At 68.3% G+C, this 223,902-nt stretch carries 237 protein-coding genes, 6 tRNA genes, 1 other RNA gene and 1 pseudogene; 64 read left to right on the forward strand and 181 right to left on the reverse strand.

Annotation, left to right across the window (positions count from 1 at the left end; genetic code table 11):
• The 4 genes from GZ64_RS0114325 to sigK all read right to left on the reverse strand — a co-directional run.
• A partial coding sequence (locus GZ64_RS0114325; protein ID WP_029267242.1) for an aminodeoxychorismate lyase occupies positions 1–882 on the reverse strand: 882 nt, incomplete at its 3' end.
• 197 nt (positions 883–1,079) lie between these two features.
• Positions 1,080–1,709 (reverse strand): hypothetical protein, encoded by a 630-nt coding sequence (locus GZ64_RS0114330; protein WP_029267244.1) that lies wholly within the window; start codon positions 1,707–1,709, stop codon positions 1,080–1,082.
• A 29-nt stretch (positions 1,710–1,738) separates the two neighbouring features.
• The gene (locus tag GZ64_RS0114335) at positions 1,739–2,530 is read right to left on the reverse strand and encodes an anti-sigma factor (protein WP_029267246.1); all 792 of its coding nucleotides are present in this window, start codon (positions 2,528–2,530) and stop codon (positions 1,739–1,741) included.
• Entirely contained in the window at positions 2,527–3,126 is a 600-nt protein-coding gene (gene sigK / locus GZ64_RS0114340) for an ECF RNA polymerase sigma factor SigK (protein ID WP_029258697.1), read from the reverse strand. The genes GZ64_RS0114335 and sigK overlap by 4 nt, the downstream gene beginning before the upstream one ends.
• A gap of 196 nt (positions 3,127–3,322) precedes the next feature.
• Here sigK and GZ64_RS0114345 point away from each other — a divergent pair, with 196 nt between their 5' ends.
• Entirely contained in the window at positions 3,323–3,982 is a 660-nt protein-coding gene (locus tag GZ64_RS0114345) for a fasciclin domain-containing protein (RefSeq protein ID WP_021199109.1), read from the forward strand.
• A 136-nt stretch (positions 3,983–4,118) separates the two neighbouring features.
• Positions 4,119–4,191, forward strand: a tRNA-Lys gene (locus GZ64_RS0114350).
• A 25-nt stretch (positions 4,192–4,216) separates the two neighbouring features.
• Here GZ64_RS0114350 and GZ64_RS0114355 read toward each other — a convergent pair.
• Positions 4,217–4,672, reverse strand: a complete 456-nt coding sequence (locus GZ64_RS0114355; protein WP_029267248.1) for a hypothetical protein — start codon at positions 4,670–4,672, stop codon at positions 4,217–4,219.
• A 170-nt stretch (positions 4,673–4,842) separates the two neighbouring features.
• Between GZ64_RS0114355 and GZ64_RS0114360 the strand changes: the two genes are divergently transcribed.
• Positions 4,843–5,388, forward strand: coding sequence for a type 1 glutamine amidotransferase domain-containing protein (locus GZ64_RS0114360; RefSeq protein ID WP_029267250.1), 546 nt, complete (start codon positions 4,843–4,845; stop codon positions 5,386–5,388).
• Positions 5,389–5,419: 31 nt separating this feature from the next.
• Here the strand turns inward: GZ64_RS0114360 and GZ64_RS0114365 are convergent, their stop codons facing one another.
• The gene (locus GZ64_RS0114365) at positions 5,420–5,935 is read right to left on the reverse strand and encodes a CGNR zinc finger domain-containing protein (protein WP_029267252.1); all 516 of its coding nucleotides are present in this window, start codon (positions 5,933–5,935) and stop codon (positions 5,420–5,422) included.
• 25 nt (positions 5,936–5,960) lie between these two features.
• Between GZ64_RS0114365 and GZ64_RS0114370 the strand changes: the two genes are divergently transcribed.
• The gene (locus GZ64_RS0114370) at positions 5,961–6,185 is read left to right on the forward strand and encodes a hypothetical protein (protein WP_029267255.1); all 225 of its coding nucleotides are present in this window, start codon (positions 5,961–5,963) and stop codon (positions 6,183–6,185) included.
• Here the strand turns inward: GZ64_RS0114370 and GZ64_RS0114375 are convergent.
• The 12 genes from GZ64_RS0114375 to GZ64_RS0114430 all read right to left on the reverse strand — a co-directional run bounded on the left by GZ64_RS0114375 (position 6,166) and on the right by GZ64_RS0114430 (position 16,725).
• The gene (locus tag GZ64_RS0114375; RefSeq protein WP_029258701.1) at positions 6,166–6,699 is read right to left on the reverse strand and encodes a DUF1697 domain-containing protein; all 534 of its coding nucleotides are present in this window, start codon (positions 6,697–6,699) and stop codon (positions 6,166–6,168) included. The genes GZ64_RS0114370 and GZ64_RS0114375 overlap by 20 nt on opposite strands.
• On the reverse strand, positions 6,696–7,277 hold the full coding sequence (locus GZ64_RS0114380) for an isochorismatase family protein (RefSeq protein WP_029267257.1): 582 nt from the start codon (positions 7,275–7,277) through the stop codon (positions 6,696–6,698). Before GZ64_RS0114380 ends, GZ64_RS0114375 begins: the two co-directional genes overlap by 4 nt.
• Positions 7,278–7,344: 67 nt before the next feature.
• A tRNA-Thr gene (locus GZ64_RS0114385) sits at positions 7,345–7,417 on the reverse strand.
• A 70-nt stretch (positions 7,418–7,487) separates the two neighbouring features.
• Positions 7,488–9,041 carry an alpha/beta hydrolase gene (locus GZ64_RS0114390; RefSeq protein ID WP_029258703.1) on the reverse strand — a complete coding sequence of 518 codons (1,554 nt, stop codon included), beginning with the start codon at positions 9,039–9,041 and terminating at the stop codon, positions 7,488–7,490.
• Positions 9,038–10,195, reverse strand: coding sequence for a DNA polymerase III subunit delta' (locus GZ64_RS0114395; protein ID WP_029267259.1), 1,158 nt, complete (start codon positions 10,193–10,195; stop codon positions 9,038–9,040). The genes GZ64_RS0114390 and GZ64_RS0114395 overlap by 4 nt, the downstream gene beginning before the upstream one ends.
• A 71-nt stretch (positions 10,196–10,266) precedes the next feature.
• Positions 10,267–10,896: a dTMP kinase gene (tmk, locus tag GZ64_RS0114400; protein ID WP_029267261.1), complete on the reverse strand. Its 630-nt coding sequence runs from the start codon at positions 10,894–10,896 to the stop codon at positions 10,267–10,269.
• The gene (gene topA, locus GZ64_RS0114405; protein WP_029267263.1) at positions 10,893–13,766 is read right to left on the reverse strand and encodes a type I DNA topoisomerase; all 2,874 of its coding nucleotides are present in this window, start codon (positions 13,764–13,766) and stop codon (positions 10,893–10,895) included. Before topA ends, tmk begins: the two co-directional genes overlap by 4 nt.
• Before the next feature lie 80 nt (positions 13,767–13,846).
• Positions 13,847–14,173, reverse strand: a complete 327-nt coding sequence (locus GZ64_RS0114410) for a hypothetical protein (RefSeq protein ID WP_021199120.1) — start codon at positions 14,171–14,173, stop codon at positions 13,847–13,849.
• Positions 14,173–14,568 (reverse strand): TadE family type IV pilus minor pilin, encoded by a 396-nt coding sequence (locus GZ64_RS0114415; protein ID WP_029258707.1) that lies wholly within the window; start codon positions 14,566–14,568, stop codon positions 14,173–14,175. The genes GZ64_RS0114410 and GZ64_RS0114415 overlap by 1 nt, the downstream gene beginning before the upstream one ends.
• Positions 14,568–14,765, reverse strand: a complete 198-nt coding sequence (locus GZ64_RS0114420) for a DUF4244 domain-containing protein (protein ID WP_021199122.1) — start codon at positions 14,763–14,765, stop codon at positions 14,568–14,570. Before GZ64_RS0114420 ends, GZ64_RS0114415 begins: the two co-directional genes overlap by 1 nt.
• A gap of 56 nt (positions 14,766–14,821) precedes the next feature.
• Positions 14,822–15,718: a type II secretion system F family protein gene (locus GZ64_RS0114425; RefSeq protein WP_029267265.1), complete on the reverse strand. Its 897-nt coding sequence runs from the start codon at positions 15,716–15,718 to the stop codon at positions 14,822–14,824.
• Positions 15,718–16,725 (reverse strand): TadA family conjugal transfer-associated ATPase, encoded by a 1,008-nt coding sequence (locus GZ64_RS0114430; protein WP_029267267.1) that lies wholly within the window; start codon positions 16,723–16,725, stop codon positions 15,718–15,720. The genes GZ64_RS0114425 and GZ64_RS0114430 overlap by 1 nt, the downstream gene beginning before the upstream one ends.
• 401 nt (positions 16,726–17,126) lie before the next feature.
• Here GZ64_RS0114430 and acs point away from each other — a divergent pair, with 401 nt between their 5' ends.
• Positions 17,127–19,094 (forward strand): acetate--CoA ligase, encoded by a 1,968-nt coding sequence (acs, locus tag GZ64_RS0114435; protein ID WP_029267269.1) that lies wholly within the window; start codon positions 17,127–17,129, stop codon positions 19,092–19,094.
• An 85-nt stretch (positions 19,095–19,179) separates the two neighbouring features.
• On the opposite strand, the gene GZ64_RS0114440 is transcribed toward acs, so the two are convergent.
• Positions 19,180–19,638, reverse strand: coding sequence for a RidA family protein (locus GZ64_RS0114440; RefSeq protein ID WP_021199126.1), 459 nt, complete (start codon positions 19,636–19,638; stop codon positions 19,180–19,182).
• Complete coding sequence (locus GZ64_RS0114445; protein WP_021199127.1) at positions 19,635–19,859, reverse strand: hypothetical protein; 225 nt, start codon at positions 19,857–19,859, stop codon at positions 19,635–19,637. Before GZ64_RS0114445 ends, GZ64_RS0114440 begins: the two co-directional genes overlap by 4 nt.
• Positions 19,860–19,948: 89 nt before the next feature.
• Between GZ64_RS0114445 and GZ64_RS0114450 the strand changes: the two genes are divergently transcribed.
• From GZ64_RS0114450 to GZ64_RS0114475, 6 genes are all read left to right on the forward strand, one after another.
• Entirely contained in the window at positions 19,949–22,513 is a 2,565-nt protein-coding gene (locus tag GZ64_RS0114450; RefSeq protein ID WP_029258710.1) for a transglycosylase domain-containing protein, read from the forward strand.
• Entirely contained in the window at positions 22,504–23,445 is a 942-nt protein-coding gene (locus GZ64_RS0114455; RefSeq protein WP_029267271.1) for a metallophosphoesterase, read from the forward strand. The genes GZ64_RS0114450 and GZ64_RS0114455 overlap by 10 nt, the downstream gene beginning before the upstream one ends.
• 55 nt (positions 23,446–23,500) lie before the next feature.
• A tRNA-Pro gene (locus tag GZ64_RS0114460) sits at positions 23,501–23,577 on the forward strand.
• A gap of 67 nt (positions 23,578–23,644) precedes the next feature.
• Complete coding sequence (locus tag GZ64_RS0114465) at positions 23,645–24,121, forward strand: VanZ family protein (protein ID WP_021199130.1); 477 nt, start codon at positions 23,645–23,647, stop codon at positions 24,119–24,121.
• Positions 24,118–24,873 (forward strand): HAD-IIB family hydrolase, encoded by a 756-nt coding sequence (locus GZ64_RS0114470; RefSeq protein WP_029258713.1) that lies wholly within the window; start codon positions 24,118–24,120, stop codon positions 24,871–24,873. Before GZ64_RS0114465 ends, GZ64_RS0114470 begins: the two co-directional genes overlap by 4 nt.
• Before the next feature lie 52 nt (positions 24,874–24,925).
• Positions 24,926–25,768: a DUF1295 domain-containing protein gene (locus tag GZ64_RS0114475; RefSeq protein ID WP_029267272.1), complete on the forward strand. Its 843-nt coding sequence runs from the start codon at positions 24,926–24,928 to the stop codon at positions 25,766–25,768.
• Between the two features lie 42 nt (positions 25,769–25,810).
• Here the strand turns inward: GZ64_RS0114475 and GZ64_RS0114480 are convergent, their stop codons facing one another.
• From GZ64_RS0114480 to ffs, 16 genes are all read right to left on the reverse strand, one after another.
• Positions 25,811–27,070, reverse strand: coding sequence for an alpha-hydroxy acid oxidase (locus tag GZ64_RS0114480; protein ID WP_029258715.1), 1,260 nt, complete (start codon positions 27,068–27,070; stop codon positions 25,811–25,813).
• A 10-nt stretch (positions 27,071–27,080) separates the two neighbouring features.
• A complete protein-coding gene (locus GZ64_RS0114485) occupies positions 27,081–27,803 on the reverse strand; it encodes a FadR/GntR family transcriptional regulator (RefSeq protein ID WP_029267273.1) in 723 nt (240 codons plus the stop codon).
• A gap of 213 nt (positions 27,804–28,016) precedes the next feature.
• The gene (locus GZ64_RS0114490; protein ID WP_021199135.1) at positions 28,017–28,670 is read right to left on the reverse strand and encodes a thymidine kinase; all 654 of its coding nucleotides are present in this window, start codon (positions 28,668–28,670) and stop codon (positions 28,017–28,019) included.
• 9 nt (positions 28,671–28,679) lie between these two features.
• Complete coding sequence (locus tag GZ64_RS0114495) at positions 28,680–30,152, reverse strand: malate:quinone oxidoreductase (RefSeq protein WP_021199136.1); 1,473 nt, start codon at positions 30,150–30,152, stop codon at positions 28,680–28,682.
• A gap of 83 nt (positions 30,153–30,235) precedes the next feature.
• Positions 30,236–31,306, reverse strand: a complete 1,071-nt coding sequence (locus tag GZ64_RS0114500) for an aspartate-semialdehyde dehydrogenase (RefSeq protein WP_029267275.1) — start codon at positions 31,304–31,306, stop codon at positions 30,236–30,238.
• Between the two features lie 180 nt (positions 31,307–31,486).
• Positions 31,487–32,767 (reverse strand): aspartate kinase, encoded by a 1,281-nt coding sequence (locus tag GZ64_RS0114505; RefSeq protein ID WP_029258718.1) that lies wholly within the window; start codon positions 32,765–32,767, stop codon positions 31,487–31,489.
• A 215-nt stretch (positions 32,768–32,982) separates the two neighbouring features.
• The gene (locus GZ64_RS0114510) at positions 32,983–33,900 is read right to left on the reverse strand and encodes a DMT family transporter (RefSeq protein ID WP_029267277.1); all 918 of its coding nucleotides are present in this window, start codon (positions 33,898–33,900) and stop codon (positions 32,983–32,985) included.
• The gene (gene recR / locus GZ64_RS0114515; RefSeq protein WP_029267279.1) at positions 33,897–34,490 is read right to left on the reverse strand and encodes a recombination mediator RecR; all 594 of its coding nucleotides are present in this window, start codon (positions 34,488–34,490) and stop codon (positions 33,897–33,899) included. Before recR ends, GZ64_RS0114510 begins: the two co-directional genes overlap by 4 nt.
• On the reverse strand, positions 34,490–36,766 hold the full coding sequence (locus tag GZ64_RS0114520) for a DNA polymerase III subunit gamma and tau (RefSeq protein WP_029267281.1): 2,277 nt from the start codon (positions 36,764–36,766) through the stop codon (positions 34,490–34,492). Before GZ64_RS0114520 ends, recR begins: the two co-directional genes overlap by 1 nt.
• A gap of 45 nt (positions 36,767–36,811) precedes the next feature.
• Positions 36,812–39,316, reverse strand: coding sequence for a glycoside hydrolase family 65 protein (locus GZ64_RS0114525; protein ID WP_029267282.1), 2,505 nt, complete (start codon positions 39,314–39,316; stop codon positions 36,812–36,814).
• Positions 39,313–40,071, reverse strand: coding sequence for an HAD family hydrolase (locus tag GZ64_RS0114530; RefSeq protein ID WP_021199143.1), 759 nt, complete (start codon positions 40,069–40,071; stop codon positions 39,313–39,315). The genes GZ64_RS0114525 and GZ64_RS0114530 overlap by 4 nt, the downstream gene beginning before the upstream one ends.
• A 112-nt stretch (positions 40,072–40,183) precedes the next feature.
• A complete protein-coding gene (locus GZ64_RS0114535) occupies positions 40,184–41,404 on the reverse strand; it encodes an acetate/propionate family kinase (protein WP_029267284.1) in 1,221 nt (406 codons plus the stop codon).
• Positions 41,401–43,533 (reverse strand): phosphate acetyltransferase, encoded by a 2,133-nt coding sequence (gene pta / locus GZ64_RS0114540; RefSeq protein WP_029258723.1) that lies wholly within the window; start codon positions 43,531–43,533, stop codon positions 41,401–41,403. Before pta ends, GZ64_RS0114535 begins: the two co-directional genes overlap by 4 nt.
• A 65-nt stretch (positions 43,534–43,598) precedes the next feature.
• On the reverse strand, positions 43,599–44,321 hold the full coding sequence (locus tag GZ64_RS0114545; RefSeq protein WP_021199146.1) for a hypothetical protein: 723 nt from the start codon (positions 44,319–44,321) through the stop codon (positions 43,599–43,601).
• Positions 44,318–44,926: a rhomboid family intramembrane serine protease gene (locus tag GZ64_RS0114550; RefSeq protein ID WP_029267286.1), complete on the reverse strand. Its 609-nt coding sequence runs from the start codon at positions 44,924–44,926 to the stop codon at positions 44,318–44,320. The genes GZ64_RS0114545 and GZ64_RS0114550 overlap by 4 nt, the downstream gene beginning before the upstream one ends.
• 83 nt (positions 44,927–45,009) lie before the next feature.
• Positions 45,010–45,106, reverse strand: an RNA gene (ffs, locus tag GZ64_RS19745) — signal recognition particle sRNA small type.
• Between the two features lie 143 nt (positions 45,107–45,249).
• Between ffs and GZ64_RS0114555 the strand changes: the two genes are divergently transcribed.
• From GZ64_RS0114555 to GZ64_RS0114565, 3 genes are read left to right on the forward strand one after another with little or no spacing between them, the layout of a single operon-like run.
• Entirely contained in the window at positions 45,250–46,239 is a 990-nt protein-coding gene (locus tag GZ64_RS0114555) for an AAA family ATPase (RefSeq protein WP_021199148.1), read from the forward strand.
• An 11-nt stretch (positions 46,240–46,250) separates the two neighbouring features.
• On the forward strand, positions 46,251–47,441 hold the full coding sequence (locus GZ64_RS0114560) for a DUF58 domain-containing protein (protein WP_021199149.1): 1,191 nt from the start codon (positions 46,251–46,253) through the stop codon (positions 47,439–47,441).
• Entirely contained in the window at positions 47,428–49,695 is a 2,268-nt protein-coding gene (locus GZ64_RS0114565) for a DUF3488 and transglutaminase-like domain-containing protein (RefSeq protein WP_029267288.1), read from the forward strand. The genes GZ64_RS0114560 and GZ64_RS0114565 overlap by 14 nt, the downstream gene beginning before the upstream one ends.
• Positions 49,696–49,699: 4 nt before the next feature.
• Here GZ64_RS0114565 and trhO read toward each other — a convergent pair whose 3' ends face one another.
• The 13 genes from trhO to mpaB (GZ64_RS0114630) form a co-directional block, all read right to left on the reverse strand.
• Complete coding sequence (gene trhO, locus GZ64_RS0114570) at positions 49,700–50,590, reverse strand: oxygen-dependent tRNA uridine(34) hydroxylase TrhO (RefSeq protein ID WP_029267290.1); 891 nt, start codon at positions 50,588–50,590, stop codon at positions 49,700–49,702.
• A gap of 9 nt (positions 50,591–50,599) precedes the next feature.
• Complete coding sequence (locus tag GZ64_RS0114575; protein ID WP_029267292.1) at positions 50,600–51,346, reverse strand: hypothetical protein; 747 nt, start codon at positions 51,344–51,346, stop codon at positions 50,600–50,602.
• A complete protein-coding gene (locus GZ64_RS0114580; protein WP_029267293.1) occupies positions 51,343–52,071 on the reverse strand; it encodes a hypothetical protein in 729 nt (242 codons plus the stop codon). Before GZ64_RS0114580 ends, GZ64_RS0114575 begins: the two co-directional genes overlap by 4 nt.
• A complete protein-coding gene (locus GZ64_RS0114585) occupies positions 52,068–52,784 on the reverse strand; it encodes an ATP-binding cassette domain-containing protein (protein WP_029267295.1) in 717 nt (238 codons plus the stop codon). Before GZ64_RS0114585 ends, GZ64_RS0114580 begins: the two co-directional genes overlap by 4 nt.
• Positions 52,765–54,507, reverse strand: coding sequence for a daptide biosynthesis intramembrane metalloprotease (gene mpaP, locus GZ64_RS0114590; protein WP_168441084.1), 1,743 nt, complete (start codon positions 54,505–54,507; stop codon positions 52,765–52,767). The genes GZ64_RS0114585 and mpaP overlap by 20 nt, the downstream gene beginning before the upstream one ends.
• Positions 54,494–55,321 (reverse strand): daptide-type RiPP biosynthesis methyltransferase, encoded by an 828-nt coding sequence (mpaM, locus tag GZ64_RS0114595; protein WP_029267300.1) that lies wholly within the window; start codon positions 55,319–55,321, stop codon positions 54,494–54,496. Before mpaM ends, mpaP begins: the two co-directional genes overlap by 14 nt.
• 66 nt (positions 55,322–55,387) lie before the next feature.
• Entirely contained in the window at positions 55,388–55,501 is a 114-nt protein-coding gene (gene mpaA3 / locus GZ64_RS20305; protein ID WP_021199157.1) for an MpaA3 family daptide-type RiPP, read from the reverse strand.
• 40 nt (positions 55,502–55,541) lie between these two features.
• Positions 55,542–55,667 (reverse strand): MpaA2 family daptide-type RiPP, encoded by a 126-nt coding sequence (gene mpaA2, locus GZ64_RS20275; protein WP_269320225.1) that lies wholly within the window; start codon positions 55,665–55,667, stop codon positions 55,542–55,544.
• Between the two features lie 37 nt (positions 55,668–55,704).
• Positions 55,705–55,839, reverse strand: a complete 135-nt coding sequence (gene mpaA1 / locus GZ64_RS20280) for an MpaA1 family daptide-type RiPP (protein WP_021199159.1) — start codon at positions 55,837–55,839, stop codon at positions 55,705–55,707.
• On the reverse strand, positions 55,840–57,027 hold the full coding sequence (gene mpaC, locus GZ64_RS0114615; RefSeq protein ID WP_029267302.1) for a daptide-type RiPP biosynthesis dehydogenase: 1,188 nt from the start codon (positions 57,025–57,027) through the stop codon (positions 55,840–55,842).
• Positions 57,024–58,277 carry a daptide-type RiPP biosynthesis aminotransferase gene (mpaD, locus tag GZ64_RS0114620; RefSeq protein WP_029267304.1) on the reverse strand — a complete coding sequence of 418 codons (1,254 nt, stop codon included), beginning with the start codon at positions 58,275–58,277 and terminating at the stop codon, positions 57,024–57,026. The genes mpaC and mpaD overlap by 4 nt, the downstream gene beginning before the upstream one ends.
• Complete coding sequence (gene mpaB / locus GZ64_RS0114625; RefSeq protein ID WP_029258734.1) at positions 58,274–59,323, reverse strand: daptide biosynthesis RiPP recognition protein; 1,050 nt, start codon at positions 59,321–59,323, stop codon at positions 58,274–58,276. The genes mpaD and mpaB (GZ64_RS0114625) overlap by 4 nt, the downstream gene beginning before the upstream one ends.
• Entirely contained in the window at positions 59,323–60,399 is a 1,077-nt protein-coding gene (mpaB, locus tag GZ64_RS0114630; protein ID WP_029267306.1) for a daptide biosynthesis RiPP recognition protein, read from the reverse strand. The genes mpaB (GZ64_RS0114625) and mpaB (GZ64_RS0114630) overlap by 1 nt, the downstream gene beginning before the upstream one ends.
• Before the next feature lie 171 nt (positions 60,400–60,570).
• On the opposite strand from mpaB (GZ64_RS0114630), the gene GZ64_RS0114635 reads away from it, so the two are divergent.
• Positions 60,571–60,658 (forward strand) — tRNA-Ser (locus GZ64_RS0114635).
• Positions 60,659–60,830: 172 nt separating this feature from the next.
• Here GZ64_RS0114635 and GZ64_RS0114640 read toward each other — a convergent pair.
• From GZ64_RS0114640 to GZ64_RS0114675, 8 genes are all read right to left on the reverse strand, one after another.
• Positions 60,831–61,433, reverse strand: coding sequence for a GNAT family N-acetyltransferase (locus GZ64_RS0114640; protein ID WP_029258736.1), 603 nt, complete (start codon positions 61,431–61,433; stop codon positions 60,831–60,833).
• 26 nt (positions 61,434–61,459) lie between these two features.
• On the reverse strand, positions 61,460–62,089 hold the full coding sequence (locus GZ64_RS0114645; protein WP_029258737.1) for a phosphatase PAP2 family protein: 630 nt from the start codon (positions 62,087–62,089) through the stop codon (positions 61,460–61,462).
• A gap of 31 nt (positions 62,090–62,120) precedes the next feature.
• Positions 62,121–63,521: a multidrug effflux MFS transporter gene (locus GZ64_RS0114650; RefSeq protein ID WP_029258738.1), complete on the reverse strand. Its 1,401-nt coding sequence runs from the start codon at positions 63,519–63,521 to the stop codon at positions 62,121–62,123.
• A gap of 158 nt (positions 63,522–63,679) precedes the next feature.
• The gene (locus tag GZ64_RS0114655) at positions 63,680–64,834 is read right to left on the reverse strand and encodes a cystathionine gamma-synthase (protein ID WP_029267308.1); all 1,155 of its coding nucleotides are present in this window, start codon (positions 64,832–64,834) and stop codon (positions 63,680–63,682) included.
• Positions 64,835–64,910: 76 nt separating this feature from the next.
• Entirely contained in the window at positions 64,911–66,287 is a 1,377-nt protein-coding gene (locus tag GZ64_RS0114660) for a cystathionine beta-synthase (protein WP_029267310.1), read from the reverse strand.
• A gap of 97 nt (positions 66,288–66,384) precedes the next feature.
• Complete coding sequence (locus GZ64_RS0114665) at positions 66,385–67,347, reverse strand: carbohydrate ABC transporter permease (RefSeq protein ID WP_021199170.1); 963 nt, start codon at positions 67,345–67,347, stop codon at positions 66,385–66,387.
• Entirely contained in the window at positions 67,344–68,483 is a 1,140-nt protein-coding gene (locus GZ64_RS0114670) for a carbohydrate ABC transporter permease (protein WP_029267312.1), read from the reverse strand. The genes GZ64_RS0114665 and GZ64_RS0114670 overlap by 4 nt, the downstream gene beginning before the upstream one ends.
• A gap of 103 nt (positions 68,484–68,586) precedes the next feature.
• A complete protein-coding gene (locus GZ64_RS0114675) occupies positions 68,587–69,903 on the reverse strand; it encodes an ABC transporter substrate-binding protein (RefSeq protein WP_021199172.1) in 1,317 nt (438 codons plus the stop codon).
• 287 nt (positions 69,904–70,190) lie between these two features.
• Here GZ64_RS0114675 and GZ64_RS0114680 point away from each other — a divergent pair, with 287 nt between their 5' ends.
• On the forward strand, positions 70,191–71,195 hold the full coding sequence (locus GZ64_RS0114680; protein ID WP_029258743.1) for a LacI family DNA-binding transcriptional regulator: 1,005 nt from the start codon (positions 70,191–70,193) through the stop codon (positions 71,193–71,195).
• A gap of 162 nt (positions 71,196–71,357) precedes the next feature.
• Here the strand turns inward: GZ64_RS0114680 and rplL are convergent, their stop codons facing one another.
• The 3 genes from rplL to GZ64_RS19510 form a co-directional block, all read right to left on the reverse strand.
• Positions 71,358–71,741, reverse strand: a complete 384-nt coding sequence (gene rplL, locus GZ64_RS0114685; RefSeq protein WP_017829128.1) for a 50S ribosomal protein L7/L12 — start codon at positions 71,739–71,741, stop codon at positions 71,358–71,360.
• 48 nt (positions 71,742–71,789) lie between these two features.
• A complete protein-coding gene (rplJ, locus tag GZ64_RS0114690; RefSeq protein ID WP_017829129.1) occupies positions 71,790–72,278 on the reverse strand; it encodes a 50S ribosomal protein L10 in 489 nt (162 codons plus the stop codon).
• A gap of 389 nt (positions 72,279–72,667) precedes the next feature.
• Positions 72,668–73,507 (reverse strand): hypothetical protein, encoded by an 840-nt coding sequence (locus GZ64_RS19510; RefSeq protein WP_051668084.1) that lies wholly within the window; start codon positions 73,505–73,507, stop codon positions 72,668–72,670.
• Between the two features lie 445 nt (positions 73,508–73,952).
• Between GZ64_RS19510 and GZ64_RS0114700 the strand changes: the two genes are divergently transcribed.
• Entirely contained in the window at positions 73,953–74,633 is a 681-nt protein-coding gene (locus tag GZ64_RS0114700) for a YqaJ viral recombinase family protein (RefSeq protein ID WP_029267314.1), read from the forward strand.
• 28 nt (positions 74,634–74,661) lie between these two features.
• Here GZ64_RS0114700 and GZ64_RS0114705 read toward each other — a convergent pair whose 3' ends face one another.
• Genes GZ64_RS0114705 through GZ64_RS0114725 form a run of 5 tightly spaced genes read right to left on the reverse strand, consistent with a single transcriptional unit; the run spans position 74,662 to position 77,692 of the window.
• A complete protein-coding gene (locus GZ64_RS0114705) occupies positions 74,662–75,159 on the reverse strand; it encodes a hypothetical protein (RefSeq protein ID WP_029267316.1) in 498 nt (165 codons plus the stop codon).
• Complete coding sequence (locus tag GZ64_RS0114710; protein WP_029267318.1) at positions 75,156–75,806, reverse strand: LPXTG cell wall anchor domain-containing protein; 651 nt, start codon at positions 75,804–75,806, stop codon at positions 75,156–75,158. The genes GZ64_RS0114705 and GZ64_RS0114710 overlap by 4 nt, the downstream gene beginning before the upstream one ends.
• The gene (locus GZ64_RS0114715; RefSeq protein WP_029267320.1) at positions 75,803–76,420 is read right to left on the reverse strand and encodes a signal peptidase I; all 618 of its coding nucleotides are present in this window, start codon (positions 76,418–76,420) and stop codon (positions 75,803–75,805) included. The genes GZ64_RS0114710 and GZ64_RS0114715 overlap by 4 nt, the downstream gene beginning before the upstream one ends.
• 26 nt (positions 76,421–76,446) lie before the next feature.
• A complete protein-coding gene (locus GZ64_RS0114720) occupies positions 76,447–77,064 on the reverse strand; it encodes a SipW-dependent-type signal peptide-containing protein (RefSeq protein WP_029267322.1) in 618 nt (205 codons plus the stop codon).
• Between the two features lie 7 nt (positions 77,065–77,071).
• The gene (locus GZ64_RS0114725; protein WP_029258901.1) at positions 77,072–77,692 is read right to left on the reverse strand and encodes a SipW-dependent-type signal peptide-containing protein; all 621 of its coding nucleotides are present in this window, start codon (positions 77,690–77,692) and stop codon (positions 77,072–77,074) included.
• A 279-nt stretch (positions 77,693–77,971) separates the two neighbouring features.
• Between GZ64_RS0114725 and GZ64_RS0114730 the strand changes: the two genes are divergently transcribed.
• Positions 77,972–79,693 (forward strand): MDR family MFS transporter, encoded by a 1,722-nt coding sequence (locus tag GZ64_RS0114730; RefSeq protein WP_029267324.1) that lies wholly within the window; start codon positions 77,972–77,974, stop codon positions 79,691–79,693.
• Positions 79,680–80,168, forward strand: a complete 489-nt coding sequence (locus GZ64_RS0114735) for a MarR family winged helix-turn-helix transcriptional regulator (RefSeq protein ID WP_029258903.1) — start codon at positions 79,680–79,682, stop codon at positions 80,166–80,168. Before GZ64_RS0114730 ends, GZ64_RS0114735 begins: the two co-directional genes overlap by 14 nt.
• Here GZ64_RS0114735 and GZ64_RS0114740 read toward each other — a convergent pair.
• Positions 80,107–81,051 (reverse strand): LysR family transcriptional regulator ArgP, encoded by a 945-nt coding sequence (locus tag GZ64_RS0114740; RefSeq protein WP_029267326.1) that lies wholly within the window; start codon positions 81,049–81,051, stop codon positions 80,107–80,109. The genes GZ64_RS0114735 and GZ64_RS0114740 overlap by 62 nt on opposite strands.
• 70 nt (positions 81,052–81,121) lie before the next feature.
• On the opposite strand from GZ64_RS0114740, the gene GZ64_RS0114745 reads away from it, so the two are divergent.
• Positions 81,122–81,784, forward strand: coding sequence for a LysE/ArgO family amino acid transporter (locus GZ64_RS0114745; RefSeq protein ID WP_029267329.1), 663 nt, complete (start codon positions 81,122–81,124; stop codon positions 81,782–81,784).
• A 6-nt stretch (positions 81,785–81,790) separates the two neighbouring features.
• Here GZ64_RS0114745 and GZ64_RS0114750 read toward each other — a convergent pair whose 3' ends face one another.
• The 9 genes from GZ64_RS0114750 to GZ64_RS0114790 form a co-directional block, all read right to left on the reverse strand.
• Positions 81,791–82,147 (reverse strand): iron chaperone, encoded by a 357-nt coding sequence (locus GZ64_RS0114750; protein WP_029267331.1) that lies wholly within the window; start codon positions 82,145–82,147, stop codon positions 81,791–81,793.
• Positions 82,148–82,195: 48 nt separating this feature from the next.
• Positions 82,196–82,999 carry an amino acid ABC transporter ATP-binding protein gene (locus GZ64_RS0114755; RefSeq protein ID WP_029258907.1) on the reverse strand — a complete coding sequence of 268 codons (804 nt, stop codon included), beginning with the start codon at positions 82,997–82,999 and terminating at the stop codon, positions 82,196–82,198.
• Entirely contained in the window at positions 82,986–83,651 is a 666-nt protein-coding gene (locus GZ64_RS0114760) for an amino acid ABC transporter permease (protein WP_029258908.1), read from the reverse strand. Before GZ64_RS0114760 ends, GZ64_RS0114755 begins: the two co-directional genes overlap by 14 nt.
• Positions 83,652–83,654: 3 nt before the next feature.
• On the reverse strand, positions 83,655–84,476 hold the full coding sequence (locus tag GZ64_RS0114765) for an amino acid ABC transporter substrate-binding protein (protein ID WP_029258909.1): 822 nt from the start codon (positions 84,474–84,476) through the stop codon (positions 83,655–83,657).
• A 208-nt stretch (positions 84,477–84,684) separates the two neighbouring features.
• Entirely contained in the window at positions 84,685–85,374 is a 690-nt protein-coding gene (gene rplA, locus GZ64_RS0114770; RefSeq protein ID WP_021201063.1) for a 50S ribosomal protein L1, read from the reverse strand.
• A gap of 11 nt (positions 85,375–85,385) precedes the next feature.
• Entirely contained in the window at positions 85,386–85,817 is a 432-nt protein-coding gene (gene rplK / locus GZ64_RS0114775; protein ID WP_017829145.1) for a 50S ribosomal protein L11, read from the reverse strand.
• 248 nt (positions 85,818–86,065) lie between these two features.
• Positions 86,066–87,109, reverse strand: coding sequence for a transcription termination/antitermination protein NusG (gene nusG / locus GZ64_RS0114780; protein WP_029267332.1), 1,044 nt, complete (start codon positions 87,107–87,109; stop codon positions 86,066–86,068).
• A gap of 40 nt (positions 87,110–87,149) precedes the next feature.
• On the reverse strand, positions 87,150–87,422 hold the full coding sequence (gene secE, locus GZ64_RS0114785) for a preprotein translocase subunit SecE (protein WP_021201065.1): 273 nt from the start codon (positions 87,420–87,422) through the stop codon (positions 87,150–87,152).
• Between the two features lie 40 nt (positions 87,423–87,462).
• Positions 87,463–87,535, reverse strand: a tRNA-Trp gene (locus GZ64_RS0114790).
• A 195-nt stretch (positions 87,536–87,730) separates the two neighbouring features.
• Between GZ64_RS0114790 and GZ64_RS0114795 the strand changes: the two genes are divergently transcribed.
• Entirely contained in the window at positions 87,731–89,554 is a 1,824-nt protein-coding gene (locus GZ64_RS0114795) for an HSP90 family protein (protein WP_036331683.1), read from the forward strand.
• Positions 89,555–89,577: 23 nt separating this feature from the next.
• Complete coding sequence (locus tag GZ64_RS0114800) at positions 89,578–92,376, forward strand: hypothetical protein (protein WP_029267336.1); 2,799 nt, start codon at positions 89,578–89,580, stop codon at positions 92,374–92,376.
• A gap of 42 nt (positions 92,377–92,418) precedes the next feature.
• Here the strand turns inward: GZ64_RS0114800 and poxB are convergent, their stop codons facing one another.
• Positions 92,419–94,143, reverse strand: coding sequence for a ubiquinone-dependent pyruvate dehydrogenase (gene poxB, locus GZ64_RS0114805; RefSeq protein ID WP_021201068.1), 1,725 nt, complete (start codon positions 94,141–94,143; stop codon positions 92,419–92,421).
• 182 nt (positions 94,144–94,325) lie between these two features.
• On the opposite strand from poxB, the gene GZ64_RS20065 reads away from it, so the two are divergent.
• Complete coding sequence (locus GZ64_RS20065) at positions 94,326–94,496, forward strand: hypothetical protein (protein WP_021201069.1); 171 nt, start codon at positions 94,326–94,328, stop codon at positions 94,494–94,496.
• Positions 94,497–94,512: 16 nt separating this feature from the next.
• Here the strand turns inward: GZ64_RS20065 and GZ64_RS0114815 are convergent, their stop codons facing one another.
• The 7 genes from GZ64_RS0114815 to gabT all read right to left on the reverse strand — a co-directional run bounded on the left by GZ64_RS0114815 (position 94,513) and on the right by gabT (position 103,257).
• Positions 94,513–94,950, reverse strand: a complete 438-nt coding sequence (locus GZ64_RS0114815; protein ID WP_029258912.1) for a pyridoxamine 5'-phosphate oxidase family protein — start codon at positions 94,948–94,950, stop codon at positions 94,513–94,515.
• A gap of 111 nt (positions 94,951–95,061) precedes the next feature.
• Positions 95,062–96,426 carry an NAD-dependent succinate-semialdehyde dehydrogenase gene (locus GZ64_RS0114820; RefSeq protein ID WP_029267339.1) on the reverse strand — a complete coding sequence of 455 codons (1,365 nt, stop codon included), beginning with the start codon at positions 96,424–96,426 and terminating at the stop codon, positions 95,062–95,064.
• 56 nt (positions 96,427–96,482) lie between these two features.
• The gene (locus GZ64_RS0114825; RefSeq protein WP_029258914.1) at positions 96,483–97,949 is read right to left on the reverse strand and encodes an NAD-dependent succinate-semialdehyde dehydrogenase; all 1,467 of its coding nucleotides are present in this window, start codon (positions 97,947–97,949) and stop codon (positions 96,483–96,485) included.
• Between the two features lie 22 nt (positions 97,950–97,971).
• Positions 97,972–99,519, reverse strand: a complete 1,548-nt coding sequence (locus GZ64_RS0114830; RefSeq protein ID WP_029258915.1) for an APC family permease — start codon at positions 99,517–99,519, stop codon at positions 97,972–97,974.
• Entirely contained in the window at positions 99,519–100,403 is an 885-nt protein-coding gene (locus GZ64_RS0114835) for a universal stress protein (RefSeq protein ID WP_021201074.1), read from the reverse strand. Before GZ64_RS0114835 ends, GZ64_RS0114830 begins: the two co-directional genes overlap by 1 nt.
• Complete coding sequence (locus GZ64_RS0114840) at positions 100,403–101,785, reverse strand: flavin monoamine oxidase family protein (protein ID WP_021201075.1); 1,383 nt, start codon at positions 101,783–101,785, stop codon at positions 100,403–100,405. The genes GZ64_RS0114835 and GZ64_RS0114840 overlap by 1 nt, the downstream gene beginning before the upstream one ends.
• A gap of 107 nt (positions 101,786–101,892) precedes the next feature.
• The gene (gene gabT, locus GZ64_RS0114845; RefSeq protein ID WP_029267341.1) at positions 101,893–103,257 is read right to left on the reverse strand and encodes a 4-aminobutyrate--2-oxoglutarate transaminase; all 1,365 of its coding nucleotides are present in this window, start codon (positions 103,255–103,257) and stop codon (positions 101,893–101,895) included.
• 99 nt (positions 103,258–103,356) lie between these two features.
• Between gabT and GZ64_RS0114850 the strand changes: the two genes are divergently transcribed.
• Complete coding sequence (locus tag GZ64_RS0114850; RefSeq protein ID WP_029258917.1) at positions 103,357–104,865, forward strand: PucR family transcriptional regulator; 1,509 nt, start codon at positions 103,357–103,359, stop codon at positions 104,863–104,865.
• Between the two features lie 154 nt (positions 104,866–105,019).
• Here the strand turns inward: GZ64_RS0114850 and GZ64_RS0114855 are convergent, their stop codons facing one another.
• Positions 105,020–105,427 carry a riboflavin kinase gene (locus tag GZ64_RS0114855; protein WP_021201078.1) on the reverse strand — a complete coding sequence of 136 codons (408 nt, stop codon included), beginning with the start codon at positions 105,425–105,427 and terminating at the stop codon, positions 105,020–105,022.
• Complete coding sequence (locus GZ64_RS0114860) at positions 105,424–105,948, reverse strand: flavin reductase family protein (RefSeq protein WP_021201079.1); 525 nt, start codon at positions 105,946–105,948, stop codon at positions 105,424–105,426. Before GZ64_RS0114860 ends, GZ64_RS0114855 begins: the two co-directional genes overlap by 4 nt.
• 103 nt (positions 105,949–106,051) lie before the next feature.
• On the opposite strand from GZ64_RS0114860, the gene GZ64_RS0114865 reads away from it, so the two are divergent.
• The gene (locus GZ64_RS0114865) at positions 106,052–106,657 is read left to right on the forward strand and encodes a PadR family transcriptional regulator (RefSeq protein ID WP_029267343.1); all 606 of its coding nucleotides are present in this window, start codon (positions 106,052–106,054) and stop codon (positions 106,655–106,657) included.
• 2 nt (positions 106,658–106,659) lie between these two features.
• Here the strand turns inward: GZ64_RS0114865 and GZ64_RS0114870 are convergent, their stop codons facing one another.
• From GZ64_RS0114870 to GZ64_RS0114905, 8 genes are all read right to left on the reverse strand, one after another.
• On the reverse strand, positions 106,660–107,544 hold the full coding sequence (locus GZ64_RS0114870; RefSeq protein ID WP_029267344.1) for a ribokinase: 885 nt from the start codon (positions 107,542–107,544) through the stop codon (positions 106,660–106,662).
• Positions 107,537–108,916, reverse strand: a complete 1,380-nt coding sequence (locus GZ64_RS0114875) for an NtaA/DmoA family FMN-dependent monooxygenase (RefSeq protein WP_021201082.1) — start codon at positions 108,914–108,916, stop codon at positions 107,537–107,539. Before GZ64_RS0114875 ends, GZ64_RS0114870 begins: the two co-directional genes overlap by 8 nt.
• Before the next feature lie 168 nt (positions 108,917–109,084).
• Positions 109,085–109,933, reverse strand: coding sequence for an ABC transporter permease (locus GZ64_RS0114880; protein ID WP_029267346.1), 849 nt, complete (start codon positions 109,931–109,933; stop codon positions 109,085–109,087).
• On the reverse strand, positions 109,926–110,723 hold the full coding sequence (locus GZ64_RS0114885) for an ABC transporter ATP-binding protein (protein WP_029267347.1): 798 nt from the start codon (positions 110,721–110,723) through the stop codon (positions 109,926–109,928). Before GZ64_RS0114885 ends, GZ64_RS0114880 begins: the two co-directional genes overlap by 8 nt.
• Entirely contained in the window at positions 110,723–111,826 is a 1,104-nt protein-coding gene (locus tag GZ64_RS0114890) for an ABC transporter substrate-binding protein (RefSeq protein ID WP_029258922.1), read from the reverse strand. Before GZ64_RS0114890 ends, GZ64_RS0114885 begins: the two co-directional genes overlap by 1 nt.
• A gap of 239 nt (positions 111,827–112,065) precedes the next feature.
• Entirely contained in the window at positions 112,066–112,692 is a 627-nt protein-coding gene (locus GZ64_RS0114895) for a TetR/AcrR family transcriptional regulator (RefSeq protein ID WP_021201086.1), read from the reverse strand.
• A gap of 36 nt (positions 112,693–112,728) precedes the next feature.
• Positions 112,729–114,273, reverse strand: coding sequence for a glucoamylase family protein (locus GZ64_RS0114900; protein ID WP_231479907.1), 1,545 nt, complete (start codon positions 114,271–114,273; stop codon positions 112,729–112,731).
• 268 nt (positions 114,274–114,541) lie between these two features.
• Positions 114,542–115,993 carry a helix-turn-helix domain-containing protein gene (locus tag GZ64_RS0114905; protein ID WP_021201088.1) on the reverse strand — a complete coding sequence of 484 codons (1,452 nt, stop codon included), beginning with the start codon at positions 115,991–115,993 and terminating at the stop codon, positions 114,542–114,544.
• Positions 115,994–116,126: 133 nt separating this feature from the next.
• Between GZ64_RS0114905 and aceA the strand changes: the two genes are divergently transcribed.
• The 3 genes from aceA to GZ64_RS0114920 all read left to right on the forward strand — a co-directional run bounded on the left by aceA (position 116,127) and on the right by GZ64_RS0114920 (position 119,777).
• Complete coding sequence (gene aceA / locus GZ64_RS0114910; protein ID WP_029258926.1) at positions 116,127–117,452, forward strand: isocitrate lyase; 1,326 nt, start codon at positions 116,127–116,129, stop codon at positions 117,450–117,452.
• A 124-nt stretch (positions 117,453–117,576) separates the two neighbouring features.
• Positions 117,577–119,247, forward strand: coding sequence for a malate synthase A (gene aceB, locus GZ64_RS0114915; protein ID WP_029267353.1), 1,671 nt, complete (start codon positions 117,577–117,579; stop codon positions 119,245–119,247).
• A gap of 98 nt (positions 119,248–119,345) precedes the next feature.
• Positions 119,346–119,777, forward strand: a complete 432-nt coding sequence (locus GZ64_RS0114920; protein ID WP_029258928.1) for a hypothetical protein — start codon at positions 119,346–119,348, stop codon at positions 119,775–119,777.
• Positions 119,778–119,790: 13 nt separating this feature from the next.
• Here the strand turns inward: GZ64_RS0114920 and GZ64_RS0114925 are convergent, their stop codons facing one another.
• Positions 119,791–120,309 (reverse strand): Lrp/AsnC family transcriptional regulator, encoded by a 519-nt coding sequence (locus GZ64_RS0114925; protein ID WP_029258929.1) that lies wholly within the window; start codon positions 120,307–120,309, stop codon positions 119,791–119,793.
• Between the two features lie 103 nt (positions 120,310–120,412).
• Here GZ64_RS0114925 and ald point away from each other — a divergent pair, with 103 nt between their 5' ends.
• From ald to GZ64_RS0114940, 3 genes are all read left to right on the forward strand, one after another.
• A complete protein-coding gene (gene ald, locus GZ64_RS0114930) occupies positions 120,413–121,507 on the forward strand; it encodes an alanine dehydrogenase (protein WP_029267355.1) in 1,095 nt (364 codons plus the stop codon).
• A gap of 81 nt (positions 121,508–121,588) precedes the next feature.
• A complete protein-coding gene (locus tag GZ64_RS0114935) occupies positions 121,589–122,788 on the forward strand; it encodes a pyridoxal phosphate-dependent aminotransferase (protein WP_029267357.1) in 1,200 nt (399 codons plus the stop codon).
• A gap of 98 nt (positions 122,789–122,886) precedes the next feature.
• The gene (locus tag GZ64_RS0114940) at positions 122,887–123,324 is read left to right on the forward strand and encodes a hypothetical protein (RefSeq protein WP_029267359.1); all 438 of its coding nucleotides are present in this window, start codon (positions 122,887–122,889) and stop codon (positions 123,322–123,324) included.
• Here GZ64_RS0114940 and GZ64_RS0114945 read toward each other — a convergent pair.
• From GZ64_RS0114945 to GZ64_RS0115005, 13 genes are all read right to left on the reverse strand, one after another.
• The gene (locus GZ64_RS0114945; protein WP_029267361.1) at positions 123,282–123,683 is read right to left on the reverse strand and encodes a VOC family protein; all 402 of its coding nucleotides are present in this window, start codon (positions 123,681–123,683) and stop codon (positions 123,282–123,284) included. The two genes, GZ64_RS0114940 and GZ64_RS0114945, sit on opposite strands and share 43 nt — an antisense overlap.
• A gap of 77 nt (positions 123,684–123,760) precedes the next feature.
• Positions 123,761–124,894 (reverse strand): UDP-N-acetylmuramate dehydrogenase, encoded by a 1,134-nt coding sequence (locus GZ64_RS0114950; protein ID WP_029267363.1) that lies wholly within the window; start codon positions 124,892–124,894, stop codon positions 123,761–123,763.
• A 13-nt stretch (positions 124,895–124,907) separates the two neighbouring features.
• Positions 124,908–125,306: a MaoC/PaaZ C-terminal domain-containing protein gene (locus GZ64_RS0114955; RefSeq protein WP_029267365.1), complete on the reverse strand. Its 399-nt coding sequence runs from the start codon at positions 125,304–125,306 to the stop codon at positions 124,908–124,910.
• Positions 125,306–125,776, reverse strand: coding sequence for an FAS1-like dehydratase domain-containing protein (locus GZ64_RS0114960; RefSeq protein ID WP_017829180.1), 471 nt, complete (start codon positions 125,774–125,776; stop codon positions 125,306–125,308). Before GZ64_RS0114960 ends, GZ64_RS0114955 begins: the two co-directional genes overlap by 1 nt.
• A 57-nt stretch (positions 125,777–125,833) precedes the next feature.
• Positions 125,834–127,036 (reverse strand): glycerate kinase family protein, encoded by a 1,203-nt coding sequence (locus tag GZ64_RS0114965; protein ID WP_029267367.1) that lies wholly within the window; start codon positions 127,034–127,036, stop codon positions 125,834–125,836.
• A 119-nt stretch (positions 127,037–127,155) separates the two neighbouring features.
• The gene (locus GZ64_RS0114970; protein ID WP_197020534.1) at positions 127,156–128,763 is read right to left on the reverse strand and encodes an SLC13 family permease; all 1,608 of its coding nucleotides are present in this window, start codon (positions 128,761–128,763) and stop codon (positions 127,156–127,158) included.
• Positions 128,760–129,419, reverse strand: coding sequence for a response regulator transcription factor (locus tag GZ64_RS0114975; protein WP_029258937.1), 660 nt, complete (start codon positions 129,417–129,419; stop codon positions 128,760–128,762). Before GZ64_RS0114975 ends, GZ64_RS0114970 begins: the two co-directional genes overlap by 4 nt.
• Position 129,420: 1 nt before the next feature.
• Entirely contained in the window at positions 129,421–130,983 is a 1,563-nt protein-coding gene (locus GZ64_RS0114980) for a sensor histidine kinase (protein ID WP_197020535.1), read from the reverse strand.
• Positions 130,973–131,269, reverse strand: coding sequence for a hypothetical protein (locus GZ64_RS19190; RefSeq protein WP_136025474.1), 297 nt, complete (start codon positions 131,267–131,269; stop codon positions 130,973–130,975). The genes GZ64_RS0114980 and GZ64_RS19190 overlap by 11 nt, the downstream gene beginning before the upstream one ends.
• Before the next feature lie 70 nt (positions 131,270–131,339).
• Positions 131,340–132,137 carry a sulfite exporter TauE/SafE family protein gene (locus tag GZ64_RS0114990; RefSeq protein ID WP_017829181.1) on the reverse strand — a complete coding sequence of 266 codons (798 nt, stop codon included), beginning with the start codon at positions 132,135–132,137 and terminating at the stop codon, positions 131,340–131,342.
• 49 nt (positions 132,138–132,186) lie between these two features.
• Entirely contained in the window at positions 132,187–133,734 is a 1,548-nt protein-coding gene (locus GZ64_RS0114995) for a tripartite tricarboxylate transporter permease (protein WP_029267372.1), read from the reverse strand.
• The gene (locus tag GZ64_RS0115000) at positions 133,734–134,303 is read right to left on the reverse strand and encodes a tripartite tricarboxylate transporter TctB family protein (protein WP_231479908.1); all 570 of its coding nucleotides are present in this window, start codon (positions 134,301–134,303) and stop codon (positions 133,734–133,736) included. Before GZ64_RS0115000 ends, GZ64_RS0114995 begins: the two co-directional genes overlap by 1 nt.
• A 1-nt stretch (position 134,304) precedes the next feature.
• On the reverse strand, positions 134,305–135,324 hold the full coding sequence (locus GZ64_RS0115005) for a Bug family tripartite tricarboxylate transporter substrate binding protein (protein ID WP_029267375.1): 1,020 nt from the start codon (positions 135,322–135,324) through the stop codon (positions 134,305–134,307).
• A gap of 163 nt (positions 135,325–135,487) precedes the next feature.
• Here GZ64_RS0115005 and GZ64_RS19195 point away from each other — a divergent pair, with 163 nt between their 5' ends.
• Positions 135,488–136,708 carry a PAS domain-containing protein gene (locus GZ64_RS19195; RefSeq protein ID WP_036271429.1) on the forward strand — a complete coding sequence of 407 codons (1,221 nt, stop codon included), beginning with the start codon at positions 135,488–135,490 and terminating at the stop codon, positions 136,706–136,708.
• Positions 136,709–136,799: 91 nt separating this feature from the next.
• Entirely contained in the window at positions 136,800–138,374 is a 1,575-nt protein-coding gene (locus GZ64_RS0115015; protein WP_029267376.1) for an AMP-binding protein, read from the forward strand.
• A gap of 71 nt (positions 138,375–138,445) precedes the next feature.
• Here GZ64_RS0115015 and rplQ read toward each other — a convergent pair whose 3' ends face one another.
• From rplQ to GZ64_RS0115235, 44 genes are all read right to left on the reverse strand, one after another.
• The gene (gene rplQ / locus GZ64_RS0115020) at positions 138,446–139,003 is read right to left on the reverse strand and encodes a 50S ribosomal protein L17 (RefSeq protein ID WP_029267377.1); all 558 of its coding nucleotides are present in this window, start codon (positions 139,001–139,003) and stop codon (positions 138,446–138,448) included.
• A gap of 33 nt (positions 139,004–139,036) precedes the next feature.
• Positions 139,037–140,026 carry a DNA-directed RNA polymerase subunit alpha gene (locus GZ64_RS0115025; RefSeq protein WP_021201111.1) on the reverse strand — a complete coding sequence of 330 codons (990 nt, stop codon included), beginning with the start codon at positions 140,024–140,026 and terminating at the stop codon, positions 139,037–139,039.
• A gap of 134 nt (positions 140,027–140,160) precedes the next feature.
• Positions 140,161–140,559, reverse strand: coding sequence for a 30S ribosomal protein S11 (gene rpsK, locus GZ64_RS0115030; protein WP_017829189.1), 399 nt, complete (start codon positions 140,557–140,559; stop codon positions 140,161–140,163).
• Between the two features lie 31 nt (positions 140,560–140,590).
• A complete protein-coding gene (gene rpsM / locus GZ64_RS0115035; protein ID WP_017201568.1) occupies positions 140,591–140,965 on the reverse strand; it encodes a 30S ribosomal protein S13 in 375 nt (124 codons plus the stop codon).
• Between the two features lie 178 nt (positions 140,966–141,143).
• Positions 141,144–141,260, reverse strand: a complete 117-nt coding sequence (gene rpmJ, locus GZ64_RS0115040) for a 50S ribosomal protein L36 (protein WP_005050492.1) — start codon at positions 141,258–141,260, stop codon at positions 141,144–141,146.
• 64 nt (positions 141,261–141,324) lie between these two features.
• Positions 141,325–141,546 carry a translation initiation factor IF-1 gene (infA, locus tag GZ64_RS0115045; RefSeq protein ID WP_017201569.1) on the reverse strand — a complete coding sequence of 74 codons (222 nt, stop codon included), beginning with the start codon at positions 141,544–141,546 and terminating at the stop codon, positions 141,325–141,327.
• Positions 141,547–141,710: 164 nt separating this feature from the next.
• On the reverse strand, positions 141,711–142,379 hold the full coding sequence (locus tag GZ64_RS0115050) for a DsbA family protein (protein WP_021201112.1): 669 nt from the start codon (positions 142,377–142,379) through the stop codon (positions 141,711–141,713).
• Positions 142,379–143,230: a type I methionyl aminopeptidase gene (gene map / locus GZ64_RS0115055; protein ID WP_029258207.1), complete on the reverse strand. Its 852-nt coding sequence runs from the start codon at positions 143,228–143,230 to the stop codon at positions 142,379–142,381. Before map ends, GZ64_RS0115050 begins: the two co-directional genes overlap by 1 nt.
• 1 nt (position 143,231) lies before the next feature.
• Entirely contained in the window at positions 143,232–143,837 is a 606-nt protein-coding gene (locus GZ64_RS0115060; protein WP_029267378.1) for an adenylate kinase, read from the reverse strand.
• Positions 143,834–145,156, reverse strand: a complete 1,323-nt coding sequence (gene secY, locus GZ64_RS0115065; protein WP_021201115.1) for a preprotein translocase subunit SecY — start codon at positions 145,154–145,156, stop codon at positions 143,834–143,836. The genes GZ64_RS0115060 and secY overlap by 4 nt, the downstream gene beginning before the upstream one ends.
• A 183-nt stretch (positions 145,157–145,339) precedes the next feature.
• Positions 145,340–145,975: a 50S ribosomal protein L15 gene (gene rplO, locus GZ64_RS19200; protein ID WP_036331632.1), complete on the reverse strand. Its 636-nt coding sequence runs from the start codon at positions 145,973–145,975 to the stop codon at positions 145,340–145,342.
• Complete coding sequence (rpmD, locus tag GZ64_RS0115075) at positions 145,975–146,160, reverse strand: 50S ribosomal protein L30 (protein ID WP_017201575.1); 186 nt, start codon at positions 146,158–146,160, stop codon at positions 145,975–145,977. The genes rplO and rpmD overlap by 1 nt, the downstream gene beginning before the upstream one ends.
• Entirely contained in the window at positions 146,160–146,837 is a 678-nt protein-coding gene (gene rpsE / locus GZ64_RS0115080; RefSeq protein ID WP_017829196.1) for a 30S ribosomal protein S5, read from the reverse strand. Before rpsE ends, rpmD begins: the two co-directional genes overlap by 1 nt.
• A 20-nt stretch (positions 146,838–146,857) precedes the next feature.
• Positions 146,858–147,217 carry a 50S ribosomal protein L18 gene (gene rplR, locus GZ64_RS0115085; RefSeq protein ID WP_017201578.1) on the reverse strand — a complete coding sequence of 120 codons (360 nt, stop codon included), beginning with the start codon at positions 147,215–147,217 and terminating at the stop codon, positions 146,858–146,860.
• Between the two features lie 2 nt (positions 147,218–147,219).
• Entirely contained in the window at positions 147,220–147,756 is a 537-nt protein-coding gene (rplF, locus tag GZ64_RS0115090; RefSeq protein ID WP_017829197.1) for a 50S ribosomal protein L6, read from the reverse strand.
• Positions 147,757–147,762: 6 nt separating this feature from the next.
• Complete coding sequence (gene rpsH / locus GZ64_RS0115095) at positions 147,763–148,161, reverse strand: 30S ribosomal protein S8 (RefSeq protein WP_021201117.1); 399 nt, start codon at positions 148,159–148,161, stop codon at positions 147,763–147,765.
• Between the two features lie 132 nt (positions 148,162–148,293).
• Positions 148,294–148,884 (reverse strand): 50S ribosomal protein L5, encoded by a 591-nt coding sequence (gene rplE / locus GZ64_RS0115100; protein ID WP_021201118.1) that lies wholly within the window; start codon positions 148,882–148,884, stop codon positions 148,294–148,296.
• On the reverse strand, positions 148,884–149,243 hold the full coding sequence (rplX, locus tag GZ64_RS0115105; protein ID WP_021201119.1) for a 50S ribosomal protein L24: 360 nt from the start codon (positions 149,241–149,243) through the stop codon (positions 148,884–148,886). The genes rplE and rplX overlap by 1 nt, the downstream gene beginning before the upstream one ends.
• A gap of 2 nt (positions 149,244–149,245) precedes the next feature.
• Positions 149,246–149,614: a 50S ribosomal protein L14 gene (gene rplN, locus GZ64_RS0115110; protein WP_017201583.1), complete on the reverse strand. Its 369-nt coding sequence runs from the start codon at positions 149,612–149,614 to the stop codon at positions 149,246–149,248.
• The gene (rpsQ, locus tag GZ64_RS20285) at positions 149,611–149,943 is read right to left on the reverse strand and encodes a 30S ribosomal protein S17 (protein ID WP_021201120.1); all 333 of its coding nucleotides are present in this window, start codon (positions 149,941–149,943) and stop codon (positions 149,611–149,613) included. Before rpsQ ends, rplN begins: the two co-directional genes overlap by 4 nt.
• Positions 149,943–150,260 (reverse strand): 50S ribosomal protein L29, encoded by a 318-nt coding sequence (gene rpmC / locus GZ64_RS20290; protein ID WP_017829202.1) that lies wholly within the window; start codon positions 150,258–150,260, stop codon positions 149,943–149,945. The genes rpsQ and rpmC overlap by 1 nt, the downstream gene beginning before the upstream one ends.
• The gene (gene rplP / locus GZ64_RS0115125) at positions 150,260–150,679 is read right to left on the reverse strand and encodes a 50S ribosomal protein L16 (RefSeq protein WP_017829203.1); all 420 of its coding nucleotides are present in this window, start codon (positions 150,677–150,679) and stop codon (positions 150,260–150,262) included. The genes rpmC and rplP overlap by 1 nt, the downstream gene beginning before the upstream one ends.
• Positions 150,679–151,434 carry a 30S ribosomal protein S3 gene (gene rpsC / locus GZ64_RS0115130; RefSeq protein ID WP_017201587.1) on the reverse strand — a complete coding sequence of 252 codons (756 nt, stop codon included), beginning with the start codon at positions 151,432–151,434 and terminating at the stop codon, positions 150,679–150,681. Before rpsC ends, rplP begins: the two co-directional genes overlap by 1 nt.
• Positions 151,434–151,832, reverse strand: coding sequence for a 50S ribosomal protein L22 (gene rplV, locus GZ64_RS0115135; RefSeq protein WP_021201121.1), 399 nt, complete (start codon positions 151,830–151,832; stop codon positions 151,434–151,436). The genes rpsC and rplV overlap by 1 nt, the downstream gene beginning before the upstream one ends.
• Positions 151,832–152,113 (reverse strand): 30S ribosomal protein S19, encoded by a 282-nt coding sequence (gene rpsS / locus GZ64_RS0115140; protein WP_017829205.1) that lies wholly within the window; start codon positions 152,111–152,113, stop codon positions 151,832–151,834. Before rpsS ends, rplV begins: the two co-directional genes overlap by 1 nt.
• Before the next feature lie 12 nt (positions 152,114–152,125).
• A complete protein-coding gene (gene rplB, locus GZ64_RS0115145) occupies positions 152,126–152,965 on the reverse strand; it encodes a 50S ribosomal protein L2 (RefSeq protein ID WP_029267379.1) in 840 nt (279 codons plus the stop codon).
• Between the two features lie 20 nt (positions 152,966–152,985).
• Positions 152,986–153,309 (reverse strand): 50S ribosomal protein L23, encoded by a 324-nt coding sequence (gene rplW, locus GZ64_RS0115150; RefSeq protein ID WP_017829206.1) that lies wholly within the window; start codon positions 153,307–153,309, stop codon positions 152,986–152,988.
• Positions 153,306–153,968 (reverse strand): 50S ribosomal protein L4, encoded by a 663-nt coding sequence (gene rplD, locus GZ64_RS0115155; RefSeq protein ID WP_021201122.1) that lies wholly within the window; start codon positions 153,966–153,968, stop codon positions 153,306–153,308. Before rplD ends, rplW begins: the two co-directional genes overlap by 4 nt.
• A 2-nt stretch (positions 153,969–153,970) precedes the next feature.
• Complete coding sequence (gene rplC / locus GZ64_RS0115160) at positions 153,971–154,630, reverse strand: 50S ribosomal protein L3 (protein WP_021201123.1); 660 nt, start codon at positions 154,628–154,630, stop codon at positions 153,971–153,973.
• 8 nt (positions 154,631–154,638) lie between these two features.
• Positions 154,639–154,947 (reverse strand): 30S ribosomal protein S10, encoded by a 309-nt coding sequence (gene rpsJ / locus GZ64_RS0115165; RefSeq protein ID WP_017201594.1) that lies wholly within the window; start codon positions 154,945–154,947, stop codon positions 154,639–154,641.
• A gap of 845 nt (positions 154,948–155,792) precedes the next feature.
• On the reverse strand, positions 155,793–156,005 hold the full coding sequence (locus tag GZ64_RS0115170) for a hypothetical protein (RefSeq protein WP_021201124.1): 213 nt from the start codon (positions 156,003–156,005) through the stop codon (positions 155,793–155,795).
• Positions 156,006–156,188: 183 nt separating this feature from the next.
• Complete coding sequence (tuf, locus tag GZ64_RS0115175; protein ID WP_017829210.1) at positions 156,189–157,379, reverse strand: elongation factor Tu; 1,191 nt, start codon at positions 157,377–157,379, stop codon at positions 156,189–156,191.
• Between the two features lie 150 nt (positions 157,380–157,529).
• Positions 157,530–159,644 carry an elongation factor G gene (gene fusA, locus GZ64_RS0115180; protein WP_021201125.1) on the reverse strand — a complete coding sequence of 705 codons (2,115 nt, stop codon included), beginning with the start codon at positions 159,642–159,644 and terminating at the stop codon, positions 157,530–157,532.
• A gap of 87 nt (positions 159,645–159,731) precedes the next feature.
• A complete protein-coding gene (rpsG, locus tag GZ64_RS0115185; RefSeq protein ID WP_017201608.1) occupies positions 159,732–160,202 on the reverse strand; it encodes a 30S ribosomal protein S7 in 471 nt (156 codons plus the stop codon).
• A gap of 5 nt (positions 160,203–160,207) precedes the next feature.
• Positions 160,208–160,576, reverse strand: coding sequence for a 30S ribosomal protein S12 (gene rpsL, locus GZ64_RS0115190; protein ID WP_017201609.1), 369 nt, complete (start codon positions 160,574–160,576; stop codon positions 160,208–160,210).
• Positions 160,577–160,808: 232 nt separating this feature from the next.
• Positions 160,809–161,456, reverse strand: coding sequence for a hypothetical protein (locus tag GZ64_RS0115195; RefSeq protein ID WP_029258210.1), 648 nt, complete (start codon positions 161,454–161,456; stop codon positions 160,809–160,811).
• 81 nt (positions 161,457–161,537) lie between these two features.
• Entirely contained in the window at positions 161,538–161,969 is a 432-nt protein-coding gene (locus GZ64_RS0115200; RefSeq protein ID WP_029267381.1) for a hypothetical protein, read from the reverse strand.
• Between the two features lie 68 nt (positions 161,970–162,037).
• Complete coding sequence (locus GZ64_RS0115205) at positions 162,038–163,069, reverse strand: hypothetical protein (RefSeq protein WP_029267383.1); 1,032 nt, start codon at positions 163,067–163,069, stop codon at positions 162,038–162,040.
• Between the two features lie 115 nt (positions 163,070–163,184).
• Positions 163,185–163,337: a hypothetical protein gene (locus tag GZ64_RS20070; RefSeq protein WP_168441077.1), complete on the reverse strand. Its 153-nt coding sequence runs from the start codon at positions 163,335–163,337 to the stop codon at positions 163,185–163,187.
• A gap of 70 nt (positions 163,338–163,407) precedes the next feature.
• Entirely contained in the window at positions 163,408–164,070 is a 663-nt protein-coding gene (locus GZ64_RS0115215) for an HAAS signaling domain-containing protein (protein WP_029267384.1), read from the reverse strand.
• Complete coding sequence (locus tag GZ64_RS0115220) at positions 164,067–164,393, reverse strand: PadR family transcriptional regulator (RefSeq protein WP_029267385.1); 327 nt, start codon at positions 164,391–164,393, stop codon at positions 164,067–164,069. Before GZ64_RS0115220 ends, GZ64_RS0115215 begins: the two co-directional genes overlap by 4 nt.
• A gap of 82 nt (positions 164,394–164,475) precedes the next feature.
• On the reverse strand, positions 164,476–165,414 hold the full coding sequence (locus GZ64_RS0115225; protein WP_029267386.1) for a sugar ABC transporter permease: 939 nt from the start codon (positions 165,412–165,414) through the stop codon (positions 164,476–164,478).
• Between the two features lies 1 nt (position 165,415).
• Entirely contained in the window at positions 165,416–167,020 is a 1,605-nt protein-coding gene (locus tag GZ64_RS0115230) for an ABC transporter permease subunit (RefSeq protein WP_029267387.1), read from the reverse strand.
• Between the two features lie 69 nt (positions 167,021–167,089).
• Positions 167,090–168,298: a sugar ABC transporter substrate-binding protein gene (locus tag GZ64_RS0115235; RefSeq protein WP_029267389.1), complete on the reverse strand. Its 1,209-nt coding sequence runs from the start codon at positions 168,296–168,298 to the stop codon at positions 167,090–167,092.
• Positions 168,299–168,483: 185 nt separating this feature from the next.
• On the opposite strand from GZ64_RS0115235, the gene GZ64_RS0115240 reads away from it, so the two are divergent.
• Together GZ64_RS0115240 and GZ64_RS0115245 are read left to right on the forward strand one after the other, a co-directional pair.
• The gene (locus GZ64_RS0115240; protein WP_029267391.1) at positions 168,484–168,915 is read left to right on the forward strand and encodes a hypothetical protein; all 432 of its coding nucleotides are present in this window, start codon (positions 168,484–168,486) and stop codon (positions 168,913–168,915) included.
• Between the two features lie 13 nt (positions 168,916–168,928).
• On the forward strand, positions 168,929–169,417 hold the full coding sequence (locus tag GZ64_RS0115245; RefSeq protein ID WP_017829222.1) for a YajQ family cyclic di-GMP-binding protein: 489 nt from the start codon (positions 168,929–168,931) through the stop codon (positions 169,415–169,417).
• A 402-nt stretch (positions 169,418–169,819) separates the two neighbouring features.
• On the opposite strand, the gene GZ64_RS19205 is transcribed toward GZ64_RS0115245, so the two are convergent.
• Entirely contained in the window at positions 169,820–170,182 is a 363-nt protein-coding gene (locus tag GZ64_RS19205; protein WP_231479909.1) for a tyrosine-type recombinase/integrase, read from the reverse strand.
• Between GZ64_RS19205 and GZ64_RS0115255 the strand changes: the two genes are divergently transcribed.
• Positions 170,169–170,702 (forward strand): hypothetical protein, encoded by a 534-nt coding sequence (locus GZ64_RS0115255; protein ID WP_029267396.1) that lies wholly within the window; start codon positions 170,169–170,171, stop codon positions 170,700–170,702. The two genes, GZ64_RS19205 and GZ64_RS0115255, sit on opposite strands and share 14 nt — an antisense overlap.
• A 111-nt stretch (positions 170,703–170,813) precedes the next feature.
• Here the strand turns inward: GZ64_RS0115255 and GZ64_RS0115260 are convergent, their stop codons facing one another.
• Positions 170,814–171,701: a hypothetical protein gene (locus tag GZ64_RS0115260; protein WP_029267398.1), complete on the reverse strand. Its 888-nt coding sequence runs from the start codon at positions 171,699–171,701 to the stop codon at positions 170,814–170,816.
• 501 nt (positions 171,702–172,202) lie between these two features.
• Here GZ64_RS0115260 and GZ64_RS0115270 point away from each other — a divergent pair.
• The gene (locus GZ64_RS0115270) at positions 172,203–172,694 is read left to right on the forward strand and encodes a hypothetical protein (RefSeq protein ID WP_029267401.1); all 492 of its coding nucleotides are present in this window, start codon (positions 172,203–172,205) and stop codon (positions 172,692–172,694) included.
• 39 nt (positions 172,695–172,733) lie between these two features.
• On the opposite strand, the gene GZ64_RS0115275 is transcribed toward GZ64_RS0115270, so the two are convergent.
• From GZ64_RS0115275 to GZ64_RS19210, 3 genes are all read right to left on the reverse strand, one after another.
• Positions 172,734–172,976, reverse strand: a complete 243-nt coding sequence (locus GZ64_RS0115275; RefSeq protein WP_029267403.1) for a hypothetical protein — start codon at positions 172,974–172,976, stop codon at positions 172,734–172,736.
• A gap of 80 nt (positions 172,977–173,056) precedes the next feature.
• Positions 173,057–173,203 (reverse strand): hypothetical protein, encoded by a 147-nt coding sequence (locus GZ64_RS19890; protein WP_156040321.1) that lies wholly within the window; start codon positions 173,201–173,203, stop codon positions 173,057–173,059.
• A gap of 39 nt (positions 173,204–173,242) precedes the next feature.
• On the reverse strand, positions 173,243–173,734 hold the full coding sequence (locus GZ64_RS19210; protein WP_051668086.1) for a hypothetical protein: 492 nt from the start codon (positions 173,732–173,734) through the stop codon (positions 173,243–173,245).
• A gap of 55 nt (positions 173,735–173,789) precedes the next feature.
• On the opposite strand from GZ64_RS19210, the pseudogene GZ64_RS20325 reads away from it, so the two are divergent.
• Together GZ64_RS20325 and GZ64_RS20230 are read left to right on the forward strand one after the other, a co-directional pair.
• Positions 173,790–174,170: pseudogene (locus GZ64_RS20325) on the forward strand (hypothetical protein); the annotation flags it as partial.
• 51 nt (positions 174,171–174,221) lie between these two features.
• Positions 174,222–174,962: a tyrosine-type recombinase/integrase gene (locus GZ64_RS20230; protein ID WP_231479910.1), complete on the forward strand. Its 741-nt coding sequence runs from the start codon at positions 174,222–174,224 to the stop codon at positions 174,960–174,962.
• A 13-nt stretch (positions 174,963–174,975) separates the two neighbouring features.
• On the opposite strand, the gene GZ64_RS0115295 is transcribed toward GZ64_RS20230, so the two are convergent.
• Positions 174,976–175,470 (reverse strand): hypothetical protein, encoded by a 495-nt coding sequence (locus GZ64_RS0115295; RefSeq protein WP_136025441.1) that lies wholly within the window; start codon positions 175,468–175,470, stop codon positions 174,976–174,978.
• A 650-nt stretch (positions 175,471–176,120) separates the two neighbouring features.
• On the opposite strand from GZ64_RS0115295, the gene GZ64_RS0115300 reads away from it, so the two are divergent.
• Positions 176,121–176,753 carry a GntR family transcriptional regulator gene (locus GZ64_RS0115300; RefSeq protein ID WP_021201136.1) on the forward strand — a complete coding sequence of 211 codons (633 nt, stop codon included), beginning with the start codon at positions 176,121–176,123 and terminating at the stop codon, positions 176,751–176,753.
• Positions 176,754–176,759: 6 nt separating this feature from the next.
• On the opposite strand, the gene GZ64_RS0115305 is transcribed toward GZ64_RS0115300, so the two are convergent.
• From GZ64_RS0115305 to GZ64_RS0115325, 5 genes are all read right to left on the reverse strand, one after another.
• Positions 176,760–177,767, reverse strand: coding sequence for an alpha/beta hydrolase (locus GZ64_RS0115305; RefSeq protein ID WP_029258218.1), 1,008 nt, complete (start codon positions 177,765–177,767; stop codon positions 176,760–176,762).
• A gap of 71 nt (positions 177,768–177,838) precedes the next feature.
• Entirely contained in the window at positions 177,839–179,212 is a 1,374-nt protein-coding gene (locus GZ64_RS0115310) for an FAD-dependent oxidoreductase (protein ID WP_029258219.1), read from the reverse strand.
• Between the two features lie 62 nt (positions 179,213–179,274).
• Positions 179,275–180,336, reverse strand: a complete 1,062-nt coding sequence (locus tag GZ64_RS0115315) for a polyprenyl synthetase family protein (RefSeq protein ID WP_021201139.1) — start codon at positions 180,334–180,336, stop codon at positions 179,275–179,277.
• A gap of 46 nt (positions 180,337–180,382) precedes the next feature.
• On the reverse strand, positions 180,383–181,102 hold the full coding sequence (locus GZ64_RS0115320; protein WP_029258220.1) for a class I SAM-dependent methyltransferase: 720 nt from the start codon (positions 181,100–181,102) through the stop codon (positions 180,383–180,385).
• Positions 181,099–181,662, reverse strand: coding sequence for a hypothetical protein (locus tag GZ64_RS0115325; protein ID WP_021201141.1), 564 nt, complete (start codon positions 181,660–181,662; stop codon positions 181,099–181,101). Before GZ64_RS0115325 ends, GZ64_RS0115320 begins: the two co-directional genes overlap by 4 nt.
• A gap of 56 nt (positions 181,663–181,718) precedes the next feature.
• Here GZ64_RS0115325 and GZ64_RS0115330 point away from each other — a divergent pair, with 56 nt between their 5' ends.
• Entirely contained in the window at positions 181,719–182,972 is a 1,254-nt protein-coding gene (locus GZ64_RS0115330; protein WP_029267411.1) for an isochorismate synthase, read from the forward strand.
• 15 nt (positions 182,973–182,987) lie between these two features.
• On the opposite strand, the gene GZ64_RS0115335 is transcribed toward GZ64_RS0115330, so the two are convergent.
• The 3 genes from GZ64_RS0115335 to GZ64_RS0115345 are packed head-to-tail and all read right to left on the reverse strand — an operon-like array spanning position 182,988 to position 185,861.
• Positions 182,988–183,830, reverse strand: a complete 843-nt coding sequence (locus GZ64_RS0115335) for a polyphosphate kinase 2 family protein (RefSeq protein WP_029267413.1) — start codon at positions 183,828–183,830, stop codon at positions 182,988–182,990.
• Between the two features lie 16 nt (positions 183,831–183,846).
• Positions 183,847–185,496, reverse strand: coding sequence for a 2-succinyl-5-enolpyruvyl-6-hydroxy-3-cyclohexene-1-carboxylic-acid synthase (gene menD, locus GZ64_RS0115340; RefSeq protein WP_051668168.1), 1,650 nt, complete (start codon positions 185,494–185,496; stop codon positions 183,847–183,849).
• A 14-nt stretch (positions 185,497–185,510) separates the two neighbouring features.
• On the reverse strand, positions 185,511–185,861 hold the full coding sequence (locus GZ64_RS0115345) for a PLD nuclease N-terminal domain-containing protein (protein WP_021201145.1): 351 nt from the start codon (positions 185,859–185,861) through the stop codon (positions 185,511–185,513).
• A 75-nt stretch (positions 185,862–185,936) separates the two neighbouring features.
• On the opposite strand from GZ64_RS0115345, the gene GZ64_RS0115350 reads away from it, so the two are divergent.
• The 5 genes from GZ64_RS0115350 to GZ64_RS0115370 all read left to right on the forward strand — a co-directional run bounded on the left by GZ64_RS0115350 (position 185,937) and on the right by GZ64_RS0115370 (position 191,025).
• Positions 185,937–186,362, forward strand: coding sequence for a hypothetical protein (locus GZ64_RS0115350; RefSeq protein WP_021201146.1), 426 nt, complete (start codon positions 185,937–185,939; stop codon positions 186,360–186,362).
• Positions 186,363–186,435: 73 nt separating this feature from the next.
• Positions 186,436–187,089, forward strand: a complete 654-nt coding sequence (locus GZ64_RS0115355) for a DsbA family protein (RefSeq protein ID WP_029260036.1) — start codon at positions 186,436–186,438, stop codon at positions 187,087–187,089.
• Positions 187,090–187,179: 90 nt separating this feature from the next.
• The gene (locus GZ64_RS0115360; RefSeq protein WP_029260035.1) at positions 187,180–187,992 is read left to right on the forward strand and encodes a tyrosine-protein phosphatase; all 813 of its coding nucleotides are present in this window, start codon (positions 187,180–187,182) and stop codon (positions 187,990–187,992) included.
• 45 nt (positions 187,993–188,037) lie between these two features.
• Positions 188,038–190,113: a bifunctional lysylphosphatidylglycerol flippase/synthetase MprF gene (locus GZ64_RS0115365; protein ID WP_029260034.1), complete on the forward strand. Its 2,076-nt coding sequence runs from the start codon at positions 188,038–188,040 to the stop codon at positions 190,111–190,113.
• A gap of 96 nt (positions 190,114–190,209) precedes the next feature.
• On the forward strand, positions 190,210–191,025 hold the full coding sequence (locus tag GZ64_RS0115370; RefSeq protein ID WP_029267421.1) for a nucleotidyltransferase domain-containing protein: 816 nt from the start codon (positions 190,210–190,212) through the stop codon (positions 191,023–191,025).
• A 3-nt stretch (positions 191,026–191,028) separates the two neighbouring features.
• On the opposite strand, the gene tet(42) is transcribed toward GZ64_RS0115370, so the two are convergent.
• Positions 191,029–192,315 carry a tetracycline efflux MFS transporter Tet(42) gene (tet(42), locus tag GZ64_RS0115375; RefSeq protein WP_231479911.1) on the reverse strand — a complete coding sequence of 429 codons (1,287 nt, stop codon included), beginning with the start codon at positions 192,313–192,315 and terminating at the stop codon, positions 191,029–191,031.
• 70 nt (positions 192,316–192,385) lie between these two features.
• Between tet(42) and GZ64_RS0115380 the strand changes: the two genes are divergently transcribed.
• Positions 192,386–192,991 carry a TetR/AcrR family transcriptional regulator gene (locus GZ64_RS0115380; RefSeq protein WP_029267425.1) on the forward strand — a complete coding sequence of 202 codons (606 nt, stop codon included), beginning with the start codon at positions 192,386–192,388 and terminating at the stop codon, positions 192,989–192,991.
• 15 nt (positions 192,992–193,006) lie between these two features.
• Here GZ64_RS0115380 and arfB read toward each other — a convergent pair whose 3' ends face one another.
• A complete protein-coding gene (arfB, locus tag GZ64_RS0115385) occupies positions 193,007–193,447 on the reverse strand; it encodes an alternative ribosome rescue aminoacyl-tRNA hydrolase ArfB (protein WP_029267427.1) in 441 nt (146 codons plus the stop codon).
• Between the two features lie 109 nt (positions 193,448–193,556).
• Between arfB and GZ64_RS0115390 the strand changes: the two genes are divergently transcribed.
• The 8 genes from GZ64_RS0115390 (at position 193,557) to GZ64_RS0115425 (ending at position 202,975) form a co-directional block, all read left to right on the forward strand.
• Positions 193,557–194,399, forward strand: coding sequence for a helix-turn-helix transcriptional regulator (locus GZ64_RS0115390; protein WP_029267430.1), 843 nt, complete (start codon positions 193,557–193,559; stop codon positions 194,397–194,399).
• Positions 194,400–194,585: 186 nt separating this feature from the next.
• Entirely contained in the window at positions 194,586–195,647 is a 1,062-nt protein-coding gene (locus GZ64_RS0115395; RefSeq protein ID WP_029260029.1) for an iron-siderophore ABC transporter substrate-binding protein, read from the forward strand.
• A gap of 8 nt (positions 195,648–195,655) precedes the next feature.
• Positions 195,656–196,729 (forward strand): FecCD family ABC transporter permease, encoded by a 1,074-nt coding sequence (locus GZ64_RS0115400; protein ID WP_029260028.1) that lies wholly within the window; start codon positions 195,656–195,658, stop codon positions 196,727–196,729.
• Positions 196,726–197,829: a FecCD family ABC transporter permease gene (locus tag GZ64_RS0115405; RefSeq protein WP_029260027.1), complete on the forward strand. Its 1,104-nt coding sequence runs from the start codon at positions 196,726–196,728 to the stop codon at positions 197,827–197,829. Before GZ64_RS0115400 ends, GZ64_RS0115405 begins: the two co-directional genes overlap by 4 nt.
• An 11-nt stretch (positions 197,830–197,840) precedes the next feature.
• Entirely contained in the window at positions 197,841–198,629 is a 789-nt protein-coding gene (locus GZ64_RS0115410; RefSeq protein WP_029260026.1) for an ABC transporter ATP-binding protein, read from the forward strand.
• Positions 198,626–200,263, forward strand: coding sequence for an ABC transporter transmembrane domain-containing protein (locus GZ64_RS0115415; RefSeq protein WP_036271721.1), 1,638 nt, complete (start codon positions 198,626–198,628; stop codon positions 200,261–200,263). Before GZ64_RS0115410 ends, GZ64_RS0115415 begins: the two co-directional genes overlap by 4 nt.
• Positions 200,256–202,088: an ABC transporter ATP-binding protein gene (locus tag GZ64_RS0115420; protein WP_051668088.1), complete on the forward strand. Its 1,833-nt coding sequence runs from the start codon at positions 200,256–200,258 to the stop codon at positions 202,086–202,088. The genes GZ64_RS0115415 and GZ64_RS0115420 overlap by 8 nt, the downstream gene beginning before the upstream one ends.
• A complete protein-coding gene (locus GZ64_RS0115425; RefSeq protein ID WP_029267434.1) occupies positions 202,085–202,975 on the forward strand; it encodes a siderophore-interacting protein in 891 nt (296 codons plus the stop codon). Before GZ64_RS0115420 ends, GZ64_RS0115425 begins: the two co-directional genes overlap by 4 nt.
• Positions 202,976–203,082: 107 nt before the next feature.
• On the opposite strand, the gene GZ64_RS19895 is transcribed toward GZ64_RS0115425, so the two are convergent.
• Both GZ64_RS19895 and GZ64_RS0115430 read right to left on the reverse strand, forming a co-directional pair.
• A tRNA-Met gene (locus tag GZ64_RS19895) sits at positions 203,083–203,158 on the reverse strand.
• 87 nt (positions 203,159–203,245) lie between these two features.
• Positions 203,246–204,232, reverse strand: a complete 987-nt coding sequence (locus GZ64_RS0115430; protein WP_029267435.1) for a helix-turn-helix transcriptional regulator — start codon at positions 204,230–204,232, stop codon at positions 203,246–203,248.
• Between the two features lie 63 nt (positions 204,233–204,295).
• Between GZ64_RS0115430 and GZ64_RS0115435 the strand changes: the two genes are divergently transcribed.
• Positions 204,296–205,348, forward strand: a complete 1,053-nt coding sequence (locus tag GZ64_RS0115435) for an ABC transporter ATP-binding protein (protein WP_036331642.1) — start codon at positions 204,296–204,298, stop codon at positions 205,346–205,348.
• Positions 205,345–206,124, forward strand: a complete 780-nt coding sequence (locus tag GZ64_RS0115440; RefSeq protein ID WP_029267438.1) for an ABC transporter permease — start codon at positions 205,345–205,347, stop codon at positions 206,122–206,124. The genes GZ64_RS0115435 and GZ64_RS0115440 overlap by 4 nt, the downstream gene beginning before the upstream one ends.
• A gap of 130 nt (positions 206,125–206,254) precedes the next feature.
• On the opposite strand, the gene GZ64_RS0115445 is transcribed toward GZ64_RS0115440, so the two are convergent.
• From GZ64_RS0115445 to GZ64_RS0115465, 5 genes are all read right to left on the reverse strand, one after another.
• Positions 206,255–207,664 carry a DUF6716 putative glycosyltransferase gene (locus GZ64_RS0115445; protein WP_051668090.1) on the reverse strand — a complete coding sequence of 470 codons (1,410 nt, stop codon included), beginning with the start codon at positions 207,662–207,664 and terminating at the stop codon, positions 206,255–206,257.
• Entirely contained in the window at positions 207,661–208,533 is an 873-nt protein-coding gene (locus GZ64_RS20075; RefSeq protein WP_021201165.1) for an N-acetylneuraminate synthase family protein, read from the reverse strand. The genes GZ64_RS0115445 and GZ64_RS20075 overlap by 4 nt, the downstream gene beginning before the upstream one ends.
• Positions 208,534–208,626: 93 nt before the next feature.
• Positions 208,627–209,787 carry a cytidylyltransferase domain-containing protein gene (locus GZ64_RS20080; RefSeq protein WP_029267443.1) on the reverse strand — a complete coding sequence of 387 codons (1,161 nt, stop codon included), beginning with the start codon at positions 209,785–209,787 and terminating at the stop codon, positions 208,627–208,629.
• Between the two features lie 26 nt (positions 209,788–209,813).
• A complete protein-coding gene (locus tag GZ64_RS0115460) occupies positions 209,814–211,160 on the reverse strand; it encodes a polysialyltransferase family glycosyltransferase (protein ID WP_029267445.1) in 1,347 nt (448 codons plus the stop codon).
• Complete coding sequence (locus GZ64_RS0115465; protein WP_029267447.1) at positions 211,157–212,137, reverse strand: glycosyltransferase family 2 protein; 981 nt, start codon at positions 212,135–212,137, stop codon at positions 211,157–211,159. The genes GZ64_RS0115460 and GZ64_RS0115465 overlap by 4 nt, the downstream gene beginning before the upstream one ends.
• A 305-nt stretch (positions 212,138–212,442) precedes the next feature.
• Here GZ64_RS0115465 and GZ64_RS0115470 point away from each other — a divergent pair, with 305 nt between their 5' ends.
• A complete protein-coding gene (locus tag GZ64_RS0115470) occupies positions 212,443–213,477 on the forward strand; it encodes a hypothetical protein (protein ID WP_036331644.1) in 1,035 nt (344 codons plus the stop codon).
• A gap of 9 nt (positions 213,478–213,486) precedes the next feature.
• Positions 213,487–213,792: a DUF4229 domain-containing protein gene (locus tag GZ64_RS0115475; protein WP_021201170.1), complete on the forward strand. Its 306-nt coding sequence runs from the start codon at positions 213,487–213,489 to the stop codon at positions 213,790–213,792.
• Between the two features lie 15 nt (positions 213,793–213,807).
• On the opposite strand, the gene GZ64_RS0115480 is transcribed toward GZ64_RS0115475, so the two are convergent.
• Genes GZ64_RS0115480 through GZ64_RS0115490 form a run of 3 tightly spaced genes read right to left on the reverse strand, consistent with a single transcriptional unit; the run spans position 213,808 to position 215,501 of the window.
• Positions 213,808–214,782 carry a 1,4-dihydroxy-2-naphthoate polyprenyltransferase gene (locus tag GZ64_RS0115480; protein WP_029260012.1) on the reverse strand — a complete coding sequence of 325 codons (975 nt, stop codon included), beginning with the start codon at positions 214,780–214,782 and terminating at the stop codon, positions 213,808–213,810.
• Positions 214,783–214,833: 51 nt separating this feature from the next.
• The gene (locus tag GZ64_RS0115485; protein WP_021201172.1) at positions 214,834–215,124 is read right to left on the reverse strand and encodes a DUF4287 domain-containing protein; all 291 of its coding nucleotides are present in this window, start codon (positions 215,122–215,124) and stop codon (positions 214,834–214,836) included.
• A gap of 14 nt (positions 215,125–215,138) precedes the next feature.
• Complete coding sequence (locus GZ64_RS0115490) at positions 215,139–215,501, reverse strand: cupin domain-containing protein (protein WP_029267450.1); 363 nt, start codon at positions 215,499–215,501, stop codon at positions 215,139–215,141.
• A gap of 45 nt (positions 215,502–215,546) precedes the next feature.
• Here GZ64_RS0115490 and GZ64_RS0115495 point away from each other — a divergent pair, with 45 nt between their 5' ends.
• Positions 215,547–216,572 carry an ArsR/SmtB family transcription factor gene (locus tag GZ64_RS0115495; RefSeq protein WP_081859773.1) on the forward strand — a complete coding sequence of 342 codons (1,026 nt, stop codon included), beginning with the start codon at positions 215,547–215,549 and terminating at the stop codon, positions 216,570–216,572.
• A gap of 15 nt (positions 216,573–216,587) precedes the next feature.
• Here GZ64_RS0115495 and GZ64_RS0115500 read toward each other — a convergent pair whose 3' ends face one another.
• Positions 216,588–217,046 carry an Lrp/AsnC family transcriptional regulator gene (locus tag GZ64_RS0115500; RefSeq protein WP_017829260.1) on the reverse strand — a complete coding sequence of 153 codons (459 nt, stop codon included), beginning with the start codon at positions 217,044–217,046 and terminating at the stop codon, positions 216,588–216,590.
• A gap of 72 nt (positions 217,047–217,118) precedes the next feature.
• On the opposite strand from GZ64_RS0115500, the gene GZ64_RS0115505 reads away from it, so the two are divergent.
• Positions 217,119–218,558: a DUF6421 family protein gene (locus tag GZ64_RS0115505; protein ID WP_029267454.1), complete on the forward strand. Its 1,440-nt coding sequence runs from the start codon at positions 217,119–217,121 to the stop codon at positions 218,556–218,558.
• 136 nt (positions 218,559–218,694) lie between these two features.
• Positions 218,695–219,354, forward strand: coding sequence for an SDR family NAD(P)-dependent oxidoreductase (locus GZ64_RS0115510; protein ID WP_029267456.1), 660 nt, complete (start codon positions 218,695–218,697; stop codon positions 219,352–219,354).
• 12 nt (positions 219,355–219,366) lie between these two features.
• Here the strand turns inward: GZ64_RS0115510 and GZ64_RS0115515 are convergent, their stop codons facing one another.
• Positions 219,367–220,821, reverse strand: coding sequence for an MFS transporter (locus GZ64_RS0115515; RefSeq protein WP_029267458.1), 1,455 nt, complete (start codon positions 220,819–220,821; stop codon positions 219,367–219,369).
• Positions 220,822–220,922: 101 nt separating this feature from the next.
• Between GZ64_RS0115515 and GZ64_RS0115520 the strand changes: the two genes are divergently transcribed.
• Positions 220,923–221,990: a threonine aldolase family protein gene (locus tag GZ64_RS0115520; RefSeq protein ID WP_029267459.1), complete on the forward strand. Its 1,068-nt coding sequence runs from the start codon at positions 220,923–220,925 to the stop codon at positions 221,988–221,990.
• 28 nt (positions 221,991–222,018) lie between these two features.
• Here the strand turns inward: GZ64_RS0115520 and GZ64_RS0115525 are convergent, their stop codons facing one another.
• Positions 222,019–222,624: an NUDIX hydrolase family protein gene (locus GZ64_RS0115525; RefSeq protein WP_021201180.1), complete on the reverse strand. Its 606-nt coding sequence runs from the start codon at positions 222,622–222,624 to the stop codon at positions 222,019–222,021.
• A gap of 72 nt (positions 222,625–222,696) precedes the next feature.
• Between GZ64_RS0115525 and GZ64_RS0115530 the strand changes: the two genes are divergently transcribed.
• On the forward strand, positions 222,697–223,353 hold the full coding sequence (locus GZ64_RS0115530; protein ID WP_029267461.1) for an alpha/beta hydrolase: 657 nt from the start codon (positions 222,697–222,699) through the stop codon (positions 223,351–223,353).
• On the opposite strand, the gene GZ64_RS19215 is transcribed toward GZ64_RS0115530, so the two are convergent.
• The gene (locus GZ64_RS19215; RefSeq protein ID WP_136025440.1) at positions 223,354–223,674 is read right to left on the reverse strand and encodes a hypothetical protein; all 321 of its coding nucleotides are present in this window, start codon (positions 223,672–223,674) and stop codon (positions 223,354–223,356) included.
• Between the last annotated feature and the right edge of the window lie 228 nt (positions 223,675–223,902).

The raw sequence follows: 223,902 nt of genomic DNA on the forward strand, positions 1-223,902 counted from the left end.
GTCGCGCGGCGAGAGCAGGTAGCGGTTCAGCGCGGCCGTGAGCGTGCGGTCGACCGGAAGGGAGACGCCATCGACGGCGGTGATCGCCGCGGCGAGGCGCACGCTCGACACGAGCCACGCGGCGTCCGCTTGCGGAAGGTCGGTTGCCGGGATGCGGTCGTACCCGACGTCGAAACCCTGGGCGGCGAGGTGCTCGTACACACTGAGCTGCGTCGTACCGTGCAGGATGCCACCCGTCGGAGCCGGCGTCACGAAACGGTCGCCGAAGCGGAGAATCAGGGAAGCCGTCGGAGCCTCCAGCACGAAGCCGTCGCTCGAGAGGAAGATCGCATCGTCCGCACCACGCCGGTGCGCCTCGCGCAGGGCCGCCATGTTCACGGCGTACGACAGCGTCTTCGCTCCCAGCAGCAGCCACGGAGCCCGCTCCGCTGCACCCAGGTCGTACCCGCGGTCGAGCGTCACGACGCGCACACCATGCTCTCGCACGGCGGAGAAATCGGAGGCCGGAGCCGCGGTCACCCATGCCGTCGGAGTGGGCCCGTGCTCGACTCCGCGGCTGAGGATGAGCTTGATGACGGACTCGCCCGCTCCGAGCTGTGCAGCCGCCTGATCGACCGCCTGCCGCCATTGCATGAGATTCGGGACCGGAAGGTCGCACAGCAGTGCCGAGTGGGCGAGGCGTTCCAGGTGCGGGACGACCTCCTGCGCGTGCCCGTCGATCACGCCGATCGACTCGAACACCCCGTCACCGCGCTGTGTGCTCAGCTCCCCCACACTGAGCGCGGGGGCGGCGGCGTCCACCTGCGTGAAGGTCTCGGAGAAGTCGCTGCGCTGTTCGTCGGCGGCGACGGGATCGATCATGAGTGCGAAGCGCCCGGTCATGATCCGAGCCTAGAGGGCGGGAATACCGTCCGCCGCATCGCGTTACAATGGAGTGGCCGGGCCGCATAACCCCGGGCTCCAATTTTTGCCGCTGCGAGCGGCCTTCCGCCGAGAGGCGTTCTTGCGGCCCGGTCTTTTCTTGCCCGGAGCGGTTTCGCGCATCCGGATCGCCTTCCCGTCGGGCCACCCGATGCTCGTCAGGCGAGCGCATCCATCCGCCACAGCACGGCGGCTGCGGCCAGATCCTCTCCGTAACTGCTCAGTCGCAGCGCTCGCGTGGTCAGTTCGCTAGATCGTGCGGGCTCGGTCGGTTCGTAGTCGTCAGCCGTGTGCGTCGCCCCGGAGGCCTGCACTCGACAGAAGGCCGCGGCGCGGTCGAGCGCCACGGCGAAGTCACCACGGAATGCCCCCCGCAGGATCGTGTCGATCAGAGCGACCAGCTCGTCCGGACTCGCCGGCACCGGCGCACCGGCGATCGCCGCATCCGCCGACGGCAATTCGACGCGCCCGCGGTCGTAGAGGAGGGCCGCGGTCTGCGGGTCGCCGTGGATCGCGAGCTGCAGCACGTAGAGGCGCCACAGGGCGCCGGGGAGAGTCCGTGAGGGTGCTTTCGACCACAGCTCCGCGATCTCGTCGATTCCGTGTTCGGCGGTGAAGGCGACGAGTCTTTCGGCGCTCGCTCCGCTCTCGTCGGCGCGGACGCGGGTCAGCAGAGCGGATGCCGTGGCATGCGCGATACGCGTCTCCTCGGCGGGGTCGTGTGCGCCGACGATGTTGTCGAAGGCGCTCGTCGGGCGGCGCACGGGGCGATGATACTGCTCGGGCATCCCTCCAGGGTACGCGCGATCAGTGCGGCTCACGCCGTGGGGATGACGATCACCGGATCGGTCGTCGGCTGGCCCGACGGAGATCCGCCGGCCTGCTCCACGGTCACCGCGATCGCGTCACCCGCCTGCATATCACCGGCGAGGAGGGCGGTGGCGTCACCACCGTCCACATCGAACACTCCGGCGGAGACGGGAGCGTCACCGCGCACGAACCACAGCTCATACGTCTGGCCTTCACCCGCACTCGGGAGACCGTCGGCCACGAGCACGGCCTTGCCGGTGGAAGCCGACCAGTGCGCTGTCGCGCTTCCTCCGTCGTCGAGCGTCACCGTCGCCTGCTGGGCGTCGTCGGCTGCTTCGATCTCCTGCAGCGCGATGACACTCGCGGGCGGGTTCAGCTGCTGATTGAGGGCGACCGCGCCGATGCCGACGCCCACCAGCACGGCGAGGCACGCCGCCAGGGCGAAGACGGTGCGGGTCCAGCGACGCTGCTTCTTCGGCTCGGGCTGAGGCTCGGTGTGGGACACGGCGACGACTGCGGGACGTTCCTCGTGCGATGACGAGACGTCGGTGTCGGTCCGCGATCCACCGTTCTGGGGCATGTCCGCGATCTGCGCGAGCAGCGCGGATCGGATGTGTGCGGGAGCGGCGACGGGCTCGACACGGTCTGCGAGCGACGCGGCCGTCGCGATATCCGCATCCACCGTGTCCTCCCATTCCGGGTGCTCCGCGAGGGCTGAACGGTATCGACGCTCGTCGTCAGCGGAGAGCGAGTGCAGCGCGGCACCTGCCGCGAGTTCCTCGAAGTCCTTCTCGTTCATGCCGTCACCCCCATCGCCGTACGCAGACGGCTGAGTCCGTCTCGCATCCGTGTCTTGATTGTCCCCAGCGGCGCCCCCACGAGGGCCGCGATCTCGTTCTGACTGTAACCGCCGTAATACGCGAGGACGAGTGCTTCGCGCTGAGCTTCCGGAAGCCCCGAAAGCGCCTCGACGACCTTCCCTCCCTCGATCCCCAATTCGACCTGCTCCGCGACACTGTCGTGCGCGACGCCGATGTCCTTGAATCCTGCTCGTACGTCCCGGTCCGCGCTCGATTGCGATGCCCGCACTCGGTCGACGGCCCGGCGATGAGCGATCGTCATGACCCACGCTCGTCCCTGACCTCTGTTCGGAGCGAAGCGGGAAGCGGATTGCCAGATCTCGAGAAAAACCTCCTGGAGCACCTCTTCGCTCTGCGCGCGATTGATAAGGACGCGGAGGATGAGGCCGAACACGCGGGAGGACAGCGTGTCATAGAGCGTCGCGAAGGCAGCCTGATCACCGGAGGCGACGCGGACGAGGAGGTCGGCGACAGCATCCTGCGTCGCTCCGTCCTCGGGAACGTCGAACCCATCGATGACCATCCCCATAAGCATGCCGCATCTCCTCCCCGATCACGTGCAGACGTCACCCGAATGTGAAGGAATCGACCTCGCGAATCGTGCGCTCCGGCGCCGTCGTCGGAGCTGTTTCCAAGATTTCTGAGATTCTTCCCATCCGATCCCGAACGGGCTCCGAACAGCACTCGACGCCACGGAGAGGCCGTGGCTCAGTTTTCTGAAGGAGCTCGACATGTTCAGCACCAAGAAGAAGGTCACCGCGGCAATCACCCTCGGCCTGGCGAGCGCGTTCCTGCTCTCCGCCTGTTCCATGGGCAGCGGCAGCACCTCGGACTCGTCTTCCGAGCCGAAGGCACCGGAGACGTCGGAGTCGACGCCGATGGAGATGGACCCGGCAGCCAACCTGGTCGGCCCCGGCTGCGCGGCGTACGCCGACGCTGTGCCGGACGGCGCGGGTTCCGTCGAGGGAATGTCGCAGGACCCGGTCGCGGTCGCGGCCTCGAACAACCCGCTGCTGACCACGCTGGTCTCGGCGGTGAGCGGACAGCTCAACCCCGACGTCGACCTCGTCGACACCCTTAACGGCAGCGAGTTCACGGTCTTCGCACCGGTGGACGACGCGTTCGCGAAGATCGACCCGGCCACCATCGAGGCACTCAAGACCGACAGCGCCACGCTGAGCTCGATCCTGACGTACCACGTGGTTCCCGGCCAGATCGACCCGGCCGACATCGACGGCATGCACAAGACCGTGCAGGGCGCCGAGCTCGAGGTCACGGGCAGCGGTGACGACCTGATGGTCAACGACGCCAAGGTGATCTGCGGTGGAGTCAAGACCGCGAACGCGACCGTGTACCTCATCGACACGGTTCTGATGCCCCCGGCTTCCTGAGCCAGGATCGCCGGGTGGGAGGACACCCGGCACGCGCCCTCTCGGAAGCAGGGGGAGGATCCCGAGAGGGAAAAGGGGCCGTCGGCGGTGCTGTGTCGCCGACGGCCCCTCGTCGTGCGCACTAGACTTTGATGAGGGGCCTCTAGCTCAGTTGGCAGAGCATCGGACTTTTAATCCGCGGGTCGTGGGTTCGAGCCCCACGGGGCCCACCGCAGGTCGCCTCCCGGCGGCCTCTCAGGACTCGCCGCCGGGGGCGCCCGACAACAGCTCCGCTCGGATGTCGGCCACACCGTCCGGCAGCGACTCCCCTTCGAGAGCGAAGACCGGCGCTTCCTGGCTTCCCCCGATGCCGCACACCGCGACGCTGTCCGCACCGTCGAGCGACTTGGGGATGACCACGAACCAGAGCGACGACGACGCGAGCCATTCGGTGGTCGCCATGTCTCCGAAATACGTGGCATCCGGTGCGAGAGCTCGGGTCCTCTCGGTGCAGAGATCGACGAGCGCAGTCGTGGTGAACTCCGTTCCCGTCGCCGGCGGTTCCGTGGTCTCGATCGCCGAGGGGGTCGGGGTGGGCGTGGGTGAAGAGGTCCTCGATGCGGAGGGCGAAGGGCTCGACGCCGGCTCGGGGGCACACCCCGCGAGCAGGATGAGTACCGGGAGGAGGACGAGTGCAGGACGGACGCGCATATCTGGATCGTACTGCCGGGACTCGCGTACCTGTGACGAGCGCTCCGTGGAAGACCGTTCCCCCTTATCACCGGCTCATCACCTCGGCCACCCCCTTCCATCCTCCCCCGATCCGGGAGATCGTCGAGTCGTCCCCGAACGGCGGACGACTCTCCAGGAAAGGACGGACGATGACTCTCAGCGGCAGCCGCGTGGCATTCCTCGCGACAGACGGATTCGAAGACAGTGAGCTCACGAGTCCCTGGGATGCCGTGACGGCAGAAGGCGCGAGCGCGACCTTGATCGCTCCGGACGGCGCTGCCATCACCGGCAAGAACGGCCATGAGCAAGCCGTCGATCTGCGCGCAACCGAGACCAGTGCGGACGATTTCGACGCGCTGGTACTCCCCGGCGGCGTTGTCAACGCCGATCACTTGCGCATGGACAAGGCTTCGATCGACCTGGCACGAGCATTCTTCGAGCAGCACAAGCCGGTAGGCGTGATCTGCCACGGTGCGTGGATCCTGATCGAAGCCGGTGTCGTCGACGGACGCACGCTCACCAGCTATCCGAGCCTGACCACCGATCTGCGCAACGCCGGAGCGACGTGGGTGGATGAGGAGGTGGTGGTCGATGAGGGCCTCGTCTCCAGCCGCACTCCCGATGACCTGCCGGCCTTCAACGCGAAGCTCGTCGAGGAGATCGGCGAAGGGAAGCACGCCGGACAGACCGCCTGACGGTCAGGCTCAGGCTCAGGCACGGTGCCTCTCAGGCTCGCGCACGGTGCCGACGCACGGCCGCACGGTTCGCACAGCGCACGGAGCAGAAGCGCTGACGACCGTTGCGGGTCACGTCCGCGACGACGTTCGTACACGGCATGGCCTGGCATCGGCCGAGCCGGCTCATTCCCCGTGTGACCAGGTGCAGCGACGTGCCGAGGCTGATGATCGCCCGGAGCACGTAGGGCAGGGACGGGACGTCGTCGCGGTAGTGCAGGTGCCACCCCTCGCCGTCGTGGTTCGTCAATCTCGGATAGGCGGCTGCGGCGGCGAGTTGTGCGTTGAGCAGCACCGCCCGCGCGTCGGGGTCGGGTTCATCCACGATCGCCAGCCAGTCGTCGATGACGGCTCTGACCTTCTCGTGGTCGTCGGCGGCGGGCGGGAACGTCTGCGTCATCCCGAGCTCCAGAGTGCGCTCCTCGATCCCTGCGCGGGTCTCCGGCCAGTCGTTGGCCAGCGACGCGGCGAGCAGCACCGCGTACTCGCCGTAAGGGTTGAGATGCATAAGACCATTACATCACGCTGGAAGCATGACCTCACTGAACACGCTTCCGATCCCCCGCGTCCGTCCCGCCGCCGAGGCGCACGAGCATGCCTGGCTCGTGGAGTCCCGGCATCCGACGAGCGAGGGCGTCGTGCTGTACGTGCGGTGCACCGCCTGTGAGACGCACCGGGTCGACGTGCAGGCGCATTCGCAGACGCCTCCGGCAGCGCTGAGCGGCGAACTGGGCGGCGTCACGCCGTCAGTTCGATGAGCGTGCGCGTCGTCCGCAGGTTACGCGCCGTTCCAGCCACTCCGAGCGCGCGATCGAGCACCGTCTTGGTGAGCTTCGTGGAGTGCACGCCGCCCGCACCGTAATCGATCCACAGGTCGTCGCCGATCAGCGCGATCCGCTCGGTGTCGCGGAGACGCTGCTGCAACGCCTCGATCGCGTCGCCCGAGGGCGCACCCTCCAGGAACATCGCGTGCACGGACTTCACGTCGCCTTCGGGAAACGGCTGGGCGGATTCCGAGGAGACCAGCTGCGCATGAGTGCGGTGAATGACCGGAGTGTCGACGCCGAACTCATCGTGGATGGCCATGCGGACGGCCGCACACGTGGCAGCCGGATGCTCCGGTGTTTCGCAGATGATGTTGCCGCTCGCGATGTAGGTGGAGACGTCGTTCAGCTCGGTCTCTGCCGTGAGCAGCTCGCGGAGGCGCGCCATCGGCACCCTGTTGCGGCCGCTGACGTTGACCGCCCGCAGGAGCAGAACGCTGCGGCTCACGCGTCGGCGCTCTCGACCAGCTCCGCCCCCGCGTGGACGAGTTCGGCGAGTGCGGCATCACTGGTCTCCGCGGCGACACCGGCGACGAGGTCGGTGAGGATGCGGACCCGCACGCCGTGCGCGATGGCGTCGAGGGCGCTCGCCCTGACGCAGTGATCTGTCGCGAGGCCCACCACGTCGGCGCTGAGCACACCTGCTGCGGTCAGGATGGCGCCGACCGTCTCCCCGGCCTCTGTCTGCCCCTCGAACATCGAATACGCCGGCCTCCCCTGCCCTTTGAGGACGTGGTGCGTCACGGCATCGGTCGCGAGCAGCGGGTCGTACGCCGCCCCCGTGGTCCCCGCGACGCAATGCACAGGCCAGGAGTCGACGTAGTCGGGGCCGTCGGCGAAATGTCCGCCGTTGTCGCCGTCGGCATCGTGCCAATCCCTCGAGGCGATGATCACCGCGTAGTCGCCCGTGTGGGCGGCGAGGAATGCCGTGACGGCTGCGGCCACCGCATCGCCGCCCGCGACGGCGAGGGCGCCGTCTTCGGTGAAGTCATTCTGCACATCGACGATGAGAAGCGCTCTGCTCATGCTTCGAGGGTACGCGGTGCGGAACGGGAAAGGCCCCGTGATGTTCTTCGCATCACGGGGCCTTCGGAGCCGCTTGTCAGAATCGAACTGACGACCTTTTCATTACGAGTGAAATGCTCTGCCGACTGAGCTAAAGCGGCGTGCGACGCGTGAGCGGCGCGATCACCGATATTACCCTGTCTCGCGCTCACTCGCGAATCGAGGCCGCGATCACTCGCAGCGGAGACCGTCTTCCGGCACGACGTCGTCGAGCAGGAACGCCTCGACCGCATCATCGACGCAGGCGTTGCCCTTGTTGTAGCCGGTGTGGCCCTCGCCGACGCGCGTGATGAGGATGCCTTCTTCGAGCTGCTTCGCGAGCGACTCCGACCACTCGTAGGGGGTGGCCGGGTCGTTCGTGGTGCCGATCACGAGGATGGGACCGGCGCCTTCGGCCTTGATTTCACCCCGTGTGCCCGTGGGCGGGTAGGGCCAGACCGCGCAGGAGTCGGGGCCCGTCCAGTACGGCGCGATCGTCGGGGCGCCCTCGGCGATCTTCGCGTTCGTCGCCGCTTCCGCGGCCGGGTCGTCTTCCACCGGGTAGTCCATGCAGTTGTAAGCGCGGAACGCCTCGGCGGAGTTGTCGGTGTAGGTGCCGTTCTCTCGGCCGTTGTAGAAGTCGGCGAGGAACAGTGCCGAGGTCGGGTCGCCCTGAAGAGCCTCGTCGAGCGCCTGCGTGAGGTAGCCCCAACTGTCCTGCGAGTAGAGCGCGGCGATGATGGCCGTCATCAGCGAGTCGGCACCCAGCATGCGGCCGTCTCCGCTTTTCAGAGGCGTGCTGTCGACGCTCGCCAGTAGTGCGCCCAGATCGGCCATCGCCTCGTCCACGGTGCCGTTGAACGGGCATTCCCCCGAGTCGAGGCAGTCCTGCATGTAGGCGCGCAACGCGGATTCGAATCCGAGCGCCTGGGTCGCCCCGACCTCGAGCCCGGGGACGGCCGGATCGATGGCGCCGTCGAGCACCAGGCGGCCTGCCTTCTCGGGGTACAGCTTCGCGTAGGTCGCACCGAGGAACGTGCCGTACGAGTAGCCGAGGTAGTTCAACTGCTTGTCGCCCAGCACCGCCCGGATCAGATCCATGTCTCGGGCCGCGTTGACGGTCGTGATGTAGGGCAGGATGCCGTTGCTGTTCGCATCACACGCCTCGGCGAAGGCCTTGTGGGAGTCGAGCAGCTCGGCCTCCCACTCGGCCGTCCCACGGGCAGCGGAGGGAATGCCGTAGAGGTAGTCGTCCATCTGCGGGGCGTCGTAGCACTTCACCGCGGTCGAGTCACCGACTCCGCGCGGATCGAAGCCGATCACATCGAAGTTCTCGATGAGGTCGGCTCCGACCGCGAAGTCGAGGCTGTTGAGGATCAGGTCGACGCCGCTGGCCCCGGGGCCGCCCGGATTCGTCAGCAGCGAACCGACAGGAGTGCCCTCGGCACGGTGCCGGACCACCGAGAGGGTGATCTCCCCCTTGCCCGGGTCCTCCCAGTCGAGAGGGGCCGTCACGTCGGTGCAGTCGAAGCCGACGCCGCACTCGGTCCAGGTGAGATCCTGCGAGTAGAAGGGCAGCAGATCCTCCGCGACACCCTCGGTGTCGGGTTCGCTGGACGTCGCCGGCCGCGAGGACTGTTCGGGAATCATCGCGTACAGGCACCCCGAGAGTGCGACGGATGCGGCTGCGAGCCCTGCGATGATCGCGGCGGCTCGACGCCAGCGGGAAGTCGATCGATTGTTCACGGTTTCCTCCCGCTCGTGATCGTCACGAGCAAGCTTTCCAGGGCGAGCAGAGGAGCGACATTGCGCTCCAACGACTGCCGCGTCTCGGCAAGGTGGTCAAGTACGACAAGAGTACGGGTCTCGGACCAGGCGGAAGCGAGGTCGGACAGCTCGGTGCGCAACTCGCTGTTGATGAGGTCGTCGCCCTGTACGAACTGCACCATCACGACATCGCGGAACAGCGACTGCAGATCGGTGAGAACACGGTCGATCCCGTCGCGGAGGCTCCGCGTGGCCCGCTTCTTCTGATCGTCTTCGAGTGCGGAGAGCTGCGTGCGCAGCGCCGGCGGCACCGCCTGCCCCTCGGCGATGCCGATGGTACGCAGCAGCGAAGCGCGCTCCTGAGCGTCGCGTTCGGCCGTGAGCGCCTTCGCATCCTCCGTCGCCGCCTGGATGATGCGCCCGGCGACCTCGACGGCATCGCCGACTCCCCTGACGCCGAGGACGGAGCGGAGGGTCTCGTCTCGCCGACGCCGAGCCGCATCGTCGGTGGCCAGTCGCTGAGCCATGCCGATGTGGCGCTGGGCGTGCCGTGCCGCCTGCTCTGCGACGCCCGCAACGACGCCCGTGCGAAGACCGATGAGCCGGGCGACATCGGCGACATCGGGTTCCCGCAACCGCAACGACCGCACGCGCGATCGGATCGTGGGGAGCAGATCGGCCTCGCTCGGCGCGCACAGGATCCACACCGTCTGTTCCGGCGGCTCTTCGAGCGCTTTCAGGAGCACGTTGGAGGTGCGCTCGACCATGCGGTCGGCGTCCTCGACCACGATGACCCGATAGCGCCCCGCAGAGGGCGCGAAGTACGAGCGTTCGACCAGACCGCGCGCTTCGGCGATCGTGATGATGACCTTGTCGGTACGCAGTGCCGTGACGTCGGGGTGAGTACCGGCGAGCACCTGCCGCATCGCATTCTCGTCGTCAGGTCGGTCGGCGATCAACGCCGCGGCGAACGCGTACGCGAGGGTGGAGCGCCCAGACCCCGGCGGGCCCGTGATCAACCAGGCGTGCGAGAGCGCGGACGGATCGGATGCCGCGGCGCGGAGAGTGTCGACGGCGGCGTCCTGCCCCCACACATCCGCCCAGGGAAAAGGGGCGGGAACGGTCTGGGGCATGCACTCAGCCTAATCGCGACCACCGACGCCCACCGCACGAGATCGTGGTCGAGCCGACCGGCCAGGTCGGCTCAGTCGAGAAGGGCGTCGACTCCCGCACGGATCCGTTCCGCGATGATCTCCGGCGCGGAGGAGGCATCGACGACGAGGAACCGCTCCTCTTCTTCCTCCGCGAGTGTGAGGAAGGCGTCGCGCACGCGTTCGTGGAACTCCGCCTTCTCGGCTTCGAGCCGGTCGAAGGGCTTGTCGGCGGAGTCCAGACGGGTGCGCGCCGCCGCAGGGTCGAGGTCGAGCAGGATCGTGAGGTCCGGAAGCGCGCCTTCCGCCGCCCAGAGCGACAGGTCTCGGATCTCGGCCGCGTCGAGCACGCGGCCGGCACCCTGATACGCCACGGACGAATCGAGGTAGCGGTCCTGCAGCACGATGTCGCCCCGCTCGATCGCCGGTCGCACGACGGTGGCGACATGGTGAGCCCGATCCGCGGCGTACAGCAGTGCCTCCGCTCGGGGCGCGATGTCGCCCCGATGGTGCAGCACGATGTCTCGGATCAGCTGTCCCACCTCGGAACCCCCGGGTTCACGCGTGCGGAGCACCGTGCGTCCGGCGCCTTCGAGCCACTCGGCGAGCAGATTCGACTGCGTGGTCTTCCCCGAGCCGTCGCCGCCCTCGAATGTGATCCACACCCCGTGCCCTGAGGTCACGAGTCCGCCTTCTCCGCCGCCTTCGCTGCCGCATTGGCCGCACGCGTCGCCGCGGCCTTCTTGGCCGCCGCCGAACGAGCGGCGGACGCGGCAGCGGTGGTCTTCTTCGCTGCCGGCTTCTTCGCAGGGGCCTTCTTGGCGGCGGTCGTCGTGGCGGCTGGCTTGGCGGCGGTCTTCTTGGCTGCAGGCTTCTTGGCAGGAGCCTTCTTGGCCGCCCCGCGCTTGGGAGCCGGGCCCTTCGCACGCTTGTCGGCGAGCATCTGGACCGCAACCTCGAAGGTGATGTCGTCGACGGTCTGACCGCGCGGGATCGTCACGTTCGTCTCGCCATCGGTCACATACGCGCCGAAACGGCCGTCGCGGATGCGGATCGGCTTCCCGCTGACAGGGTCGGCCTCGAATTCGGCGAGCGCGCTGGAGGCCCGACGGCCTGCGCCGTACTTCGGCTGCGCGTAGATCTCGAGTGCCTGTTCGAGCGTCACGTCGAAGATCTGCGACTCGGACTCGAGCGAACGCGAGTCGGTGCCCTTCTTCAGGTACGGCCCGAACCTGCCGTTCTGCGCCGTGATCTCGTCGCCGGATTCCGGGTCGACGCCCACGATGCGGGGAAGGCTGAGCAGCTTCAGCGCGGTGTCGAGATCGATCTCGTCGACCGACATCGAGCGGAAGAGCGATGCAGTGCGGGGCTTCGGGGCAGCCTCTTTCTTCGCACCGCGCTTCGGCTTCGGAGCCTCGACGACCTCGCCCGTGGTCTCGTCGACCGCCGCGTCTTCCGACACGGGGTCGTTCTCCTGCACGTACGGCCCGAACCGGCCGTCCTTCACCACGATGATCTTGCCGTTCTCGGGGTTCTCCCCCAGCACGCGGTCGCCGGCGACGGGAGCGTCGATGAGCTCCTGAGCCTTCTCAGCGGTCAGCTCGTCGGGTGCGAGGTCTTCCGGCACGTTGACGATGCGCGGCTTGGCCTCGGGGTTCGCGGGGTCGGCCACCTCGAGATACGGGCCGTACTTGCCGAAGCGAAGCGTGGCCGTGTCGGTGATGCGCGTGGAGTTCAGTGCACGAGCGTCGATCTCTCCGAGGTTGTCGACGACCTGGCGCAGACCCACGTGGTTGTCGGATCCGAAGTAGAAGGACTTGAGCCACTCGACCCGGTTCTGCTCGCCGCGGGCGATCGTGTCGAGGTCGTCTTCGAGCGCAGCCGTGAAGTCGTAGTCGACGAGTTCGGCGAAGTGCTCTTCGAGCAGGCGCACGACACTGAACGCGAGCCAGGTCGGCACGAGGGCCTGCCCACGTTTGACCGCGTACCCACGATCGAGGATCGTCTCGGGGATCGAGGCGAACGTCGAGGGGCGACCGATGCCCTTCTCCTCGAGCACCTTCACGAGCGAAGCCTCGGTGTATCGCGGCTTCGGGGTGGTGCGGTGCCCCTTGGCCTCCGCATCCGACACCGCGAGCTGATCGCCGACCGCGACAGCGGGGAGCGACTGGTTCTCCGCGGCGTCCGCGTCGCCGCGCTTCTCATCGCGACCCTCTTCGTAGGCCTCCAGGAAGCCCTTGAAGGTGTACACGGTCCCGGAGGCCGTGAACTCGGCCTTCTTGCCCGCGGCGTCGACGGCGATCGTGACCGTGGTGGTCTCGTACTTGGCGTCGGCCATCTGGCTGGCGACGGTGCGCTTCCAGATGAGGTCGTAGAGGCGCTGCTCGTCGCGGTCGAGTTCCGACGACAGCGAGGCCGGCGTGCGGAAGTTGTCACCGGACGGACGGATGGCCTCGTGGGCCTCCTGCGCGTTCTTGCTCTTGGACTTGTACACCCGGGGCTTCAGCGGTACCGCGGCGTCGCCGTAGAGGGCCACCGCCTGGCTCCGCGCCGCCTGCACCGCCTGGGTGCTCAGCGACGTGGAGTCGGTACGCATATAAGTGATGTAGCCCTTCTCGTACAGGCGCTGGGCGACACCCATCGCCTGCTTCGCGCCCATCGAGAGCTTGCGCCCGGCTTCCTGCTGCATCGTGGATGTCGTGAAGGGAGCGTAGGGGCTGCGGGTGCCGGGCTTCGCCTCGACCTTGGTGACGGTGCCGGCGCCCACGGCGTCGATGGCCTTCGCCAGGGCAGACGCTGCGGCCTCATCGAGGATGACGACGGCCTTCTTGAGCTTGCCGTCGTCATCGAAGTCGCTACCGCGAGCGAGCTGGCCACCGTCGACGCGCACCAGACGGATCTTGAACGAGGTGCCGGTCGCGGCAGCCGCCGCATCGACGTCCCAGTACTCGGCGGAGGTGAACGCCATGCGCTCGCGCTCCCGGTCGACGATCAGGCGGGTCGCAGCGGACTGCACGCGTCCGGCCGAGATGCCTGTCTTCACCTTGTACCAGAGCACGGGCGAGACGTCCCAGCCGTACAGACGGTCGAGGATGCGTCGGGTCTCCTGTGCATCGACGAGGTCGTGGTCGAGTTCGCGTGTGTTGCCGACTGCGGCCTGGATCGCATCCTTGGTGATCTCGTGGAACACCATCCGCTTCACGGGCACCTTGGGCTTGAGGGTCTCGAGCAGATGCCAGGCGATCGCCTCGCCCTCGCGGTCCTCATCAGTGGCGAGCAGGAGTTCGTCGGCGCTTTTCAGCGCGCGCTTGAGTTCGGCGACCGTCTTGGTCTTCCGATCGGAGACGACGTAGTACGGGTCGAATCCGTTGTCGATGTCGATGGAGTACTTCCCGTAGGCCTGCTTGTCCGCAGCCGGGATGTCCTTCTTGTCAGCGAGGTCGCGGATGTGGCCGACGGAGCTGAGCACCTCGTAGCCGTCGCCGAGGTATCCCTGAATAGACCGCATCTTCGTCGGGGACTCGACGATGACGAGCTTCTTGCCTTCAGCCAAGGGTGCGTCCTTTCTTCGAAGCACACCATACACACCACTGTGCGGGGTCGTTCACAGTGAGCGAGGTCGCGCTGCCGTCGCTATCCCTCGGGTGGCCCGGCACGGGCTCGGGAGACGGCTGCGAGTCCAGCGTACGCCGCCTGCACCTCCACGGTCGCCACGAAGCCCCTGAGGACACAGCCGGTGAGCACGGCATCCGACGCCCGCGCGACCCTCGCTCCGAGTTCACAGGGCTGCTCGTCGGTCGGCACGGCACCGCTCGCGGCGTCCGCGACGGCGAGCGCCGCGGCATCAGCGGCACCCGCCGCCCGCTGTGCTGTCACCGCAGCCCCGCCGACAGCGGCGAGGCCGAGGGACAGCGTCGCCGCGACGGCGAGAACTCCCGCCGCGAGCGCCGAACCTGCCATCAGAGTCCCCCGTCGAGCGCGCAACTCCTGGCACGAAGAGGCAGACGGAGCACCGATCCGACGGAAACGTCGAGCGACGCGCTGACGCAGACGAGGTCGCCCGAGAGCGAGGATGTCATCCTCGCTCCCGGGACTGCGGACTGCACCACTCGTTTCGCGGTGCCCTGTTCTTCGCCGCGTCCGAGCAGGCGCGCCGCGTCGGCAGAGGCATCCTGCAGCGCCACCTGGCGGGATGCCGTGCCGAGAGCTCCCGCGCCGAGCAGGAACACCAGCACCACCGCGGGAAGAGCGAGGGCCAACTCCGCCGAGACGGATCCGCGGTCGCCCGCGTGTCGTGGCGCCGGCGACACCTCGCCGACGCCACGGGCGTTCCGGGATCGTCTCGTGATCTTCATCACGACACCGTCAGCGCCCGTCGCACGAGATCGGTGAGAATGCCACGCACTTCGTCCGATCGCATGATGACGACGAGGAGTCCTGCGAAAGCCACGGCAGCCATCGTCGTGATCGCGTACTCGGCCGTGGCGGCTCCGGTGTCGTCGCCGAACAACGCCTCGGCGCGCCGTCGATCCAGCAGGGGAATGTTCTTCATGTGTTCCTTCTTTCTGTGGGATGCAGGGCATCGGGGTGTACGGGTGTTCGGGAACGTCACAGCGGCATCGGCGCGGATACGAGGACGCTGAGCAGGAGCGGCACCACACCGAGAAGGAGGAAAGCCGGCAGCGTGCAGACCCCGAGCGGGAACAACAGGCGTGTCGAGAGCTTCGCGGCACGGAGCCGCCCCTGCACTCTGGCGGCGTGTCGGTCCTGGGCCGCGGATGCCCTGAGCAGCTCGACTGCCGGCACCCCCGCGGCGCGAGAGAGCTCGAGCACGGAGCGAACGCGTTCATCGCCGGCCTCCGAGGGGGACGCCTGCGAGACCAGCTGATGCGCACGATCGATCGAGGCCCCGCCCGACAGTGCGACCGCGACGAGCTCTGCGTGCATCCCGGGGGTGCCGGGCGCCGGTCGTGCCCGCCGCAGCAGGCGCGTCGTCCACAGATGCGCCGCGGCGACGAGGAGCAGGCCGACGGTGACGCAGGCGGCGCCGAGCACGTTCCCGAAGATCACTCCGATGGTGTCGAACCCGAGTGCGAACCCGAGGAGCACCCCGGCGAACGGCATCCACAGCAGCAGCCGTGCGGTTCCTGCGGGTTCGGCGAGTGCGATGCGCACATCGTCAGCCGCGGCCTCGGAGTCTCGCAGCGTCTCCGCGATCATGCGGAGAACCTCGGCGAGCGGCGCCCCCACCGTCGTCGCGATCTCCCAGGCGGCGGCGAGATCGATCCACGCCCCGCCCTCAGCCTCGATGGCCTCGAGAAGCGGCACGCCACGATCGAGGCGGTCGACGACAGCCCGCGCCTGCGGATCATCGGCCTCGGCCAGGTGGCGCCACGCGATGACCGGCGCAGCCCCCGCCTGCAGCAGCACGGCCAGCGTCTGCACCGAGGTCGCGGCATCCGTGGCGCCGGTCGACCCTCGTCGCCCCACACGGCCCCACCGCATCACCACGGCTGCACTTCCTCGACATCGAGACGATCCCCGACGATCACGAGACGCCCCGCCTGCCGGATGCGACGGGTGCCCCCGGGGGCGCGGTCGAGGTGGAGGACGATCGTGAACGCGCTGACCGCCTGCCGCGCGAGAGCGATCGCGTCCATCCCGGCGAGGGCGCCGAGGGCTTCGAGCCGCGCGGGGACGTCGCGGAGCCCGCTCGCGTGCAGAGTGCCCGCACCCCCGTCGTGACCGGTGTTGAGGGCGGTGAGCAGCTCCCGGACCTCTTCACCGCGGCACTCCCCGACCACCAGCCGATCGGGACGCATCCGCAGCGACTCGCGCACCAGTCGCGCCAGAGAGATGCCGCCCGCGCCCTCGAGGTTCGACTGCCGCGCTTCGAGGGCGACGTGATGCGGGTGACGCGGACGCAGCTCGGCGACGTCTTCGATCGTGACGATGCGCTCCGTCGACGACACCTCCGACAGCAGGGCCGACAGCAGCGTCGTCTTGCCCGTTCCGGTTCCCCCGGTGATGAGGATGTTCGCCCGCTCGGCCACCAGCCCGAGCAGCCAGGCATGCTGGCGCGCATCGAAGGCACCGAGAGCGGCGAGCGCGTCGAGATCCGCGACACGTACGCGGGGAATGCGTATCGAGAGGGCGGTTCCGGTGGTCGACACCGGTGCGAGGACCGCATGAACCCGGACGCCGGAATCGAGACGGACGTCGACGCAGGGCGCCTGGTCGTCGATATGGCGTCCCCCGAGACCGACCAGTGCGACGGCGAGGTCGCGGACCTCCCGCTCCGAAGCCCTCCACCCCGGTGCGGGCTCTGCTCCACTCCCGCGGTCGACGAACAGCCCGCTCGCCCCGTTCACGAACACATCGGTGACGGCATCGTCGAGGTGGGTGAGAAGCGGCCCGAACGCCGGATCCAGGCGACGGGTCTCGGGCGGGGCTTCCCCATCGGGCGCAGCCGAACGAACTCCCCTGGGCTGGATGACGAAGGAATCAGGCATGGACGCGACGCTATGCGCGGCCGTCGTGTGGGAAAGGCGTGAGGCGCGGGTCGGCTCAGCGCCTGTGAATAAGACCACTCATCCGCCCACGGTGCAGGCGACGCCTCCGGCGGAACCCGGCACGGCAGGGAGCGCTCCCAAAGGAATGGGCGGCATCTCACGGGGGGAATGAGATGCCGCCCACGACGAACCACGATTGGGGGAATCGGGCACGCCAAGGCCGGAATGAGAATTCGGCTGTCGTCGAGTGTACGCAAGGCGACCGTCCTGACAAAACCGGCCGCACTACCGACTTTCGGCAGTATGCGACAGGAGGCCGCGGAGATAGATTCGCGGTGACCTGGTCGCCACCCCCACGACCATGCTCGTAAGACCCGTATGCCGCAAAGGAGCGCCTGCCGATGAGCAGCCAGATCGATCATCTTCTCGACGAGACCCGGAAGTTCCCGCCGTCGGAGGACTTCGTCGCCCACACCATCTCCTCGCCCGAGCTGTACGAGCGTGCCGCCGCCGATCGCGAATCCTTCTGGGGTGAGCAGTCCCGAGAGCTGGTGCACTGGCACAAGCCGTTCACCCAGGTGCTCGACTGGAGCAACCCGCCCTTCGCGAAGTGGTTCGAGGACGGCGAGCTGAACGTCGCCTACAACTGCCTCGACCGTCATGTCGAAGCAGGCAACGGCGATCGCGTCGCCCTGCACTGGGAAGGCGAGCCGGGCGACTCCCGCCGCATCACGTACGCCGAGCTCACGGACGAGGTCAAGCGCGTCGCCAACGTGCTCGAAGGTCTCGGCATCGGCCAGGGCGACCGCGTCGCGATCTACCTGCCGATGATCCCCGAAGCGATCGCCTCGATGCTCGCGGTCGCTCGCCTGGGAGCGATCCACTCCGTCGTGTTCGGCGGCTTCAGCGCCGACAGCCTGCGTTCGCGCATCGACGACGCCGGCGCCAAGCTCGTCATCACCGCCGACGGCGGCTACCGCAAGGGCCGCGTCTCGGCGCTGAAGCCGGCCGTCGACCAGGCCCTCGCCGACCGCGGCGACGGTGAGCAGCAGACCGTCGAGCACGTCCTCGTCGTCCGCCGTGGCGAGAACGAGGTCGACTGGATCGACGGCCGCGACATCTGGTGGCACGACGCCGTCCCTGCCGCCTCCGCGGAGCACACGGCACAGGCGTTCCCCGCCGAGAATCCGCTCTTCATCCTCTATACCTCGGGCACGACGGGCAAGCCCAAGGGCATCCTGCACACCTCAGGCGGGTACCTGACCCAGGCGGCGTACTCGCACAAGTACGTCTTCGACCTGCACCCGGAGACCGATGTGTTCTGGTGCACGGCCGACATCGGCTGGATCACCGGACACAGCTACGTCACGTACGGCCCCCTCGCCAACGGCGCGACCCAGGTGCTCTACGAAGGCACACCGGATGCCCCGCACCCCGGCCGCTGGTGGGAGATCATCGAGAAGTACAAGGTGTCGATCTTCTACACCGCGCCGACCGCGATCCGCTCGTTCATGAAGATCGGCCGCAGCGTCCCCGCGAAGTTCGATCTGTCGTCGCTGCGACTGCTCGGCTCGGTGGGAGAGCCCATCAACCCCGAGGCATGGATGTGGTACCGCGAGGTCATCGGGGCGAACAAGACCCCGATCGTCGACACCTGGTGGCAGACCGAGACCGGCGCGATCATGGTGTCCGCTCTTCCGGGAGTCACCGAGACCAAGCCCGGTTCCGCGCAGGTGCCTCTGCCCGGGATCTCTATCGACGTCGTCGACGAGAGCGGCGTCGAGGTCGGCAACGGCAGCGGCGGCCTCCTCGTGATCACCGAACCCTGGCCCAGCATGCTGCGCGGCATCTGGGGCGACCCCGAGCGCTACCGGGAGACCTATTGGGAGAAGTTCGAAGACCAGGGCTACTACTTCGCCGGGGATGGCGCGCGCCTCGACGACGACGGCGACCTGTGGCTGCTGGGTCGCGTCGACGACGTCATGAACGTCTCCGGACATCGCCTGTCGACCGCGGAGATCGAATCGTCGTTGGTCGCGCACGAAGCGACGGCCGAGGCCGCCGTGGTCGGTGCCTCGGACGAGACGACCGGTCAGGCAGTGGTGGCCTTCGTCATCATCAAGGAGAGCTATCTCGCCGCGCACGAGCCTGCCGGCCTCGCCCAGCAGCTGCGCCTCTGGGTGGGAGAGCAGATCGGCGCGATCGCCCGCCCGCGCGATGTCTACATCGTGGGTGAGCTGCCGAAGACCCGCTCCGGGAAGATCATGCGGCGCCTGCTCCGCGACGTCGCCGAGGGCCGCGAGGTGGGTGACACGACGACCCTCGCCGACACCGCGGTGATGAGCATCATCTCGGCGCAGGTCAAGTAGAGCCACCCGGACGAGACAGAAAACGCGCCTCCCCCGACGGGGAGGCGCGTTTCTGGTTCACCGGCGGCTGGATGCCGCGCCGGTGTCAGGCCAGCAGGAAGGCGACCTCGACCTCGACCGGGCTGCCGAGCGGAAGCTCGGCGACGCCGACGGCCGCGCGGGCGTGACGCCCGGCATCGCCGAAGATCTCACCGAGTACCTCGCTTGAGCCGTTGATGACGCCGGGCTGACCGGTGAAGCCCTCCGCCGAGGCGACGAAGCCGCCGACGCGGAGCACACCGACGATGCGATCGATCCCGCCGGCCGCATCCGCTGCCGCGGCGAGGGCGTTGAGCGCGCAGGTGCGGGCGTAGGACTTGGCGTCCTCGGCGGAGACCTCGCCGCCGACCTTGCCGACGGCCGGAAGCGCACCGTCGACGAACGGAAGCTGCCCGGAGGTGTAGACGAGACCGCCGTGCACGACCGCCGGGACGTAGGCGGCGACCGGGGCAGCGACGGCCGGGAGCTCGATGCCGAGTTCGGCAAGACGGGCGGAGACGCTCATGCCTGGCCTCCCTCGAACTGACGGGCGGCCTGTTCTGCGGCTGCGAGACCGGCGTTCGTCGACGCGTCCGACGTCACGGGGCGCTTCAAGTAGGCGACGAGCCCGCCCTCGGGGCCCTGCACGACCTGGACGAGCTCCCAGCCCTGCTTGCCCCAGTTGTTGAGGATGGCTGCGGTGTTGTGGATCAGCAGCGGCGTGGTGAGGTACTCCCACGTGGTCATGGCACTCCTGTCGATCGGGGCACGACACCCGAAATCCGGGGCGGGCTCGTCAAAGGCGGTATTCAGGGAACTCCCCTACGATCAAGCGTATGCCCCAAAAGAATCGCACGGTGAGAGGCGTGCTCGGCGGTCTCGTCGGGCTCGTCGGCCTGAGCGCCGTCGCCGGTCTCCTCGTCACGGCCAGCGTCACTCCGGTCCTCGCGATGACCGGTCTCGCAGGCACCCAGGCCCTCACGCTCTTCGATCAGCTCCCCGAGAGCCTCGACCCGAGCACGCCGATGGAGCAGTCGACCATCTACGCGACCGCCCCCGACGGATCCCAGGTCGAACTCGCGTCGTTCTACGAGCAGAACCGCGTCCCTGTGACCTACGAACAGGTCTCCCCGAACCTGTACGACGCGATCCTCTCGAGTGAGGACAAGAACTTCTACAGCCACGGCGGCGTCAACATCGGCGCCACGGTGAAGGCTCTGGTGGACAACGTGCGCGGCACGTCCAGCCGTGGTGCGTCGACCATCAGCCAGCAGTACGTGAAGAACGTCCTCATCCAGAAGTGCGAGCAGGAGGTCGACACCACGTCCGACACCTACTCTGAGGACCTCCAGCAGTGCTGGAAGGATGCGACCAACGCGACCGGGGCCAAGGGCATCGAGCGCAAGCTGCAGGAGATGCGCTACGCGATCCAGATCGAGAAGGACTTCTCGAAGAACGACATCCTGCTCGGCTACCTGAACATCGCCAACTTCGGTGGCACTGTGTACGGCATCGAGGCCGCCGCGAACTACTACTTCTCGACGACCGCGGCGAACCTCACGGTCGCGCAGTCGGCGACTCTCGCGGGCATCGTGCAGAACCCCAACACGTATCGCATCGACAAGGCCGAACAGGGCACGACCACCAACGCCGAGGGCGTCGCCCTGAACACTGCGGCGGACGGATACTCGCTCACGAAGGACCGCCGACACTACGTGCTCGGGCGCATGCTCACGGACGGCAAGATCACGCAGGCGCAGTACGACGAAGCCGATGCCTCGGAGATCGCCCCCGCGCTGAACCCACCGACGCAGGGATGCGCCTCCGCAGGCACGAGCGCCTACTTCTGCCAGTACGTGAAGTCGATCGTGCTGAACGACGAGGCCTTCGGCAAGACCCAGCAGGAGCGGACGGATCTGCTCCGCCGCGGTGGCCTCAAGATCTACACGACGCTGGACTACCGCATCCAGAACCCCGCCGCCGAGAAGATGGCCGAGGTTGTTCCCGCCAACGCCGACAACCAGTACTTCGGGGCGGCCGGCGTCTCGGTCGAGGTCGGCACCGGCCGAATCCTCTCCATGACGCAGAACACGACCTTCACCGAGACTCCCACCGATGATCAGGCCTACTCCTCCCTGGTGTTCGCGGGCGATAAGAACCACGGGAACTCGGGTGGCTTCCAGGTCGGCTCGACCTACAAGCTCTTCACGCTGATCGACTGGCTCGAGAAGGGCCACTCCGTCAACGAGGTTCTCAACGGAAGCGTGCAGACGAACCTGAAGATCCCCGTCTGCGGAGCCAAGCAGAACGCCAACACCAAGGAGATCGGCAACTTCGGTGGCGGTGGCGGTGGAACCGGATCCGTGCTGAGCTTCACGAAGAACTCGCTCAACAGTGGTTACTTCGCGATGGCGTCGAAGCTCGATATCTGCGACATCAACAAGGTCGCCGACCGTATGGGTGTCACGCTGGCGAACGGCGACAAGGTCACCGACGAGAACGTGCCCTTCGACGTGCTCGGCCCGAAGAACATCTCCCCCCTCGCGATGGCGAACGCCTACGCGACCGTCGCGAGCGGTGGGAAGTACTGCACACCGCGCGCGATCGATCGCGTCGTCGGCCCCGACGGTCAGGACCGCGAACTGCCGGCATCGTCGTGCACCGACGGAGTGATCTCTCCCGAGGTCGCCGCGACGGCCGCCTTCGCGTTGCAGAGCGTCATGGGTGGCGGGGGCACCGGTTCCCGGGCGAACCCCAACGACGGCACGCCGCTGATCGGCAAGACCGGAACGCACGACACCTGGTCGACGATGATGATCGAGTCCAGCACCAAGGTCGCCACGGCGGTCTGGGCCGGCCGCTGGCAGGGCCAGGAGAACATCTACCGCAAGAGGGCCAACGGCTGGAACCTCAACGACATGCGTTACCCGGTGGCGCAGGCCGCGCAGGCCGCAGCGAACGCTGCGTACGGTGGAGACGCCTTCCCGAAGCCCGATGGCAAGCTCACCCGACAGCAGCTGACGACGGTTCCGAGTGTCGTGGGCAAGTCCGTCGAGGAAGCGACCGCGATCCTGACGGACGCCGGCTTCCAGGTCTCTGTCGGAGGAGCAGTGGACAGCGACCTCGCCGTCGGCCTGGTCGCCGGCCAGGATCCGACCGGGGAGGCGGCCACTGGCGCGACGGTGACCCTCACGACCAGCAACGGACAGGGCACGACCGTCCCGGCGAATCTCGTCGGGATGTCGAGAGCCCAAGCCTCTGCCGCGCTCGGTGCCGCAGGATTCACGAATATCGAATTCGACAACTCCTGCAATCCACCGACCTCCGTCGTCGGCGGATCCGACCCTGCGCCCGGCACCGCGGCCAGCAAGTCCACCGCCGTGCGTGTGACGTGCCAGTAGCGGCCCGTCGCGGCGCGCACCCGGCCCTCATCGCGCTCGGCGCGGTGGGGGCCGTGGGTGCCGGCGCCGCCATCTGGGGGATCGGGATCGAGCGGTACCTGTTCACCGTGCGCGAGGCCTCAACAGTGGCTCTCCCGCCCGGTGCCGCACCGCTGCGCATCCTGCACATCTCCGATGCGCACATGGCGCCGTGGCAGCATCGCAAGCAGGACTGGCTCGCCTCCCTCGCCGAGCTGAAGCCCGACCTCATCGTGAACACCGGGGACAATCTCGGCCACGAGAACGGACTCGACGGCATCCGGCGCGCTTTCGCTCCGTTCGCCGGCATCCCCGGCGTGTTCGTGCACGGCTCGAACGACGTCGCCGCGCCGTCTCCGCGGAACCCTTTCCGCTACTTCCTCGGACCGTCCAAGAAGCACCACAAGCCGGAGCTTCTCGACACGGACGCGATGGATCGGTACTTCGCGGACGAGCTGGGCTGGACCGAGCTCAACAACTCTGCGGCGCGGCTGAACATCGCGGGCAGCGACGTCGATCTCTTCGGTGTCGACGACGCTCACCGCGATTGGGACCGTCTGGATGAGCTTCCCGATGCCATCGCGGCTCTCGGTGCCCGCGACGCAGCGACGCCCGTCCTCGGCGTCTCGCACGCGCCGTATCAGCGGGTGCTCAACGGCTTCATCGATCTCGGTGCCGATGCGATCCTCGGTGGCCACACGCACGGCGGTCAGGTGTGCATTCCCGGGTACGGGGCTCTCGTGGCGAACTGCGACATCCCGCTCAAGCAGGCCAAGGGGCTCAGCACCTGGTCGCACGGCGGCCGCACTGTGCCGCTCAACGTCAGCGCGGGGTGTGGACACTCCATCTACGCGCCGGTCCGGTTCGCCTGCCGCCCCGAGGCGACGCTGCTCACTCTGACCGCACAGGTGTGATCCGGCCTCGATTCGGCGCAGGGAACATTTCCCTGTAGACTCGGAGGGTTGCAAACGGGGTGTGGCGCAGCTTGGTAGCGCGCTTCGTTCGGGACGAAGAGGTCGCAGGTTCAAATCCTGTCACCCCGACCAGTAACACCGGAAGGCCGCCCTCAGGGGCGGCCTTCTCTGTACCGGGACCGTGCACGAAAGGGAACGCATGAACTCTCTGCTCCCGCCGCCGCGCCGTTTCACCCGGGCCTGGGCGATCGCCCTCGGTGTCCCCTTCCTGATCGGCCTCGCCGCTCTCACCCTCACGCCGTCGAAGGTCGAGGAGTCGATGCCGAATCTGCTCGACCTCGTGCTCGCCACAGCTCACCGTCTCGGCTGGGAGTGGCTCGACTTCACCCGGCTCGAGATCATCGCGAACGTGCTCGTCTTCGTGCCGGTCGGCATCCTCGCCTTCCTACTCCTCCCCCGTCGTATCTGGTTCCTCGCTGTGCTGGTGGGGCCGCTGCTGTCAGCGATGATCGAGATCGCCCAACGTGTGGCTCTCCCCCACCGCGCGGCCACCGTGAACGATGTCGTCGCCAACTCGACGGGCGCCATCATCGGCGTCGCCGTCGCGGTCGCCTTCACCCTGCTGATCGCCCCGAGATCCTCCCAGCGTCCACCTTCTAGGCTGGAGACATCATGACCGCGCCCACACTCGTCGCCTTCGATCTCGATGACACGCTCGCCCCCTCCAAGGGCCTGATCGACCCGCGGATCGCCGCGCTGCTCCGCACTCTGCTGCGCACCGTCGACGTCGCCATCATCTCCGGAGGGAACGAGGCGCAGTTCCGCTCGCAGGTGATCGCACAGCTCGGAGACGCTGACCCCTCCGATCTCGCCCGCCTGCACCTCCTGCCCACCTGCGGCACCCGCTACCTCCGCCACGACGGCACGGACTTCGCCCCGGTCTACGCCCACGATCTCAGCGAGGCCGACAAGCAGGCGGCCCTCACGGCTCTGCGCGAAGAGGCCGAGCGCCTCGGACTGTGGGAGGCCGAGCCGTGGGGCGACATCCTCGAGGACCGCGGATCGCAGATCACCTTCTCGGCGCTCGGTCAGCGTGCGCCGCGCGAGGCGAAGCACGACTGGGACCCGACGGGCGCCAAGCGGGCTGCGCTGCGGGATGCGGTCGCCGCACGCCTTCCCGGTCTCGAGGTGCGCTCGGGCGGTTCGACCTCGATCGACATCACCCAAGCCGGTATCGACAAGGCCTTCGGAATGCGGCAACTCGCCGCGCACACCGGCATCGCCCTCACCGAGATGCTGTTCTACGGCGACCGGCTCGATGAGGGGGGCAACGACTACCCCGTGCTCGCGATCGGTGTTCCCGCCATCGCCGTCGACGGCTGGGAAGACACCGCAGACAAGCTCGACGCGCTTCTGCTGACGCTCTGACCTTCGCGGTGTCGCGCTGCGCGACCCTACGCGAGAGTCCTAGCATGGCGTCATGGATGCCCTGCTGATCGTCATCGTCGTCGCCGCGGCCACCAGCGCCGTCTGCTGGGTGCTCTCCCTGATCACCCGCGACACCTCCTGGGTCGACCGCGCGTGGTCGATCGTGCCGGTGGCCTACGTCTGGATCTTCGTCGCCGGCGCTTTCGTGAACGGTGACGGGTCGGCGCGTGTGGTCGTGATGGGTGTGCTCGCCACCGCGTGGGGCGCACGCCTGACCTTCAACTTCGCCCGCAAGGGTGGCTACACCGGGATGGAGGACTACCGCTGGGCTATCCTGCGTGGGCGGATGCGGCCCTGGCAGTTCCAGATCTTCAACGCGCTGTTCATCATCTGCTATCAGATGGCACTGCTCGTGCTCATCACGCTGCCGACGCTGGTCGCCGCACAGCACCCTTCGGCCCTCACCGGGTGGGACGCGCTGTTCATCGCCGCATTCGTCGCCTTCCTCGTCGGAGAGACGATCGCCGATCAGCAGCAGTGGGTGTTCCATCAGCGGAAGAAGCAGGCGGGTGGCACGCTCGCACCGGGATTCGCCACGACGGGCCTCTTCCGATACAGCCGGCACCCGAACTTCTTCTTCGAGCAGGCGCAGTGGTGGGCCTTCTACGCGATCGGAGCGACGGCTGCGGTCACCGGCGGAGCCGGCGTCATCGGCGGGGTGCTGAATCCGACGATCGTCGGTCCGGCTCTGCTGACCGTGCTCTTCATCGGCTCGACGATCTTCACCGAGTCGATCACCGCGTCGAAGTATCCGGCGTACGCCCAGTACCGCAAGACCACGTCGATGCTGGTGCCGTGGCCCCCACGCACCAGGGCGGTGGCCACGCAGTCCTGAGACGACGTGGCCACCTCCCGGTCAGATCCGGACGAGCAGGGCTCAGTGCACGCGGGCTTCCGCGGCGGCGCGGGCCACGGGAACCAAGCGGGTCAACTGGGTCACGTGCGCGGGCTCGAGCTCGGCGAGCGAGGCGACACCCAGCAGGCGCATCGTGCGTTCGATCTCGCTGCGCAGGATCGCGATCGTGCGGTCGACACCCTGACGTCCGCCCGCCATCAGACCGTAGAGGTACGCCCGTCCGATCAGCGTGAAGTCCGCTCCGAGCGCCACCGCGGCGACGATGTCCGCACCGTTCATGATGCCGGTGTCGATCATCACCGTGAAGTCGTCGCCCACGGCCTTGCGCACCTCGGGAAGCAGGTGGAACGGGATCGGTGCACGGTCGAGCTGGCGGCCACCGTGGTTCGAGAGGACGATCCCGTCGACTCCGGCATCGCGCAGACGCACCGAGTCCTCGACGTTCTGCACGCCCTTGATCACGATCTTGCCTGGCCAGATATCGCGGATGACGGCGAGATCGTCATAGCTGATCGTGGGGTCCATCGCGGCGTCCAGCAGCTCGCCCACGGTCCCCCCGGTGGTGCTGAGCGAGGCGAACTCGAGCTTCGGGGTGGTGAGGAAGTCATACCACCACCATGGGCGCGGGATCGCGTTGATGATCGTGCCGAGGGTCAGCTGCGGCGGGATGCTGAACCCGTTGCGCTTATCGCGCAGACGCGCTCCCGCGACCGGGGTGTCCACCGTGAACTGCAGGGTGTCGAACCCCGAGGCGGCGGCGCGACGGGTGAGCTCGTAGGAGATCTCACGGTCGCGCATGACGTAGAGCTGGAACCAGTTGCGTCCGTGCGGGTTGGCAGCCTTCACGCCCTCGATCGAAGTGGTGCCGAGGGTCGAGAGCGTGAACGGGATCCCGGCGGCGGCCGCGGCGCCCGCGCCCGCCGTCTCCCCCTCGGTCTGCATCAGACGGGTGAACCCGGTCGGGGCGATTCCGAACGGCAGAGCGGACGGACCGCCGAGGATCTCGACGCTGGTGTCGACGGTCGGCGCCGGTCGCAGGATCCCGGGGTGGAACTCCACGTCCTGGAACGCCTGACGTGCGCGCGTGAGCGACAGCTCGCCCTCGGCGGCGCCGTCGGTGTAGTCGAACGCGGCCTTCGGCGTGCGGCGCTTGGCGATCAGGCGAAGATCATCGATCGTGAGAGCACCCTCCAACCGTCGCTTGCGACCGTCGAGTTCGGGCTTCTTGAACTTCATCAGCTCGAGGAGCTCGACGGGGTTGGGGAATTGGCGCTGCACCATGATGTGCCTCTCAGATCTGGGGGTGGATCTCACGGGTCAGGCCCGCGGACGTGTAGTAGCCGGTGATGTGCGTGTGGACCAGGGAACGCGCTGTCTCGACGTCGGCGGCATCGATCGCCGTGACGAGTGCGTGGTGCTCGGCGCGAAGCCGCGTCGCCATCGCCCCCCAATCGGCGATCGCGGAGACGCCCGCCTGCACGTAGGACTCGATCGAGGAACGAAGACCCGCCATCATCGCGGCGATGACCGTGTTTCCGCTGGCCTCGGCGAGCGAGAGGTGCAGCTGCGCGTCGAGGGCGAGGAACTCCGACGGGGCGAGGCCCGGGGCGTCCATCGCGGCGAGCAGTTCATGGGCGCGGTCCGTGTCGCGCTCGGGGGCGCCTGCCATCGCGGCGACGACCGCGTCTTCGAGCACCAGACGCGTGCGCACGACGTCGTCGAGCGGGAAGCCTTGCGCCGCCACCTGGAGCCGCAGCAGCGCTGACATGCCGCCGGTGGGCGTGGCGATGACGATGGCGCCCGATTGCGGGCCCGAGCCGGTCGCCGTGCGGATGAGCCCCATCACTTCGAGCACCCGGAACGCCTCGCGGACGCTCGAGCGTCCGACGCCGAGCTCGGATGCCAGATCACGCTCGGACGGGAGACGATCACCCGGACCGAGACGTCCGTCGAGGAGGTCGCGTTCGATGTGCTCGAGCACGAGTCGCCATGCGCGCGCCGGCTGGTCGGTCATCGAACCTCCTGTGGTCAGACCACAGAGTATCGCGTGTGGTCAGACCACGCAAACAGGCGCGCTCGGTCGCCGCGCTGCGTGCGCAACCCAGGAAGAAGACGACGACGTGCGTCGCAGACGGCTCACCGCGGCACGGGGCCGACTGTCTTCCTGGATTGTGCACGGCTGCGCGACGGCAGCGGCCGACGGGCGCCTCGACGGATCGGGCCGACCTCAGCCCAGGCGACCACCGGACTCTTCGAGGTAACAGGTACCGCAGAGCGACTCATAGGTGGTCAGCTCCGGCGAGGCCGATCCGGTCGCGCCCTCGTCGATAGCGACCTGGTCGCCGTCGAACACGAACCGTCCACCGACGACGCGACCGTTGAACACGGCCTTCCGCCCACAGCGGCAGATCGTCTTGAGTTCCTCCAGCGAGTGCGCGATCGCGAGCAGTCGCGCGGATCCGGGGAAGGCATGAGTGAGGAAGTCGTTGCGGATGCCGTAGGCGATGACCGGGATTCCGTCGACCACCGCGATGCGGAAGAGATCATCGACCTGGGTCGGCGTGAGGAACTGCGCCTCGTCGATCAGCAGGCAGGCGACGTCGCTCGGCCCTTCCGGCAGCAGCTCGTCGTCCGACGCATGCTGCATGCGCCCGCGATGTGCGGCGAAGATCGCACGCGCGTCGTCATCGGGATCGATCAGGAAGTCGACCCGACGGGTGACGCCGAGTCGACTCTCGATCTCGGATGCCCCCTTGGTGTCGATCGCCGGCTTCGCGAGAAGCACGTGCTGCCCGCGCTCCTCGTAGTTGTAGGCGGCCTGCAGCAGGGCGGTCGATTTTCCGGAGTTCATCGCGCCGTAGCGGAAGTAGAGCTTCGCCACGGTGCGACCTCAGACGTTGATGCCGAGTGCGGCTGCGGTCGCTGCGGTCGACTTCTCGGCGAGCTCCGGATTCTCGTTCAGCTTCTCACCGAACGTGGGGATCAGCGCGCGCAGCTCGGGCTCCCAACCCGGGTACTCCGCGGGGAAGCACTTCTTGAGCAGATCGAGCATGATCGGCACGGCGGTCGAGGCGCCCGGAGAAGCTCCGAGCAGGCCCGCGATCGACCCGTCGGCCGCCGCGACGACCTCGGTACCGAACTGCAGGATGCCACCCTTCTTCGGGTCCTTCTTCATGACCTGGGCGCGCTGGCCGGCGTCGATGAGCGTCCAGTCCTCGTCCTTCGCGGTCGGCATGAACGTACGCAGGCTGTCGACCTTCTTGGCGTGGTTCTTCAGCAGCTCGCTGATGAGATACGTGATGAGATCGGGGTTCTTCACCGCCACCTGCAGCATCGGCAGCAGGTTGTGCGCGCGCACCTGCGAGACGATGTCGAGCATCGACCCGTTCTTCAGGAACTTCGGACTGAAGGTCGCGAACGGCCCGAACATGAGCGAGGCCTCGCCGTCGACGACACGCGTGTCGAGGTGCGGGACCGACATGGGCGGTGCACCCACCGACGCCTGCGAGTACACCTTCGCCTTGTGCTGGGCGACGATCGTCGGGTTGGTGGTCTTGAGGAACTGGCCGCCGATCGGGAAGACGCCGTAGCCCTTGATCTCCGGGATGCCGGAATTCTGCAGCAGCTTGAGAGCCCAGCCGCCGGCCCCGACGAACACGAAGCGCGCCTTGACCTCGCTCGGGGTGTGACCGATGCTGTTGCGGTACTTGACCAGCCAGGTACCGTCCTTCTGCTTCTTCAGACTGCGCACCTCGTGGTTGGTGCGCAGCGTGACGCCGGAGTCGGTCAGGTGGTCGAACAGCTGGTGCGTGAGGGCGCCGAAATCGACGTCGGTGCCCGCGGGAACGCGGGTCGCGGCGAACGGCTCGCCCTTCACCCGCTGCTGCATGAGGAGCGGCGCCCACTTGTTGATGACGCGGGAATCCTCGCTGTACTCGATGCCCGCGAACAGCGGTTGCTTCTTGAGTACCTCGTACCGGTTCTTGAGGTACGCGACATCCTTCTCACCGCGCACGAACGTCATGTGAGGCGTCGCGTTGATGAAGGTCGACGGCGCATCGAGCACGCCCTTCTCCACCAGCGACGACCAGAACTGCCGGCTCTGCTGGAACTGCTCGTTGATCGAGACCGCCTTGGCGGGGTCGAGCGGGGCATCACCCTGCTGCGGCATGTAGTTCAGCTCGCACAGTGCGGCGTGCCCCGTGCCGGCGTTGTTCCACGGGTTCGAGCTCTCCTGAGCCACCTCGGAGAGTCGCTCGAAGGCGACGATCTTCCACTCCGGCTGCAGCTCGTGCAGGAGAGTACCCAGGGTGGCGCTCATGATGCCACCGCCGATCAGGACGACATCGACGTTTTCAGTCACCGAACCAGTCTAGTTCGCGGGCACGCCACCGCCGACCATGCGGCACGGCCCGGTCAGACCGCTTCCACATCGCGGGGATACCGTCAGGCTATGACCGCCAGGCGCTCTGCCAGGATCTCGGCGATCTGCACGGCGTTCAGCGCCGCCCCCTTGCGCAGGTTGTCGTTGCTGAGGAACAGCACGAGCCCCTTGCCCTCGGGGGCGGACTGGTCGGCGCGGATGCGACCGACGAAGCTCGGGTCCTTCCCCGCGGCCTGCAACGGGGTGGGAACCTCGTCGAGCACGACACCCGGAGCGACGCTCAGCACCTCGCGCGCACGCTCGGGCGTGATGTCGCCGGCGAACTCGACGTTGATCGACAGCGAGTGCCCGGTGAAGACCGGCACCCGCACGCATGTGCCCGCGACACGGAGGTCCGGGAGTTCGAGGATCTTGCGGCTCTCGTTGCGGAGCTTCTTCTCCTCGTCGGTCTCGTTGTCGCCGTCGTCGACGAGGTTGCCGGCGAACGGGATCACGTCGAACGCGATCGGCGCGATGTACTTCTCGGGCTCGGGGAAGTCGACCGCCGACCCGTCGTGCACGAGGCGGAGGGTGTCGCCCTGTGCGAGCACGCCCTCGACCTGGCCGAGGAGCTCCTGGGCACCGGCGAGGCCGGAGCCGGAGACAGCCTGGTAGGTCGACACGATCAGACGCTCGAGACCGGCCTCGGCGTGCAGGGCCTTCAGCACCGGCATCGCGGCCATCGTGGTGCAGTTCGGGTTCGCGATGATGCCCTTGGGGCGCTCGTCGATCGCGTGCGGGTTGACCTCGCTGACCACGAGCGGGACCTCAGGGTCCATGCGCCAGGCGCTGGAGTTGTCGACGACCACGGCGCCGGCGGCGGCGAAGCGCGGCGCATAAGCGCGGCTCGCGGTGGCTCCGGCCGAGAACAGGGCGATGTCGATGCCCGCGACATCCGCCGTCTCGACGTCTTCGACGATGACCGTCACGCCACCGAACTCGATGGCCGTGCCGGCGGAGCGCGCGGAGGAGAACAGGCGCAGGTCGCGGATCGGGAACGACCGCTCGGCGAGAATCTCGCGCATCACGGTGCCCACCTGGCCGGTGGCGCCGACGATGGCGACGGAGAGTCCTGAATCGGAGATGCGGGTCATGATGTTCCTTGGCGTCGTGCGGTACTGCGTACGAGGCTTCGGGCGCGGCGTCGGGGTGATGAAGCTGCGCCTGGCGCCGGTGTCAGGGTTTCGGCGAGTCTACCGTGGTCTCACGAACTGCCGGCGCTGCGTCCCGATGGGGCACGGAGTCGGCAGGAAAACGGCGATGAACGGCGGAGATCAGCGGCCGGTGCCGGCGTGGACCGTGGCTTCGGCGTCGCCGTCGAGTCCGTAGGCGGTGTGCACGGTGCGCGCGGCCTCGGTGAGGTCGGTGTCGCGCAGCACGACCGAGATGCGGATCTCCGAGGTCGAGATCATCTCGATGTTGATCCCCCCGGCCGACAGCGCCTCGAAGAGGGTCGCGGAGACACCCGAGTGCGTGCGCATGCCCGCGCCGACGACAGACAGCTTGCCGATCTGGTCGTCGTGGATCAGGTTCTGGAACCCGACCTCGGTCTGCTCTCCGGCGAGGGCCTTGAGGGCGGCCGCCGCATCCGCCTTGGGAACGGTGAAGGAGATATCGGTGCGTCCGGTGGCCGAGACGTTCTGCACGATCATGTCGACGTTCGCACCCGACTTCGCGACGATCTTGAAGATCTCGGCGGCCTTGCCCGGCACATCGGGCACGCCCGCGACCGTGATCTTGGCCTGGCTGAAGTCGGTGGCGACGCCGGCGACGATCGGTTCTTCCATGACTGCTCCCTCGGCTTCGCGGGGGTTCTTCATACCCTCGCCCAGAACGTATGTGCCCTCGGCCGACGAGAACGTCGACCGGGCGTGAATCAGGACGCCGTGACGGCGTGCGTACTCGACGGCGCGGATGTACAGCACCTTGGCCCCGTTGGCGGCGAGCTCCAGCATCTCCTCGCTCGAGACGTGGTCGAGCTTCTGTGCCTTCGGGATCACGCGCGGATCGGCGGTGAAGATGCCGTCGACGTCGCTGTAGATCTCGCAGACATCGGCGTCGAGCGCGGCGGCGAGGGCGACGGCGGTCGTATCGGACCCGCCGCGACCGAGCGTGGTGATGTCACGGGTGTCGCGGTTGAAGCCCTGGAACCCGGCGACGATCACGATCGCGCCTTCGTCCAGAGCTTCGCGCAGACGCACGGGCGTGACATCGACGATGCGGGCGGCACCGTGCTGCGAGTCGGTGATCATGCCCGCCTGGCTGCCCGTGAACGACCGCGCCTCGAAGCCCATGGAGTGGATCGCCATGGCCAGCAGCGCCATCGAGATGCGCTCTCCGCTGGAGAGGAGCATGTCGAGTTCACGGGGCGCGGGAATCGGTGCGACCTCGTTGGCGAGATCGAGCAGCTCGTCGGTGGTGTCGCCCATGGCGCTCACGGCGACGACCACGTCGTGCCCGGCACGACGCGTATCGACGATGCGCTTGGCGACGCGCTTGATGCTCTCTGCGTCGGCGACGGACGAGCCGCCGTACTTCTGCACGATGAGGGCCACGATCACTCCCTGGGATGACGGGCGGATCCGCCCACGCTCATTCTACGATCGGCGCGTATGCCCCGTTGCGCATGTGTCGCGTCGCGGTGCATCGAGTGCACGGGATGTCGCCGAGTGCACGGGATGTTCGCGTGAGCAAGCCGTGCACTCGGCGGCAAGCCGTGCACTCGACGACTCGGAGTGGGAGGTGCGCGGCAGGAGGTGCGGGGCGCGGCTCAGAGGGAGGGCGGGAGAGCCTGGGGAGAGACCGGCCGCAGCCGACCACCTGTGGCGGCGAACCAGCACCCGACGATGATCAGCGGGAAGCCCAGCAGCAGGCCGGGGGTCAACGGCTCGGCGAGGACGAGGGCTCCGAGGACGATCGCGACCACCGGATTCACATAGGTGAACAGTGGCGCGCGCACCGGACCGACTTCGCGGATGAGCGCGAAGAAGGCCAGGAAGGCCACCGCCGTGCAGATCACGGCGAGCGCGAGCAGCGCGACGATCGACGGCAGAGTGGGCGCCTCGTGCTGAGTGAGCAGCCCGATCGGGAGGTAGAAGATCCCGATCATGAGAAGAGAGAGGGTGATGGTGCCGAGGGACGGCACATCGTTGAGCTTGCGAGCGACGATGAAGGGCGCGGTCGCATACAGCACCGCGACCAGCAGCACCTCGCCGGCCGCGAGAAGACTGACCTCACCACCGAAGAGCCCGGGACCCGCGACCACCACCGCGACACCGACGAACCCGACGAGCAGACCGATCCCGCGGGCCGGCCGCAGCACGCCACGGTCGCCACCGCCGAGGGCGATGAGAGCGGCGAACAGCGGCACGGTCGCCACCAGCAGGCCCGTCATGCCGGAGGGCAGCGTCATCTCGGCGTGCCCGAGCAACAGGAAGGGGCCCGCCATCTCGACGACGCCGAACGCGAGCACCCACGGCCAGTGCTTCAGAGCGGCACGCAGCGCACCGCTGCGGAGGGCGAACGGCAGCAGCAGCAGAGCCGCGATGAGCGTGCGCCCCGCCACGATCGCCGGTGGCGAGAACGACTCGACCGCGACGCTGATGAACAGATACGGAACTCCCCACAGCAGCGCCATGGCACCGAAGAGGAGCCAGCCACGACGTGAGAAGCCCGTGTGGGGGCTCACAGGATGCGCCGGCCTTCGAAGGCGCGGCCGAGGGTGACCTCGTCGGCGTACTCGAGGTCGCCGCCGACGGGCAGGCCCGAAGCGAGACGGGAGACCGTGATCTGCATCGTCGTCAGCAGGCGACTGAGGTAGCTCCCAGTCGCCTCCCCCTCGAGATTGGGGTTGGTGGCGAGGATGACCTCCTGCACGGTGCCGTCGGCGAGGCGGGTCATGAGCTGGGCGATGCGCAGGTCGTCCGGTCCGATACCGGCGATGGGGCTGATCGCTCCGCCGAGGACGTGGTAGAGGCCCCGGAACTCCCTGGTGCGCTCGATGGCGGCGACGTCTTTGGCGTCTTCGACCACACAGATCAGCGCCTGGCTGCGACGCGGGTCGCGGCAGATGGCGCAACGCTCCTGCTCGGCGACGTTGCCGCAGATCTCGCAGAACCGCACGCGGAGACGGATCTCACTGAGCAGCTCAGCGAGACGAGCGACGTCGAACGTCGGCGTCTGCAGGATATGGAACGCGATCCGCTGCGCGGACTTCGGGCCGATGCCGGGGAGCCGACCGAACTCGTCGATCAACTCCTGAACGATGCCGTCGTACATCAGGAGAACCTCGTCGGGGGCTCGTAGGGCTCTTCGCGCAGGAATGTCGCGCCGAGCACCTGGCGGATCACGGCCTCACCGTAGCGCTGCACTCCTCCGACGGAGGGCGAACGCTCGATGACGACCGGCGGAGTGGCGACGGCCGTGCGCTGCGTCTGCGGCGCCGACCGGTCAGGAGCAGCCCCGCGCGACACGGACGGGTCGGCCGGCGGCTCGTACGAGGGGTCGTACGGAGGCTCATCGTCGTAGGCCGGAGCCTCGTCGTCGCCGGGCAGCGGCGGTTCGTCGCGATCGATGACACCGTCGGACGGGGGAACCGGTGCCGAGGCCGCTGCCTCGACCTCTTCGGGCTCATCGTCGACGGGGAGCGGCGCGGACGGTATCGGAGCGTCGCGCACCGACTCCTCGTTCGCGGTCGGAATCGACGCGACGGCCCACTCCGTCACCGACGATGCGGACGCGCCACGGACCTGCGAACGAGGGGAACGCGCTGACGCAGGCTCCGATGCGGGAGCGGAATCAGTCGGTGCCGAGGATCCGGACGACGCCGGCTGGCGCGGGGCACCCCCGGTCGGCATCGGGGCGGGGAGGTACTTCACGCGGACGCCGAGCTCGTTCTCGATCGCGGAACGCAGGTGGTCGGAAGGCCCTGAGCCCGGGGTCGTGCCCTTGAACTTGGCGACATCGTGCTGGCTGGTGAATCCGAGCGTGAGCACCTCGGTCTCGGTGACGTACGCCAGGGGCTGCACGGCCGTGGCCAGCAGCCAGGACGTGCGGCTGATGCTCTCGAGCCGCGTCAGCACGGCGGGCCACGCGGCGCGGATGCGCTCGAACGTGACCGGTCCCTGCGATGCCGCAGGAGCCGCGGGTTCTGCAGGAGCCGCGGGTTCCGGTGCGGCACCGTCGGATACCGCACCGACGCTCTCGCTCGCCGCCTGCTCGACGACCCGAGTCTGAGCAGCGGAAGCAGGAGCGGATTCGACGACGACCGGCTCCGGCGTGTGCGTGGAGGCGGCCGGGCTGACGGGAGCCGATGAACCTGCCGAAGCCGCGATCGTGGATGACGCGGAAGGCGCCGGCGCTGCCGGGGTCGCGACCTGTCGGGCGGGAGCCGCGGTACGCTCCCCCGCCGGCGCGGGCGCAGCCACGGCGGCATCCGTCGCTCCCGCGAGCACCCGTGCGACCATGAGCTCGAGATGCAGGCGCGGAGATGTGGCTCCCGACATGTCGTCGAGTGCCGCACTCACCACGTCGGCCGTGCGCGAGAGGCGTGCGGAGCCGAATTCTGCGGCCTGGGCGCGCATGCGCTCCAGGTCGTCTTCGGCGATACCGCGCAGGACGGCGGATGCGCCGGCGCCGACCGCCGCGATCACGATGAGATCGCGCAGACGCTCGAGCAGATCGTCGACGAAGCGACGGGGGTCCTGCCCGGTCTGCACGACCCGGTCGATCGCGGGGAACGCGGTCGCCGCGTCGCCCGCGGCGAGCGCGTCGACGATCTCGTCGAGGAGGGCGGCATGCGTGTACCCGAGCAGGGAGACGGCGCGCGCATAGCCGACGGTGACCGTCTCCGAACCTGCGGGGGCGTCGGAGCCGGCGATCAGCTGGTCGAGCAGCGAGAGCGTGTCACGGGGCGAGCCGCCGCCGGCGCGGACCACGAGCGGGAGGACGCCCTGTTCGACGATCACGCCCTCTTCGACGCACAGCTTGGCGACGTACTCGAGCATCGCGGCCGGCGGGACGAGCCGGAACGGGTAGTGGTGGGTGCGCGAGCGGATCGTGCCCAGCACCTTCTCGGGCTCGGTGGTCGCGAAGATGAACTTCACGTGCTCCGGCGGCTCTTCGACGAGCTTGAGCAGCGCGTTGAAGCCCTGGGGCGTCACCATGTGCGCCTCGTCGAGGATGAAGATCTTGTACCGGTCGCGGCTGGGGGCGAATGTCGCCCGCTCGCGCAGGTCGCGCGCGTCGTCGACGCCGTTGTGGCTCGCCGCGTCGATCTCGACGACATCGAGTGATCCGCCGCCGGCCCGCGACAGCTCCACACAGCTCGGGCAGACGCCGCAGGGCACGTCGGTCGGCCCCTCGGCGCAGTTCAGGCACCGCGCCAGGATGCGCGCGGACGTGGTCTTGCCGCACCCGCGGGGGCCGGAGAACAGATAGGCATGGCCGACCCGGTCACCGCGCAACGCCGTCATGAGCGGATCGGTCACCTGGGACTGCCCGATCATCTCGCCGAACGTCTCGGGTCGGTAGCGGCGGTAGAGGGCTGTGGTCACCTCAACAGCCTACGGCGTGCCACCGACCTTCGGCGGGCCCGAGCATCAGTCGATCGTCTCGATCACCGGGATCGTCGTCGTGATCACGGGAACGGATGCCGACATGCGCGTGCCGTCCTCGCGTCGAGCGTCGGCGAACTGTCGGAGCGTCGGACGACCGGGGAGCAGGGGACCCTGATCCGCGAGCGGCACGACGACCTCGTCGTCGACGGTCGCGATGTACGCGGTCTCTCGCACGCTGAAGGGAACGGGGGGTCCGTTCCTCACCTGCACGCGCAGCTCGGCCGCAGTCACCGTCACGTGCAGCGTCGATCCCTGCCACTGCAGCGGGAACGACAGCGACGGCCAGCTCGCCGGAAGCCGCGGGTCGAAGCTCAGTTCGCCGGCATAGTCGCGCATCCCGCCGAAACCGCACACCAGAGCCGTCCACACCCCGCCGGCGGAAGCGACGTGCACGCCGTCCGCCGCGTTGTGGTGCAGGTCGTGCAGGTCGACGAACAGCGACTGCTCGAAGTACTTCTGCGCGAGGTCCTGATACCCCACCTCGGCGGCGAGGATCGACTGCACGACGGCCGAGAGAGTCGAGTCGCCGGTGGTCAGCGGGTCGTAGTAGTCGAAGTCGGCCTTCTTCTCCTCTGGCGTGAAGTGATTGCCCTGCAGGAACAGCGCCAGCACGACGTCGGCCTGCTTGAGCACCTGGAACCGGTAGATCACGAGGGGGTGGAAGTGCAGCAGGAGCGGACGCTGATCGGCGGGCGTATTGGCGAGGTCCCACACCTCGCGCTCGAGGAACAGGGAGTCCTGCGGGTGGATGCCGAGGCCCTCGCTGTAGGGGATGTACATGGCCTCTGCGGCGCGATCCCAGGCTTCGGCCTCGCCGGGGCCGAGGCCGGTGCGGTCGACCAGCTTCACGTAGTCGTCGGGATAGCTCTCCCTGATCTCGCGCACGATCTTGGCCGCGTAGCGGAGGTTGTAGCGCGCCATGACGTTCGTGTAGAGGTTGTCGTTCACGACCGTCGTGTACTCGTCGGGGCCGGTGACGCCGTGGATGTGGAACGTCTCGGTCCCCTCCCCCGGCATGCCTTCGATCAACCGGGAGGCACGCCAGAAGCCGAGGGTCGCCCACAACCGGGCGGTCTCGATCGCGATGTCGGCGCCTTCCCGACGCAGGAACTCCTCGTCCGCCGTCGCACGCACGTACTTGCCCAGGGCGAAGCTGATGTCGGCGTTGATGTGGTACTGCGCCGTGCCGGCCGCGTAGTAGGCCGAGGCCTCCTCGCCGTTGATCGTGCGCCAGGGGAAGAGCGCCCCCGCCTCGTTGAGCTGCGCGGCCCGACGACGTGCGGCCGGGAGCATGCGCACGCGGGCGCGCAGCGCGTTGTATGCCCAGCGTGGCGAGGTGTATGTGAGGAACGGGAGCACGTAGATCTCGGTGTCCCAGAAGTAGTGCCCGCTGTATCCCGAGCCGGAGACGCCCTTGGCGGGGACTCCGGCGCCGTCGGCACGCGCCGAGGCCTGGGCGAGCTGGAACAGGCACCAGCGGGTGGCCTGCTGCAGGTCGTCGCGCCCGCCGATCTGCACGTCGCTGCGCTCCCAGAACGCGTCGAGCCATTCCCGCTGCCGACGGAACACGGTCTCGACGCCCTCGTCCGCCGCCCGGTCGAGCGAGCGACGGCAGCGGTCGACGAGCTCGCGCGGGGGCACGCCTCGCGACGTGTGGTAGCTGACGAGCTTGGTCACGGTGATCGGCACGCCGGCCTTCGCCTGCACACGGAACACGTTCTTGGCGATGTCCGGTTCCACCAGCGTGCGGGCGTTGTACTCGTTCTCGGTCTCGACGACGTGATCGGCGACCACGGCGACGGTCATGCCCGAATCGGCGACACGATAGGAGAGCGCGGATCGCAGCCCGTCCTGCCAGTGCTCGGCCGGCTCCAGCACGCGGTCGGCGATCTTCTCGGCCTTGCGGGGGTCGAACGCCGCGGCCTTCGTGCCGATCGGCGTACCCGCGTAGACGCCCGCACCGTCCTGCCTGTTGAGCAGCTGGCAGCTGATGGTGACGGGCGCGTCGGCGTTCTCGACCACGACCTCGAGGCGCAGCACGGCGAGATGACGCTCCTCGAAGCTGACGATGCGCTCGTCCCGCATGCGCACGCGCTTGCCCGAGGGCGTCTCCCAGACCACGTGGCGCTCCAGCACGCCGGTGCGCAGGTCGAGTGTGCGCCGGTACTCGCGCACATCGGCGTCGTCCAGCGAGACCGGCTCATCGTCGACGTACACGCGCATGACCTTGGCATCCGGCGCGTTGACGATCGTCTGCCCGACCTCTGCGAAGCCGTAGGCCTGCTCGGCGTGACGGATCGGCCAGGTCTCGTGCAGGCCGTTGATGAACGTGCCGTGCTCCTGCGCGCCGCGACCCTCGATGTGGTTGCCGCGCAGGCCGAGATAGCCGTTGCCGACGGAGAACAGCGTCTCTCCGACGCCCTCCTCCGAGTAGTGAGTGTCGATCAGACGCCACGGGTCGACGGGGAAGCGGTCGCGGTCGATCATGCGGTCTCCGGGATGTCGGTGCGGGAAGAGGGAAGGAGGACGGCGAGGTCGTCGACCACGACGGTGGCGCCGGCCGCGCGCAAGGCGTCGGCACCCGTGCCACGGTCGACGCCGACCACGGTTGCGAAGCCGGCCGCGGCAGCGGAGGCGGCGCCGGACGTGGCGTCCTCCACGGCGACCGCACGGGCGGGGTCGATCCCGAGGGCGACGGCACCGGCGGCGAACATGTCGGCGGCGGGTTTGGAGGCGAGTCCGTCGCGTTCGGCCACGACGCCGTCGACGACGATCCGGAAGAAGGAGCGCAGGCCCGCGGCCCCCAGGACCTCTTCGGCGTTCTTGGAGCTCGACACCACGCCGAGCGGGACTCCGGCGGAATGCAGGCTCTCGACGAGTGCGAGCGAGCCGGGATACGGCGCGATCCCCTGGCCGCGCAGCGATGCGGCGAACGCGGCGTTCTTGCGGTTGCCGATACCGCACACGGTCTCGGCCGAGGGGTCGTCGTCGACGTCGCCCCACGGCAGCTCGACGTTGCGACTGTGCATCAGGCTCGCGACGCCGTCGTAGCGCTTCTTGCCGTCGACGTAGTCGTAGTAGTCGGCATCGGTGTACGGCGGAGTGATCCCCCATCGCGCGAACACATCGTCGAACACGGCCTTCCAGGCGCGCATGTGCACCTCGGCCGTCGGGGTGAGCACGCCGTCGAGGTCGAAGAGCACGCCGTCGGCGTGGAACAGGTCGGGCAGTGCTTCAGGCACAGAGCCTCCAGGAGAAGGGCGATCGTCGGGCCGGCACCTCTCCGTGCCACTGTGCAAGCGTAATGCGGTCGCGCGCCGCGGGGTAACCCCTGCGGGAGGATCGGCGCAGCGATCAGAGCAGCTCCGCCGTCTGCCGCGCGATCTGCAGCTCCTCGTCGGTCGGCACGACGAGGACCATCACCGGAGAGGCATCCGTGGAGATCCGGCGGATGCCGCGCTCTCGTGCCGCATTCCTGGCGGGGTCGATCTCCACACCGGCGAAGCCGAGCGTCGCCATCGCACCGGCACGCACCGGCGCGGCGTTCTCGCCCACGCCGGCGGTGAAGGAGATGACGTCCACTCCCCCCAGCTGTGCAATGTAGGCGCCGGCGTAGGCGCGCAGCCGGTGCACGTACACGTCGAACGCGAGCATCGCCGCGCCTTCCCCCGCCTCGACGCCCGCGAGGATGTCGCGCATGTCGCTGCGCCCGGCGAGACCGGCGAGTCCGCTGCGGGTGTTCAACAGAGAATCGAGGTCGTCGATCGACAGCCCGGCACGGCGCGACAGGTGCACGAGCGCGGCCGGATCGATGTCGCCCGAGCGCGTGCCCATGACGAGCCCCTCGAGAGGGGTGAGCCCCATCGATGTCTCCACCGAGCGGCCGCCGTCGATCGCGGTCACCGAGGCCCCGTTGCCGAGGTGGAACACCAGCTGCCGGAGATCCCCGAGGTCACGACCGAGGAACGCGGCGGCGGACTCGCTGACGTACTGGTGACTCGTGCCGTGGAAGCCGTAGCGGCGCACCCGGTGCTCCGCGGCGAGCGCCGCATCGATCGCGTAGGTGTAGGCGGCGGGAGGGAGCGTCTGATGGAAGGCCGTGTCGAACACCGCGACGTGCGGAACGCCGTCGAACACGGCGCGCGCGGCGAGGATGCCGGCGAGGTTCGCGGGGTTGTGCAACGGTGCGAGCACCGCGAGCTCGTCGATCTGCCGCTCCACGTCGGCATCGATCAGCGTGGGGGCGTAGAAGCGGGCGCCGCCGTGAACCACACGGTGCCCGACAGCGACGGGGCGATGCTCGTCGAGAGAGGGGCCGTGCGTAACGAACTGCTCGCGCATCACCTCGAAGGCGGCGGCGTGATCGGCGATCGGCCTCTCACTGCGGTAGGTGGCGTCGAGCATGGTCGGCACGGCGTCGCCGTCGACCGCGGGGCGCACCGTGTGCGCGACCGGGCTGATCTCCTGACCGATGCGCTCGATCAGCCCGCTCGCGAGCAGATTCTCCTGCTCGATGTCGATCAGGCTGTACTTCAACGAGGAGGAGCCGCTGTTGATGACCAGGATGGCGCTCATGCCGCCTCTCCCGCCTGCTCGGCTCCCTGCGCCTGGATCGCCGTGATCGCCACCGTGTTGACGATGTCGTCGACGAGCGCACCGCGGGAGAGGTCGTTGATCGGCTTGTTGAGCCCCTGCAGCACCGGGCCGATCGCGACGGCGCCGGCTGAGCGCTGCACGGCCTTGTAGGTGTTGTTGCCGGTGTTCAGGTCGGGGAAGACGAACACGGTCGCCCGTCCGGCCACAGCGGAGCCGGGGAGCTTGGCCTTGGCCACCGCCGCATCCGCGGCGGCGTCGTACTGGATCGGCCCCTCGACAGGGAGCTCGGGCGCCCGTTCGCGCACGAGGGCGGTGGCGGCGCGCACCTTGTCGACGTCCGCACCGGATCCGGACTCCCCCGTCGAGTACGACAGCATCGCCACGCGCGGATCGATGCCGAACTGCCGGGCGGTCGTCGCGGAGGAGATCGCGATGTCGGCGAGCTGCTCGCTGGTCGGGTCGGGGATCACGGCGCAGTCGCCGTAGACGAGCACGCGGTCGGCGAGCGCCATCAGGAACACGCTGGAGACCACGTTCACTCCCGGCTTGGTCTTGATGATCTCGAACGACGGGCGGATCGTGTGAGCGGTGGTGTGCGCGGCGCCCGACACCATCCCGTCGGCGAGGCCGAGGTGCACCATCATCGTGCCGAAATACGACACGTCGGTCACCGTGTCCGCCGCCTGGGCGAGCGTGATGCCCTTGTGGGCCCGTAGCCGGGCGTACTCCGCGGCGAAACGCTCGACCAGCTCGGGATCGGTCGGGCTGAGCACCTGGGCCGCCGTGATGTCGACGCCGAGTTCGACGGCGCGGGCGCGGATGGTTGCCTCGTCGCCGAGGATCGTCAGGTCGGCGACCTCTCTCGCGAGCAGCGTGGCCGCGGCGCGCAGGATGCGATCGTCGTCCCCCTCCGGCAGCACGATGCGGCGGCGGTCCCCGCGTGCGCGTTCGATGAGTCCGTACTGGAACATCAGCGGAGTCACCACGTGAGCCTCGGCGAGGCCGAGCTGCTCGGTGAGCTCGGCGATGTCGACATGCGCCTGGAAGAGGCCGAGCGCACGGTCATAGCGGCTGCGCGAATCGGCGGAGATGCGTCCGCGGGTGCTCATCACGCGCACCGCCGTGTCATAGGTGCCGAGATCCGTCGTGATGATCGGCACCGACGAGGCAAAGCCGTCGAGCAGTCGCACGATCGGCTCCGGCAGCGGGAACGGCCCGTTCAGGATGATGCCGGCGATGCGGGGGAAGGTGCCGGACGAATCGGCGAGCAGCGCAGCCAGCAGTACCTCGGTGCGGTCGGCGGGGATCACCACGACCGCCTCCTCGGTCAGTCGGGGCAGCACGTTCACCATCGACATGCCCGCGACGACGATCGTCAGCGCCTCCCTCGTGAGACGATCGTCGTCGCCCTTGAGCAGCGTGCCGTCGACGGCCGCGAGGATGCCACGGATCGACGGCGCGACGAGAGCACGGTCCTCGGGGATCGCCCATACCGGCGTGCTCTCCGCGGGGAGCGCGGCATGCACCGCCTCGATGATGGCGTCGAGCGCCTCCGGGTCGGCGCGGTTGACCGCGACGGCGAACAGCTCCGCCCGCTCCTCCGTCAACTCGGACAGGGCGAGCGCCGCGATCTGCGCGATCGCGGCGGCCGACCGCGCCGTGGTGGTCCCCAACTGCTCGGCCTGGCGCTGCTGGTCGCGACCGCTGAGAACGAGGAGCACCGGGGCTCCGAGGTTGGCGGCGATCCTGGCGTTGAAACCGAGCTCCGCAGGGCTGGCCACATCGGTGTAGTCGCTGCCGATGACGACGACGGCATCGCACTGGGCCTCGACCGCCTTGAACCGCGCGACGATGGTCGACAGGGCGCCCTCCGGGTCGGCCCTCACATCGTCGTAGGTGACGCCGATGCAGTCCTCGTAGTCGAGGTTCACCCCGTCGTGCGCGAGCATCAGTTCGAGGATCTCGTCGCGCGCGGTGACCGAGCGGGCGATCGGACGGAACACGCCCACCCGCGGCGAGACGCGCATCAGAGCGTCGAGCGCCCCGAGGGCGATCGTCGACTTTCCGGTATGGCCTTCGGCCGAGGTGATGTAGATGCTCTGCGCCACGACTTCAGCTTAGGCGCGGCATCCATGAACGCACCGAGCGTCTCACCGGGTCAAATGCCGCGACGTCACTCGCACGGTCCGGACATCGCATCGACGACCGCCGTGGCATCCGCCTGGAACCGCGAGTAGTAGTCGCGGTCGGTGTTGATCTGCACCCGGTGGATCGCGTGGGAGGGCTCCATCGTCTGCCAGTCCGGGAGCCGTCCGAGGCGATCGAAGAACAGCGTCGTCGCGGTCGCCGGATCCATCCGCTGCTCCACGCTTCCCCACCACTCCTGCTGCTGGAAGAGTCCGATGCTGGTCGTCCGGGTTCCATCGGGGTTGGTGAATCCGCGCGTCTCCCAGTCGCCGTAGTCGATGTTGCGCAGGCTGCTCTCCCCCATCGCCGTCATCACCCCGAGGATCTGCCCCTCACGCGCGTAGCCGAGAACCGCGGCGGTGCGGATGATGGTGGCCGCGTTCTCGAGCTGCTCACCACTCCATCCCTCGATGCCCTCCGCAGGAAACGTCTGCGGGCGGTCGATGCAGATCGGCGCGGGATCGCGCGCGAGCCCCAGGGGGATGAGCACGAACAGACCGACGGCGACGACGACGGCGCCCCCGGAGATCAGGATGCGCTGCAGGATCTTCCGCCGGCGCAGACGATTCGCCGCCTGCCGTCGCGCGCCGGGACCGCGGCGTTTCCTGGTCTTCTTGGTGTTCGTCGTGCTCTTCGTGCGCGTGCCTCTGGTTGCCGGCTTCTTCGTCGCCGGCCTGCGTCCGGCCCGCGATGCCGGTGCGGCGTTCATGGCGCGAGGGCTCCGCCGGTTCGCGGCCGGCGGCCGGCGAGGGCGGCGATGCCACCTCCGATGGCCCCGAACAGATGCCCCTGCCAGGAGATGCCGTCGGCCACACCGAAGACGCCGGCCAGCATCGAGCCGCCGTACAGCGCGATCACGACGATCGCGATCACGGCGTACAGGATGCGGTGCGCCACACGGCCGGGGGCGAACACCCGCATCACGACGTACCCGAAGTAGCCGAAGACCAGCCCCGACGCCCCGACCGTCAGAGTGCCGGGAGCGTTGAACATCCAGGTGCCGATGCCCCCGACGACGGCGACGATCGCGGTGACGGTCCAGAACCGTCGCGTGCCCTCGACCGCGACGAGACAGCCGAGCACCAGGAACGGGACGGAGTTCGCGATGAGATGCTGCCAGTTCGCGTGCAGGAGCGGCCCGAGCACGATGCCGCCGAGTCCGGAGACGTCCCAGGACCGCAGCCCGAATCCGGTGAACGAGCCGGGGAGGATCGCGTCGGCGAACTGCACGACCCACATCGCGACGAGCAGCAGCACCGGCGAGGCGAATCGGCCGAGCGGATGCTGCGTCTGCGGCGGCGGGGTGACGGTCACCGGACGATTGTCGCAGGTGCACCCACGAGAGGGCTGTGCGCCCGGGGCGAGAAGCCCGCACACGAACGAGACGCCCGCACAAAGAAAATGACTCTCCGCGCACCCAGCAGAGCCCGGTTACCCTTGCTGCGTTTCCGCCCTGGGGGAATTGGCCTGGATGCCGCCACGCGGAGAGCCGTCAACCATCCTAACCCGACCGGCGCGATGGTCCGAACCGCGCACGTCTCCACGTGCATCCTCAGGGGAACCTGCCAGAGCGGCGCACCCCGTGCAGGGTTACGATCGAGTCACGCGCACCGCAGCGCCGACGTGAGAGGGAACGCATGCCAGAGAACGCCCCCCTGACCCCGGTATCGATGGATGCCGAGAGGTTCGCCGCACAGACGTCTGCGATCCTCGGCTCGATCGGCCAGGTCATCGACGGCAAGCCGGACGCGGTGCGCAGCGCTCTCGTATGCCTCCTCGCCGAGGGGCACCTGCTGATCGAAGACGTTCCAGGGGTCGGCAAGACCATGCTCGCCAGGGCCCTCGCCGCGAGCGTGGATGCGACGGTGCGCCGCATCCAGTTCACGCCCGATCTGCTGCCCGGCGACGTCACGGGGGTGTCCGTCTACAACCCCGTGGATCGCGAATTCGAATTCAAGCGCGGCGCGGTGTTCGCGCACATCGTGATCGCCGACGAGATCAACCGCTCCTCCCCCAAGACGCAGTCCGCTCTGCTGGAGGCGATGGAGGAGGGGCAGGTCACCGTCGACGGCTCTACGCACCTGCTGCCCCAGCCGTTCCTGGTCGTCGCGACCCAGAACCCGCTGGAGATGGAGGGGACCTACGCCCTGCCCGAAGCGCAGCGCGATCGGTTCATGATGCGGATCTCGATGGGGTATCCGGATGCCGCCGCCGAGGCTCTCATGCTGCGCCAGCGTGATGTCGTCAGCCCCCTCGCGGCTGTGTCGCCCGTCGCCGACGCGGCGTCCATCGCCCACCTCATCGCCTGGGCGCGCTCGGTGCACGTGGCCCCCGCGCTCGAGGAGTACGCTGTCGCGCTCGCCCAAGCCACCCGCTCCGACCCGAACCTGCATCTCGGTGCGAGCCCTCGGGCCACCCTGCAGCTGGTCAGGGCCGCGAAGGTGTGGGCTGCTCTCGACGGACGCGAGTACGTGATCCCCGACGACATCACCGCGCTGCTCATCCCTGTGCTGGCGCACCGCCTGCTCCCGGCCAGGGGCGCACATCGCGCCGGCGCGCAACCGGTCGAGGCCGCCCTCACCCAGATCGTCGAGCGGGTGCGTGTCCCCGTCGCGACGCGTTCCTGACAGACCTCATCATGCGAAGACGTCGATCCCTCACCGGCCGCGGTGCCGGAGCGCTCGTCGCCGCGCTCGGCTGCATGATCGCCGCGAACCTCCTCGGCACGCGCGTCCTGCTCTACATCGGCGTGCTGCTCGCGGCCGTCACGCTCTTCTCCCTCATCGCGGTGCGATTGCCACGACGATCCGGAACGGTCACCCGCCAGATCTCGACCGATCTGCTGACCGTGTCCGAGACGTCACGAGTGACGGTGCGGTTCTCGCTGCGAGCGATCCGGGTGCCGCGGGGGCTCTGGCACGATGTGCTCCCCGACGCGGTCTCCGGAGACTCCGGCGGTGAATATCCCCCCGAGACCGGCCAGCTGACGTACCTCATCACCGGTGTTCGACGCGGCGTCTGGCCCCTCGGGCCGCTGATGCTGCGCACAGTCGACCCGTTCGGTCTGGCGCAGCGCGAGCAGGCATTCGGCGAGACGAGGAGCGTGACGGTCGTTCCCGAGGTGTTCGCGCTCGCCCCGCTGGCCGTGCGTGTCGGTGCCGCCGGCGGCACCGCGCACACCTCCTCCACCCGGCTCGGGCAGGGAAGCGACAACCTCTCGCCCCGCGGATACATCCCGGGCGACTCGATGCGCCGTATCCACTGGCGGGCGACCGCGCATCGCGGTCAGTTGATGGTGCGTCAGGAAGAGGAGGAGTCCAGCCCCGACGCAGTGGTCGTGCTCGACCGCAGCGGGCGCCGTTGGGACGCACCGGGCACCGACGAGGATCCCGCCTTCGAAGCAGCGGTCTCCCTGTGCGCCTCCGCGGCCGTGCACCTCGCATCGGAGGGGTACAGCGTCGACGTTCTCGACAGCGCAGGAACGCTGCTCGGCGCGCTTCGCGGGCATGAAGACGATCGCGACGGTCTGCTCGCTGCGCTCGCGACGGTCACCCCGCGCGGAGAGAGCCGTGACCTGATGGCGCTCGTCGGCGGCACCCCGCCCGGTCCGCTCGTCTACATCACGGGCCGCCTCGACGAGGAGGATGCGGCCCTGCTGCGTTCAGCAGGTGCCGCTGCACCGATGCTGTTCAGCACAGAGCTGCTCCCCGGCGCCACCGAGGCCTCCGTCCGCCATGGATGGACGGTGGCCCCACTCGGGGACGACATCCCCGCGGCGTGGGAAGACGCCGTCTCTGCCCGGATCGGGGTCGGCGATGTTCCGCGCTGAGCAGGCCCCGCCGGCGCCGACCGTCGCCACGCGCAGGCCGGCCTTCTGGCACCGCGACCACGAGGAGCCGGCCGGCATCGTCGGCCCCGGCGCACTCGCGGCGATGGCGGCGCTCACGGCGATGTGGCCGTTCACCTCGGTGATCGGCCCCGGGGCGTGGTCCTTCACCGTGATCGCCGTGATCGTCGCCGTGGCGGGCACCGGGATGCTGACGCGACACCTGCTGCGGCGACGAGCGGCGTGGGCGCAGGACATCGTCACCTTCGCCGTGCAGATCGTGGTCGCCATCGCCGTCGTGACGCTGCTCGTGGCCGGCGACACCGCCATCTTCGGGATCGTCCCGACATCGGCGACGCTGACGCTGTTCGGCGTGCTCGGGGCCTCCGCCGTCGAGGCCGTGGTGTTCGGATCCGCGCCGTTGGATCCCTCCCCCGGCCTCGCTGCGGTGATGGGCATCGGCTTCGCGGTCGTCGCGATCCTCCTCGACCATCTCGTCGCGCATCGTTCGGCCGTGCTGGCCGTCCTCTTGACCGGCGTCATCGGTGCCGTGCCGATGATCGTCACGCTCGGCGACACGAACGTGGCCTGGTTCCTGCTCTTCGGCGCGGTCGCCCTGCTCCTCCTCCGCTACACCGCACGCCGGCATCCGGAATCCCCGCGCCGCTCGTCGACGTCGTTGGCCGTCGCGCTCGGAGCCGCCGCGCTGGCGACGACAGTGGCCATCGCCCCGATGATGCCCGTCACCGCGAGCCTCGCCGGCAACGGGGTCGGCGTCACGGTCGACGCCTCGCTGCGTCTCGGAGACGACCTGCGCCAGCCCAATCCGGTCGAAGTCCTCACCGTTGCCGCGAAAGGCGACACGGCACCGTACCTGCGTCTGACCACGCTCTCGCGCTTCGACGGCCGCGTCTGGCAGCCGGACGACGGCGACCTGCAGGCGCAGAACGACGGATTCGGTCCCCCGGAATGGGGCGAGGACATCGCGACGGAAGAACAGAACACCTCCATCCGCGTGCTGCGAATGTCGAGTTCCTGGCTCCCGGTGCCCTATCCCGCCACCGCCGTGCAGGGACTCAGCAATGCCTGGAGGATCGCCCCCGAGAATCGCACGCTGTACTCCCGCGGCGCGGACGCCGTCGGGAACGACTACACGGTCACGTCGTCGAGATTGATCCCCACCCTCGAGCAGATCCGCGCGATCGATGCCGCCGCCCCCGTCGTCGATCCCGATGCCGAACCGGTCGAGCTCCCCGGGATCATCGGTGAGCTCGCGGACGACGTGACCGCGGCGGCGAGCACCGACTACGACCGGCTCATCGCGCTGCAGAACTGGTTCCGCTCGCAGTTCGCCTACTCGCTGGAGACCCCGGTGGAGGAAGGCTTCGACGGCACCGGGGCGGAAGCCGTCGCGGAATTCCTCGAGGCGCGGTCGGGATACTGCGTCCATTTCGCGGGGGCGTTCGCGTTGATGGCGGAGAGCCTGGGCATGCAGGTGCGCATCGTCGTCGGATACCTTCCCGGTTCGCTGACCGACGAGAAGCGCGGCAGCGAGTCGGTGTTCTCCGTGACCAGCGACCGGCTGCACTCCTGGCCGGAGGTGCTGTTCCCCGGTATCGGATGGGTTCCGTTCGAGCCCACCGCGTCTCTGGGTGTGCCCACCGCCTTCCGTCCCGGAGCGACGCAGGGTGGAGGTGCCGGAAGCCCGTCCGCCCCGGCCCCGACCACGGCACCGCAGGCCGAGCAGACCTCGGGTCCCGAGATCGACCGCAACGATGCCGGCGGCGACGCGGCCAGCGGCGACGATCTGCGCCGCCTCGACCCGACGCCGGTGGTCTTCACAGCCCTCGGCATCGTCGTGCTGCTCCTGCTTCCCGCACTGATCCGGCTCGTGGAACGCCGAGCGCGGCTGAACAGGGCACGTCGAGGAGATTCCGCTGCGGCATGGGCGGAACTCCGGGACACCCTGATCGACCTGCAGATCCCGGTGTCTGACGCCGACACGCCACGCACGCGCGCGGCAGGACTGGTGCGGCAGAACGGCGTGGGGGCCGAGGCGATACGACACCTCACCGATGCGGTCGAGCGCTCGAACTACGCCCGCCCCGGCGAGGCGACGGACGACCTCGCCGAGCCGTTGGGCGACGTTCTCACGAGCCTGCGGCAGAGCGCCGATCGGGCCACCAGGGTGCGGGCCGTGCTGATCCCGCGTTCCCTGTACGCCCCGAGAGCCGCCGAGCCCGGTGTGACGATCTGACCCGTCAGGCAGCGTGAGAGGTGCAGGGCACAGCGCCGCACTCCTCGCACACCACGAACTGCGATCGGCACGAGAGATCGGGGCAGTTCGCGGTGCGCTTGGTCGCCGCCCCGCATCCTACGCATTCTCCGATGACCGCGGCATGGTCGGAGAAGTCCACGGAGCCCCGGCCGTCGAAGACGTAGAGCGATCCGTCCCACAGGCCGTCGTCGCCGTACTTCTCGCCGTATCGGACGATGCCGCCCTCGAGCTGGTAGACCTCACCGAACCCGCGGGCGGTCATCAGACTCGACAGCACCTCGCAGCGGATGCCGCCGGTGCAGTACGTGACCACGGGCTTGCCCTTGAGGTCGTCGTAGACGCCCGAATCGAGAAGCTCGACGAAATCCCTGGTCGTCTCGGTGTCGGGGACGACCGCGCCACGGAAGCGTCCGATCTGCGCTTCGAGCGCGTTCCGACCGTCGAAGAACACCACATCGTCGCCACGTTCGTCGATCAGACCGTGCAGTTCTTCGGGCGTCAGACGCGTGCCGCCGCCGACGACGCCGTTCTCGTCGACGCGGAGCTCACCGGGCGCACCGAACGACACGATCTCCTCGCGCACCTTGACGCTGAGCTTGGGGAAGTCGAGGCTTCGTCCCTCGGCGTCCACACCGGTCCCCTCGCTCCACTTGATGTCGGCGTCGGCGAACGGACGGTATGAGCGGAACGAGCGCAGCCATTTCTTCAGCGCGCCGATGTCGCCGCCGAGGGTGCCGTTGATGCCGTCCTTCGAGATGAGCAGACGTCCGCGCAGTCCGAGCGCCTCACCGAGGTCTCGCTGCCAGACGCGGATGGCATCGGGATCGGCAAGAGGAGTGAAGGCGTAGAAGAGGACGATCTTGGGTGTTGCCACCTAGGGATCCTACGTCGTCTCCGCGCCGACATCACGCTTCATGAAAGCCGCTCCCCCGGCGAGGAGCGCGGCGAGCACCCAGCCTGCGGTCGCCCAGAGCGCCAGGGAGCTCTCGAGAAGATCGTTCCGCGGGATGCCCATGGCTGACACGTCGAATCCGAGGGCTCGGAGCATCACGAGGGGCGGGAGATAGCCGGCGCCGGAGCTCCAGAACATCGTGAGAAGCAGCGCCCCGCTCATCGACATCGACACCACGAAGAGAGCGACGAGATGAACCTGTACGACGACTCCCAGCCCCATCCCCCAGAGCCCGGCGACCGCCCCGAGGGCGAGAGTCGATGCCACAGTCGCTCCATCGAGGGTCGCACCGCCCCGGGACACGTTCAGCGCGATCTGCCCGACGACGACGACGGTGAGCGCCACGATCGCCCCTCCCAGAGCGGCCGTCGGCATCCTGGCGACGAAGATCGTCCACCGGGGCAGCATCATCAGACGTTGCGCGATGACACCGTCCCGGCGGTCGATCGTGTATCGGAAGGAGCCGTAGACCGCCGCGAGGACCGCTCCGTACGTCGCGAGCACGACGGTGAAAGACTCGGCGAACGCGGATCGGACGCCCGCCGGGGCCTCCGCGAAGTCGGGCGGAATACTCGTCGCCACGGCGAGCGACATCAGCAGCGCCGCTGCCACCATCCCGAGGAGGACCACGTCACCGGCGAAGCTGCGCGCCTGCGCGCGAAGCGCCCGGCCGATCACGCGGCTCCCCGACGTCCCCTGAACCAGGCGATCACGACGAGAGCTGCGGCCCAGACGAGCCCGACACCGAGTGCGGGCGCGAACTCGAGCAGTCGCCCCTGGTAGCCGGGAACACCCAGCGCGGCGAGTGCCAATCCGGGCGAGAACTTCGCCACCTCCGGCGCCGTGCGCACGAGTGCGAGCTCCACGACCATCGGAAAGATGAGGACGATACCTGCCGTCAGGTAGTAGTTGCGGGTGATCCAGCCGACGGACACTCCGATCAGTGCACCGAGGACCGCGCCGGCCAGCGCGCCGGCATACAGCTGCCACGACTCCGGTGTGAGAGCGAGCGCCAGTCCGTTCCGGATCAGGATCACGGAGACGCCCCCTGTCCAGAGGACGAAGATGCACACCGACAGCGCGACGGCGGCCAACACCGCCGCGACGAGCTTTCCCCCGAAGACGCGACGGAAGCCGACCCCGGTGAGCGTTCTGTCCATCGAGCCGTAGTAGTACTCCCGCGTGACGGAGTACGCACCGACGAACGCCGCGGAGACGACCGACCAGGCGAGCGGCTCCAGCAGGCGCGCGGTGGCCGTGCCGGGATCGACACCGGCGAACTCGAAGCGGGAACCGTCGGAGACGAGCACGAATACCGGCATGAGCAGGGCCACGAGATAGACCGGCAGGACGGAGAGTCCGCTCACTGCACGCAGCGCTTCGCTGCGGATCGCGTTCCTCATGCTGCCGCTTCTCCCACGAGATCGAAGTACTTGCTCTCGAGGGAGTCGCCGTCGTCCGTGACGAGGTCGTGCAACCGCCCCGCGAAGAGTGCACGGCGCTTGATCACGACGACCTCGTCCACGAATTGCTCGAGTTCCGCCAGCTGATGGCTGGCGACCAGCACGGTGCCGCCGCGTTCGGCGAAGCTCCGCAGGAACCGGCGAAGCCACCGGATGCCGTCGGGGTCGAGCCCGTTCGCCGGCTCGTCCAGGATGAGCGTCCGGGGTGAACCCACAAGAGCGGTCGCCAACCCGAGCCTCTGTGCCATCCCCGTCGAGAACGTCTTCACGCGACGGTCGGCATCCGCGGCGAGCCCCACCTCCTGGAGCACCTCGTCGACACGGTCCCGGGGTGCGCCGGCCGCGAGGCGGGAGATCTCCAGGTGCCGTCTCGCCGTGATGCCCAGCTCGAAGCCGAACCCGTCCATATGAACGCCCACGTGCGATGCGGGGTTGTCGAGCGCGGAGAACGGCGCACCGTCGATGACGCAGTCGCCACTGGTCGGAGTGATCAACCCCACCAGTGCCCGCAGCGTCGTCGACTTTCCCGCCCCGTTCGGGCCGAGGAGTCCGACGACCGTCCCCCGCGGCACGTCGAACGACAGTTCCTCGACGGCCGTTCGGCGCCCGTACCTCTTCGTGAGTCCTCGGACTTCAATCGCGTGGTCGCTCATTCTCTTCCTCTTCTTCTCTCTCGCCCTGGAGCGCTGTCAGCGGCAGCATCACGCCTCTCGCCCAGAGCGCCTGCCACAGGTCCGTCTCACCGAGCTCGACCCGCGCCTGACCCGTCGGGGGCAGGCCGTCGCTCTTCCCGGCGACGAGCACCTCGGCGACGACCACCGCAGGGATCGCCACCCCATCCGCCGTCACGGGAAACAGCGCGTCGAGTGGCACCGTCGTCGGCGTCGGAGGCAGCGGCCTGGCTGTGCCCTCTCCCACCGGCACGTTCGCGACCATGCCACTGCTCATCAACACGACCGGGGCGCCCGCCGGCACCTCCGCCTCGGTGTCGGCGCCTGCGCCTGCGCCTGCTCCTGCGCCTGCGCCTGCTCCTGCGCGAAGGAGCATCACCCGGCCCCCGTCTACGGAGAAGCCGAGCGTGTCGGTGACGGGTACGCGGATGAGGGCTCCGGCGGTCACGATGCTCGCGACCACCACCGCCCCGACGCACACGAACCGGAGCCGGGAGACACCCGAGCGGAGGACTCGCCGCAGGGCTTTCGCCAGCAGAGCCACACCGACGAGGACGACGACGGCTTCCAACACGACCACCAGCAGGCCGAGGACCGGTCCTCCTCCGGCGAGCGCTTGAGCGGTGCGTGCGACGGCGAACACGACCATCACGACCGGGGCGGCAAGACTGGCGAGGCCGAACGGAACGCTCCACGCGGTGTCCAGGGCTCTGCCGATCCGCCGACCGCCGAACAGGAATCGGGTCAGGAAGTTCGAGGCGTCGCGGATGGCGCGTCCCCGGAGGTTCGGCTCGTCGAGCGCGCTCATGAGTGCGATGTACCCGTCGAACCGCACGAACGGGATCAGGTTGACGATGACGACGGCGATGCAGGAGAGAGCGAGCAGCAGCATCGCCCTGTCGGTCTCCGGCTGCGGAAGCGCGAGAGCGGCGATGAGCGCGACGGCGGCGATGACCGCATGCACTGCGGGGCCGGCCAACGCGATCGCCACGCGTTGCGATCTCTTCGGGAGGCGCCAGCCGTCGGTCACGTCCACGAAGAACGCGGGGGTGAGGTAGAAGAGCATGAAGCCGGCACGACGGGGGCTCCCGCCGAAGCGGGCGAGGGTGAGTCCATGGGCGGCCTCATGGAGCAGCGTCGCGAGCGAGAGCACCGCGATCAGGATCAGCAGGCCGGTCAAGGGCATCGGCGTGGTCAGGACGCTCAGCAGGTCCCGCGCCTGAACGATGGCGGCCACGAGCCCTCCGCCGAGCAGCACCACCACCGATGCCAGGACCACCCGAGCCGGCAGCCGGACGATCACACGATCCGCGCGCCGGAAGAGGGCGGGAGCACGGAGCGTCGCGATCTGCAGGGTGAATGGCGGGCGGTAGGTCAGCCGCCCGGGCGGGAGGATCGCGTCGCCCTTCAGGAGTCCGCTGGCGCGGAAGCGCTCGGCGAGGTCGAGGAAGTCCTCCAGCGATTCGGATGCGGCGAAGCGCAGGTGCAGGTCGCGGAGCGCGGTCTCGCCGTTCATCGCCGAGAGCAGGTCGGCGACCGACCGGGACACCCTCGACGACGGCACTCCGTGGATCGTCGCTATCCATGCCCTGTCGTCGGCCCCTTCCTCGAAAGCGACACCGGAGGCGAGGCTCGGGCATGCATCGGCAGAGAGCCGAACCCTCGCGCGGGAGCCGCGTCGACGCGGGGAGTCAGCCGGTGGCATCGTCGTCCACCGTTCCCGAGGATCCCGCCCACGACGTCGTGAGCAGGAGGATCTCCACCCCGCGGTCGGTGCGGACGGGCGACACGGCAGGTGCCGCGAAGCCCGCGTCGACGAGCTCCCCGGCGAGGACGTCATGGCCGAGCACCTGCAGGCGGCTCGTGAGCACCGTCGCTTCGAGGCCGGCCGCGATGTCGGCGACGCGCACCCAGTTGACCACTCGCGCCGCTCCGCCGTCTTCCATCTGCTGCGCGAAGAGGTAGGTCTCCTCGCCCTGCGGACCGGGGACGCCGATCTCCTGCGTTCTCGACACCGCCAGGCTCTGCGCCGCCGCGCCTCCCGCGACGGTGAAGGCGAACACGCCTCCCGCGGCGAGGTGACGACGCACACTCCCGTACAGGAGCGAGCGCCCCGCACGATCGAGCAAGGTGATGGATGTGGCGCCGATGATCACGAGACCGTATCGCCGCCCCAGGGAGAAGTCGCGCATGTCCGCCACGACGCACTCCACCGTCGATCGCGCAGGAAGCGCTCGACGCAGGTGGGAGAGCATGTCGTCGGAGAGATCGATCGCGGTGACCTCTCTTCCCGTTCTCACCAGCGGAACCGTCAACCTCCCGCCGCCCGCGGCGATGTCGAGGATGGGGTCGTCGGTCTTCCTCGCGAGCGCCAGCACCTCTCGAATCTCTGCACGGTCGGTACCGACCAATCGCTCATAGAAGTCGGTGCCCTCCCCGGAGTACAGATCCAGCTCCCGGGGAACCGCGCCCGCGGTCTCGAGCCGCGCCGATACTGCTTCGGTGATCAAACCGGACATTCACACATCGCCTCTCAACGGGAGCGATGGGGTGCGGGCGGGCATGCTCCACCCGCACCCCGGGGATTAGGTTGCGATCGCTGCCGCGCCGCCGATGATGGCAATGATGTAGCTGGCGTGCTCCCACCATTCCAACGGTGCGTCGATCTGTTCGAGTTCCGTGAACTCCAGAGACGTCATCTGCAATCTGCACCTCCTTCTCGAGCTGTCGGTCGCCGCCCTATGTCAGGGCGAGAATTCCGATGATGACTCCCACGGCGAATCCTCGGATGTAGTCGTCGGTGTCGTTCAGGGCTTCCATGGCCTCGAGTTCCGTGAACTCGAGCGTCGGCGTTGCGGTGTGCATCTTCACCTCCCTTCCGTGTCGCTGCGCGTGCCAGGGATCAGGTCGCCGCGGCTGCGCCGATCCCGATGAGGACCAACGCCCCTATCGCGCCCTGATAGAAGCTCTCCCAACTGGGGGCCTCCATCGTTTCCAGCTCCTGGAACCGGATACTGCTCTCGACTTTCTCGCCCATCTAATTCACCTCCTTCGCAACAGACATCGGAGGTCGGCGATCAGGGCCGACCAGCTCAGAACTCCACCGGGAATCGTGGAGCACGACACGGAAGTCGTCTGCGAGGAGGCCCGGCAGCATCGGGTGGCGTCTTCCCCACGCCCTCTCTGTGGCGACGGAGATGCGGTCGATGTCATCGGGGCTCGGTGTCGGAGCGCGCTCGATTCCCCACCGTTCGATCAGGGCCTCGATGCCCGTCGGCGGGTCCAGCGGCAATGCCATCCCGCCCACGACGTTCACCCAGAAGTCCTGGAGACTCTGCCGGTCTCCCCAGCGCACGTCTCCTGCGCAGATCCGCCGCCAGACCGCGCCGATGACCGCCGCCGTGGCGATGATCTTGCGGACCCCCAGCACGAAGGCGATCTCGTTCGCCGCATACCAGTGGCGCGCGCTGTAGGGGTCCGGCCCCCGCAGCGCCGCGCTGCGCTGGGTCGCCGCGCTGAGTCGAGCGAGACGCATCCTTCCCCCGCGCGAGTCCGGGTCACGGGTGGCGGAATCGAGGACGGCTCTCCCGAGCGCGACGGCGTCTCGGTTCTGCCGCGCGCTCCTCCGCGAGCTCGTCGAGGCGCCCGCTACCCGGAGGAAGGCTTCCAATGCTCCCTCCCGGACGGCGGCGTGCGTCAGCGAAGCCAGATTGCCCGGATCGATGATCGCGTGGCGAGGCCTCAGGGCAAGACCGACGATGAGCCGGTATCCGCTGTCGTTCCTGAGCACTCCGACGCTGTTGGTCTCCGACGAGGTGCCGAGCGTCGTCGGCACGGCGATGATGTCGACGGGTGGCAATGCGTGGGGAAGGAGAGTCAGCGCCGACCTCGACGCATGCCCGATGGCGAAGTCGAACACCCGCCCCCGAGCGAGAGCGAGCGCGGCGATCTTGCTGGCGTCGAGAACGGTTCCGCCGCCGACCGCGACGATGACGCTCGGCGATCGACGCACGATCTGTCGGGCCAGTTCGACGACTGCAGCGACGTCGACCGACGACGCATCGATCTGGATCGTCGTGGTCCGGCGCCCGGACGGGAGGGCAACCGGTACCGCCGAATCCACGATCATGAGGCTCTCTCGGTCGGCCGTGAGGTGCTTCGTCAACCGGCCGGTGGCCCCTTCCCCCTGCCACAGGGTGGGAAGTCGACCGAACTCCGCGGTCATCCCTGCACTCCCCGGGCCAGGCCTGCGCGTACGGCCACGTCCACGGCGAGAAGCTCCTCCGCAGTGAATCCGTAGGCCGGGATCAACTCGATGGAGCTGGGGCCCGGTTGCACCAGGACGCCGTTGTCCGCGATCGCGGAGACGACGCGAAGAATGTCGGGCCCAGAGAGCGGGCTCTCGTCCGCGTGGCGGAGCCCGAGTCCCAGGAAGCACCCGCGTCCGGTGATCTCCGCGACCACACCGTCCGCCTCCCACTCGGCCGCGAGGCGAAGCAGGTCGATGCCCAGTGCCTGAGCGGTCGACTCCACATCGATGCGGCGCAGTTCCTCGATCACGGCGAGGATCGCCGCCGCACAAGCCGGCGTCCCCGCCTGGGTCTCGCCATGCACGAACGTCCACCCGCCCCGCACGAACTCCGAGGCGACCCGTTCCCCCACCAGGAGCGCCGCCGCACCCATCGCCCCGTTGGTCAGCGCCTTCGAGAGGATGAGGATGTCCGGTGCCGCAGCCCACCTGTCGGTGGCGAACATCGTCCCGGTGCGGCCGAAGCCCGTCGCGACCTCATCGGCGACGATCAGGAAGCCGTACTCCTCGCGCAGTGCGAGCAGACGCTGGACGAACGCCTCAGACAGCGCGTAGGCGCCGCTGCCCAGCACGGGTTCGACGACGACCGATGCCACGCGCGCCCCCTCCCGCTGCAGCAGCCGTTCGAGCTCCTCGCCGTCGTCGCTGTGGGATACATGCCGCACCGACCGGCGGTCGACGGCGTAGACGGATTGGAGGAGGTCGTCCCCACTCAGGGCGTGACTGCCGTATGCCGTGCCGTGATAGCTGCCTTTCAGGCCCACGATCAACGAGCGGGACGCGAGCCCCTTCTGCGCCCAGTACTGCCTGCCCAGCTTCATCGCCGCGTCGTTCGCCGCCCCTCCCGAGGTCGAGAAGATGACGCGGCGGTAGCGGACGGGGTCCGCGAGCTCGATCAGCGCTTCGGCCGCGCGCTGCGCGTACTCATGGGGCGCGCGGAACAGCGAGAGATAGGAGGCATCGTGATTCGCCCTGTTGACGGCCTCGACGACCGTCGGGTTGCCGAACCCGAGAGGGACGTTCCAGAGACCGCTCGTCGCGCAGAGACGTGTGGATCCGTCAGCGAACTCGATCAGGTTCCCGGCAGCGCCGACGGCGACGCGCTCCGGTGCGAAGGTCGAGTCCGCGGGGAGCATCGAGGTCCACAGCGCGTGCGGCGATGTCATCCTTCGGCCCCGTTCGTCCCGTCAGCGGATCCGGTACGCCGGCCCGTGTGGACGTTGAGAGCGGTGCGGGCTTGCAGGCACAGGTCACGCGCGTCCGGTGACGATGTGCCCCGCAGCCGGGCCACGCGCTCGGTGGCGATCTCGATCGTGCTCGACGTCTGTATCACCGCGATGACCCGGGCCGTCGATGGCGTGAGCAGCTGGCGGCGCAGGGTCCCGGTGTCTGCGAGCATGAAACCGGCGGCGGTCTCGAGCAGAAACGGATCCGCAGTCAACGGTTCGGCATCCGAGAGGTCGTCGTCGATCGGGAACCAGCCGAATCCCGAGACCCGGGCGGCGCCGTTCTCTGCGCGGAGCATCTTCATGAGGTCCGTCGCCTTGAGGTAGCGTCCGATCCACTCCCGCCTCGCGAGGTCGGCGGCGAACCCATCCCCCGTCGCGACCTCTCCCAGCGCCGCGGCCCGGGGCAGCGGGATGGCGAGAACGGACGGCAGGTCGTCGACGGTGCCGATGGTCCGCCCCTGCACGCCGATGCCGACACTGCCGTCCGCACCCACTCGCAGCGCCTTCGGAGTCTTCATCTCCCTCGGGCAGTCCAGGGCGTCGCGGTCCGCGAGCAGCACCCGTGGGTCGATCAACGCCGAGGGAAAGACCCCGGTTCGGCGAGCGAGCTCCGCATCCTCGAGGAAGGCCTGCCCGCTGGATGCGTCGAAGAAGCGCACCACGGTGGGGCCGACGATCTGGACGAACGCAGCAGCGACATAGTCCTGGAGTTCGACGCCGTGTTCGCCGAGGAACAGCTCGTCACCCGCTTCTCGCAGTGCGCCTCGGTAGCGCACCACGCTGCCGAGACCGTCGTACATCCCACTCTCCACCGGCAGGAGGACCACGTCGTCGCCGCGCGCCACCTTCGCGACATCGGCTGCCGGAGCCCCGCTCTCGAGGAGAAACACTCGCGAGTGCCCCTCCCCCTGCCCGGTGATCCATGCGCGGAGTGCCCGCGCTCCGCTGACTTCCCCTGTTTCCACCCGCTCACCGTCGTGCATCACAGTCCCGCCTGCCCGCCCGCGGCGGGATCGAGGCCGACCACCGCCAATCGGCATCGGACCTCCTGCACCAGGGAGGCGACGCTGCTCGTCCCCCTGCCGAGCTCGGCCGCCAGCAATCCGACCGCCGCGGACTCGTCCGCCGTCGCGATCAGGCATTCCGCCGCGCGTGCGCTGTCGATGCCGAGCCGGATCCCGCGCCGGCTCACGGGATCGATCAGCATCCACTCCTCGCCGTCGCCCGTCAGCAGGTACGGGACGCGTGGTGAGACGACTCCCGGAAGCGCGGCGAGTTCGTCGAGAGCCCGCACGAGGTGTCCGCCGAAGCCGGAGATGGCGGGGCGACTCGGAACTCCCGCCCATCGACGCAGCAGGTCAATCGCGCCGATGTACCGTGCGATCCACGGCCGGTCGTCGAGATCGGCCTCCAGCATCCCGCGGTCGACGACGCGCGCGAACGCCCGCCCTCGGCCGGCGCCTTCTCCTGCGCGGGCCTCGATGTCTGCCCGCCCGTCGCCCACCTCGCCGAGCAGGAGCCCGTCGGGCCCGTCCCTGTACTCGCCTTCCGCGGTGACGTGCACGCGGGGCAGGGCCTCTCCCTCGCGGCCGGAGCCGAGGAATGACGGCAGGGAGTCGAGCAGAACCGTGCTGCTGAGCAGCGGATCGATGAAGATCCCGGAGTCCTTCGCCGTATCGGCATCGCTCAGGAACGCGGCCACGCCCGCGGCGTTGCACTGCCGGAAGAGAGTGGGCCCGACGATCGGAAGGAAGGGAGCCGCCACGTACTCCCGGAGTTCGAACGTCTGCCCGCCGTCGAACATGATCCGATCGCCGGGCTCGCGCAGAGCACCGTCGTAGGGGATCACCCGGGAGTCGCTGCTCATGACGACACTGCCCGCGGGAGCGAACACGATGTCGTCGAGGCGGGTCTGGCTCAGCACCGCACCGACGTGGTCACCCGCCTCGACGAAGAACACGGCGCCCGTGACGAGGTTCCGTCTTCCGCTGACGCACTGTTCGAAGGCCGTCGTGGTGCGGTGGCGGTCTCGCGCCGTCGTGATCGAGCTCGCGTCCATGCTCCCCCTCTGGACACCGCACCCCCAGCGAATGCGATCCGTCCTCACATGAGGCTATACAGGTGACGTGTGACGTGCAATATTTCACATCGGTGGACGTTCAGGTCGCGGACCCCAGAGGCCTGTCACGTCGTCGTCCTCGCATCGGATAGGATGGACAGGTTGTTCCCTGGTGACGTGTCCGAGCGGCCGAAGGAGCACGCTTGGAAAGCGTGTGTTGTGCAAGCAACCGCGGGTTCGAATCCCGCCGTCACCGCCAAAAGTGAAAGAGCCTCCGCGCCAGCGGGGGCTCTTTCACTTTTTATCGAGCACCGGGGATTCGGGGAGGAGCGAGCACAGCGAGCACCGGAGTCCCGCCGTCACCGCCAAAAGTGAAAGAGCCTCCGCGCCAGCGGGGGCTCTTTCGCTTCGCCCACGCGATCGTTCGGCGTTCAGTCGTCGAAGCGCACGCCGTAGATCTGTCCGCCGGGCTCGGCCGGGAGACGCGTCATCCCGAGCCGTTCGTAGAAGGCGGCGGCTCCGGTGTTGTTCGGATCGATGCCCAGGTGCAGCCCGCGCACTCCGCGTCGGGTCAGCTCGGCGAACAGCGTTTCGATGAGCTGGCGACCGAGCCCCTGACCCTGGGTCTCGGGAAGCAGGTCGATGTGCAGATGGGCCGGGTGATCCGCGACGTTCGGCTCGATGCCGGCGGCGCGGCTGTAGCCGTAGTCGATCATCCGATCCTCCCGCGTGACCACCTCCGCCGGCCGGGGGTGGCGACCCTCGAGCGTGGGCCACCACTCCTCGCGGAACCAGGTGTAGAAGGCGTCGGTGTCGTCGGTCGCGACGATGTAGCCGATCGTGCGCTCGTCATCGCTCTCGACCACCCAGGCGAGGTCGGGATGACGCTCGGCATAGGGGACGGCGAAGAGGTCGCCCCACAGCGAGTCGTCGGAGAGGACGCCGGTCGCATCCGCCCCGGCGTCGGCCGTCTTCACGCAGATCTCATACAGTGCGGCACGATCGGTGGGGCGGTACGGACGGATGCGAGACACGACGACTCCTCTGGGGACGGGTCTTCTCAGCCTATCGGCGCCTCGACCGCCGACTTCTTCTGCTGCACCCACGGGAGCAACCAGGCGGCGAGCACCAGCACCACGCCGGCGCCGACCAGGGCGCCGCCGAGGGTGTCGCTGGCCCAGTGCACCGAGAGGAAGGTGCGCGAGAGCGCCATCGCGAGCACCCACGCCGCACCCACGATCGCGACCCAGACGCGCGGGAACAGCACCCAGAGCACGAGGGCGATCGTCGCGGCGTTCGCCGTGTGCCCGGAGGGGAACGAGCCGTAGTCGCTCACCACGAGCATGTCGTCGGGCCGCGCCCGCCCGAAGAGCTGCTTGAGCAGTTGCACGCCGGCGGCACTGGCGGCGAAGCAGAGTGCCGCGAACAGCGCGCCACGCCAGCGCCGTGCGAGCACGAGCGCCAGGATCGCCAGCAGCGGCACCCCGAGGATCGCGACCCAGCCGCCGCCGATCCAGTTCAGAACGAGGGCGAAGTCGACCATCCAGTCCGCGCGAACCCCGGCGATCGTCTCGTTCCACCAGTGGTCGAAGCCCGGAGTCTGCGGGTAGGCGAACACGACCACGGCGCCCAGGACCGTTGCGAGCGCGAGGAGGCCCACTCCCCACCACAGCAGCATGCGCCTGTTCATCGTCCTATTCTGTCGGACGACACCTGAAGACTCAGGGAGCGAGCATCCCGACGGTGCGCGGGCGCACGACGAACCACAGCGACAGGATGCCGATCGCGGCACAGCCGACCATGACGGACGCCATGGTGGTCGCGGTGATCCCGGCGTCGTGCGAGAGCCAGCCGACGACGGGCGAGATGAGCCCGGCGACGCCGAAGTTCGTCGCGCCGATGATGGATGCCGCGGTTCCCGCGGCCTTCCCGTGGCGGTCGAGCGCCAGCACCTGCACGTTCGGGAATGTGAAGCCACAAGCAGTCATGAAGACGAACAGCGGGATCACCGTGCCCCACAGGCCGAGGCCGAGCTGGTCGGTGACGATGATCGCGACGCCGGCGAGCAGCAACACTGCGGTCGAGTAGGCCATGACCCACTGCGGTCCGAAGCGTGCGGCCAAGCGGGAGGCGGTCTGCACGCCGACGACCACGCCGAGCGAGTTCACGGCGAAGAGCAGACCGTACTGCTGTGCATCGAGCCCGTGGGTCACCTGGAACAGGAACGGCGATGCCGACAGGTACGAGAACAGACCGGAGAAGGTCATCCCGCCGATGACGAGCACGCCGAGGAACACCCGGTCCGAAAGCACGGAGCGATATCGCTGCAGCATGGTGGCGCCACCGTGACCCTGGCGCCGGGCGACGGGCAGCGTCTCCGGGATGAACAGGATCGTCGACAGCAGCATGACCACGCCGTAGGCCGCGAGCACGCCGAAGATCCCGCGCCACGGCATGAGCGTGAGCAGCCACGAGCCGATAAGGGGCGCGATGACCGGTGCCACGCCCGAGACCAGAGCGAGGCGGGAGAGCATGACGACCAGTCGACGCCCGCCGAACAGGTCGCGCACGATCGCCATGGCCACCACGCCGCCGGCCGCGGCACCCACTCCCATCAGCACGCGGGCGACGCTGAGCAGCCCGAGGTCCGGTGCGAAGGCCGCCCCGACGCTCGCGAGCACGTGCAGCGCGGTGACGGCGATCAGCGGCACGCGACGACCGACCTTGTCGCTGAGCGGTCCGACCACGAGCTGGCCGAGCGCGAACCCGATCATGGTTCCGGTCAGGGTCAGCTGGATCGCGGCGGCCGTGGTCTGGAAGTCCTGCTCCAGCACCGGGAACGCCGGGAGGTAGAGGTCGATCGTGAAGGGGCCGAGGGCGGTGAGCGCGCCGAGCAGGATGATGTACAGCGTGCGGCGGCCCAGGGAGATGGCATCGCCCGGGTGCAGCATGATCGGCGCGGTGGCGGGGTTCGCGCCGAGGGTGCGAATCGCGCCGGTCGCGGTGGGGATGCGGATGCTCCCCGTCGCGGTGCGCTCGGGCTGCGGGATCCGCGATTCGTCGGCGGCAGAATCCCCCGCCTTCACGACGGGGAGGGAATCAGTGCGGGGAGCGTCGGACACGACGTCCTTCCAGAGTTCAGGGGGTGCAAGGGTCGAATCGATTCGACCGGGGAAGCCCCCATGTTACCGCCGCCACGGCCTCGTCCGCCCGCCCACGCGCAGAGCAGAGATGCACCCCCGCGGATGCGAAGGTGCGTCTCTCACGGCCCGGTGCGACGTCAGCGCGAGATGCGGTCGAGTCCCTGCTCGAGGTCGGCGATCAGGTCGCCCGCGTCTTCGATCCCGACGGAGAGGCGCACGATGTTCTCCGGGACCGCGAGCTCGGTGCCGCGCACGGAGGCGTGCGTCATGTCCGGCGGGTATCCGATGAGCGACTCGACGCCACCGAGCGACTCGGCGAGCTGGAACACCGAGGTGCTCTCGACGAAGGCCCGTGCCGCGTCGGCGCCGGCGGCGAGACCGAGCGACAGCATCCCGCCGAAACCGCTCATCTGCTTCGCGGCGATCTCGTGGCCGGGATGCGAGGCCAGTCCCGGGAAGTAGACCTGCGCGAACTCCGGCCGATCCTGCGCCCACTCGGCGATGGCCTGCGCGTTCTCGGAGTGCTGCCGCATCCGCAGCGCCAGGGTCTTGATGCCGCGGGTCGTCAGCCAGGCGTCCAGCGGGGCGGAGACCGCTCCGACCGCGAACTGCTGGAACTTGACCTGATCGAAGAACCGATCATCGCCGAACACGACCGCGCCGCCGAGCACATCCGAGTGCCCGCCCAGGTACTTGGTCGTGGAGTGCACCACCAGGTCGGCGCCGAGCGCGAGCGGCTGCTGCAGCGCCGGCGAGGCGAAGGTGTTGTCCACGACCACGATCAGGCCGGCCGCGTGCGCGATCTCGGCGATCAGAGCGATGTCGACGATCTTCAGGAGCGGATTGCTGGGCGTCTCCAGCCACACGATCTTCGTCTCGGGACGGATCGCCGCGCGGAGCGCATCCACGTCGGAGAGCTCGACCGTCGTGGTCTCGATCCCCCACGGTGCGAGGACCCGGGTGAGCAGCCGGTAGGTGCCGCCGTACACGTCGTTGCCGAGCAGGATGTGGTCGCCGGGCTTGAGGATGCCACGCAGCAGCGCATCCTCCGCGGCGAGTCCCGACGCGAACGAGAGCGCGCTCGCGCCCCCTTCGAGGGCCGCGAGCTGGGTCTCGAGCGAGGACCGCGTGGGGTTGCCCGCACGGTTGTACTCGTAGCCCGCACGCAGGCCGCCGACGCTGTCCTGCACATGCGTCGAGGACTGGTAGATCGGCGGGATGATCGCTCCCGTGACGGGGTCGGGCGCTTGTCCTGCGTGGATGGCTCGGGTGGCGAAAGCGTGATCGGACATGTGTCTCAGCCTACGTCCGCGCCTGCGGGGAGGGCCTCCTGGTTACGCCCCGGGTCGGCCGAGCTCTCGGTGTCTCTCAGCGCGACAGATACGCCAGCAGGTCCTGACGGGTGAGCACGGTGTGCGGCTTGCCGTCTTCGGTCACCAGCAGCGCGTCGGCATCGGCGAGCGCGGCCTTGGCCTGTGCGACGGAGGTGTGGATGCCGACGAGCGGGAGCCTCTCCCCCACGTGCGCGCCCACGGCATCGGTCGCGTTCGCCTCACCGCGGAACAGCAGGTCGAGCAGCCCCTTCTCGTCGACCGTGCCGACCACCTCGCCCATCATGACCGGCGGCTCGGCGCTGAGCACGACCAGCTGCGAGACGTCGTACTCGGTCATCATGCCGATGGCCTCGAGCACGGTGTCGGTCGGGTGGGCGTGCACCAGGTCGGGGATGCCGGCGCCCTGCCGCGACGGACGAGCCGCGAGCACGTCGGCGACGGTCTCCCCGTCCTCCAGCTCGCTGAACCCGTAGGAGCGCATCCATCCGTCGTTGAAGATCTTGCCCAGGTAGCCGCGTCCGCCGTCGGGCAGCAGCACGACCATCACGGCGTCCGCCGGCAGGTCACGCGCGACGCGCAGCGCACCGACGACGGCCATGCCACTCGATCCCCCGACGAGGATGCCCTCCTCGCGGGCGAGGCGCCGGGTCATCGCGAACGCCTCGGCATCGCCGACAGCGACGATCTCGTGCGGCACCGTGGGATCGTACGCACCGGGCCAGATGTCCTCGCCCACACCCTCAACGAGATACGGACGACCGGTGCCGCCGCTGTACACGCTGCCCTCGGGGTCGACCCCGACGATCCGCACCCGCCCTTCCGAGACCTCGCGCAGATACCGCCCCGTCCCCGTGATCGTTCCGCCCGTGCCCACGCCGGCCACGAAATGCGTGACCTCGCCGTCGGTGTCGCGCCAGATCTCGGGCCCCGTGGTCTCGTAGTGGCTGCGCGGACCGTTCGGGTTCTCGTACTGGTTCGGCTTGAAGGCTCCGGGGATCTCGCGGGTCAACCGGTCGCTCACGCTGTAGTACGACTCCGGGCTGTCGGGGGCGACCGATGTGGGGGTCACCACGACCTCGGCACCGTAGGCCCGCAGCACGTCGATCTTGTCTTCGCCGACCTTGTCCGGCAGCACGAACACGCACTTGTAGCCCCGCTGCTGGGCGACCAGGGCCAGGCCGACTCCGGTGTTGCCGCTGGTGGGTTCGACGATCGTCCCCCCGGGCTTCAGATCGCCGGATGCCTCCGCGGCGTCGATGATCCGCGCGGCGATGCGATCCTTCGAGGAACCGCCGGGGTTCAGGTACTCGAGCTTCACGAGCACCGTGCACGCGACGCCCTCGGTGACGTGCTGCAGCTTCACGAGGGGCGTGTCGCCGACGAGGTCGACGATCGAGTCTGCGTACTTCATGCCTTCAGGGTAGACGCGCGGATGCCGCAGACGGGGATGTGTTTCACCCGACCGCGGCATCCGTTCGTCCGAAATGCCCCCTGTGTCTTCCGAAGCGTCAGCCCTTCGTCGATCCCGCCAGCAGGCCGCGGACGAAGTAGCGCTGCAGTGCGAAGAAGACGATCAGCGGCACGATGATCGACACGAAGGCGCCCGCCGTGAGCAGGTACCAGTCGTTTCCTCTCGTGCCCGTGATCTCGGCCAACAGCTTCGTGATCGGCGCCGCGGCGCCGTCGGCGAACACCAGCGCCACGAGCAGATCGTTCCACACCCACAAGAACTGGAAGATCGCGACAGAAGCGATCGCCGGCATCGTGAGAGGCAGCACCACGCGGAAGAAGATCTGCCCACGGGACGCACCGTCGACGCGCGCGGCCTCGATGATCTCTCCGGGGATCTCCGACATGAAGTTGTGCAGCAGGTAGATCGCCAGGGGGAGAGCGAACATCGAGTGAGCGATCCACACCTGGGCGTAGCCCGAGGAGGCACCGAGCGGGGTCGTGACCTGCAGCCCGAAGAGGTTGATCCCTCGGGAGAACGAGCTCAGCAGTGGCACCAGCGCCATCTGGATCGGCACGATCTGCAGCGCGAACACGAAGATGAACAGCGCGTTGCGCCCCTTGAAGTCGATCCACGCGAACGCATAGGCCGCCATGGACGCGATCATCAGCGGCACGATGGTGGCGGGGATCGTGATCGCGATCGAGTTGACGAACGACTCCAGGATCGTGAGCTGCGTCGTGCCGGACTGGAGCACGTCGACGTAGTTCTCGAGCGTCACCTGCGGGTCGGCGAAGAAGGTCCACCAGCCGGTCGTCTGGATCTGGTCCCTCGGCCGGAACGACGAGATGAACAGCCCGAGCGTCGGAATCGTCCACAAAAACGCGATGACGATGGACGCCACCGACGCCCACGGACGGGACAGGCGCTTGCGGGTGCGACCGGCGGCGCCGTCGAACCCGCCGCCGGTGGTGATCGCGCGCGTGCTGACGGCGGCGTCTGACTTCACGGTGTCGGTCATCGGATCTCCCGCTGCTTCTTGATCTGGCGCGCGTTGTAGATCACGATCGGCAACACCAGGATGAACAGGATGACGGAGAGCGCGGCACTGCGTCCCGCCTCGAACTTCGAGAACTGCGTGTACATCTCGTTCGCGAGGGTCGACGTGCCGTAGTTGCCGGCGGTCATCGTGCGCACGATGTCGAACACCTTCAGCGAGGCGATCGAGATGGTCGTGAGCACCACGATGAGCGCCGGGCGGATCGCAGGGACCGTCACCGAGATGAACCGCTGCCACGCGTTCGCGCCGTCCAGCTCGGCCGCTTCCAGCAGCTCCGCCGGTACGCCCTTGATCGATGCGGACAGCACCACCATCGCGAAACCGGTCTGCACCCAGATCAGCACGACGATCAGGAACAGGTTGTTCCACGGCTCATTGAGCAGCCACTGCTGCGGCGTGCCACCGAACCACACGAGGAGCTGGTTGAGCAGACCGATCTGCTCGTACTGCGGGCCACGGTACTCGTAGATGAATCGCCAGATGATGCTCGCCCCGACGAAGGAGATGGCCATCGGCATGAAGACCAGCACCTTGTAGATCTTCTCGCCCCGGGTGCGATCGATGAACACGGCGTACGCGAGGCCGACGATCGTGGAGACCGTCGGAACCAGGAGCACCCAGATGATCGTGTTGATGACGGCGGTGATGCCGTCGGATTGCGTGAAGATCCAGAGGTAGTTCGACAGGCCGACGAACTCCTTCCCCGAGGAGTTCATGAACGACGAGAACATCGTCTGGATCGACGGCAGGACGAGACCGATGATCAGCAACAGCAGCGCCGGAGCCATGAAGGCCACGAGCTGGATCAGATATCCCGCGCCATCGCGGGAACGGTAGTCGAGCCAGAAGAACAAGGCGCCGACGGCGACGGCGACTCCCATCGCCCAGTAATAGGAGTTGAAGAAGAACATCACCGCGAGCGGGATGAGCAGGCACATCGCCAATCGGACGAACGTGTAGACCTTCCCCCTACGGGGAGCGATGTCCACCAGGAGCAGGATGATCGCCACGACCACCGCGAAGGCGATGACCACGGCGACGGCCTGCAGGACCGGCGGGAGCGAGCCGATCCATTTGAAGAAATTAGTCGCGTTCACGGATTCCCCTTCATCACGCGGACCGGATCATCGACGCACACGTCGGAGTGCGCGCCGTGGGGTCAGAGGGGCCGCCCCGGTGCGGGGCGGCCCCTCTGCTGGATCAGCTGCTCGGCCAGCCGGTCTCGATCTGCGTGAGCACCTCATCGGTCGAGGTGCCGTTGACCCATGCGACCATGCCCTTCCAGAACGTTCCGGCACCGACGGCACCGGGCATCAGGTCGGACGCGTCGAATCGGAAGGTGGTGTCCGGGTCCTGCAGGATCTTGATGGTCTCCTGGAGGATCGGGTCCTTCGCGTTCGCGGGGTCGAGGCCGTTGTTCGCGGAGGTCACGCCGCCGAGGCTGACGCGGCTGTTCGCCCACTCAGGGCTGGACAGGTACGCGAGCACCTTCTGCGTCGCCTCGGAGTCGCTGAACCCGCCGACGATCTCACCGGCACCCGTCACGGCCGTGTCGCCCTCGGTCTCGCCCGGCAGCATGAATGCCCAGACGTCGCCGTCCTCCGCGACCTTCGTGCCGTCGGGGAAGAAGCCCGACAGGAACGAGGCCTGGTGGGTCAGCGCGCACTCGCCGCCGGCGAGCTTCGGAGCGACATCTCCGAACGCGGTGGAGTTGATGGAGCGCACGTCACCGAAGCCGGCGTTGACGTTGGCCGGGTTGAGCAGGATGCCGCCGACCGAGTCGAACGCCTGCTTGATCTGCGGGTCGGTGAACTTGACCTCGTTCGTGACCCACTGGTCGTAGACGTCCGGTCCGGACTGACGCAGCACGTAGTCCTCGATCCAGTCCGTTCCCGGCCAGCCGGTCGCGGTGCCCGATTCGAAGCCGGCGCACCATGCGGGGGTTCCGGTGGTCGCCTGGATCTTCTCGGTGAGGGCGGTCATCTCGTCGAGCGTCTTGGGAACCTCGACGCCCCACTCCTTGAACTTCGCCGGCGAGTACCAGATCCAGCCCTTGACGTTCGCCATCAGCGGGGCGCCGTAGAAGGTGCCGTCGACGGTGCCGTAGTTCACCCAGTCTTCGGTCCAGTACTCGTTGGCGTTCTTCTCGACCTCTTCGGGTGCGGGCTTCAGGTAGTCGCGGTCCGCGAAGTCCTTGAACAGTCCCGGCTGCGGGAAGATCGCGATGTCCGGCGGGTTGCCGCCCTGGGCGCGCGTGCCGAGCTGGGTCTCGAAGTCCTGGCTGCCCTCGTACTTGATCGTGATGCCGTTCTCGTCGGCCCAGTCCTTCCAGGACTCCTGGAGGAGCTTCGCCTCGTCATCGACGATCGTTCCGTAGATGGTGACGGTGGCATCGCCCCCATCGCCGCCGTCGGTGCCCGGTGCCCCTCCGGGAGCCCCGCATCCGGCGAGCGCGATGCCCGCGACCCCCAGCAGGGCGAGCGGCGCGTAACGCCGGGAACGCTGTGACAGAGCCATGTGAATTCTCCTCTTCGAGTACAGGTTCCCGACTGGTGCGACGCCACCCCGGGGCATCGTTAGGGAACCGATTCCAGGCCAACCTACTGGCCATGCGCACCCCCGCACAACACGCTAGGGTCACAAGCTCGCAACCATTCGACGTGCTCGCGCCCCCGACGTGGGAGCGCTCCCTCGCTTCCGCTCTGGAACCGGTTCCTTTTTCGTATGCCGGCGACTACGATTTGACGCGGCGCGCACCCCCGCGTCGGGGCCACGCAGCTGCGTGATCAGGTCGAGGAGGACCGATGAGCACGATCGCGGACGTCGCGTCGCGTGCCGGCGTATCGAAGGCCACCGCCAGTCGCGCCCTGAGCGGCCGCGGGTACGTGTCGGAGACCACCCGGCAGCGCGTCGAGGACGCCGCTCGCGATCTCTCCTATGTCGCCCACTCCTCCGCGACGAGCCTGGCCACCGGGCGCACGCAGACCGTGGGCGTCGTGATGCCGCCCGTGGACCGCTGGTTCTTCGCCGAGCTGCTCGCCGGCGTGCAGGAATCGCTCTTCGCCCTCGACTACGACCTGTCGCTCTACGGCGTGCCGGAAGGGTCGCAGACCAGGGAGCGGCTGTTCGAGAGCGTGCTCCCCGGCCGGCGGTTCGACGGGATCATCGCGGTCGGCATCCAGCCGAGCGCCCGGGAGCTCGAGCGCCTGCAGCAGACCGGGCGGCCGCTCGTGAGCGTCGGACCGTACAGCGAGGGTTCCAGCGCGGTGTCGATCGACGACACGGCCGCCGCGCGCATCGCGACCGAGCACCTCATCGAGCTCGGGCACACCGACATCGCCTTCGTCGGCGGATCGACGGACGCGGCCACGCTGAGCTACGGTGACGCGCAGCGGCTGGAGGGTTATCGCGGCGCATTGCAGGCGGCCGGAATCGCGGCTCATGCGCGCGTCGCCGGCGGGTCTCCGACGATGCCCGGCGGGTACACCGCGGCAGCGGGACTGCTGGGAGACCGACGGCGGAGGCCGACGGCGATCGTGGGAGTGTGCGATGAAGCCGCGATCGGGGCGATCATCGCCGCGCGGCGACTCGGAATCGCCGTGCCGACCGAGCTCAGCGTCGTCGGCATCGATGATCACGAACACGCCGACATGTTCGCGCTGACCACGATCGGACAGTCACCGCGCGACCAGGGACATGAGGCGGTGCGCCTCCTGACGCAGCGGATGGAGCACCCCGACGCACCGCTGGAGCGCATCTACGCGGCGTCGGCCCTCGTCGTGCGCAGCTCGACGGCTCCTCCGCGCTGACTTCGCAGCATGCCGGGATGCAGGCCGGGCCGCGGCCCGGGCTCCTGGGTGCACCGGGAGGACAGCCCCGGGAAGCGTCGGCAACGGCGGAAACCACCCGGAACGCACGAAGGCCCCGGGGCGAACCCGGGGCCTTCGACGAGAAACGCGTGAGCGTCGCGATTACTTGAGGGTAACCGTGGCGCCTGCCTCTTCGAGAGCAGCCTTGGCCTTCTCGGCGGTCTCCTTGTTGGCGCCCTCAAGGACGGCCTTCGGGGCACCGTCGACGACAGCCTTGGCCTCGCCGAGACCCAGCGAGGTGAGCTCGCGGACGGTCTTGATGACCTGGATCTTCTTGTCGCCAGCAGCCTCGAGGATGACGTCGAAGGAGTCCTTCTCTTCCTCAGCCTCAGCAGCGCCTGCGCCACCCGCGGCACCGGCGACGGCGACGGGAGCAGCAGCGGTGACCTCGAACTTCTCCTCGAACGCCTTCACGAACTCGTTGAGCTCGATGAGGGTCAGGCCGGCGAACTGCTCGAGCAGTTCCTCGGTGGAAAGCTTCGCCATGATGTATCTCCTAGATAGATGGGGTTTGTAGACGAGATCGCAGGTCGCTTACGCGGCCTCTGCGGTCTCCAGCTTTTCGCGAAGAGCATCGATGGTGGCGGCAGCCTTGCCCATCGTCGCCTTCATCATGCCCGCAGCCTTCGCCAGCAGAACCTCACGGCTCTCGAGCGCGGCGTACTTGTTGACCTCGTCCGCGGTGAGGGCGTTGCCCTCGAAGATGCCGGACTTGATCACGAGAAGCGGGTTGGCCTTGGCGAAGTCACGCAGAGCCTTGGCGGTGGCGACGAAGTCACCGTGCACGAACGCGACAGCCGACGGACCCTTGAGGTCGTCGTCCAGCGCGGAGATGCCAGCCTTGTTGGCGGCGATCTTGGTCAGCGTGTTCTTCACCACGGCGTACTCAGCGTCCTGACGGATGCTGTTGCGCAGCTCCTTGAGCTGGGCAACCGTCAGACCGCGGTACTCGGTCAGCAGAACGGCAGTCGAGTTCTCGAATGACTTCGTGAGCTCGGCGACCGATGCATCCTTCTGCGCCATGGTCACTCCTTGGTGTGTACGAGGCGCCGCACGGTGGTGAGGCGCCGACCTGGACCACCTGCAAGAGAAAAAGCTCCGGCGCAAGCGCACGGAGCTTTGAAAGTTCGTGGCCTGCGCGGGCCCCTGCTATGCAGAGCTTCGATCGCTGCATGCTTGCGCACACGACGATGACCAGCGGTCTTCGGTTCGAGATAACTGTACCCCACCCGCCCCGCTCCCCCAAATCCCCACCCCTCCGCCACCGTCCGTCCTCCGTCCTCCGTCCTCCGCCTCTCCGCCCTCCGCCGAGCGCACCGGATCTCAACGAGTGCACGGGTTCCCAGCACGAAGTTGCCGTGCGCTCGGCGAGATCCCGTGCACTCGACGCGACAACCTGGCAGCGGGGCGACTCAGGGTGGGGTGATGTGGAAGGAAGAGAGGCGTGTAGCCAAGGCAGCGGGGGTTGCGATGCGCTCAGACCCCCACCGCGCGAAGCCCCAACGGGTTCGACCCCGGATCCAGTCCTCTCGCTGCTTCTCTGCCAACAGCACCTGCTCGAGCGTGCGCTCCGAGCGCAGCGCTTCATCGAGGTATTTGGTCTTTCCATCGAACTCGCCGAAGCTGCGGACATCGGTAAGCCCGAAGTCGACGAAGTACTGCGTGCCGTCCGGTCCGTCGACCGGAACCTGCAGCTCGGGGTCGGCGAAGCCGAGTCTGCGCAGTTGCAGTCGGCTCACGCTCTCGCCGGGAAGCTGCGCCCGCCCATCGGCGAACTCCGCCACCCACCGTGCCTGACGGATCCCCCGGGCACCTCCGGCCTCGCTCAGCCTCTCGCCGAGTCCACGACGCCACGCGACGACAGCATCCAGGTCCCACTCCCATTGCCGCTCGGCAATCTGCCGCTCCGCCGCATCAGCCGCTGCGACGGCCGCGGCCACCGGCAGCGAGCGGATGAGATCGAAGACCGTTCGCGACAACGACGTGCATCGGATCCCGCCGCGCACTGTGACGTCGGCGGCCGGCAGGGGAGCGACATGACGGAACACATCCGGTGCACTCGAGATGCGCCTCGGCGTCGCCGTCGTCATGTGCACGCGGGCGGGCCGCATCGCGTAGAGCGGCAAACCCCAGAGCACGGCGGCGGACGCGTGCGACATCACGGCTGGCCCCCGTGCGTCGCGCGCCACCGCGATGACATGGGCGTGGTGCCTCTGCTCCGGCCACAGATTCTCCCGAGCAGTCGAAGACATGAACCATCCACGGCGGAAGGCGAAAAGCTCTCCTTCCCGCACGGCAGCGGTGATCCTCCGATCCGTCCATCCGTGTTGGAGGAGGTCTGCGCGCGAGCGGACGAGCTGAGTAAGAGCGGGTGATACGTGCGGCATGCCCCATGGTTGCCTCTCGCCACCCCTCACTTTCCCTCTTTCCCCACCCTCCCCCGCCGTCCCTCCGTTTCCTCGTCCGTTCTGCGAATGTGCAGGAGAACTGGCACGCTCGTCGCGTGCACGGGATGTCGCCGAATGGACGGCGTACTCACGTACAGGTCCCGTGCGCTCGACGAGATGCCGTGCACTCGACGGCGAAACGAGGCAGGGAGCGGCAGGGAGCCGCAGGGGCGGGGCGGGGCGAGGGCGGGAGGGCGGGAGGGCGGCGTGTACGGGAGGGAGGGTCGGCGCGCGGGGTTAGGGTCGAAGGGTGACCCCGGAACTCTCTGCACGCATCGTCGCGGACTCCCGCGACCGCGTGGCATGGTTGCGTGCGCGCTCGCGGGGCATCACGGCCACCGACGTGGCAGGTCTCACCTCGGAGAAGTCGATCGCCCGCGCGGCCGACTCCAAGCTCGGCGGCGGACCCCGCTTCGGCGGCAACGCCTACACCGATCATGGTCGACGACGCGAGCCCGAGATCGCGGCATGGGTCGCGGCCACCCATGGCATCCTTCCCTCCTCCGCACTGTTCCGCGCCGAGGTCGAGCACCGGCACCTGGCCACCCCTGACGGCATCGCGGTCGACGCCGACGGACGCGTGAAGCTCGCCGAGATCAAGACCACGAACAAGGCGTTCCGGGGTATCCCGCGCACCTACCTCCGTCAGGTGTGGTGGCAGCAGCACGTGCTCGGTGCCGAGCGGACCCTGTTCGTCTGGGAAGAGCACGTCGACTTCGCCCCGATCCACGATGAGCCGCGCTGCGTGTGGATCGACCGCGATGACCGCGAGATCGCGAAGCTCGTCGGCCTCGCCACGGATCTCATCGATGAGCTCTACCGACGCACCACCGGCCAGCAGGTTCCGAGCCGGGTGATGGATGCCGCCGCGAGCCGGCGCGAACAGCTCCGTGAACGCGACGCGTTCCGCGCGCTGGCCCTCGCCGACTGATCCGACCCCGCCGAGGCCGAGCCCGGCCTCACGTGCAGGTGTTGTTGCCACCGAGACCGAGCAGACCTCCGACCGAGAGCGTGCGTGTCGCGGCCGGTGAGACCCACGACGTTCCCGCGTAGATCGTCTCGACCTTCACCGCGTTGGACGATCCAAGAAGACTCCCCAGCAGCGTGTTCAGCAATCCGGAGCTGATCGTGGACGAGTAGGTGTAGGGGCCGGATCCGCTCTGCGTGACGTTGCTGTTGTCGACGACGACGTTGTTGATCGACAGCCGCTGCTGCACGGTCAGGTAGGGCGATGTCCACGTGATGGTGAAGCCGGTGAACGTGCCGAGGAAGCTCGTCACCGTGCACGAGGTGACCACGGGGGCGGCCAGGGTCGCCGCGGTGAACGTGCGCGTCGCATACTCGCTGTCGGTGAATGCGGCGTCGGTGACCTGCACAGCGGGCGTCGAGGCGACGCCGACGAGCACGACGAGGCCGAGGGCTCCTGCCAGGATGCGTGCGCGCGTCGGCCGCCTCATCGTCGACTCCGCGTCTCTGACGTCGCGCGTCGACGCCGACCCGCGAGTGCGATGCCCGACGCCACCAGCGCCGAGCCGGCCATGACCGCCCACGGCATGCCCTGTGGCAGCCCCGTCGTCGCGAGGCCGCCGTCCGACCCCACGATCACCGTCTCGCCCGCCCCCTGCGCGTGCACGCGCACATCGGTGCTGCCCGCACCCGCACCCCCGGAGGGATCCAGGAAGATCGCGAGGCGAAGATGCGCCGTCTCGGTGTCGGCGACCTGTGCGAGCGGGATCTCGACCCCGTCGCGCGGGATGCTCCACGCCGTACGAAGCGTGGCGGCACCATGGGGACATCCGGCGTCGGTCCATTCCTGCAGGCACAGGGAGACGTCGAGGAGCAGCTGCGCATCACCCGTCGCGCTGACCGCGATCCGCACGACCCCCGGATCCGGGGCATCGGCACTCACCGCGATGTCCCATTCCACCGGCTGTCCCGGCAGCAGACTGCTGGCTGCCGTCCAGTCCGCGACGGAGACGAGGCGCAGGACCGACCCCTGGATGATCTGCGTCGTCGGCGCACCCCATGCGGCCGTCGGCATCGTGACCACCGGCATCGTGACCGCGAGGACGGAGAGCAGGACGACGGCGAGCGCGCGCCTCATGGCCCGTTCCCGTCGGGATCGCGCCCGGACCGGCGCTGCCCGCGCGGCCAGAACGCCCAGACGACCAGCGACGTCGCCGCAACTGTCAGGGCTCCCAGCACGATCGGGTTCCCCATACCCGCGACGACGAGCGCGATACCGGGAACGGAGAACAGCACCTTCCGCACCGATGTCACCGAGTAGGGGAAGGGATCGTCTGCGGCGTTCGCGTCGCCACGCATCGTGATCACCCGTTCATCCGCGCTCGCACCCCGGACGATCGTGGTGACGCGGTGGGTCACCGGCAGCTCCCCTTCGCGGTCGACGGTCACGACGTCGCCGACCTCGATCTCGGTCGCCGGGACGCGCTGCACCACCGCGACGGAGCCCGCGGGGATCGTTGGGGACATCGACCCTGTGCGGAACATGATGAGCGTGATCTGCGCCGTGAAAGCGAGCACGACGAGCAGGATGCAGATCGCCCCGGCGACCGCGGCCATCCAGAGCAGCGCGTCGCCGATCACACGCCCCGGCCGCATGCCGGTATGTACCCTCGCCGCGGTCGCGTGGGGTTCGACCGCGGCGAGGGACGTCTCTTTCTCGCGCAGGCTCCTTCGCGTCATGGGGGTCGTCATCTCGTCCTCCTCCCTGCCATCCGCGCCTACGACGACGTTCCGAGGAACTGCCAGGTCTGCGTCATCGAGAGTCCCTGCGCGGCGTTCGGGGCCGTCGTCGGGAGGGTGACCGCGAAGCAGTAGTTGACCTGAGCCGCACCGTTCGCCGTCACCGCCTGCGTCCCCGACCCCCCGGCGGTGAGCGCCGACCCGTCCGCGACGACGGCCGTCCCCGCCGCGTACGTGGTCGCGTTGCAGGTGGTGCCCGCGATCGTGCGCACACCGTAGGTGAGATACGTCGCGAGCCCCGTGCCGCCGGGTGTTCCCGCGGTCAGCTGGAGGGTTCCCGCCACCGAGGGGTTCGCCGTCTTCACGCTGAACAGCGCATACGTCGCGTTCCCCGGCGCCATCGCGGTGGGTGCGAGCTGGAAGTTCAGGGTCGCCGCCGCGCCCGTGGTGGCGTGACTCGAGAACGTGGAACCGTCGACCGCTCCGACGATGTCGAATCTCCCGGCCGTGAAGCTGGCGGATCCGTACTCGGAGTCATTCCAGGCGGCGAGGGTGGCGGCGACGCCGATGCCGAGCACGAGCCCGCCCGCGAGGACGGCTCTCAGCCGACGGGAGCGCAGCCGCCGCCTCTCCCGCACATCTCTGCGGGTGACCATCACATGCTCAGTTCGTCGACGTGGCCGTGAACTTCCAGGTGGCGTTGGTCACCAGGCTCGGCGTGAGCGACGCATCCGCCGTCACCTTGAAACACAACTGCACCGCCGTGCCGGGCACGGCCGATGTGCCGCCGGCCGTGAGCGGAACCTGCGTCACGCCGGTCTGCACATCGAGCGTCGCTCCGGTCGCGATGGGCGTGCCCGTGGCACTCGCCGCGTTGCACGTGGCGCCCGGCGCGAGCTGGTAGATCGAGTACGACAGATGACCGGTGTTCGAACTCGCGGCGGGGTCGGCCGTCGTGCCGTCGGCGACGAGGTTCGCTCCGCTCGTGGTGCCGGCTGCGAGGCGCACCCAGAATCCGGCGTAGACCGAACTCGTCGGCGACATGTTGCCCACGAGCCCCGCCGGCAGGGTGAAGGCGAGAGTCGCCGCGGTGCCGGCGGAGTTGTGGTCGGCGTACGCGGTGCCGTCGGTGGACCCCTGCAGATTGAATGCGCCCGCGGTGAACGTGCCGTTCGCGAACTCGGAGTCGTTCCAGACCGCGAGCGTCACTGCGGTGCCGATGCCGAGCACGAGTCCACCGGCCAGTACCGCCAGGACCTTGCGCTGGGTTGCCTTGGTTGCCATGTCGCTTCCCCCTCAGGAATTCGTGAACCACGCGAATGCCTGTCGTCCGGTCGCCCCTCAACGACCCCGCATCCGCGCGTTTGCGCCATCCTCTCCCCGCCTCATCCGCAGAACAAGGCGATTTCGCGCACGACATTCGCTCATCCCGCGCAGATCCGAATCCCTCTCGAAGATCGTTGACGTATATCAACGATCGGCGTATAGTTGACGCAGTTCAACCATCTCGTGCGCGCCAGAGCTGTCGCAGCATCTCCACCACCCTTCTGCGAAAGGTCACGCATGACCACGGATTCCCCCGTCAAGATGACGCATCGCCAGGTGCTCGAAGCCCTCACCGGCCTCCTCCTCGGCATGTTCGTCTCGATGATCGCGACCACGGTGGTCTCCACCTCGATGCCGGTCATCGTGCACGACCTCGGCGGCGACCAGGCCGCCTACACCTGGGTCATCACGGCGACGCTCCTCACCACCGCGATCTCGACCCCGATCTGGGGCAAGCTCGCCGACCTGTTCAATCGCAAGCTGTTGATCCAGATCGCGATCATCGTCTTCGTCGGAGCGACCGCTGCGGCCGGATTCGCGCAGGACACCAACACCCTCATCGCCTTCCGCGCCATCCAGGGCATCGGCGGCGGTGGGCTCGCCGCCCTCAGCCAGGTCATCATGGCCGACATCATCAGCCCGCGCGAGCGCGGCCGCTACATGGGTCTGTTCGGTGCCGTGATGGCTGTCGCCACCGTGGGCGGCCCGCTGCTCGGCGGATGGATCACCGACGTCGCCAACTGGCGCTGGAACTTCTTCGTCGCCCTCCCCTTCGCCGTGGCCGCACTGATCATCCTGCAGAAGACTCTGCACATCAGCACCGAGCGCACCCGCAAGGTGTCGATCGACTACGTCGGCATCGTGCTGCTGTCGGCCGCCGTCTCGCTGATCCTCATCTGGATCACCAACGCCGGCTCGACGTTCGACTGGTGGAGCACAGAGACCGTGCTCATGGTCGGCGGCGCCATCGTCTCGGCCATCGCCTTCATCATCGTCGAGCTCAAGGTGCGCGAGCCGCTCATCCCGCTCACGCTGTTCCGCGGCCGCACCTTCACCCTCTCGGTGCTCGCGTCGATCTCGATCGGCGTCGCGATGTTCGGCACCTCGGTGTACCTCGCGCAGTACATGCAGCTCTCCCGCGGTGCGACGCCGACCGAGGCCGGGCTCATGACCCTGCCGATGATGGCCGGCCTCCTGATCTCGTCGATGGTCATCGGCCAGCTCGTCACCCGTTTCGGCAAGTGGAAGGGCTACCTGATCCTCGGGTCCGTGCTGCTGATCGCGGGCTCCGTGATGCTGTCCACGTTGCACTACGACACGAACTTCGTCCTCGTCTCGATCTACATGTTCGTGATGGGCGCGGGCGTCGGCATGACCATGCAGAATCTCGTGCTCATCGTGCAGAACGTCGCGAAGCCCAGCGAGATGGGCGTCGCGAGCTCGGGCGTGACCTTCTTCCGCAGCCTCGGCGGCACGATCGGCGTCTCCGTCATGGGCGCCGTGCTCGCGAACAGCCTCACCGGTCTGTTCAGCGACGGCAAGGAGCGCATCGGGGCAGCGATCGCCCAGCTCGGCGACAAGGGCGCCGAAGTCGCCGCACAGCTCTCCAGCGGAACACTGCCGGAGGTCCGACTCCTCCCGGAACCGGTGCGCTCGATCATCGAGGACTTCTACGCCCAGGCCATCTCGCACGCGTTCCTGATCGGCATCCCGCTCGCGGTGATCAGCCTCATCGCGATCCTGTTCCTGCCGAACCGACCGCTGACGACGATGACCACGACGGAGCGCGCCCAGGCGGACGCCGCGAAGAAGAAGCCCGTCGACGGCAGCGTCGACGGCGCGGTCGACGTGGCGATCGCCGACGCGACTGCGCTCTCCGGTGCCCCGACGACCGGTACCGTGACGGTCGTCGACCGCGCAGGTGACCGTGGGGACGGCGCCTCCGATGCCCGACGCTGAGAAAGACATCGACACCCCGGAGGCGCGGGCCGAAGCGGTCCGCGCCCTCGAGGCGGAGTTCAGTGAGCTGATCACGCACTTCCGCCGCGTCATCACCGAGAACGCCCATCGGGTGAGCCCCGGTCTGCTGCCCGGCGCCTACAAGATCTTCACGACGATCGCCCGATGCGAACGGGTGACCGTGTCGACGCTGTCCGAGCGGATGCTCATGGACAAGGGACAGGTCAGCCGCACGGTGCGCGAGCTGGAGGAACTCGGTCTGATCGAGCGCACCGCCGACCCCGCCGACGGCCGTTCGTCCCTCCTGGAGCTCACGCCCCTCGGCACGGAGCGGTTGTCAGCGGCTCGACTGCCGCAGGAGGGCCTGCTGCTGCGCACGCTCGAGCAGTGGAGCCTCACCGACATCGGCAACCTCACCCGGCTGCTGCACGCCCTCGGTTCGGGCGTGACGCCGGGTTCGTCCGCCGCCGAGTGATCGGGGCGCCGCCGAGCACGCGCCGGGCCTCGGTGGCGACCTCCGCGGCGATCGTGTCGAGCAACTCCGAGCGCAGGTTCCACTGCTGCCAATAGAGCTGCACGCGCAGGGTCGGTCCCCCCAACGGCACGAGCCCAGCCGACTCCTGCAACAACGGCACCATCCCCCAACCGAGCCCCAGGGTGACGGCGAGGGCGTAGTCATGGGATGCCGGGACGTAGTGCCGCGGCACGCCCTCCTGCGCGACCGACATCGCCCTGAGCCATTCGTGCTGCAGCGTATCTCGACGGTCGAAGTCGACGAACGGCGCGGCCGTCAACGCGGTCGATGTCACTCCCTTCGGGAACCATCGGGCGGCGAACCCCGGCTCTGCCATCGCCCGATACTCGAGCACTCCGAGCGGCGACACCGAGCAGCCGGAGACCGGAGTCTCCTCGCTCGTGACGGCCGCCATCACCGTCCCCGATTCCAGCAGACGGGCGGTGAAGTTCTGGTCGTCTCGATGCAGGTCGAAGTCGATGTCGTGCGCGGCGGACAGGCGCGCGAGCGGAGCGAGGAACCACGTCGCCATCGAGTCGGCGTTGACCGCGAGGGGGATGCTGATCCTGCGCGCCCCGCCGGCCTCGTCGATACCCACGCCGGCCAGCGCATCATGCTCCAGCAGAGCGACCTGCCGCGCCAGACGGACGACCGCCTCCCCCGCCTGCGTCAGCCGTGCGGGCTTGGTGCGCACGACCAGGATGCGCCCCAGCTGCTGCTCGAGAGTCTTCAACCGCTGACTCACCGCGGAAGGAGTGATCTGCAGTCGCCTCGAGGCGGCATCCAGTGTCCCTTCGTCGACGATGGCGGCGAGGGTGGCCGCGAGTTCGGGATCGATTCGCACATCAGTGATGCTAATGGTTCGGTAGAAATCTTCGCTTCTCTTGATGTCCTGCCGTTCCTAGGCTGTATCCATGCTCACGGTTCTCGCCGGCCTCGGCCTCGGTCTCTCCCTCATCGTCGCCATCGGCGCGCAGAACGTCTTCGTGCTGCGTCAGGGGATCCGCCGCGAGCACGTCCTCGCCGTTGTGGCCATCTGCGCGCTCTCCGACGCAGCGCTGATCGCGGCGGGCGTCGCCGGGCTCGGCTTCGTGATCTCTGCCGCGCCGTGGCTGGTGGTCGTCGCACGATGGGCGGGGGCGCTGTTCCTGCTGACCTATGGCATCCTGGCCGCACGCCGGGCCTGGCGTGGAGGTGAGGAGCTGGTCGTCGAGACCTCCGACTCCTCGCCCTCCGCATCGCTCGCATCGAGCGGCGTGACGGCGACGCTCACTCGCACGCGGTTGACACCCGTGATCCTGACGACGCTCGCCCTCACGTGGCTCAACCCGCACGTGTACCTCGACACCGTGCTGATGCTCGGATCGATCGCCGCCACCCACGGCGACGAGCGCTGGCTGTTCGCGGGCGGGGCGATCGCCGCCAGCATCCTGTGGTTCACGGTGCTGGGGTTCGGCGCCCGCTATCTGGGGCGCTGGTTGCGCACCCCGCGGTCGTGGCGCATCCTCGACGCCGTGATCGCGGTGGTCATGATCGCGATCGCGATCAGCCTCGTGCTGCCGGTGCTAGGAATCTGAGCGGAGTCAGACGCTGTCGATCTGCGCGAGCCGGGCGCGGACGAGCGTCTCGAGCACCTCGCCCGGGATCGGATGCTCGGGCTGGAACCGGATGGTGCCCTTGTCGACGCTGACTCCCGGATGCCCGTCGAGCATGTCGGCGACGGCGGCGACGGCATCCGGGCTGAACGGGTAGATGCCGATGTGCTTCTTGGCGCGCATCACCGAGAGCAGCGGCTTGCCGCCGTGCACGAGCGCGGGCATGCCGTAGCCCTTGCCCTGCTCGGACTCCGGCGCCTCCTGACGCGCGACCGCGTAGACCCGATCGATCGCCTCACGATCCGCCGTGGTGAGCTCTGCCAGGTAGTCGTCGATGGTTCCCACGAGGGCATCCTGCCACCGATCGACGCGCAGGGCGAGGACCGTGCGCGATCAGACGCCGTCGAGCGGACGCATGATGCGGGTGAGGAAACGCTTCGTGCGCTCGTGCTTCGGCGCGCTGAAGATCTCGGCCGGCGGCCCCTGCTCCACGACGACGCCGCCGTCCATGAACAGCACGTGATCGGCGGCTTCGCGCGCGAAGCTCAGCTCGTGGGTGACGACCGCCATGGTCCAGTTCTCGTCCGCGAGCTCCTTGATCACGAGCAGCACTTCGCCGACGAGCTCCGGATCGAGCGCACTGGTCGGCTCGTCGAACAGCAGCAGGTCGGGCTTGAGCGCGAGCGCGCGCACGATTCCCACGCGCTGCTGCTGCCCTCCGGAGAGTTGGTGCGGGCGGGCATCCGCCTTGTCGGCCAAGCCGACCCGGTCGAGCAGCGCGAGCGCCTCGGCCACCACCTCGGCCTTCGGACGCCCCTGCACCCGCCACGGCCCCTCGATGACGTTCTCGAGAACCGTCAGGTGCGGGAAGAGGTTGTGGTGCTGGAACACCATCGCGGAACGGTCGCGCAGCGCGAGTCGCTTCTGCTTCTGCACGCGGGGCTTCGGCTGCACGGCGGGCGCGAAGTCGATCTCCGGCCCGCCCGCGACCACGATCGTGCCGGCGTCCGGTGTCTCGAGCCCGTTGAGCGCACGGAGCACGGTCGTCTTACCCGAGCCGCTGGGGCCGATGAGCACGACGACCTCGCCACGGTGCAGAGTCAGATCGATGCCGCGGAGCACCTCGTTGTCACCGAAGCTCTTGTGCAGGCCACGGGCGGTGAGCAGAGCCTCTGAAGTGTTGTCAGTGCGCGACACGACTGTCGAGCCTCCTCTCGAGGGCGCTCTGTCCGAATGACAGCACCAGGCAGAACACCCAGTAGACCAGCGCCGCGGCGAGGTAGAGCACCATGAACTCGTAGGTCGTCGACGCGATCTGCTGGGCCACCTTGAACAGCTCGGTCACGAGGATCAGCGACGCGAGCGAGGTGTCCTTCACGAGGGAGATGAACGTGTTCGACAGCGGCGGCACCGACACCCGCGCCGCCTGCGGCAGGATGATGCGCGTGAGCGTGCGCGTGCGGTTCATCCCCACGGTGTACGCGGCCTCCCACTGCCCCTGCGGGACGGAGAGGATGGCCGCACGCACCACCTCGGCGCCGTAGCCGCCGACATTGAGCGACAGCGCGATGATCGCGCTCGGCCATGGATCGATCGTGATCCCGATCGACGGCATGCCGTAGAAGATCACGAACAGCTGCACCAGCAGCGGCGTCCCCCGGATCACCGAGATGTAGAACCGCGCGACGCCAGAGAGGATCGGGTTCACGGAGATCCGCATCAGCGCGATGCCGATGGCGATGACGAGTCCCAGCGTGAACGATGCCAGTGCGAGCGGCACCGTCGCCGTCAGCCCCGCCCAGGCGATCGGCCCGAGCGAGTCGAGGAACAGCTGCCAGGGGTTCTCCATCGATTACTGCGAGACGTCTTCGCCGAAGTACTTCTTGCTGATCTCGGCCAGAGTTCCGTCCGCACGCAGCTCGTCGAGCGCCCCGTCGACCGCCGTGACGAGCGCTTCCTTGTCCTTGGTGAACGCGAAGGCCTGCTCGCCGGCATCTTCGGTCTCGGCGGCGATCTTCAGACCGGTCGGGCTGTTGGTCGTCTCGTAGTCGAGGAACGTCAGCTTGTCGTTGATGGTCGCATCGACGCGGCCCTGACGCAGGAGCTCGACGGCCTGCGCCCAGCCCTCGACGCCCTCGACCTTGGCACCCGATTCGGTGGCGAGGTCGTTCCAGTTGCTCGTGAGCGACTGTGCGGTGGTCTTGCCCTCGAGGTCGGCGAACGACGAGATCGAGTCGTCGTCCTCGTTCACGACGATCACGCCGGGCGAGACCGTGTAGGGCGTGCTGAAGAGGTATTTCGCCTCGCGCTCGTCATTGATCGTGACCTGGTTGGCGATCACGTCGAAGCGTCCGGCGTCGAGGCCCGCGAAGATCGCATCCCACTGGGTCTCTTCGAACTTCACCTCGAGGCCGAGCTTGTCGGCGACGGCTTCGATGATCTCCACGTCGTATCCGGTCAGGTCGCCGGCGCCGTTGTCGCCGTGGAAGCTGAACGGGCGATACGTGCCCTCAGTTCCGACGGTGAGCGTGCCGTCCTTCGCGAGACCGTACTCCGAACTCGCGGAGCTCTCGCCACTGCCCGAGGTGCTCGCGGGCGTGCTCGACCCGCTGCAGGCGGTCAGGGCTGCAGCGGCGACGACGAGTGCGGTGACGGCGATGAGACGACGGGACATGAACCCTCCTGGGGTGTGAAGCGCGGTGCGAGTTTACGCGACCGACGCGGGAACTCCCCTACAGTACGTGGCGCTCGGCGGTTCGCCGCATCCGATGACGTTGCGTTTCGCGGGCTGGCCGGCCCTCTCGGGGCCCTGCCCCGTTCGAGCGCCAGCAGGACGCAGAAACGCCCCCGGGCGAACCCGGGGGCGTTTCAGAGAGTCAGACTCAGATGGAGTTGACGTCCAGCGGGATGCCGGGGCCGAACGTGGTCGACACCGCACCCTTCTGGATGTAACGGCCCTTCGAGCTCGACGGCTTGAGGCGGACGATCTCCTCGAGCGCTGCGCCGATGTTCTCGTTCAGCTGCTCTGCGGTGAAGGATGCCTTGCCGACGACGAAGTGCACGTTGGCGTGCTTGTCGACGCGGAACTCGATCTTTCCGCCCTTGATCTCCTCGACGGCCTTGGCCGGGTTCGGAGTCACGGTGCCGGTCTTCGGGTTCGGCATCAGACCACGCGGTCCGAGCACCTTTCCGAGACGACCGACCTGGCCCATGAGCTCCGGGGTGGAGACAGCGGCGTCGAAGTTGGTCCAGCCATCGGCGACCTTCTGGATGAGCTCGGCGCCGCCGACCTCATCGGCACCTGCGGCGATCGCAGCCTCGGCCGCGGGGCCGGTGGCGAAGACGATGACGCGGGCGGTCTTACCGGTGCCGTGGGGCAGGATGACGGTGCCGCGCACCATCTGGTCCGCCTTGCGGGGGTCGACGGCGAGCTTCAGCGCGACCTCGACGGTCGAGTCGAACTTCGTCGAGCCGGTCTCCTTCGCGAGGGCGACAGCCTCGGTGGGGGTGTAGAAACGGTCTGCCTCGATCTTCTCGGCGGCAGCCTTGTAAGCCTTGGACTTGGTAGCCATGATTATTCTCCTCAGCCCTCGACCGTGATGCCCATGGAACGGGCGGTGCCGGCGATGATCGAGATCGCGGCCTCGATGTCGTTCGCGTTCAGGTCGGCCTGCTTGGTCTCGGCGATCTGACGGACCTGGTCCTTGGTGATCTTCGCGACCTTGACGGTGTGCGGGGTCGCGGAGCCCTTGGGGACGCCGGCGGCCTTCTTGATGAGCTCCGCAGCAGGCGGGGTCTTCAGGACGAAGGTGAAGCTGCGGTCCTCGTAGACGGTGATCTCGACGGGGATGACGTTGCCGCGCTGCGACTCGGTCGCGGCGTTGTACGCCTTGCAGAACTCCATGATGTTGACGCCATGCTGACCGAGCGCGGGGCCGATCGGCGGCGCCGGGTTGGCTGCACCGGCGTTGATCTGAAGCTTGATCAGGCCGGTCACCTTCTTCTTCGGTGCCATTCTCTTTCCTTTCATCGAATCGGATGCCGGAGCATCCGCTTCTCCCACAGATCCGGCGGTTCCGGAACGTGGTCGTCTCCGCGCACGCCGAAGCGTCGCACAAACCACACAAGTCTACCCGATCAGGAGGAGTCCTGCGGGCCACGGCCGCTCAGCGGCGCAACGGACGCCTGCCCGACGCAAGAGGCGCCTGCACGACGCGAGAACGGCCGCCCCGAGAGGGACGGCCGTTCTCGTGTGAATGTGTGTCAGACCATCTTGGTGACCTGGTCGAACGACAGCTCCACCGGCGTCTCGCGCTCGAAGAGGGAGACGAGGACCGTGAGCTTGCCGCTCTCGGGCTTGATCTCGCTGATCGAACCGGGAAGACCCGCGAACGAGCCCTCCTTGATCGTGATGGTCTCGCCGACCTCGAAGTCGACCTCGGCCGGCAGGGGACGAGCGACGGCGACGCCGCCCTTCGACGCGATGTTCTTGGCCGTGGGGACGTCCTTGACCTCGACGAGCGACTTCAGCATGTTGAAGGCCTCTTCGAAGCGCAGCGGCGTCGGGTTATGGGCGTTGCCCACGAAGCCGGTGACACCCGGGGTGTGCCGCACGACCGACCAGGTGTCTTCCGTGAGCTCCATGCGCACCAGCACGTAGCCGGGGATGCGCACGCGGGTGACCATCTTGCGCTGGCCGTTCTTGATCTCGACCACGTCTTCCATCGGGACCTCGACCTGGTAGATCTCGTCCTCGACCTCGAGCGTCGACTTGCGCTGCTCGATGTTGGCCTTCACCTTGCGCTCGAAACCGGCGTAGGAGTGGATGACGTACCACTTGCCCGGGAGCATGCGGAGGTCCATGCGGAAGGCCTCGTACGGGTCTTCCTCGGCGTCCTCGTCGTCGTCGTCCGTCGAGGAGTCCTCGTCGGCCTGCGCGTCGTCGGCGCCGAGCTCGGGACCGTCGTAGGGAGTGACCTCGTCGGCCGCCTCCGCCTCCTGCTCGGCGACCTCTTCGGCCACTGATTCGTTGAGGACCTCAGCGGCAGCCTCAGACTCAGCCGCTTCGTCCAGGTTGAGAGCGTCGTTCACGATCGCGTCCGCCTCCGGGTCGTCGATGTCGATGTCGATGTCAGCCGTGTCATCCTCTTCGCCGTCCTCATCTTCGACGTGGACCGCGACGTGTTCGGCCGAGGTGACCGAGAGCTCTTCCTCAGCGAGGACGTTGCCCTCCTGGGCCTCGTCTTCCTCGCTGGACTGCTCTGCGGCGGTCGCCCAGTCGGCGTCGTCGGAATATCGTTCAGACACGTTGTTTTCTCCATAGCTGCGGCGCGAGCCGCGGGGGTCATCAGCCAGGGATTCCGAACACCCAGTGCGCCAAGAGCCCGAAGGCGAAGTCCAAGCCGTAGACGATGCCCATGACGATGATCACGAAGACGAGCACCACCCCGGTGAACTTGAACAGCTCCTTGCGAGTCGGGGTGACGACCTTGCGGAGCTCGGCGATGACCTGGCGGATGAACAGGGCGATGCTCCCGAAGAACCGGGAGAAGGGGTTGCCCTTCTTCTCGCGGGTGGCGCCGGCCGCGACGACCTCGCCGCGCGGTTCGTCCTGATCCATCCTGAATGTACCTTTCGTGTGTCAGCGTTGCGCTGACGCGCAGGGCGGACAGGAATCGAACCTGCAACCTGCGGTTTTGGAGACCGCTGCTCTGCCAATTGAGCTACCGCCCTAGAGACCGGGAGGTCTCGGGGTGTTCTCCCCACTCTGCCACCGTAGCCGCGATCGGAAGACCCCAGGCATGGCGAAAGAATGCAGACAACAACTGCCCCACAAGCATACGGCATCGATCCGGTCGCGCCGAACCGGGATCGCGATGGCGTGTTCTTGTTAGGCTCAGCGAGCGTATGCAGGAGGAGGGAGCGCCGGTGAGCGCTGAAGTGCAGCAGTTCCAGGTGGATCTGCGCGGAGTCGTCGATCTGCTCAGCCGGCACATCTACTCCAGTCCTCGCGTGTACCTGCGAGAGCTCTTGCAGAACGCCCGCGACGCGATCACCGCCCGCCGCGAGGTCGACGGTGGCGGCGGCCGCATCCGGATCACTCCGCTGACCGCCGAGACCGGCGAGTTCGTGCTGCGCGACGACGGCGTGGGGCTGACCGCCACGGAGGTCGCCGATCTGCTGGCGACGGTCGGCCGCAGCTCCAAGCGGGACATCTTCGACCTCCCCCGCAGCGACTACCTCGGGCAGTTCGGCATCGGTCTGCTCAGCTGCTTCATGGTCGCCGACACGATCGTCATCCGCTCGCGCAGCGCCCGCGGCGGCGCCTCGGTCGAGTGGACCGGTAGTGCCGACGGCACGTTCCAGGTGGCCGAGATCGACGAGGAGCTGCCGATCGGCACCAGTGTGCACCTCGTCCCGCGCTTCGACGCCGACGAGCTGCTGCGCCCCGCCGCAGTGCACGAGCTGGCGACGACGTTCGGGGAGTTCCTGCCGGTGCGCGTCACGATCGACGCCGCCGCCGGCGACATCGACATCACCCGAGACGCTCCGTTCCTCGACGCCGCGCAGGACCCCGAAGCGGCGGTCGGCTACGGTCGGGATCTCCTCGGCGCGAGTCCGCTCGACGTCATCGAGCTGAGCGAGCCCGCGACGGGCACGCGCGGCCTCGCGTACGTACTGCCGTTCGCCCCTCCTCCCGGTGCACGCCAGGCCACGCGCATGTACCTGGGACGGATGCTGCTCTCCGAGCGCGTCGACGACGTGCTCCCCGACTGGGCCTTCTTCGTGCGCGCCGTGATCGATTCCACCGGCCTCGCTCCCACCGCGAGCAGGGAATCGCTCGTCGAGGACGCGGCGCTCGAACGCGTGCGCGAGCAGCTGGGCGCCGGCATCCGCCGCTGGGTGCTCGAGCTGGGGCTGCGCGAACCCCATCGTCTCGCGCAGTTCGTCGCCGTGCACGAGGTCGGCCTCAAATCCCTGGTGCGCCACGACGAGGAGCTCGCCCACTTCATCTCCCGCTGGTTGACGGTCGAGACGACGCACGGCACGGTGCGGGTCGGCGACCTCGTCGAGAGATACCCGCACATCCGCTACGCGCAGAGCGTGGACGAATTCCGCCAGGTGGCCGGCATCTCCCCCTCCGATGAGGTGCTCGTCAACGGCGGCTACCTCTACGACGCCGATCTGATCCGGATGCTGCCCGATCTCTACCCGCACGTCTCCGTCGAAAAAGTGGATGTCACGGGCGAACTCGATCGTCTCGATCCGCCACCCCTCGACGACCGCGATGCGGCCGTCGCCCTCGAAGCGCGCGCCGGTGCCGTGCTCGCCGCATCCGACTGCTCCGTGGTCGTCCGGTCGATCGACCGCCCCGATCTGGCCGGGCTCTACGTGGCCGACCCCGAGGTGCTGCGGGCGATCGACCGCGGACGCACCAAGGGCGTCACCGGGGCCCTCTGGGGCGGTGTGCTGGATCGCATCGACCAGACCCTGTCATCCGCCCGCGACGACGATCTGCGCGCGCGCCTGTGCCTGAACTGGTCCAATCGGGTCGTGCGCGCCCTGGTGCGCGTGCAGGACGACGCCGTCTTCGCGCGCACCGTGCAGCTCCTCTACATCCAGGCGCTTCTCGCCGGGCACCATCCGCTCGCGGACGCCGACCGGACGCTGATGACCAGCGCCCTCGCCGACCTCGTCTCGCTCTCGGCCGGTCTGGAGGGCGACACCATCCCCTTCGGCGACGCCCGCTGACTCTCCACCGAAAGGTCCCCTCCATGGCACGTCCGAAGAAGCGCTTCCAGCAGCTGATCGAGGAGATCGATCGCACCCCCTGGGGGCCCGCAGAGCAGGCGCTGGTCTCCGAGGCCGTCGCCCTGGCGATCGAGATCGGCGACGAGCGGCTCGAGTACGAGGCTCGGATGCGTCAGACCGCGTCGGCGAACATGAACGGCGCCACCGACGTGATGCTCAACTCGTTCGCGTGGTGCCTCGCCCATCACGATGCCGACCCGCAGCGCTTCCCGGCCGATCTCGACAACGGCGGAGCCGATCTGATGTGGCAGTTCAAGTGGATGGCCTCGTCGCTGCGGTCCTCCCCCGCGTTCTCGCAGGAGCAGATCGCCGCCGTGCTCGACGACATGGAGTCGCACTACCGCGCCGCGGGGCTCGGCGTCAGCGGCGTGCTCACCGCGCGCTTCGAGGACGCCTGGGACGCCGGTCGCATGGACGAGGCCGAGGCGCTGCGCGTGCAGCTGGAGGCGACGCCGCGCGACGACCACAGCCACTGCGACGCCTGTGGACGCAGTCAGATCGCGGGCTTCTTCGCCGACACCGACCGCGACGCCGAGGCGATCGTGCTCGTCGAGGAGATGATCGAGGGCGGATTCTCCTGTGGAGAGGAGCCCGAGCACGCCCTCTCGCGCGTGCTCCTGCCGTACCTGCGTGCCGGACGCCTCGACGAGGCGAAGACCGCGCATCTGCGCAGCTACCGACTGGCCAAGGACAACCCCGACAACCTTCGCATCGTCGCCAACAACATCGTGTTCGCAGCCCTCACCGGCAACGAGGCGCGCGCGCTCGCACTGGTCGAGAAGCACATCTCCTGGCTCGCGCACGACGGCCTGAACGTCGACGCCCACTTCGCGGCTCTCGCGGCCCTCGCCGTGGCGCTGGACCGGGTGACGGCCGTCGGACACGGCGACACTCCCGTGCGCGGCGCGGAGTCGGCCGCCCTCGTCCCGTTATTCGGCGAGCACGACGGCACCTGGAGCGCCGCCGAGCTCGCGGCAGCCGCGTGGACCGCTGCGGAGCGGATCGGAGCGGGCTTCGACGAGCGTGACGGGACGGACGGGCACGCCCGCAGCCTGGAACGGATGCGGGCGCTGGCGGACGAGCGGTACGACGTTCCGATCCGCTCCGACGCGTTCGTCGCCGCGGCACCCACCACCACACCGGTCGACGCGGACGGATGGTTCGAGCGGGCGATGCAGCTCGCCCAGTTCGGCGCCGAGCACGAGACGCTCGAGGCCCTGCCCCGGGCTCTCGAGGTCGAGGACCCCGCGAAGCGCGCCCAGTTGCTCTCGATGCGCCTGGGGATCCTGATCGCCCTCGATCGCGCCGACGAGGCTCTGCAGCTCCTCCCGGAGCGTGTCGCCGCACTGCGCGCGGCCGGTCGCGATGTGCAGGCCGATCTCGAAGAACGTCTCGGCCTCGCGACGTTCGGGCTGAACACCCCGGAGACGACCGCCGCCCTCGAGGAGGAGATCGGCGCCTCCGAGCATCTCCCCGCCTGGACACGCGGCGACCTCGCGATCAGCCGCGCCGCCCTGCACCTGCAGTCCGGCGAACCCGACGCCGCGCTCGATCACGCCGAGGTGGCGGCGCGGTCGTTCGCCGAGGCCGAGGACACCCGTCTGACGAACACCACGACGCTGCTGGCCATCTCGGCCGTGCTGAGCAAGGGCGACCTCGAGGCGGGGAGCGCGCTGCTCGACCGCTTCCTCGCTCAGGACGACCTCAGCGCGGGCCACCGGGCCCAGGCCCTGCAGACCCGCGCACGCGTGCGCGGCGGCGGGAACACGTACCTGGAGGGCGCGGCCGATGCCGACGAGGCCTGCCGCCTGCTCGCCGAACTGGGAGCGACCCGCGCGCTCGGTGACGCGCACCTGCTCGCCGGAGCCCTCTGGGAGGACGCGGACGAGCCGGAGAAAGCCGTCTCGCGCTACCGCCTCGCCGCGCGCCTGGGAGGCGAAGCCGGAGCGGACACGACCGGACTCGACTTCCGTCTCGCGCGCGCGATGCTGCGTGTCGGCGATGCAGAAGAAGCCGCAGAGCTGTTCGGCGACGTGCTGCAGCGCGAGGAGAAGGCCGACGTCCCCGCCGGCTCGCGCGCCATGACCGTGTCGATGCTCGCGCGCGCCCTGAGCGCCGCGGGCGAGTTCGGTCAGTCGGTCGGTGCGCACGGCTATGCCTCCGAACTGTTCGGGCAGGCCGAGGAGCACGCGGACCAGGCGATGTCGATGACGGAGCAGGCCAAGATCCTCGCGCGCTTCGACGAGCACGACGATGCGATCGCCCTGCTTGAGTCCGCCGCCGAGATCGTACGGCGCGCGCCCGAAGCCGTCGGCGCGCTCACCGAGGTTCTGCACAGTCTCGGCCAGGCCTACGGCGGACGCGGCGATGAGCGGGCGTTCGGGCTCTTCGACGAGGTCGCCGCCCTCGCGCAGCAGCACGAGGCCGAGTGGCTGCTCGCCGATGTGACCGACTCGCGCGCACGGGCGCTGGCCGAGCTCGGCCGTGTCGATGAAGCCGTCTCGGCTGCTCTCACCGCGGCCGACGGCTTCGCAGCGCTCGGAGACCTGGGCTCGGCCGGAGGCTCGGAGTTGTTCGCGGCACGGGTGCTCGCCGGCAACGAGCGCTCAGCCGACGCGGTCCCGGTCTACCGCAGCGCCATCGAGCACGCGGCCGGACACCCGCCGCTGTTGCAGGTGTCGGCCCTCGAGCTCGGCAACGTGCTCGAGGCACTCGGCCGTCACGGCGAAGCCGCCGAGATCCGCGCGCACCTGGAGAGCTGAGCGCCGGGCCGGCGAGACGGCGCCGTCGCGGGGGGCGCCGTCTCAGAAGAGCTGGCGCCAGTTGGCCTTCGCGAGATCGAGGAGTTCGTCGCCGCGCCCGGACATGACCGTGCGGATCGCATAGAGCGCGAAGCCCTTGACCTGCGCCGCCTCGATCGCGGGCGGCATGGAGAGCTCCTGCCGTTCGGTGACCACGTCGAGCAGAGCGGGACCGTCATGGGCCAGCACTTCGCGGACGGCGTCGGGGAGGTCCTCGCTCCGCTCCACCCGGCGTGCGAAGATCCCCATCGCCTCGGCGATCGCAGCGAAGCTGGGGTTGTCCAGCCCCGTCCCGTACGTCACGAAACCGGCGGCCTTCATCTCGAGCTCGACGAAGTTCAGCGACGAGTTGTTGACCACGACGGTCTTCACGGGCAGCTTGTTCTGCGTCAGGGTCAGCAGCTCGCCGAGCATCATCGAGAGGCCGCCGTCACCCGCGAGCGCCACGACCTGACGGTCGGGGTGTGCGACCTGGGCCCCGATGCCGTGCATCAGCGCATTGGCCATGGAGCCGTGCGTGAACGAGCCGATCAGTCGCCGGTTCTCGGTCATCGAGAGGTATCGGGCCGCCCACACGGTCGGCGACCCCACGTCGGCCGTGAAGATCGCATCGTCGGCCGCGTATTCGTCCAGGAGACGAGCGAGGTACTGCGGGTGGATGGGACGCTTGCCCTTGGCCGGCACCGCCAGCTCGTCGAGCTTCTTGCGAGTCTTGCGGTAGTGCGCGGTGGCATCGTCGAGGTGCGTACGGTCGTCCTTGCGCGCCAGTCGAGGCAGCAGTGCGTCCGCCGTGGCACGCACATCGCCGACCAGCCCCAGATCGAGCGGATGCCGCTTGCCGAGCTGGGCGCCACGGATGTCGACCTGGATCGTCGTCGCGTTGTCGGGGTAGAACTGCTCGTACGGGAAGTCGCTGCCCAGCACCAGCAGCGCGTCGGCGGCCTCCATGGCCCGGAAGCCCGAAGCGAAGCCGAGAAGCCCCGTCATCCCCACGTCGAAGGGGTTGTCGTACTCGATGAACTCCTTGCCGCGGAGCGCATGCACGATGGGAGCACCCAGTGTGTCGGCGAGCGCGATGACCTCGTCGTGCGCGCCCTCGACGCCGGCTCCGGCGAGGATCGTGACCTTCTTCGCGGCGTTCAACAGCGTCGCCGCCTTCTCGAGCTCCGCCGGATTGGGCACGACCACCGGGCGGGTGCGCTCGATCACGACGGCACGGTCGTCGGCGATGTCTGCCAGGGCGACGTCACCGGGGATCACGAGCACCGCGACCCCGCGCTCTTCGATGGCAGCACGCATGGCGATCTCCATCAGGCGCGGCATCTGCTTCGGATCGGCGACGTACTCGACGTAGACGCTGCACTCGCGGAAGAGCTCCTGCGGATGCGTCTCCTGGAAGTATCCGGTTCCGATCTCGGTGGTGGGGATGTGGGCGGCGATCGCGAGCACGGGAACACGTGAGCGGTTGGCGTCGTAGAGGCCGTTGATCAGATGAAGGTTCCCGGGCCCGCAGGATCCGGCGACGACGGCGAGCTCGCCGGTGGTTGCAGCATCGGCGGCGGCGGCGAACGCGGCGGATTCCTCGTGCCGCACATGCACCCATCGGATCGTGCCGTCTTTGCGCAGCGCATCCGTGAAGCCGTTCAGCGAGTCCCCGGGAATGCCGTAGACACGGTCGATCCCGTTGGCGTGCAGAGTTTTGACGATGTTCTCAGCGACGTTTGCCATGCTTCGACCCTACGCCCGAGGCACGGGGCTGAGGCTCGTCGGACGACCGTGACAGATGTCACTCGAACTGCCGACATCCGACACTGTCGCCGCTTCGACGCGCGATCTAGCCTCGAAGCATCAGAAGAAGCCGAGACGCTCGCCGGCGCATCCGGGGTCACGGCACGACGAGAGGATGCAGAATGAGCGACTTCGCCATCGGAGACACCGTGCAGATCACCGGACCGACGATGACCGGCAATGTCGGAACCGTCGTCTCGATCGACGGGAAGCGGGGAAAGTACCTCGTGCGCATCACGGACGTGACCCAGAACTACTTCACTTCCGAGGAGTTGAAGCTCTTCTCCGCCTGAGGGCGACGAGCGGCGCTCAGTACTCCTGAGCACCATCCCGGTCCGGCTCTGCACTGCGACGGAACGCCCGCCCGGAGACCGACGTCGGGTCGATGCGCACGTAGACGCGCTTGAGGGTGGGGATCCAGGGGCGAAGGCCCGCGGCATCCGCGCGGTGCACGTCCGCATCCGCCTCCAGAGCGGTCGCGTGCCCGCGAACGATGACGCTCCAGGCGTCCGTGTCGGTATGATCGTCGACCTCGAACAGCACGTCGGTGTTCACCGTCAGCTCGAACAGCTTGCTGCCCGGCGCCGTGCGGAACAGGATGCCGTCGCCGTCGACCACGTAGTTCACCGGGAAGATGTCGATCGTGTCCCCGACGTGGGTGACGAGTCTTCCCAGTTCCTGCGTGCCGAGCAGCTCCCGGCTCCGGTCGGTGGTCAGCATCTCGATGGGGTCGGTGTGCGCGCTCATGCCGCCATTGTCTCGCACTCGATGTCCCCACCGACAGGGCATCCGTCCCGCATTCGGTGGTGGATGCGACAACGGCCCCCCGCGTTCTGCGAGGGGCCGTTCATCGTGCGCTCAGCCGATGCGGATGAGCTTCTTGTTGACGAACTCGTCCGCGGCCAGGTGACCCAGTTCGCGGGCCGTGCCGCTGCGCTTGACGCCGCCGAACGGCAGCTCGGGGCTGTCGGCGAGCACGAGGTTGACGTAGACCATGCCCGCCTCGATCTTGTCGGCAACGCGCTCCGCCTGCGCGGCATCCGTCGTGAAGACGTAGGAGCCGAGACCGAAGGTGGTGTCGTTCGCGAGCTCGACCGCCGCGTCCTCATCCGCCACGCGGTAGACGACGGCGGCGGGGCCGAAGAGCTCCTCGCGGTAGACGTTCATCTCGGGCGTCACGTCAGCCAGCACGGTCGGAGCGAAGAACGCGCCGTCACGGGTGCCGCCGGTGAGGAGCGTCGCTCCCTGCTCGACCGCCTGGTCGATCTGCTTCTGCAGGTTGACCGCAGCCGTCTCGGACGACACCGGACCGAGGACCGTGTCGTCGAGCATGGGATCGGTCGCCTCGATGGCCGCCATCGCCGCCGTGAACTTCTCGACGAAGGCGTCGTACAGGCTGTCGACGATGATGAAGCGCTTCGCGCCGTTGCAGGCCTGCCCGTTGTTGTCGAGGCGCGCATCGACGCCGGCCTGCACCGTGGCGTCGAGGTCGTCGGTGGAGAGCACGATGAACGGGTCGGAGCCGCCGAGCTCGAGTGCGACCTTCTTGAGGTTGCGTCCGGCGATCTCGGCGACCGCGGCACCGGCGCGCTCGGATCCGGTGAGCGAGACACCCTGCACGCGCGGGTCGGCGATCATCGTCGCGATCTGCTCGTTCGTCGCGAGGACGTTCTGGTAGGCGCCCTTCGGGAATCCGGCATCGTGATAGATCTTCTCGATCGCGGTCGACGACTCCGGGCACTGCGGGGCGGGCTTGAGCAGGATCGTGTTGCCCACGATCAGGTTGGGAGCGGCGAAGCGCACGATCTGGTACGCCGGGAAGTTCCACGGCATGATGCCGACGAGCGGGCCGAGCGAGGAACGGCGGATGATGGCCGACCCCTCCCCCAGGATCGCGATCGGCTGGTCGGCCATGATCGACTCCGCCTGGTCGGCGTAGTACTCGGCGATGTCGGCGGCGAAGTCGACCTCGCCGAGGGCGGCCTCGCGGGGCTTGCCCATCTCACGCACGAAGATGTCGGCGAGCTCTTCGCGGCGTTCGCGGTGCAGCTCGGCGGCACGCCGGACGAGGGCCGCGCGCTCGGCGACCGTCGACGAGCGCGACCACTCGCGGTGGGCCTCGTCGGCGGCGGCGACCGCCTCATCGATCTGGGCATCCGTGAACGTGTCGAAGGACGCCAGCGTCTCTCCGGTGGCGGGGTTGGTGACGGCGTAGTCGGTCATGACATGTCCTCTCGTGTGGTGGTGCGGGGCCCGACGCGCGGGCCCCGCATCGGAAATCAGGAGACCGGGATCAGCGTGTACTTGGTGGACAGGTACTCGTGGATGCCCTCGAAGCCGCCCTCGCGGCCGACGCCGGACTGCTTGACGCCGCCGAAGGGTGCGGCCGCGTTCGAGACAACGCCCACGTTGAGACCCATCATGCCGGTCTCGAGCCCGTCGATCATCCGCTGACCGCGCTGCAGGTTCTCGGTGAAGACGTACGACACGAGTCCGTACTCGGTGTCGTTCGCCAGGCGCACGGCCTCTTCCTCGGTCTCGAAGGTCGCGATCGCGAGCACCGGTCCGAAGATCTCCTCGCGCAGGATCGCGCTTCCCGCGACGACATCGGTCAGCACGGTCGGCTCGTAGAACGTGCCCGTGCCCTCCACAGCCTTGCCACCTGCGAGCAGCGTCGCACCGCGACCGACCGCATCGTCGACGAGTTCGCCGGCCTTCGCGACGGCATCCGCGTCGATGAGCGGTCCGATCGCCACGCCCTCTTCGGTGCCACGGCCGATCTTCATGCCGTTGACGCGCTCGGTGACACGCTTGGCGAATTCGCCCGCGACGTCCTTGTGCACGATGAAACGGTTCGCCGCCGTGCAGGCCTGTCCGATGTTGCGGAACTTCGCGGCCAGCGCACCGTCCACGGCCTTGTCGAGGTCGGCGTCGTCGAACACCACGAACGGGGCGTTGCCGCCGAGTTCCATCGACACGCGCAGCACGCCCTCCGCCGCCTGGGCGATGAGCTTGCGTCCGACCTCGGTCGAGCCCGTGAAGGAGAGCTTGCGCAGACGCGGGTCGGCGATGATCGGCGCCGACAGCGCGCTCGACTTCGAGGTCTGCACGACGTTGACGACACCGGCGGGAAGGCCGGCCTCTTCGAGCAGCTTCGTGAAGTACATCGTCGTCAGCGGCGTGAGTGCCGGGGGCTTGATCACCACGGTGCAGCCGGCCGCGAGTGCCGGAGCGATCTTGCGCGTCGCCATCGCGAACGGGAAGTTCCACGGCGTCACGAAGAACGACGGTCCGACCGGGCGCTGCGACACGACCATGTGACCGGTGCCCTCGGGGTTGATGCCGTAGCGGCCGCTGATGCGCACGGCCTCCTCGCTGAACCAGCGCAGGAACTCGCCGCCGTAGCCGACCTCGCCACGCGCCTCGGCGAGCGGCTTGCCCATCTCGAGCGTCATGAGCAGCGCCAGGTCCTCCTTGTGCTCCTGCACGAGGTCGAATGCCCGGCGGAGGATCTCACTGCGCACGCGCGGAGCCGTCGCGGCCCACGCGTCCTGCGCGGCGACGGCCGCATCGAGGGCGCGGATGCCGTCTGCGGGCGTCGCGTCGGCGATCGTGCGGATCACGGCACCGGTCGCGGGATCCTGCACGTCGAACGTGCCGCCGGTCTCGCCGTCGATCCACTCACCGCCGATGAAGAGGCCGGTGGGGATGCTGTCCAGGAGCGCCTGTTCGGTCTGAGTGCTCATGATTCTCTTTCTGTGAGGAGGGCTAGGAGCGCGTGCGTCGGCTGGGAGGTGCGTCGATGCTCAGCGTCTGACCGCGGAAGAACGCCGGCCGTCTGATGGCGTTCCAGACCATGACGACGATGCCGACGCCGATGATCAGCATTCCGAGGATGAAGACGATGCCGACGCCGCCGATCTGAGAACCCGAGCCGTAGGCCGGGTCCATCGAGTCGATCAGCGTCGTGAAGAACAGCACCGCGAGGATCGCACCGCCGACGAGCGGGAAGAGGAACGTGAAGAAGAAGTTCCTCGTCGAGTCGAACCACTGCTTGCGGAAGTACCAGACGCACGCGAAGGCGGTGATCCCGTAGTAGAAGCAGATCATCATGCCGAGCGTGAGGATGGTGTCCCACAGCGTGTCCTCGCTCACGACGCGCATCACAGCGTAGAAGGCCGACGCGACGATGGCGGAGATGATGGTCGCGTACCCCGGGGTGAAGAAGCGGGGGCTGACCTTCGCGAACGACTTGGGCAGGGCGCCGTAGTGCCCCATCGCCAGCAGCGTGCGCGCCGGTCCCACGAACGTGGACTGCAGCGACGACGCCGAGCTGGTCAGCACCGCGAGCGACACCAGGAAGGCGAGCGGGCCGAGGATCGGGCCGGAGAGGTGGAAGAACACGTTCTCCTGGATGTCCTCGTTGCCGAGACCCAGCGCACCGGTGCCGACACCGGCGAACATGATCATCGCCACCGCGAGCAGCAGGTAGAGCGAGACGATCATCAGCACCGTGACGGTGGCCGCGCGACCCGGGGTCTTCTCCGGGTCCTTGGTCTCCTCGTTCATGGTGAGGGTGACGTCCCAGCCCCAGAAGATGAAGATCGACAGCGAGAGTCCGGCGGCGACGGCGCTGAACGACGAGATCGCGAACGGGTTGAACCAGTTCAGATCGAAGGGCTGGTAGTCGAAGCCGTTGCCGTTGACGGCCTGCACGATCGCCGCACCGGCGAAGAAGAGCAGGACGAGGATCTGGAAGCTGACGAGCCAGTACTGCAGCTTCTGGGTCGTCTGCATGTCGCGGTACGAGATCCAGGTCGCCCCGAGCATGAACAGCAGGCACACGCCGATGTTGATCCAGGTGACGCTCGCGAGGGAGGCGATGTCGGGGTTGCCCGTGATCTGCGAGATCAGCAGGAAGAGGAAGTCGACGGCGATGCCCGCGAGGTTGGACAGCACGAGGATCGTGGCGACGACCAGGCCCCAGCCCGCCATCCAGCCCACCCACGGACCGAAAGCGCGGGCCGCCCAGGTGAACGAGGTGCCGGAGTCGGGCATCCGGTTGTTGAGCTCGCGGTACCCGAAGGCGACCAGGAGCATCGGGATGAAGCCGACCAGGATGATCGCGGGGATCTGCGACCCCACCGTGGAGGCCACAGGGCCGACGGCGGCGGTGAAGGTGTAGGCGGGTGCGATGCACGAGATGCCGATCACGACCGCGCCGATCAGGCCGACCGTTCCGGCGCTCAGGCCCTTGGTGGAGATCCCGGTCGTGACACCGGATTCGGGCTCCGTCGCCCGGTTGGTGCTGCTCATCAGCGTTCTCCTGCTTCGTTGCGGGTGCGCGGGACGACGATCATGGGGACGGGCAGCTCGTGCAGCATCTTCGCCGCCGTGGAGCCCAGGAAGAGACGACGGGGCTGCGCCAGCCTGCTGGAGCCGACCAGGACCACCTCGCCGGGAAGCCAGGAGAGGTTCGCGACCGCATCTTCGACGGTGTCGCCCGGAGCCTTCTCGACGGCGGCGGTGCGCCCGTCGGGGAGCAGCTCTGTCGCCATCGCGAGGACCTCCTGCCCGTGGTCGTCACCGACCGTGCGGATCGCGCCCGTATCGAGCCCCGGGGGCACATCGAACGGCACGAGGGACACGAGGCGCAGGTCGACGCCGCTGTCGCCGGCGAGGGCGACAGCCTCGTCGAGCAGCGCATCGGCGCCCGGCCGAGACCCGACGGCGACGGTCACGCGCGGGATGACGTGGTCGTCCTGCTGAGCCGTTCCCACGGGTGCCAGCGCCACCGGGATGGTCGACGAGTGCAACAGCTCCGAGGCGACGCTCCCGAGCCGGTGGCGTCCGAAGATGCCCCCGCCCGCCGCACCGATCACGATCACGCGGGCGCCGAACTCCTCGCCGGCGGCGATGAGCCCCTCGGCGAACGATTCGGAGAAGCGGACGTGACCGCTGCGGGTCAGCTCCTGCGGCAGCCGGACGACGGCGTCGGCGAGCCACTTCCTGGCCTGCGACCGGATGTGCTCCTCATAGGCGCGCTCCGGCGGCACCGCGGCGTTGCGTGTTCCTTCGTTCGGCAGCACGATCACCAGGTGCAGGGTCGCGCCCAGGCTGCGGGCGATGCGCGCGCCCAGCGCCGCGGCATCCGCTCCCGCATCCGTCGCCGTGTACCCCACGACGACCGAGCCGGTCATCAGCTGCTGCTCTCGACAGCGCCGGACTCGCGGCTCGCATCGACGATATTGGATGCGACGAGGTGTCCCATCCGGATCGCACCGTCGACGTGCTGGTACCCGGCTCCGGCCATGTCGCTGCAGGCGAAGTGGATCGGGCCGACCGCCGTGCGCAGGTCCGCGCCGTAACGGTGCAGGCCGCCCATGTCGAAGCTCGCGGCATAGGCACCACGCGTCCACTCCTCGCTGCCCCAGTCGCTCTCGTAGTAGACGACCGGGTTCTTGGCCTCTGGGCCGTAATAGTGCGAGAGCGACTCGAGGATGCGCTCCTTGCGCTCCTCGGCAGAGAGCTCGAACACGCCGTCGGCGTTGGCGTCGGAGACGAAGCCCACCAGGGTGCCGCGCTCGTCGCCGTGGTTCGTGTTGTCGTACGCCTCGTGCGACAGCTCGTACGGGCTGAACGCGGTGCCGCTGAGACCCTGCTCGCGCCAGAACGGACGATCGTAGACCGCGTGCACCTTGATGACGAAGCCCATGGAGAGGTGCTGGTGCAGCTGGTGCTGACGACGCGGCAGCGGCGGATCGAAGGAGATACGGCTGTACAGCACCGGCGCGTGCGCGAGGATCGCGTGGCGGGCGCGGACCGTGAGCTCGTCGGTGGTGGCGACGACCCCCGCGTCCGACCACTCGAGGCTGCGGACCGGCTGGTTCAGCAGCACGTCGTCGCCCAGGCGCTCGGCGAGACGCAGCGGCACCTGCTGCAGACCGCCGACCACGCGCTTGTCGAGGATGAAGTCGGCGTCGACGAGGTTCGAGTACGAACCGGCGGATGCGGCCATCAGCAGCGACTGCAGCAGCGAGAACGAGTGCGTGGGCTTGGTGAGCATCGCCGATCCCGTGGCGAAGGCCAGGTTGCGCACGGCCTCGTCGTCATCGGTCTGCGAGCGCAGCCAGGCGTCCCAGGTGATCGAATCCCACTCCTCGGCGTTCGGGTGCGCCCACGGCTGATCGGGGTCGATCTCGGCGACCAGGGCGTCGAGGATGCCCGTGATCCGGGCGATCACGGCCTCGGTCTCCGGCGACACGGGGAACATCTCCCCCGTGAAACGGTGCGTCTTCCCGTCGGGGCCGACGTAGACGCTGTCGCCTTCGCGGTAGCGGCTGTAGGTCTCGAGGCCCAGCTCTTCGATGGCGTCCTTGAGCGCATCCTGATCGGGCGAGACCCACTGACCGCCGATCTCGAGCATGGCGCCGTCGATGACGTCGGTCCACAGGCGTCCGCCCACGCGGTCGCGGGCCTCCAGCACGGCGACCGACAGGCCGGCCTTGCGCAGGTCGTTCGCGGCGGTGAGCCCTGCGGCTCCGGCGCCGATGATGAGTACGTCGCGGGTGATCTCAGACATCTGCAACTCCTTCGTTGGGGGAAGTAGTGCCGGTCGCGACCCGAAATCCCCCGATTGGGGTCGCGACCGGACAGGGGGTCGGGCCGCACGGGAGTGCGGCCCGGATGCTATTCGGCGGCGGCCAGGGCGGCGGCGACGATGTCGAGTCCCTCGTTCAGCAGGTCGTCGCCGATCGAGAGCGGAGGGAGGAAGCGGATGACGTTGCCGTAGGTTCCGCAGGTGAGGACGATGACGCCCTGCGCGATGCACGCCTTGGCGACGGCGGCCGTGAGAGCGGCGTTCGGCGCCTTGGTCTCGGGGTCGACGAACTCGGCGGCGATCATCGCACCGTGGCCGCGGACGTCGCCGACGCGCGGGTCGTTCTGCTGGATCGCGGTGAGGCGGTCGATGAGGATCGTGCCGATCTCGCGCGCCCGCTCGATCACGCCGTCGTTCTCGAACACGTCGATCGAGGCGAGGGCTGCGGCGCAGGCGATAGGGTTGCCCCCGTAGGTGCCACCGAGGCCGCCCGAGTGCGAGGCGTCCATGATCTCGGAGCGACCGGTGACCGCAGCGAGCGGGAGGCCGCCGGCGATGCCCTTGGCCGTGGTGATCAGATCGGGCTCGATGCCGAAGATCTCGCTCGCGAACATGTGCCCGGTGCGGGCGAAGCCGGTCTGCACCTCGTCGGCGATGAACACGACGCCGTTCGCGCGGCACCACTCGACGATCGCGGGGAGGAACCCGTCGGCGGGGACGATGAAGCCGCCCTCGCCCTGGATGGGCTCGATGATGACCGCGGCCAGGTTGTCGGCGCCGATCTGCTTCTCGAGCTGGAGGATGACGCGGGCCGCGGCCTCACGTCCATCGAGTCCGTCGCGGAACGGGTACGACATCGGCGCCCGGTAGACCTCGGGCGCGAAGGGGCCGAAACCGCTCTTGTAGGGCATCGACTTGGCGGTGAGCGCCATGGTCAGGTTCGTGCGGCCGTGGTAGCCGTGGTCGAAGGCGACGACGGCCTGGCGACCGGTGTGCTTGCGGGCGATCTTGATCGCGTTCTCGACCGCTTCGGCGCCCGAGTTGAACAGGGCGCTCTTCTTGGCGAAGTCACCGGGGGTCACGCGGTTGAGCGCCTCTGCGACGCCGACGTACGACTCGTAGGGCGAGATCATGAAACAGGTGTGGGTGAACTGCGCGGCCTGAGCGGCGACGGCCGCGGCGACCTTGGGGTGCGCGTTGCCGACGGTGGTCACGGCGATGCCGGAGCCGAGGTCGATGAGCGAGTTCCCGTCGGCGTCCACGACGACGCCACCACCGGCGGCGACAGCGGCGACCGGAACGGTGTGTCCGACGCCCGCTGCCACGGCATCCGCCTTGCGCGCGAGGATCTCGGCGGAACGGGGGCCGGGAAGATCCGTGACCAGACGACGCTCCTGGGGGAGGTCGGGTCCGCCGAGAGGGACTGCGAGGGCTGCGGTGTCGAGGAGTGCCATGTTCGCGAGCGTACGGCGGCCACCGAGCCGGCTGCACTCACCGGTCTGTACAATCTGGAGAAGCAAATCGCCCGCTCGTACAACTCGCCGGAGGTCACCGTGGTCGTCACCGCCCAGCCGACCCTGCGCGCCCTGTTGCAGCGTCGCGATCTCGGGCTCTCCCTGATCCCGCGCGAAGGCGACATCCCCGATGGGGCACTCGACCGCCCGCTGCGTTGGGTGCACAGCTCCGATCTCGCCGACCCCACCCCGTTCCTGTCCGAAGACCTGGCGCTGCTGACCACCGGAACCCAGTTCGACGAAGCCGTCAGCATCGACACGTACGTCGGACGGCTCGCGGACCGCGGGGTGATCGGTCTGGGATTCGGCACCGAGGTGCACCGATCCGGCATCCCCGAAGAGCTCGTCGACGCGTGCGCCGCGCACGGGATGCCGCTGTTCGCCGTCCCGTACCGCACCCCGTTCATCGCCGTCGCCCGCGCGCACTCCGAGGCGATCGCGGCTCAGGCGTATGCCCGACGGTCCTGGGCCCTCGACACGCAGCGTGCCCTCGCTCTCGCCGCCCTCCGACCGCACGGCCTCGATGCGACGATCGCCGAACTCGGGCGGCGAATCGGCGTCTGGGCCGGGATGTTCGACGCCGCCGGAGCGCTCACCCTCTCCCACCCTCGCGAAACGGTGGAGGCCCGTGTGCTCGACGAGCTCGGGAATCGCGCGGTGGAGATCCTGACCCGTGGACTCGAGGCGGGGCAGTCGCTCAGCATCGAAGACCATTCGTTCATGCTGTTCACGGTCGGCCGCGGCGGGCATCTGCGGGGCGTCATCGCCCTCGCCGTCGATACGCTCGATCCCGAAGCCCGGTCGGTCGTGACCTCGGTGATCGCCATGGCAGGACTCGCGATGGAGCAGAGCGAGCAGCTCGCCCGCAGTCGTCGTCGCCTGCACGCGCAGCTCCTCAGATCACTCCTCGCCGACGACCCCACCTTGGCCAGGAGGGTGCTGGGCAGCCTGCCCACCGCACCCGTGCTCGTGGCCGTCGCCGCCGACGCGCCGGCAGGGCCGCTCGCCGACTGGTGGGAGCGGCACCGCGCCGAGCACGGAACCTCGATCTTCCTCGCCGAATCCGAGGACGGGGTGACGATGTGCGTCTCAGCCGGAGACGAGGCCCTGCTCGACGAGGTCGCCGCCCGCTTCGGCATCCGCATCGGCGTCTCCGATCCCGAAGGGTACGACTCGTTCGCCCGGGCACACGCGCAGGCGCTCACGGCGCTGCGTCAGCAGGGCACCCACGGGGTCGCCCGCTACTCCGACACCGTCGGGTCGAGCATCCTCACGGCCCTCGCGACCGACGAGGCGCGCCTCGTCGCCGAATCGCGCCTGGCCCCGGTGCGCGAGCACGACGCCCGTACCGGCGCCGAGCTCGAACGCTCGCTGCGCACCTGGCTGGAGCATGACGCGAAAGCGGAATCCGCCGCGGTCGCGCTCGGAGTGCATCGGCACACCCTGCGCTCCCGCATCGCCCACGCGGGCGCGCTGCTCGACGTCGACCTGTCGACCTTCCCCGCCCGCGCCGAGCTCTGGACGATCCTGCAGACCGCCCGCGACTGAGCCGGGGCGGCAGCACCCTCCCGAGCATCCACGTGCTTCCTGCTCGCACCCCGCGCGGCGGGAACGCTCCGGTCGCACTTCGCGCCGCCCGCGCGACGTCTGAGCGGCAGGAACTGCAACCGGAGCAGCGGGCCAAGAGCGGGCCAAGAGCGGGTCAGGAGTGGATACGCGCTCCCGCAGCCAGCACCGCCCGGCACCGCGTGACGTCATCGGCAGTCTGGGCGATCAACGCCTCGACGCCGTCGAACCGCAGCGTCGGGCGAAGGCGCGCGACGAGGGTCACGCACAGGCGCCGACCGTAGAGGTCGATGTCGGCATCATGCAGGTGCACCTCGACGCGTCGCTCGCGATCGCCGTCGAAGGTCGGGTTCATCCCGACACTGACACTCGCCGCCCACGACAGCAGGTCGTCGTCGATCCGCACCCACGCCGCGTAGATCCCGTCGTCGGGCAGATCTTCGTGGTCGAGCGCCAGGTTCGCCGTCGGGAAGCCGAGCTCGCGACCCCGACCGTCGCCGGGGACGACCAGTCCGACGATCGTCCCGGGCGGCGACGCGCTCACGCGTTCTCGGGGGCGGCGATCGAGCGGTAGCGGCTCTGATGGAAGACCAGGGGCTCGACGTCGTCGAACAGCGTGATGTCGGCGATCTCGTACAGCGCGATCTCGTGGTCGCCGCCGTCGAACGTGCTGTGCAGGCGACACGTGAGCCAGAGCGCTGCGTCCGCGATCAGCACGGCTCCGCCATCGGTGCGGCGCCACTCATGGCCGCCGAACCGGTCGCCCTCCCTCGCCGAGAGCGAGCGGCTGAGCGGCTCGTGGTGCGCGGCGAGCACACTCATGCCGAGCTCGGGCACGGTGCGCAGCACCGGCCAGGTCTTCGACGTACGGGCGGCGCTGATCGCCACCAGCGCCGGTTCGAGCGAGATCGAGGTGAAGGAGTTGACCGCCATTCCCACGGCACGGTCGTCGACGTGCGCGGCCAGGGCCACGACGCCGGTCGGGTATACCGAGAAGGCCCGGCGGAGGGCGAGGTCGCGCGGGACCGTATCGTTCGTCAGCGCGTCGGTCACGACAGTCGTCATTTCGGCTTCCTTTCGTTAGTCAACTTTGACTAGTTTTGATAATAGGCAACTTTGATCATGCAAACAACAGGAAAGGCGAAGGCCAGCCGTTAGCATGAGGGGCATGTCGACCACCCGCCTCGTCGTCCTCGGCGCCGTGAAGCAGTTCCAGCCCGTGCACGGGTACTTCCTCCGTCGCGAACTCATGACCTGGCACGTCGACGAGTGGGCGCATATCCAACCCGGATCGATCTACAACGCCCTGCGCGCCCTCGAGGTCGACGGCTACATCGCCGAAAGCGGCACCGAGGCCGAGGGCAAGCGCCCGGCGCGGACCACCTACCGCATCACCCCGGCCGGCGAGGTCGAACTGCAGCGCATGCTGCGCGAGAACCTCTGGAACGTCGCAGCCTTCGACACCCAGGCCATCATGACCGTCGCCTCGTTCATGTTCGTTCTGAGTCGGCAGGAGGTGATCGCCGGCCTCGAGCACCGACTCATCAAGAGCGACGCGATCATCACGCAGAACGGCTTCGACGTGCAGGACACGCTGCGGTCCGAGACGACGCCCAAGTACGTGCGGGAGATCTTCGACCTCTCCACAGCCCGCCTCACGGCCGAGAAGCAGTGGCTGCTCGACCTGCTGGAACGTCTGCGCGGTGGGGAGTACACATTCGCCGGCGAGACGACCGAGGGCGTAGCGTCGGCCGAGGCGGGCACCTCGGCCTGAGGTCAGCGCGACGAGACGAGCGCGTCGATCGACGCGCGCGACAGGGCCGACGTCGTCGCACCCCGATGCTGCGCCACCACGGCGCCGGCCGCACAGGCCCGGATCAGCGCCGTCTCGATTGCTTCTCCCTGGGCGAGCGCGGCGGCCAACGCTCCACAGAACGCATCGCCGGCGCCGGTCGTATCCACCGGATCGATCCGGAACGCGTCGGCCTGCAGAGGATCGCTCCCCGCGCGATGCAGCACCACTCCCCCAGCACCCCGGGTGAGAACCACGACCGGGGCACCGGCGGCGTGCAGCCGGTCGATGCCGCCGAGTTCGGTGCACTCGGTCTCGTTAACCACCAGCACGTCGACGTCGCCGAGCATCTCGACCGCCTCGGCATGTGCGGGCGCGGCGTTCAGGATCGTCAGGGCTCCGGCCGTCCGGCCCGCGCGCAGGGCGGCCGCCACGCTCGCGAGCGGAACCTCCAGCTGCGCGAGCACGACCGCCGCGCCCGCGATCCCGGCGACCGCGTCGTCGACGTCGAGCTCGGCGTTCGCACCGGCCGCGACGATGATGCTGTTGTCGCCGTCGTCGAAAGCCAGCACGTGGGCGACGCCGGTCGGAACGGCGGCACTCCGGCGCAGGGCCGCCGCGACTCCGGCATCCGCCAGCGTCTGCTGCAGCACGTCGGCGGCCTCGTCCGTTCCGACCACCGCACAGAACCGGGTCGGAGCCCCGCTGCGTGCGGAGGCGACGGCCTGATTCAGCCCCTTGCCCCCGGCGAAGCGGCCGCCGGCCCGACCGAGCAGGGTCTCGCCGACGCGGGGAGGGCGCGAAACCTCGACCACGAGATCGAGATTCGCGCTCCCCACGACGGCGACACCGGTGAGGGTGTCAGACACGCGACATCGTCCGTCGGTACTGGGAGCCGGTGTGCGAGTCGGCGAGCGCCGGCGTCGGCGTGCCGATCAGACGCTCACGCAGCGACTGCGGCTCGGCCGAGGGTTCGGCGATCGCACCCCGCTCCTTGAGGATCGGCAGCACGTGCTCGATGAAGTCGACCGTCGACGCCGGCGGGATGACGGGAGCGAACAGGAATCCGTCCAGGTCGGCGCCGTCGGCGAGCTCGATCATCCGGTCTGCCACCTGCTCGGGGGTGCCGACGATCGGGCGGGCGCCGACGCCGTGCGCGTGCCAGTCTCCGAGAACGTCGCCGACCGTCTTGTCGGCGAAGCGGGCGACCTGGGTCTGCGACAGCTCGGTGCTCAGCTCCGACATCGGCGTGTTCGGCGCATAGGCCGAGAGGTCGAGGCCGGTGAACCATGCGTAGGAGGCGACGGTGACGTCGGGGTTCTGCGCGTCGGCGACCTCGGCGTACTTGCGCTGCGCCTCTTCCTCGGTGCTGCCGACGATCGCGGCGAATGCCGACATGATCTTCACCTCGTCGGCCCCGCGGCCGTTCTTGACGGCCTCTTCGCGGATCGCCGACGAGTGCGCACGCAGCTGCTCGACCGAGCCGCTGCCGACGAAGATCGCCTCGCCGTGCTTGCCCCCGAACTCCCGGCCCGCGGGGGAAGCCCCGGCCTGGAACAGCACCGGGGTACCCTGCGGCGAGCGCGAGGTGTTGCCGTAGCCGTGCGATCGGAAGTACGGGCCGTCGTGGGCGATGCGGTGCACCTTCGACGGGTCGGCGAAGCGCCCGGACTTGTCGCGCTCCAGAGCCCCTTCCTCCCACGCCTGCTCCCACAGCTTGTAGACGACCTGCATGAAGTCGTCGGCCATGAGGTAGCGCTCGTCGTGGCCGACCATCGGCACGCCGAAGCCCTGCACCGCCGTGTCCGCCGTGCCGGTGGTGACCACGTTCCAGCCGATGCGGCCGCCGGAGAGGATGTCGAGCGTCGCCATCCGTCGCGCGAACGAATAGGGCGGTTCGAGCAGTGTCGAGCCGGTGGCGACGAGCCCCAGGCGCGTCGTCTCGGGGATGAGAGCGGCGAGGATGATCGCCGGGTCCAGACGCGGCAGGTCGAGACCTTCGAGGGAGCAGATGTCGGGACGCTCGCCGGCGACGTCGGCCCACCCCCAGGCATCCGCGAGGAACAGGAAGTCGAACCCGGCGTCCTCGACCATGCGCGCGGTGTCGCGCCAGTACTCGAGCTTGTCGAACAGGTAGCGCCCGTTGTCGGGGTGCCGCCACGTGGCGGTGCCGGAGTCGTTCGCCTGGGCGTTCTCGAAGAGGCCGAGACGCAACTGCTTGACGGTGTTCTGATCGGTCATGTGCGGGTGCCTTCCTTGTGGGTGGTTCGTTCTGCTGGTTCCGAAGTCGTTCTGCTGGTTCCGGAGTCGTTCTGCTGGTTCCGGAGCGGTTCTGGAGTGGTTCCGGGCACGCCGGAGGAACCCCGGGACGGGTTGGGGGGGCACCCGTCCCGGGATGAGGGTGCCGCGTCAGCCCTTGGCCGTGACCTCGCCGTCGCTCCACCAGAGCACGCGCTTGCGCACCAGGGCGAGGACGATGATCAGGAGCACACCGAGCAGGCAGAGCAGAGCGATGCTGGCCCAGGTGACCGCGAGGTTCGCCTGCGCCGCAGACGTGGTGACGAGCGAGCCGAGACCGGCCTGCTGTCCCGCCGCGACGAACTCGGCGACCGCCGCGCCGACCACCGCGAGCGGCAGGGCGATGCGGAGCCCTGCGAACACGTAGGGCATGCTGCCGGGAAAGCGCAGCTCGCGGAAGATCTCCCACCGCGAGGCGTGCAGCGTCTTGAAGACGTCGAGCGCCTTCTGATCGACGTCGCGCAGACCCGCGAGCGAGTTCACGAGCATCGGGAAGAACACCACGAGCCCCGTCACGATGAACTTCGGCACCATGCCGAAGCCGAAGGCCACGACCAGTGCGGGGGCGATCGCCACGATCGGGGTCACCATCACGATGATCACGAGCGGCATCACGGCCCGCTCGATGATCTGGAACTCCGCCATGATCACCGCCAGCAGGAACCCGGCGAGGATGCCGGCGGCGGCGCCGACCACCACCTCGAGGAGCGTGACGAGGAAGTTCGACCAGTACATGCCGGCGTCATCGACGAGGCTGGCGCCGATCGCCTCCAGCGTCGGCAGCACGTACGGGTTGGTCCAGGCCACGACCTGCCAGAGGAGAGCGGCGATCACGAAGGTGATCAACGTGGGTCCCCACGCTCCCCAGCGCAGCCAGGAAGGAACTCCCCGGCGTGGTTGGGCCTTCAGGCGGGCGGTCGCGAGGGTCGCGGTCGTGTCTCTCATCGTCAGCTCAGACATGGGCCTTCTCCGTCTGCGCGCGCAGCGCACCGCGCACGACTGCTTCCAGTTCGCGGAACTCGTCCGTCGCGTAGGCCTCTTCGGTGCGCGGCCGCGGCAGGTTCACATCGATCACCTGGGCGATGCGCCCCGGGTGCGCGGCCATCACCACGATGCGGTCGGAGAGCATGATCGCCTCCGGCACCGAGTGCGTGACGAACATGACGGCCTTGCGGTTGGACTGCCAGAACTCCAGCAGCGCGATCCGCTGCAGGTCGCGGTTCATCTCGTCCAGCGCCGAGAACGGCTCGTCCATCAGCATGATGGCCGGGTCGAACACGAACGCCCTGGCGATCGCGGCGCGCTGCTGCATGCCGCCGGAGAGCTGACCGGGGTACTTCTTCATCGCCTGTCCGAGCCCGAACGTCGACAACAGCTCCGCGGGATCGCGCAGTGCGCGTCCGGAGTTCGCCTTGGCGTTGATCCGCACCGGCAGCTCGACGTTCTCGCGCACCGTCTTCCACGGCAGCAGTGCGGGCGACTGCGGCACGAGACCGATCTTCTTGTCGCGCGAAGCCGCCGTGACGCTCTCGCCGTCGATCGTGACGGTTCCGGAGTCGGCGTCGAGAAGGCCGGCGACGACCTTGAGCAGTGTGGACTTGCCGCAGCCGCTCGGGCCGATCACCGACACGAACTCGCCCATTCCGATCGTCAGGCTCACATCATCGAGCACGGTGACCTTCGCGCCGTCGACGCCGAACGACTTCGAGACGTTCCTGACCTCGACGCCGGCGCCGTGTGCGACCGTCATCACTTCTCCTGCCAGATCAGGGCGTCGCCGTCGTAGAGGTCGGCGACCAGGTCGGCGTCCATCATGTCGGCGATCGCGGGCAGCTCCTTGACGTCGCCGTACTTCTTCACGAGGGCGTACTCGGGCTCCCACATCGACTCGTTCTGCACGCCGGGGTTCCCGCCGGCGCTCTCGCGCACCCACGCGGACTCCACCTCCCACGTGCGGGCGAGCTGGTCGCGGGGGAACGCTGCGCCCTGACCGCTGTCCTCGGCCAGCTTCGCGAGCTTGTCGATGCAGGCATCCGACTCGTCCAGGCAGTACTGCAGCGCCTTGAGGCTCGCCCGCATGAAGTCGGCGGCGACCTCGCGGTGCTCGTCGAGGAATCGGGAGTTCACCTCCATCACGTTGTATGTACCCTCGACGCCGAGATCGGCGGGGAGGAACTCGCTGAACGGCAGGCCCTGAGCCTTGAGCGACTGCGGCTGGTTGGAGGCGTAGCCGACGATCGCGTCGACCTGCTCGCGGACGACGACCGTGGGGTCGTAGTTGGTCATCTTGACCATCTCGACCTTCGAGACGTCGACGCCGGCCTCGTCGAGCATGGCCGAGGCGATCGGCGTCAGGTTGATGAAGTATCCGAGCGATCCGCCCTCGAGGTCCTTCAGGCTCTCGAGCTTCTCGTTGCCGAAGATCGAGAACGGCGGGGTCGTGCCGTAGGTGGCGACCGCCGTGAGGTTCTTGCTGTTCGCCGCCGCCAGCATCACGTCGGATGCAGAACCGAGAGCGGTGAACTGGGCCTGACCGGATGCCACGAGCTGCTGCCCGTTCGCCCCGGAGGCGTTGATCTCGACATCGAGGCACAGGTCGTCGAAGTAGCCCAGCTCCTCGGCGAGGAACACGTCGAGCTGGCCGGCGCTGGCGGAGTAGCCGTAGCCGGAGATGTAGGTGATGGTGCCGGCATCCTGATTCCGCTTGCAGGCGTCGGTGTCGCTCGCACTCGTGGGGGCGGTATCGCCGCCTGGCGTCTGCGCGGAGCATGCTCCGAGCGTCAGCGTGGCGGCGAGAACGCACGTCAGGGTGGCAGTGATGCGGAATCGGGTTTCCGCAGAGGAAGTAGCCATGAGGGTCCCTTCTCGGCCGTTCGTCGTTGATGGCTCGATGAAAGTAACATAGTCAAGATTGACTAAGCAAGATCAAACTAACTTTTGACGACAGGCACGACACGGACGGGGGCTGGACGGGCGTCGAGTGCACGCGAACTCGCCGAGTGCACGACTTGTCGACGTCGAGAAGCCGTGCACTCGGCAGGAAGCCGTGCACTCGGCGATACAGAGCGGGAGCGCGGGCGGAGCGCGTGCCGTCAGGACTGAGGAGGAGCGGCAGGGTAGAGGTAGCGGCGCACGAACTCGTCGAAGAGCGGGACCATGTCGACGGATTCGTCGAGGAGCCACTGCAGCTGGATCCCGTCCATGACGGCGCTGATCAGGCGTGCGGCGAGCGCGGGGTCGATGTCGTCGCGCACCTCACCGGCTTCCTGCCCACGGCGGAGGATCTCCACGGCTTCGTCGGCTCGTGCCCGGTAGCGGGCGGCGAACTCGGCGTGCGACGGATGCTCCGGATCGGTCGCCTCGGCCGAGACGATCGCGTACAACGACGTGAGGCCGCGCGAGGTCTGATTGTGGGCGACGACTCTCTTCGCCTGCTCGAGGAGGGTGTGCTCCGCAGGATCGCCCGCGGCCGCTCGTACCTTCTCGTCGCGCTGGTGCAGCACCTCGGCGAACAGCTCCTCCTTGTCGGCGAAGTGATGCAGGAGGCCGGCAGGCGTCACGCCGACGCGCTTCGCGATCTCCCGCAGCGACCCGCCGTGGAATCCGGTCCGGGAGAACACGACCAGCGCTTCGTCGACGATCGCCTGCCGTCGCGCCTGCCCCGTGGCGTAGGAGCCACGGGGGCCACGACCCGCTGTCGGCTGGCCGTCCGTTCCCACTGCCCACTCCCATCCCTCGTCGAGGGAAGCGGCGGTTCAGCCCTGGTGGCCGTTGCCGCCCGCACCCCACGACGAGCTGAATTCCTGCTGCCGCATCGCGGGACGCAGAAGCTTCTCCATCTCGCGATCCACGAAGTAGTCCTTGAGCTTATCCTTCGTGAGTTCGTTGCCGATCGCCGCCATGATCATCGACTGGTCGAGTGACAGGTAGCGCTCGGCGATCGTGCCGCTCTTCACGGCGACCGCGTCGTAGAACCCACCGGGGCCATAGGCGCCGAGATCCTCCTCGATGCCTTCGAGGTTGCGCAGCACACCCTTGCGGTCATAGGGCAGCGCGAGGAAGGCCGCATGCGGCGTGATCACGCCGTCGCCGAACTCGGGAGCGGGGTTCGTGCCCACCGCACAGCCCGGACGGTCCACATCGACGTCGGTCTTCTCCACGTCGGACGTGTAGCCGTCAGACCGCATGCCCGCGATGTCGACGCCGTATTCCGCGTATCCGCCGAAGGGATCACTCGCGGGCGAGAAGCCCCAATACCCGTATCCGGCCTCGTCGAGCCCGTGCTGCTTCTGCACGGCGACCGTGATCGGATGATTGAGCTTCCACGACTTCGGACCCCACTTCGTCTCCGGGACGAGCAGGTCGGGCATCAGCGACTCGAACATGCTGCCGCCCCAGCTGGGGACGAACGACATACCGTCATAGCTGTACGCGCCTTCCCAGACCTCGACGCCGTCGTAGGTGCGGTACTCCCCCTCGGGAAGCTGCTCCTGCCAGGCCCAGTCGCAGCCGGGCGGCATCGTGCGATGCGTGCCGTACAACGCCGTCGCCGGGATCTGGCCGTTGGCGATGCCGAGATAGGTCGCGATGCGGCTCTCGCTCACGGTCGTGTCGTAGTGGTGGCAGGTGTAGTAGGCGGTCTCGCCCGATCCGTTGTACATCGGGGCCGCGACGCTGCAGTCCGGCGGCACCTCGTCCCAGAAACCGCCGCGGTTGGTGCCGGCGGGGAGGCCGGCGGCACCCGCGGGATCGAAGAACGAGGCGAAGTCCATGGAGTCGTAGAGGGCGTCCGCCTGCACCGCGAGGGCAGGATCCGCCTCGCGGACGATACGCAGGGCGGCGGCCAGCCACCCGTTGTCGACCGTGCTGAGGAACGGGTGCACGGGATCGCCGGAGTCGGGCCAGGTCGTCAGCTTCTCCCCCGTCGTGGGCGAGTACCAGTTGTAGAACATGCCGCTCGCGTCATTGCGCTCGAGCCCTTCGAGGGTGTCGAGCGTGGCGGACATGCGGCTGCGCGCCTCGTCGGCGCCGATGATGCCGAGGTCTCGCGCCGTGACGGTCGACCACAGGTATCCGCCGATGTTCGTCGGAGAAGTGTATGCGCTGGGGGTCTGCAGGTCGCCGGTGATGTTGTCGGCCGGAAGGCCCGTCTCCTCATCGGTCATCGCCACGAGGGAGCCCCAGGTGTCCTGCGCCCAGCGCGTGAGCTCGGCGTCGCCCTGACGGCCGCCTCCCGCCGCCGCCGGTCCGGCCAGGGCCAGGCCTGAGACGACCAGTCCGACCGTGGCCAGTGTGCTCATCCATCGCGTCATCACGTCTCCTCATCGAGAACGGGCGCCGCTGACCGGAGCCACTCCACACGCGAAAACCTAACAGGTGTTCAGTGTTGGCTCAACCCCCGCTTCCGTCCGCTCCGTAGCCTGCGCAGGATGCCCGCGCGAGTCGATCCGCCCGCTCCGGTCGCACTTCCTGTCGCCTTCGCCGCTCCCGGGCGGCAGCAACTGCGACCGGAACGCCGGGCGGAGCGGGCGGGAGCGGGGGCGGAGGGCGGGGACGGGCGGGGCGGGGTCAGCGGGGGGCGTGCGCCTCCAGGAACTCGTACACGTCGGTCGTGTCGACGCCGGGGAAGGCCCCGGTCGGAAGGGTCGCCAGCAGCGTGCGCGGGGTCTTCACGTTCGGCCAGGAGTTGTCTCGCCAGCGGTCCTCCAGGTCGGCCGGCGCCCGGCGGCAGCACACCTCGACCGAGTGCTTCGAGACGCCCCGATGCGAGGTGTCGCGCCCCACGAACCACTTCGTGTCGTCGAAGCGCACACCCACGCTGACGGAGTGCAGCCCCTCGCTCGACGACTCCACCCGGGCGGTGCACCAGTAGGTGCCGTTCCCGGTGTCGGTGTACTGGTAATACGGGTTGAAGCGGTCGTCCTCGTCGAACACCACACGCGAGGTCCACCGGCGGCAGCACATCTGCCCCTCGATGGCCCCGAGACGGTCGGTGGGGAAGTTCACGTCGTCGTTCTCGTACGCCTTGGTGATCGTGCCCGACTCATGCACCTTGAGGAAGTGCACCGGGATGTCGAGGTGCCGGGTCGCGAGGTTCGTGAACCGATGCGCGGCCGTCTCGTACGACACCGAGTAGGCGTCGCGCAGGTCTTCGATCGAGATCGCCCGACGCTGCTTGGCATCCTTCAGCGCCGGGACCACATGCGCCTCGGGGATGAGGAGCGCACCGGTGAGGTAGTTCGTCTCCACGCGCTGACGCAGGAACTCGGCGTAACTGCGCGGCTCGGAGTGCCCGAGGATACGGCTCGACAGCGCCTGCAGCACCGCGGTGCGGGCATCGCCCTTCGCGGGCACGCTGCTCGACAGGTAGAGCCGGCCGTTCGCGAGGTCGGCGACGCTCCGGGTGGTCTGCGGCAGGTCGGGCGCGTAGTGCAGGGTGAAGCCCAGGTAGGCCGCGATCTCGGACGCCGTGCGCTGGGTCAGCGGACCACCCGGATGACCGACCGCGGAGAGGATCTCGGCGGCCTTCGCCTCGAGGTCGGCGAAGTGGTTGTCCTGCCGACGCATCAGGTGCCGCAACTCGACGTTCGCCCGCCGGGCCTCCTCCGGTGTCGCGGCCCGCTCATCCTTGAGCCGGTCGATCTCGCCGTGCAGGGCGAGCAGTGCTTTCAGAGCGTCGGTCGGCAGGCTCTTCGCGATGCGGAAAGGCTCGATGCCCAGCGCCTGGAACGTCTGCCCCTTCATCGCCCGCTCCAGCGCGATCTCGACCGCACTGCGCTCGTCGAGCGGCTCGCCCTCCAGCAGCGCATCGATCGTGACCCCGAGCGCCCGGGCGATCGCCTGCAGCTGCGTGAGCTTGGGTTCGCGCTTTCCGGTCTCGATCATCGACATCTGGCTCGGCGCTCGATCGACGGCAGAGGCGAGGTCGTCGAGGGTCATGCCCTTCGCCGTGCGGAGCTGGCGGATGCGGCGGCCGATCGTGAGAGCGTCGGCCTCTTCTGCAGCGTCGATGGTGCTCATGCGGCCGATTCTGTCACAGAAACAGAATTTCCATCGATCTTCTCCTCACATTCGGTCGATCAGCCCTCCGAACTTCACGCACAGTGGAACCACGCCACACCGGCACAGCCGCCGGATCCACCGAGGAGACACCATGACGAACACCGCCCACACCCCGACGCCCCGCCCCGCCGGTCTGCGAGCCGGCGACCAGGTTCAGACGGCCGCCGAGCTCCAGGAGATCTGGGACACCGACCCCCGCTGGGACGGCGTCGAGCGCACCTACTCGGCCGAAGACGTCATCCGCATCCGCGGTTCGGTCCGCGAAGAGGCCACGCTCGCCCATCGCGGTGCCGACAATCTGTGGAACCTCCTGCACACCGAGGACTACGTCCGTGCGCTCGGCGCCTACACCGGCGGCCAGGCCGTGCAGCAGGTGCGGGCGGGACTCAAGGCCATCTATCTCTCCGGATGGCAGGTCGCCGCCGACGGCAACCTCGCCGGCCAGACCTACCCCGACCAGTCGCTGTATCCCGCGAACTCGGTGCCGGCGGTCGTGCGCCGCATCAACAACGCGCTCATCCGCCAGGACCAACTCGAGCACGCTGAGGGCGAGACCACGCAGGACTGGCTCGCGCCGATCGTCGCCGACGCCGAGGCGGGCTTCGGAGGGCCCCTGAACGCCTACGAGCTGGCGCAGTCGCTCATTCAGTCCGGTGCCGCCGGTATCCACTGGGAGGACCAGCTGGCCAGCGAGAAGAAGTGCGGTCACCTCGGCGGCAAGGTGCTCGTGCCCACCCAGCAGCACATCCGCACCCTGAACGCGGCCCGCCTCGCGGCCGACGTCGCCGGAGTGCCAACCGTCATCATCGCCCGCACCGATGCCCTCGCCGCCGACCTGCTCACCAGCGACGTCGACGAGCGGGACCAGCAGTTCACCACCGGCGAGCGCACCACCGAGGGGTTCTACCGGATCCGGCCCGGACTGGAGTCGGTCATCAGCCGCGGCCTCGCCTTCGCCCCTTATGCCGACCTGCTGTGGGTCGAGACGGGAGAGCCCGACATCGAGCTCGCCCGCTCGTTCGCCGCAGCGATCCACGAGCAGTTCCCCGGCAAGCTCCTGGCGTACAACTGCTCGCCGAGCTTCAACTGGAAGAAGCACCTGTCGGACGCCGAGATCGCGACGTTCCAGCAGGAGCTGGCAGACCTGGGCTACAAGTTCCAGTTCATCACGCTGGCCGGCTTCCACGCCCTGAACTACTCGATGTTCGACCTCGCCCGCGGCTACGCCGATCGCGCCATGAGCGCGTACGTCGAGCTGCAGGAAGCCGAGTTCGCCGCAGAAGCAGACGGCTACACCGCCACCAAGCACCAGCGCGAGGCGGGCACCGGCTACTTCGACGTCATCTCCACCGCGCTCAACCCCGACAGCGCGACACTCGCCCTCGCCGGCTCCACCGAAGCCGCGCAGTTCCACTGATCCCCACGCCCCCTCCACACGGCGCTGGCGCGCCGCGCGGAGCCTCCGGGCGCGTGGCCCCTCTTCGTCGCGGTGCTCGACGCATTCGTCGCAGTACTCGACACGACTCAAAGGACTCACGATCATGACCACTCCCACCGCTCCCCCGACCACGGCTCCGATCCAGACGACCCAGCAGGGTCCCGCGATCGAGGTCACCGGCCCCCTCCGCGACCGCTACGCGGAGATCCTGACCCCCGAAGCGGTCGCCTTCCTCACCGAGCTGCACCACCGCTTCGCCTCCCGTCGCCACGACCGCCTCGCCGACCGCATGCGCCGTCGCTTCGAGATCGGCAACGGTCATGACCCGAAGTTCCGCGACGACACCGCGCACATCCGTGAGGATCGCGACTGGCGGGTCGCCGGTGCCGGGCCCGGCCTCGAGGATCGCCGCGTCGAGATCACCGGACCGACCGACCCGAAGATGACGATCAACGCGCTGAACTCCGGCGCGCGGGTGTGGCTCGCCGACCAGGAGGATGCCACGAGCCCGACCTGGAAGAACGTCATCGAGGGGCAGCTGTCGCTCCGTGACGCCATCCGCGGCGAGCTGTCGTTCACATCGCCTGCCTCTGAATCCGGCCCCGGCAAGGAGTACCGCGTCACGGCGGAGCGCACGCCGACGATCGTGATGCGCCCTCGCGGGTGGCACCTGCCCGAGAAGCACATCGCCTTCATCGACCGCGCCGGTCGTCGCACCTCGGCATCCGGCTCCCTGGTCGACTTCGGCCTCTACTTCCTGCACAACGCGCAGGCACTGATCGACGGCGGTCGCGGACCGTACTTCTACATCGCCAAGCTGGAGTCCAGCGAGGAGGCGAAGCTGTGGGACGACGTCTTCTCGTTCAGCGAGGAATACATCGGCATCCCGCACGGCACGATCCGCGCGACCGTGCTGATCGAGACCCTGCCGGCGGCGTTCGAGATGGACGAGATCCTCTACGAGCTGCGTGACCACTGCGCGGGCCTGAACGCCGGCCGCTGGGACTACATCTTCTCGATCATCAAGAACTACCGCGGCCGCGGGGCGCGCTTCGTGCTCCCCGATCGCAGCGAGGTCACGATGACGGTGCCGTTCATGCGGGCGTACACCGATCTGCTCGTGCAGACCTGCCACAAGCGGGGCGCCTTCGCGATCGGCGGCATGAGCGCGTTCATCCCCAACCGCCGCGACCCCGAGGTGACGGCACGCGCGATCGAGAAGGTCACCGCCGACAAGAAGCGCGAGGCCGGCGACGGCTTCGACGGCACCTGGGTGGCGCACCCCGACCTGATCCCCACGGCGCAGGCGGAGTTCGATGCCGTGCTGGGCGACCGCCCCAACCAGGTCGACCGTCAGCGAGATGACGTGCACGTGGAAGCCCGCGACCTGCTCGACCTGCACATCGGCCGGCCCATCACAGCACAGGGCGTGCGCGACAACGTGTCGGTCGCCATCCGCTACCTCGAGGCCTGGCTGCGCGGACTCGGGGCCGTGGCGATCGACAACCTGATGGAGGATGCCGCGACGGCCGAGATCAGCCGCTCGCAGGTGTGGCAGTGGATCCACCAGGACCGCACCACTCAGGACGGCACCCCGATCACGGCGGAGTACATCGAGGGTCTGATCGCCCAGGTGCTCGCGCAGGCGACGCGCAGCCACGGCGACCGGTACGACGACGCGGCGGAGATCTTCCGCGAGGTCGCCCTCCAGGAGGAGTTCCCCACCTTCCTCACACTGGGCGCCTACAGCCGGTTCCTGATCGACGAGGACTGAGCACAGGAGGGAGCCCCCGGGACTGCGGCATCCGCCGTGGTCCCGGGGGCTCCCTCTGCTCCCGCTCCCATACCCCTCCCCGGGCGTAGCCTGGAGGCATGACCGACGTCTGGGCGGACATCGCCTCCGAGTTCCTGCACTTCTACCCGCGCGGCCGACGACTGCTCGCGGTGGCCGGGGCGGATGCCGGGCGCTCGCGACAGGCGGCAGACGACCTCGCGGCCGCGCTGACGGCGTCAGGGCAGCCGGTCATCCGCGACCACTCACCGGACGGTGCCGAGGCCGAGCTCCGCTCCGTGGTCACCGCGTTCCGCGAAGGCCCGAAGAGCGGCGACATCCTGCTCGTCTCCGGACCGGCGGCTCTGCTCGGCGAGCGCACCAGGGGCATGTGGAACTACGCCGTGTGGCAGCTGGCCGGCGACGAGCCACCGCACACGGTCGCGGGTGCGATCGTCGACGTGACCGACCCCGCGCACCCGACGCGGCGGTTCGCCGACTACTGCGCACTGCCCGCGTCCTACGGCGCCTGACCCGCGGCAGCCGTCAGCGGAAGGAAGCGGCCACCGAGTTGCGGTGGTAGTCGAACACGATGCTCGTGCGTGTGGAGGCGACGCTGCTCTGCGCCGAGAGATGCTCCAGCACGAACTCGCGCATCTCGGACGAGTCGGCGACCGCGATGTGCAGCAGGAAGTCGTCGTCGCCACCGAGGAAGAAGAGCTGGATCACCGGCGGCAGCACCCGCACGCGGTCGGCGAACTCCACGATGCTCTCCCGGCGTCCGCTCGGACGCAGCGTGACACCGATGATCGCCTGCAGGCCCGCGCCGAGTGCCCGCTCGTCCACACTCGCGTGGAAGCCCGTGATCACGCCGCGATCCACGAGGGCCCGCAGCCGGGTGTGCGCCGTCGAGGGCGCGACACCCAGACGCCCGGCGAGCTCGGCATTCGTCATGCGCCCGTCGGCCGTGAGCAGCTGCACGATCCTGGCGTCGATCGCATCCAGGGCGGGGGCCCGAACGGTGTTCGGCTCCGGGGCCTCTGAGGTCGTCTCCATACGAAGCATTATTCAGGATTTCCGCATCACGCGAATCATCTTCACCGATTCTGTTGTTCTGTCGATGTTTCTGCGATCCTGGGTGCCGCACCGCATCGAACCTGGAGGATCAATGAAGATCGGCGTCCCCACCGAGGTCAAGAACAACGAGAACCGCGTCTCCCTCACTCCCGCCGGCGCCGACCGTCTGGTGCACGAGGGCCACCGGGTGCTCGTGCAGTCCGGGGCCGGGCTCGGCTCGCGCATCACCGACGACGACTACCGGGCCGCCGGCGCCGAGATCGTCGCCACCGCCGCCGACGCGTGGGGCGAGGCCGATATGGTCATCAAGGTCAAGGAGCCGATCGCCCAGGAGTACGGCTTCCTGCGCGACGACCTCACCCTCTTCACCTACCTGCATCTCGCTGCCGACCGCGCGCTGACGACGGCCCTCGTCGAGGCAGGGACCACCGCCGTCGCGTACGAGACCGTGCAGCTCCCCGACCGCAGCCTGCCGCTGCTCGTGCCGATGAGCGAGATCGCCGGACGCCTCTCGGTCACCATGGGCTCGTACTCGCTGCTGCGTTCCCAGGGCGGACGTGGAATGCTGCTCGGCGGCATCGCCGGCACGCCGCGCGCCAAGACCGTCGTGATCGGCGGCGGTGTCGCTGGAGAACACGCCGCGGCGAACGCCCTCGGACTCGGCTCGAAGGTCACCGTGATCGACGTCTCCCTACCGCGTCTGCGCGAGCTCGAGCACCGCTACGGCGGCGCCCTCGAGACCCGTGCGTCAAGCCGCTACGACATCGCCGAAGAGCTCAAGACCGCCGACCTCGTGATCGGCTCCGTGCTCATCCCCGGTGCCGCGGCCCCCAAGCTCGTGACCGACGACATGGTCGCCGCGATGAAGCCGGGGTCCGTGCTCGTCGACATCGCGATCGACCAGGGCGGATGCTTCGAGGGCTCGCGCCCGACCACCCACGACGACCCTACATTCGCGGTGCACGACTCGATCTACTACTGCGTGGCGAACATGCCGGGCGCGGTTCCCGAGACCGCGACCCGTGCGCTGACGAACGCGACCCTCCCCTACGTCTCGGCGATCGCCGGCAAGGGCTGGGAGCGGGCGGCGGCCGACGACGCCGCTCTGGCCGCGGGTCTGAACGTGCAGGGCGGACGCATCACGCTTCCGGCCGTCGCACAGGCGCACGGACTCACGACCGACTGACCTTCCGAACCCGAAAGAACTCCGGATCTTGGCGGCATCCCACACCTCATCCGCCGCACCGACCCGAGTACGCTCGTAATCGTGACCGAACGCGCTCCCCTCTCCCGCAAGCTGTCCGCCATCGCCGAGTCCGCGACCCTCAAGGTCGATGCCAAGGCCAAGGCCCTCAAGGCCGAAGGCAAGGACGTCATCTCGTACGCTGCCGGCGAGCCCGACTTCGCGACGCCGCAGTTCATCGTGGATGCGGCGGCCGAGGCTCTGGCCGACCCGGCGAGCTACCGGTACACGCCCGCTCCCGGCCTCCCTGCGCTGCGCGAGGCGATCGCGGCGAAGACCCTCCGCGACTCCGGACTCGAGGTGTCTCCGAGCCAGGTCATCGTCACCAACGGCGGCAAGCAGTCGGTCTACCAGGCCTTCCAGGCCGTGGTGAACCCCGGCGACGAGGTGCTGCTGCCCGCCCCGTACTGGACCACGTACCCCGAGGCCATCCGCCTCGCCGACGGCACCCCCGTCGAGGTGTTCGCCGGGGCCGACCAGGAGTACAAGGTCACGGTCGCGCAGCTCGAAGCCGCACGCACCGCCCGCACCACCGCCCTCGTGTTCGTCTCCCCGTCGAACCCCACCGGCTCCGTCTACACCGCCGAGGAGACCAAGGCCATCGGCGAGTGGGCGCTCGAGCACGGCATCTGGATCATCAGCGACGAGATCTACCAGAACCTCACCTACGAGGGTGTCAAGGCCACCTCGATCGTCGACGCCGTGCCCGAGGTCGCCAGCCAGACGATCCTCGTCAACGGCGTCGCGAAGACCTACGCCATGACCGGCTGGCGCGTGGGCTGGATGGTCGGCCCGGCCGATGCCATCAAGATCGCCGGCAACCTGCAGTCGCACCTCACCAGCAACGTGAACAACGTCGCCCAGAAGGCCGCGATCGCCGCGCTCACCGGCCCGCAGGACGAGGCCGAGCAGATGCGCCAGGCCTTCGACCGTCGCCGCCAGCTGATCGTCTCGGAGCTGTCGAAGATCGACGGCCTCGTCGTACCGAACCCGCTGGGCGCGTTCTACGTGTACCCCGACGTGCAGGGCCTGCTGGGCCGCACCTGGGGCGGCGTGACCCCGACCACCTCGCTCGAACTCGCCGATCTCATCCTCGACCAGGCCGAGGTCGCGGTCGTCCCCGGCGAGGCCTTCGGTCCCTCCGGCTACATCCGCATGTCGTACGCACTGGGCGACGAGCAGCTGCTCGAGGGCGTGCAGCGCCTGCAGCGTCTGTTCGCCTGACCCGCGGAACCCGACGAAGGCCCCTCCCGTCTTCAGATGGGAGGGGCCTTCGTCACGACGTCTCCTGCCCTCAGGCGGGGGTCAGCGATACTGGAAGCATGACGAACGGCGAGCAGGAGTATGAGCGGATGCCGGTGACTCTGCGGGTGGCGTTCCCCATCCTGATCACGGTGACCGTGCTGGTCTTCTTCCTCTCCCTCGCGGTCGCTCCCTTCCTCTGGTACTGGGGAGGAGAGTCGCGTCAGTGGCTCAGTGTGCTCGCCTTCGTACCGGTGGTCGTCTACGCGACCATCACGGTGCTCGTGATCAGACGAAAGTCGTGGGCCCGATACGCGACCCTGCTGTTCCCGCTCCCGCTCGCGCTCTATGTTCCGGCGGTAGCAGCCCCGATCTGGGAGTTCTGGGTCGCCATCGCGGCCCTCGCCGTCACCACGGCGGCGGTCGTGTTGATCCTCCTGCCGTCGTCTCGTTCCTACTTCGGCAGCGGGACACCTCAGTCCTCGGGACGGAAGCCGATCAGCCAGCGCACGCCGTAACGGTCGACGAGCGTGCCGTCGAAGTCACCCCAGGGTCGCTTCTGCAGTGCGTCGATCACGCGGCCGCCGGCGGCGAGCTCGTCGTACCAGCCGGTCAGAGTGAGGGCGTCGGCCGTGCCGAGCAACGAGAGGAACATGCCGCCCATCTGCACGGCATCGTCATCGGCTCCGGCATCCGCTCCGGCGATCTCGACCAGTCCGCTCAGCTGCCCGTGCGCGATCGCATCGCCGGGGCCGTCGTGCCTCCCCGCGGTGGCGTAGTCGAGCAGCTGGAGCTCACCGCCGAACACCGATCGATAATGACGCAGCGCCTCCGCGGCGTTGCCGGGGAACAGCAGGTACGGGATCAATCCGCTCATGCCGCGAGTGTAGCCGCGACAGCCGACGTGTCCTGCGGTTCGACGCCTTGGAGTTCGAGGCCTTGGAGTTCGACCCCTTAAAGCTCGACGCCGACGAGAACCGGCTCCGGCTGCAGCACGAGACCGAACTCGGCGTGCACCCTGCTTTGGATGAACCGGGCGAGCTCGGCGACCTCGCCCGCGGTCGCGCCACCGCGGTTGGTCAGCGCGAGCGCATGCTTCGTCGACACGGATGCGCGGGAGCGCGGAAGCTTGAACCCCTTGCGGATGCCCGCCTGCTCGATGAGCCAGGCCGCGCTCACCTTCACGTCGGAGACCGCCGCGGGCTTCGACAGCGGCACCTGTCCGTCATAAGACGCCAACGGGATCACGGTCACGGCGTCCAGATCGGGGGCGACCGGCCAGCGCGGGCACTCCGGGGGCAACGAGCCGGCGACCGCCGCCGTCACGATCGCGTTCTGGAAGAAGGAGCCGACGCCGTGGGTGTCGGGGTCATCCGCGTCGAGCAGCATGCCCTTCGACGCGCGAGTCGAGAGAATGCGCTCGCGCACCCAGCCGAGCGGAACCGGTGTCTCATCGGTCAGACCCAGTGCCCGACGCAGCTGCTCACCGCGCACCACACGCTCGCCCGCGATCAGCAGGTCGACGGTCACGGAGAGGATCACGGCACGGCGCAGCGGCACACTGCCATGGTGATGCTTGAGCACCGAGGTGCGGAAACCCAGCCCGAGCTCGGCAGCGGGAACCGTCGAGATCTCGCCGGTCGACTCGTCGATCAGCTCGACCTCGACAAGCGTCTCCTGGATCTCCTGCCCGTACGCCCCGATGTTCTGCACGGGGGCGGCGCCGACCGTGCCGGGGATCCCGCTCATGGCCTCGAGGCCCGCATACCCGTGGGCGACGGCATACGCGACGAGGTCGTCCCACCCGTGGCCGGCCTGCGCGCGCAGACGGATGCGGCCGGCGTGCGGGGACGGCAGCTCGTCGATGCCCTCGGTGCGCACGCGGATGACCGTGCCCTCGAACGGCTCGTCGCCCACGAAGAGGTTGGAGCCGCCACCGAGGACGAACCACTCGTCGCCGCGCGCCCACGCCTCACGCAGAGCATCGACGAGACCCGCCGTCGTCGTCGCCTCGAACATCCGCTCCGGTGCTGCTCCTGTGCGCAGCGTGGTCAGCTCCGCCAGACGGACCGGCTCGATCTCCCGCATCAGCTCGCCCTCATCAGACAGCGATGCGCAGCTGCGCCTTGACGAGCACGGTGGTCTCGCCGAACGTGACCTTGAGGTCGATGCGCGCGGCCTCGTCGTCGACGGCACCCACGGTGGCGACGACGGTGACGTCAGCGCCCTCGTCGGGGTCGACCACGACCGGCTTGGTGAAGCGCACGCCGTAGTCGAGGATGCGGGTGGCCGGGTCGAGCGCCGCGACGACCACCGACGAGGCGATGCCCATCGTGAGCATGCCGTGCGCGAGCACGCCGGGAAGCCCGACGGACGCGGCGACATCATCGCGGTAGTGGATCGGGTTGAAGTCACCGGACGCTCCCGCGTAACGCACCAGCGATTCGCGGGTGAGGTGCACGGTGCGCTCGGCGAGCACGTCTCCGACGGTGTAGCCCATCAGGCGGCCTCTCCTTCATCCGCGCTCGGCTCGGCACCGACCAGCAGCACGCTGGTGGCGGTGACGACGTGGGCACCCGCGGGGTCGGTGATCTCGGCCTCGCTGGTGATCATCGCGTTGCCGCCCATCATCCGGATGCCGGTGACGCGCAGCTGCGCGGTGAGCTCGTCGCCCGCGACGATGGGGCGCGTGTAGGTGAAGCGCTGCTCGGCGTGGATGGTGCGCGCGAGCACGATGCCGGAATCCTCCTGCCCCAGGAGCTGCTGGAGCGTGAGGTCCTGGATGACCATCGCGAAGGTCGGCGGCGCCACGACGTCGGAGAAGCCCGCCGCGCGGGCCGCCTTCAGGTCGGTGTGCTGCGGGGCGTCGGCGAAGACGGCACGAGCGAACTCGCGCACCTTCTCGCGGCCGACGAGGTACGGGGCCGTCGGCGGGAACTCCCGGCCGACCAGATCTTGGTTCACTGCCACCCCTCGATCCTACCGAGGGGTGGCGGCGAACCAGGCCGCGGGTCGGCTCCCGGGAGTTCAGGCCGCACGTGCGGACATCGCCGATCCGAGCAGCACCATCCTCATGCTGCGCTCCGCGGCGTCGCGCAGCAGTGCCTCGCCGTGTTCCACCGCATGTTCGAGGGGCATCGGCACGGTGATGATCGAGGCGATCGCGTCGATGCCGATGTCATGCACGGTCGGCGCGCCGACACCCAGCGATCCGGCGATGCCGAGCACCGGCACGCCGGCGACTCTGGCGCGCATCGCGATCTCGGCCGGCACCTTGCCCCGAGGCGTCTGGAAGTCGATCGCCCCTTCGGCGGTGATGACGAGATCGGCCACCGCCATCAGCTCATCGAGGGGCTCGGGCAGCAGCCCGCTGTCGAGGAGCACCTCGAAACGCGGGGCGAGACGCGCACCGAGCACGGCGGCGAGACCCGCTCCGAGCCCGCCAGAGGCGCCGGTGCCGCCGCCGGTGCGCACATCCATCGCCGCTCCGAACGGACTCTGCTCCTCGAGCAGACCGGCCCAGACGTCGAGGGCGTCCGCGAGCTCCTCGACCTGCTCGGACGTCGCTCCCTTCTGCGGACCGAACACCCTGGCCACGCCGCGCGGTCCGCACAGGACGTTGTGGATGTTGCAGGCGAGCACGATCTCGACCTCGCCGATGCGGGGATGAAGACCCGCGAGATCGAGGCGCACCGCATCGCGGAGATGCCGCCCGCCCGCGGTGATCGGCACACCGTCTCGGTCGAGGATGCGCACGCCGAGCGCTTCGAGCGCCCCGGCACCGCCGTCGCTCGTGCCGGAGTCGCCGCAGCCGACCACGATCCGCTCCGCACCGGCGTCCAGTGCAGAGGCGATCAGCTCGCCCACGCCGCGCGTCGTCGTCTCCCCCGGGTCCCGGCGATCGCGCGGCACGAGCCGCAGACCTGCCGCCGACGCCATCTCGACCACGGCGGTCCCGATGGCGTGCCCACCGAGCCGCGCCCAGTGCGCGTCCACCGGTTCGCCGACGGGGCCCGTCACCCGTGCCGGGATGAGCTCTCCTCCGGTCGCCGCGGCGAGCGCGGCGGCCGTGCCCTCTCCTCCGTCCGGCACCGGGTACTCGTCCACCTGCACGCCGGGGATGACCCGACGAACGCCGGCGGCGATGGCCTGGGCCACGGCCTCGGCGCTCAGGCTCTCCTTGAAGCCACTGGGTGCGACCAGGATGCGCTGCGGGGTGTGGATCGACATGATTCCTCCTTCTGCGCCCGAGACGGGCGACGAGCGCCCGGTGTGCGGGCACGACGAGCACCGGTGCACCGGCGGCGCACGCGGAGTGAAGCGGGTGTGGGATGGGCCGGGGCCGCGGATCAGAGCAGCAGCGGCAGCCCCATCAGAGGCCACACCCACAGGGCGAAGACGGCCACGAGCACGAACATCGCCGGTGCCAGCAGCACCGAGAGCCGGCGCAGGTCCAGCGGGGTGAAGCCCCCGCTCACGATGTCGGGGTCGGCGAACATGGCGACCGGCTTCGCCGAACTGGGGAGCGTGTGGCAGAACCCGGCCGCGGCGGTCGAGGCGAACGCCGCCGCCATCGGGGAGACGCCGAGTGCGGGAGCGAGCGCGATCACGACCGGGACGATCGCGGCGGAGCGGGCCGACCGCGACGGGATCAGCAGGTGCGCGGCGGTCGAGATCGCGATGACCACGAGCACGAACGCGACGGCTCCCGCGGCGCCGAGCCCCCGGAGCGGGGCGAGCGCCGACGAACTCAACCAGGCGGCGGCGCCCGTGCTGGTGAGCGCGGATGCCAGCGCGAGAGTCGCGGCGAGAAACAGCAGCAGCGACCACGGCACGCGCTTGATCGCGGCGGGGAAGGTCAGGCAGCCGATCCCGGGCGTCACGGCGGCGACGGCTCCGATGAGGGCGACCAGTGCCGGCGACAGATGGTGCAGCGGTTCCGTGGCCCAGAGGAGGATCACGCCGCCCAGCAGCACGCCAGCGCGTCGCTCCATGGTGCTGAGAGGTCCGGTCACGGCGGTCGATGCGGAGCGACCGATATCCGTCGCGCTCATCCGCAGCGGCGTGCTGCGGTCGTCGCGACGGGTGAAGCGCCAGAGGATGAGCTCGCAGGCCAGGTGCGACGAGACCACGGCGAGGGGCAGCCCGAGCCAGAGCCAGCTCAGGAACGTGAAGCCCTGCTCGCCCGCGGCCCGCAGCAGCTGATCCGTCACGATGTGCGCCCCCGCGCCGAGCAGCGAGCCGACGGCCGAGAGCAGGACCACGGTCGGCATCAGCAGGGCGAGGGCGCGGATCACCCGCTCGCGTCCGGGAAGCGCGGCCGCGACCGCCGTGTGCACGGGGACGGCGAGCGCGGCGCGCCCGGAGGTGGCGGGCACGGCGAAGGCGGTGAGCGTGAGGGCGACGGTCGTCAGATGGAACAGGCTCCGCGGCCCGCGTGCGAACCGCAATAGATGCGAGGCACCGCGCAGAGCGAGGCCGGAGGACGACACTGCGGAGGCGATCACGAACGCGCCGATGAGCAGCCAGATCGTCTCGTCGCCGAGGGAGGCGAAGAAGTCGCTCGCCGGCAGCACGCCGGTGACGATCAGGGCGATCGCAGCGAGGAAGGCGACGAGCGTGTCATCGAGGCCGGTGGATGTCCACGCCCACACCGCGAGCAGGAACACGGTGAGGGTTACGGCGATCGGCATGGTCACCCGGCCGGGGCCGGCGCCCTGAGACAGCGACGACAGCGCCATGGCGAGCCCCGCGATCAGCACGAGTCCGAGGGCGAGGAGGCTGAGGATGCGCCCACGCCCGAGCCGGCGCACCGCGAAGCCACGTCCGGCCGAGTTGCGACCGGGGAACGGAGTCGGGCGCTGCGGCGGCATCGTCGAGAATCGCGTGCGCTCGACCGCCGACGGCTCGGCCACCCGGCGCGCGTTCTCGGTATGGGTATGGGTGGGATCACTCATCGGAATCGGTATCCCGCCCCGCGCACCGTCTCGATGCGATCGACACCGATCTTGCCGCGCAGCGCCCGCACGTACACGTCGACCACGTTGGAGGCCGGATCGAAGTCCATCCCCCACACGTGCCCGATCAGCTGGTCGCGCGACAGCACCTGGCCGGCGTTCTGCAGGAACACCTCGAGCAGGGCGAACTCCCGCGAGGTGAGCTCGCGCATGTCGCCGTCGACCGTGACCGTGCGGGCGCGCACATCCACCCGCACATCGCCGTGGGTGAGCACGGGGCCGGCCGCGCGTCCCTCGCCGTCGCCGATCCGCAGCCGCACCCTGGCGATGAGCTCGGCGAACTGGAACGGCTTGGTGACGTAGTCGTTCGCCCCGCTCTCCAAGCCCCGCACCGTGTCGATGACCGAGTCACGGGCGGTGAGGATGATGACCGGTGTCGCGACGCCCTCGCCGCGCAGGTTGGCGAGCACGTCGAAACCGTCCATGCCGCCGAGCCCGATGTCGAGCAGCACCAGATCGAACATGCCGCTGCGTGCCATCAGCAGCGCGGTGTGGCCGTCGGCCGCCTCGGCGGTCTCGTAGCCGGCCGCGCGCAGGCCCCGGCGGACGAACGAGGTGATGTGCGGGTCGTCTTCCGCGATGAGGATGCTGCGCATCTCACTCGCTCCTCTCTGCCGCGGTGTCGAACCGCGTGGTGGTGGGTGCCGGAAGGTCGATGCCGAACGTGGCACCTTCTCCGAACACGCTGTCGACCCAGGCTGAACCGCCGTGTCCATCGGTGATCGCCCGCACGATCGCGAGCCCGAGCCCCGACCCTCGTCGCGCACCGGAGCTGTCGCCGCGGGCGAAGCGCTCGAAGATGCGCTCGGCGTCGGCCACGGCGACCCCGGGACCGGAGTCGCGCACCCACAGCCGCAGCCGCCGCTCGCTCCCCTCGCCGTCGAAGCGCGAACCGATGAGGATGCGGTCACCTGTCTCGGTCACCTGCACCGCGTTCGCCGCGAGCTGCAGCACGGCCTGGGTCACCCGCTGGGGATCGAGCGCCGCCGTCCCCTCGGCCACCTCCATGAGCTGCCAGCGACGATCTCCGAGGTTCTGCGCCTTGGCCTCGATGTCGAGGGTGAGGGCGGCGGTGTCGCAGCTCGCGACCCGCACGAAGTCGGGCTGCTCGGCCCTCGCGAGCACGAGCAGGTCGGTGACGATGCGGCTCATCCGGTCGAGCTCGTCGCTGACGAGACGCAGGGTCGCCGCACGCTCCTCCGGGTCTTCGCTCAGCAGTTCCAACTGGCCGCGGACGATGGTGATCGGCGTGCGCAGCTCGTGTCCCGCATCGTCGACGAACCGCTGCTGCGTCGCGTGCACGGCCTCGAGGCGGTCGAGCATCTGGTTGAAGGTCGTGGCCACGGCCGCGATGTCGTCGGTGCCCTCGACCGGCACGCGCGCCGAGAGGTCGTGCTCTCCGATGTCGCGGGCGACCCGGTACACCTCTCGCACGGGAGCCAGGATCTGCCCGGCGACGAGCCAGGCGACGCCGGAGCTGAGCAGGATCCCGATCAGCGCCACCCACGCGATCGTGGCGAATCCCGCATCGACCTGCGAGCGCGCCTCCTGCGTGTACTGCACGATCAGCACCGCGCCACCGCGATCACCGGTGGTGAACTCCAACCGACCCCAGCGCAGGGGGCCCACGTCGGGCGCATCCATCGCGCCGGACGCCGACGTCTCATCGAGCAGTCGGTTCACGAGCGCCTCGCCGCCCGGCACTGCAGCGAGCGCGGAGGCATCCGTCGCTTGCACCCGGCCGTTCGCGACCGCGATCACTGCCCCCTCGACGGTGGCGATCACGACCTCGTTCTCGTGCACGGACTGGCGGGCGACGTACTCGCTGACCAGCTCCTCGGCCGTGGTGTGACCACTGGCCGCGGCATCCTCCGCGAATCGGGAGAACTCAGAGGCCTCCTGCTCGATCTCGGCGTTGGCCGACTGCTCCACACCGGCGAGGAAGATGCTGCGGCCGACCATGCCGACGGCGAGGAGCGTGATGGCGGTGCTGAGGATGATCCACAGCGTGATACGCCAGCGGGCGGGCAGAGTGCGGCGGCGCAAGGTGCGCAGCGGCGCACCGGTGGCCGCGAGGCCCTGCGCCGCCGCACGCGTCGGCGCGTGCGGCGTGGCGCTCTCGTCGAGATCCAGGGGCAGGGTGGGGGCGTCAGTCATCATCGCCGCCACCGTCATCGTCGTCGTCGCCAGCGGGTGGGGCGGGCGCAGGCGCAGGTACCGGTGCCGGGGCAGGGGCCGGCGCAGGTCCCGGCGCAGGCGCAGGTGCCGGCGCAGGCACGGGCGCAGGCACCTCGCTCGGCACCGGCGGCGCGAGCTGCACCGACACGGGTTCGGTAGGGATCCGCGGCGAGGGCGGCATCTGCGCCAGCACGACGCTTCCGACCGCGAAGGCGACCGGGATCGCGATCAGGGCGCCGGTGACGAGAAGGCGACGTGGAGTGGGCATGACCCCATGATGCCCGTCGATCATGATGGGCAGATGAGCCGTGGATGAAGATCCCTTCATCCGGACACGCTCAGGCCCGCTTGCGCCCTCTGACCGCCTTGATCGCCATCTGCACCGCGATCACGACCAGATATGCCGCGAACAGCATGTTGCCGAGAGTCGGATCGACGATCGTCGCCAACCATGCCCCGAGCGCCGTCGTCGTGCAGGCGGAGACGCCGATGAGCAGCGCGGCGAGCAGATCGACGTTGCGGTTGCGGAGGTTTCCCACGGTGCCCGAGATCGCCGTCGGGATCATCATGAGCAGCGACGTGCCCTTGGCGACCAGGTCGCTGGTGCCGAACGCCAGCATCAGCACGGGCACGACGATCACACCGCCGCCGACGCCGATGAGCCCGGCGAGGATGCCGGTGCCGATGCCCACGCCGACGAGGGCGATACCTGTCAGCCAGGACAGTTCGAACGCGGCATCGCGCGAGGGGATGACCAGGAAGAGGCTGACGATCACGACCAGCAGGAAGCCGACGAAGCCCCAGCGCAGGGCGGTCTGCGAGATGCGCGGCAGCAGCCGCGTGCCGATCTGCGCCCCCACCACGGCGCCCGCGGCGAGGATGATCGCGGGGATCCAGGCGACAGACCCGGTCGTGGCGTAGGAGATGACGCCGACGCTCGCCGTCGGCACGATCGCCGCGAGGGATGTCCCTGCCGCGAGGCGCTGATCGAAGTGCAGCAGGAGCACGAGAAGCGGAACGATGACCGTGCCACCGCCCACGCCGAAGAGTCCGGAGAGGAGGCCGGCGAGAAGGCCGATGCCGATGAACGCCGCGTAGGCGCGAGGCCCTCGTGCGGGGGCCTGTACGTCACTCACCGGATCAGCCTACTCGCGGCCTCCTCCCCTCTCGAACCCGCGTCGCGGATCAGACCTCGGAGTCCGCCTTGATCGGCACCGCGATCGACGCGGTCAGCGCCTGCTCGTACCGGCGCTGGCGACGCCGCAACCAGAGTCCGCCGACGATCAGCAGGGCGAGCACCCCGTAGGCGATCGCCGCGAACGGCTGCATGACGAGCGTGCTCAGATCCCCCTGGCTCAGCTGCAGCGCCTTGCGCAGCTGCTCCTCGGCCATCGGCCCCAGGATCATGCCGACCACGAGCGGCGCGACCGGATAGCCGTACCTGCGCATGAAGTAGCCGAGGATGCCGACGATCAGCAGGATCACGATGTCCGACGGCGAACTGTGCAGTGCGTATGCCCCGAACACCGCGAACAGGAGGATGCCCGCGTACAGATACGGCCGCGGGATCTGCAGCAGCTTCACCCACATGCCCACGAGCGGCAGGTTGAGCACGATCAGGATCACGTTGCCGATGTAGAGGCTCGCGATGAGCGCCCACACCAGGTTCGACTGGCTCTCGAACAGCAGCGGTCCCGGTTGGATGCCGTACGACTGGAACGCCGTGAGGATGATCGCCGCAGTCGCCGTCGTCGGCAGGCCCAGCGTGAGCAGGGGCACCAGCACTCCGGCGGCCGCGGCGTTGTTCGCCGACTCCGGACCGGCGACGCCCTCGATCGCACCGCGGCCGAACTCGTCGCGGTGCTTCGACAGCTTGCGCTCGGTCGCATACGACAGGAACGTGGCGACGTCCGCGCCGCCGGCGGGGATCGTGCCGATCGGGAAGCCGATCGCCGTGCCGCGCAACCACGGCTTCCAGGACCTCCGCCAGTCGGACCTCGTCATCCACGAGCGCCACCCGCGAGTCACGGGGATCACGTCGACCCCGCCATGCCGCAACCGGGCGGCGATGTAGAACGTCTCCCCGACCGCGAACAGGCCGACGGCGACCAGCACGATGTCGACGCCGTCGGACAGCGCCGGGAGCCCCAGCGTGTAGCGCTGCTGGCCGGAGAGCCAATCGGTGCCGACCAGCCCGAGGAAGAGGCCGACGCCGAGCGAGAGCATGCCGCGCGAGATCGAGCTGCCGATCAGCGCGCCGACCGTGATGAACGCGATGACGATGAGGGCCACGTAGTCGGCGGGCCCGAGGTTCACGGCGAACTGCGCGAGCAGCGGTGCGAGCAGCGTGAGGCCCAGCGTCGCCAGGGTGCCGGCGATGAAGGACCCGATGGCGGCGGTGGCGAGCGCGGCAGCGCCCCGCCCCATCCTGGCCATCTTGTTGCCCTCGATCGCCGTGACTATCGAGGCCGACTCCCCCGGTGTGTTCAGGAGGATGCTCGTCGTCGAGCCGCCGTACATGCCGCCGTAGTAGATGCCCGCGAACGTGATCAGCGCCGCTGCGGGGTCGAGCGTGTAGGTGAGGGGAAGCAGCAGCGCCACCGTCATCGCGGGGCCGATGCCCGGGAGCACCCCGACCGCGGTGCCGACGAAGACGCCGAGGAAGGCGAAGGCGAGGTACTGCGGCTGCAGCGCGGTCGCGAAGCCCTCCAGGAGCAGGGTCCAACTGTCCATCAGAACATCCTTCCGAGCCAGCCGAGAGCAGGGCCCCAGGGCAGCGACAGGCCGAGGAGACCGCCGAAGACGACCTGGATCACGAGCGCGACCACGATGCCGATCAGGAACGCCATCCACCACCGCTTGGCGGCGAGCGACCACGCGACCCCGCCGAACAGCAGAGCGGCCGCCGGCGCCCACCCCAGCGGCTCGATCAGGAGCAGGTGCGCGACGACGAGACCGGCCAGCTTGGCGAGGGTGACCCAGTCGGTCGGCAGGCTCTCATCGATGTCCTCCGCCTCCTCTGCACCGCCGCGCTCCCCGCGCAGCACGCCGATGAGAACGGCGACTGCCGAGGCGAGCAGGATGACCGAGACGAAGACCGGGAAGACCGTCGGACCGGCCTTCATCCCGACGGGGACGTGGATCAGGAAGATGCCGACGACGGCGAAGACGCCGAGCGCGACCATGATTCCGGCGAACACGAGCTCGCCGAGGGGGACGGAGGGAGAGCGGCGTGCGGGTCGACCATCGTGGTCGACCCGCACCCCCTGCTCCTCGGTCCCCGATGAGGCGGGGACCGTCATGTCACTGCACCAGACCGATGTTCTTCAGCGTCGCCGTGACCTCTTCGATGTTCCCGGTGAGGAAGTCATCGAACTCCGCGCCGACCAGGAACGCGTCGGTCCACCCCTTGGTCTCCAGCTGCTCCGTCCACGCCCCGGATTCGTGCAGTTCGGTGATCACGCGCACCAGCTCGTCCTTCTCGCCGTCGGAGATGCCGCCGGGGGCGATCACGCCGCGCCAGTTGGTCAGGACCACGTCGTACCCCTCCTCGGTGATGGTCGGGACATCCGGGAGCTGCGACACCGGCTCCTCGCTCGAGACAGCCAGAGCCTTGAGCGCGCCGCTCTCGATGTGCTGCGCGAACTCGCCGACGCCCGAGATGCCCGCGGCGACCTTGCCGCCGATCAGCAGCGGAACGGCCTCGCCGCCGCCGGAGTTCGGCGTGTAGTTCAGCTTCTCGGCGATCTCGGCCCCGTCTAGTCCTGCTTCCTCGAGCATGAGACCGGCGAGGATGTGGTCGGCGCCGCCCGCCGAGCCGCCGGTGATCGTGACCGCCTGGCCGTTGTCGACGACGTCGTCGACGAGGTCTTCGAGCGTGTCGTACTTCGAGTCGGCCGGCACCACCACGACGAGCGGTTCGTCGGTGAGTCGGGCGATCGGTGTGGTGTCCTCGATCCGCACGGCCGAGGCGTTGGTCTCGACCGCTCCGACCATGACCAGGCCCATCACCATCAGCGTGTTCGGGTCCTTCTCGTTGGCGAGCTGGGCGAGGCCGACCGTGCCACCGGCACCGCCCACGTTGGTCACGGGGGCGGAGGCCACGAGGTCGTCCTGCGTGAGCACCTGCGACAGCGCCCGGCCCGTCTGATCCCATCCCCCACCGGGATCCGCCGGGACCACGATCGAGACGTCGGTGACGGTGGCGGCTTCTGCTTCCCCTCCGCCGTCGTCGGTCGCTGCGCTGCCTCCCGCGCACGAGGTGAGGGTGAGGGCTGCGACCGCGGCCAGCCCGGCCAGGGTTGCGATGCGTGCGTTCTTCATGTGCGCTCCTCCTTGAGCGTTCGTGGTGCTGTGGCTCCACCCTGGGGGGGGAGCGGCGCCTGCTCCAGCTTCGGAAACCATTGGTCGGAGTTTCGGAACTATTGGTCACGAGCGGCGCTCCCGCCCGCTCGCACCGCACTCGCCGAAGGGCCAGAATGAGCAGGTGGCCTCGAAGATGACGCTCCGCGTGCAGTTGCTCGTGCTGCAGGCGCTGATCGTGTTCCTGGTGACCCTGGCGACCGGCATCGTGGCCGGCGCGTTCCAGGAGCAGGCTCTCCGCGAGGCGTACAAGGACCGGATGCAGGCCGTGGCCCAGTCGATCGCCGCGCTCCCGACGGTGCACGCGGCGTTCGACGATGCCGAGCCCTCCGCAGCCATCCAGCCGATCGCCGAGGTCATCCGCGAGGCCTCCGATCTCGCCTACGTCGTCGTCGCCAACGAAGACGGCATCCGCTACTCGCACCCGAATCCGGAGCGCATCGGCGAGAAGGTCTCCACCGACCCGTCGATCCCCCTCGCCGGCGAGATCTACGTCGGCACGCAGACCGGCACGCTCGGCACGTCGTGGCGGGTCAAGGTCCCCATCCGCGACGATGAGGGCGACGTTATCGGCACCGCATCCGTCGGGATTCTCGAGTCGGAGCTGAACGAGGAGTTCTCGGCCAATCTCGTCTGGCTGATCTCGGCGATGCTGGCGGCTGCTGTTCTCGGGGTGTTCGGCTCGGCGTGGGTGACCTCCATCATCCGGCGGCGCATCTACCGTCTCGAACCCCACCAGATCGCCGCTCTCGTGAAGAACCAGGAGACCACGCTGCACGGTCTGAGCGAAGGGGTCATCACGGTCGACGGCACCGGGCGGATCACGCTCGTCAACGACGCCGCCGCCCGATTCCTCGACAGGGATGCCGCCGATCTCGACGGCGAACCCGCCGCCGAGGTCCTGGGCACAGAGCTCGCCACGGTGCTCCGGCAGGGCGAGTCCGCCGGCCGGCCGGTGATCGTCGGGGCGCACGTGCTCGTCGCCCGCAGCACCGGAAGCGAGGCAGACGGCGAAGGCATCGGAGCGACGCTGCTGTTGCGCGATCACACCGAGTTGCATGACGTGGTGCGACGGGTCGAGGCCGCGGATGCGATCATCGCGTTCCGACAGCGACTCGGGCTCCCCAAGGGACTGAGCGCCGAGACGCTCGATCGTGTCTGCGCAGCTCTCGCTGCGCGCCCCGACGCTTCGGCGACCGAGATCGGCGACGACCTCGAGATCTCCCGCGTCAGCGCCCGCCGCTACCTCGAGCATCTCGCCGGCTCCGGCCGAGCGACCCGCACACTCGACTACTCGACCAAGGGCCGCCCGAGTACCCGCTACCGGTCGAACGACGCCGTCTGAGGCCCGTCACCCCTGGGACGCAGTGCCATTGTGTGCGACACTGGATCGCATTCGACGTCGTCGTCAGCCTGCCCGGATCGAAGGAGATCTCATGGTTCGCAGTACCTATCCCGATGTGGAGATCCCCGAGGTCTCCATCCACGAGTTCCTGTTCGGCGATCTCTCCGAAGCCGAACTCGACACCATCGCCCTCGTCGACGGGATGAGCGGGGCGACCACCACCTACCGGCAGCTCGTCGGACAGATCGACCTTTTCGCCGGCGCCCTCGCGGCACGCGGAGTCGGGGTGGGCACCACTGTCGGCGTCCTCTGTCCGAACATCCCGGCCTTCGCCACCGTTTTCCACGGCATCCTCCGCGCGGGGGCGACGGCCACCACCATCAACTCCCTCTACACCGCCGACGAGATCGCGAACCAGCTCACCGACGCCGGAGCGACCTGGCTCGTGACGGTCTCCCCTCTGCTTCCCGGCGCACAGGCCGCCGCGGACAAGCTCGGGTTCGACGCCGACCACGTGATCGTTCTCGACGGCGCCGAGGGCCACCCGTCCCTCCCCGCGCTCCTCGGCGAAGGGCACCCCGCACCGGACGTGACATTCGACCCGGCGACCCATCTCGCCGTCCTCCCCTACTCCTCGGGAACGACCGGCCGCCCGAAGGGCGTCATGCTCACGCACCGCAACCTGGTGGCCAACGTGTCGCAGTGCCGTCCGGTCCTCGGCGTCGATGCCAGTGACCGGGTGCTCGCCGTCCTGCCCTTCTTCCACATCTACGGCATGACGGTACTGCTGAACTTCGCGCTGCGTCAACGGGCCGGGCTCGTCACGATGCCGAAGTTCGACCTCCCCGAGTTCCTGCGCATCATCGCCGAGCACCGCACCACCTGGGTGTTCGTCGCTCCCCCGATCGCGGTCGCGCTCGCGAAGCATCCGATCGTCGACCAGTACGACCTCTCCGCCGTGAAGGTGATCTTCTCCGGCGCCGCTCCTCTCGACGGCGCCCTGGCCTCGGCGGTGGCCAACCGCTTGGGGTGCATCGTGACCCAGGGGTACGGCATGACCGAGACCAGCCCCGCGGTCAACCTCATCTCCGAGGCACGCACCGACATCGACCGCTCGACCATCGGGCCCCTCGTGCCGAACACCGAAGCACGGCTCGTCGATCCCGATTCGGGCGAAGACGTCACAGTGCCGGCAGAGGGCGCGAGCGAGCCCGGCGAACTGTGGGTGCGGGGACCGCAGGTCATGGTCGGCTACCTCAACCGCCCGGACGCCACGGCAGAGATGCTCGATGCCGACGGCTGGCTGCACACCGGTGATGTCGCCACCGTCACCGATGAGGGCATCTACCGTATCGTCGACCGGCTCAAGGAGCTCATCAAGTACAAGGGCTACCAGGTGGCTCCGGCCGTGCTGGAAGCCGTGCTGCTCGAGCATCCCTCCATCGCGGATGCCGCCGTGATCGGCGCACTCGATGAGGACGGCCAGGAGGTGCCCAAGGCCTTCGTCGTACGCCAGCCGGAAGCCGAACTCGATGCCGAGGCGGTCATGGCCCACGTCGCCTCGCATGTCGCGCCGCACGAGGAGGTACGCCAGGTGGAGTTCATCGATGTGATCCCCAAGTCGAGCTCGGGGAAGATCCTGCGCAAGGATCTGCGTACCCGCTGACGACGTCACCGGGTACACGAAGAAGCCCGCCATCCCTTTCGGGGTGGCGGGCTTCTTCGTGAGCGAAGTGCTTACTCGGACTTCTTCTCGACAGCGTCCTCGGCGGCATCCTCGGCTGCTTCGCCCTCGGCCTGCGACTCGGCGCCGGACTCGACGGTCTCGTCGGCGGGAGCCTCCTCAGCGGGAGCCTCCTCGACGACCTCAGCCGGCTTCTCGGCCTTCTCGGCCTTCGGAGCAGCAGCCTTCTTGGTCGACTTCGCCTTCGGGGTGACGGGCTCGAGGACGAGCTCGATCACGGCCATCGGCGCGTTGTCGCCCTTGCGGTTGCCGACCTTCGTGATGCGGGTGTAGCCGCCCTCACGGTCAGCGACGAGCGGCGCGATCTCGGAGAACAGGACGTGCACGACTTCCTTGTCACCGATGACCGACAGCACGCGACGACGCGCGTGCAGGTCGCCACGCTTGGCGAAGGTGATCAGACGCTCGGCGAGCGGACGAAGGCGCTTGGCCTTGGTCTCGGTCGTCTTGATCGACTTGTGGGTGTAGAGCGCCGCCGCGAGGTTGGCAAGCATCAGGCGCTCGTGTGCGGGGCCGCCTCCGAGGCGGGGACCCTTAGTGGGCTTGGGCATAATCGTCTAACTCCTGGTCAGAAAGGTCGGGTATCAGAAGGACTCGTCTTCGCTGCCGCCGTAGAAGTGGGCGCCGTCGAAACCGGGCACCGAATCCTTGAGCGACAGACCGAGCGAGATGAGCTTGTCGCGCACCTCGTCGACCGACTTCTGGCCGAAATTGCGGATGTTCATGAGCTGCGTCTCCGACAGGGCGACGAGCTCGGAAACGGTGTTGATGCCCTCACGCTTCAGGCAGTTGTACGAGCGGACCGACAGGTCGAGGTCCTCGATCGGCATCGACAGCTCGCTGGAGTTCACTGCCTCCACCGGCGCCGGGCCGATCTCGATGCCCTCGGCCTCGACGTTCAGCTCGCGGGCGAGACCGAACAGCTCGGTGAGCGTCTTCGCAGCCGAAGCGACGGCGTCGCGGGGGCTGATGGCCGACTTGGTCTCGACGTCGAGGACGAGCTTGTCGAAGTCGGTGCGCTCCCCGGCACGGGTCGCGTCGACGCGGTAGCTGACCTTGAGGACCGGCGAGTAGATCGAGTCGATCGGGATCTGACCGGCCTCGGCGTACTCGTTGCGGTTCTGCGTCGCCGAGACGTAGCCACGGCCACGCTCGATGGTGAGCTCGAGCTCGAACTTCGCGGTGTCGTTCAGCGTCGCGATGACGAGCTCGGGGTTCTGCACCTCGACACCGGCCGGAGCCGAGATGTCAGCGGCGGTGACTTCGCCCGCACCGGTCTTGCGCAGGTACGCGGTGATGGGCTCATCGCGCTCCGACGAGACGACGAGCTGCTTGATGTTGAGGATGATCTCGGTGACATCCTCCTTCACGCCGGGGATGGTGCTGAACTCGTGCAGCACGCCGTCGATGCGAACGCTGGTGACAGCAGCACCGGGGATCGACGACAGCAGGCTGCGACGCAGCGCGTTGCCGATCGTGTAACCGAAGCCGGGCTCCAGAGGCTCGATGATGAACCGGCTACGGTTCTCGACGATCTTTTCCTCGGTCAGTGTGGGACGCTGTGCAATAAGCACTCTGTGTTCCTTTCGATCACATGCCCGCTATATGACATGTGGTGGGGTGAGGTTTTGAGTTGTGGAAGTCGATGCCCGCACGCGGGCGTCGAGCCGCTCAGACCACGAAGGGACCGAGCGGCTCGACACGCGAATCAGACGCGGCGACGCTTCGGCGGACGGCAGCCGTTGTGCGCCTGCGGGGTGACGTCCTGGATCGAACCCACCTCGAGGCCGGCGGCCTGCAGCGAGCGGATCGCGGTCTCGCGGCCGGAGCCCGGACCCTTCACGAGGACGTCGACCTTCTTGACGCCGTGCTCCGCAGCCTGGCGGGCAGCCGACTCGGCGGCCATGCCTGCGGCGTACGGGGTCGACTTGCGGGAGCCCTTGAAGCCCACGCCACCCGACGATGCCCAGGCGATGACGGCGCCGGACGGGTCGGTGATCGAGACGATCGTGTTGTTGAACGTCGACTTGATGTGGGCCTGGCCCAGCGCGATGTTCTTCTTTTCCTTGCGGCGCGGCTTGCGCGCGGCGGCCTTGGGTGCAGCCATGAAAGTGTTCTCCTAGTCCCTGGGGCCGCGCTTAGCGGGCCTTCTTCTTGCCTGCGACGGTGCGCTTCGGGCCCTTGCGGGTACGGGCGTTGGTCTTGGTGCGCTGACCACGGACCGGGAGACCACGACGGTGGCGGATGCCCTCGTAGGAGCCGATCTCGACCTTGCGGCGGATGTCTGCTGCAACCTCGCGGCGCAGGTCACCCTCCACCTTGTAGTTGCCTTCGATGTGGTCGCGGAGGGCGATCAGCTGGTCGTCGCTGAGGTCCTTCACGCGGATGCTCTCGTCGATGTCCGTCGCCTTGAGGATCTCGACCGAGCGGGTACGGCCGACGCCGTAGATGTAGGTAAGGGCGATCACCACGCGCTTGTCGCGCGGGATGTCAACGCCGGCAAGACGTGCCATGCGGTTCTCCTGGGTGTTGTGGAGGTGTGGAACAGGATCGGTGCCCGGGCCTCCGCCCCGAGGTGTCCCCCGCTTCCGCGAGTTCTGATCCTGCCGTTGTGTTTTCAGTTGTGAGATGTGCGTGAGCGATGCCGCGCAGCGCGGGCCCGTCGATCAGACCGGCGGTCCCGCCAGGGACTCAGCCCTGGCGCTGCTTGTGACGCGGGTTGCTCTTGCAGATCACCATGACGCGGCCGTGACGGCGGATCACCTTGCAGTGATCGCAGATGGGCTTGACGCTGGGGTTGACCTTCATGATGTTTCCTGTTCGCTGTCTTCGTACCGCCCCGGGCAGGGGCAGGCCGTTACTTCTCGACCGATCAGCGGTAGCGGTAGACGATACGGCCGCGGGTCAGGTCGTAGGGGCTGAGCTCCACGACCACACGGTCCTCGGGGATGATACGGATGTAGTTCTGCCGCATCTTGCCGGAGATCGTTGCAAGGACCTTGTGTCCGTTGCTGAGCTCAACGCGGAACATCGCGTTGGGCAGAGCCTCGGAGATCACGCCCTCGATCTCGATGACACCGTCTTTCTTAGCCATAGCCTCGCTGACGCTTCTGCAGATCGGTCGATCTGCGGTGGGTGATTGGTTTGTGGTGCTGCACCGCCGGACACGCCGAATCAAGGCACAAAGCACCAAAGATCTATGTTAGACGCTCCGGAGCCATCCGGCAACTTGACGGCCAGGGCCGGGAAGCCGCCGGTTCAGCTGATCAGGTCGGTGAACTTCTTCAGGTCGGCCTGGTCCTGCAGGTTGAGGCGCGTGCCGTTGATGTCCACCGTCGGCGTGCCGGCGATCTCGTGGGACTTCGCCTGCGCCGCACCGAACTTGCGGTACGTCTCGTCGGTGATGCACGAGACCGCGTCATCCGCACCGACCTGTGTCGCGAAGCCGGCCAGCTGGTCGTTCGTCAGACCGGTCGAGTTCTCCTCGGGCTGGTTCTCGAAGAGCGTCTTGGCGAAGTCGAGGTACAGGTCAGGGTTCGACTCGGCGACGCAGAACGCGGCACCTGCCGACCGTGAGGAGTACTCGGTGCCCTGCGAGAAGCGGTCGAGGATCGCGATCGGGTGGTACTCGAGCGTGATGCGGCCGTCGGCAGCCGCGGCTTCGAGCTGAGCACCGAACTGGTCCTCGAAGGTCTTGCAGACCGGGCACTGGAAGTCGACGAACACCGCGATGGTGTCTTCACCGTCGCCGAACGAGACCGCACCGGTCTCGGAGTTGAAGGTGTCGTTGGCCTTCGGCGCCGCGCCGGGCGAGGTCGCCTGGTTGTTGAGGAACACCACGAGTCCACCGATCGCCACCAGCACCACGACCACGGCGATGGAGACGCCGATCGCGAACCAGTTGGTGTTGCTCTTCGCCGCTGCCATTACTTTCCGATCTCTCGAGGCTCGACCCCGAACGGGGCGAGTCCGGCTCTTCCACCATCGGGCGCAGTCAGCACCCAGATACCCCCATCATGCAGGGCGACGCTATGTTCCCAATGGGAGCCGTCCGTACCGTCGACCGTCGTGACGGTCCAGTCGTCCTCCTCGATGAAGGTCGCCTCCCCGCCGGCGGTGACCATCGGCTCGATCGCGAGCACGAGGCCGGGCTTCACGTCTTCACCGCGGTCGGGTGTGCGGTAGTTGAAGACGCTGGGGGCTTCGTGCATCTTGCGACCGATGCCGTGTCCGACGTACTCGCGCAGGATGCCGTAGGGCTCACCGGTAACGGCGGACGGTCCCTGCGCCTCGATGTAGTCCTGGATGGCCGCACCGATCTCGTCGATCGACGACACGGACGCCATGGCGGCGATTCCCGCCCACATCGACCCCTCGGTCACGCGGGAGAGCTCTTCGCGCTGGGCGACGAGCTCCGGGCGCTCCGGGTCGGGCACGACGACCGTGATCGCGCTGTCGCCGTTCCACCCCTGGAACTGCGCACCGCAGTCGACCGACACGATGTCACCCGGCTGGAGCACCCGCTCCCCCGGGATCCCGTGGACGACCTGCTCGTTCACCGAGATGCAGGTCGTGTGGTGGTAGCCGCGCACCAGCTGAAAATTCGACTCGGCGCCGCGGGCGAGGATCGTGCGGTTCGCCACGGTGTCGAGTTCGAGGGTGGTGACGCCGGCCTTGATCAGGGGGCGGACGGCGTCCAGTGCCGCTGCCGTGATCAGCCCGGGCTCCACCATCGCCCGCAGCTGAGCCGGGGTCTTGTAGATCGACCGGCGGAACATCTCAGGAGGCGGAGGCCGCGAGACGCAGACCGCGCGCGGCCAGGGCCTCGGCGATACGCTCGGTGATCTCGTCGAGGGAGCCGACGCCGTCGATACGGTCGACGATGCCCTTGGCCCCGTAGACCTCGAGGATCGGAGCGGTCTCGCGCTCGTAGATGTCGAGGCGGTGGCCGATGGCCTCCGGGGTGTCGTCGGAGCGCCCCTGCTCGGTCGCACGGAGTGTCAGACGCTCCAGACTCTCCTCGCGCGGCACGTCGAGGAGGATGACGGCGTCGAGCGCCTGTCCCCGTTCGGCGAGGAACGACTCGAGGTGGGCGACCTGCGCGGTGTTGCGCGGGTAGCCGTCGAGCAGGAAGCCGTGAGCGGCATCGTCCTGTGACAGGCGGTCGCGCACGATCTCGCTCGTCAGCTCGTCCGGAACGAGGTCGCCCTTGTCGAGGATCGCCGTGACCTGCTGCCCGAGGGGCGTCCCCTCCTTGATGTTCGCCCGGAAGATGTCGCCGGTCGAGACGACCGGGATGCCGTAGGACTCGGCGATGCGCACGCCCTGCGTGCCCTTGCCGGAGCCCTGCGGGCCGACGATGAGAAGACGTGCGGATGCTGTCATCGGAGGAGCCCTTCATAGTGTCGCTGCTGCAGCTGCGCGTCGATCTGCTTGACCGTCTCGAGACCCACACCGACGATGATGAGGATCGAGGCGCCGCCGAACGGGAAGTTTTGGTTGGCGCCGACGGTGGCCAGAGCGATGAGCGGGATGAGCGCGATCAGACCGAGGTACAGGGAGCCGGGGAGCGTGATGCGGGTGAGCACGTAGTCGAGGTACTCGGCCGTCGGGCGGCCCGCGCGGATGCCGGGGATGAAACCGCCGTACTTCTTCATGTTGTCCGCGACCTCGACCGGGTTGAACGTGATCGCCACGTAGAAGTACGTGAACCCGATGATCAGCAGGAAGTACGCGGCCATGTACACCGGGCTGTTGCCCGACGTGAAGTTCGTCGTGATCCAGGTCACCCAGGCGGCCGGAGTCGATCCGTCCTGCGGGGTGTTGAACTGCGCGATGAGTGCCGGGATGTACAGCAGCGACGAGGCGAAGATCACGGGGATCACACCCGCCATGTTCACCTTGATCGGGATGTAGGTGTTCGTGCCGCCGTAGGTGCGTCGACCCACCATGCGCTTGGCGTACTGCACCGGGATGCGTCGCTGGGATTGCTCGACGAACACGACGAGCCCCATCACGATGATTCCGACCAGCAGCACCAGCAGGAAGACCTCGAAGCCCTTGGTCTGCCAGATGAGGCTCATGGCACCGGGGAACGTGGCGGCGATCGAGGTGAAGATGAGCAGCGACATGCCGTTGCCGATGCCGCGCTCGGTGACGAGCTCGGCGAACCACATGATCAGGCCGGTACCGGCCGTCATCGCCATGATGATGAGCAACTGCGCCCACCACACGTCGTTCGTCAGCAGCTGCTGGCAGGCCGCGAGATCGGTCGTGCCGAAGAGCTGGCCGCTGCGGGCCACCGTGACGAGAGTCGTCGACTGGAGCAACGCGAGGGCGATCGTGAGGTAACGCGTGTACTGGGTCAGACGGGCCTGGCCGGCCTGTCCTTCCTTGTGGAGCGCCTCGAAGTGCGGGATGACCACGCGCAGGAGCTGCGTGATGATCGTCGCGGTGATGTACGGCATGACGCCGAGCGCGAAGATCGACAGCTGCAGCAGCGCGCCGCCGGAGAAGAGGTTGACCAGTCCGAGCAGCCCATCGGTGCCCGCGTTGGCGGCAAGACACTCTTCGACGTTCGGGAAGTTCACGAACGGCGCCGGGACGTTGGAGCCGAGCCGGTAGATCGCAACGATGGCGAGTGTGAAACCGATCTTCCGACGCAGGTCGGGGGTGCGGAAGATCCGCGCGATGGCGCTAAACAAGGACGTTCCTCCTGAAAAGGTTGCCGATTCCCGAAGGACGGCTGAAAGACCAGGGTAACGCAAACCGGGCTCCCCGGAATTCGCCACCGATACCAGGCCCGCCGGATGCGGCCCCAGAGCGAGGTCTCGGAGTGTGAAACCACAAGAGGGGCCGGAGAATCTCCGACCCCTCTTGCTAAGCGGTTACTTGACGGATCCGCCAGCCGCGACGATCTTCTGCTCGGCAGAACCCGAGACCTTGTCGACCGAAACGGTGAGCTTCACGGCGATGTCGCCGTTTCCGAGAACCTTGACCTTCTCGTTCTTGCGAACGGCACCCTTGGCGACCAGGTCGCCGATGGTGACATCGCCACCCTTCGGGTACAGCTCCGCGAGCTTCTCCAGGTTCACGACCTGGTACTCCACGCGGAACGGGTTCTTGAACCCGCGCAGCTTCGGGGTGCGCATGTGCAGCGGCATCTGCCCACCCTCGAAGCCGACGCGAACGGTGTTGCGCGCCTTGGTGCCCTTGGTTCCACGACCAGCGGTCTTACCCTTGGAGCCCTCACCACGGCCGACGCGAGTCTTGGCGGTGTTGGATCCGGGGACGGGACGCAGGTGGTGCACCTTCAGCACGCCGGGGCGGGACGCCGGAGCATCCTTCTTCGGCGCAGCCTTCTTGGCGGCCGGCTTCTTGGCAGCGCCCTCAGCCTTGGCGTCGGCGGCAGCGTTCTTGGCCGGAGCCTTCTTCGCGGCCGGCTTCTTCTCGGCGGTAGCCTTGGGAGCTGCAGCCTTCTTCGTGGCCTTCTCAGCCTCGACGGCCTCGTTCTTCTCAGCCATTAGTCGATCTCCTCAACCTTGACGAGGTGGGCGACGGTCTTGACGTAACCGCGCGTCTGCGCGTCGTCGGGGCGGACGGTGGTGTCACCGATCCGCTTCAGACCGAGGCTGCGCAGCGTGTCACGCTGGTTCTGCTTCTCGCTCACCTTGGACTTGATCTGCGTGACCTTCAGTCGCGCGGCCATCAGGCACCTACCTTCTGTGCGGCGATGGCCTCGGCCTCGGCGCGCACGAGGCGCGCAGGGGCGACCTGGTCGAACTCGAGGCCACGACGCGCGGCGACCGCACGAGGCTCCTCGAGCTGCTTCAGGGCGGTGACCGTCGCGTGCACGATGTTGATCGTGTTCGACGAGCCGAGCGACTTCGACAGCACGTCGTGGATACCGGCGCACTCGAGCACGGCGCGGACCGGACCACCGGCGATGACACCGGTACCGGCAGCGGCCGGACGGAGCAGGACCACACCAGCGGCCGCCTCACCCTGCACGGGGTGCGGGATGGTGCTGCCGACGCGCGGAACGCGGAAGAAGTTGCGCTTGGCCTCTTCGACACCCTTCGAGATCGCCAGAGGGACCTCGCGGGCCTTGCCGTAGCCGACGCCGACCAGACCGTTGCCGTCACCGACGACCACGAGGGCGGTGAAGCTGAAGCGACGACCACCCTTCACGACCTTGGAGACGCGGTTGATGGTGACGACGCGCTCCAGGAACTGGTTGTCGCCACGGTCACGAGAGTTGCGGTCACGGCCGCCACCCTGGTTGCGGTCACGACCGCCGCGGCGGCCATCACGCGAATCGCGAGCCGGCTCAGCCTGCGTGGTGCCGGCAGCCGTCTCGGAAGTGGCAGCAGCCGCTTCGGTCACTTCGTTCTCCTTGTTGTCACTCACAGTGCCAGACCCCCCTCGCGGGCGCCGTCGGCGATGGCGGCGACACGACCGGCGTAGCGGTTGCCGCCACGGTCGAACACTGCCTCGGAAACGCCGGCAGCCTTCGCACGCTCGGCGAGGAGCTCGCCGACCTTGCGGGCCTTGGCGGTCTTGTCACCCTCGAGCGAGCGCAGGTCGGTCTCGAGCGTCGAAGCCGACGCCACGGTGTGACCCTTGCTGTCGTCGACCAGCTGCACGAAGACGTGGCGGGCCGAGCGGTTGACGACGAGACGCGGACGCGCCTCGGTGCCGACGACCTTCTTGCGAAGGCGGGCGTGACGACGCGCGCGGGCGTCAGACTTTGACTTGAGAGCCATGGTTACTTACCACTCTTTCCGGCCTTGCGACGCACGTTCTCGCCGGCGTAGCGCACACCCTTGCCCTTGTACGGCTCGGGCTTGCGGATCTTGCGGATGTTGGCAGCTGCCTCGCCGACAGCCTGCTTGTCGATCCCGCTGACGGTGAGCTTGGTGGTGCCCTCGACCGTGAGCGTGATGCCGGCGGGCGGGTCGATCAGGACCGGGTGCGAGAAGCCGAGGGCGAACTCGACCGAGCTGCCCTTCTGCTGCACGCGGTAACCGGTGCCGACGACCTCGAGACCCTTGGTGTAGCCCTGGGTCACGCCGATGATGTTGTTGTTGATGAGCGTGCGGGTCAGGCCGTGAAGCGACCGCGACTCGCGCTCGTCGTCGGGACGGGAGACCAGAACCTGGTTCTCCTCGACCGCGACCTCGATGGGGCTGGCCACCGTGAGGGTGAGTTCACCCTTGGGGCCCTTCACCGCGACCTCGCGGCCGTCGACCGAAACGGTCACGCCCGCGGGAACGTCGATGGGAAGTCGTCCAATACGCGACATTTCGAATTACCACACGTAGGCGAGAACTTCTCCGCCCACGCCCTTCTGCTCTGCCTGACGGTCGGTGAGAAGACCGGAGGAGGTGGACAGGATCGCCACGCCAAGGCCGCCGAGGACCGTGGGAAGCTCGGTCGACTTCGCGTAGACGCGGAGACCGGGCTTCGAGACGCGCTTGATGCCAGCGATGGAGCGCTCACGGTTGGGACCGTACTTCAGCGTCAGCGTGAGGTTCTGTCCGACGCGGGCGTCAGAGGTCTCCCAGCCGGCGATGTAGCCCTCCTGCTGGAGGATCTGAGCGATGTGCGTCTTGAGCTTGCTCGACGGCAGGGTCACGGAATCGTGGTGCGCCGAGTTCGCGTTGCGCAGACGGGTCAGCAGATCTGCGACCGGGTCTGTCATTGTCATTGTTGATTTCCTTTGTTCATGAGGTTCCGGCTGCCGTTACACGACAGACGGCCTGCGATGACACGCAATTTTCAATTGTACGTGCACATCGACGGGCTCAGTGACACGAGACCACTGAGCCCGTCGAGGGTGTTACGCCTGTGCGTCTTCCGAGCGGAACGGGAATCCGAGGTGACGGAGCAGTGCCCGGCCCTCTTCATCCGTCTTCGCGGTGGTGACGACGGTGATGTCGAAACCGCGAACCCGGTCGATCTTGTCCTGATCGATCTCGTGGAACACGCTCTGCTCCTGGAGACCGAAGGTGTAGTTGCCGTTGCCGTCGAACTGCTTGCCCGAGAGACCGCGGAAGTCGCGGATACGGGGCAGTGCGAGCGAGACGAGGCGATCCACGAACTCCCACGCGCGGTCACCGCGGAGGGTGACGTGCGCGCCGATGGCCTGACCCTCGCGCAGCTTGAACTGCGCGATGGACTTGCGAGCCTTCGTGACGATCGGCTTCTGGCCGGTGATCTTGGTGAGATCGTCGACCGCGCCATCGATCACCTTGCTGTCGCGAGCTGCCTCGCCGACACCGGTGTTCACGACGACCTTGACCAGTCCGGGGATCTGCATGACGTTCGCGTAACCGAACTCGTCCTGCATCGCCTTCTTGATCTCGGTGTTGTACTTCTGCTTCAGGCGCGGCTGGATCTTGCCAGCCGGCGCGGCAGTGTCGGTGCTCATCAGAGGTCCTTACCGCTCTTCTTCGCGTAGCGCACGCGGACGGTGCGCTTGACGCCGTCCTTGGTCTGCTCCTCGACCCGGTGGCCGACCTTGGTCGGCTTCTTGGTCGAGGGGTCGACGAGTGCGACGTTCGAGATGTGGATGGAGGCTTCGACGGTCTCGATGCCTCCGGTCTTGGTGCCACGCTGCGTCTGGCCGACGCGGGTGTGCTTGGTGACGTAGTTCACGCCTTCGACGATGACGCGGTTCTTGTCGGAAAGGACGTCGAGGACCTTGCCCTGCTTGCCGCGGTCGCCGCCACGCTCCTGCGTGGCACCGGTGATGACCTGAACCAGGTCACCCTTCTTGATCTTCGCCATGATTAGATGACCTCCGGCGCCAGCGAGACGATCTTCATGAACTTCTTGTCGCGAAGCTCACGACCGACCGGCCCGAAGATACGGGTGCCGCGGGGCTCCCCGTCGTTCTTCAGGATCACTGCGGCGTTCTCGTCGAACTTGATGTAGGAGCCGTCCGGGCGACGGACCTCCTTCTTGGTGCGGACGATGACCGCCTTGACGACATCGCCCTTCTTGACGTTGCCACCGGGGATCGCGTCCTTGACGGTCGCGACGATGGTGTCGCCGAGTCCCGCGTAACGGCGCTTCGAGCCACCGAGAACGCGGATGGTGAGCAGCTCCTTGGCGCCGGTGTTGTCGGCGACCTTGAGTCGGGATTCCTGCTGGATCACTTGGCCTTCTCCAGAATCTCCACCAGGCGCCAGCGCTTCGTGGCGCTCAGCGGGCGGGTCTCGTTGATCAGGACCAGGTCGCCGATGCCGGCGGAGTTCGCCTCATCGTGCGCCTTGACCTTCGAGGTGCGGCGGATGACCTTGCCGTAAAGCGGGTGCTTCACGCGGTCCTCGACCTCGACCACGATGGTCTTGTCCATCTTGTCGCTGACGACGTAGCCGCGACGTGCCTTGCGGTAACCGCGGGCAGCGGAGTCGCGGACGTCGTGCTCGGACGACTCGTGTCCTGCGGCCTGCGTCTCCACAGTCGCTTCCTTCTTGGTGGCCATCACTCAGCCTCTTCCTTCACGGCGTCGTCGGCGGAGTCCGCCTTCTTCGCCTTCGACTTGGTCGCCTTCTTGGCCGGAGCCTCGACCGGAGCGGGCGTCGCACGGATGCCCAGCTCGCGTTCGCGGATCACGGTGTAGAGGCGCGCGATGTCGCGCTTGACGGCGCGGATGCGGCCGTGGCTCTCCAGCTGGCCGGTGGCCGACTGGAAACGGAGGTTGAACAGCTCCTCCTTGGCCTTGCGCAGCTCCTCGACGAGGCGCTGGTCTTCGAATGTGTCGAGCTCTGCCGGGGCGAGCTCCTTGGTGCCGATCGCCATTACGCGTCGCCCTCCTCGCGCTTGATGATGCGTGCCTTGAGCGGCAGCTTGTGAATTGCACGGGTCAGAGCTTCGCGTGCGAGCTCCTCGTCGACACCCGCGACCTCGAAGAGGACACGGCCCGGCTTGACGTTGGCGACCCACCACTCGGGGGAACCCTTACCGGAACCCATGCGGGTTTCGGCAGGCTTCTTCGTGAGCGGACGGTCGGGGTAGATGTTGATCCACACCTTTCCACCACGCTTGATGTGACGGGTCATCGCGATACGAGCGGACTCGATCTGACGGTTCGTCACGTAAGCGGGCGTGAGGGCCTGGATACCGTACTCGCCGAAGGAGACCTTCGTGCCGCCGGTGGCCTGACCCGAGCGACCCGGGTGGTGCTGCTTGCGGAACTTGACCTTACGGGGGATGAGCATTATGCCGACGCTCCTTCTGCGACAGGTGCCTCGTTGCGCGGGGCACGGCGGCGGTCGCCACCACGGTCGTCACGACGAGCCTTGGGTGCGTTGGCCTGCTCGCGAGCGAGCTCCTTCGCGGTCAGGTCGCCCTTGTAGATCCAGACCTTCACGCCGATGCGGCCGAAGGTGGTCTTCGCCTCGTAGAAGCCGTAGTCGATGTTCGCGCGCAGCGTGTGCAGCGGCACACGACCCTCGCGGTAGAACTCCGAACGGCTCATCTCGGCGCCGCCGAGGCGGCCGGAGACCTGGATGCGGATGCCCTTGGCGCCGGCGCGCTGCGCGCCCTGCAGACCCTTGCGCATCGCACGACGGAACGCCACACGAGCAGAGAGCTGCTCGGCGATACCCTGTGCGACCAGCTGAGCGTCGGCCTCGGGGTTCTTGACCTCGAGGATGTTCAGCTGGATCTGCTTGCCCGAGAGCTTCTCGAGGTCGCCGCGGATGCGCTCGGCCTCGGCCCCACGACGACCGATCACGATGCCCGGACGGGCGGTGTGGATGTCGACGCGGACGCGGTCACGGGTGCGCTCGATCTCGATGTTCGAGACACCGGCGCGGTCGAGCTGCGTCTTGAGCAGGTTACGGATCTTGATGTCTTCGGCGACGTAGTCGGCGTAGCGCTGACCCGGCTTCGTCGAGTCAGAGAACCAACGCGAGACGTGGTCCGTCGTGATGCCGAGACGGAAGCCGTACGGGTTTACCTTCTGTCCCATTACTTGCTCGCCTTCTTGTTGCTGTCGCCCGTGGCGGCCGGAGCTGCCTCAGGCGTCGAGAGCACGACCGTGATGTGGCTCGTGCGCTTCTTGATCTGGAAAGCGCGACCCTGAGCACGGGGCTGGAAACGCTTGAGCGTGGTGCCCTCGTCGACGTACGCGTTGGCCACGTACAGGTCCTGCTCGTCGAGGAACTCGCCGTCGCGATCCGCCTTCACCTGCGCGTTGGCCATGGCCGACGCGACAAGCTTGTAGATCGGTTCGCTGGCGCTCTGCTGTGCGAACTTGAGGATCGCGAGAGCTTCCTGTGCCTGCTTGCCCTTGATGAGCGCGACGACACGACGAGCCTTCTGAGGGGTCACGCGGATGTGTCGCACGCGTGCGATCGATTCGACCATTAGCGGCGCCGCCCCTTCTTGTCGTCCTTCTCGTGGCCGCGGAAGGTGCGGGTGGGCGCGAACTCGCCCAACTTGTGACCGACCATGGTCTCGGACACGAACACAGGGATGTGCTTGCGTCCGTCGTGGACCGCGATCGTGTGACCCAGCATGGCCGGGATGATCATGGACCGACGGGACCAGGTCTTGATGACGTTCTTGGTGCCGGCTTCGTTCTGCACGACCACCTTGCGAAGCAGGTGATCGTCGACGAAGGGGCCCTTCTTAAGACTGCGAGGCATCTTCTCTTACTCCTACTTACGCTTCTTGCCGGCGTTACGACGACGCACGATGTACTTGTCGCTTTCCTTGTTGGCGTGACGGGTACGACCCTCAGCCTGGCCCCACGGGGAGACGGGGTGACGACCACCGGAGGTCTTACCCTCACCACCACCGTGCGGGTGGTCCACCGGGTTCATCGCGACACCACGCACGGTCGGGCGGACGCCCTTCCAGCGCATGCGGCCGGCCTTACCCCAGTTGATGTTCGACTGCTCGGCGTTGCCGACCTCGCCGATGGTCGCGCGGCAGCGCGCATCGACGTTGCGGATCTCGCCCGAGGGCAGACGCAGCTGGGCGTAGGGGCCGTCCTTGGCGACGAGACGGACGGATGCACCGGCCGAACGTGCCATCTTCGCGCCGCCGCCGGGGCGGAGCTCGATCGCGTGGATGACGGTACCCGTGGGGATGTTCTTCAGCGGGAGGTTGTTGCCGGGCTTGATGTCAGCCCCGGCACCCGACTCGACGATGTCGCCCTGCTTCAGCTTCGCCGGAGCGAGGATGTAGCGCTTCTCACCGTCGAAGTAGTGCAGCAGCGCGATGCGCGCGGTGCGGTTGGGGTCGTACTCGATGTGAGCGACCTTGGCGTTGACGCCGTCCTTGTCGTTACGACGGAAGTCGATGAGACGGTACTGGCGCTTGTGGCCACCACCGATGTGACGGGTCGTGATGCGGCCCTGGTTGTTGCGACCACCGGTCTTCGAGAGCGGGCGCAGCAGCGACTTCTCCGGCGTCGATCGAGTGATCTCGGCGAAGTCAGCCACCGACGAGCCGCGACGGCCCGGGGTCGTGGGCTTGTACTTGCGAATAGCCATTATTGTCCTTATCCCCCGGATCAGCCGATTGCCGTGAAGATGTCGATGGTGCCCGACTTCAGGGTGACGATGGCGCGCTTGGTGTCCTTGCGCTTGCCGGTGCCGAAGCGGGTGCGGCGTGCCTTGCCGACGCGGTTGAGGGTGTTGACCCCTGCGACCTTGACGCCGAAGATCTTCTCGATGGCGAGCTTGATCTCGGTCTTCGAAGCGCGCGGGTCGACGAGGAAGGTGTACTTGCCTTCATCGATGAGACCGTAGCTCTTCTCGGACACGACCGGCTTCAGGATGATGTCGCGCGGGTCCTTGTTCAGGGCCGTCTGGAGAACAGATGCCTGCTCGCTCATGCGGAGACCTCCTGGTTGGCGCCGGACTTGGAGGCGATGAAGCCCTCGAGCGCGGCCTGGGTGAAGACGATGTCGTCGGAGACGAGCACGTCGTATGCGTTGAGCTGGTCGAACGTCAGCACGTGCAGGTTCGACAGGTTGCGGATGCTCTTCAGCGTCACGTCGTCGTTGCGCTCGATCACGACGAGCACGTTCTTCGACGAGACGACGTTGGTGAGGAAGTTCACCGCGGTCTTGGTCGAAGGCGTTCCGTCGATCCCGAAGGACTCGATGGCGTGGATGCGGTCACCGCGGAAGCGGTCGCTGAGCGCGCCCAGGAGGGCGGCGGCGATCATCTTCTTGGGGGTGCGCTGCGAGTAGTCGCGCGGCTTGGGGCCGTGCACGATGCCACCACCGGTCATGTGCGGCGCGCGGATGGAACCCTGACGGGCGTTACCCGTGCCCTTCTGCTTGAAGGGCTTGCGACCGGCACCCGAGACCTCGCCACGACGCTTGGTCGAGTGCGTGCCCTGGCGAGCCGCCGCGAGCTGCGCGACGACGACCTGGTGGATGAGCGGGATGTTCGTCTTGGCGTCGAACAGCGCGGCGGGAAGCTCGATCGAGCCTGCCTTCTTGCCGTCTGCCTTGAGGACGTCGAGCGCGAGAGTGGAGTCAGCCATGATCAGGCACCCTTCACTGCGTTGCGGACATAGACGATGCGGCCACGAGCACCGGGGACTGCGCCCTTGACGAGCATGAGTCCCTTCTCGATGTCGATGGAGTGCACCGTGAGGTTGAGGACGGTCACGCGCTCGCCACCCATACGGCCGGCCATGCGCATGCCCTTGAAGACGCGGCTCGGGGTCGACGATGCGCCGATCGAGCCGGGCTTGCGGTGGTTGCGGTGCGAACCGTGCGAAGCCGAGACGCCCTTGAAGTTGTGACGCTTCATGACACCGGCGAAGCCCTTGCCCTTGCTCGTGCCGACGACGTCGACGAGCTGGCCCGCTTCGAAGGTGCCGTCGACCGTGAGCTCCTGGCCCAGGTTGTAGTCGCCGGCGTCCGCGGTGCGGATCTCGGTGACGTGACGACGCGGCGTGACGCCGGCTGCCTCGAAGTGAGCGGAGAGCGGCTTGTTGACCTTGCGGGGGTCGATCTGGCCGTACGCGATCTGCACGGCGTTGTAGCCGTCCTTCTCGGGCGTGCGGACCTGGGTGACCACGTTGGGTGCCAGCTCGATGACGGTGACGGGAACGAGCTTGCCGCTCTCGTTCCACACCTGGGTCATGCCGAGCTTCGTGCCCAGCATGCCCTTGGAAACCTTGGAGTTGATGTCAGCCATGTCGAACCTCAGAGCTTGATCTCGATGTTGACATCGGCCGGCAGGTCGAGACGCATCAGCGAGTCGACGGCCTTGGGCGTCGGGTCGACGATGTCGATCAGACGCTTGTGGGTGCGCATCTCGAAGTGCTCGCGGCTGTCCTTGTACTTGTGCGGCGACCGGATGACGCACACGACGTTCTTCTCGGTCGGAAGGGGCACGGGGCCGACGACGGTTGCGCCCGCACGGGTCACGGTGTCGACGATCTTGCGTGCGGACGTGTCGATGACCTCGTGGTCATACGACTTCAGGCGAATGCGGATCTTCTGTCCCGCCATTGTCTGCTCTCTCTCTTTAAGCGTCTTACCGACCGGGACCGGGTGGCCCTGGGGCATTGGACGCACGTCGGCGCTGTTCGCGCCTCGGCACGAGAACGACCCTCGCGAGTCGATCTGCTGCACCACTGTTCTTCTGTCAGCCGGAAGCCGTGAGGCGACCGGATGCCGACCTTCCGCCGCGCACGGCGGAAGCCTTCGTGAAGAAGGGTGTCGGGGTGTGTTCTGCTACCCGCGGCCTAGAACCCTGCACCGTCCCGGAGGAGGCGCCGTCTATGCACTGCCCTGGCAGTGATCCGACGCACGCACAGCGGCGACGGAATATCGAACCTGTCTATTCTGCCACGGCTGATTTCACTTGTGCAAACCCGGGCGTGTCGCGGTCCCACGAACGCGACCCAGACGGTGCGTGAACAGGTCAGAGTGCGGGAGATAGCGGGGCGAGGCATCCCCATGCCTCGCCCCGCTTGGGGAGGGCGTTCAGTGCGAGGGGGCACACCGAACGCGAGTAGCCCGGCGTGAAGGGACGCCGAACTCCTCGACCGAGGGCGCGGCGGAAGACCCGCCGCGCAGGCGGGGTGACGCTCAGGCGCAATGAGTGCGCGCGTCGCACGATGATCCCCAAGATCGCATATCCCCAGTTTGTACGCGGAACTCCGCGTGCTTCGGGAAACCGAACCCCTTCGGCTCCCCCGACCGCAAGATCCCCAGGCGGTCGAGACGATCCTACTGGATACAACCGTGAATGCGCCACATCCGACGACATTCCGGCACGGACGTTGCCCCTCCAGCACGCACGAGCGGCGACCCACAGGTGGTGGATCGCCGCTCGGGGCTTGCGGTCTTTCTTACTCGTTGCCGACGGCCTTGTCAGCGCCGTCGCGGATCTCATCGATCTTGTCCGCGGCACCGGGGGCGATCTTCTTGGCGAAGTCCGCGACGCCGTCGAGCACCTTGTCGCTGATGTCCTCGGCCTGCTCGCTCTTGACGGCCTCGGCGATCTTGTCCTTGTTCTGCTCGTACAGATCCTTGCCCTTGTTCACGGCGTCTTCGATGCCCATGTGATTCCCCTTCTGAAGGTGTGCCGCCGACCGATCGAGCCGACCACACTCATTGTGCATGTCCACCCCGGCAAACGGAACCCTCGCGTCCCGGGTCGACGACAGCAACGCGCCCCACAGGGCGGCATCGACGACAAAGGGGCCGGACCCGAAGGTCCGACCCCTTTGCGAGGAAGCAGATGCTTACTTGATGATCTTCGTGACCGTACCGGCGCCGACGGTGCGTCCACCCTCACGGATGGCGAAGCCGAGGCCCTCCTCCATGGCGATCGGCTGGATCAGCTCGACCGTCATGTCGGTGGTGTCGCCGGGCATGACCATCTCGGTGCCCTCGGGCAGCGAGATGACGCCGGTGACGTCGGTGGTGCGGAAGTAGAACTGCGGGCGGTAGTTCGTGTAGAACGGGTTGTGACGGCCACCCTCGTCCTTGGACAGGATGTACGCGGTGCCCTCGAAGTCGGTGTGCGGCGTGACCGAACCCGGCTTGACGATGACCTGACCGCGCTCGACGTCCTCACGCTTGGTGCCGCGGAGCAGCAGACCACAGTTCTCGCCGGCCCAGGCCTCGTCGAGCTGCTTGTGGAACATCTCGATACCCGTGACCGTGGTCTTGACGGTCGGACGGAGTCCGACGATCTCGACCTCGGAGTTGATGGCCAGCGTGCCACGCTCGGCGCGACCCGTGACGACGGTTCCACGACCGGTGATCGTGAAGACGTCCTCGACGGGCATCAGGAACGGCTTGTCACGGTCACGCTCCGGGTCCGGAACGCTGTCGTCGACAGCCTGCATCAGGTCCAGGATCGCCTGGGTCCACTTCTCGTCGCCCTCGAGGGCCTTGAGAGCGGAGACGCGGACGACAGGAGCGTCCTCGTCGAAGCCCTGGCCGGCGAGCAGCTCGCGGACCTCGAGCTCGACGAGCTCCAGGATCTCCTCGTCGTCGACCATGTCGGACTTGTTCAGCGCGACCAGCAGGTACGGAACGCCGACCTGCTTGGCGAGCAGCACGTGCTCACGCGTCTGAGCCATGGGGCCGTCGGTGGCGGCGACCACGAGGATCGCGCCGTCCATCTGAGCCGCACCGGTGATCATGTTCTTGACGTAGTCGGCGTGGCCGGGAGCGTCAACGTGCGCGTAGTGGCGCTTCGGGGTCTCGTACTCGATGTGCGAGATGTTGATGGTGATACCACGCTGGCGCTCTTCCGGCGCCGAGTCGATGGAAGCGAAGTCACGCTGCACGTTGGTGTCGGACGGGTACTTGTCAGCAAGCACCTTCGAGATCGCTGCGGAGAGCGTGGTCTTGCCGTGGTCGACGTGACCGATCGTTCCGATGTTGACGTGCGGCTTGGTCCGCTCGAACTTGGCCTTAGCCACTGGGTCCTCCTCAGGACGTCGTTGTAGAGGTGACCGGGCACTGGTTTGCGACCGGTTCTCTACGGGTTAGGTTCTCAGTTTAGTAGAGAGGGAATGTGAAGTTGTAGGTGTCCTGGGAGCCGGACCGGGGCCCGGCTCCCAGAAGGACGATTACTCGCCCTTGGTCTTCTGGACGATCTCGTCGGCCACTGCGCGGGGAACCTCAGCGTAGCTGTGGAACTCCATCGAGTAGACGGCGCGGCCCGAGGTCTTCGAGCGCAGGTCGCCGATGTAGCCGAACATCTCGGACAGCGGGACCTGAGCGCGGACGACCTTGACGCCTGCGGCGTCTTCCATCGACTGGATCTGGCCACGACGCGAGTTCAGGTCGCCGATGACGTCGCCCATGTACTCCTCGGGAGTACGGACCTCGACGGCCATCAGCGGCTCGAGCAGCACGGGGTTGGCGCGACGAGCGGCCTCCTTGAAGCCCATGGAGCCCGCGATCTTGAACGCCATCTCCGAAGAGTCGACGTCGTGCGCTGCACCATCGACGATAGTCGCCTTGACGCCGACCATCGGGTAGCCCGCGAGCACGCCGACGTTCATCGCGTCCTGGAAACCGGCGTCGATCGAGCCGATGTACTCACGAGGGATGCGACCACCGGTGACGGCGTTCACGAACTCGTAGGTCTTCTCGGAGTCGAGGTCGAGCGGCTCGATGGTGAACTGGATCTTTGCGAACTGTCCAGAACCACCGGTCTGCTTCTTGTGCGTGTAGTCGTGCTTCTCGACGGTCTTGCGGATCGTCTCGCGGTACGCCACCTGCGGCTTGCCGACGTTGGCCTCGACGTTGAACTCGCGCTTCATGCGGTCCACGAGGATGTCGAGGTGCAGCTCGCCCATGCCCTTGATGGTCGTCTGACCGGTCTCGGGGTTGAGCTCGGTGCGGAAGGTCGGGTCCTCTTCAGCGAGCTTCTGGATGGCGACACCCAGCTTCTCCTGGTCGGCCTTGGTCTTCGGCTCGATCGCGACCTCGATGACGGGCTCGGGGAACGTCATCGACTCGAGGACGACCGGAGCCGTCGGGTCGGTGAGGGTGTCACCCGTGGTGGTGTCCTTGAGGCCGATGACCGCGTAGATGTTTCCGGCGGTGACCGAGGGAACCGGGATCTCCTTGTTGGCGTGCATCTGGAAGATCTTCCCGATGCGCTCCTTCTTGTTCTTGGTCGAGTTGACGACCGCAGAACCGGAGTCCAGGTGACCCGAGTAGACGCGCACGTAGGTGAGGCGACCGAAGAACGGGTGCACGGCGACCTTGAACGCGAGGGCGGCGAACGGGTCATTGGCGTCGGGGTGACGCTCGATGATCGTGTCGTAGTCCTTCGGGTCGTGCGCCTCGATCGAGCCCACGTCGAGCGGGTTCGGGAGGTAGTCGACGACCGCATCGAGCATCGGCTGGACGCCACGGTTCTTGAACGCGGAACCGCAGAGCACCGGGTAGATCTCGCTGGCGACGGTCAGCTTGCGGATCGCGCCCTTGATCTCGGCGACCGTGAGCTCCTCGCCACCGAAGAACTTCTCGAGCAGCGCGTCGTCGGTCTCGGCGACGGTCTCGAGGAGCTGCTGGCGGTACTCCGCTGCCTTCTCCTTGAGGTCCTCCGGGATCTCCTGGATCTCGTAGGAGGCGCCCATGGTGACATCACCCTTGGCGTCTCCGGCCCAGACCAGTGCACGCATCTCGATCAGGTCGACGACGCCGATGAAGTCGCTCTCCGCGCCGATGGGCAGCTGGATCACGAGCGGCTTGGCGCCGAGGCGGTTGATGATGGTGTCGACAGTGAAGTAGAAGTCGGCGCCGAGCTTGTCCATCTTGTTGACGAAGCAGATGCGCGGGACGTTGTACTTGTCGGCCTGACGCCAGACGGTCTCGGACTGGGGCTCGACGCCCTCCTTGCCGTCGAACACGGCCACCGCACCGTCGAGCACGCGGAGCGAGCGCTCCACCTCGACCGTGAAGTCCACGTGGCCGGGGGTGTCGATGATGTTGATCTGGTTCTTGTTCCAGTAGCAGGTCACGGCGGCAGACGTGATCGTGATGCCGCGCTCCTTCTCCTGCTCCATCCAGTCGGTGGTCGAAGCGCCATCGTGCGTCTCACCGAGCTTGTGGTTGACGCCCGTGTAGAACAGGATGCGCTCGGTCGTCGTGGTCTTGCCGGCATCGATGTGCGCCATGATGCCGATGTTGCGGACCTTGCTCAGGTCCGTGAGCACGTCTTGTGCCACAGGAGTGTCCTTATCTTTTCGAGCAGTCGTACTGCGAAGAGGGGGTGCCCGCCCCGCGGCGAGTGGCCGAGGGGCGGGCGAAGCTGTTTACCAGCGGTAGTGAGCGAACGCGCGGTTCGACTCGGCCATCTTGTGCGTGTCCTCGCGGCGCTTGACCGCGGCACCCAGGCCGTTGGATGCGTCGAGGATCTCGTTCTGCAGACGCTCGGTCATCGTCTTCTCACGACGGCCCTTCGCGTAGCTCACGAGCCAGCGCAGAGCGAGCGTGTTGGCGCGGTGAGGCTTGACCTCGACCGGCACCTGGTAGGTCGAGCCACCGACGCGGCGGCTGCGGACCTCGAGGGTCGGGCGCACGTTGTCGAGCGCCTTCTTCAGCGTGGCGACGGCGTCCTGACCGTTCTTCGCCTCGACGCCGCGGAGGGCGCCGTAGACGATCGACTCGGCCAGCGACTTCTTGCCGTCGACGAGGATCTTGTTCACCAGCGAGGTGACGATCGGTGCGCCGTATACCGGGTCGTTGACGACGGGGCGCTTCGGGGCGGGTCCCTTACGAGGCATCTAACTCAACCCTTCTTCGCGCCGTAGCGGGAACGAGCCTGCTTACGGTTCTTGACTGCCTGGGTGTCCAGGGCGCCACGGACGATCTTGTAACGCACACCGGGGAGGTCCTTGACACGACCGCCACGCACGAGCACGAGCGAGTGCTCCTGCAGGTTGTGACCCTCACCGGGGATGTACGCGGTGACCTCGGTGCCGTTGCGGAGCTTCACACGAGCGACCTTGCGCATCGCCGAGTTCGGCTTCTTCGGGGTGGTGGTGTAGACGCGGGTGCAGACCCCGGCCTGCTGCGGGTTCGACTTGAGCGCCGGCGCCTTGGTCTTGGTGACCTTGGGCGAGCGACCCTTGCGAACCAACTGCTGAATGGTTGGCACGTTCTCTCCTCATAGTGCTGCACGGTGACAGCGTGATGGGTTTCACATCATGACCCACCGGCACGCCGGAACCGACGAGCTTTTGGTGTGATGGGTATGCCGTGGGGGCGGACCGGCATGGTGCCGGCGCCCAGCGCACACGCGGAGGCGTGCACACACCTGATCAAGTGTAATGCCGCGTAACGTAGCGGTCAAATGAGCGCAACTCCGGCCGCGCGGCCCGAGTGCAGGATCAGGGCAGATCGGGATCGAACGGCGAGTCCAGCGATTCGGTCAGCTCAGCCAGCAGTGCCTCGATCTGCGGTTCGACGTGCTGAGAGATCGCGGCCTGGATGTGTATGCGATGACGCAACAGGATCCCGCAGATCTCGCGGCCGACCATGTTGGCGTACTCGTCGGCGAGGGCGACCTCCTGACGGAGGGCGATCTTCGCCTCCTCCGTGAGCGGGGGCAGTGCGGGCAGCGCGGCGGCGGATTCGTCTGCGAGCCCCGCGATCGTGAACAGGAACGGTGCTCCGGGCACCGGATCCGGATCGAGGGGCAGCCCGTCGAACTCGGGATCGAGGTCCTCGGCCGGGCGGTAGCTGCGGGCGCGGTTCCGTGCAGCCTGCTGATCCAGCTCGCGCTGCAGCATCGGCAGATTCCGCGCCGTGTACTCCGCGACGGCGTGATCGACGATGGTCTTGATACGCGTCGAGAGGCCGTGCTGCACGCCGTGCGGCACGTTGGCACCGATACCGGCTGCGGAGAGGATCGGCGATCCGAGGCACCGGCGGCATGGCGCGACGCGACCACGATGGGTTGCCGGCTCCCAGCGCGGCACCCAGCGCAACCATGCCTCCACGGCCTGGTCCACCTGCGTCTCCAACGAGCGCTCCACCCCACCAGAGTACGGCGCGTCGCCCGTCACCGTCGCGATTTCCCGGTCCCGGCGGGGCGCGGAGGGAGGATCGCTCGGACGTCATTCCTCTTCGTCGCGCTCCCACGGCCAACGCGGATGCTCGGCGCGCGTGCGACGCAGCGCGATCCCACCCCATCCGGCGATCAGGCCCGCCAGCACGAGGACGACGCTCGCGCCGCCTCGCACGAGACCGCCGGCGACCGCTGTCGCGAGCACGATGCTCCCGGCGCCGACGAGGACGGCGACCCATACCGCGATCAGATGGACGAGGCCGGCGACCAGCGCGATCGCGATCGTGGCGACATACGACGGATGCGGTCGGCGCAGAGTGGACCACAGCATGAGCGCGAACGAGACGACAGCCGCGATCATGCCGACCACGCCAGGGGTCTGGCCGAGATCGGGGACCGCGATGATGTCCGTGTCGGTGGCGATGCTCACGGCGCCGAGCCCGAACACCGCGAGCGCGAAGAAGCTGATGGTGGCGAGCACCACCGCCAGGATGGCCGAAACCCCCGCGGACTCGGGTCCCCGGGGGTTCGGCGTGGTGGAGTTCGTGATTACCTCGACAGCGTCGGGCCGGCCTCGAGCGTGCGCTCGTACTCGCGCTGCGCCTCGGCATTCAGCTCGGTCTTGCGAGCACCGCTTCGGGCGACCCAGGCACCGAACCAGATGGTCAGCTCGCGGGCGAACACGAAGGCCGCGATCGCGAGCGGGGCGAGCATCTGCTCCCCGACGAGGTCGAGTCCCTGGCTGGCGCTGAGCTTCCAGAACGGAGCTTCGAAGAGCTGCCCGAGGATGTGGCCCCCATACGCGATGACGCCGACGATGAGGCCGAAGACGACCCAGAGGCCCCAGCGTCCACGGTTGATGACCGCACCCAGCAGCCAGAATCCGAGGAAGAACACGACGACGGGCGTCCAGAACCCCCATGTCATCAGGGGTGCGATCGCGGTCTGGCCGATGTTCTCGCCGGTCACATCTCCGGCGATGGCACCGAGTCCGAGCGCAGCCCCCAGGTAGAGCACCGCGAAGACGAGTGTCGCCAGGAGTCCGATGGCTCCCGCGGTGCCGCGGTTGCCGCGGTCACGGGGCGGTTCGGGCGCCTGGACGAAGATGGGCTGCGGCTGTGCGGCGGCAGCGGCGACGAGCGGCTCCGACGGGACGACGCGCGTCTCGACCTCATCGCCGTACTGGGCGTACGCCGCACCGGCCATCCCCGACTGCTCGTGGCCGAACGGGACGGGCTCGCCCACGACGGGCTCGGGGTAGAACGAGGTGGTCTCGGCGTCGGCCTGAGCCCTGACCTCGTGGGCGTAGTCGCGCGACGGAGCGACCGGAGCAGGCGTCACGGCCGGCGGCGGGGAGGCGAACGTACCGGGGTGATCACGCTCGGCCTCCTCGAAAGCGGCGAGGTCGGGGTCGACCGGCGCTGCGACGGGCTTCTGATCGATGCCGTCGTTCACGCCGTCGTTGTTGCCGGGAACGTCAGCACCCGCAGCCGCAGCGGCGTCCAGGCCTTCGTTCGCACTGCCGACGACGTCGTCAACGTCAGCCGGCTTCTCGGGCTGGGGAACGTTGGGGTCACTCATGGGGTGCGCCTCTCATCGGATACGTGCACTGCGAGGGTACCTCCGCGCGAACGACCGCTTGCGGAGGCGTGCCGACGTGTCGTCATACGCGAGGACACATCATCGCGACGCGGATTCAGGGGAGCGCGCTGCGCAGTGCATCACCGGCGAACTGCGCGAGCACCGGGACCATCGGGAGCGACAGCCACACGAGGCCTCCGATGATGCCGACGCACACGATGCCGGCGAACCAGCTCATCCCGAGGTTGCGTCCACCCACCCGTGCCATGGTTCCACGCTACGACCGAAGGGGGCACGAGTCCGTCCGCAACGCCGATACGACGGCTCCGCCGCACGGCTCAGCCTGCGGTTCGACCGCGCAGACGCCAGAGCAGCCAGAGACCGGAGACGGGGATGAGGAGGACTCCTACGCCCATGATGCCGACCCAGATCATGTCGTACCAGGCGGGGAGCAGGGGATTGTTCACGGGCGGCGGGTTTCCCGTGCCCGAGGTGCTGTCGCTCGACTCCCACGCGGCGACGGTGACCATCGTCGAGATGAGGATGATCGACAGGCCGCCCACCACGAACGGCACCACGACGGCGACGACCTTCTCCCCCGTCTTCCACATCGAGCTCAGGCTCACGAGCACGGCACCGACGAACCATCCCACGACCGGAACGACGATCCCCCCGAAGCTCAGCGTCAGAGCTGCGGCGATCGCGAACCCCCGCGTGGAGGTCGGTGCGGGGCGAGGATCCGACGGTCGGGGCGCCGGTGCCGCGACAGGGGCGGGGTCACCAGTCGGCAGCTCGGCCTGCGCCTCGCGGGCGATCGCGACCGGATCGCCGAGGCGGGCGATCCGTGCGGCCGTCGCATCGGCGTCGAGCCCCTGGAGCTCTTCGAGGATGCCTGCGCGGATGTCGGTCGCGACGCCGTGCGGCAGTCCGCGCATCGCCTCGTCGAGCCGGGCGAGGTAGTCCTCGCGAAGGGTGTCTGCGGTGAGCCCTGCCATGGTCATCCCTCTCCGACGATGCCCGTAACCACACGGGCGAACGGTGTCCATTGCGCACGGAAGCGCTCGAGCTGGTCGATACCGGTCTCGGTGAGCCGGTAGTACTTTCGCACCGGACCGCTCTCGGAGGGCAGGTCGAACGTCGTGACCCAGCCGTTGTCCCTGAGCCGCCCGAGCAGCGGATACAGCGTGCCGATGCTGGCGATCAATCCCGCGCCTGTGAGCGCATCCGCCAACTGCCAGCCGTACATCGGCTCCCGCGCGAGCAGGCCGAGCACGCAGTACTCGACCACTCCTTTGCGCATCTGGGCACCGACATCGCCTGTCATGCATGACAAGGTAGCATGCAAGACAAGTGAGCGGCGCTCGGGGCCGCGTCGGCCCGCGCCGCAACGGCAGCCGCCGGCGCGCTCAGCCCTTCGTCGCTCCGGCGGTCAGCCCGCCCACGATGTACTTCTGCAGGAAGAGGAACAGGATCATCACCGGGATCGCGGCCATCACGGCGCCGGCGGAGAATGCTGACCAATCCGCATAGCGCGGGTTGGCGACGAGCTTGGTGAGTCCGACGACCAGCGTCTGCTGATCCACGTCGACGAGCATGACACTCGCGATCACGTACTCGTTCACGGTGCCGATGAACGACAGCAGGCCGACCACTGCGAGGATGGGGGCGACCAGACGCAGGATGATCGTGAAGAAGATGCGCGCATGACCGGCGCCGTCGATCCGGGCCGCCTCGTCGATCTCCTTCGGAATGGTGTTGAAGAAGCCGTACATCAGGTAGGTGTTCACGCCGAGCGCTCCACCGAGGTATACCAGGATCAGCCCGGTGTGCGTGTTGAGACCGATGGCGGGGAACCAGTCCCCCAGCGTCGACATGAGCAGGAAGATCGCGACCACGGCGAGCAGCTGCGGGAACATCTGCACGACGACGATCGTGACGAGACCGACCCGTCGCCCGGCGAACCGCATGCGCGAGAAGGCATATGCGGCGCAGGCGCCGATGAAGACGGTGACCGCGCCGGTGACGACGGCGATCAGCAGCGTGTTGAGGAACCAGGTGCCGTACGGGTTCTGCGGGTCGCTCAGGATGCGCACGTAGCTGTCGATACCGATCGCGGAGAAGAGCTGGTTCGAGCCCGTCAGCGTCCCCTTCGGGTTCAGCGAAGCGGAGACGACGTAGAGCAGCGGGAACAGGGCGAAGGCGCTCACGACGATCGCGACGAGGTGTCGCCATCCGGTGTCGGCGAACCACGCGCCGAAGCTGCGGCGCCGCGGAGCGAGGCTCTGCAGGTCGTCGGTCGAGCGAGTGGCGGCGGACCGCCCGGCGGTGGGGCTGTGGGTGCTCATGTCAGTTCAGCTCCTCGAGGGCCTTGGTCTTGCGGAAGCTGATGATCGAGATCGTGGCCACCACGATGAAGATCAGGATCGTGAAGGCCGACGCCAGACCGTAGTCGCGCGTCTGCCCCGTGAAGGCGACCTTGTAGACCATCGAGATCAGGATGTCGGTGTGCCCGACGGGGATCGACACGTCGCTGAAGCGCGGACCGCCATTGGTGAGCATGTAGATCAGGTTGAAGTTGTTGAAGTTGAACGCGAACGACGAGATCAGCAGCGGCGCGACGGTGACCAGCAGCAGCGGCAGCTTGATCCGCCGGAAGACCTGCCACGGGTTCGCGCCGTCCATCACCGCGGCTTCGTTCACATCCTCGGGGATGCCCTGCAGGGCGCCCATGCAGACGAGGAACATGTACGGGAAGCCGAGCCACAGGTTCACCAGCAGCACAGACACCTTCGCGAGCACCGGGTCGGTGAGCCACGGGATCGCGGCCCCGCCGAAGATCACCTGGTTGATGAAGCCGAAGCTCTCGTTCATCATCCCGGCCCAGACCAGCGCGGAGAGGAACGCGGGGAACGCGTACGGGAGGATGAGGATGATCCGGTATCCGTTGCGGAATCGCATGCGGGTGTTGTTGAAGACGAGCGCGAGCAGGAGTCCGAGGAAGAACGTCGTCGCGACAGAGATCAGCGCGAACGCGAAGGTCCACAGCGTGACCGAGATGAGCGGCCCGCGGATCGACGAGTCGGTCACCGCGCGAACGAAGTTGTCGAACCCGACCGTCGTCTGCCATCCGGGGAGGAGCTGCTCTCCGCCTTCGGCCGTGAAGGCTCCGTCACCGGTGTCCGCGTACACGGTGCCGGTGGTGGTGTCGGTGATGGTGTCCGCGGCCTCGTCGTATTCGAGCGTCGAGACGTACAGATAGCCCTTCTGCCCGTCGGGAGCCCGCAGGCTGCCGTCGTTCGGATCATCGCTGAAGGGGACCGAGAGCTTCTCCAGCTCTTCGGAGAGGGTGAAGACGGTCGCGAGCGGGAGCGTGGTCCAGCCGTCGACCGCGACGGCCTTCCCGCCCTCGAACCGGGCGTCGACCTCTTCCAGGGGCTGCTCCGCGGTGCCGAGCAGCGCGTCGCCGGACTCCGGATCGGTCGCGAGCAGCCCGTAGGTGCCGAACTGCTCGACCACCGTGACGGGGTAGGTCGGCGAATCCTCGACCCGCTCCTGGGCCGAGGCGAGGAGCGAGGAGATCGCCTGGTCCTTGGTCCCGTTGTGACCCGTGCCGTAGTTCGTGAACCCGATGTACCCGGTGTAGAGCAGGGTGAAGACCTGGAACACGACCAGGAAGATGATGCCCGGCGTGAGGTACTTCGCCGCGATGCGCTTGCGGGAGAAGTAGATGTAGTTGACGAGGACGGCGACCACGACGACGACGCCGAGGATCACCCATTCCTGATGGGCGAAGAGCACGAAGGCCGCATACAGCGCGATCGCGTCGACCACCGCCAGCAGGAGGATCTTCAGCAGCATCCAGCCGATGGGTCCGGATGCGGCCTCCGCGATCTTCGCGGCCTGGCGCTGGCGTCTGGTCGGAGGCGCTGTGCGCTCGTCGGTGTCTGTCATGTCGTCCTCGTCATGATCCTGCCGGGGCGGACGAAGACGCCCACCCCGGCAGAGTCAGTGTTCTGGCTGTTACTTGATCGCGGCGGTCACGTCGTCGACGAGCTTCTGCCACGTCGTCGTCGGGTCCTCGCCGTTGATGATCGCGGCCTCGGCCACGCCCCAGTACTGCCAGACCGCGCCCATGGCCGGGATGGCGGGCATCGGGACGGCGTCGGCGCCGACGGCCTGGAATCCGGCGATGATCGGATCGGCGGCGGCGGTGTCGGCTGCGGCGGTCAGGGCGGGCAGGATGTTGCCGGCCTTGAACAGCTCGAGCTGCACGTCTTCGGTGCCGATGTAGTTGACGAGGAAGTCGTTGGCCGCGACCTTGTTCTTCGACTCGGAGCTCACGAAGAAGCCCTTGACGCCGGCGAACGGCGAGGCGGTCTCACCGGTCGGGCTCGGGATCGGGTCGATCGCGACGTTGATGCCCGCGTCGGTGGCCGCGCCCACGTTCCACGGACCGGTCAGCCAGAAGGCCGCGGTGCCGTCGAGGAACTGCTGCTTGGCGATCTCGCCGTCGACGTCGGTGTTCAGCACGCCCGCTGCGCCCTGTGCGCCCAGCCAGTCGGCGAAGGCGAAGCCGCCCGCACTGCCCAGCTGGAGGTCGGTGGAGTCGTAGCTGCCGGTGTCATCGGTGCCGAACACCGGGGCCCCGAAAGCGGTCTGGAACGGATACAGGTGGTACGGGTTGCCCTCGGTCCCCTGCTCCACGACGAACGTGCCCTTCGAGACCATGTCGTCGAAGCTGGTCGCGGCGGCGGGAACGAGATCGGCGTTGCGCAGGACCGCGATGTTCTCGACGGCGTACGGAAGCATGTAGACGGTGCCATCGTAGGTGGCGGCCTGCAGGGCGACGGGGAGGTAGTCCTCGGAGCTGTCACCCAGCTCGATCGGCGCGACCACTCCGTTCGTGGAGAGCTCGCCCAGCCAGTCGTGCGCGCCCATGACGATGTCGGGGCCCTTGCCGGTAGGGACCTGCTGGATGAAGTCGTCCTTCATGTCGTCGACCGACTTGCCCGTGAGCTCGACCTTGACGCCGGTCTTCTCCTGGTAGGCGTCTGCCGCGCCCTGCAGTGCATCGACGCGCTCGGCATCGACCCAGACGACCAGCTTTCCGCTGTCGTCGGAGCCCGAGGTGTCGTCGCTGCTGGTCCCCGTGGAGCAGCCGGCAAGCGTCAGAGTCGAAACGATGGCGATCGCGCCCGCGGCGACGATGCCCCTCTTGTTCACCTTCATTGGTGTGTGCCTCTCTCAGTGCTGATCACCTGCAAGGACTGCAAGCGCTTACAGTATGCATCGAAATCGACGCTGTTTGCAATGAGAGTGGGCGTCGATATCAACCCGTGACCGAGAGAAGGGTGGCCGTCAGGTGTGAAAACGCTTCCACCTGCGGAGAAGAGGTCACCCCGTAGACTGCCGACATGGCTGATGGTTCGCTTCGCATCGCGCGGATGACGGCAGGGATCGTCCTGGCGTTCTCCGCTGCTGTCCTCAGCGGGTGCACCGCGTTCGCCACCGGCTACGCCGTTCTGGACCGTGAAGCCGAAGGCGCAGATGCCCTTCCGGACGCGTTCATCGAGCAGGACCCCGCAGACATCGCCGACCTTTCGTCCGCGCGGTACGTCGGCGAGCATTCCGGCAGCTCGCTCTGGCTGTTGCGCGGGCTGGATCAGGGCTCTGTCTGCATACTCGCCTACCGGGACGAGACCGCAGGGATCATGGGGTGCGGCAGCGAAGGCGGCCCCGTCGAGATGAGCGGCCCCGCCGGCCATTTCGTGACCGTTCCGGACGACTACCCCACCCCGGACGGAGCCACCCGGATCTCCGACAATGTGTACGCGCTGAGCCCCTGAGTAGGATGAAACCATGGCTGACAGTTCATTTGACATCGTCTCGAAGGTCGACCACCAGGAGGCGGAGAACGCCCTGAACCAGGCCCGCAAGGAGATCGAGCAGCGCTACGACTTCAAGGGCACCGGTGCGTCGATCGCCTGGAGCGGCGAGAGCATCCTCATCATCGCGAACACCGAGGAGCGGGCCAAGGCCGTGCTCGACGTGTTCCAGTCCAAGCTCATCAAGCGGGGCATCTCCCTGAAGAGCCTCGAGTCGGGCGATCCGTTCGCCAGCGGCAAGGAGTTCCGCATCGTCTCAACGCTCAAGGACGGCATCTCCTCCGAGAACGCGAAGAAGATCAACAAGATCATCCGCGACGAGGGCCCCAAGGGAGTCAAGAGCCAGATCCAGGGCGACGAGCTGCGCGTGCAGTCCAAGAGCCGGGACGACCTGCAGTCGGTCATCGCACTGCTCAAGGGTGCCGACCTCGATCTCGATCTGCAGTTCATCAACTACCGGTAAGCACCCGCTCTGACCTGGGATTTTTGGCTCGGAGTCCGCTCTGAGTCCGCACTACCCGTAGTGAGCGATAGTGGGACAGAGACTCTCTAGGCAACCTTTAAAGAACGGGTGTAGTCTGTAAAGACCTCACACACCACCCACAAACAGGTGGAGGGCCACCCAGCGGTAACTGGATGACCCTCGGTAGCAACCGACACCTACATGAGGTTTTGGAACAGAGTAAGAACTCTCACCACTACGATCGCGGCCTCAATCGCAAAACGTAGCCAGGTGGGAGTTCTTCGTTTTGGGCCTGTCGGCTTCTTCGAATCACTCATCGCCACACCTCCTATCTCATTGGCCAGCGTGCGCCAATGCATGGAACAGAGGTTTCCGGCTCGCGCAGACCGATAGGACGCCCGCTCAGCGTATCGCGGACTGGGCCTTTGCCAAGAGAACCGCAGCCATGAAGTCTGCCGTAGCGGAGCGCGTCTTGTCCTCTGCTGACGGCCACAAGTGGCTGTAGACGTTGAGTGTGATTGACGGCTGAGAGTGCCCCAGCGCCCGCTGCACCGTCACGACATCGCAGCCGGAAGCGATCAGGTTGGACGCGAACGTATGACGGAACGTGTGTAGCGTCACCTCATCGTCGAAACCGACAGCCGCACGTATACGCCGCCACTCCTCCCCCGCACTGTTCCGGTTGTACAGGTGCCCCATGACGGAGCGGAACACGAACGCCTCAGCCTTCCACTGCTGGACACCTCGCAGCATGTCGATCTTCACGATGACCGGCGGAGTCATCCGAAACAACGTCGGTCCCGGAGTCTTCATCGACTGGACGGCGATCTCACAGGGCATCAAGTTCCACGGCGTCACAATCGAGGGGAACAGCCAGCACGGATTCCGCGTGCGCTCCGGCGTCGACGACCTCGCCATCATCGGGTGCACGTTCCGCAGCAACGGGGTCGGCAACCTGGGCAGCTATGCAGGCTGCATCATCAACCCGCTCCTACCGTCGACCAAAATCCGCTTCATCGGAAACACGTCCGAAGGTACGAGCCAGCGATACGGGTTCCAGACGACGAACTCCGCAGCCATCACGCGAGTCATGCTGTTCGGCAACACCTACCGAGACAACTCACTAGGTGCCCGAAACCTGGCCGACGACGCGGCGTCACGCCTCGACCTCGACCTCACCCTCACACCTGCCGTCACCGGCTCACGCGGGGGAAACGCCGTGCTGACCTCGCTGCTGGCCGCGCTCACTGCACGGGGCATCATCGTGAACAACACGACCGCCTAGAATCGCGCTCCCCATGCGACGCTGGCGGTGCTGATACTGAGCCAACTACTCGAACTGAGAGAAGGCGAAGGCAGAGGGCGGACTCTCGACCTGATGCCAGGTTGCGGGGCGCTACCCCGACGGAAAGTCTGGTGGATTCGGCGCCGTCGAGCCTACAGCGAACGCCATCCCGGCAAGCTGCAGGTCCGGGTAGACGATGGCGGGCATCCATTGCGTGGTTTCAGCTGAGTCGCCTGGGTAGTACGTACGAGTATGCGGTTCCAATTTGGCGCCGGCCATACCTTCAGGCGATAGCGGTATCGACCAGCCCTCGATCCGTCGAGGAATGACAGATCGAGGCAGGGAAGATACGGTGACGGCATCCCCCACTGTCCCTCCACTGCTGGCTGCAGTGGTCCTCGTGAACTCCACCATTTTTTCGAAGACCAGAGCCGGGTCGTTGGGCTTAGATCGCGCAGCGAACTTCACTTCGCGTCGCAAACGCCTGAGGCCACTGAGCGAGTACGGCGCTCCCACCGCTCCCACGATGACTCCTTGGTTGCCCACGTGCTTTCTCCGTGCGGTGAATTCGGTCACGTCGGGTGACACCGTCACGCGATCGCCTGTGGCCACCCAAGTGCAGTTGCCTACCTCCACGCCCATGGGCCAACTGGCGGGCGACCGCGCTGGGTTGTAAGCGAACCCCGCCATCATGAAGTGATGAGGCACCCCCTGAAGCTCCCGGTGTTTCGAGTAGTAGTCGTTCATTGCGTTCGCCAAGACTTCCGGCGCCTCGTTCGGCCGTACACCCGCGAGCCTCTCGGCCGCCCAGAACTCCATCGGAATGCGGTCGAGAATCGCCACTCCGGTGTAGCCCATGAGCATCTGGCCCCACAAGAGCGTCGACTTTGTGGCGCGGTCTGATTGGTCTATCACCCGGCCCCTCTGGGTTGTCGTGAGCCTTCGGTCACTCGCCATGACCACATATTCCGGGGTCAAAGCGAAAGTGATAAGCGTCATGCGCCTGATGCTAGCCGCCGCTCGAACCTGACCGCTGATGTCGATCTAGGCGAGCCGCAGGAAAGGGGCCGACGATGACATGGACCGCACCGGGGCGCGCCGCCACGACGACTACTCCTCCGCCAGCTCCACAGCGTTTCCCCACACCCAGCATCGGAACGTTTGCCCGTCGGCGCGAAACTCGATACCAGCCGCGAGCGGCGTCGAGCGAACGAGTTTCGCATCGACGCGGACTGCCTCAGGCCCGAACCGTACCCAGGCCCGTACCCGCTTCGGCCGCGGGTAAACCGTCATCGGTTGCTCCCGCGCGTCAAGCTCGCGGTCGGTGAGTGACTGTAGAGGACCGTGCTTCGCTGCTTCAAGGATGTTCCGCGCGTTGGACTGCATGTCCCTGTACGCGGACAATGTTGCGCCTGGATTCCCCACGCCGGCTCCTTTCTCCGGCCCGAGATCAGGATATCAAACGTTCGAATTTATGTTCGATTATGGTAGCCTGACCCCATGCCCGAACCAAGCGACAGCCAGGAGTTCGAATCCTGGACCGACGAGGATGACGCCGCAGTCGCGTTCGAAAGCCTGCCCGCCTGGCATCCGGCGCTCTTCTTCGACGCGTTTCGCGTTGGTATGCAACGGTTCGGCGAGAACGCCGAGGCGATCGCCCGTGGTGGATTCATCACTCCGGAGTCAGAAGCGGAGTGGGGCGACTTCACGCGCGCACGTGAGATCGCCAATAGCGATGTCAAGGTGAGCACCACCGCGTTGTGGGCCGCCGACGCGCCGGATGTCGCATACGTCCGACTGGTGAACACCGATCGGTGGATCTCTCCTGACTTGCGCGATATCCCCGCAGCGATGCACGCCACGCTCGTCTGGCGCCCCGAGATCGCGATCATTCCAAACTCGGCGTGGAGATTGCACGCTATCGGAGAGCCCCTGCCGCCCTGGCTGGTCCCCCGCACGTCGCCCGGGTTTGACCCCCGCAAGCTCCCTTGACTGAGAACTAGATCTGATGCACGCGGCGGGGAGTCGCGCTCACCTATCCAACGGTCTCACATCGAATACGTACCGACGCTGGTTAGGCGCCTCATGCGGGATCTGACGCGCTCTGTAACCAAGCAAGGTCAGCCGGTCTAGCACCTGCTCGAGTTTGCTGTAGTTCTCGTGCCCCGAAGCAGGAAAGGGTTCGCCAGGGACGGTAGCCCCTTCATCATCAACGAGGGTGACAAGCCACTGTTGATCGATCTCCTCAAAGATAACTCGCTCGACGTTTGCCATCGTGACAAACTACCGCGCCCTTACGTAGATCCGCCACGCGGTGGACGACGGCAGCGCGACAGGTGACGAGTAACAAGACCTCAGCCTTCGTACTCAGCAGTCTCGGGTATCTCCTCACGCGGGCTCCTAGCGACGATGGACCCCGTCCCGAGCGCGACATAGCCCTCCGGAAGCTCCTCGACGATTTCGCCGTCCTGTGGCCCGCCAACCAGCCTGAATCTGCCCATTCGGTCAGCCTATGGTCGTCTTCTGCTTGGAGCTACCGCTCAACGCAAGTTGTCGACGCTATGCCCGAACCTGTAGTCGCGATAACCAGCTTTAGGCATCAGCCGTCGACCTTGCTTCCTGCGTCGGAGGTAGTCAGCGATCAGATCCGCGTCTTCGGACCGCATGCCCGCCCACACGGCCCGGGCGCGGAGCTTTTCGGGCGTTATCACGACCCACCGCTCCGGCACATTCATCAGGTCGGCCTTCAACTTCTCCTGCTCGTTCCACTTGAGACGGTTGGCGTACCCCCGCGCCATCATCGCCAGGTAGTCGATGATCTCGCCCACTCCATTTGGAAGAGGATCGAATCGCCAGAGGTTGAGGGCGATCTCGAATGAGTCAGCAGGCACGTTGAGCGTCACAGCGATGTAGTCGCGCGCCATCACCGAGATCTCATCCTCGGTGAGCGCCTGCGTCACACCATCGAGCTCGGGGATCTGGATGAACCAGAACTTGCCGTCGCGCTCCGCAGTGACTTCGTAGGTCTTCATCGTCGCCTCCAATCACACGCTAGCGCGAAGAGATCGGCACTCGTAGTGTCCATGCATGCCGAAGCGGCGAGCGCAGGGTACCGGGACAATCTTTCGAGACCAGCGGGGGTATTGGACGGTGGTCATCCCTCTTCCAAGCGAGAACGGCAAACGAAGGCGGAAGAGCTACCGTTCCAAGAATCGCGAAACAGTGGTTGCGCACCTGCGAGCATTCGAACAGGCCCGCGTTGGGACGGATCTGCCCACGCCAGACTTGTACCCCTCAGGCAGCGGAACAACATTGGGCGAGTGGTTCGCGTACTGGCTCGCTGAGTGCGTGTACCCGCAGCTCCGGCCGAGAACCGCGGATGGATATCGAAGCACTGTGAACACCCACATCGTGCCGGCGCTCGGAGCGGACACCCCATTGGTCTCCATCAGAGCGTCAGATATTCGGCGCATGCAGCACGCCGTCCGTGAGGGCAGATCACCAACAACAGTCCGTAACGTGCACACCATCGCCGCGCGTGCCTTCGACGTCGCCGTCCGCGAAGAAGAGATCACACGCAACCCAGTAAGACTCGTCGAGCAACCGAGACCCGCCCGCCCCTCCCTCGACGTTCCAACGACAGCCGAAGTGCGATACCTCCTCCAAGCATCTAAGAGCAGGCCAGACGGGCTGAAATGGATGACCTACATCCTCACCGGTGCACGCCGTGGTGAGGTCGTCGGCCTCGAGGTCGATCGTGTTAGCACCCACCTCGACATCAGTTGGCAGATGCAGACGCTTCGCAGAGGTGAGACAGGCCGTCCGATCGCGCCTCCCGACTTCGACTATCGCCACATCTACGGGGGCTTCTTCCTCACACGTCCGAAATCGAAGGCCGGATGGCGGACGGTGCCGCTCATCAGCCCCCTGCGAGAACTCATGGAACACCACGTGGCAACCATGGAACTGAACCCGTGGGGACTCGTCTTCACTCGTAAAGGGCGACCGATTGACCCGAACATGGAGACTCGCCTGTGGCCGGCCGTCCAGCGCGAACTTCTCGGCGAAGAGCGCCACGTCAGATTGCACGATCTCCGACATGCCGCCGTCGATCTTCTCTATGCAGCAGACGTCCCAGAAGAGTTGATCGTCGAGCTGGTGGGGCACTCCACACGAGCGATGACCCGCTCTTACAAGAGCCCTGCACACCTCGACCGGCTCTCTCGCGCGATGGCCGGCGTTGAAGACCTAATCGCCTAACACCCGCGACGATCTACTGGTCGGGTACATCAAGTGTGATGACCATGTCGCTTCCGCGATCGGGGTGGTACGACCATGCAGCCGTGATGCCATCCCAGGATTCCGTCTGGCGTCCATCGATCGACGTTGTCTGCTCAAGATGAGAGATCAAGCTCGAGGGAGCGTCGAGGCCACGCAGGATGCATGCCTGATCTTCGTACGACGCGCCGTATGAGTCGTCCTTCCCCTTAACGTCAATAGTGAGGGTGCGGTTCTCGTCAGCGATCGTTGCGCCTGCCGGCGAACCACATGAAGAATAGGCCTCACTGAGCCGGAGATTTTGCTCCGGGGCGCCTGAGGCGCTGCCACTAAGAATCGCCTGAGCGACGAGCGTGCCTGCAACGCCGAGCACGATCCCAATCGTGCCCATCGCCACAGGGACCAGCCAGCGAGCTAGGTTCGGCCGCCCCACCAGCGGAACGGTCTCGGAAGCTGCATCGGGCGCGGCGACGGGCTGATCATCGTTCATGAGCAGAACGTAGCGCACCCACACCTTCAGTTTCCGATAGCTTTCATTGCTTCTAGTCCGCAAACAGTCCGCACAAGGTGCCGTCACGCCCAACTACCACCATCGTGCACAACGACCGGGATCCACGGTTTCCAGCGGATACCGCACTCGACATCGGCAACCAACCATTTCAGGGCTGTTCATCAACTACCGGTAAGCGCCGCGACACGTCGCGGGGAGGGGGTCGGGTGCAGCGCACTCGGCCCCCTCTCTCGTCATTGTTGGATTGCATACCGATATATGGGTTGCGGTGCCCAAGACTGGGAGTGGTCGACTCAATGCGACCGATGACGCGAACGCCGCATGACGCACTGCCGTCGTAGGGCTACGCGATCTCGGGATTGCGAGCTTGCCCTCGTGGGGACGAGGCCGCGGCAGTTCCATGCGCTCGCGTCTTCGGTGGCCGGCGGATGCCCTGCATCCGCCGGCCACGGAACCGCGAGCAAGGAGACCGCGAGTAAGAAGAGCCCACCTGAGTCACGCTGCGCGCCCCCACGCGGTTCGCGGACTCGGGTGGGGCTGTTGGCATCCGATGCGACTTCATGATGTAGTTGCCCTCCCGGGCGAATCATGGGGCGCTCGGGATCAGAAGGACAACTGGGGGCAGGTCCATGGCGAGTATCGGATCGACGAACATCGGAGAGAGCAAGCAGCTCTTGGCCGAGGAGGTCTTCCACCACATCGGAAGGCAGATCATCGACGGCACGTTGGCAGAGGGTGAGCGCATCCGCGATGTCGACGTCGCCGAAGAGCTGCATGTGTCGCGCACACCTGTTCGAGAGGCGCTCCAGCGCCTGGAGCGACTGGGAATGGTCACGATGTACCCGAGCCGGTACACCGAGGTCACGGCGGTGACGCCCGAGACGATGGCGCAGTCGCTCGAGTTCGCGGGGTATCAGGCCGGAATCGCGGCGCGACTGGCGGTGCCGAGGCTCACGGCGGCTCAACGCGAGCATGTCATCACGCTCGTCGCCGCGATGAATGCGTCGTTGGACGACCTGGCGACGACCTCCGGCGCCCGTTGGGCCGTGTTCTCGTACCTGGGCTCGCACAGCGGCAACGAGCAGCATCGCACACTGATCGACGATGCGAGCATGGTGCTGTTCCGCAACCTTCGCGACTGGGTGGTTCCCGCGTCCGATCGGGCGCGGATGGGGCAGGTCTACGACGATTTCCGCGACGCCGTGCGCGATGCCGACGGCGATGGTGCCGAACGCCTGGTCAGGGCGATGTACTACCTGTGAGCCCCGTCACAGCGCCGCGCGCCAACCCGTGACCCATCTGTCCAAGCGCCGGTAGGCGTCCTCCCGCGCGTCGTGTCGGGAGAGGAAGACGTCGTGGAGCGCTCCGTCGATGCGCTCCACGGTCACGCTGGGACCGAGGCGGAGTGCCGCACGCGCGATGTCGTCGACCACCAGCACCGAGTCGGCGGAGGTGAGATCGTTCGACCAGCGCGTCGGCGGCACGAATCGTGCCGAGAGCAATACACATACCGGTGCGGTGATCGACAGCCCCGCGGCCACCGTCTTGTGCCCGGAGAGCACGGCGTGCAGCCACCCCGCGTACACCGCCATGGTCTGCGCGGGACGCCACACCGGGTTGACCTCCATCGGGTCGTCCGGATCGGCGACCTCCTGCTGCGCGCGGGTGTAGAAGCCGAGGTCGATCTGCGGTGCGGCCTCCATCGGCCGGATACGCGCCTGCAGCTCGACCATCGGCGCGATCGCGGCCCTCGCCGGCGCGAACTGGAATTCCAGCCAGGGGCTGTTGAGGATCACCGCGTCGGCCGCGCCCGGATGCCGGGAAGCCCACAGGCTCAACGTCAGGCCGCCCGTGGAATGCCCGAGAAGAACGAGTCGTCGATCGGATTCGAGGCCGCCCTCACCTCGACCCATCGCATCCAGCGCCGCCCCGATGTCCTCGTCGTAGATGGCGAGGTCGGCGATGTAGCCCGGGGTCTGCCCGTCGCGGAGGCTGCGACCGTACTTGCGCAGGTCGAGGGCGAAGAAGCGGGCCCCCCGAGACGTCCAGAATCGAGCGAGCCGCTTCTGGAAGAAGTAGTCGGACCAGCCGTGCACGTACAGCACATCGACTCCGTCGAGAGGCGGACGATTGCCGCTCGCCCGCGCCCACAGACCGGGCCTCTTCGGCAGCGCACGCACCAGAGTCGCCACCACGGGGCCCTGATCGTCCGTGCCGAGATCGAGTGTCAGCTGCTCGAACTCGTCGCCCAGGACATCAGGGATCCACTCGGCCATGCGTTCCTCCCCCGTCGTCGCCAGGCTAGCCGAGAGCGCGACCGCTCGGGGGAAGGCCGACCGCGACCGCGCTATTCGCCGCGCGAGACGCGGACCATCTCGTCGCGCGGGACCACCTTCACGCGGGCGCGCTCCTCCGGGGCGCCGAGAGCGATCTCGTGCTCGTCGAGGCGGTGCCAGCCATCGAGGTCGGTCCAGCGCACACCGCGCTCCTGCAGGAGTTCGACGATCGCCTCCTCCGAGGGGTCCTCCGGGTGCCACCAGGAACCCTGATCGTTGATGATGTGGCGCACGGTCTCCATCGCATCGGACTTCGTGTGCCCGATCAGCCCGACCGGGCCGCGCTTGATCCATCCGGTCGCGTAGATGCCGGGCACGCGGTCGTTCGAGTCCTTCGCGAGGACCTGGCCCTCGCGGTTCGGGATCACCCCGTGCTTCTTGTCGAACGGAACGCCGGGAAGTGGGGATCCGAAGTAGCCGATGGCACGGTAGAGAGCCTGCAGGGGCACCTCGCGCAACTCGCCGGTGCCGACCGCGCCACCCTGGCCGTCGGGCCGGGTGCGCTCGTACACGAGAGCCGCGACGCGACCGTTCTCGTCCTTGCGGACCTCGACCGGCTTCGCCCAGAAGTGCAGATGCAGACGGCGCGATGCCGTGCCTCCGGCGTTGTTGACCGAATCCCGTTTGCGCCACGACTGCAGGATGCGATCGATGACCATGACCTGCTTGTTGCTGGCGACGGCGTCTTTGGCGGCATCGTCGTAGTCGAAGTCCTCGTCGTAGACGACCATGTCGACGTCGCGCAGCTCGCCGAGCTCGCGCAGTTCGAGCGGGGTGAACTTGACCTGCGCCGGCCCCCGCCGACCGAACACGTGCACATCCGTGATCTCGCTGGCCTTGAGGCCCTCGTAGACGTTGGCCGGCACCTCGGTGACGAGCAGGTCCTCCGCGTGCTTGGCCAGCATGCGGGCCACGTCGAGCGCGACGTTGCCGTTGCCGAGCACGCCGACGGAAGCGGCGTCGAGCGGCCATTCACGCGGCACGTCGGGGTGGCCGTCGAACCAGCTGACGTAGTCCGCCGCCCCGTACGAGGCGACAGCATCGATGCCGGGGATGTCGAGCGAGGTGTCACGGATCGCACCGGTCGCGAAGATCACCGCGTTGTAGTGCTTCTTGAGGTCTTCAAGGGTGATGTCCTCGCCGAAGCGGACGTTGCCGAACAGGCGGATGTCACCGCGGTCCAGCACGTCGCGAAGGGCGGTGATGATGCCCTTGATGCGGGGGTGGTCAGGGGCGACGCCGTAGCGCACCAGTCCGTACGGCGCGGGGAGTTGTTCGAAGAGGTCGATCGAGACGTCGAACTTGCGCTCCGCCTTCAGCAGGATGTCTGCCGCGTAGATGCCGGCGGGGCCCGCACCGACGATGGCCAGTCTGAGCTTGGTCATGGGAGGTCCTTTCGTATGCCGTCGCAGCCGGTGCCCGCGGCCCGAAGGGCCGCAGCGCGGAGTCAGCTGGAGCGTTCGGCGAGGGTCTCAGCGAATCGGGTCAGCGCCTCGCGCACGGTTCCGCGCGGGAGAGGCCGGAGAGCGTCGACGGCGTCGCGCGTCCACGCGTGGGCGAGCTCGAGGGTCTTCTGCGTCACGACGTGGTCGCGCAACTCGTCCAACGGGCCGTCGAGGATGGCCGGGTCCGCTCCGTCGGCGATGAGGGCGACGCCGTCATCGATGCGCGCCGCGAGGTCGATCGACGCCTCGTCCCCCTCCGCCTTGAGCAGCAGATACGGCATCGTCGGAACGCCGGCGCGCAGGTCGGTGCCCGGCACCTTGCCGGTCTCCTCGGGCTTCGCGGAGAGGTCGATCACGTCGTCGAGCAGCTGGAACGCGACTCCGATCTTCTCGCCGTACACGCGCAGCGGCTCCTCGTACTCCGAGGGAGCGTTGGAGAAGATCACCCCGCCCTGCGTCGCCGCGGCGATCAGGGAGCCCGTCTTGTCGGCGAGCACCTGGATGTAGAACTCGATCGGGTCGTCGCCGTCCTGCGGTCCCAGGGTCTCGTGCATCTGACCGAGCACCAGACGCTCGAACGTGTCGGCCTGGAGACGGATGGCACGCTCCCCCAGCCGCGACATCAGCTGGCTGGCGCGGGAGAACAGGATGTCGCCCGTGAGGATCGCGATGTTGTTGCCCCACACGGCATGAGCGGCGGGAACCCCTCGGCGGCGGTCGGCACCGTCCATCACGTCGTCGTGGTACAGCGAGCCGAGATGCGTGATCTCGAGGGCCTTCGCGACGTCGATGACCTCGGTGGTGTTGCCGTCGCCGAGCTGCGCGGCGAGGAGCGTGAGCACGGGACGGATGCGCTTCCCGCCCGCCTCGTACAGGTAACGGCTGGCGGCGTCGGCCAGCGGGTCGGCGACGCGGACGTCGTCGGCCAGGCCGGTCTCGACCAGCTCCAGCCCGTCTTCGATGGCGCGCGCGACACGTCGGGCGGCAGGGCCGATGAAGACGCGATCGCTGAAGCCGAGACGGCTCGCCAGTCGCGAACCCGGGGCGATGGGGCTCGAAGTCACGTTCTCAGCCTACCTTCGTCGGATGTCGAGGTTTCGCCCGAGAGACTCACTCCGGCTTGCGCGCTCTGTGCAGGGCCACGATGCCGAACGAGAGATTGCGGTAGGCGACGTCGCTCCAGCCCGCCTCGCGGATCCAGGCGGAGAGCCGCTTCTGGTCCGGCCACTCGCGGATCGACTCGTTCAGATAGTCGTAGGCGTCGCCGTTCGTACCGGCGACGCGGGCCACCCGCGGGAGCACCTGGGCGTTGTAGAAGCGGTAGGCGCTGCGGAAGAGCTTTCCCGGCGGGGTCGAGAACTCGTTGATCACGAGCCGTCCTCCGGGCTTGGTCACGCGGTAGAGCTCGCTCAGCGCCTTCTTCGGATCGTTCACGTTGCGCAGCGCGTACGACATCGTGACCGCGTCGAACGTCGCATCCGGGAACGGCAGATCCGTGGCATCGGCCTGCACGAACGACAGGTTGCGCATGGCGCCGTGCCGGCGCTCGCCCTCGGCGAGCATGCCGGGAGAGAAATCGGCCGCGACCACCTCGGCACCGCTCCGTGCAAGGGACGCCGACGACGAGGCCGTGCCCGCCCCCAGGTCGAGGATCCGCTCCCCCGGCTTCGGAGCGACCGCTCGGGTGGTCGCCGCACGCCACAGCACGTCGTTGCCGAAGGTCATCGCGGTGTTCGTCCGGTCGTACCCTGCGGCGACCTGGTCGAACATGCCGCTGACGCGGGCGGGGTCCTTGCCGAGATCGGCGCGGTTCTTCTCGTTCGAGGTCACGAGTTCAGTCTAGGCGCGAGGCCCAGCGCTTCGAGGCGGTCGAGCCAGGGATCGGCGGTCGCATCGTCGAACGGCGCGACCCGGGCCCGCACCCGCTCCTCGAGGTCGAGCGCGAGGGCTTCCAGATGCGCCATGACATCGGTCGGGTAGCCGTAACGGGCACTGTGGTCGGCCCATTCGTCGCGGTCGTCGACCCACGTTCCCCGTTCCCCTTCCACGCGCACCACGTCGAGGTCCATGTCGATCCCGGTCGCCAGCAGCGGATCATCGGACCAGCGGATGTCCCACCCCAGATCGATGTAGATGCGCATGCCCTTGCGGTGACGGCGATTGACGGTGAGCGCATGGTCACCGCTCGCCGGGACCAGCGTGACGTTCGGACCGCCCGCGTGGAACTCGGCGCCGGGGCGCACACTGTGCCATCCGACGGGCTGCCCGATCCAGTCGCCCCACTCGTCGGCGCCGAGATAGACGCACTCGTGCCGCCAGTGCGGCGAGCCATCCCATTTGCGCCATTGGAAGACCATCTCGGTGCCGGGTGCGGGACGTGCGTCGCTCATCCGCTCACCCTACGACCACGCGGATCCATGCGCCCTGAGCGGCATAGGCTGGAGACGTGCACACCACCCACCTGGTCGTGGAGACCCGCGAGATCGACCCGGTCGAAGACCTCCTGGCCTACGCGGACCCCGCCCGCCCTCTTGCCTGGCTGCGCCGCGGAGACGGGATCGTCGCCGTCGGCCGACCGCTCACGGAGATCCGTCCCGCGGTCGAAGCGGGAACGTCACGCGTCGAGACCCTCGCGGCTGCCTGGCGCACCATGGCGGCGCAGTCCGAGATCTCCGACCCGATGGGCCTCCCGGGCACGGGGCTCGTGGCCTTCGGGGCATTCGCGTTCGACGAGGACTCGGCCGCGGACAGCGTGCTCGTGGTGCCCACGCAGGTGGTGGGGCGACACGGCGACCGGTTCTGGCGCACCACGCTCCGCCTCGCCGGCGCTCCGGACGACCGTGACGAGCTCGTCACCCAGCCTTACGGCCCGCACTGGGCCGGCACCGTCGGCCCCGGAGCGCAGAGCCCGCAGGGATACCAGGATTCGGTGCGCCGCGCCCTCGCCCGCATCGCCGACGGAGACCTGAGCAAGGTCGTGCTGGCCCGCGACCTCACCGGGAGCATCCCGGCAGGCTCCGACCTGCGTCGGCTCGTGCGCGCCCTTTCGACCGGCTACCCCGACACGTGGGCGTTCGCCGTCGACGGGCTGATCGGTGCGAGCCCGGAGACGCTCGTCACCGTGCACGACGGAACCGTCACCGCACGGGTGCTGGCGGGAACGATCGGCCGTGGCGCGGACGCCGACGCCGACACCGCCGCATCCGCTCACCTCGCGTCGAGCGTCAAAGACCTCGACGAACACCAGTACGCCGTGCAGAGCGTGCTCGCCTCGCTCCGATCCCACACCCGGGCGCTGGCGGCGAGCGAACAGCCCTTCCTGTTGAAGCTGCCGAATCTGTTCCATCTGGCCACCGACGTCGAGGGCGAGCTGGCCGATGGGGAGAGCGCGCTCGACCTGGTGCGGGCACTGCATCCGACCGCCGCCGTCGCCGGCACGCCGACACCGGCGGCGATCGACGCGATCCGCGAGCTCGAACCCTTCGACCGCGGGCGCTATGCCGGCCCCGTGGGCTGGGTGGATGCCGCCGGCAACGGCGAATGGGCGATCGCGCTGCGCTGCGCGCAGTTCGCCGAGCGCCAGGGAGAGATCGGCGTCACGGCCTACGCGGGCGCCGGAATCGTCGCCGGCTCCGACCCGGAGAGCGAACTGCTCGAGACGCGCGTGAAGTTCCGCCCTCTGGTCGACGCGCTCGCCTGAGCACACCCCGGGAGCTCAGCTGGCGGCGAGACGCTTCTTCTCGGCCTCGACATCGAAGTCGGCACGTGGCCACTGCGGGTCGATGTCTTCCAGGGCCGCGAGCAGCAGTTCCTGCACGGCCAGCCGGGCGTACCACTTGGCGTTCGCGGGGATCACGTGCCACGGGGCCACCTCGGTCGAGGTGCGATCGAACACGGCCTGGTACGCCTCCATGTACTGCGGCCACAGCATCCGCTCGTCCACGTCGCCGGGGTTGTACTTCCAGTGCTTGTCCGGACGCTCGAGTCGCTCCATCAGCCGCGACTTCTGCTCTTCCGGTGAGATGTGCAGCATGACCTTGACGATGCGGGTGCCGGATGCCGCGACCCGGGACTCGAACTCGTTGATGGCGTCGTAGCGGCGCTCGATCTCGTCCGGCGGGGCGAGTTCGCGCACACGCCCGATCAGCACATCCTCGTAGTGGGAGCGGTCGAACACCCCGATGAACCCCGGTTCAGGCAGACGCTTCTCGATGCGCCAGAGGAAGTCGTGCGCGCGTTCCTCGGCCGTCGGCGCCTTGAACGCGGCGAGCGCGACGCCCTGCGGGTCGACGCCGCCGACGACGTGCCGCACGATGCCGCCCTTGCCGGCCGAGTCCATCGCCTGCAGCACCAGCAGCACCGCATCCTTCGCCACCCCTGCCCGGCTCTCGGCGAAGAGCCGTTCCTGCAGCACATTGAGGTCGGTGAGCCCGGCTGCGAGGTCGGAGACCCCGCGTGACTTGCCGTGGTCGTATCCGGGCTTGGCTTCGGGGTCGACGTCGGCGAGACGGAATCCCTCGTCGACTCGCAGCGTCTGCGTCCAGGTGTGCGCGTTCATACGCACATCCTGCCAGTCAACGCGCCAGTGGCACCTCGATGATCTGACGTCCACCACGAGGCGAGGTCAGGGCCTGATCCAGTGCCGTGCGGGTGGTGACCCGCTGGTACTCCCAGCCGTACGCGAGAGCGAGGTGCTCGAGGCGGACCGTGTGCGGCGTGTAGAAGGCGCGATCGAGGTCGCCGGGGCGTGCTGACGATGCGACCTCGAGAGAGTCGAAGATCGTGCCCCCGCCGTCGTTGCCGACGACGACCTGCAACCGGGGCTCGGTCTCGTCAGGCGGCAGCAGCAGGGCGCCGACGTCGTGCAGGAAGGCGAGGTCGCCCAGCAGCACCCGCGTCACGCCGGGGGCGCCGGCCGCCTGACTCGCGATCGCGACTCCGGTCGCGGTGGCGATCGTGCCGTCGATGCCGGCGAGACCGCGGTTGGCATGGACGGGGACCTTCTTGCCGCCGAGCACCTGATCGGCGACGCGGACGAGCCGGGAGGAGCCGAACACCAGGCGGTCGTGCGGCCAGGTGGCGCGCCACACGGCATCGACGAGCAGCTCGCGATCGAGCGGACGGCGGACGGCGTCGAGCTCGGCCCTCACGGCTTGCCTGCGCGCCGCGAAATCGGAGGACGCCAGCGCTTCCGGATCTGGGGCGCGCTCGCTCAGGTCGACGGTCTCGGCCGCGGATGCTCGCATCCACTCCCCGAGCCAGCTGCGATCCGCGACGCCCGGAGCGACGACGACGGCGTCGACCCCCCTCGTACGGTGATTGAGGTTCAGCTCCTCGCCGCCGCGGTGGACGGCCACGACCTCGACATCCTGACGCGAGAGGAGTGCGGCGACCTCACGACTGAGTGTCGGATGCCCGAGGACGACGACCCGCTCGACGCGTCCGCCGAGATCCTCACGCGCGAGCAGGCGACGGTAGCCGTGCACGATCTGGCGTCCGAATCGCGCGCCGCTCACGATCTCGGCGATCAGCGGCCAGCCGCCGGCGTGCGCGATCTCCTCGGCATCGGGGCCGGCGTCGGCCCCGGCGACCACGACGGTGCGCGGCCCGCGGTCGAGTTCGAACGGTGTGCTTCTCAGAGCCTCCGGCGCCTCGCCCGGGGTGATGGCGATCGAGGGCAGATCGCCCGAGAGCGGTTCCCGGGAGGGAAGGTTCAGATGCACGGGTCCGGAGATCCCGCGAAGGCCGCTCTCGACCTCGCGAGCACCCATCGCCGCGGCCACGGCCTGCGCAGCGAGTCCCGACCAGTCGCCATCCCCGGGCACCGGAGCGTCCAGCTGGTCACGCACCCACGGGTGGAAGAGCCCGTCCTGGAGCGTCGCCTGGTTGGCGCCGACCCCGCGCAGCTCGGGCGGCCGGTCGGCGGTGAGCAGCAGCAGCGGCACCCCGGAGTGGAAGGCCTCCATCACCGCGGGCAGCAGGTTCGCGACGGCCGTTCCCGAGGTGCACACCACAGCGGCGGGCACGCCCGTCTCACGGGCGATTCCGAGAGCCGTGAAGCCGGCGACCCGCTCGTCGATCCGGACGTGCACCCGGACGTGTCCGTCATCGGCGGCCCGTACCGCGGCGAGCGCGAGGGCCTGCGAGCGTGAGCCCGGAGACACCACGATGTGGCGCACGCCCTGGGCGACGAGGTCGGCGATCAGGGATGCCGCAGCATCCATGGCCGGCGACGGGGTCACGGGCGCTGGTCCGTGGCGGGAGGCTCGTCGGTCTCCTCGTCCAGACGGGCGAGCTCCTCTTCGAGGCGGCGGATGCGCGCATCCTGCTCGGTCTTGCTGATGCTGCGCAGGAAGGCCGGGTCGTCGTCGGGCGCGACGACCGGACGGACCCCGGGATCGTTCGCACGTCGACGGCCGATCACGAACCAGAGGATGCCTCCGATCACGGGAAGGAGCACCACGATCAGGATCCAGACGGGCTTGGACACACCGCGGTGCCGCGTCGCCGGCTGCACTGCGCAGTCGACGATGCTGAACACCCAGAACACGGCGGCGAGGAAGCCGCCGACGATCAGTAGTCTCGCCACCCCTCCAGTGTAGGCGCGCCACGGCTTCCCCGGCCCCGGGGAGGACAGAGGCGCCGTTGCTAGACTGCGCGGGAAATGCTGCCCTCATCGCCGGATCCGATGCCGCGAGCGCGGGCCGAGCGGATGCTGATCGCCCGGGTGATCACCGCCGTCGGCCTCGCGCTCCTACTCGTGGTCGGCGCCTGGTCGACCTCGCGGGGTTCGGCCGATGTGCATGCGACGCTGTGTCTCGCCTCCGGCGTCTCGGAGTCGACGGCTGCCGCCCCGACGGCAGGTGACCCGGCGGCAGCGCCCACGATCGACGTGCTCAGCTCCGGTGTCGGGATCTGCCTGCTCGCGGTGCTCGGCGGCGTCGCGCTGGTCCTGCTGTTCCGCCGGCTCGCCGGGGGCACCCGGCCGCTCGGCACCCGCGCCCCGCGCACGGTGTCGCCGAGTCGCGCGGGTCCGCGCGCTTTCGTCCCCGCCCTGACTCTCACGCAGCTCTCCATCTCCCGCACCTGACCCGCCGACGCGCGCATCGAGCCGCCCGAAAGCGGCACCCTTCCCTCGTCGTACCCGTGTGTCTGGAGACCCCATGAAGAACTCTGTCAAAGCGACCCTGATCGCCATTGCCGTCGCCATCGTCCTGCTGATCGCCGGAATCGTCTTCGCGATCAGCCAACAGCAACCCGCCGCGCCCGCGGAGGGCGGAGAGCCGCAGCAGACCGTCCGCACCGATTCCCATGTGCTCGACGACGGGGGCGAGGGCGCCGTGACCGTGGTCGAGTTCCTCGACTTCGAGTGCGAGGCGTGCGGGGCGTTCTACCCCGTCGTCGAAGACCTCAGGGAGAAGTACGACGGCGAGATCACGTATGTCGTCCGCTACTTCCCCCTGCCCGGGCACATCAACTCCACCCAGGCCGCGCTGGCCGCCGAGGCCGCCGGGCAGCAGGACCGCTTCGAGGACATGTACCGCCGTCTGTTCGAGACGCAGGCGCAGTGGGGCGAGCAGCCCGAGGAGACCCCCGAGGTGTTCCGCGGGTTCGCCCAGGATCTCGGGCTCGACATGGGCGCGTACGATGCCGCGATCGCCGACCCGGCCACCGCGGAGCGCGTGCAGTCCGACAAGGCCGACGGCGAGAAGCTCGGGGTGAACAGCACGCCGACGTTCTTCATCGACGGCGAGAAGATCGTGTTGCAGGAGTGGGATGACCTCGAACAGGCCATCGAGAAGGCCGTGAACGGCTGACATGGAAAGGCGGATCGCGCGGCTTCCGTGTCGAAGCCGCGCGGTCCCGCCGCACCGATATTCTGGCCGCATACCCAGGAGAGGGCCAGAATGACCATCGACATCACGACCGCCTTGCAGACGACCCACAACGCCCGCGAACTCGCCGGGATCCCGACCTCGGGCGGCGGCACGCTCGCCTCCGGTCTGCTCTTCCGATCGGACGCGCTCGCCGCGCTGACCGACGAGGGGATGCAGGCGCTGGCCGACCTCCGCATCGGCACCGTGATCGATCTGCGCACCGAGGGCGAACGCGCACGCGCCGCGGATCGCCTGCCCGACGACGGCAGCGTGACGCTCCTGACTCTGCCCATGCAGGGCGGCGCGATGGACGAGATGGTGAAGCAGCTGCTCCCTGCAGCCAACGGAGCGGGACTCTCGGTGACCCAGGTCGCCGAGGTGCTGAAGCAGGTGCCGACGTTGGAGGAGCTGTACGTCTCGATCCTGGCGGCCAGCGCCACCCCGTTCGCGACCATCGCGCGGACGGTGCTCGAAGCCTCGCGCACCGAACGACCCGGCGTGCTGTTCCACTGCACTGCGGGCAAGGACCGCACGGGGCTCGCCGCCGCGATCCTGCTGCTCGTCGCCGAAGCACCTCGCGAGGCGATCGTCGAGGACTACACGCAGACGGAGAAGAATCTGGCGCGGGGTTTCGCCGAAGCCCTCACCGCACTGATCACCTCGCTCGGCGTCCCCCTCACGCCGGCCCTGAAGACGCTCGCGACCGAGGCTCCGGCATCCGCCATCGAGGCTGCGATGGACTGGATCGACGACAACCACGGCGACGTCGCGGGCTATCTGCGAAGCGGCGGTCTGACCGACGACGAGATCGCCGACCTTCGTCGAGTGCTTCGCGGGGAGTAGGAGTGCCCGCGCCCGTGCGGACGCAGCCCTCGCTACGCTGAGCGCATGACCGAGGAGCACTCCCCCTCTCCCCATCCGGTGATGGCCGTCGTCCGGCGCATTCCGGCGACGCTGACGATGGTGCTGCTGATCATCGCGGTGGGGGTCGTCTGGAGCGGCCTCTGGGCGCCGTTCGAGGACACCGCACTCTTCCAGACAGTCGCCTACGGGCTCCCGAACCTCGCCGACGGCAAGTGGTGGACGCCCCTGACCGGCACGTTCTTCGTGAACCAGCCCTGGGTGTACCTGTTCACGATCGCAGGCTTCTGGGGTATGGGTTACCTGGAGTTCCGTCGCGGATCGCGCGTGGCGCTCGCCTACTACTGGCTCGGTCAGCTGTTCGCGATCTTCGCCACCGCCCTGCTGCTGTACGTGCTCTCGCAGTTCCCGTGGGCGTGGGCGGCGGAGCAGGCCCAGGCGCTCGACGTGGGAGCATCGGGCGGCACCATGGCGTGCATCGCCGCCGCGGTCGGCCTGTTCCGTCCGCCGTGGCGGGTGCGCGGCTGGCTCATCCTGCTCGGCTTCGTGTTCATCGCGATGCTCTTCTGGGGCAAGGTCGCCGACCTCGAGCACCTGCTCGCGGTGCTGCTGATCCTCGTCGTCGACCGATCGCTGCGGGTGCGGCACACGACGGTCCGCGAGCAGCGGCTGATCGCCGTGGTGGCGATCCTCGTCCTGGGCGCCGTCGAGATCATCACGACCTTCCTGCCCACGGACGGACCCTTCGGACCGACCGATCCCGCGTCGGGAGGATTCATCGACCTCGCGATCGACCTCGTCGTGATCCTCGTGCTCGTGAACGGGCTCCGTCGCGGGCGGCGCTTCGCGTGGGTGCTCGCGATCCTGCTCGGCCTGTTCAACGTCTCGGGCGCCGCGCTGGTGCTCACCCTCATCATCATCACGAGCCAGGCGGAGCTCGATCTGCGCTGGGACGGTGAGACCGAGCTCGCGATGGCCAACGGCTTCCTGTGGCTCATCATGCTCGTGTACCTGGTGTGGGTGCGACGCGCGTTCCGAGCCAAGCGCCGCGCCAAGCTGGGCATCCAGCCCGCTCCGAACGTCGATGACATGAAGCGCGAGCTGCGCACTCATGGCGGCGGGACGCTCTCGTGGATGACCACCTGGGAGGGCAACAGCTATGCCCGGGTGGCCGGCGGCATCGTCGCGTACCAGCGTCGCAACGGCGTCGCCCTGGCCCTGGCCGACCCGATCGGCCCTGCGGAGACACGCGCAGAAGCCGTGAACGATTTCATCCACGCCGTGGAGCTCGCCGGCCTCGTTCCCTGCTTCTTCAGTGCGGATGAGGCCACGCGGGCGGCCGTCCCCTCGACCTGGCGCAGCATCGTCGTGGCCGACGACACGATCGTCGACCTGCCGGGGCTGGAGTTCACGGGCAAGCGCTGGAACTCGGTGCGCACCTCACTGAACAAGGCCGGTCGCGAGGAGATGACCTTCCGCATGACGCACCTCAAAGCGGAGCCGTGGGGTGTGCAGCAGCAGCTCAGAGCGATCTCGGAGGCCTGGGTCGGAGACAAGGACCTGCCCGAGATGCGCTTCACCCTCGGCACCCTCGACGAGGCCGAGGATCCGGAGGTGAGGCTCGCCCTGGCGCTCGCTCCCAACGGCGATGTCGACGGTTTCCTCTCCTGGCTGCCGGTGTACGGCGACGACGGTGCGGTGCGGGGCTGGACCCTCGACCTCATGCGTCGCCGCGAAGGCGGTTTCGGGCCCGTCATGGAGTATCTGATCGGCTCCTCGGCCAAGCAGTTCGCCGAGGAGGGCGCGCAGATCATGTCGCTCTCCGGCGCGCCCCTCGCCCACGACTACCCGCCGGACGCCGGGATGATCGCCGCTCTCAGCGACCGGCTGGCCGATGCGCTGGAACCGGTGTACGGCTTCGGGTCGCTGCATCGGTTCAAGCAGAAGTTCCACCCCCGGTACGAGACCATGTATCTCCTCTTCCGCGACGAGAGCGACCTCACCCGCATCGGTGGAGCACTCACGCGGGCGTTCCTGCCGGATGCGACGCTGCGCCAGTTCGCGGGTGCCGGGCTCGAACTCGTGCGGGGCGGGAAGGACTGACGGAGCCCACGCCGTCCGAGAACGCGTCGGGTGGGTCGATCTCCGGATGGCGTCTGTTCTCCGACGGCGTGAGACCAAGTGAGTACGATCGGTGTCGTGCTCGATGAAGACCGCCTCCGCTCGATGGCCGACGAACTGAGCCGGGTTCCCGGCGTGCGTGCCGTCGCATTGGGCGGCAGTCGCGCCCGCGGGACGCACCGACCCGACTCCGACAACGATCTGGGGCTCTACGTGGACTCGGATGTCGACCGCGCCGGTATCGCGCGCGTGGCGAGCGGGTGGACGGGCGAACCCGTCGAGGTCGCCGAGCGCGGCGGATGGGGACCCTGGGTCGACGGCGGCGCCTGGCTGATCGTCGACGGCGTGCCGGTCGACCTCATCTTCCGCGACGTCACCCGCGTCGGAGAGCAATGCGCTCGCGCCGTCCGCGGCGAGTTCGCCTTCCACACCCAACCGGGTCACCCCCTCGGCTTCCTCGATGTCGCCTATGCGGGCGAGGTGGCCACCAGCGTGCCGCTTCGCGATCCGGAGGGACTCCTGGTCGGTCTGGCACGGAGCGTCACCCCCTATCCCGCGGCGCTGCGCGAGGCGTTCCTCACGAGCCTCGGGCAGGTCGACTTCCTGCTGAACGCGGCCGTGAAGGGCGCGAAGGCGGGAGACGTCGCATACGTCTCCCTCTGCGGAACCACGACGGCCATGCTGACCGCGCACGCCTGGCACGCCGCCGCCGGGAACTGGGTGACGAACGAGAAGGGGCTGGTGCCGAACGTGGCACGCCTCCCGATCGACTCGGCGGGATTCAGCGCGTCGGCGGCACTGGCACTCGGGAATCTCGGCACGACGCCGGAGGAGTTGCTCGCCTCGATCACGCGGTTGCGGGAGCTGCCGCGTCCGGCAGCTCCCGCAACCTGATGCTCAGCCGACGGTCTCGACGGCTTCGACCGGAGTCGCTCCCACACCATCGGTGACCGGGCGCTTCGCGGTGTTCGCGATGTGTGCACGGCTGACCACGATCACGGCGACGATCATCAGTGCGACACCGAGCCAGTACGGGGCGGCGTGGCTGACCAGCGCGTAGAGCGCCCCCGCGATGAGCGGGGCGGCCGTGCCCATGGCCGCGTTCAGTGACTGCGTCGCTCCGCCGAGCCAGCCCTGCTCGTCGTCGCCCACCGCGTTCGACATGGCACCGTCCATCGCCGCCTGGGATGCTCCCTGGCCGGCAGCGAGCATGAGCGCACCGACGATGAACACCCACGGCTGGGCGAAGATCGACGCGACGATGGCGAGCGCCGCGAGACCGACCATCTGCGCGACGATGCCGCTGATGATCACGCCGCGCTCACCGATGCGCGGGAGCAGGATGCCGAGCAGCACACCCTGGATGAGGATGTCGATGATGCCGACGGCCGCGGTCAGGAGTCCGATCTGCGTCGGCCCCCACTGGATGGAGTCCAGCGCGAGGACGCTGAAGTTGTTCACGAAGAAGCCGAACGGCAGGGCGAGCAGACCGAAGCCGATCATCAGTCCGCGCAGCTCCTTGCGCCCGAACGCCTCTTTGAAGACCGCGAACGGCTGCACGTCACGCAGCCGGATGGCGCTGATGCGATTGCCGGGCTTGAGGCTCTCCGGAAGCAGGAAGATGCTGAGGATCGCGATCGTGAGGGCGACGGCGGAGGTGAGGAAGACGGGGAGCTGAATGCTCACCGCGGCGAGCAGACCGCCGATCCCCGGGCCGACCATGGTGCCGATTCCCGTGAGAGCGCCGAGGAGACCGAAGCGTTTCGCCCGCTGTTCCGGCGGGGTGATGTCGGCGAGGTAGGCGAAGAGGGCGGGGAGATCTCCCGCGGTCAGGCCTTGGATCATGCGCGCGAGCGCGAGGACCCAGATCGCACCGCCGATGCCGAACAGCGCCATCGAGAATGCGGCGCCGAACGCGGCGACGATGATGACGGGTCGACGACCGAAGCGGTCGGAGAGCCGGCCGAGGAAGGGGGCGACCAGGAAGGCGCAGAGGCCGTTGACGGCCTCGAGCACGCCCACCCAGATGGCGAGGTCGCTCTCGTGCGAGACGTATTGCAGCACGACGAAGGGCAGGACGGGAAGGACGACCGTCATACCGATGACGGTGAGCATCGTGAGCACGATGAGCATGATCCACGCGCGGTTCTGATCCCGTCGCGTGAGGACGTTGGGTGAAGTCATACCGAAAGTGTATCGATACCAGTTTTGGTGTCAAGCCAGGTTTGTAGTCGGTCCACGATAGACTGCGGTCATGACGAACTCAGAGCCCCTCGGACGCCGCGAGCGCAAGAAGGCCGCGACCCGCAAGGCGATCTCCGACGTCGCGACGATGATGTTCCTCGAGCGCGGCTTCGACAACGTCAGCATCCGCGAGGTCGCCGATGCGGCGGACGTCTCCCCTACGACCGTGTTCGCGCACTTCCCGCAGAAGGAGGCTCTCGTCTTCGACGAGGACGACGAACAACGCGACCGTCTGGTCTCGGCCGTGCGCGACCGGCCCGCAGGACGCACGATCAACCGCGCGATCCACGACTTCTTCGCCGCCGAGATCAGGGCGAACTTCGACGAGCACGGTGATGACGTCACCCGCGTGTTCATGCGCTTCCTCAACGAGACACCCGCCCTGCGCGATTATGCCGCGAAGATGTGGCTCCGACACGAGGATGCCCTCGCCGCGGCCATCGCCGACGAGCTCGGGCTCGCCGAGCCGGTCGCCGAGATCCGCGTCTACGCCCGATTCGTCCTGCAGATGCAACTGCTGATCAACGACAGCGAAGATCCACTCGAGACGGTGGACGCGGGATTCCGGGTGCTCGCGAGTGGCTGGGACCCTGTCGAAGAGCGTCTCGCCAGGTGATTCTCCGGCGCCGGGTCAGTCGTCGCGAGGGCGCCGGCGAAGACTCTTGACGTCGGTGCGCCGTTGCTTGGCCTTCAGTCGGCGCTCCTTCGACCCCCGACTCGGCTTCGTCGGCCGTCGCGGTGGTGCCGGCGGGCGCAGAGCCTCTGCGACGAGGGCGACGAGCCGCTCCCGCGCCGCATCCCTGTTGCGCAACTGGGCACGGTGCTCGGACGCGGCGATCGTCAGCACTCCATCGACCAGGCGAGCGCTCAGTCGGTCGAGCAGCCTCTCGCGCTGATGCGGTGAGAGCACCGCGGAGTTCGCCGCATCCCAGACCAGTTCAGCGCGGGAATCCGCGGTGTTGACGCCCTGTCCCCCCGGCCCGGATGACCGCGAGAAGCGCCACGACAACTCAGCCTCGGGGATCGTGAGACCCGACGAGACCCGCAGACCGGGGCGATGGGCGGAAGGCATGTGTCCATCATCGGGCCTCGCGGGGCCATCGCGCCTCACCCGGATAGCATGGCGAGGGCGGCAGGACCTGTTTTCCCGAGCAGTCGGCGCCGCCTCATGCGGAGCACGAATGAACTCATACCGGCAGGACGACTGGGCAGCGAGCCCGTCGTATCCGTCGACCGTGAACGAGCCGTATCTGATGGGCACCGGCGTCGTCACCGCCGAGGACACCGGCACCCGCCCGCTCTCCCCTCCGCACAGCCACGCCGACCCGATGCTGGCCTGGTGCTATCGCGGCACGGTGTGGGTGCACCTGCAGGACACGAGGTGGCGCCTCGCTCCCGGTCAGGGCGTGTGGATCCCCGCACGCACCCCGCACACGGCCCATCACGAACCCGACTCGACCGGCTGCTACACGTACATCCCCGACTCATCGCTGATCGCCCCGATCGACGACATCACACGGGTGCTGGTGCCGCGCGCGGTGCAGGAGATGCTGCTCCACCTCGGCATCAACGACATGCCCACCGACCTGCGCGTGCGCATCCAGTCGGTGCTCATCGAGATGCTGCAGCAGCCGCTTCCCGAGGCCGCGAGCGAATGGGGCGAGGTGCCGATGCCGGCGGATGAGCGGGTCGCCCCGCTCGTGCAGGCCGTTCTCGCCGACCCCGGCGACCCCCGCAGTGCGATCGAGCTGTTCCTCGCGCACGGGCTCCACGAGCGTACGGTCCTGCGCATCTTCCAGAACGACGTCGGCATGAGCTTCGGGCGGTGGCGCACCGGCGTGCGGATGACCCTCGGGGCGCGCCTGATCGTCGACGGCACTCCGATCGGTGCGGCCGCGCACCGCTGCGGCTACGCCACGACGAGCGCCTTCTCCGCCGCGTTCAAGGAGCGCTTCGGACTCACTCCCCGGCAGCACGTGGCGCGCGTGCAGGCCGACGCGGCGCACCAGCTGTACTGGCGGTGACCTCGGGGCGATCCTGATCCCCTGACGGCGAATCCGACCGTCGTTGTCGGTTCCGCGATACAAGTCGTCGCTCCCGCGACACTGAGCGCAGGATCCGCGTTCTAGCATCGTTCTGTTAGGGCATGCTTACCTAACTTCTCGCCGCGTCGACGCGGCAACACCCTCCCCCCTTCCCGAAGGAGAACCATGTCGCTCGCTTCTGCGCGCCCGAAGATCCGCCGAGGCTCGGCCCTCGTCGCCGCGGCCGTCGCCGCCGCCCTCACCCTCGCCGGGTGCTCGTCCACCCCCGAAGAATCGAGTTCCGCCTCCACCGCAACGGACGGCGTGGTCATCGAGCACGGCCACGGCAAGACCGTGATCCCCGAGAAGCCGCAGCGCATCGTCACCCTCGGCTGGATGACGGCCGACATCGTCGCCGCCCTCGGCACCAACCCCGTCGGCATGGAGGAGGTCTGGGGTGCAGGCGACAGCGGCTACCAGCCCTGGTTCGAGGACTATGTCACCGAGGAGTACGGCGAGACCCCCGAGATCATCCCCTTCCTCGAGGACGGCCCCAACTACGAGGCCATCAAGGAGCTCAAGCCCGACCTGATCCTGAGCCTCTACTCCGGCGTCTCCGACATCGAGTACGAGCGCCTGACCGAGATCGCCCCGACCGTCCCCTACATCGAAGGCCCCTGGAACCCGGGAACCTGGGAGGACATGACCCGCACGGTCGGCAAGGCACTGTCCGAGGAGGACAAGGCCGATGAGCTGATCGCCGAGACCGAGAAGCAGATCACCACCCTGGCCGGCGAGCACCCCGAGTTCGAGGACAAGACCTTCGTCTGGGGTCTGACCCTGAACGAGGGCGGCACCGACCTCGGCGTCTACCTCGAGTACGACCCCCGCGTGCGCATCACCGAGGCCCTCGGATTCACCTCGACCCCGGCGATGGACACCTTCCTCCAGACCGCGGAGGGCGACAACTGGTACACCGGCGTCAGCCTCGAGAACCTCTACGACGTGGAGGCCGATCTGTTCGCGGCCTGGGGCGGCAGCGCCGACGAGGGCACGTACACGGTCGAGAACAAGGTCGTGTCGCGCTGGAACCCGATCGCCAACGGCTCGTACGTGATCTACGCCGACGACGCCGAGGCCTCGGCCATCAGCGCGCCCACCGTGCTCTCGCTGAAGTACATCCTGCCGACGTACGTCGACGACCTCGCCGGGGCACTCCAGGGCGAGCCCACCATCACCGGCAAGTGATCCGAGAGATGTCCCTGGCGACGGATGACGGCACGGACGTCTCGAACACGGGTGCGGGGAGTCGTGCAGTCGACTCCCCGCACCGTAACGGGACGCTCGTGGCGGGACTGGTCATCTCGGTCGTGGTGCTGGCCATCGCCGCCATCGCCTCGCTCGCCGTCGGTGCCCGCGCGATCGACCCCGTCACCGTGCTGCAGTCCCTCTTCTCCTACGACGACGAGAACCCGCTGCACCTCATGGTCATGGAGCTGCGTGTGCCGCGCACCCTGCTCGGCATCGTCGTGGGTGCCGCTCTCGCGGTGTGCGGCGGCCTGATCCAGGCCTTCACCCGCAACCCGCTGGCCGACCCCGGCATCCTCGGTGTGAACGCCGGTGCATCCTTCGCCGTCACGTTCGCCGTCGGTGTGCTCGGCCTCACCGCCCCCGGCGCCTACGTGCCCTTCGCCCTCGGCGGAGCCTTCGTCCTCACCATGCTCGTCTACATACTGGGCTCGTTCGGAGCCTCGGGGGCGACCCCCATGAAGCTCACCCTCGCCGGCGTCGCCCTCGGCGCGGCCTTCACCGGCTTCACCACCGCGATCGTGCTGCGCGACCACAGCACCCTGCAGGTGATGCGGTTCTGGGGCGTCGGCTCGATCGGTGGACGCACCCTCGACCAGCTCACCTGGGCCGTGCCTCTGATCGTCGCCGGTCTCCTGATCGGACTCCTGTGCGCGCGCTCCCTGAACGCCCTGGCCCTCGGCGACGACCTGGCGCAGGCCCTCGGTGCACGTGTGCGCGTGACTCGCATCCTCGTCATCATCGCCGTCACCCTGCTGGCCGGAACCAGCGTCGCCGCCGCCGGACCCATCGCCTTCGTCGGGCTCATGATCCCGCACGTCGTCCGCTGGTTCACCGGCCCCGACCAGCGCTGGGTGCTCGGGTACTCGATGATCATCGGCCCCGCCTTCCTGCTGTTCGCCGACATCCTCGGCCGCATCGTGCTCCCGAACGGGGAGATGCGCGTCGGCATCGTCACGGCCCTCCTCGGAGCCCCGATCCTGATCATGCTCGTGCGTCGCAAGCGGGTGAGCGGCCTGTGAGCATCGACCAGAAGCCCGTCGCTGCACCCCGCGCAGACGCCGCGCCTGCCGCGTTCGTGCCGGTCGATCACGGACGCCGCCTGTTCCGGATCGAGACCGCGCGGATCGCCGCGCTCATCCCGGTGCGATCCGTCGTCGTCAGCCTCCTGCTGGTCGTCGTGATCATCGGCGCGGGCCTGTTCTCCATGACTCTCGGCGCCTACGAGGTCGACTTCGCGGCCGTCATCCGAGCGATCTTCGACCCCGCATCCGACCCCGACATCCGCCAGGTGGTGTTCGAATGGCGCCTGCCGCGCGTGCTGTTCGCGGTGCTGTGCGGAGCAGCCCTCGCGCTCGCCGGCGGCATCTTCCAGTCCCTCACCCGCAATCCGCTCGGCTCCCCCGACATCATCGGCTTCGGCATCGGCGCACAGTTCGGTGTGACGCTGGTCATGATCGTCTTCGAGCTGAACACCTACATGTTCAAGGCGGCGGGTGCGCTCGTCGGAGGCCTGTTCACCGCGCTGCTCGTCTACGTGCTCGCCAGCAAGAACACGATGTCGTCGTTCCGGCTCATCATCGTCGGCATCGGCGTCTCGGCGGGACTCGGATCCCTCACCTCGTGGATCCTGATCTCGGTCAGCGTCGAGAAGGCCATGATGGCGGCGACCTGGGGTGCGGGCTCGATCGCCTCGCTCGGCTTCGACCAGCTGATCCCGGCGGCGATCGTGTTCGCGATCGTGACCCTGCTCTCCCTCCCCCTCGCCCGCACGCTTCCCGTGCTCGAGATGGGCGACGACGCGGCGACCGCCCTCGGCATCAGTCCCGGTCGCACCCGTCTCGCAGCGATGGTGTTCGGCGTCGCCCTGGTCGCGCTGGTGACCGCCGCGGCCGGCCCCATCTCCTTCATCGCCCTCGCGGCCCCGCAGATCTCGCAGCGCCTCACCCGCTCGAACACCCCGATGGGCACGGTGCCCGTGATGCTGACCGGCGCCGCCCTCGTCGTGGTGTCGGACGCCGTGGCCCAGCTCGTCGCTGTGCCGGTCGGCGTCGTGACGGTGTCGGTCGGCGGCCTCTATCTCGCCTGGCTGCTCGCTGCCCAGTACGCGCGCCGCACCTGAAAGGAACACCCATGACCGCTTCGCTGCGGGCCCGCGACATCACGCTGGGCTACGGGGACACCCCGATCATCTCCGACCTCACTCTCGAGGTTCCCGACAACTCGTTCACGATCATCATCGGACCCAACGCGTGCGGCAAGTCGACCCTGCTGCGCGGATTCGCCCGGCTGCTGCGCCCGACCACCGGCGCCGTGCTGCTCGACGGCGACGAACTGCGTTCGCTCAAGCCGAAGGAGGTCGCCCGCAAGCTGGGTCTGCTCCCGCAGTCGTCCCTCGCCCCCGACGGCATCACGGTCGCCGATCTCGTCGGTCGCGGGCGGTTCCCGCACCAGAGCGCCCTGCGCACGTGGAGCAGCGCCGACGAACGCGCCGTGTCCGAGGCCATGGCCGCGACCGGGGTCACCGATCTGTCGCGGCGCCTGGTCGACGAGCTCTCCGGTGGGCAGCGGCAGCGCGTCTGGGTGGCCATGGCCCTCGCCCAGCAGACCACGCATCTGCTGCTCGACGAGCCGACGACCTTCCTCGACATCGCGCACCAGATCGACCTGATGGAGCTGTTCGCCGACCTGCACCGCAGCGGCACCACGCTCGTCGCCGTGTTGCACGACCTCAACCATGCGGCCCGTTACGCGACGCACCTCGTGGCGATGCGCGACGGGGCCATCGTGGCGCAGGGCGATCCGCGCGCGATCATCACGGCCGAGCTCGTACACGCCGTGTACGACCTTCGGTGTCGTGTGATCACCGACCCCGTCTCCGGGACGCCGCTGGTGCTCCCGCTCGGTCGGCGGACACCGTGACGCCCACGCCGCGGAGGCTCTTCGGGATCGCGCTGAAGTCGGAGGGGCGTGGCATCGCCCTCGCCGGAGCGACCGCGCTGCTCATCGTGCATGCGCTCGCCGAGGCGACGATCCCCGTGATCATCGGCGCGACGATCGACCGCGCCGTGCTCCCCGCCGACCCCGCAGCTCTCGCGCTCTGGCTCGGCGTGCTGGTCGGCACGTTCCTCGTCCTGACCCTGAGCTACCAGTCGGCGTCCCGCCTCATGGTGTCGATCTACGGCTACGGCGAGCAGGCGCTGCGCCACCTCACGCTCTCCCGGATGCTGCGACCGCGGCTCTCCCGCCGCACGGTGACCCCCGGTGAGGCCCTCACCTTCGTCACGTCGGACACCTATCGGGTCGCCGGCGTCGCCTGGTCGGTCGCGCAGCAGTGCTCCACGATCGCCGCGATCCTCGGAGCCGGTCTCGCGATGCTGGTGATCTCGCCCGTCGCGACGCTCGTCGTATTCGGCTCGACCATCGCGATGATGTTCGTGATGCAGGTCGTGTCGCGCCCGCTGGAACGCCGTGGCCTCGTCGAGCAGCAGGCGGCCACCGAGGCCGGGGCGGTCGCCGCCGACTTCATGAGCGGATTCCGGGTGCTCGTGGGCATCGGCGCCCGCGAGGAGGCCGTGCGCCGCTACATCGCCGCGAGCGACACCTCTCGACGCGCCGCCACGGCGGCCGGCCGATCCCTCGCGTCATACGAGGCGGTGAGCGCAACGCTGGCCGCGATCGCGACCACCGCGCTGGCGGGTATGTCGGCCTGGTTCGCCTCCGAGGGCCGCATCAGCATCGGCGAGCTGGTCACGGTGCTCGGGCTCGCCCAGTTCATCAGCGGCTACCTCGCGTATGCGGGCTCCTTCCCCTCGAACTGGATCCACAAGCTCGCCTCGGCCAAGCGACTCGCCGAGGTGATCGACGCCGACGACCTGCTCGATGCGCCCGTCGCGGCGGCCGCCCCGGCACGACCGGCGGAGGACGTCGTCCTGACCTTCCGCGCGGGATCCGCCTCCGCGCCCGTCGAGGTGCGCGAGCGCGAACTGCTCGGCATCCGTCCCGCCGACAGCGACACGGCCCGCGCCCTCTCGCGTCTGCTCGGTCTGCGCACCCGACCCGACCGCGGCCGGGTCGCGCTCGCGATCGACGGCGAATTGCACGACCTGACCGACCTCGACCCGGTCGAGTATCGCCGGCGCGTGGTAGCCCCGCCCCACGGGCAGACGATCGTGAGCGGCTCCCTGCGCGAGGCCGTGCGCGGTCACGGCGTGGAGGACCAGCCGCACGCGCCCTTCATCGAGATGGCGGCGCTGCACGACACCGTGGTGCAGGTCGGAGGGTGGGAGTCAGAGGTAGGAGAGGCCGGGCGACGCCTCTCGGGCGGACAGCGCCAGCGCATCGGCATCGCCCGAGCCCTGCACGCGGAGGCCGACGTGCTCGTGCTCGACGAGCCCACCTCGGCCGTCGACGCCATCACAGAGGCGCACATCGCCCGCGCCCTTGCAGAGCACACCGAGACCGTGATCGTGATCACCACCTCGCCGGTGCTGCTCGGAGCCTGCGACCGGGTCGTCGAGCTTCCCTCCGAAGGATCGGATACACGCCATGAGTGACTCGACCTCGACCGCCGCGCTGCTCCCGATCGCCTCCGGCTCCCGTGTGCGGGCCGTCGTGGGTGGGTTGCTGCGACAGCATCCCGGTCGTACCGCCGCTGTCGCCGCGCTGTTCCTCGCGGCATCCGCTCTCGGGATCGTGATGCCCGCGTGCCTGGGGCGCATCGTCGATGCCGTGTCGTCCGACGCGGGCTTCGCGACCATCGCCGGGTGGGTCGCCGGTGCGGGTCTGGGCGCCATCGGTGCCGCTGTGGTGATGCTGTGGGCCGTGCGCGTGCTCACCGGCTTGGTGCAGGACATGCTCGCGAGCCTGCGTGAAGACGTGTTCGCCTCGGCGATGCGGCTGCCCGTCAGCGCGGTCGACGACGGAGAGAGCGCCGATCTGCTCTCCCGCGTGACCGGCGACGTCGATGCCGTTGCCGAAGCCGGAGGGAACGTCGCTCCGACCCTGCTGTCCGCGGGGTTCGCGATCGGCGTCTCGGTGGTCGCGCTGACCGCTCTGGATCCCTGGCTGGCGCTTGCGGGCCTCGCCTCCGCGCCGTTCTACATCCTCGGTACGCGCGCTTTTCTGCGGAAGTCCCGCGTGGTGTTCCGCGAGGTACGGGTGCGCGAGGCCGCGCGCAGCCAGGCCGTGCTCGACGCCGTGGAGGGCATCGAGACCCTCACCGCGTTCAACGAGCAGGAGCCCGCTCTCGAGCGGGTGCGCGAGCGCGCGGTGGCGTCGATCCACATGCAGATCGAGGGCGTGCGGGTGACGAATCGCCTGTTCCGCTGGATCAACGGCGGTGAGCTCGTCGGGCTGGCCGCGATCCTCGGCGCCGGATTCCTGCTGCAGTCCGCCGGCGCTGTCACGGTAGGCGCGGTCACCACTGCTGCGCTGCTGTTCCATCGCCTGTTCGGCCCGGTCGGACAGCTGATCTTCGGACTCGACGACATCCAGCGGGCAGCCATCGGTCTCGCGCGACTCGTCGGGGTCATCGATCTCGCGCCCGCGCCGGCCGCCCAGAGCCCGGAGACGGAAGCTGCACCACCGGCATCCGCGGGCATCGAGGTGCGGGACGTGACGTTCCACTACCCCACCACCGGCCGGGGGATCAGCGGCGTGACCCTGCGGGTCGACCCCGGCACCACGGCGGCGCTGGTGGGCACCTCGGGGTCGGGCAAGAGCACGCTGGCGCGCGTCATCGCCGGACATCACCCGCCGACGTCGGGAAGCGTGCACCTGGCGTCCCGCACAGACGCCCCGTACTACCTGTCGCAGGAGCTGCACCACTTCCGGGGCAGCATCGCCGACAACCTGCGCCTCGTCGCCCCCGAAGCGAGCGGCGACGAGATGGCGGCGGCGCTGCGGGCGGTCGGGGCGCAGTGGGCGGTCGAGGCGATGCGTCGTGAGGAGTCCGCAGAGGGCGAGAGCTCGTCCGCCGATTCCGTCGTACCGCTCGACGAGGGGCGCATCCAGCAGCTTGCGGTCGCCCGCGCCTTCCTCGCCGACCCGGATGTGGTGATCCTCGACGAGGCCACCGCAGACGTGGGGCTCCACCACCGCGAAGCCGTCGAAGACGCGATCGCGGCACTGCGGGAGGGACGCACGGCGGTGCTCATCGCCCACCGACTGCAGCAGGCAGTGACCGCCGAGCAGATCGTCGTCTTCGCCGACGGACGGATGACGCAGCGCGGCACGCATGAAGAGCTCCTCGCGACCGAGGGGCTCTACCGCGACTCCTGGCTCGCCCAGACCCGCAGCACATCCACCCGCACCGAGCCATCCCCCACCGACCCATCCCCCACCCAAGAGATTCGCCCTACAGAGACGGAGACTCCGTGAGCATCCACCGCGGCATCGTCAGCAGCACGACCACCCTCACCCCGACCCTGGTCCGCGTCACGCTCGGCGGCGAGGGGGTCGCCGACTTCCTCAGCACCGGCATCGGCGACGAGTACGTGCGGGTGTTCTTCCCGCACGGCGAAGACCCCAAGGATGTCTCATTGCCCGTACCGGCGGGCGACTGGTGGGAGACGCCCGAGGGTGCACCCGAGGCCCCGATGCGCACCTATACGATCAGCGGCGTGCGCCCGGATGCCGGCGAACTCGACATCGACTTCGTGATCCACGAGGCAGGTGTCGCGGGCCCCTGGGCCGCGCGGGCGGAGCCGGGGCACGTACTCGGCTTCAACTCCCCGACGGGCCTGTACTCGCCGCCGGAGGGCATCACCTGGCAGGTGCTCGTCGCCGATCTCACCGGACTTCCGGCCGTGGCGCGCATCATCGCCGAGGCCCCGGAGGGCGTGCGCACGAGGGTCGTGCTCGAAGTGCCGAGCGAGGCGGACCGCGTCGCTCTCGAGGTGGGCGCCGACGTCGAGGTCACCTGGGTGGTCGGCGGCAACGGCCACGGTCCCAGTGCGCTCGGTCCGCTCGTGCGCGGCATCGTCGACGACCGGCTCCCGCTCGACGAGGGCTACGTGTGGGTGGCCGGCGAGACCGTGGCGCTGCGCGACGTGCGCAAGTACCTGCGCAAGGAGCTCGGCCTGCCCGCGACCCGGTTCAAAGTCGTCGGCTACTGGACGCCGGTCGCGGCCTGGGACGAGAAGTTCGCCGCCCTGCCCGAGTCGGTGCAGAAGGAGTTGGACGCGATCTGGGCCGAGTCCGAGGGGGATGAGCCGGAGGACGTGCAGGTGCGCTTCGAGGAGAGACTGGACCAGTTGGGGCTGTGAGGCGGATCCTCCCCGGGAACCCCGTCGTGTTCCGGTCGCAGTTCCTGCCGTTCTGCGTGCGTCGAGGCGGCAGCAACTGCGACCGGAACGGGTGAGATGGCTTCAAATGGACGCGACGGCGGGAGTCGAACCCGCAACGCCTTCAGGTATGAACTGAGGCCCGGGACCGCCCGGATCGCCGCGATGGGACTGACGTTACCCGGCCGTGATCTTCCCCGCCAGGATGGTTGCCTGGGATAACCCTATGAGTCTGCGGATGACGCCTCTTCGTCACCCGGCGTCATCGGGCTCCGGGGCGTCGAGGGCGCGCAGCAGGCGTCCGACGGCCTCCCGCAGCTCGCTGCGATGCGGCTCAGACAGGGCCACCGTGTACTCGACGCCCTCGGGGATCCAGAGCAGTCCGTACATGGCTTCGCGCCAGTCCGAGCCGCCGACGGGCCAGCGCGTGCGGTCTTCGCCCACAGCGGTCGCGCCCTGCCACCACGGGCCGAACTGTTCCTGCATCTCGGCGAGCGGCAGCTCCATCACGGCGGCCGCCTCGACCTTCTGCGGCGACCACGACGAGGCGACGAGCACGCGCTCCTCGATCTCGTCCTCGGTGATCTCGCGCCGTGTGAACAGCACGCGAGTGTGCTCGACCGCGGCGATGCGGTCGACGCGGAACGTGCGCCAGTCGTCGCGATCGAGGTCCCAGCACAACAGGAACCACTTGCGCCCGGCGGGCGCGAGGGCATGCGGCTCGACGCGGCGCACGCTCTCGCGCCCTTCCCCGTCGACGTAGCGCAGCCGCAGCCGCTCGGTGTCGCGGGTGGCGAGCGCGATCTCCCCGAGCACCTCGGGTGAGACCACCGGCCCTTCTCCGATGCGCGGCGCCTGCACCGATGCGGCGAGCGCGTTCACCCGTTGCCGCAGCGCCGATGGAAGCACCTGCTCCAGCTTCGCAAGAGCCGTGAGCGTCACGTCGGGTCCGCCGACCAGCTGCTGCGTGGCGGCGACGCGGAGTCCGATCGCCATGGTCACCGCCTCGTCGTCGTTGAGCAGCAGCGGAGGCACGGCGCTCCCCGCCTCCAACCGGTATCCGCCGGCCGCACCGGGCGTCGACTCGACCCGATAGCCGAGTTCGCGCAGCCGATCGACGTCGCGGCGCACGGTGCGCTCGGTCACCCCCAGCCGGGTGGCGAGTTCCGTCCCCGGCCAGTGCCGGTGCGTCTGCAGCAGGTTGAGCAGAGCGAGAGCACGGGAGGTGGTGTCGGTCATGCGTCTCAGATTGTCAGAATACGCGGACAGGATCTGTCCGCATTGGTTCTTACGCTCGCTCCCATGAACGAATCCCTCATCGAGACCGAAGGCCTGACCAAGGTCTTCACCGTCAAGAAGACGCCGGTCCACGCCGTGACCGACGTCTCCTTCACCGCCGTGCGCGGCGAGCTCGTCGCCTTCCTCGGTCCCAACGGCGCCGGCAAATCGACGACTCTGCGGATGCTGACCACCCTCATCCCGCCCACCTCCGGCCATGCGCGGGTCGTCGGCCACGACATCCGCTCCGACGCGGCCGGGGTACGCGCACGCATCGGGTATGTCGGTCAGCTCACGAGCGGCAGCTTCTCGCAGCGCGTGCGCGACGAGCTGCTCAGCCAGGGCGCCTTCTACGGCATGTCGCGTCGGGACAGCGCCCGGCGAGCGGACGAGCTCATCGACTCCCTCGATCTCTCGTCCTTCGCGACCCGCAGTGTGCAGCAGCTCAGCGGCGGACAGAAGCGCCGACTCGACATCGCGCTCGGACTCATGCACGCACCTCCCCTCATCTTCCTCGACGAGCCCTCCACCGGACTCGACCCGCAGAGCAGGGCCAACCTCTGGGAGCACATCCTCGACCTGCGCACGCAGCACGGCACGACCGTCTTCCTCACCACGCACTATCTGGAAGAGGCCGACCGCTACGCCGAGCGGGTGATGGTGATGGACAAGGGGCGGATCATCGCCGACGACGACGCCGCCTCCCTCAAGGCGACCCTTGCCGGCGACGTGCTCACTTTCGGATTCGCGGATGCCGCCGAGGCGGCGAGCGCCCGCGCCGTGGTCGCCCGTCTCAGCCCGGCGCCGGTGACCGCGGACGGGCAATCGATCTCCCTCGCCGTGCAGGACGGCGACCGGCTGCTCCCGGTGATCGTGCGCGAACTCGACGCCGCCGGGATCCTGGTCCGTCGGGCCACAGGAGTACCGCCGACGCTCGATGACGTCTTCCTCGCCCTCACCGGCCGCACCCTCCGCGATGCCGGAGAAGGAGCGGATGCCACGGGCGAAGCATCCGCTCCCGGCGCCCCCGAGAACAGCCCCGCCTCCGAGAACCGCACGACAGGAGTCCTCTCATGACCGTCAACGACACCCTCGTGCGCCCGAACCTCGCGCGCGACACCCGGAACGTGCTGACGCGCGAACTCAAGCCCGTGCTCCGCGACCCGTTCACGCTGATCTTCAGCCTGCTGCAGCCGCTCATCTTCCTCGGGCTGTTCGCGCCCCTGCTGATCGGCGACTCCGGACAGCCGGCCGGTGAGACGCTGGCGTGGTTCGTGCCGGGCGTGCTGGTGATGATCGTGCTGTTCGGCACCGGGTCGACCGGGTCGAACCTGCAGTACGAGATGATGACCGGCTCGCACGAGCGCACTCTGGTCGCCCCGCTCGCCCGGTCCTCACTGCTGGTCGGACGCGCCCTCAAGGAGATCGCACCGATCGTCGTGCAGGCTCTGGTGATCGTGCTGATCGCCTGGCCGTTCGGATTCGCGGCCGACATCCCCGGTCTGCTCATCGGCCTGGCACTGCTGGCCGTGTTCGGGGTGGGTCTCGGCTCGCTGTCGTACTCGCTGGCTCTTGCGACGAAGGATCGGGAGTGGCTGTTCTGGGGTGTGCAGCAGTCGCTGATCTTCCCGCTGCTGATCCTCTCCGGCATGCTGCTGCCCCTGGACGCGGCGCCCGACTGGATGCGGGTCGTCGCCTCGGTCAACCCGGTCAACTGGGTCGTCCAGGCCGAGCGTGCCCTGTTCGCGGGAGACCTCGGCGATGTCACCGTGTTGTGGGGCTGGGTCTCGGCGCTCGCCGTCGCGGTCGTCGGACTGATCGTCGGAGTCCGCGCGATCCGTCGCAGCAACTGACCGCGCCCGATGGTGCGCCGCTGCGGGCATGCCGAAACCCAGACGCAGTGGCGCATCATCCGCGCGTCGTGGCGCGACACCCCGACGGTGGAACGAAGCGTCTGGGTTTCGGCAGCGCCGAGGAGCGCGCTCAACGGCGCAGGGAGTCGTCGAACGGGTTCGGCTCCAACGTGTAGTCGGTCGACGCGTCCGCCCAGGTTCCCCCGTCGGCGGGCAGTCGGCGTCCGCGCACCGCGGCCAGCGCTCGGGTCGCCGGCGCGCCCATGGCCAGCGCCACCGCACCCTGCACCGTGCGATCCTCTGCGCCGAGCACACTCGCCCGATGCCAGGCCTCGTGCAGTGATCCGCCGCGGGCCGACGGCACCCGCCGCGCCGGCAGTGCCCCGGAACGCCGCAGCGCCACGAGCTGCTCGACCCGTTCCCACCACGTCGACTCGCCATCGGGGTGGAAGTAGTTGTCGCGCAGCCAGTCGGGGTGCGGATGCCGGAAGCGCCCCGCCACGACCTCGCTGCGACCGCCGAGCAGCCCGCTTCCCACGAACACCGTGTTCAGCAGGTCCTTGCTCACCCCGAACGCGTCGAGGGCGATCACGGGCACACCGAGAGCGGTGGCCTCGATCGCGGCGGTGGAGCTCACCGTGACGAGGCCCGCGGCCGTCTCGAGCGCGGTGCTCATCGAGTCGTAGGAGAAGACGAGGTTCGGCGGCAGGCGCGACGGCAGCAGCCCCGCATACGGTTCGCGCTCGAGGTGGGTCTCCGACTCCCCCGGCCGCGAACGCAGCTTCACCACCACACGGCGACCCGGCTCGGCCTCGGCCGCCCGCACGAGCATGGCCGCGATCTCGGCCCGCTGGTCTTTCGCGAGCGGAACGAGGGCCTGCGCGGCGAAGACGACGTCGGTCGCCGGTGGCTTGACCGGGGCAGGCCGCGGAGGGCGCTCGGCGACCGCGACGCCACCGCCCCGCGCGGCGAGACCGGCTCGCCGACCCGCCACCGCATCGATGCCGACGCGCTCCGGACGCAGCATGCGCTGCCGCCGCCGGGCGAACGGGAGGGTGGCGAGCGCCACCGGCGTCTGCACCCCGATGCGGCGGCCGAGTTCTTCGAAGGCCCGCACCTCCCTGTGGGAATGCACGACCAGCAGATCGGTGTGGCGGCGATAATCCAGCGCCCCGCGCTGGGCGGGGATCGCCATGCCGGGCAGTCCCGAGACCGTGACCGGTCGATGCTCCAACGCGTCGATCACGCGTCCCATCAGCCGCACGAACGGTCCGCGCCCCGCGAGCAGGACCACGTCGGGGCGCTGTCCGGCCAGCCAGGCCTCCGTCTGCGCGAACCCGATGCGGGTGACGTCATCCGGTCTGAGCGTCGTGCCGGCGAGAGCCGTGCGCTGCTGCTCCGCGCTGGCCGTGAGCGGTGTGCGCACGAGCAGCAGGTGCGGGCGCACACCCGGCACGGAACCGAGAAGGGAGGCGGCCCACTTCACGAACGAGTCGGCATCCGCGATGGCGACGACGCGGATGCCGGTGGCCGCCGTCATGCCGGAACGCGGCGCAGCTTCGCCATCGGCGCACGCTCGCTGTCGAACACCCGCTTGACGCCGTCGCCGGTCGCACGCTCGATCACACGGATGTCGCGTACGAGGTGCTCGAGGCCCGTCGGCTCGAGCGAGGCCGCATGGTCGGATCCCCACATCGTGCGGTCCAGGGTGATGTGGCGCTCGACGGCGACGGCTCCGATGGCCACGGCGGCGAGAGAGATCTGCAGTCCGCGCTCATGACCCGAGTAGCCGACGGGCACTCCGGGATAGCGGTCGCGCAGCGTCGCGATCACCCGCAGGTTCGCCTCTTCCGGCTCCAGCGGGTAGGTCGACGTCGCGTGCATGAGGACCACCCGATCGGTGCCGAGCGTGTCGAGCGCCCGGTCGATCTGCTCGATGGTCGACATGCCGGTGGAGAGGATCACGGGCTTGCCGGTCTCTCGCAGCGCGATCAGCAGTTCGGTGTCGGTGAGGCTGGCCGAGGCGACCTTGTGGGCCACCACGTTCAACTCTTCGAGGAACGCGACGCTGGGAACGTCCCACGGCGAGGCGAACCAGTCCAGGCCGAGCATCGTGGCGTGGTCGCCGATCTCGACGTACTCGTCGCGCCCGAACTCGACACGACGGCGGTAGTCGAGGTAGCTCATCACACCCCAGGGCGTCTCGCGCGGAACGTCGCGCATGTGCTCCGGCGTCGAGATCTCCGGAGTGCGCTTCTGGAACTTCACGGCATCGGCACCGGCTCGGGCCGCGACGTCGATGAGCTTCTTCGCGATGTCGACGTCGCCGTTGTGGTTCAGGCCGATCTCTGCGATGACGTAGGCAGGACGCCCTCCGCCGATCACTCGTGAGCCGATGCTGACAGTCATGATTCCTCCGGTGTTCGAGCGTTGGTGCTACCCCTCCTTCCTGGATACGGGCCGAGGATGAACACCGGGCGACCGCCGGGTTACCGGCATCGGTCAGCTCGACAACACCCGCTCGATCAGCTCCCGCACCGCACCCTCTCCACCTCTGCGACGCAGCACGACACGGGCCTCTTCGATCACCAGCGGATGCGCGTTCGCGACCGCGACCGGCCACCCCACGATCCGCATCGCCGGCAGGTCGTTGACGTCGTTGCCGAGGTAGGCGATGTCGCCGAGAGGCACCTCGTTGTCGCGCGCCCAGTTGCGCAGCGCCGTCTCCTTGTCGTCGATGCCGTGCAGCACGGGGACCCTGAGCTTGTCGGCGCGAGCGCGGACCACCGGATTCACCTCGGTCGACAGGATCAGCAGCGGCACGCCGGCTCGGCGCAGCAGGGCGACGCCCATGCCGTCCTCCCGGCTGACCCGCACCCGTTCACCGCCGTCGGCGTCGATGATCGCGGTGTCGTCGGTGTGCACGCCGTCGAAGTCGGTGACGACCGCGCGGACCGCGATGGGCGTGGGGGCCTCGTGCAGGCGGGCGAGCGCACGGGCGACGCGGAGTTGATCCGCATCGTCGATCTCGATCGCCGTCCACTCCGGCACCGCCGCGATGCGGATCCTGCCGAAGAAGCGATGCTTGTTCTCGCGGAAGCCCGCGGCCCGGAACACATAGAACGCGCCGGTCTCGAGGTGGTGCGGCTCCCGGTCCTGTCGGCGCGGGCGGTGCGCGGCTTCGTGGTTGATCGCCACCGCCTCGCTCCCCTCCCCTTCCCGCCACAGGAACCCGTAGGTCTCGTGAGCCGAGAAGACGCTGTCGGCGCGGTCGGCACGGATCTCCTCCACGGCGTCAGCGAGCGCATCGCTCGGGATGAACGGCGAGGTCGCCTGCAGGAACGCCACGATGCCGACGGCGTCTCCGTTCGCCTCGAGGTCGTCCAATGCATGCAGGATCGCGCTCTCCGAGGTCGCGGTGTCACCGGAGAGCGCCGCGGGGCGACGGACCACCCGCGCGCCGGCCGACGTCGCCACCGCAGCGATCTCGTCATCGTCTGTCGAGACGACGACCAGATCGATGCCGGGTGCGGCGGCCGCGGCGCGGACCGCACGCTCGACCAGGGGCACACCGCCGACGCGCTGCAGGTTCTTGCGCGGCACCTGTTTCGATCCCCCGCGCGCCGGGATGATCGCCACCGTGAGGGGCTTCCGCTCGTCCATCGTCCACATCCTCGTCGTCGCCATCGTCATCGTCCGCGTAGCGCCCGCCACGCACGCCCTGCCCGCCTCCTGGCCCCGAGGGCGTGAAGGCGCCACTCCTCGATCCTGCCCACTCCCCCGGCAGGACGCAGCGCACGACGCAGGGCGTTCTCCGCCGGCGCACCGGGCAGCCGCAGCTCGGCGAGCCGTCGGGGCGTGAAGTACCGAGCACGCTCGTCGGCGTCGAGGCCACGCAGCAGTTCCTCGGCCCGACCCCGCAGGTGGCCGGCGATCTCCGGCTGCATCGCATAGCCGACCGCGTCGATGAGCAGCTGCAGTCGGGCAGGATCGGCATAGGGCGAGTCCTCACGCGTGAGGGCGTCGACCAGGGTGACCGGAATCCGGTTGCTGTTCTCGAAAGGCGTCAGGGCGGCCAGCACGGTGTCGTTTCCCGCCGAACCGATCGCCCGGCCGAAGAGCGCATGCACGGTCGGCAGCGCGGTGGAGAACCCGGCGACCACCGCCACTGCGTCCAGTCGCTCGGCGAGCAGCTCCGCCGGGAGAGGGCCGCGATACTCCTCGAAGTCGATGCCGCGACGGGCCGCTGCCCCTTCGACGGCGGCGGTCACCAGCGGCGGAGCGGCCGGATGTGGTTTGAACACGATGCACTGCGGTCCCCACTGCGCCGCGCGGTCGACCAGGCGCGTCTGCAGATCGATCTCGGCGGCCGCCGTCATCAGTCCGAGCGCCGACAGGTACTGTCCGAGCACGAGCACCGTCGGACCGGCCTCGTCCCGAGGCTCGGGCGAACCGGCATCCGTCTCGCCCAGGGCGGCGGCGAACACCCGCGGCGGCACCGGCACGACCTGTGCACCGGGTGACCCGACGAGCGGTCGGACCCCCGGTACGACATCGGCGTAGACGACCTGTTCGATGCGTGCGGCGACGGAGTAGGGGATCCGCACCCGCATCGGCGAGTACGTCATCAGACCATCGCCGATGATCGTGATGCGCGCCTGCGGGAACAACGCCATCAGTGTGCGGGCCGGCGCGACCTGCGGACTCTGCACGAACAGTTCGAGATCGTGAGGATTCAGATCCCACGCGCGTGCGAACAGCCGCTCCAGCATCGGCAGGTCGGAATCGGCCGGCTCCCACGAACTCGGATGCATGGGCCCGAGCAGGTCTTCCCACGGCTCGATACGGTCGAACCGCGCACGCAGAGATCCGAGCGCCGGGTCGTGCGCGATCCCGACCACCGTCTCGGGCACTCGTGACGAGGTGAAGGGAACCAGGAGGCGCTCGCCGACGGACGCGTCGAGGAGTCCGGAATCGATCCCGGCGACGGCCGTCGCCAGGCCATAGGCGCTGTGGAGCGCGAAGATCTGCGTCATGCCGCACGCCCTGCCTGTCGGAGGATGCGCGCGAGCACGCGGCGGCGCGGCCCGCCGAGGCGCCCCAGCACCGCAGTCACCTCATCAGTGGGGAGCCGGCGGAGCATGTCGCGGATCCCGGATCGCATCTCCGTGCGCAGCTGTGGGCTCATCCGCCGTGCGCGCACGAGGTGGTGGGAGCTGAGGGCGAGTGCGGTCCAGACGACCTTGGGCAGGAAGCGCTCCGCCTCCGCGTCCTGCTCGACCACTGAGACGACCTCATTCATGGCCCTGGCGAAGTCGAGTTGCCGCCGATCGTGCACCTGCGTCAGCGAGGTGGCGACGCCCCGGCGGTAGAGCAGGGCAGGCGCATCGACCACAGCGAACGATCGGGCCTGCAGGTGCAGTCGCCAGATCCAAGGACGGTCCTCCGCTGTGAACAGGCCCTCGGGGAACGCCGCGAGACCGCTGTCGATGATCCGGCGGTGGAAGAGCCCTGCCCAGGCGTAGGGATAGTCGACCATCGTCGACTCGTTCTCGGGCAGGATCGCCTCTCGCGGCGGTGTCACCCGCTCCCGCCACGGGTGCGGTGCGCGGACGAGCGCCCGCTGTCCGTCGGTCACCGTGACGTGGTCGGTGCGCACGAAGTCGCAGCCGAGCTCCCGCATACGCGACAGCAGTACCTCGAGCCGTCGCGGCTGCATCCAGTCGTCGCCGTCCAGGAAGCAGAAGGCGTCGCCCTCGACATGCGCGAGGCCTTGGTTGCGGGCCGTCGCGAGCCCGCGCGCCGTCGGATTCCGGAGCACCTCGGCGTGATCGAAGCACTGCGCGTACTTCTGCATGAGCTCGCCGGTGTCGTCGCGGGACCCGTCGTCGATGGCCACGAGCTTGACCGCTCCGGCATCGTCGAACTGGCGGGTGAGCGTTTCGAGCGTCGTCCCGATGTACTCGCCGGCGTCTTTCGCGGGCAGGATGACGGTGACGAAGGGTGTGCGCACAGGACTCCCGGAGACGGACGGTGTCCGGGAATGGTGCCAGGCGGTCGTTGCCGGATGGCGACGCGGAGGTGAACGATGGGTGTCCACGGAGACGAGCACTGAGGTGTGGTCCCGCACCCGAACGGAACCACACCTCCCAGTGCATCGCACTGCCGAACGTGACACGTTCGGGATGCAGGATCGCAGATACGACCCCGCGGGCCACGGGGTCGTCTGACCCCCATCAGACTCCCCCGAGACGTTCTTCGTCGTCGCATTCGTTCCCAGAGACGAAATCGACCTCCGGTAACATAATACATGCCAGCATGATGGAATCTACGCGCCGCGATGCCGCGCTCTTCGAGGTTCGGTTCGCACCCGCGCGACGCATCGACGACGATGGGAGCATGCTCTGGCCCTTCGGATCGACCTGGCGTCCCGTGCGACAGCGTCGTCGCGACACCGTCGATCTGCGATGGCTCAGCGCGAGGACGTGGACCAGGCGCTGGTACCCGCAGGGCGTCGACGTCGGCGAGTGGCGCGGGCGACGCACCCTGGCCGTGAGCTGGTTCCGTCAGGAGCTCTCCGGGGAGCACCTCGCCTCCCGCGTCACGCTCGTCGATCTGGAGCGCTCGCGCCACATCGACATCCTGCTCGCGGTCACCGATGACGAGGGCGAGCTGCAACCGGCGCGGATCCACGCCGGTGGGCTCGCCTGGTTCGGCGATCGCCTGTTCGCCGCGGCCACAGGACGCGGTGTCTGGGAATTCGACATGTCCGACATCCATCAGGTGCACGGCGCACTCGCTCAGCGACTGGCCGGGGCACGCGGTCGCAGTGGACGCACGACGGCGCTCATCGCGGTACGCACCCGCGCGCATCCGATCGCGCTGCGCTGCTCGTACCTCGGCCGCGTGTTCGACGACGCTGGCGCGTCGTTGCCGCGAGTGCTCATCGGTGAGCACCGCACGGATGACAGCGGCCGGATCGGCGAGTTCATCGTCCCCGCGAGCGCCGATGACGACTTCGCCGAGGTCGATCGCTTCACCCCGGGCATCCCGCGGATGCAGGGGGCCGTCCGCTGGGGCGATCGGCACTTCGTGTCGCAATCCGACCGTATGCACCCCGGTACGCTCTGGAGCGGCCGGCGCGAGGCGCTCGCTCCGACTCCGGTGCCGCTGCCGGTCGGATGCGAAGACCTCGCCCTCGACCTCGAGGCGGGACTGCTGTGGTCGCTCGGCGAGCACCCGTGGCGGCGCGTGGTGCGCGGCATCCCCTTCCCCCGACTCGGCATCCCCCGCAGCACCGACGACGGGACCGCCGACGGCACCCGCGACGGAGGCCGTACGCAGCGAACGTAGACTGGAGGGGTGAAGAAGCCCGCGCCTTTCCTCGTCTACACCGTGCTGCGGCTGCTGGCGTTCCTCGTCCCGCTCGCCATCCTCTGGGTGTTCTTCCCGATCTTCCGAGAGTTCTGGTGGCTCGCCGCGATCTTCGCCGCGCTGATCGGCATGAGCATCTCGATGCTGTTCCTGCGCACGCCCCTGACCGACGCCTCCGCCCGGTTGCAGGAACGCCGCGAGAGCCGCTCGTCCGCCGGACAGGCCGATGCGGACGCCGAGGACCAGGTCATCGACGAGTCGAACGACCCGATCGACGGCGACGCCAGGGCCTGAGCGCCCCGGCTGCGCTCAGCCGACGAACGCCCAGAAGAGGGCGCCCGCGTAGAGCAGCGACGTCAGCGACGTGAGCGCCAAAGCGGTCACGAGTTCCTTGGGCTGCCGGTAGGACCACACGATCGCGATCGCCGGGAGCCCTGCGAGCAGCGCCAGCAGCGAGATCCATGCGATCGGGAACGCCAACGCCAGGAAGGCCGCGATCCCGAACGGCGCGATCACGAAGAGGGTGAACAGCACCTGGGTGGCGCGGCGTCCGATCAGCACCGTCAGCGTGCGCTTTCCCACTTCGCGGTCCTGATCGATGTCCCGCAGGTTGTTCGCGAGGAGCACGGCGCAGGCGAAAAGGCCGGTCGCGATCGCACCGAGCCACGCCTGCTGCGGCAGCGCGAAGATCTGTACCCAGGTCGTGCCGAGGGTGGCGACGAGCCCGAAGAACACGAACACGAAGACCTCGCCGAGGCCGTAGTAGCCGTAGGGCCGCTTGCCGCCGGTGTAGAACCAGGCGGCCACGATGCAGGCGGCGCCCACCGCGAGCATCCACCACTGTCCGGTACGCACGACGATCGCCAGCCCGACGAGCGCGGCGAGCGCGAAGAACACCAGCCCGATGATGAGGACGGTGCGCGGCGCGACCCGCCCGGATGCGGTCAGGCGCGCGGGCCCGACCCGGTGGGCATCGGTGCCGCGCACGCCGTCGCTGTAGTCGTTCGTGAAGTTCACGCCGATCTGCAGCAGCACCGCGACGGCGAGACAGGCGAGCGCGATGACCCAGTGGAACTCGGGCCCGGTGCTGCGCGCGGCTCCCGTGCCGATCACGACCGGCGCGATCGCGAGAGGAAGGGTGCGAAGACGCGCGGCCCCGACCCAGTCGGAGGCCGTCACGGGGCCCGCTTCGATCGCCGGACGCTTCGCCGGGTTGCCGCTCGTGCGGACCGGGGTGCGCTTCGCGGTCGGGGTCTTCTTCTTGCGCTGGGAGGATGCTGCCACGCAGGGAATCCTACTGGCCGGGGCGATGCCCGACCTCAGCGTGAGGGCCCATCAGGAGTTCGGGTTGCTGTCCTTGCCGTCGAGCCACAGGGTGTCGGACGCGTCTGCGTGGGCACCGCCCGTGCCCACGTGCTTGTCGCTGATCTGCGGGCCCTTGGTGATCACGTGCACGAGCGCCATGGCGTGCCCCTGACCGAGTTGGTAGTCCTCTTTGAGCCACGCGACGATCGGCGTCGCCTTGGTGGTGCGGTCGAACCCCTTCTCGGTCGCGAGGGCGATGAACTGCCGCGGGGTGAGGCCGGTCTTGGTCTCGATGTTGTCGAGGTATGCCTGGAAGGACATCGGTGCTCCTGCGGTCAGTCCTCATCGAGGAACGTCTGGATGATGGTGGCGGAGGCGTGGATGCCGATGATGCGGAGCACCCCGTCCCCCACGTTGGTGAAGCGGTGGGCGATGAAGGCGGGCCCGGTGGCCGTGTCTCCCGCCCCGGCCACGAAAGTCTCCTCGCCCACCGTGATCGAGGCAATGCCCTCGATCACGACCCAGGTCTCAGGATAGGGATGCCAGTGCAGCCCCGGCCCTTCCCCCGGCTGGTTCTCGACGAAGAAGTACGACACTTCGGCTCCGTGCTCGGCTCCCACGAACCTGCGGCTGCCGCCCGTACCGATGCGGATGTCCGCCCCGGAGACGACCCCGTTCGATGGTGATGTGCTGTTCATGGCACCAGTCTCGACAGACTCGCGAAGAGTCCCTAGAGTTTCGACGTGGATCGAAACTCCGGCCCGATCGAGGGCGTCGAGCACCCCGATCACCGCGTCGAGTTCCACCTGAGCCCGGGTGACGTCGAGGCGGTGCGGTTCGGCATCTCGCCCGGACACGAGCTCGCGCACGCGGTACGGGTACTACGGCGACCGACCGCCCACCCCCTGCAATGGGGGTGGCTGCGTTCCGTGCGCGACCGCCTCCCCCGCGACGACGTCGCGCTGCTCGCCACTGTGATCGGCGACGACGGCTACCTGCCCGACTTCCTGACGACCACGCCCCGCTGGGACCTCACGCCCGAGATCGAGCTCGACGAACTGCGTGCCGCATCCCTCGGCCCGATGCGCGTCGACTTCGGGAAGATGGTGGCGCGGTCGAGCGGAACCCGGCGAGAGGCTCTCCGCGAGATGCGGGATCACCCCGCCCGCGCCCGCAGCCTGATCGCCGACGCGTGGGGCGCCGTGTGGGACGCCGCACTCGCCCCGGTGTGGCCGCAGCTCGACCGGCTGCTGCGCGCCGACATCGCCGTCCGCACACGCACGATGGCGAGCGCGGGCATCGCCGGCATGGCCGGCGATCTGCACCGACAGGTGACCTGGGGGTCCGGTGCCGTCCGCGTCTCGCTGCGCCGCCACAGCGAACAGGTCGACTGCCGGGGAAGCGGCATGGTCCTGGTCCCGTCCGTCATGTCGTCATGGGGATGCATGGTGCTCACCGAGCCGCCGGCACAGCCCACCCTGTTCTATCCCGCCCGGGGAGTCACGGCCGGATGGGCCCGCGACGCCACCGAGATCGCCGACGCCCTCGGCGCCCTGTTGGGGCCGGCCCGAGCGGCCATCCTGCTCGGCGCCGGCACGGCCCGCACGACCTCGCAGGTGGCACGCGATGCCGACATCGCGATATCGACGGCATCGCACCACCTCTCGGTGCTGCGGGGCGGCGGTCTCATCGCCAGCGAACGCGACGGCGCCAGGATGCTGCATCTGCGCACACCGCTGGGCGAGGCGATGGTCGGCGCGATGCTCTGACGCCCGCTCGTCCGACTACTCGGTGGAGCCCACCGGGATGATCGGCCGGTGCTCGTAGTACGTCTGCAGGACCACGGTCGTGCGGGTGCTGACGTTCGCCGCGAGCCGCACGTCGCGCACCAGTTCTTCGAGCGCACGCGGTGACGGAACCCGCACGAAGAGCATGTAACTGGCATCGCCGGCGATGGAGTGACATGCCTCGATCGCGTCCAGGTGCTCCAGCAGCTCGGGCGCGTTGTCGGGCTGCGCCGGGTCGAGCGGGGTGATCTCGATGAACGCCGAGAGCGGCGTGCCCACCTGCTCGGGGTCGAGGATCGCCTGGTATCCGGAGATGACTCCCCGCGTCTCCAACCGACGCAGGCGCGACTGCACCGCCGAGACCGACAGCCCCACCGCATCCGAGAGCTGGGAGAGCGTGGCACGGCCGTCACGGGAGATCGCGGTCAGGATCGCGCGGTCGACAGAGTCATCCATGGCTGTAAGATTATCGTCAGGATTCCGTTTGTGCAGGAATCTTTCCGTCAAAAACTCCGATCGGAGGTCCCGATGTCCCTTCTTTCCGCCAACAGTTCCGCTGTTCAGGCCATCGTCGGCGAACCCGAGGTCGTCGAGGACGCATCGATCGCGGAGCAGTCGACCGCTTGGGCACAGCTCAAGGACGCGGCGATCGCGATCCGCGAGATGCAGATCAAGGACGGCTCGATCCCGGACGCCGCTCATCATGCCGCCGCCCGCGAGCTGGTCGGCGCCATCACCGCCGCGATCCGCGCGCTCGCCCCGGCCTTCCCGCACGACGCCGAGTATCTCGCCGCCTCCGTGGTCGACTTCGACCGCTGGTCCGCCTCGGACTTCGGCGTGCCGGACTTCCTCGACTCGCTCATGGCCTTCCAGCCGCAGCAGCACCGCGTCGACGGCATCCGTCACCTCGTCGTGTTCCCGATGTACACGCAGAACGGATCCAGCGACCGCCTGGTCGAAGCGCTGATCGTCGAGACGATCTGGCCGGAGTTCATCGCGGCGCTCGAAGCGGGCGACTACGGCAACAAGCTGTTCGTCTCGCTGCGTCTGGTCGACTTCACGCCCGGATACGACACCAATTCGGCCGTGCTGTTCCCCGAGACCGTCGCGATGCGCGAGATCCCGTCCTTCACATGGGGCGCGATCTTCCAGGACCGCGAGGCGGCCCGCTACCGTCGCGTCACCCGTGCCGCTGCCGAGATCACCAACCTCGACCTGCCGGAGCGCGCGGCCGCGATGCTGGACGATCAGCAGGTGGCAGAGAAGACGTTCGTGATGTGGGACATCATCCACGACCGCACCCACATGCGCGGAGACCTGCCGTTCGACCCGTTCATGATCAAGCAGCGGATGCCGTTCTTCCTCTATTCGCTCGAGGAGATGCGCTGCGACATGACGGCGTTCCGCGAGTCCGTGAAGATCGAGCGCGCCCTCGCGGCACGCATCGACGCCGGCGAGGAGCTCACCGCGACCGAGCAGGAGATGCACGACTACGCGCACCTCGTGCAGTACGCGGTGATCTTCGACCGCATCTTCCGCTTCTCGATCACGGGCACCCGCACCCGCAACTACGACGCGGTCGGCGGGCAGCTGCTGTTCGCATGGCTGCACCAGCGCGGCGTGCTGCACTGGACCGACACCGCTCTGGCGTTCGACTGGGACAACGTGCCCGATGCCGTGGTGGCTCTGGGCGATGCGATCGACGACCTGTACTGGCACTCGATCGACCGCCCGAAGGTTTCGCACTGGCTCGCCGCATACGAACTGGTGCGCGGCACGCTCACCCCGCACCCGGCATCGCAGTGGGCTCGCGGGCTCACGGACGAGATCCTCGCCGGTGCGCCGAAGGGCTACACGGACGCCGTGATGGACGACGAGTTCCCGCTGTCGATGTTCTTCGAGACCCTCGACAAGAAGATGAAGCCGGTCATCGAGTCGACTGTCGGCATCCGCGGTACCGACGACTGAGGACGAAGACCACGCGCGCACCGCGCGCGTTCCGAGTGTGACGCTGGGGCGCACCGCGCTGCGGCCGGAACCTGTTCTGCGGATCTCTCCGCGGGTTCCGGCCGCAGAAGCCCCGACGACGCGGAAGAGTGGACACATGGCTGAACGCACCGATTCGAACGCCGCCGGACGCACCGTCGTCCTCGCCGGAGCGACCAGCGCCGCCGGCCTCGCCGCCACACGCGCACTGGTCGCCGCGCATGCCCGTGTCATCGCCACCGGCCGCTCCGCGGAGCGCCTGCGGGAACTCGCAGATGCCGGGGCTCAGGTCGAGGTCGCCGATGCGACCTCCCTCGACGCGATGACCGCCGTGGCCTCGCGGATCGGCCCCGTGGATGCGGTGGTCCCGCTGGTCGGCGGCTGGCGCGGTGGTGGAGGGCTGGCCGGGCAATCCGACGCTGACTTCGCCGCCCTGCTGCCGGCACTCGAAGCGGTGCGCGCCACGAGCCGGGCGTTCGACACTGCCCTGCGCGCCTCCGCGGCCGGACGCTTCGCGGTCGTCTCCTCGACCGCCGTCGCACGTCCCCTCGCCGGCGGGGCGAACTACGCCGCCGTCAAGGCCGCGAGCGAAGCCTGGGCCCGAGCGGTCGCTCAGGGGTATGCCAAGGCGTCGCGCGAGGCCGGGGAGCCACTGCGGGCCGCATCCGTCGTGTTCCGCGCCCAGGCGCTCGACGCCGAGGTGCTCGCTGCACGGATCGTCGCGCTGTGGGATGCGGACGCCGCCGAGCTCAATGACCGGGTGTTCGACGTGGCCTGATTCCGCCCGGGATCACCGACGCGGTCCCCCGGATTCGGGGGGCATCCCCGGCACGACGGGCGGCGCGTCCGCACGCCGGGTCACGACGGGCTCGGTCTCGTCATCGTCCGGTGTCCGGTCCGAGATCTCCTCCTCCGCCCCCGCGACCTCCTGCTCCGGAGCCTCTGCGTACAGCTCTGTGAGCTTGCGGTACGAGCGGGTGAAGAAGGCCAGTGTGGCGGCGACGACCATGATCAGTCCGGCGAAAAGGCAGATGAGCGCGATGCCTCGAGCCTCTCCCTCGCCGAGCAGCCACCCCCACTGCCGCTGCCCCTGTGCGGTGTCCATGTACGGGATGATCAGGAACTCGGCGATCGGTGCGATCAGGAATGCGGTGATCGGGGCCGCTGCCGCCTCCATCGCGGCGGCCACTCCGAACACACGCCCCTGCCGCTCGAACGGCACGACCTTCTGGATCACGGTCTGCTCGGCCGCCTCCACCGGAGGCACCAGCGCCATGTACACCCACATGCCGACCACATACAGCGGCCACCACTCCCGCAGCATGAACACGGAGCCCAGCAGCCCCATCGCGATGACCACGAGCAGCATCGTGCGCATCGGCTTCGGACCGAGACCGAACTTGGCCACGAGTCCCCCGCCGACCAGGAATCCGGTCGACGCGAACGCCAGGGCGAATCCCCAGGTCTGGGCGTCGAAGAGCGTCAGCCCGTAAGGATCCATGAGCGCCATGTAGACGCCGCCGATGAGGTTGTTGAACGTGGAGAAGATGATCAGTGCGAAGAGGCCGGGAGCCAGCCGGATGGCCCGCACGCTTCCCCGGAAGTCGAGCGCGCTCGACGCGTTCGGGTCGGGCTCCGGATCGCCCTCGGGGATGCGTACGAACAGCAGATGCACGAAGGTGAGCGCCATGGCGGCGATGGCGATCGCGAGCGTCCACCCCATGCCGAGGAAGCCGATCGAGAGTCCCGAGAACACGCTCGTGACGAGGAAGGCGATGCCCTGCACCGTGCCGACCAGGCCGTTGGCGTTCGCACGTCTCTCTTCGGGGATGAGCAGGGTGACCGTCGTGGACAGCGCGATGTTGCGCAGCTGCTCGATGACTCCGCCGAACAGGATAATGCCAGAGAACAGCCAGAACCACGGTCCGCCCAGGTCGAGCAGGGCCGCCTCGGGCTGCCAGAGGTAGAGCACCCCGGCCACCAGGAAAGCGACAGCCGAGATGACGCTCGAGATCACCATGACGGTGTGCTTGCGGTTTCGGTCGACGATCGTGCCGAACGCCATCGCGAAGAACGCGACGAACAGCATGTAGGCACCGCCGATGATGCCCGTGGCCAGCACCGACTGCGTCTCGATGTAGACCCAGAACGTGAGCGCGAACCACAGGAAGCTCGTCGTCACGTTCGCGATGAGCGTGTTGACGAGGACGTTGGCGAAGGCCCTCTTCGCTGCGGTGCGCTGCATGCCTAAGAGGGTAGGACCGGCCTCCGACATCCGGAAGCCCCTCTCCGGACAGAACATCGTCGTCGCACCGCGAGCACCGGCCGGACAATTAGGCTGGGGAGGTGAGCATCCAGCATGACCCCGCGATCCGGGGCTTCGCCAGTGACAACTACTCCGGTATCCACCCCGAGATCCTCGCGGCGATCGTCGCGGCGAACGGCGGCCACCAGAGCGCCTACGGCGAGGACGCGTACACCGCGCGCCTGCAGGAGGTCTTCCAGGAGCACTTCGGCGAGGGCGTGGAGGCGTTCCCGGTGTTCAACGGCACCGGCGCGAACGTGACCGGCCTGCAGTCGATGCTGCCGCGTTGGGGCGCGGTGATCGCCGCCTCCACCGCGCACATCAACGTCGACGAGGCTGCGGCACCTGAGAAGATCGGCGGCTTCAAGCTGCTCACGGTCGCCACCGACGACGGCAAGCTCACCCCCGAGCTGATCGACCGCGAGGCCTGGGGCTGGGGCGACGAGCACCGCGCGCAGCCGCTGGTCGTCTCGATCACCCAGACCACCGAGCTCGGCACGCTGTACACGGCCGACGAGATCCGCACGATCGCCGACCACGTGCATGAGCGCGGCATGAAGCTGCACCTCGACGGCGCACGCCTCTCGAACGCCGCTGCCGCCCTCGACCTGCCGCTGCGCGCGTTCACCCGTGACGCGGGCGTCGACGTGCTCACCTTCGGCGGGACGAAGAACGGTGCCATGCTCGGCGAGGCGATCGTCGTGCTGAACCCCGAGGCCTCCCACGGACTGAAGTACTCGCGCAAGTTCAACATGCAGCTGTCGTCGAAGATGCGGTTCGTGTCGGCGCAGCTGATCGCCCTGCTCGAGAGCGACCTCTGGTTGCGCAACGCCCAGCACGCCAACGCCATGGCGGCCCGTCTGCGTTCCGAGATCGAGGCCGGCATCGCCGACGGCTCCATCCGGGGCGTCGGATTCACCCAGCCGACCCAGTCCAACGGCGTGTTCGCCACGCTCCCCGACGGAGTCGCCGACCAGCTCCGCGACTCGTTCCGCTTCTACGACTGGGACGCGGCGCGCAAGGAGGTGCGGTGGATGTGCGGCTTCGACACCGAGCAAGCCGACGTCGACGCCTTCGTCGCCGAACTCGCCCGGCTCACCACGGCCTGACCCTCCGCGAGCGTCAGCGCAGAAGACGTCAGCGCAGCAGACCGAGGCTCGCGAGAGCCTGTCGGATGAGCGTGCCCCGGCCGTTCTCCATCTCGGCGGCGACCGCGTCGGAGCCGGCGGCCTCCGGCGAGAACCAGGTGACCTCGAGAGCGTCCTGACGCGGCTCGCACGTTCCCGTCACCGGCACCACGAACGCCAGCGACACGGCGTGCTGCCGATCGTCGTGGAACGCACTCACCCCGGGGATCGGGAAGTACTCGGCCACCGTGAACGGCAGCGGCTGCGGCGGCAGCAGAGGGAAGGCCATCGGGCCCAGGTCGTTCTCGACGTGGCGGAAGAGGGCGTCGCGGATCGTCTCACCGAAGCGGACGCGACCGGACACGATCGTGCGGGTCATCTCGCCCATCGGAGTGGAGCGCAGCAGGATGCCGATCTCGATCACCTGGCCGGAGCCGTCGGTGCGCACCGGGATCGCCTCGACGTAGAGCATCGGCAGACGGCGCCGAGCCTCTTCGAGCTCGAACTCGCTCAGCCAGCCGGGATTCGCGTCGGGCGCGGGCCGGTTCGAATCCGGGAAGTCACCGAGACCGTCGTCATCGGGCTCCGGATCGGGATCAGGTGTGCGGACGGCCATGTGTCCTTTCTACCAGCCGCTTCTGCGAACCGACACCGCGCACACGTCTGTCGCCCCTGGCAGGATGACGGTGTGAGCGAGAACCTGACGATCGACGACACCGCGACCCGATGGTCGTCCCCCGACCGCGCGGGGCTGCCACTGCTGGTCCTGCTGCACGGCTACGGTGCCGACGAGCACGACCTGTTCGGACTCGTCCCCTCCCTCCCCGAGGGCATCGCCGTGGCATCCGTGGCCGCGCCCCTCGCACCGCCGTGGCCGATGCCGGGGCGTTCCTGGTACCCGATCGAGGGACTCGACGGGCGCAGCTCCGAGGCCGTGACCGCCGCCGCGGAGGCCTTCCTGCGCTGGCTCGACACCGCGGCGGCCGATGCCCCCTCGGTCGCCCTGCTCGGCTTCTCTCAGGGCGCGGCGGTGTCGCTGCAGGCTCTGCGCCTGGCACCGGAGCGCTTCGGAGCCGTCGCGGTCCTCAGCGGCTACGCGGCACCGGGCGAGCTGCCGAACGACGAGTCGCTGGCAGAACTGCGCCCGCACGTGTTCTGGGGCCGGGGCACGCACGACGACGTCATCCCTCCCACGCTGATCGATCACACCGCGCAGTGGCTGCCTGCGCACTCCGAACTGTCCGGACGGGTGTACACCGGCCTCACGCACAGCATCTCCGAGGAGGAGCTGACCGACGTGCACCGGTTCCTCACGAAGTGGCTGGAGGGGATCACCACCGGCTGATCAGAGCTCGGGCTTCTCGTCGGGCTTCTCCGCGGAAGCGCCGGGATCGCCGTCAGGGCCGTCGTCGGTGTCGTCGCCGTCAGGGGCGCCGTCAGGGGCGTCGTCAGGGTCGCCCTCAGGCTGGCTTCCCGGGCGGGAACCCCCGCCCGACGTGATGGCGACGGAGAGCGCGACACCGATCGCCACTCCGATCCCGATACCGAGCGCCCAGTTCTGCAGGGCGGCGCCCATCGACGCTCCGATCGCCACCCCGAGCGCGAGCCCGACGCCCAGCCCCATGCGCGAACGCGACTCTTGCGGACTCGGATCCTGATCTGCCATGACTCCACGGTACGGACCCGTCGGCTCGACGGCATCCCCCACGCGACGGAGATCCGACACGCCCGGGGGTTGCGCGATCCTGACAACCCCGGGTATCGTCGGGGAGTCCTGTCCGCCGTGTCTGGAAGTCCTTTGATCTGATCCGTCGCCTCCGCGCTCTTCTTTCCGCGCGCTGACCCGACGATCGCCGACTCCACGGCAGACCCTCTCCTCTCGCATCCTGTGACG

Origin of the sequence: Microbacterium sp. Cr-K32 (assembly GCF_000708345.1) — a bacterium.
Lineage (GTDB): Bacteria > Actinomycetota > Actinomycetes > Actinomycetales > Microbacteriaceae > Microbacterium > Microbacterium maritypicum_A.

Coding starts and splice junctions, on each gene's coding strand:
- GZ64_RS0114665 (WP_021199170.1), bottom strand. CDS start 67,347: ATGACCGACACCGTGAAGTCAGACGCCGCCGTCAGCACGCGCGCGATC.
- GZ64_RS0115170 (WP_021201124.1), bottom strand. CDS start 156,005: ATGGGCATCGAAGACGCCGTGAACAAGGGCAAGGATCTGTACGAGCAG.
- GZ64_RS0114585 (WP_029267295.1), bottom strand. CDS start 52,784: ATGAGCGACCACGCGATTGAAGTCCGAGGACTCACGAAGAGGTACGGG.
- GZ64_RS0114380 (WP_029267257.1), bottom strand. CDS start 7,277: ATGAGCAGAGCGCTTCTCATCGTCGATGTGCAGAATGACTTCACCGAA.
- GZ64_RS0114445 (WP_021199127.1), bottom strand. CDS start 19,859: ATGACCACGTGGGAGTACCTCACCACGCCGCTGCTGATCCACAACACC.
- aceA (WP_029258926.1), top strand. CDS start 116,127: ATGACGAACACCGCCCACACCCCGACGCCCCGCCCCGCCGGTCTGCGA.
- rplJ (WP_017829129.1), bottom strand. CDS start 72,278: ATGGCGCAGAAGGATGCATCGGTCGCCGAGCTCACGAAGTCATTCGAG.
- GZ64_RS0115410 (WP_029260026.1), top strand. CDS start 197,841: ATGACCGCTTCGCTGCGGGCCCGCGACATCACGCTGGGCTACGGGGAC.
- GZ64_RS0114345 (WP_021199109.1), top strand. CDS start 3,323: ATGTTCAGCACCAAGAAGAAGGTCACCGCGGCAATCACCCTCGGCCTG.
- rpsM (WP_017201568.1), bottom strand. CDS start 140,965: ATGGCACGTCTTGCCGGCGTTGACATCCCGCGCGACAAGCGCGTGGTG.
- GZ64_RS0115440 (WP_029267438.1), top strand. CDS start 205,345: ATGACCGTCAACGACACCCTCGTGCGCCCGAACCTCGCGCGCGACACC.
- GZ64_RS0115485 (WP_021201172.1), bottom strand. CDS start 215,124: ATGTCCTTCCAGGCATACCTCGACAACATCGAGACCAAGACCGGCCTC.
- rpsH (WP_021201117.1), bottom strand. CDS start 148,161: ATGACAATGACAGACCCGGTCGCAGATCTGCTGACCCGTCTGCGCAAC.
- GZ64_RS0114440 (WP_021199126.1), bottom strand. CDS start 19,638: ATGAGCGTCTCCGCCCGTCTTGCCGAACTCGGCATCGAGCTCCCGGCC.
- GZ64_RS0115360 (WP_029260035.1), top strand. CDS start 187,180: ATGACCATCGACATCACGACCGCCTTGCAGACGACCCACAACGCCCGC.
- GZ64_RS0114940 (WP_029267359.1), top strand. CDS start 122,887: ATGACGAACGGCGAGCAGGAGTATGAGCGGATGCCGGTGACTCTGCGG.
- GZ64_RS0115435 (WP_036331642.1), top strand. CDS start 204,296: ATGAACGAATCCCTCATCGAGACCGAAGGCCTGACCAAGGTCTTCACC.
- GZ64_RS0115245 (WP_017829222.1), top strand. CDS start 168,929: ATGGCTGACAGTTCATTTGACATCGTCTCGAAGGTCGACCACCAGGAG.
- GZ64_RS0114970 (WP_197020534.1), bottom strand. CDS start 128,763: ATGAGTGATCCCACCCATACCCATACCGAGAACGCGCGCCGGGTGGCC.
- GZ64_RS0115325 (WP_021201141.1), bottom strand. CDS start 181,662: ATGAGCGACGCACGTCCCGCACCCGGCACCGAGATGGTCTTCCAATGG.
- GZ64_RS0114430 (WP_029267267.1), bottom strand. CDS start 16,725: ATGCCTGATTCCTTCGTCATCCAGCCCAGGGGAGTTCGTTCGGCTGCG.
- GZ64_RS19210 (WP_051668086.1), bottom strand. CDS start 173,734: ATGAAGACCTACGAAGTCACTGCGGAGCGCGACGGCAAGTTCTGGTTC.
- GZ64_RS0114760 (WP_029258908.1), bottom strand. CDS start 83,651: ATGGAGAACCCCTGGCAGCTGTTCCTCGACTCGCTCGGGCCGATCGCC.
- GZ64_RS0115005 (WP_029267375.1), bottom strand. CDS start 135,324: ATGAAGAACGCACGCATCGCAACCCTGGCCGGGCTGGCCGCGGTCGCA.
- GZ64_RS0115430 (WP_029267435.1), bottom strand. CDS start 204,232: ATGACCGACACCACCTCCCGTGCTCTCGCTCTGCTCAACCTGCTGCAG.
- GZ64_RS19215 (WP_136025440.1), bottom strand. CDS start 223,674: ATGGCAGATCAGGATCCGAGTCCGCAAGAGTCGCGTTCGCGCATGGGG.
- rplW (WP_017829206.1), bottom strand. CDS start 153,309: ATGAGCGAGCAGGCATCTGTTCTCCAGACGGCCCTGAACAAGGACCCG.
- GZ64_RS0114525 (WP_029267282.1), bottom strand. CDS start 39,316: ATGATCGACCGCGACCGCTTCCCCGTCGACCCGTGGCGTCTGATCGAC.
- rpsS (WP_017829205.1), bottom strand. CDS start 152,113: ATGCCTCGCAGTCTTAAGAAGGGCCCCTTCGTCGACGATCACCTGCTT.
- GZ64_RS0114920 (WP_029258928.1), top strand. CDS start 119,346: ATGACCGACGTCTGGGCGGACATCGCCTCCGAGTTCCTGCACTTCTAC.
- GZ64_RS0114680 (WP_029258743.1), top strand. CDS start 70,191: ATGAGCACGATCGCGGACGTCGCGTCGCGTGCCGGCGTATCGAAGGCC.
- GZ64_RS0115420 (WP_051668088.1), top strand. CDS start 200,256: ATGAGTGACTCGACCTCGACCGCCGCGCTGCTCCCGATCGCCTCCGGC.
- GZ64_RS0114410 (WP_021199120.1), bottom strand. CDS start 14,173: ATGGCAGGTTCGGCGCTCGCGGCGGGAGTTCTCGCCGTCGCGGCGACG.
- GZ64_RS0114335 (WP_029267246.1), bottom strand. CDS start 2,530: ATGAACGAGAAGGACTTCGAGGAACTCGCGGCAGGTGCCGCGCTGCAC.
- GZ64_RS0114800 (WP_029267336.1), top strand. CDS start 89,578: ATGGCACGTCCGAAGAAGCGCTTCCAGCAGCTGATCGAGGAGATCGAT.
- sigK (WP_029258697.1), bottom strand. CDS start 3,126: ATGCTTATGGGGATGGTCATCGATGGGTTCGACGTTCCCGAGGACGGA.
- GZ64_RS0114875 (WP_021201082.1), bottom strand. CDS start 108,916: ATGACCGATCAGAACACCGTCAAGCAGTTGCGTCTCGGCCTCTTCGAG.
- GZ64_RS0114720 (WP_029267322.1), bottom strand. CDS start 77,064: ATGGTCACCCGCAGAGATGTGCGGGAGAGGCGGCGGCTGCGCTCCCGT.
- rplA (WP_021201063.1), bottom strand. CDS start 85,374: ATGGCTACCAAGTCCAAGGCTTACAAGGCTGCCGCCGAGAAGATCGAG.
- GZ64_RS0114725 (WP_029258901.1), bottom strand. CDS start 77,692: ATGGCAACCAAGGCAACCCAGCGCAAGGTCCTGGCGGTACTGGCCGGT.
- rpsQ (WP_021201120.1), bottom strand. CDS start 149,943: ATGGCCACCAAGAAGGAAGCGACTGTGGAGACGCAGGCCGCAGGACAC.
- GZ64_RS0114730 (WP_029267324.1), top strand. CDS start 77,972: ATGACCACGGATTCCCCCGTCAAGATGACGCATCGCCAGGTGCTCGAA.
- GZ64_RS0114975 (WP_029258937.1), bottom strand. CDS start 129,419: ATGCGCAGCATCCTCATCGCGGAAGACGACCCGCACATCACCTCGTTC.
- GZ64_RS0114900 (WP_231479907.1), bottom strand. CDS start 114,273: ATGAGCACACTGGCCACGGTCGGACTGGTCGTCTCAGGCCTGGCCCTG.
- rpsC (WP_017201587.1), bottom strand. CDS start 151,434: ATGGGACAGAAGGTAAACCCGTACGGCTTCCGTCTCGGCATCACGACG.
- GZ64_RS0114765 (WP_029258909.1), bottom strand. CDS start 84,476: ATGTCCCGTCGTCTCATCGCCGTCACCGCACTCGTCGTCGCCGCTGCA.
- rpsJ (WP_017201594.1), bottom strand. CDS start 154,947: ATGGCGGGACAGAAGATCCGCATTCGCCTGAAGTCGTATGACCACGAG.
- mpaA3 (WP_021199157.1), bottom strand. CDS start 55,501: ATGACGTCTCTGGAGTTCACGGAACTCGAACAGATCGACGCACCGTTG.
- gabT (WP_029267341.1), bottom strand. CDS start 103,257: ATGGCACTCCTCGACACCGCAGCCCTCGCAGTCCCTCTCGGCGGACCC.
- GZ64_RS0115355 (WP_029260036.1), top strand. CDS start 186,436: ATGAAGAACTCTGTCAAAGCGACCCTGATCGCCATTGCCGTCGCCATC.
- GZ64_RS0115260 (WP_029267398.1), bottom strand. CDS start 171,701: ATGACGCTTATCACTTTCGCTTTGACCCCGGAATATGTGGTCATGGCG.
- GZ64_RS0114560 (WP_021199149.1), top strand. CDS start 46,251: ATGCGAAGACGTCGATCCCTCACCGGCCGCGGTGCCGGAGCGCTCGTC.
- GZ64_RS0115395 (WP_029260029.1), top strand. CDS start 194,586: ATGTCGCTCGCTTCTGCGCGCCCGAAGATCCGCCGAGGCTCGGCCCTC.
- infA (WP_017201569.1), bottom strand. CDS start 141,546: ATGGCTAAGAAAGACGGTGTCATCGAGATCGAGGGCGTGATCTCCGAG.
- GZ64_RS0114450 (WP_029258710.1), top strand. CDS start 19,949: ATGCCCCAAAAGAATCGCACGGTGAGAGGCGTGCTCGGCGGTCTCGTC.
- GZ64_RS0115000 (WP_231479908.1), bottom strand. CDS start 134,303: ATGACGGTCCCCGCCTCATCGGGGACCGAGGAGCAGGGGGTGCGGGTC.
- GZ64_RS0114890 (WP_029258922.1), bottom strand. CDS start 111,826: ATGGCTACTTCCTCTGCGGAAACCCGATTCCGCATCACTGCCACCCTG.
- GZ64_RS0115310 (WP_029258219.1), bottom strand. CDS start 179,212: ATGACCAAGCTCAGACTGGCCATCGTCGGTGCGGGCCCCGCCGGCATC.
- GZ64_RS0114655 (WP_029267308.1), bottom strand. CDS start 64,834: ATGTCCGATCACGCTTTCGCCACCCGAGCCATCCACGCAGGACAAGCG.
- aceB (WP_029267353.1), top strand. CDS start 117,577: ATGACCACTCCCACCGCTCCCCCGACCACGGCTCCGATCCAGACGACC.
- GZ64_RS0114825 (WP_029258914.1), bottom strand. CDS start 97,949: ATGAGCACTCAGACCGAACAGGCGCTCCTGGACAGCATCCCCACCGGC.
- GZ64_RS0114955 (WP_029267365.1), bottom strand. CDS start 125,306: ATGGGCTACACCGTCGGAGACGTGCTCGCCGAGCGCACCGTGCACCTC.
- GZ64_RS0115365 (WP_029260034.1), top strand. CDS start 188,038: ATGACCGAGGAGCACTCCCCCTCTCCCCATCCGGTGATGGCCGTCGTC.
- GZ64_RS0114865 (WP_029267343.1), top strand. CDS start 106,052: ATGTCGACCACCCGCCTCGTCGTCCTCGGCGCCGTGAAGCAGTTCCAG.
- GZ64_RS0114995 (WP_029267372.1), bottom strand. CDS start 133,734: ATGGACAGTTGGACCCTGCTCCTGGAGGGCTTCGCGACCGCGCTGCAG.
- GZ64_RS0114660 (WP_029267310.1), bottom strand. CDS start 66,287: ATGAAGTACGCAGACTCGATCGTCGACCTCGTCGGCGACACGCCCCTC.
- rplK (WP_017829145.1), bottom strand. CDS start 85,817: ATGGCACCGAAGAAGAAGGTGACCGGCCTGATCAAGCTTCAGATCAAC.
- poxB (WP_021201068.1), bottom strand. CDS start 94,143: ATGGCAAACGTCGCTGAGAACATCGTCAAAACTCTGCACGCCAACGGG.
- GZ64_RS0114485 (WP_029267273.1), bottom strand. CDS start 27,803: ATGACCGACCAGCCGGCGCGCGCATGGCGACTCGTGCTCGAGCACATC.
- rpsK (WP_017829189.1), bottom strand. CDS start 140,559: ATGGCTGCACCCAAGGCCGCCGCGCGCAAGCCGCGCCGCAAGGAAAAG.
- mpaB (WP_029258734.1), bottom strand. CDS start 59,323: ATGCACGACGGTGAGCGGGTGGAAACAGGGGAAGTCAGCGGAGCGCGG.
- GZ64_RS0114535 (WP_029267284.1), bottom strand. CDS start 41,404: ATGAGCGCCATCCTGGTCATCAACAGCGGCTCCTCCTCGTTGAAGTAC.
- mpaC (WP_029267302.1), bottom strand. CDS start 57,027: ATGACCGCGGAGTTCGGTCGACTTCCCACCCTGTGGCAGGGGGAAGGG.
- GZ64_RS19890 (WP_156040321.1), bottom strand. CDS start 173,203: ATGGGCAGATTCAGGCTGGTTGGCGGGCCACAGGACGGCGAAATCGTC.
- GZ64_RS0114420 (WP_021199122.1), bottom strand. CDS start 14,765: ATGAAGAACATTCCCCTGCTGGATCGACGGCGCGCCGAGGCGTTGTTC.
- GZ64_RS0114555 (WP_021199148.1), top strand. CDS start 45,250: ATGCCAGAGAACGCCCCCCTGACCCCGGTATCGATGGATGCCGAGAGG.
- GZ64_RS0114480 (WP_029258715.1), bottom strand. CDS start 27,070: ATGGTGCAGCGCCAATTCCCCAACCCCGTCGAGCTCCTCGAGCTGATG.
- arfB (WP_029267427.1), bottom strand. CDS start 193,447: ATGCCTTCCGCCCATCGCCCCGGTCTGCGGGTCTCGTCGGGTCTCACG.
- GZ64_RS0115230 (WP_029267387.1), bottom strand. CDS start 167,020: ATGACAGACACCGACGAGCGCACAGCGCCTCCGACCAGACGCCAGCGC.
- rplE (WP_021201118.1), bottom strand. CDS start 148,884: ATGAGCACCGACACTGCCGCGCCGGCTGGCAAGATCCAGCCGCGCCTG.
- mpaP (WP_168441084.1), bottom strand. CDS start 54,507: ATGCCACCGGCTGACTCCCCGCGTCGACGCGGCTCCCGCGCGAGGGTT.
- GZ64_RS0114365 (WP_029267252.1), bottom strand. CDS start 5,935: ATGCATCTCAACCCTTACGGCGAGTACGCGGTGCTGCTCGCCGCGTCG.
- rpsG (WP_017201608.1), bottom strand. CDS start 160,202: ATGCCTCGTAAGGGACCCGCCCCGAAGCGCCCCGTCGTCAACGACCCG.
- GZ64_RS0114840 (WP_021201075.1), bottom strand. CDS start 101,785: ATGTCTGAGATCACCCGCGACGTACTCATCATCGGCGCCGGAGCCGCA.
- GZ64_RS20075 (WP_021201165.1), bottom strand. CDS start 208,533: ATGACTGTCAGCATCGGCTCACGAGTGATCGGCGGAGGGCGTCCTGCC.
- GZ64_RS20080 (WP_029267443.1), bottom strand. CDS start 209,787: ATGGACGAGCGGAAGCCCCTCACGGTGGCGATCATCCCGGCGCGCGGG.
- GZ64_RS19510 (WP_051668084.1), bottom strand. CDS start 73,507: ATGTCTTCGACTGCTCGGGAGAATCTGTGGCCGGAGCAGAGGCACCAC.
- mpaB (WP_029267306.1), bottom strand. CDS start 60,399: ATGGACGCGAGCTCGATCACGACGGCGCGAGACCGCCACCGCACCACG.
- mpaM (WP_029267300.1), bottom strand. CDS start 55,321: ATGTCCGGTTTGATCACCGAAGCAGTATCGGCGCGGCTCGAGACCGCG.
- GZ64_RS0114330 (WP_029267244.1), bottom strand. CDS start 1,709: ATGCCCGAGCAGTATCATCGCCCCGTGCGCCGCCCGACGAGCGCCTTC.
- GZ64_RS0114705 (WP_029267316.1), bottom strand. CDS start 75,159: ATGAGGCGGCCGACGCGCGCACGCATCCTGGCAGGAGCCCTCGGCCTC.
- rpmJ (WP_005050492.1), bottom strand. CDS start 141,260: ATGAAGGTCAACCCCAGCGTCAAGCCCATCTGCGATCACTGCAAGGTG.
- GZ64_RS0115305 (WP_029258218.1), bottom strand. CDS start 177,767: ATGGCCGAGTGGATCCCTGATGTCCTGGGCGACGAGTTCGAGCAGCTG.
- GZ64_RS0114830 (WP_029258915.1), bottom strand. CDS start 99,519: ATGAGCAGCACCAACCGGGCGACGGAGCCCGAATCCGGTGTCACGACC.
- mpaA1 (WP_021199159.1), bottom strand. CDS start 55,839: ATGGGCGAGAAAGTCGAGAGCAGTATCCGGTTCCAGGAGCTGGAAACG.
- GZ64_RS0114675 (WP_021199172.1), bottom strand. CDS start 69,903: ATGGCTCTGTCACAGCGTTCCCGGCGTTACGCGCCGCTCGCCCTGCTG.
- GZ64_RS0114745 (WP_029267329.1), top strand. CDS start 81,122: ATGCTCACGGTTCTCGCCGGCCTCGGCCTCGGTCTCTCCCTCATCGTC.
- rpmC (WP_017829202.1), bottom strand. CDS start 150,260: ATGGCGATCGGCACCAAGGAGCTCGCCCCGGCAGAGCTCGACACATTC.
- GZ64_RS0114735 (WP_029258903.1), top strand. CDS start 79,680: ATGCCCGACGCTGAGAAAGACATCGACACCCCGGAGGCGCGGGCCGAA.
- GZ64_RS0115490 (WP_029267450.1), bottom strand. CDS start 215,501: ATGAACAGCACATCACCATCGAACGGGGTCGTCTCCGGGGCGGACATC.
- GZ64_RS0114500 (WP_029267275.1), bottom strand. CDS start 31,306: ATGACCCGCATCTCCGATTCAGGACTCTCCGTCGCCATCGTCGGCGCC.
- GZ64_RS0115335 (WP_029267413.1), bottom strand. CDS start 183,830: ATGAACGCGCACACCTGGACGCAGACGCTGCGAGTCGACGAGGGATTC.
- GZ64_RS0115235 (WP_029267389.1), bottom strand. CDS start 168,298: ATGAAGGTGAACAAGAGGGGCATCGTCGCCGCGGGCGCGATCGCCATC.
- GZ64_RS0114885 (WP_029267347.1), bottom strand. CDS start 110,723: ATGACGGTCGCACACGGCGCCGGCGTCGAGGTCAGGAACGTCTCGAAG.
- GZ64_RS0115350 (WP_021201146.1), top strand. CDS start 185,937: ATGCTGCCCTCATCGCCGGATCCGATGCCGCGAGCGCGGGCCGAGCGG.
- GZ64_RS0115275 (WP_029267403.1), bottom strand. CDS start 172,976: ATGGCAAACGTCGAGCGAGTTATCTTTGAGGAGATCGATCAACAGTGG.
- rplD (WP_021201122.1), bottom strand. CDS start 153,968: ATGGCTGACTCCACTCTCGCGCTCGACGTCCTCAAGGCAGACGGCAAG.
- rplB (WP_029267379.1), bottom strand. CDS start 152,965: ATGGCTATTCGCAAGTACAAGCCCACGACCCCGGGCCGTCGCGGCTCG.
- GZ64_RS0114835 (WP_021201074.1), bottom strand. CDS start 100,403: ATGACCGGCTCGGTCGTCGTGGGGTACACGGCGACGGATGCGGGAGCG.
- recR (WP_029267279.1), bottom strand. CDS start 34,490: ATGTACGACGGCATCGTTCAGGAGTTGATCGACGAGTTCGGTCGGCTC.
- GZ64_RS0114715 (WP_029267320.1), bottom strand. CDS start 76,420: ATGACGACCCCCATGACGCGAAGGAGCCTGCGCGAGAAAGAGACGTCC.
- GZ64_RS0115015 (WP_029267376.1), top strand. CDS start 136,800: ATGGTTCGCAGTACCTATCCCGATGTGGAGATCCCCGAGGTCTCCATC.
- GZ64_RS0114580 (WP_029267293.1), bottom strand. CDS start 52,071: ATGAGGAACGCGATCCGCAGCGAAGCGCTGCGTGCAGTGAGCGGACTC.
- GZ64_RS0115240 (WP_029267391.1), top strand. CDS start 168,484: ATGGCTGATGGTTCGCTTCGCATCGCGCGGATGACGGCAGGGATCGTC.
- rplV (WP_021201121.1), bottom strand. CDS start 151,832: ATGGTCGAATCGATCGCACGCGTGCGACACATCCGCGTGACCCCTCAG.
- rplP (WP_017829203.1), bottom strand. CDS start 150,679: ATGCTCATCCCCCGTAAGGTCAAGTTCCGCAAGCAGCACCACCCGGGT.
- GZ64_RS0114945 (WP_029267361.1), bottom strand. CDS start 123,683: ATGAGCGGATTGATCCCGTACCTGCTGTTCCCCGGCAACGCCGCGGAG.
- GZ64_RS0115445 (WP_051668090.1), bottom strand. CDS start 207,664: ATGACGGCGGCCACCGGCATCCGCGTCGTCGCCATCGCGGATGCCGAC.
- GZ64_RS0114925 (WP_029258929.1), bottom strand. CDS start 120,309: ATGCTTCGTATGGAGACGACCTCAGAGGCCCCGGAGCCGAACACCGTT.
- mpaD (WP_029267304.1), bottom strand. CDS start 58,277: ATGACATCGCCGCACGCGCTGTGGACCTCGATGCTCCCCGCGGACTCG.
- map (WP_029258207.1), bottom strand. CDS start 143,230: ATGTTCCGCCGGTCGATCTACAAGACCCCGGCTCAGCTGCGGGCGATG.
- rplL (WP_017829128.1), bottom strand. CDS start 71,741: ATGGCGAAGCTTTCCACCGAGGAACTGCTCGAGCAGTTCGCCGGCCTG.
- GZ64_RS0115500 (WP_017829260.1), bottom strand. CDS start 217,046: ATGGATGACTCTGTCGACCGCGCGATCCTGACCGCGATCTCCCGTGAC.
- rplC (WP_021201123.1), bottom strand. CDS start 154,630: ATGGCTGACATCAACTCCAAGGTTTCCAAGGGCATGCTGGGCACGAAG.
- GZ64_RS19190 (WP_136025474.1), bottom strand. CDS start 131,269: ATGCCCACTCCACGTCGCCTTCTCGTCACCGGCGCCCTGATCGCGATC.
- GZ64_RS0114475 (WP_029267272.1), top strand. CDS start 24,926: ATGGATGCCCTGCTGATCGTCATCGTCGTCGCCGCGGCCACCAGCGCC.
- rplX (WP_021201119.1), bottom strand. CDS start 149,243: ATGGCGAAGATCAAGAAGGGTGACCTGGTTCAGGTCATCACCGGTGCC.
- GZ64_RS0115525 (WP_021201180.1), bottom strand. CDS start 222,624: ATGGCCGTCCGCACACCTGATCCCGATCCGGAGCCCGATGACGACGGT.
- GZ64_RS0115390 (WP_029267430.1), top strand. CDS start 193,557: ATGAACTCATACCGGCAGGACGACTGGGCAGCGAGCCCGTCGTATCCG.
- rplF (WP_017829197.1), bottom strand. CDS start 147,756: ATGTCGCGTATTGGACGACTTCCCATCGACGTTCCCGCGGGCGTGACC.
- GZ64_RS0114645 (WP_029258737.1), bottom strand. CDS start 62,089: ATGAACAGGCGCATGCTGCTGTGGTGGGGAGTGGGCCTCCTCGCGCTC.
- GZ64_RS0114360 (WP_029267250.1), top strand. CDS start 4,843: ATGACTCTCAGCGGCAGCCGCGTGGCATTCCTCGCGACAGACGGATTC.
- GZ64_RS0115255 (WP_029267396.1), top strand. CDS start 170,169: ATGTCGATCTTCACGATGACCGGCGGAGTCATCCGAAACAACGTCGGT.
- rplO (WP_036331632.1), bottom strand. CDS start 145,975: ATGGCTGAGAAGAACGAGGCCGTCGAGGCTGAGAAGGCCACGAAGAAG.
- GZ64_RS0114820 (WP_029267339.1), bottom strand. CDS start 96,426: ATGACCGACTACGCCGTCACCAACCCCGCCACCGGAGAGACGCTGGCG.
- GZ64_RS0115515 (WP_029267458.1), bottom strand. CDS start 220,821: ATGCAGCGCACCGCAGCGAAGAGGGCCTTCGCCAACGTCCTCGTCAAC.
- GZ64_RS20065 (WP_021201069.1), top strand. CDS start 94,326: ATGAGCGACTTCGCCATCGGAGACACCGTGCAGATCACCGGACCGACG.
- GZ64_RS0114395 (WP_029267259.1), bottom strand. CDS start 10,195: ATGCCCCAGACCGTTCCCGCCCCTTTTCCCTGGGCGGATGTGTGGGGG.
- GZ64_RS0114815 (WP_029258912.1), bottom strand. CDS start 94,950: ATGAGCGCGCACACCGACCCCATCGAGATGCTGACCACCGACCGGAGC.
- GZ64_RS0115295 (WP_136025441.1), bottom strand. CDS start 175,470: ATGAACGATGATCAGCCCGTCGCCGCGCCCGATGCAGCTTCCGAGACC.
- GZ64_RS0115060 (WP_029267378.1), bottom strand. CDS start 143,837: ATGACAGCATCCGCACGTCTTCTCATCGTCGGCCCGCAGGGCTCCGGC.
- GZ64_RS0115460 (WP_029267445.1), bottom strand. CDS start 211,160: ATGACGCAGATCTTCGCGCTCCACAGCGCCTATGGCCTGGCGACGGCC.
- GZ64_RS0115505 (WP_029267454.1), top strand. CDS start 217,119: ATGTCCCTTCTTTCCGCCAACAGTTCCGCTGTTCAGGCCATCGTCGGC.
- GZ64_RS0115220 (WP_029267385.1), bottom strand. CDS start 164,393: ATGACAGGCGATGTCGGTGCCCAGATGCGCAAAGGAGTGGTCGAGTAC.
- GZ64_RS0114415 (WP_029258707.1), bottom strand. CDS start 14,568: ATGAAGATCACGAGACGATCCCGGAACGCCCGTGGCGTCGGCGAGGTG.
- GZ64_RS0115205 (WP_029267383.1), bottom strand. CDS start 163,069: ATGAGTGACCCCAACGTTCCCCAGCCCGAGAAGCCGGCTGACGTTGAC.
- GZ64_RS0114355 (WP_029267248.1), bottom strand. CDS start 4,672: ATGCGCGTCCGTCCTGCACTCGTCCTCCTCCCGGTACTCATCCTGCTC.
- GZ64_RS0114880 (WP_029267346.1), bottom strand. CDS start 109,933: ATGTCTGAGCTGACGATGAGAGACACGACCGCGACCCTCGCGACCGCC.
- rplR (WP_017201578.1), bottom strand. CDS start 147,217: ATGGCTCTCAAGTCAAAGTCTGACGCCCGCGCGCGTCGTCACGCCCGC.
- GZ64_RS0114710 (WP_029267318.1), bottom strand. CDS start 75,806: ATGAGGCGCGCGCTCGCCGTCGTCCTGCTCTCCGTCCTCGCGGTCACG.
- GZ64_RS0114860 (WP_021201079.1), bottom strand. CDS start 105,948: ATGACGACTGTCGTGACCGACGCGCTGACGAACGATACGGTCCCGCGC.
- GZ64_RS0115510 (WP_029267456.1), top strand. CDS start 218,695: ATGGCTGAACGCACCGATTCGAACGCCGCCGGACGCACCGTCGTCCTC.
- rplQ (WP_029267377.1), bottom strand. CDS start 139,003: ATGCCCAAGCCCACTAAGGGTCCCCGCCTCGGAGGCGGCCCCGCACAC.
- rpmD (WP_017201575.1), bottom strand. CDS start 146,160: ATGGCCGCGCGACTGAAGGTCACGCAGATCAAGTCCAAGGTGAGCGAG.
- GZ64_RS0114980 (WP_197020535.1), bottom strand. CDS start 130,983: ATGATGACTGACGCCCCCACCCTGCCCCTGGATCTCGACGAGAGCGCC.
- GZ64_RS0115300 (WP_021201136.1), top strand. CDS start 176,121: ATGGCGAGTATCGGATCGACGAACATCGGAGAGAGCAAGCAGCTCTTG.
- GZ64_RS0115225 (WP_029267386.1), bottom strand. CDS start 165,414: ATGAGCACCCACAGCCCCACCGCCGGGCGGTCCGCCGCCACTCGCTCG.
- GZ64_RS0114470 (WP_029258713.1), top strand. CDS start 24,118: ATGACCGCGCCCACACTCGTCGCCTTCGATCTCGATGACACGCTCGCC.
- mpaA2 (WP_269320225.1), bottom strand. CDS start 55,667: ATGCACACCGCAACGCCGACGCTCGAGTTCACGGAACTCGAGGCCATG.
- acs (WP_029267269.1), top strand. CDS start 17,127: ATGAGCAGCCAGATCGATCATCTTCTCGACGAGACCCGGAAGTTCCCG.
- menD (WP_051668168.1), bottom strand. CDS start 185,496: ATGGATGCTGCGGCATCCCTGATCGCCGACCTCGTCGCCCAGGGCGTG.
- GZ64_RS0114905 (WP_021201088.1), bottom strand. CDS start 115,993: ATGAGCACCATCGACGCTGCAGAAGAGGCCGACGCTCTCACGATCGGC.
- GZ64_RS0114465 (WP_021199130.1), top strand. CDS start 23,645: ATGAACTCTCTGCTCCCGCCGCCGCGCCGTTTCACCCGGGCCTGGGCG.
- GZ64_RS0114565 (WP_029267288.1), top strand. CDS start 47,428: ATGTTCCGCGCTGAGCAGGCCCCGCCGGCGCCGACCGTCGCCACGCGC.
- GZ64_RS0114425 (WP_029267265.1), bottom strand. CDS start 15,718: ATGCGGTGGGGCCGTGTGGGGCGACGAGGGTCGACCGGCGCCACGGAT.
- GZ64_RS0115380 (WP_029267425.1), top strand. CDS start 192,386: ATGACGAACTCAGAGCCCCTCGGACGCCGCGAGCGCAAGAAGGCCGCG.
- GZ64_RS0114965 (WP_029267367.1), bottom strand. CDS start 127,036: ATGTCGATCCACACCCCGCAGCGCATCCTGGTCGCACCCAGTGGCTTC.
- GZ64_RS0114370 (WP_029267255.1), top strand. CDS start 5,961: ATGACCTCACTGAACACGCTTCCGATCCCCCGCGTCCGTCCCGCCGCC.
- GZ64_RS0114545 (WP_021199146.1), bottom strand. CDS start 44,321: ATGAACGCCGCACCGGCATCGCGGGCCGGACGCAGGCCGGCGACGAAG.
- secE (WP_021201065.1), bottom strand. CDS start 87,422: ATGGATCAGGACGAACCGCGCGGCGAGGTCGTCGCGGCCGGCGCCACC.
- ald (WP_029267355.1), top strand. CDS start 120,413: ATGAAGATCGGCGTCCCCACCGAGGTCAAGAACAACGAGAACCGCGTC.
- GZ64_RS0114950 (WP_029267363.1), bottom strand. CDS start 124,894: ATGCGGGAGATCGAGCCGGTCCGTCTGGCGGAGCTGACCACGCTGCGC.
- GZ64_RS0115215 (WP_029267384.1), bottom strand. CDS start 164,070: ATGACCATGGCAGGGCTCACCGCAGACACCCTTCGCGAGGACTACCTC.
- GZ64_RS0115400 (WP_029260028.1), top strand. CDS start 195,656: ATGTCCCTGGCGACGGATGACGGCACGGACGTCTCGAACACGGGTGCG.
- GZ64_RS0115050 (WP_021201112.1), bottom strand. CDS start 142,379: ATGGCAGCGGCGAAGAGCAACACCAACTGGTTCGCGATCGGCGTCTCC.
- GZ64_RS20070 (WP_168441077.1), bottom strand. CDS start 163,337: ATGGCACGGGTGGGTGGACGCAACCTCGGGATGAGCTGGTTCGCCGGC.
- GZ64_RS0115470 (WP_036331644.1), top strand. CDS start 212,443: ATGATGGAATCTACGCGCCGCGATGCCGCGCTCTTCGAGGTTCGGTTC.
- GZ64_RS0115270 (WP_029267401.1), top strand. CDS start 172,203: ATGCCCGAACCAAGCGACAGCCAGGAGTTCGAATCCTGGACCGACGAG.